This window comes from Nonomuraea wenchangensis (assembly GCF_900111685.1).
In the GTDB taxonomy this organism is placed as follows: Bacteria; Actinomycetota; Actinomycetes; order Streptosporangiales; family Streptosporangiaceae; genus Nonomuraea; species Nonomuraea wenchangensis.
In genome coordinates this window covers 282,038-510,359 of record NZ_FOHX01000006.1, presented here as the reverse complement: position 1 = coordinate 510,359, position 228,322 = coordinate 282,038, and the positions used below count along the sequence as shown (strand labels likewise).

Genomic DNA, 228,322 nt, shown 5'->3' with positions numbered 1-228,322 from the left:
CCGAGCAGGCCAAGGCCGAGCTGGTCAAGGAGATCGAGAACCAGGCCAAGCGCGAGGCGGCGCTCATCGTACGGGAGATCGAGAGCCAGGCCCGCAAGGAGGGCGAGAAGCGCGCCACCAAGATCGTGACGCTGGCCGTGCAGCGGGTGGCGGCCGAGCAGACCGCCGAGTCGGTGGTCAGTGTCCTGCACCTGCCGGGCGACGAGATGAAGGGGCGCATCATCGGGCGCGAAGGGCGCAACATCCGTGCCTTCGAGTCCACGACGGGCGTCAACCTCATCATCGACGACACGCCTGAGGCGGTGCTGCTGTCCTGCTTCGACCCGGTACGCCGGGAGACCGCGCGGCTCACCCTGGAGAAGCTCGTCCTCGACGGGCGCATCCACCCGCAGCGCATCGAGGAGGCGCACGAGCGCAGCCGGCAGGAGGTCCAGGACCTCTGCGCGCGGGCCGGGGAGGATGCCCTCGTCGAGCTGGGCATCACGGACATGCACCCCGAGCTGACGCTCCTGCTGGGCCAGCTCCGCTACCGCACCTCCTACGGCCAGAACGTGCTGAAGCACCTCATCGAGTCCGCGCACATCGCCGGCATCATGGCCGCCGAGCTGAAGCTGGACCAGCGGCTGGTCAAGCGGTGCGCCCTGCTGCACGACATCGGGAAGGCGCTCACGCACGAGGTCGAGGGCAGCCACGCGCTCATCGGGGCCGAGATCGCCCGCCGCTACGGTGAGGAGGAGGACGTGGTGCACGCCATCGAGGCGCACCACAACGAGGTCGAGGTGAAGACCGTCGAAGCGGTTCTCACGCAGGCGGCCGACGCGATCAGCGGCAGCCGGCCGGGCGCGCGGCGGGAGTCGCTGGAGGCGTACGTGAAGCGGCTGGAGCGGCTGGAGGAGATCGCGCAGTCGTACGAGGGCGTGGAGAAGGTGTTCGCCATGCAGGCCGGGCGGGAGATCCGGGTCATGGTCAAGCCGGACGCGATCGACGACATCCAGGCCCAGGTGATCGCACGGGACGTGGCCAAGCAGGTCGAGGAGGAGCTGACCTATCCCGGGCAGATCAGGATCACGGTGGTGCGGGAGTCGCGGGCGACCGAGTTCGCCCGCTGAGCCCAGTCGGCCCGAGCCCGGCCGAGCCCGGCCGAGCCGGCCGAGCCCGGCCGAGCCGAATGCCGGGGCCCGTGTCCTACGAGAAGAGCTGCTGGTAGAAGGCGAGTTCGGCGGCCAGGGCGGCGGTGCGGGTCTCGGCGCGGCGGAAGCCGTGTGATTCGCCGTCGAACGCCAGGTAGGTGCACGCCACCCCGCGCTCCGACAGCGCGTCGGCGAAGGCCGCCGACTGCTCGGGCGGCACAACCGGGTCGTCGAGCCCTTGCAGGAGCAGCATGGGGCAGGAGACGCCGCCGACCAGGGCGAGTGGTTCGCGCTGGGCGTAGACCGCCGGGTCGGGGCGGCCGACGAGCCACTCGACGTACCGGGATTCGAAGTCGTGGGTGTGCGCGACGAGCGGGCCGAGGGCGCTGACCCCGTAGTAGGACACCCCGCCGGCGAAGACGTCCGAGCGGCAACAGGCGGCCATCACGGTCCAGCCGCCCGCGCTGCCGCCGCGTATCGCGATCCTGGCCGGGTCGGCGAGCCCTTCGGCGGCCAGCCATTCGGCGGCGGCGACGACGTCGGCCACGTCCACCAGGCCCCACTGGCCGCGCAGGCGCTCGCGGTAGGCCCGGCCGTAGCCGGTCGAGCCGCCGTAGTTGACGTCGAGCACGCCGACGCCGCGCGTGGTGAAGAACGCCTTCTCCAGGTCGAACGCGCTGCCCGCGTGGGAGGTCGGGCCACCGTGTACGAAGATCACGTAGGGGGGAAGGCCCTCGACGGCGGGCTCGTACGGCGGATAGAGGTAGGCGTGCACCTCCTCGCCCCCCGGCACCCGGACCGCGCGGGGCACGGGCAGGAGCGCGGTGTCGGGCAACCGTCCGGCGGCGTCCGGCCGCAGCCGCGTCACGGCGCCCGAGGCGAGGTCGACGGTCGCGACGGAGCGGGGGATCGTGGCGGCGTAGCCGACGCCGGTGACGGACGTGCCGTCGGCGGTGAGCGCGGCGTCCCAGCCGCTGAAGGGGGTCTCCAGGTCGGTGAGCGTGCCCGACTCAGGGTCGAGCACGCCGAGCCGCAGGTCGCCGCGCCCGTGCAGGACCGCGAGCCGGCCGTCGCCGAGCACCGCGTACGGCAGGCCGCCGAGCTGCCACGGCGCCGAGGCGAACTCCTCCTCGGCGGGGCACAGGGGTCGCACGTCCTCGCCGCGCAGCCCGGTCTCGTACAGGTTCCACCAGCCGGAGGTGTCGGAGACGAGGTAGAGGTGGGCGTCGTCGCGCCAGGAGGGGGCCAGCACGGACTCGGCGGGGCCGCCCTTCACCGGCCATGACGCGCCGGTCTCCAGGCTGGTGACGTGGACCTCGGTGCCGTTCCAGGGCATGTGGGGATGGTTCCAGCAGACATAGGCGAGATGTCGCCCGTCGGGGGAAACGGTGGGGTAGGCGTAGAAGTCGTGCCCGGTGACCCGTACGCGAGGCTCGCCGTCGCCGTCGAGGGGGACGGTCACGATGTCCCGGCTGACCACGCCGTCGCCGGTGTGCCGCTCGCGTACGCACCAGACCTGCCCGTCACGAACCAGCAGGTCGGCGTAGCGGGCGCCCTCCTGGGTGAGGGGCTGCGGCTTGCCGTCGGCGCCGAGCAGGTAGAGCCGCTGGTCCTCCAGGTTGGCGAAGACGACCTCGTTCGCGGGGGTCACGGCGTAGGGGCGGCCGCCGTACTCGTGGACCCTGGTGCGGGCGTTCCACGGGGGCGCGAGCAGGTCGTGGCAGGCGCCGTCGGGGGTGCGGCAGCTGATCGTGGTGCGTCCGCCCTCGTCGGGGCGGTCCTCCGTCCACCACACCCGGCCGTCCCTGGCCGTGGGCCAGGCAGGGCGCCTGCCCGAAGCCGCCACGTCTCGCGTCGATATGGGGGAGGGCCAGAAGGGCATACCCGCATCCTGCCGGAAGATCACCGGCGGTGCTGCCCGGTCCCCCTAGATCACCGGCACTTCCGACCCCCGTCTGAGCTGCGCTCATGTTAGATCAAGGGCCCGCGGCGGGTCAGGGGCACGGTTCGGGGCGCGGGAGGGAGGAGGGGAGGGTCAGGCCGGTGTCGCCGAACCACTTGCGCAGCAGCCGGGTGGCCGTCCCGTCACGCCACATCGCGGCGACCGCCGCGTTCACCGCCTCGCAGGTCGCCGTGTCCCCCTTCTTGATCCCGACGCCCCACCGCTCCTCGCCGATGGGATCGTTGAGCAGCCGGAACCGTCCGGGGGCGGTCGCGGCGTAGCCGGCCAGCACCAGGTTCTCGGTGCTCACCGCGTCGAGCTGCCCGGCGTCGAGCTTGCGTACGCAGTCGGAGTAGTTCTCGGCGGGCACCAGGCGCGCCGGCAGGCCCAGCTTGCCGTCCGGCGGCGGGTCGACGATCCGCCGGTAGGAGTTCGAGCCCTTGGCCAGGCAGAGCCGCGTGCCCCGCAGGTCCTGCACGGTACGGATCGAGGTGTCCGTGGCGCGGACCATCGTGTCCTGAGGCACCGACACGTACGGCCCACCGAACGTCACCTTGGGCCTGCGGGCCTCGATGATCGCGTAGGTGGCGAAGATCAGGTCCACGGCGCCGTTCTGGAGCATGGCCTCGCGGACGGAGGAGGGCGTCTCCCGCCAGGTGATCCGCACGTCCTCGCCCTGGGCCAGCGCCTTGACGACGTACTCGGCCACGTCCACGTCGAAGCCCTGCGGGTCACCGGCGTCGGGCTTCAGCCCCAGCCCCGGCTGGTCCCACTTGGTGCCGACGGTGACCTGCCCGCTGCCCCTGACCTTGTCCACGACGTTGACGTACGAGCCGCCGGAGCCGCAGGAGACCAGGCAGACGGCCAGGCAGACGGGCGCGCCCGCACCTCGCAGGTACGCCCTCCGCATCCCACCACCGACCTCTCCTCACACAGGAGAAGTGTGCGTGAGGGAGATCGCGGGAGGGCCGCCACGCGAGCGGCCCTCACCGACCCGTAACCCCTTCTTGGAGCTTTCCCTGCCAGGGGAGCCGAGCCGTCAGAGTGTGGCGGTGGCCCCCGTGCCGGCCCCGCCGGCGCCGACCGCCGGAGGAGCCGCGACCGGGCCCGCCGCGGACGTACGGCTGCGCCGGCTGCGCCGTTCGAGCCGGTGCGCGAGGGCGCCGAGCGCCAGGTTGATCAGCACGTAGATCAGCGCCAGCACGATCGCGCTCGGGATGAGGTTGCCGTAGTTGACCGCGAACTGCTTGAGCCCGGCGTTCAGCAGGTCCTCGTAGGCGATGATCCAGCCGAGCGCGGTGTCCTTGAGCAGCACGACCATCTGGCTGACGATCGCCGGCATCATGGCCGTCGTCGCCTGCGGCACCAGCACCAGCCGCATGACCTGCGACTTGCGCAGCCCGATGGCGTACGCGGCCTCCGACTGCCCCTTCGGCACCGCGAGGATGCCGGCCCGGACGATCTCCGCCAGCACCGACCCGTTGTACAGCGTCAGGCCGATGACCACGGCCCAGAACGCCGGCACGCTCATCGTGTAGCCGCTCAGCGTGGCCGGGCCGGCCTGCACGAAGAAGATGAGGATCAGCAGCGGGATGGCGCGGAAGAACTCCACGACGCCGCCGCACACCATACGGATCACCCGGTGGTCGGAGAGCCGGCCGAGGCCGAACAGCACGCCGAAGATCACCGCGAGCACCGCCGCGACCACCGCCGCCTGCAACGTGCCGACCAGGCCGGGCAGGATGAACCCGGTCCAGGTGTCGCCCCGCAGGAACGGCTCCCACTTGGCCGCGTCGAGCTGCCCCTTCTCGCCCAGCGTGGAGATGACCAGGTAGGCGATGAACAGCAGCACGGCGACCGACAGCAGCGTGAGCGCGTTGTTGCGCAGCCGGGCGCGCGGCCCGGGGGCGTCGAACAGGACGTTCGTGCTCATCGCGCCACCGCCAAGCGCTTGGCCAGCCAGCCGAACAGGAAGCCGGTGGGAAGGGTCAGGACCATGTAACCGAAGGCGAAGCCCAGGAAGATGGGGATGGTGCCGCCGTAGTCGTCGAACATCTGCTTCATCTGCGCCGCCGCGTCGAGGTAGCTCGCCACGATGACGATCGTGGTGTTCTTGGCGAGCGCGATCAGGATGCTGCCGAGCGGGGAGATGACCGACCGGAACGCCTGGGGCAGCACCACGAGCCGCAGCGTCTGCGTGAACGTCAGGCCGATCGCGCGGGCCGCCTCCGCCTGCCCCATGGACACCGTGTTGATGCCCGAGCGCAGCGCCTCGCACACGAACGTCGCGGTGTAGACGGACAGACCGGCCACGGCCCACCAGAAGTAGTTGGTGGTGGGGTCGCCGGAGAAGGTGAGCTGCATCGTGTCGCTCAGCCCGAGCGCGCACAGGATCAGCACGAGGGTGAGCGGGGTGTTGCGCACCACGTTGACGTACGCCGCGCCGGCCCAGCGCAGGACGGGCGTCGGCGCGACCCGCATGGCCACCAGGATCGTGCCCAGGACGAGCGCGATGACGGCGCTGGTGAGGGTGAGCCTGATGGTCGCCCAGAACCCGAGGAGGATCTTGTCGAGCTCCTGGACGAGCGGGGAGAAATCAAAAAGGGCGGAGGTGTCCATGACTTTCCTCGTCAGGGGAGCTCACCGGCGGGCACGCTGGCGCGCCCGCCGGTGAGTGACCGGGTCTTGGACGGGGATCAGGCGCAGCCCTCGGCAGGGGGCGCCGCGGTCTCCATCTTCAGGCCGGTGCCGGCGAAGTGCTTGTCCAGAAGCTTGGCGGCCGTGCCGTCGGACCACATCTCACCGATGATCTTGTTGATCTCGTTGCAGGTCTCCAGGTCGCCCTTCTTCAGGCCGACGCCGTACTTCTCGTCGGTGAACGGAGCGCCCGCGACCTTCACGCTGGCGCCCTCGCGCTTGGCGAAGCCGGCGAGGATCGTGTCGTCGGTGGTCACCACGTCGACCGCGCTGCTCTTGAGCTTGGCGATGCACTCGTCGTAGCCGCCCGCGGGGACGAGGGTGGCCTCGACCTTGAGGTTCTGCTTGTTGGTGCCCTCGGTGATGTTCTTCCACGAGTTGGAGCCGCTGACCTGGCAGACCTTCTTGCCCTTCAGCGTGTCCAGGCTGGTGATCGAGGAGTCGTCGGCCCGGATCAGGGAGTCCTGGTGCGCCAGGTAGTAGGGCCCGGAGAAGGTGACCTGGGGCTTGCGGGCCTCGGTGATCGAGTAGCTCGCGATGACCATGTCGACCTGGCCCTGCTTCAGGAAGCTCTCACGGTTGGCCGAGCGGGCCTCCTTGAACTCGATCCCGCTCTCCGGAACGCCGAGCTTGCCGGCGATGTACTTGGCCACATCGACGTCGAAGCCCTCGACCGTGCCGTCAGGCTTCTTCAGCCCGAGGCCGGGCTGGTCGTACTTCACGCCGATGACGAGCTTCTTCTCGTCCTTGGCCTTCTGCAACACGGTGGTGGCCCCGCCGCCGCCGCAGGCGGTGAGACCGGCGATCATGGCGCCGGCCGCGGCCAGGGCAACACCCACCTGTCGGATCTGCATGTCCTACCTCGGCTCTCTCAATGCGTAAGAATCTTGGAAAGGAAATCCTTGGCCCGGTCGGTCTGCGGTGAGCCGAAGAAGGCGTCGGGGGTGTTCTCCTCCACGATCTGGCCGTCGGCCATGAACACCACCCGGTTCGCCGCCCGGCGGGCGAAGCCCATCTCGTGGGTGACCACCATCATGGTCATCCCATCGCGGGCCAGGCTCACCATGACATCCAGGACTTCCTGCACCATCTCGGGGTCCAGCGCGGACGTCGGCTCGTCGAAGAGGATCATCTTCGGCTCCATGGCGAGCGCTCGCGCGATCGCCACCCGCTGCTGCTGGCCGCCGGAGAGCTGCGCCGGGTACTTCTGCGCCTGCGCGGCGATGCCGACCCGCTCCAGCAGCTCCATGGCCCGCCGCTCGGCGGCCTCGCGGCCCTGGCCGCGCACCTTGATCGGCCCGAGCGTGACGTTCTCCAGGATCGTCTTGTGCGCGAACAGGTTGAACGACTGAAAGACCATGCCGACTTCCGAACGCAGCCTGGCCAGCCCCTTGCCCTCGTCGGGAAGAGGCTGCCCGTCGAAGACGATCTGACCTCCGTCGATCGTCTCCAGCCGGTTGACGGTCCGGCAGAGGGTCGACTTCCCGCCCCCCGATGGGCCGATGACGACCAGGACCTCGCCACGGAAGACGGTCAAGTTGATGTCCTTCAGGACGTGCAGCGCCCCGAAGTGCTTGTTGACGTTCTCCAACCGTACGAGTGGAGCGTCGTCACCGTTGTCCGTCATGGGTAGAACCGTACGGGCCTCCAGGACGCTGGTCACTAACCGAGCGGTACCGATCCGATCACATCCGGCCGTCAAGCTGGCCTTTTAGAACGGTACGGACTGCTGGGAGCCGTACAACGACTACCCTGGAATGTGCCATGACTGTGACCCAGGAGGGCGCCCGCACATACGAAGTGCGCACATACGGGTGCCAGATGAACGTCCACGACTCCGAGCGGCTGTCCGGCCTGCTGGAGGAGGCCGGCTACGTGCCCGCGTCCGACGGCGAGACCGCCGACGTGGTCGTGTTCAACACGTGCGCCGTGCGGGAGAACGCCGACAACCGCCTCTACGGCAACCTCGGCCACCTCCGCCCCGCCAAGGTCCGCAACCCGCGCATGCAGATCGCGGTGGGCGGCTGCCTGGCGCAGAAGGACCAGGGTGAGATCGTCCGCAAGGCGCCCTGGGTCGACGTCGTGTTCGGCACCCACAACATCGGCTCGCTGCCGGTGCTGCTGGAGCGGGCCCGCGTCGAGGGCGAGGCCCAGGTCGAGCTGAAGGAGTCGCTGGAGACCTTCCCCTCCACGCTGCCCACCAGGCGCGAGTCCGCCTACGCCGCCTGGGTCGCGATCTCGGTCGGCTGCAACAACACCTGCACCTTCTGCATCGTGCCGTCGCTGCGCGGCAAGGAGAAGGACCGCCGCCCCGGCGACGTCCTGGCCGAGGTGCGCACGCTGGTCGAGCAGGGCGTCCTCGAGGTCACGCTGCTGGGCCAGAACGTCAACACCTACGGCGTCGAGTTCGGCGACCGGCTCGCCTTCGGCAAGCTGCTGCGCGCCTGCGGCGACGTCGAGGGCCTGGAGCGGGTGCGCTTCACCTCGCCGCACCCGGCCGCGTTCACCGACGACGTGATCGCCGCCATGGCGGAGACGCCCAATGTCATGCACCAGCTCCACATGCCGCTCCAGTCGGGCTCCGACCGGGTGCTGCGGGCGATGCGCCGCTCCTACCGGGCCGAGCGCTACCTCGGCATCATCGAGCGGGTGCGCGCCGCCATGCCCGACGCGGCGATCTCCACCGACATCATCGTGGGCTTCCCCGGCGAGACCGAGGAGGACTTCCAGGGCACGCTCGACGTGGTGCGGCAGAGCCGCTTCGCCAACGCCTTCACCTTCCAGTACTCCATCCGCCCCGGCACCCCGGCGGCCACCATGCCCGACCAGGTGCCGAAGGAGGTCGTTCAGGAGCGCTACGAGCGGCTGGTCGCGCTGCAGGAGGAGATCTCCTGGGAGGAGAACAAGAAGCAGGTCGGCCGCACCCTCGATGTGCTGGTCGCCGAGGGCGAGGGCCGCAAGGACGACGCCACGCGCCGCCTGTCCGGCCGCGCCCCCGACAACCGCCTGGTCCACTTCGCCGCCGGTGACGAGACGCCGCGGCCGGGCGACCTGGTGACGGTCGAGGTGACGTACGCGGCGCCGCACCACCTGGTGGCCGACGGCCCGGTGCGCGGGCTGCGCCGCACCCGCGCGGGCGACGCCTGGGAGGCCCGGCAGGGCGGCTCCGGAGGCGGTCCCGGCGTGATGCTCGGCATGCCGACCATCGGCCGCCCGGCCCCCGCTCCCGCCCCGGCGGCGAACGGCTGCTCCCTCACCTGAGGGGCTCTGACCGGCGCGTTCGCTAACGGAGCCGAGCTTTCCCCTTACTGAAAACGATCTTTACTGTCAGTCCGGCCTGTGTGATGATCGCTGCGTTTTGCCCGCGATTTTCAGAAAGGCCGGAGTGACTACACGACGATTACTCCCGGGGACGGACCCCCGGACGCGGCGGCGCCGCATCGCTCTCGTCAGCGCGCTGGCGCTGCCGCTCTCACTGATGGCCGCCACCGCGGCCGCGCAATCGATCTTCACCCCGATGTCCTCCATGGCGAGCACGACGTCGCAGCTGAACACGACGGGGCTCGTGGCCGCGTACGGGATGAACGAGGGGACGGGCACGACCGTGTCCGACTCCTCGGGCCTGGGCAACGCAGGCGAGGCGGAGAGCACGAGCTGGGCCGGCGGCAAGTACGGCCAAGCGCTGTCCTTCGACGGCTCCTTCAGCTGGGTCACCGTCCCGCACGCCACATCGCTGCGTCTGAGGACCGGCATGACACTGTCGGCCTGGGTCAGGCCGTCCACCGTGGCCTCCTGGCGGAGCGTGGCCGCCAAGGAACTCGGCGGCGAGGGACTGGCCTACGGCCTGTACGCCTCGGCCGAGGGGTCGCTCCCGACCGGCTGGGCGCAGACCTCCGCCAGCAGTTGGACCACCGCCTACGGCGGGTCCCCGCTGGCGGTGAACACCTGGAGCCATCTCGCGGTCACCTACGACAACACCGCGCTGCGATTGTTCGTCAACGGCCGGCAGGTCACTCAGACGCCGATGACCGGCAGCCTCGCCGACGACGGCAGTGACCTGCGGATCGGCGGGAACAACGTCTGGGGCGAGTTCTTCAAGGGCCTGATCGACGAGGTGCGGATCTACAACCGCGCGCAGAGCGCGAGCGAGATCCAGAGCGACATGGCCACCCCGATCACCGTGGCCCCGACCCCGACCCCCACCCAGACCCCCACCCCCACCCCCACGGACACACCGACCCCGACGCCGACACCGACGCCGACGGACACTCCGACGCCGACGGACACTCCGACCCCGACAGATACCCCGACTCCGACGGACACCCCGACTCCGACGGACACGCCGACTCCCACCCCCACGGACACGCCGACCCCGACCGTCACCCCCACGCCGACCCCCACCCCCACCCCGACGCCGCCCGGCCTCGTGGCGGCCTACGGGATGAACGAGGGCTCCGGCACCACCGTCAACGACTCCTCCGGGCGCGGCAACACGGGCGCCGCCGCGGACACCACCTGGGCGACCGGCAGGTACGGCGGGGCCCTGTCCTTCAACGGCTCGTTCAGCTGGGTCACCGTCCCGCACTCCACGTCCCTGACCCTGAGCTCGGGCGTGACGGTCTCGGCATGGGTGCGGCCCACGGCCTCGGGCGGCTCCTGGCGCACGGTGCTGCTGAAGGAGCACGAGTTCGGCGGCTCCTACGGCCTGTACGCCTCCACCAGCACCGGCCCCTCGGGCTGGGTGATGACCGAGATGGGCGAGGGCGGCGCCGTCAGGACCACCACCCTGCCGCTGAACCAGTGGAGCCACCTGGCCTCGACCTATGACGGCGAGGTCAACCGCCTGTACGTGAACGGCGTCCAGGTGTCCCAGTCCGCCGTCGGCGGCGACATCATCGACGACGGTGGCGACGTGCGCATCGGCGGCAACAACCTCTGGGGCGAGTTCTTCAAGGGCCTCATCGACGAGGTGCGCGTCTACAACCGTCCGCAGACCGCGGCCGAGATCCAGTCCGACATGAACACCGCGATCGGCGCTCCGGCGCAGGCCGCGACGGCGGCGCGGCGGATGAGCGCGCCCGCCACCGGCACGAGCATCGGAAAGCTGACCGTGACCGGCGTCCCGCACGTGACCACCTGGGTCGCGCCCGGCCGTTCCGGCCAGCCGACGGTGGAGGTGCAGCTCGCCCGGTCGCCCATGGCAGGCAAGCAGGGCGGCAAGGCCAGGACCGAGCGTGCGATCTGGTCCGGCCGGGCCACGGCCGCCGCGGGCGACTCGCTGGTGACCGTGCAGATCCCGAAGAGCCGGCTGCGTGCCGGACAGGAGCTCAGGTGGCGCTTCCGTGTCACCGGCACGGGCGGCGCTGACGCCTGGAGCGACTGGCGCGAGGTGACCGTCAGGTGATCAGGCGGCGGGCGGCCGGCGACCGGCTGCCCGCCTCCTTCCAGGTCAGCAGCCGTCGAGGATGGTCTCCATGGCCGACTTCTCGGCGGCGGTGACCCAGACGTCGTACTTCGCCTTGACGTCGATCTGCCGGGCGATGTACGTGCAGCGGTAGGACTTGAGCGGCGGCAGCCAGGTGGCGGCGTCGGAGTCGCTCTTCTGGCCGTTCAGCGGGCCGTCCGTGGCCTGGAGGTTCAGCGGGTCGTTCGCGAACTCCTTGCGCTTGGTGGCCGACCACTGCTGGGCGCCCTTCTGCCAGGCGTCCGAGAGCGGGATGAGATGGTCGATCTGGACGGCCGTGCTGGTGTCCTGGCCGCGCTTGAACTTGATCGTCTTCCCGCTGTAGGGGTCCTTCAGCGTGCCGGTCAGCACGATGCAGTCGTGCGTGCCGGGCTTGAAGGTCTCGTCCTCCAGGTCGCGCTTGAGGATGTCGTTGCGGGTGTCGCAGCCGTTGCGGTCGACGTCGGCCCAGGAGGGGCCGAACTCGTCGCGGTCGAAGCCGGTGCGCGGGGCGCGGCCCTTGACCTGGAGCTTGGCGAGCTTCTTGCGGGCGTCGGAGATCGAGCCCTTGTCGGGCTTGGACGCCTTGTCGGAGTCGCCGGTGGAGAGCTGGGCCTCCAGCCCGCCGCAGCCTGTCGCCAGCACCGCAACCGTGGACAGACCCGCCACCAACGCCCGTACGCGCACGTCGAACTCCCGAAGCTCCAGTTTTCGTAAAGCTTAGGGATAGATTCCCCCAAGAGCGTCAAGTAGCCACTCTGCGAGATAACGGGTGAAAGACGACCGCACATAAACCCGGTAGTTGTCCGGGGCCCGCCGCTCCAGCAGCACGGACGCCCGCCCCAGGAAGGTCTGGGCATGGCCGGGGAACACCGACGGATGCAGGTCGAGAGGGCAGCCGGTGATAAGGATCTCCTCGGCCGCGGGGCCGGACAGCTCCAGGACCGTCCGCTGGTCCGACACGTCCACCCATTCCGGGCCGGGAGGGACGTTCCCCGTGACGAGCCACCAGGACGGGCCGAGCGCGAGGCCCATCCCCGGGTCCGCCCCCCGCACCTCCCACATGGGCTCGAAGGCGATCTCCCGCAGCCGCGCGGCCGGGGTGCTCGCCGCCTGGAAGCGGGCGGCGAACGCGGCGGCCGGGCTCTCGGCGGGCCACGGCTCCCCCTGGTAGGGGCCCACCTCCACGGTCAGCGGCAGGCCGTCGCGGCGGTCGTTGCCCGGATCGAGGAAGACGGGGGAGCAGACGGTGACCGGATGGGCCTCGCCGCCGCACACGGCGGTGAGCCGGTCGCCCGGCTCGGCCTCCCTGACCAGGGCGAGCGCGAAGGAGCGGCCGAGCGCCGCGCTCGCGTAGCCGGAGGTGACGTGCCCCAGCGCCGGCGTCCCCTCGCCGGAGGTGAGCTGCGCGCCCTCGGGGACGAGCGCCGCCGGATCGTCGGGCAGCAGGCCGACCAGGCGCTTACGGCCGGCGCGGGCGGTGTCCGGGCGGGCGTGGGAGCGTTTGCCGACGAAGTCGGGCTTGCGGGAGGAGACGATCCACGACATGCCGAGGTCCTGCGGCGTCACGGTGCCGTCGGTGTCCTGGCCGACGATGGCGAAGCCCTTCTCGGCGCGCAGCACGTGCATGGTCTCGGTCCCGTACGGCACCGCGCCCAGGTCGAGCACCGCCTCCCACAGCGCGCGGCCGTGCCGCCAGGGCACGTTCACCTCGTATGCCAGCTCGCCCGAGAAGCTGATCCTGAACACCCGCCCCGGCATCCCGAGCACGTCGGTCTCCGCGTAGCGCATGAACGCCAGGTCCACCGCGCCGGGCGCGACGGCGGCGATCACCTCGCGGGCCCGCGGCCCGGCCACCGCGACCGTGGCCCAATGGTCGGTCACCGAGGTGAACGACACCTCCAGCTCCGGCCACTCGGTCTGGTGCCACTCCTCCAGCCAGTCGAGCACGGTGGCGGCGTTGCCGGTCGTCGTGGTCATGAAATAGTGCGTCTCGGCCAGCCGGGTCGTCGTGCCGTCGTCGAACACCATGCCGTCCGCGCCGCACATCAGCCCGTAGCGGCAGGCGCCGACGGGCAGCGTGGAGTAGACGTTCGTGTAGATCCGGTCGAGGAAGGCGCCCGCGTCCGCGCCCCGGATGTCGATCTTGCCGAGCGTGGAGGCGTCCATGGCGGCGACGCCGGTGCGCGCGGCCTCGCACTCGCGCCGCACGGCCGCCGCCATCGTCTCGCCCGCGCGCGGGAAGTACCAGGGGCGCTTCCACTGGCCGACGTCCTCGAACACGGCCCCGCGCGCGACGTGCGCGTCGTGCATGGCCGTGGTCCTGACCGGGTCGGACAGCTCGCCGCGGTCGCGCCCGGCCAGCGTGGCGAAGGACACCGGCGTGTACGGCGGCCGGAACGTCGTCGTCCCCACCTGCCCCGGCTGCGCGCCCAGCAGGGCGGCCATCACGCCCACGACCACCGCGCCCGAGGTCTTGCCCTGGTCGGCGCCGGTGCCCGCGGTCGTGTAACGCTTGACGTGCTCCACGGAACGCAGCCCGGCCCCGGTGGCCCGCGCCAGGTCGGCCACGGTCACGTCCCGGTGCAGGTCGGCGAAGGCGGGCTCCGATGAAGGACCGGTCACGGACCAGACGGCCGCCGGCGGGCGCGGGGGCCGCCGGTCGTCCTCGGGGACGCGCGGCCCGTGCCCGGAAAGCCCGGACTGCCCGGCCGCCTCGGCCCCGGCCGCGTAGCCGTCGGCGATGGCCTCGCTCGTGCCGTAGAGCCCGCGGCAGGCTCCGGCCGACCGCTCGGCCTGCGCGGACGTGCCCGGCACGAAGGCCAGCAGCTCCTCGTCGTAGCGGAGCCGGCCCTGGGACTGGCTGAACAGCTGCACCGCCGGGTTCCAGCCGCCCGCGACGGCCAGCAGGTCGCACGCGAAGTCCCGGTCACCTGCCCGTACGCCGTTCAGCACGCCGTCGGCGTCGCCGGAGGTGCCCGTGACGACCTGCCCGGCCAGCACCTCCACCCCCTCCACCGGCGGCGGATCGGGCCGCGGGTCCACGATCGCCAGCACCTCCACCCCGGCGTCCGCCAGGTCGCGGGCGGCCTCGTAGCCGGAGTCCGCGCAGGCGAACACCACCGCCCGCCGTCCGGGCCGCACGCCGTAGCGGTTGGCGTACGCGCGGGCGGCAGAGGCCAGCATCACCCCGGGCCGGTCGTTGCCGGGGAAGGCGAGCGAGCGTTCGTGCGCGCCCGTCGCCAGCACCACCCGCCGCGCCCTGATGTGCCACAGCCGCTCGCCGTGTGGCCGCTGCTCCACGGCCACCACGTAGTTGTGGTCGTAGTAGCCGACGGCGGTGGTCCTGGTCAGCACGCGGGCGGGCAGCTCCAGGCCGTCCACCCACTCCAGGGCGGGCCGGCCGTCCAGCGTGACCCGGCTGTTCAGCAGGTCGCCGCCGAGCCGAGGCTGGTCGTCCAGCAGGATCACCCGAGCGCCCGCCCGCCCGGCGGCCACCGTGGCCGCCAGCCCGGCCGGGCCGCCGCCGACCACGAGCACGTCGCAGTGCAGGTAGCCCTTGTCGCAGCGGCGCTCGTCCCGCGCGTCCGGGTCGACGCGGCCCTTGCCGCGCAGGCTCCACGCCTCCAGCCCGTCGTACAGCTCGACCGTGGTGGCCGCGAGCATGGGGTCGGGGCCCACGCGGACCAGCGCGTTCGGCTCCTCGGGGCCGGCGGTGAAGACGCCGCGCGGGCGGCCCAGCTCCACGCTGCGGCCGACCACGCGCACCCCGTTGCGCAGCAGCGCGGCGGCCAGCGTGTCACCCGGCTCGCCCCGGTAGGCGTGGCCGTCGAAGGTGAATCTCATCGGATCTCCTGCGTGACCGTGTGCCGTTCGACGGTGAACCAGGTGCGGCAGCCGTGCGCGTGGAACCAGCGCTCGTGGAACCAGCCTTTGGGGTTGTCGCGCATGAAGACGTACGCGGCCCACTCGCCGTCCGTGGTCTCGCCGTCCGGGTAGGCGATGCCGGCCTGGCCGCCGTAGCGGAACTCGGTCTCGTCGCGCGGGCCGCAGAAGGGGCAGGGGATGAGCAGCATCAGTGCGCCACCGCCGCCGCGCCGTGCTCGTCGATGAGCGCCCCCGTGGTGAACCTCTCCAGCGCGAACGGCTCGGCCAGCGGGTGCGGGCGGCCGTGCGCGATCGTGTCGGCGTACACCCAGCCGGAGCCCGGGGTGGCCTTGAAGCCGCCGGTGCCCCAGCCCGCGTTGACGAACAGGTTCTCCACCGGCGTGCGCCCGATGATCGGGGAGGCGTCGGGGGAGACGTCCACGATGCCGGCCCAGGTGCGCAGCACGCGCACCCGGCTGAAGATCGGGAACAGCTCCAGCGCCGCCGCCATCTGCGCCTCGATCACGTGCACGCCGCCGCGCTGCCCGTAGGAGTTGTACGCGTCGATGCCCGCCCCCATGACCAGCTCGCCCTTGTGCGCCTGGCTCACGTAGACGTGGACGGCGTTCGACATCACCACGCAGTCGAGCACCGGCTCCAGCAGCTCCGACACCAGCGCCTGCAACGGGTGCGACTGCAGCGGCAGCCGGAACCCGGCCAGCTCCGCCAGCACCGACGTGTGCCCGGCGGCGGCCAGCGCCACCTTGCCCGCCGCGATCCGGCCGCGCGAGGTGCGCACGGCCGCGACCCGGCCGCCGGTGATCTCGAAGCCGGTGACCTCGCAGCCCTGGATCAGGTCGATCCCGTACGCGTCCGCCTGCCGGGCCAGCGCCCACGCGACGTGGTCGTGCTTGGCGATGCCGCCGCGCCGCTGCAGCGTCGCGCCCATGACCGGGTGCCTGGGCCGGTCGGAGACGTCGATGATCGGGCAGAACTTCTTCACCTCGGCGGCGTCCAGCCATTCGGCGTCCACGCCGTTGAGCCGGTTGGCCTCGACCCGGCGCCGGCCCTCGCGCACGTCGCTGAGGCTGTGCGCCAGGTTGAGCACACCGCGCTGGCTGAACTGCAGGTCGTAGTCCAGCTCCTCGCTCAGCCCCTCCCACAGCTTGAGCGAGTGCTCGTAGATGGCGGCGCTCTCGTCCCACAGGTAGTTGGAGCGGATGATCGTGGTGTTGCGGGCCATGTTGCCGCCGGCGAGCCAGCCCTTCTCCAGGACGGCGACGTTGGTCAGGCCGTGGTTCCTGGCCAGGTAGTAGGCGGTGGCCAGGCCGTGGCCGCCGCCGCCGACGATCACCACGTCGTAGGACGGGCGGGGGTCGGGGTCGCGCCAGAGGAAGTCGGGGTGGGTGCTGGGCCGGGTCAACGCCTGATCTTCTCCATCCCGGGGTCGTACAGCGGCTCGGCGGCGACCTCCGCGGGAACGCGGCGGCCGAAGTATGAAATGTCGACAGGTGTCCCGGGGACGGCCAGCTCGGCCGGCAGCCAGGCGTAGGCGATCGGGCGCTGGACGGTGTGCCCGTAGGCGGCGCTGGTGACGTAGCCGACAATGTGGCCGTCGTGCCGTACGGGCTCCTTGCCCATGACGACCTCGGCGCTGAGCAGCGGGACCAGCCTGCGGGTCACCTCGCGGCGCAGCGCGTCGCGGCCGAGGAAGTCCTTGTCGTCGCGGACGGCGAAGGCGAGCCCCGCCTCGTACGGGTTGTGCTCGCTCGTCATGTCCACCCCCCACAGCCGGTAGCCCTTCTCCACCCGCAGGCTGTTGAACGCGGCCCGCCCGCCGGCCACCGCCAGGCCCCTGGCCCAGAGGGTGTCCCAGAGCTTGAGCCCCATGTCGGCGGTGGTGTAGAGCTCCCAGCCCAGCTCGCCGACGTACGACACCCGCAGGGCCAGCACCGGAACGTGCCCGATATATCCAGACCTGCAGGTGAAGTAGCGGAAGCCCTCGTTCGACAGGTCCAGGTCCGTCAGCGGCTGCACCAGCTCCCTCGCCCGCGGCCCCCACACCCCGACGCAGCAGGTGCCGGGTGTGATGTCGCGCACCCGCACGCCGCCCGGCGCGTGCCGGGAGAGCCAGTCGAGGTCGAGGTTGCCGTTCGCGCCGACCTGGAAGCGCTCCTCGTCCAGACGGGCCACGGTCAGGTCCGACCGGATGCCGCCCCTGGCGTCCAGCAGCAGGGTGTAGGTGACCGAGCCGGGCTTCCTGTCCACGTTGTTCGTGGTCATGCGCTGCAGGAACGCCGCCGACCCCGGGCCGCTCACCTCGATCCGCTTGAGCGGGGTCATGTCGTAGAGCGCCACGCGCTCCCTGGTCGCATGCGACTCGGCGGCGGCGGTCGGCGACCAGTAGCGGCTCGCCCAGGCGTCCCGTTGCGCCGCGCCCAGGAACGGCTCGTCCGCCAGGCCCTCCAGCAGCGGCGTGTTCGCCTCGAACCAGTGGGGCCGCTCCCAGCCGGCCCCCTCCAGGAAGAACGCCCCCAGCTCCCGCTGCCGCACATGGAACGGGCTGGTGCGCAGCGGGCGCGGCGACTCCATCGGCTGCAGCGGATGGATGACGTCGTAGACCTCGACGAAGTTCTGCTTGCCGCGCTCCTCGACGAAGGCGGGGGAGAGCTGCGCCTGCTCGAACCTGGCCAGATCGCACTCGTGCAGGTCGTACCCAGACGTCCCGTCCACCAGCAGCTCGGCCACCGCCCGCGCGACCCCGGCCGAGTGCGTCACCCACACCGCCTCGGCCAGCCAGAAGCCGTCGAGGTGCGGCGCCTCGCCGATCAGCGGGAAGCCGTCGGGGGTGAAGGAGAAGACGCCGTTGATGCCGTCCTCGTACGTCGAGCCGGCGAGCGCGGGCAGCAGCTCGACCGCGTCCCGCCAGGCCGGCTCGAAGTCCTCCTCGGTGAACGCCTGCACCGACGGCATCACGGTGCCCCTGGCCGGGATCTCCTCCTGGGTGACCGGCATGGGGCGGTGGGCGTAGGAGCCGATGCCGACGCGGTCGCCGTGCTGCCGGAAGTACAGGTCGCGGTCCTGGTGGCGGAGGATGGGGCCGGGGCGGCCCAGGTCGAGCGGCCCGGACTTGGCGTACTGGTGGGCGAGCGGCAGCAGCGGCACGGTCAGGCCGGCCAGCTTCCCGATCGACGGCCCCCAGAAGCCGGCCGCGCACACCACCACGTCGGCGGGGACCGTACGGTACTCCCCGTCGGCCAGCACCGCCACGCCGGTGACCCGGCCGCCGTGCTGCTCGACGCCGACGACCGTGTGCCGTTCCAGGAAGCGCGCGCCGCGCTCGCGCGCCCGCGCCGCCTGCGTCTCGCCGCAGGCGACCGCCGCGGCGAGGCCGTCGGTGGGCACATGAAAGCCGCCGAACACCTTCGTACGGTCCAGCAGCGGCCACAGCCGCGCGCAGTCGTCGGCGTCGAGCAGCCGGGCCTCGACGCCCCACGACTCGGCCCAGCCGAGCTTGCGGTGCAGGTCGGCCCAGCGTTCGGGGGTGGTGGCCACCTCCAGGCCGCCCACCTGGCGGAAGCAGTGCTCGCCGAGCGCGGTGTACTTGGCCACGGTGTAGGCGGCGAACTCCGTCATCGTCTTGGCGGGGTTGGTCTGGAAGACCAGGCCGGGCGCGTGCGAGCTGGATCCGCCCGCCGCGAACAGCGGCCCCTGCTCCAGCACGGTGACGTCGGTCCAGCCGCGTTCGGTGAGCTCGTCGGCCAGGGCGCAACCGACGATCCCGGCGCCGATGATCACCAAGCGGGGCCGACTCATGGCGCCTCCGGTTGTTCCTTAATGCGCAACACGCACCGGACTACGCAACGACCATAAAGGCCCGCCCGCCCCCGGAACAAGACCTTCCCCGGCCTGTGGACCACGGGAGCCGGCCCGCCGTACGCTCGTCATGGATCATGGCATGTCAGGAAGGTCGGCATGGCACAGCGGCGCTTACTGGAAGGGCTGGGGGTCACCGTCGCCGAGGAGACGGCCTACCGCGCGCTGCTCCGGCACGGGCCCGCGACCCTCGCCGAACTGGCCGCCGAGACCGGCTCCTCGGCCGCCGCCATCCGCCGCCTGCTGCCCCGGCTGGAGGACCTCGGGCTCACCTCCCGCGTCGCCGGCCGGCCGCTCCGGCTCGTCGCCACCCCGCCGGACATCGCCGTCGACATCCTCGCCGCCCGCCGCCAGGAGGAGCTGACCCACAGCCGCGCCGCCGCCGCGCTGCTGGCCACCGAGGCCGCCGGGCGCGGCGGGCCGCAGCCGGAGGAGGTGCTGGAGGTGGTCACCGGGCACGACGCCGTCGCCCGCCGCTACCTCCAGCTCGAACGCGACGCCACCCGGGAGCTGCTGGTCCTGGTGCGCCCGCCGTACGCGGTGGACGTCGGCGACGGCCACCAGAACGCGCGCCGCGCCGCCCGCAGGGGCGCGCCCGTCGTACGCGGTATCTACAGCCCGCTCGCCTTCGAGCAGCCCGGCATGCTCGCCCATGCCCGCCGCGCCGTCGCCGACGGCGAGCAGGCCCGGCTCGGCCAGGTGCCGGTCAAGCTCGCCGTCGCCGACGCGCGCGTCGCCATCCTGCCGCTGGCCTCCGAGGAGGACCTGGCCGTCGGGAGCGCGCTCGTCGTGCACCCGTCGGCGCTGCTGGACGCCCTGGTCGGGCTCTTCGAGACGCTGTGGCGGGCCGCCGTGCCGCTGCGCCTGACGGAGGACCGCCTCCAGCCCGAGGGCCGGCCCCGGGTCCCCGACGCCGAGGTGCTCGCCCTGCTCGCCGGCGGCATGAAGGACGACGCCATCGCCCGCCAGCTCGGCCTCAGCCCGCGCACGGTGCAGCGCCGCGTCCAGGTGCTCTGCGAACGCCTCGGCGCCCGCACCCGCTTCCACGCCGGCGTCCTCGCCGCCCAACACGACCTGCTCCCCGAGTGAGCCGTGGCGATTCTCCTATTCAGCTAGGAGGCTGGCTCCTAGTAAATTACCCTCGGGTCATGACCGAGGAACTACCTCCGCACTTGCGTCAGCTCGCTGAGGTGGCGGCGACAGTGGCCGCCGCGGGTGCTACTGCGACTGGCTGTACACCTCAGGGGGGACATGTGCGCACTACGTGTCATAGGAACGGCGTCATCTCGGTTCCTGCCATGATCCCTGCCACCCTGATCGCGATCCCGAACCCTTCCGGGAAGCCATGAAACGCCTGGAGGCGGTCACAGAAAGGATGTGCCGATGAGAGGCATCATCACCTATGTCGTCACCTATGAGAACGGACGGTGGGTGTCGCGCTGCCCTTCCGGCGAGGTGGAGGGCGTCGGTGTGGCGAGCTCCCTGTCCCAGCTGGAGCGCGACCTGTCGGAGATTCACGCATGGGCCTGGCCCGAGAACACCCCCGCCGTCGAGTTCACCTTCGATCTCCCGGAGGAAGTGGCGGGCGTGGTGGCGGCGTATCACCGCCAGAAGGAACTGGCCGAGACGCACGCGAGACGAGCCGCGGAACTGGCCGTCGAGGCCGCGAAGACGCTGACCAGTCACTGGTCGGAGCCGGACACGGCGCGCCTGATGGGGCTGTCGAAGCAGCGGGTCCACCAGCTGAAGGTGAGCGTCTGACCTCTAGGTGAGCAGGAAGCCGCCGTCCACCGGGAGGACGACGCCGGTGACGTAGGAGGACGCCTCGCTCGCCAGGAACACGGCGGCGGCCACCAGCTCGGCGGGATCGCCCGGCCGCCGCATGACCACCCGGGTGTCCACCATCTGCTCCAGGTAGCCCGGCCGGTATTGGTCGGTCATCTCCGAGGCGAAGAACCCCGGCTCCAGGCAGTTGACCCGGATGCCGCGCCGCCCCGTCCACTGCTGCGCGAGGTCGCGGGTCAGCCCGGCCAGCGCCGCCTTGGAGGCGGTGTAGGCGGCCTGCGGCAGCCCGGCGGTGGTCTCGGCCAGCACGCTGCCGACGTTGACGATCGACGAGCCCGGCCGCATCACCCGCGCGCACGCCTGCGCCATCCAGTAGGCGCCCATCAGGTTGACCTCGACCACCTGGCGGAACTCCGCGGGCGTCTCCTTCAGTGCGGGGACGGCGGTGCCGAGCCCGGCGTTGTTGATCAGCACGTCGACGCCGCCGAAGCCCTCGACCGCGGCGGCGGCGAGCGCGTCGCAGTCCTCGGGCCTCGCCACGTCGGCGGGCACCGCCAGGCACCGGCGGCCGGTCTCCTCGACCAGCCGCCGTGTCTTCTCCAGGCGGTCGGCGCGCCGGGCGCCGATCACGACGTCGGCGCCCGCCTCGGCCAGCCCGCGGGCGAAGGCCACCCCTAGCCCGGACGAGGCTCCGGTGACGATCGCCACCTTCCCGTCCAGACGGAACCGCTCCAGCACCCGCGCCGCCCTTCTCGGACCTGGTCCGAACTTCTCCTACAGGCCGTATTCCTTGACGATGCGCTCGTGCCGCCCGACCTCGACGTCGATCTCGCGGGCGAGGTCGAGCCAGGCCAGCGGGTGCACCCAGCGCTCGGTGGCGTCGTCGAGCAGCGCGTCGACCTCCTGCGGGCTGACGTCCGGCGGCACCGCGACCCAGCCGAACACGCCCGGCAGCGGCTCGCCCGAGGTGGGGTGGGTGACCTTGTAGTTCTCGTCGCTGTAGACCCACATCGGCCAGCCGCGCTCGGCCATGACCTCGGTGAACTCGGCCCAGTCGGACTCGCTCGGGGCGGCGCCGTCGAAGAAGTAGCTGGTGTAGCCGCCGGGCCGCAGGATGCGTACGGCCGCGAACGGCGGCACGAAGTTCTGCTGCTCCTGCGGGTCGTCGGGCACCGGCTCCAGCAGTTGCGGGTCGAAGACGACCAGGTCGCCGGCGTTGTAGTCCATGCCGCGGGGCTGCGGCAGGGCCAGCCGGGCGGTGGCGGGGCCGGTGCGGATCGACAGGACCTGGCGCTGGCCGCCGTCGGGCGCGGGGAGGATGACCCGGATGAGGCCCATCTCCTCCTCGATCGGGCCCTCCTTGGACTTGACCGGCATGCCGATCTTGGCGGCGCCCTTGCGGACGATCTCCCAGTCCTCGGCGGAGGTGGCCATGACGATCATGCGCCAGACGTCCTCGTCGGCCAGCTCGTCGATGACCTCCACCAGCACCTGGGCGGCCCTGGCGTTCTGGTCGAGCTGCTGGGCGGCGCCGGACAGCAGGCGGCGGGCGTCGATGCCGGCCCCGGCCGCGACGGCGTGCTCGGCGGCGTCGAGCGCCTCCGGCCAGCGCTCGCGCGCGCTGTGCAGGCGGGCGAGGGCGACCTGCTGCGCGGCGTGCGGCAGCAGCGCGGCCATCTGCTCCAGCCGCTCGTCCTGGCGGGCCTCGATGAGCAGGGTGGTGAGGTAGGCGACGTCCTCGGCGTCGGCCTCGCCGATCCTGCCGGTGTCGACGAGGGTCTTCCAGTAGATGTCGGCGCCGGCGGCGGGGTAGCCGAGGAAGCCCAGCGTGGTGGTGTGGCGCCGGGTCGCCTCGAGGTCGTCGCCGGACAGCGGCGCCAGCCAGCCCACCCACTTCTCGGGGTCGGCGTTGAAGCCGTCGGCCGCGTCGAACAGGCCCACCCGCTCCTCCAGCGGGCCGGGGGCCTCGTGCTCGGCGGTCGCGTCGGCGGCGGCCCGTAGCGCGGCGATGCGCTCGGCCAGGCCCTCGCTCGCGCGCAGCTCGGCGGTGCCGGACTCGGCGACGTCGGCCAGCAGCCTGGCCTGCCAGACGCCCTGGCGGGCGACGGCGAGGTCGCCGGCGATCAGCGCGAGCTCGACCCGGGCGCGGTAGCCGCCCATCATGCCGAAGTAGTCGATCCACTGGCGCAGCACCCGGCCGAGCTGCCAGGTGTTGGTGATCTGCGCGGAGCTCGCCAGCTGGGCGACCGCGCGCGACCACTCGACGAACACGCGCGGGTGCTCGCCGACCACGTCGAGGTCGGGCAGCGCGTCGACGGCCTCGGCGACGCGGCCGAGCGTGGCGAGGATCAGCGCGCGGCGCACGCCGTCGCGGTGGTCCTTGGCCACCGGGTCGTCGGGCTGGTGGTCGGAGGCGGCCTGCAGGGCGTCGAGCGCGGCCTCGGCGCGGCCGGCGGCCAGCAGCGCGCGGGCGTGCTCGGCGCCGAGCTCCCAGCTCGGCGCGCGGCCGGCGGTGCGCAGCCGCTCGGCGGCGGACTCGGCGTAGGTGACGGCCTCGTCCGCCTTGCCGGCGTCGATCAGCGCGGCGACGTATTGGGTGACGAGGCCGGTGAAGGCGGGCCGCTCGGGGCTCAGGGCCTCCAGGTGGGCGCCCAGCGTCTCCAGGCGCTCGGTGGCGTAGCCGGGGCCGTCGGTGTTGGCCAGGGCGATGGCGAGGGCCTCGACCGCCGCAGGGGCGGACGGGCACTCGCGTACGTCTTCGCGCTGGGCGAACGCCAGCAGTTGCCGCGCGTCGTCGAGCGCGACCGCGCCCTGGGCGCGGTCGCCGATGCGGCCGACGAGGTGCCAGTAGCGGGCGTAGAACTCAAGCCAGGGCAGCTCAAGGGTCTCGGCCTGCTGCGCGATGGCGGGGGCCATGACGTCGAGCTGCGGGTATCGGCCCTCATAGGCCTGTGCGGGAAGGTCTCCCAGCGCCATGGCGAGGCCAACGTTGCCCGCCTCGGAAAGCTGCTGCTGGGTGTCGCCGACCCAGGCCCAGATGTCCACGTCCATGGGCAGCCAGTCTGCCAGGTCAACGAGCGTGCCCAAAACGCAGAAGGCCGATCAGCTCGTCCGATTCGTTGTCGTCGAGCACGGAGAAGATCGGCGCCATGAGATCGTCGGTGCGTTCCTCGACCTCGGCCCGGCGGGCCACGAGCTCCGGAGTCGGCTCGGGATAGGGCTCCGGCCAGGAGAAGAACTGGGCGATCCGGGTGCCGGTGGCCTGTCCGAACGGGGTCGTGTCGTGCTCGGCGGCGAGCGTGGCCTCCAGCGGGTGCAGCCCGGAGGCGAGCACGACGTTGGCGTGCAGGCCGCCGCGCAGCTCGCGTACGCAGTGCATGAGCTGGACGGCGCGGGCCGGCGGGTCGTCGGCGAGCGGCACCGCCCGCCAGCCGGCGAACAGCGGCGCGCCCACGGACGACGCCGCGGCGACCACCGGCTCCAGCAGCTCGGCGATCCTGGCGCAGCCGTCGTAGCCGCCCAGCTTGCGCCGGCCCCAGTCGCGGCACACCTCGGCGTAGACCTCGACGGCGCGGTCGGCGGCGAGCTTGCGTCCGCCGTTCCAGCTCTCCTCGACGTGCTCGCGGGGGAAGAAGACGGCGATGGAGTGGACCACGTCGGCGTCGCACTCGCCGAGCACGCCGCAGCGGCCACGGAAGTAGAACTCGCGGGGGCCGAGGCCGTGCTCCTCGCAGGCGGCCTTGGCCTCGCGGGAGATCATGAAACCGCCGCCGAGCTGCCCGATGGGCGCTTTCACCTGGACTGCGGTCGTGCGTGGGTCTGCCATGTCCCACCTCTCGGTTCGGGAATCAGACCCAGCATGCCTCAGCAGAACATCATTCTGCAAGCATCAGCTCGCCGCTGGCCACGATCACCGCCGGTCCGGACAGGTAGCTCGTGTCCTCGTCGAGGATGACGGTGAGCGTGCCGCCGAGCACCTCCACCGTCCACGTGCCGGTCGTGTCGCCCGACAGGGCCGCCGCCGCGACCGCCGTCGCCACCGCGCCCGTGCCGCACGAACGGGTCTCGCCCGAGCCGCGCTCGAAGACGCGCATCACCGCGCGGCTGACGCCCACCGGGTTGAACAGCTCGATGTTGACGCCGCTCGGGAAGACGCCGATGTCGAAGCCGGGCTGGTGCGTGAGGTCGAGCTGGACGACCGGATCGCCGATGGCGCAGGCCAGATGCGGGTTGCCCATGTCGACCCGTATGCCGGGATAGTCGACGCCGCCCACGTGGGCCGTGCTCTCGCCGAGCACGGTCGGCTTGCCCATGTCGACCGTGACGTCGCCGTTCGGCTCCATGCGGACCTGGCGCAGGCCGCCCCGCGTGGCGATGGCGAACTCCGAGGAGCCGGTGAGGCCCGCGTCCACGAGGTAGCGGGCGAAGACGCGCACGCCGTTGCCGCACATCTCGGCGACGCTGCCGTCGGCGTTGCGGTAGTCCATGAACCACTCCGCGGCGGACGCCTGCCCGGCCACCTCGTGGCTCCGCTTGGTGCGCACCACCCGGAGCACGCCGTCGGCCCCGAGGCCCGTCCTCCTGTCGCAGATCCTGGCGACGAGCGTGGCCGACACGTCGAGCTCGGCGTCATGATCGGGCAGGATGACGAAGTCGTTCTCGGTGCCGTGACCCTTCAGGAAGCGCATTCTGCAAGTTTAGGGTGCGAGGTGTCCGGGGATCTCGGCGAGGGAGCGCTCGACAAGATCAGGGGCGTCGTACGGCAGCCACCGCACCCTCGGGTCACGCCTGAACCACGACTCCTGGCGGCGCGCGAAACGCCTGGTCGCCCGCACCGTCTCCGCCCGGGCCTGCTCCTCGCTCCACTCGCCCTCCAGGAAGCGGATCACCTGCGCGTAGCCGAGCGCGCGGCCGGCCGTACGGCCCTCGGCCAGGCCCTGCCCGAGCAGCGCGCGCACCTCCTCGACCAGGCCCGCCGCCCACATCCGCTCGACCCGGAGCGCGATCCGCTCGTCCAGCTCGGGCCGCGGCACCTCCAGGCCGATCTGGACGCTCGGGTAGAGCGCGTCGTACGACGGCATCGTGGCCGAGAACGGCCGGCCCGAATGCTCGATCACCTCCAGCGCCCGCACGATGCGGCGGCCGTTGCCGGGCAGGATCGCCGCGGCGGCGGCCGGGTCGAGACCGCGCAGCCGCTCGTACAGCGGGGCCGGGCCGCGCTCGGCCAGCTCGGCCTCCAGCCGGGACCGGATCTCGGGGTCGGTGCCGGGGAACTCCAGGTCGTCGAGCGCCGCCCGGACGTACAGGCCGCTGCCGCCCACCAGCACCGGCGTCGCGACCCGGTCGAACACCTCCCGCGCCAGCCGCTGGTATTCGGCCACGCTCGCGGTGACCGTGACGTCCCAGATGTCCAGCAGGTGGTGAGGCACGCCGCGCATCTCGGCGGGCGTCAGCTTCGCGGTGCCGATGTCCATGCCCCGGTAGAGCTGCATGGAGTCGGCGTTGACGCACTCGCCCCCGAGGCGGAGGGCGAGCTCCACGGCGAGGTCGGACTTCCCGGCCGCTGTGGGGCCGACGACGGCGATGACAGGCTGCTGACGCACACGCACCAGTCTGTCGGAGGCCGGGGAGTGTCCGAGCCGCTCGGAGGGCCCGCCTCAGAGGTCGAGCAGGGTCGGCTGCAGGTAGCCCTCGTGGGTGAGCAGCCACCGCTTGGTCTCCACGCCCACGCCGCCGCTGAACCCGCCGAGCCCGGTGCCCGCGATCACCCGGTGACAGGGCACGAAGATCGGGATCGGGTTGGAGCCCATGATGGAGCCGATGCCCCGGGCGGGCACGCCCGTGCCACTGAGCGTGGCCAGCTCGCCGTAGGTGACGGCGGACCCGTACGGGACCGCGTGCAGCGCCTGGAGCACCCGCAGCCGCGACCCCGCCATCAGCCGCCAGTCGATCGGCGTGCGGAAGGCGCGCAGCTCCCCGGCGAAATACGCGTTGAGCTCGGCGACGGCCAAGGCCGTACGATCCGCATCATGCACCTCGACCAGCCCGAGCCGTTCCGCCAGGCCCGCGCCGGAGCCCCAGCCCGACGTCACGAGCCCCGTCTCCGTGACGGCCAGCGCGAACGCGCCCACCGGCGTCGGCACCTCGGCCACCGCCACCGTGCCTGCTGCCCCGGTCTCAGGGATGGTCATCGTGTCCTCTCGTGAGCTCGTGGTGCTCGGCACCTCCAGCGCGGTGCCCACCCGACACCGTAACCACAACGGCTACCTCCTGCGCTGGGACGGCCAGGGTTTCCTGTTCGACCCGGGAGAGGGCACGCAGCGGCAGATGGTGCACGCCGGGGTGCGCGCGAACGACGTGCACTGGCTCTGCGTCACGCACTTCCACGGCGACCACTGCCTGGGCGTCCCCGGCGTCGTGCAGCGCATCGCGCGTGACCGGGTGCGGCATCCGGTGCGGGCGGTGTTCCCGGCCTCCGGAGTGGCCTACTGGCGGCGGCTGCGGCACGCCACCGTGTTCGCCGACACCGACGTGATCTCCGAGCATCCCGTCTCCGGCCCGCTCGCCGGGATCGGGCCGCTGACCGCGCGCCGCCTGTCCCATCCCGTGGAGTCGTACGGCTACCGCGTCCAGGAGCCGCCCGGCCGCCGCATGCTGCCCGCCAGGCTCGCCGCCCACGGCATCCGCGGGCCCGAGGTGGGGGAGCTGCAGCGCAAGGGGTCCGTACGCGGCGTCACGCTGGAGGAGTGCAGCGAGCCCAGGCCGGGGCAGGCCGTCGCCTTCGTCATGGACACCCGGCTCTGCGACACCGTCTTCGAGCTGGCCCATGGGGTCGATCTGCTGGTCATCGAGGCGACGTTCCTGTCGGGGGAGAGCGCGCTCGCCAAGGAGTACGGGCACCTGACGGCGTACGAGGCGGGCCTCGTGGCGGCCGACGCGGGTGTGCGGCGGCTGGTGCTCACGCACTTCTCCGAACGGTACGGCTTCGCCGACGAGCCCGCGTTCGTGGCCGAGGTGCGGCGCAGCTACGACGGGGAGGTCGTGCTGGCCCGCGACCTCATGAAGGTGCCGGTGCCGAAGCGTCAGTCCCACAGCGCGGCGAAGTAGCCGACGCCGTAGGGGGCGGCCCGCGCCAGCAGCCTGCCGCGCGGCGCGGCCCCGGCGGTGGCTCCGGCGAGCACCTGCAGGGCGGCGCGGCCGGTGGCCCACAGCCGGTCGGCCTCCACGGGGTCGAGTGCGGCGAGCGCGGCCGGGTCGGCGGCGTCGAGCGCCTGCGCCACCCGGTCGTCGAAAGGGCCGGCGGCCTCGTCGTACTTGCCGGGCGCCTTCGGCGTCAGGCAGGCCGAGCCGTCGGCGAGCACCAGCAGCCCCACCCGGTCGCCGGTCGCGGCCAGCTTCTCGCCGAGCGCCAGGCACTCGGCGGACGCGGCGTCGAGGTCCACGGCCTGGCAGGCGTCGGGGACGCGCCCGTCCAGGAGGCAGCGGCCCACGGTCAGCGACAGCGGCAGGACGGGCTCGCCCGTGCCCGCGCCGGCGTCCAGGCCCCAGGGGCGCAGGCTGCCCGCCGCGCCGCCCGCGTACGCCTCGGTGGCCGCGGCCCCGCCCACCACGATCAGCACGTCGGGACGGGCGGCGAGCACGCCTCGGACGGCGGCGTCGCACGCGGCGCGGAGCCGGGGCAGCCCGGTCACGATCAGCGGGGTTTGCGGGCAGACGGCCGCGGCGGCAAGCACGAGCGCAAGCGTACGCGGCCCGTCACCGCGCGCCGGTCGCGAGGGCCCTTCAGAAGGGGCTGTCGCCCGCCTTGACCTTGGCCAGCAGCGCCACGGTGTGGGCGTGGACGAGCCGGTGCAGGCCGCCCCCGAAGCTGACGCGCGCCACGCCCAGCTCGGCCAGCCGCCCGAGGCTCGGCGCGCCCGGCCGGAACAGCACGTTCACCGGCCGCCCGCCGAGCGCGGTCACCAGGGCGCGGATCTCGTCCTCGTCGGCGAGCGTGATGGGGTAGACACAATCGGCCCCCGCCTCCAGGTAGCGCTCCGCCCGCGCGAGCGCCTCCTCGCGCGAGGTCGAGCCCCGCAGGTAGGTGTCCACGCGGGCGTTGATCACCAGTGCCCGACCGGCCGCCGCGCGTACCTCGGCGAGGAAGTCCGCCTGCTCGCCCGGGTCGATCAGCTCGCCGGTGCGCGGGTCGCTGTCCTCCAGGTTGCAGCCGGACGCGCCGGCCGCCAGGAGGCGTTCGGCCAGCTCGGCGGGCTTGAGTCCGTAGCCGCGCTCGACGTCGGCGGTGACCGGTACGTCCACCGCCCGCGCCATGCGGGCCACGGCGGACATCATCTCGTCCACCGGGACACGCTCGCCGTCGTCGTGGCCGAGGACCCGGGCGACGGCGGCACTGCCGGTCGCCACGGCCGGGAAGCCGGCCTCCTGGACGGCGCGCGCGGAGGCGGCGTCCCATGCGTTGGGCAGGATCAAGGGCGTTCCGGGCACGTGCAGCCCGCGGAGGACACCGGCGTGGTCGATCGTCATGCCCCTGACCCTAGGCGCGAGGTGGCCTGTCCCGAAGGTCCAATGATGGCCATAACCTCCGGACCACTTCGCCCCCTGCCGCCTCCCGGCGTCAGCGGAGGTGGTTCAGCAGCCGCTGGTGGCGCACTGGCCGGAGACCAGGCCCCCGGGTCCGTCCGCCGGGTTGTCGGCGTCGGAGGACTGCGGGGCCTTGGTGGGCGAGGTGGTGGGCTTCTTGCCATCGCCGGTCTGCTTCGTGCCGGCGCCGGTGGAGGAGTCGCGGCTCGTGGAGGTGCCCGTGCCGGACGAACCCGGGTCGGCCGCGCGGCCCTGGTCGGTGGCGGCGTCGCCCATGCTGCCGTCGTCGGGCAGGCCGTCGTCGGGAGCGTCGGTACGGGCGTCGCCCATGGTCGCGTCGTCGGCGCCGTCGTCCTGGAGGTCGTCGGCGGCGCTGTCGGCGGCGCTGTCGTCGGCGCCGGTGCCCTGCGAGGGGCCGGGCCGCCCTGCCTCCTGCTGGGTGGCGGGGGTGGAGCCGCCGGAGGCCAGCACGTAGCCCCCGCCGCCCACCGCGATCAGCGCGACGAGCGCTCCGGCCACGATGGCGGCGGTCTTCTTGGTCTTTTTCTGGCGGGCGGCGGCGCGGCCGCCGTGATTGTTCTCCACCGGGCGTGAGTCGCCCGGTCCGGACAGGATCTCGTGGCGATCCGGTGAGGTCGGATCTTGCATGAGGGTGCAGCTCCTCGCGGTCGTATCGGGGAAAGCTCGCCGGCTTCCGCGGGTGATGGACCACACTAGCCGCATCAGCGGAATGCTCGCACACCAATCACAAAGGAATCACGACTTGTCCCCCCTTAGATCCATTTCTGCTGGTAGTCGGGGTCGCCTCGGATCGGCCGCCGGAGCGGCCGGGGTCCTCGCCACCGCGGTCGTCGGCATATTCCTGGCATTCAGCGGCGCACCTGGTCCGGCCTCGCAAAGAACGCCGGAATACCACGGGGAAACGCCGATTTCTACAAGATCGGATTCACCGGGTAGTACTCCGCGCGTCACTCGTATGACATTGATCGCATCTCCGTCGGAAGATGATGGAACGCTCCATGATGAGGTGGAAACGCCGGATCCGGCGCCCTGGGTGCGGGCCGTGCCCTCGCCGGGAGCGCCGGCGGACACCCTGCCCTTCCCGGACCTCCCGCTGGTGGGATCCATTCCGGGCGCCCGGCCTTCCCCGGGCGCGCTGCCCGCCCCTTCCGCGCGCCGGTCGGCGGAGCCCCGGCCGCCGGCGGAGCCCAGGCGCTCGGCGGAGCCCGGGCCCTCGACGGAGCCGCGCTCGCTGACGGAGCCCCGCCCGCGTCGCGCCGAGCCCGCCCGGCCACCAGGCCCCGCAGCCCCGCCGCCGGACCTCCGGCGCACGGGCTCTCCCACCCCGCAGGCCCCTCCGGAGGCCCCGCGCGGGGAGCCGCCCCAGCCGCACCCCTCGCATCCCGGGAGCCCGGTCGACCCCTGCGCGACCTTCCACGACTTCCGGCGCGACCCCTGCTACGCCTACCTGAACCGCCTCACGCGCTGACCCCTCCGGACACGGGTCCGCCCGCCGCTCCCCATGAGCGGGGGCGGCGGGCGGGACGTTCCGTCAAGGGATCTCAGCCGGGCAGGTCAGTCGTCGTCGCGGTCGCCGCCGTGGTCGTCACCGCGGTCGTGGCCGTTGTCGTCGCTGCCGTCGTCGTCCTTGCCGGCCGCCTTGGCGGGGTGCGCGGTCACCTTGCCGCTGGTGGCGTCCACGTCGACCTCGTACACCTGGGCGTCCTTGACGAGCTCGACCTCCCACTTGCCCGAGTCGTCGTGGTCCACCTCGCTCACCCAGGCGCCCTGGACCTGCTGGTGGGCCAGCTCGATGGCCCGCTCGGCGGTGATCTTGGGAGCGACGGGCGCGGCCGAGGGGGTGGGCGCGGCGGTCGCGGCGTAGGCGGCGGCTCCACCGCCCGCCAGCAGCGTGACGACCCCGGCACCGATGACGATGAACTTCTTCGTGTTTCGCATGACCCAAGGACATCGCGGACGCCGATAACCGCGCGCTAAGCGGCTCCTAAAACCACCTCAACACGCGCCCCGCCCCCGGACGGCGAGGAGACGGCCAGCCGGCCGCCGGACGACTCGGCCGTACGCCGGACGATGTCCAGCCCCAGCCCGGTCGAGCCGCCGCCGCTGATGCCGCGTTCCAGCAGCGCGGGGTCGAACCCCGGCCCGTCGTCCTGCACGGCCAGCAGCGCGCCGTCCGGGTGTCCGGCCAGCCGTACCGACAGCGCGGCGCCCTCGGGCGTGTGCGCGAAGACGTTGCCCAGCAGCGCGTCCACGCACGCCGCCAGCTCCTGGGCGCGTACGGCGACGCTCAGCGGCCCGTCGGGCAGCGTCACCTCGACCTCCCGCCCCTGGTCCTCGGCCAGCACCGACCAGAACCGCACCCGTTCGCGCACCACCGCGCCCGCCTCGCACGACTCCCGGTCGGCGGTGCGGTTGCGCGCCTCGGTGATGAGCGCGCTCACCGCCCGTTCCAGCGCGTCCACCCTGGCCTGCAGCCGCGCCGCCTCCTCGGGGTCGCGCAGCGACTCGACGTCGAGCCGCAGGCCGGTCAGCGGCGTACGCAGCCGGTGCGACAGGTCCGCGACCGACTCCCGCTCGGCCACCAGCAGCTCGTCGATCCGCCCCGCCAGGTGGTTGAGCGCCAGCGCCACCGAGCGCACCTCGGGCGGCCCGCCGGGCTCGGCCCGCGCGGTGAGGTCGCCGCCGGCCAGCCGGTGCGAGACGCGGGCGAGGCCGTCCACCGGCCGCGTCACGGCCTGCGCCAGCCGGTCGGCCAGCACGATCCCGAGCACCACCAGCCCCAGCCCCAGCGCGAGCAGCGCCGCCCACGCCTCGCGCACGCCCCGCATGAGCTCGTCCTCCGGCACGAACACCCTGATCACCGCCGTGCCCTCGGGCGACTGGGCGGAGACCAGCACCTCCCTGCCGCCGTCGGCCTCTGCGGTCACGCTGCGCCCGGTGGCGGCCAGCCGCGCCGCGGCCGAGCGCTCGGCCTCCTCGCCGAGGGTCGTGCCGTCCGGCAGGAACACCGTCACCGAGCGCGCCACCTGCTCCACCGCGAGCGGCAGGTCCGGCGTGCCGACGGCGACCGCCACCGACCCGGCCGCGGTGAGCGCCCGGTCCATGGCGCCGTTCTCGGCCACGCTCCTGATGAGCACCGCCATCGGCACCAGCAGGGCGATCAGCACCAGCGACGTGGTGGCCGCCACCAGCAGCGCGAGCCAGCGCCTCATGCCGGCTCGACCAGCTTGACGCCGACACCGCGCACGGTGTGCAGGTAGCGGGGCTCGGCCGCGGTCTCGCCGAGTTTCCTGCGCAGCCAGGACAGGTGCACGTCCACGGTCTTGTCGGCGCCCCCGTACGGGAGCTGCCACACCTCGGTCAGCAGCTCCCGCTTGGTCACCACCTCGCCGGGCCGCGCCGCCAGGTAGTGCAGCACGTCGAACTCGCGCGGCGTCAGGTCGAGCTGTGTGCCGTCCAGCGTCGCGGTACGCGCCCGCGGGTCCACCCGCAGCGCCCCCACCGCCAGCGGCTCGGGCGCAGACCCGCCCGCGCGCCGCAGCACCGCCCGTACCCGGGCGTCGAGCTGCGCCGCGCTGTACGGCTTGACCACGTAGTCGTCGGCCCCCGCGTCCAGCACGGGCACCATCTCGGCGTCCCCGTCGCGCGCGGTCGCCACGATGACCGGCACCCGGCTGACCGCGCGGAGCATCCGCAGCAGCTCCACCCCGTCCAGGTCGGGCAGCCCGAGGTCGAGCACGATGAGGTCGGGCCGGTCCTGCACGGCCAGCTTGAGGCCGTCGAGGGCGGTCGGTGAGGAGGACACCGCGTGCCCCAGCTCCCGCAGGCCACGGCTGAGCGCCGTGCGGATCGCCACGTCGTCCTCGATGAGCAGAATGTCGGCCATAGCACGAACGTAGCCGCTCACTGACCCTGTCTTGGGACGCCTTAGCCTCCCTTTAACCCGGTCTTAGCCCGACGTGGGGGAAGCTGGCGGGGATGAAGAGATATCTGCTGGCCTGGGCCGCCACCGCCGTCGTCGCGACCGGGACCTCCCTGGCCGTGCTCGGGCTGGTCGGCACCGGGGTCACCGGCGCCTCGGGGCACGTCCTGTCGGAGGAGGACGCGGCCGCCGCGCTCGCCACCGCCACCGTACGCGCCGCCGCCACGCCGGCCGCCGCCCCCGAGCGCACCCAGCAGGGCGGGCTCATCCGCAGCGCGGGCGGCACGGTCGTCGCCTCCTGCGACGGCGGCCTGGTGACGCTGCGCTCGTGGAGCCCGGCCCAGGACTACTCGGTCGACGGCGTCGAGCCGGGGCCGGCCGCCGAGGCGAAGGTGGAGTTCGAGCCGCGCGAGGGCGAGGAGATCGAGCTGAAGATCGGCTGTTCGGCGGGCCGGCCGGTCCTGCGCCACGGCTGAACCTTCCCAACCTGCCGCCGCGGGGCGATCATCGGAGCAACCCCCCTCAACGACGGAAGGGACCGCCGATGATCCGCCGTGTCCTCACCCCTCTGCTCGCCACCCTGCTCGCCGCGGCCGCCGTCACGGCCGCCACCGCGTCCCCGGCCCAGGCCCGCGCCTGCAGGATCGACCACTACTGCGTGACCACGTTCTACTCCGACGGCACGTACACGACCGTCGTCGGAGAGCTCTACGAGGACTGCGCCGGCAACCGCTCCATGTGGGGCACCCGCGGCATCCCGGTCTTCGTGGAGACGCCCTGCTGAGGCGTACCTGGGGTCGTTGACCGGCCGGGCCGGTCAGCGGCTCCCGCGCACCTCGAGCGCGCCGAGCAGCTCCTCGGACGCTTTGGTGATGGCCTCGACCGCGCGGTCGAACGCCTCGGCGTTGTGCGCGGCCGGCGCGCGGAATCCGGAGATCTTCCTGACGTACTGCAGCGCGGCGGCGCGCACGTCGTCCTCGCTGACGCTCTCGACGTACGGAGGACGGAGGGTCTTGATGCTCCTGCACATGACTCAACCGTAATAGCCGATGCGCTCGCTTATCTCCTGAGCGCCCCGGACCAGCAGCTCGCCCACCTCGGGCAGCCGTCCGGGCGTCAGCCGGTAGGACGGCCCGGACGCGCTGACCGCGGCCACCACGCTCCCGTCGCGGCCGCGCACCGGCGCGGCCACGGCGTTGAGCCCGAGCTCCAGCTCCTCCACGGTGACCGCCCAGCCGCGCTCCCTGATCTCCGCCAGCCCGAGCGCGTCCGGCGAGGTGATCGTACGCGGGGTGTAGCGCTCCAGCTCGCCGTCGGGCAGCCGCAGCGCGCCGAAGGCGAGCAGCACCTTGCCGCTGGAGGTGGCGTGGGAGGGGGTGCGCTGGCCCACCCAGTTGTGGCCGCTGATCGCGGCCGGGCCGCGCACCTGGCTGATGTTGACCGTGGCGCCGTCCTGCGCCACCGCGACGTTGACGGTCTCGCCGACCGCCGCGGCCAGGCGCAGGCACACGGGCCGGCTCTCGCGGGCCAGGTCGAGCTGGGCGCTGGCCGCGCCGGCCAGCCTGATCACCCCGAACCCGAGCCGGTAGCGGCCCCGGTCGCCGCTCTGCTCCACCAGCCCGCCCTGCTCCAGCGCCGCGAGCAGCCGGAACGCGGTGGACTTGTGCACGTCGAGCTCCGCCGCGAGGTCGGTCACCCGGGTGGCGCCCTCGCGGGCGAGGATCTCCAGGATCGCGATGGCCCGGTCGACCGACTGGACCGTCGTGCTGTTGCTCATGGCGCAACAGGTTACTAGGAGTGCGGGCCGAACTCCCTGCCGAAGTCGAGAGCGATCTTTCCCAGCCCCTCGGCGAGCTCGGCCCGGTCCAGCGCGTCGATCCGCTCGGCCGGCCCCGACACCGACATCGCCGCCACCACCCGACTGCCGTCGCGTACGGGCACCGCCATGCAGTGCACGCCCAGCTCCTCCTCGCCGAGGTCCATGGCGTAACCGCGCTCGCGCACCGCCGCCAGCTCGGCGAGCATGGCCTCGATCTCGGTGATCGTGTTGGGGGTGCGGCGGGGCATGCCGGTGCGCTCGAACACCGCGACCGCCTCCTCCGGAGGCCGCCCCGCCAGCAGCACCTTGCCCACCGCCGTGCTGTGCGGCAGCACCCGCCGCCCCACCTCGGCGAACATCCGCAGCCGGCGCGGCGAGGACGCCTGCGCCACGTAGACGATGAAGTCGCCTTCGAGCACGGCCAGGTTGGCCGTCTCGCCGGACAGCTCCACCATCTTCTCCAGGTAAGGCTGCGCCCGCACCGCCACCATGCCCTCCGCGACCCCGCCGAGCCGCACCAGCCCGCCCCCGAGCGCGTAGCGCCGGTCGGACTCCTGGCGTACGTAGCCGCGGGCGAGCAGGGTCTGCAGCAGCCGGTGGATCGTGCCGTACGGCAGCCCCGTCCGCGCCGCGATCTCCGACAGCCCCGCCTCGCCCCCGTGCTCGGCCAGCGCCTCCAGCACGTCGAGCGCCCGCTCCACCGACTGGACGCTCACAGGCCCACCCCGCGCAGGGAGGCGTCGAGCACCTCGGCCATGTGCGCCACCCGGATGTCGTCGCCCGCCCGCCGCATGGCCGCCGCGATCTGCATCGTGCACCCAGGGTTGGCCGACACCAGCAGCTCCGCGCCGGTCGAGCCGACCGCCTTCGCCTTGCGGTCGCCGAGGTCGCGGGCGGCCTCGGGCCGGAAGATGTTGTACGTGCCGGCCGAGCCGCAGCAGATCGCCGACTCGGGGATCTCGCGCACCTCCAGCCCGGGGATGCCGGCCAGCAGCTCGCGCGGCTGTGACCGTACGCCCTGGGCGTGGGCCAGGTGGCAGGCGTCGTGGTAGGCGACGGTGAGCGGCAGCGGGTGCCGCTCGGCGACCGGCCCCAGCTCGGCCAGGAACTCCGACAGGTCGCGCACCTCGAACCCCGGCTCCTCGCCCAGCAGCTCGCCGTACTCCTTCATCGAGGAGCCGCAGCCCGCGGAGTTGACCACGACCGTGTTGACCCCGGCCCGCTCGAAGACCCGGACCGTGCGCCGCGCCAGCCGCCTGGCCTGCTCCTCGCGCCCGGCGTGCACGCTGAGCGCGCCGCAGCAGCCCTGCCGGGGCGGGATCACCACGTCGCAGCCCTCCATCGAGAGCACCCGCGCCGTGGCCGCGTTGACCTGCGGGAAGAACTCGCGCTGTACGCAGCCGAGCAGCATGCCGACCACGGCCCGGCGCTCGCCCCTGGCCCGCACCACGCGCGGCAGCCGCTCGCGCCGCTCGACGCGGGGCGTGAGCGCGGCCATCGCGCCGAGGCTCGGGTTGGCCCTGCCGACGTAGCCGGCCATGCGCCGGGCGAGCGGCGTGACCGGCCGCGTGAGCCGCAGCCGGCGCGGATAGGGGAAGAGGCTGAACACGATGCCGCGCACCGCCCGCTCCTGGGGGTCGCGCTCGTGCCGCCGCTCCACCTCCACCCGGGTCAGCTCGATCAGCCGGTCGTAGCGCACGCCCGACGGGCAGGCGGTCACGCACGCCATGCAGCCGAGGCAGGCGTCGAAGTGCCCGGCCATCTCCGGCGTCACCGGCGTGCCCTCGACGTGCTGCTTCATCAGGTGGATGCGCCCGCGCGGTGAGTCCATCTCCTCGCCCCACAGCACGTACGTCGGGCACGTCGGCAGGCAGAACCCGCAGTGCACGCAGTCGTTGATCAGCTTAGGGTCCATGCTCAGATGCCTCCCACGAACCGGCCGGGAGACATCCTGCGCCCGGGATCGAACCGTTCCTTGACCCGCCGCATCAGCGGCAGCGCGCTCACCTGCCCCCACCGGTCGAGCCCGGCGTGCGGCGTGACCAGCACGTTCACCCGCCCGCCCGCGGCCTCCACCCGCCGCCGCAGCCCGGCCAGGACCTCCGGCTCCATGGGTGCGGACGGCGCCATCAGCACCCGCCCGGACAGCACCGACCCGCGCACCGCCAGACCGGCCCGCTCGGCCGCCTCCAGCACGGCCGCCAGGCCCGTGGCCGGGAAACGTACCTCGACCAGCGTCTCGTCCCGGGAGACCAGCCCCCACCATGGGGGCGGCGCGTCGGAGATCTCGCCGCCGCCCACCAGCTCGCGCAGCTCCGCCGCGCGGCTCTCCGCCGCCGCGCCCTCGGCCAGCACCGCGAGCGCCGGGCGCGCGTCCGGCTCCGGCCGGTCCACCTCGGCGGCGCTCGGCTCGGCCTGCGAGGCGGCCAGCGCCGCCGCGATCCCCGGCAGGTCCGCCGCGTCCACCTCGGCGCGCACCCAGCGCCGCGCCGCGGGCAGCGGGTGCAGCCGGAACGTGGCCTCGGCGATGACGCCGAGCGTGCCGTAGGAGCCGGTGAAGAGTTTGCCGAGGTCGTAGCCGGCGACGTTCTTGACGACCTTGCCGCCCGAGCGGGCGACCGTGCCGTCCGGCAGCACGACCGTGACGCCGATGAGCAGGTCGCGGGGGGTGCCGTAGCGGAAGGCGCGGGGGCCGGCGGGCGCGGTGGCCAGCGTGCCGCCGACCGTCGCGTCCTCGGGGAAGGGCGCGTCCACGGCCAGCTCCTGGCCCTCGTCCGCGAGCGCCGCGGCAAGGGCGCCCATCGTCACCCCGGCCTGCGCGCGGACCACCAGGTCGCCCGCCGCGTGCTCCAGGATCGTGTCGAGGCGGCCCAGGTCGAGCCGCACGTCGCAGCGCTCCGGGGGCGCCCCCCAGTGCAGCTTCGTGCCGCCGCCCGCGGGCACCACCGCGAGGTCCCGTTCGGCGCAGGCGCGCAGCACCGCCGCGACCTCCTCGACGCTCTCCGGCAGCGCGACCCACCGGGGGAGCACGCCGCCGACGGCGTCCTCGGGGCCCGCCTGCCTGACCGTCGCACCCTCGATCAAAACTGCTCCGCCTTCCCCGACTCGACCAGCGGATGAACGCCCTTGCGTACGCCCGGCACCTCGCCGCACAGGCGCGGCGTGGGGAACACCTTGCCCGGATTGGCCAGGCCCTCAGGGTCGAACGCGCACCGGACGAGCTGCATGGTGTCGAGATCGGTCTCGCTGAACATGCGCGGCATGTAGCGCGCCTTGTCCACGCCGACACCGTGCTCGCCGGTGATGGAGCCGCCGTGCTCGATGCACAGGTCGAGGATCGCGCCCGACACCACCTCGGCCCGTTCGCCCGCGCCCGGCTCGGCGTCGTCGAACAGCACCAGCGGATGGAGGTTGCCGTCGCCCGCGTGGAAGACGTTCGCCACCCTGATGCCGTGCTCGGCCGAGATGCGGTCGATGGCGGCCAGCACGCCGGGCAGCGCCGTGCGCGGCACCACGCCGTCCTGGACGATGTAGGCGGGGCTGATGCGGCCCACCGCCGCGAACGCCGACTTGCGGCCCTTCCAGATCGCCGCCCGCTCGGCCGCGTCCGCCGCCACGCGCAGCTCGAACGCGCCCGCGCAGATCTCCCTGAGCCGCGCGAACTGCCGCTCCACCTCCGCGGCCGGCCCGTCCAGCTCCACGATCAGCACCGCCCCCGCGCCTTCGGGGTAGGAGCAGGCCACCGCGGCCTCGGCCGCCTCGATGGCGAGCGCGTCCATCATCTCGATCGCGGCCGGCACGATGCCCGCCCCGATGATCTCCGAGACCGCCTGGCCGCCCTGCTCGATGCTCTCGTACGCGGCCAGCACCGTGGTGACGGCCTCCGGCGCCCGGCTGAGCCGTACGGTGATCTTGGTGGCGATGCCGAGCGTGCCCTCGGAGCCGATGAACGCGCCCAGCAGGTCGTAGCCGGGGTCCATCCGGTCCAGCGTGACCAGGTCGCCGTCAGGGGTGACGATCTCGCACGCCTCCACGTGGTTGACGGTGAAGCCGTACTTGAGGCAGTGGGCGCCACCGGAGTTCTCCGCCACGTTGCCGCCGATCGAGCAGACCTGCTGGCTGGAGGGGTCGGGCGCGTAGTAATAGCCCTGCTCGCGCACGGCTTCGGTGATGGCGAGGTTCGTGACGCCGGGCTCCACCACCGCCCGCCGGTTCGGCAGGTCGATCTCCAGGATCGCGCGCATCTTCGAGGTCACGATGAGCACGCCGTCCTCGCGGGGGAGCGCGCCGCCGGACAGACCGGTGCCCGCCCCACGCGCCACGAACGGCACGCCGAAGTCGTTGCACAGGCGTACCACCCGGGCGACCTGCTCGGCCGTGGCCGGCAACACGACCACGCCGGGGGTCGCCCGGTGGTAGGTGAGGCCGTCGCACTCGTAGGTGCGCAGGCGCACCGGATCGGTGATCACCGAATCGCGGGGCAGCACCGAGAGCAACGCCGCCGTCAGTGTCTCCATCACGCTTGTTCTACGGCATCCGGGCATAGGCGGGAAGGGTCAGGAACTCGGCGAAGTCGTCGTCGAGCGCCACTTCCTTGAACAACGCCGTGGCCTGGCCGAACAACTTCTCATTGTACGCCGGCTCCTTGGACGCCTGCTCCAGCTCCTCCGCGATGATCCGCTCGACCAGCTCCTTCGTCACCCGCTCGCCCGTGTCGGCCAGCGTGATGTCGTTGTGGATCCACTGCCAGATCTGCGAGCGCGAGATCTCGGCCGTGGCGGCGTCCTCCATGAGGTTGTGGATGGCCACCGCGCCCGAGCCGCCCATCCACGCGGCCAGGTAGCGCAGCGCGACGTCCACGTTGTTGCGCAGCCCGGTCTCGGTGATGTCGCCCGGCGTCTCGGAGACCGACAGCAGGTCGGCGGCCGTGACGGCGACGTCCTCGCGCAGCCGGTCGAGCTGGTTGGGCCGCTCGCCGAGCACCCCGTCGAAGACCTCCTGGCAGATCGGCACCAGGTCCGGGTGCGCCACCCACGACCCGTCGAACCCGTCGCCCGACTCGCGCGTCTTGTCCGCCCGCACCTTCTCCAGCGCCACCGCGTTGACCTCGGGGTCGCGGCGCGAGGGGATGAACGCCGCCATCCCGCCGATCGCGTGCGCGCCGCGCTTGTGGCAGGTGCGCACCAGCAGCTCCGTGTACGCGCGCATGAACGGCGCCGTCATCGTCACCGCGTTCCGCTCCGGCAGCAGGAACTCCCGCCCGCGGGTGCGGAACTTCTTGATCACGCTGAACAGGTAGTCCCAGCGGCCCGCGTTGAGCCCCGCCGAGTGCTCGCGCAGCTCGTAGAGGATCTCCTCCATCTCGAACGCGGCCGGGTAGGTCTCGATGAGCACGGTGGCCCTGATAGTGCCGTGCGGGATGCCGAGCAGCGCCTGCGCGCGGGTGAAGACGTCGTTCCAGAGCCGCGCCTCCAGGTGCGACTCCATCTTCGGCAGGTAGAAGTACGGGCCCTTGCCCTTGTCGAGCTGCCGCTGGGCGCAGTGGAAGAAGTAGAGGCCGAAGTCGAACAGCGAGGCCGACACGGGCCGGCCGTCGACGTTCGCGTGCTTCTCGTCCAGGTGCCAGCCACGCGGCCGGACCACGATCGTGGCCAGCTCGTCGTCCGGGCGCAGCGCGTAGGACTTGCCGCCGGTCTCGAAGTCGATCGCGCGGTCGAGCGCGTCGCGCAGGTTGAGCTGGCCGGCCACGCAGTTCTCCCAGAGCGGGGAGTTGGCGTCCTCGAAGTCGGCCAGCCACACCTTCGCGCCGGAGTTGAGCGCGTTGATGGTCATCTTCTTGTCGACCGGGCCGGTGATCTCGACCCGCCGGTCCTCCAGACCGGGGGCCGGGGACGCGACCTGCCAGTCGCCCTCCCTGATCTCCTTCGTCTCGGGCAGGAAGTCGAGGGTGCCGCCCGCCGACAGCTCCGCCTGCCGCGCCTGCCGGGCCTCCAGCAGCTCCAGCCGCCTGCCGTCGAACTCCCGGTGGAGCGCCGCCACGAAGTCGAGTGCCTGCGGGGTGAGGATCTCGTCGAACCGGTCGAGCCTCGGGCCGGTGATCTCCATAGGACCTCTTTTCCGCTATGTGGAAATTGGATTCTGGATTGTGGAAGTGACGCTACTCTGCCCCGCCTTCAGGGTCAAAGACCGGGGGTCACCCGGGGCGTCTTAGGGGACATCCCCGATGGGCGCGGGCGACTCGCCGGGGAAAGATCGATCCCATGAGAACGATCGCGATCGCGGGCGGCCTGCTGGCCGGTGCCGCGCTGCTGACCGGCTGCGGTCTGGACGCCGTCGCCGGTCCCACCAATAAGGACACCGTGTCGTACGAGGTGACCGACCGGGTCACCGAGCTGCGGCTCGACGGCGCCTCCGGCGATGCCGTGATCACCGAGACCGACGGCGCGGCCGTCCGCGTCACCGAGACCCTGCGCTGGCGCGGCGACTCCAAGCCCAAGCCCGAGCACAAGGTCGAGGGCGGCGCGCTGGCCCTCTCCTACACCTGCCCGTCGAGCCTCGGGAGCTGCGGCGTCGACTACCGGATCGAGGTCCCCAAGGGGCTCGCCGTCGACCTCGACAGCGGCTCGGGCGACATCACGCTGCGCGGCCTCAGCGGGAACGTACGGGTGCACGTGGGCTCCGGCGACGTGGACGCCGCCGACCTGACCGGCAAGAACGTCGTGGCCGACTCCGGCTCGGGCAACGTCGAGCTCAAGTACGCCACCGCCCCCGTGAGCGCCCAGCTCAAGGCCGGTTCGGGAGACGTCACGCTGTTCGTCCCCGACGGCGCCTACGACGTGACGACCGACGTGGGCTCGGGCGACGCGACCGTGTCGGTGAAGAAGGACAGCTCCTCCCCGAACAAGATCAGCATCAGGACCGGGTCGGGCGACATCAGCGTGTCAGCGGGATAACCAGGTGCTTACCAGGGGGATGTCGTGCCACCATCGGGGAAGACATCGAGGTGTCCAGACGTTTCCCTCATAGAGATGACACGAATGCACAAAAACACCGCACTCGACGAGTTCGAGACCACAGGCTTCGACACCGGCGAATTCGACCTTGAGGAGCGTCAGGCGCTGCGGCGCGTGGCGGGCCTCTCCACCGAACTCCAGGACGTTTCCGAGGTCGAGTACCGGCAGCTGCGGCTTGAGCGGGTCGTTCTCGTCGGCGTCTGGACCTCCGGCACCGCCGAGGACGCCGACAACTCCTTGCTGGAGCTCAAGCTCCTCGCGGAAACGGCCGGCTCCCAGGTGCTCGACGGTCTCATCCAGCGGCGCCAGAAGCCCGACCCCGCGACCTACATCGGCTCGGGCAAGGCCCTTGAGCTGCGCGACATCGTGGAGTCGACCGGCGCCGACACCGTGATCTGCGACGGTGAGCTGACCCCTGGCCAGCTCCGCCAGCTTGAGGACACGGTCAAGGTCAAGGTCATCGACCGCACGGCGCTGATTCTCGACATCTTCGCCCAGCACGCCAAGAGCCGTGAGGGCAAGGCCCAGGTCGAGCTGGCTCAACTCCAATACCTGCTGCCCAGGCTGCGGGGCTGGGGTGGCAACCTGTCCCGCCAGGTCGGCGGACGGGCGGCCGGCGGCGTCGGCATCGGCGGTCGCGGCCCCGGTGAGACCAAGATCGAGCTGGACCGCCGCCGCATCCGCGAGCGGATGGCCAAGCTCCGGCGGCAGATCGGCGGCATGTCCACCGCGCGCGACACCAAGCGTCACACGCGCCAGCGGCGCGAGGTCCCGGCCGTGGCCATCGCCGGCTACACCAACGCCGGCAAGTCCTCGCTGCTCAACCGCGTCACCGGCGCGGGCGTGCTGGTGGAGGACGCGCTGTTCGCCACCCTCGACCCGACCGTGCGCCGCGCCCGTACGCCCGAAGGCAGGCTGTTCACGATCGCCGACACCGTCGGCTTCGTCCGCCACCTGCCGCACCAGCTCGTCGAGGCGTTCCGCTCCACGTTGGAGGAGGTCGCCGACGCCGACCTGATCCTGCACGTGGTCGACGGCTCGCACCCCGACCCCGAAGGGCAGCTCGCCGCCGTACGCGAGGTGCTGGCCGACCTCGAGGGTGTCTCCGCCATCCCCGAGATCGTCGTGGTCAACAAGGCCGACGCGGCCGACCAGGAGGTCCTCGACCGCATCACGCGGCGCGAGCGGCACAGCATCGTGGTCTCGGCGCGCACCGGCAAGGGCATCCCCGAGCTCATGGAGCTCATCGAACGGGAGCTGCCGCGGCTCGACCACGAGGTGCACCTGCTGGTGCCGTACGAGCGGGGCGACCTGATCTCGCGGGCCCACAAGGAGGGCGAGGTGCTCTCCGTGGACCACGTCGAGGACGGCACGGTCCTGCACGCGCGCGTGCTGCCCAGCCTGTTCCAGGAGCTGGAGCGGGTGGGCAAGCCGGTCGAGCGCGTTTCGTAGAAGCACTTTCACGATTCACCCGGGACGCCCCACCGTACTGCGGTACGGTGGGGCGGTCCGATTGTCGGGCACGTCACGGCATGGCTGGGGAGGCCTTGCCGCAAAGCGTGCAGACTTGCCCAAAAGCGGCAGTGGTCCCTGAAGCCCTGGTATTGCTACGATTGGCCAGACCTGACGTAGGTCTGCTGTCTTGGCTGAGGTGCGGCTTCCGGGTTTCGGATGATGACTCATGGTGTCGAAGTCATCAACGGGGGCCGCGTGAACGAGGTGGGGCTGGGTGACGGTGGGGATGACTGGTCTTTCTTCCGAATAACCCTGTACACCGGCCCGATATGTGAAATAACGTAACTGAACTGAAATCGCCGGATCATGACTCTGGCGATACGGTCACCGCACAACAGACGCGGATGAGAGCAGGAGACCCCCCATGTCGTCCGGACCCGGAGCGGACTCAGTGGGCGCGGCACAGGCCGTGCGCTGGGCCATGCGCTCGCGCGGGGGCTCGCGCAGGGCGGTGATGCGGTGACCGTTCGGCTCCTGACCAACATCGGCCGCCTCTGGACCGGCAACGAGGTCCTCAGCAACGCGGCCATCCTCGTGCACAACGACCGCATCGCGTGGGTCGGGCGGGCGCCCGACCTGCCGCAGAGCGTGCCCGGAGTCGTCGACGACATCGTCGACGTCGACCACGTCGAGAACCTCGGCGGCGCGCTGGTCACCCCCGGCCTCATCGACGCCCACACCCACCCCGTCTACGCCGGCAACCGCTACGCCGAGCTGGCCATCCGCACCGGCGGCTCCAGCGCCGCCTCGATCACCGCGGCGGGCGGCGGCGTCGGCTCGACCGTCACCGTGACCCGCGGCACCGACCCGTGGACCCTGTGCAACGGCGTACGCGAGCGGCTGCGCGGCTGGCTGCTCAGCGGCACCACCACCGTCGAGGCCAAGACCGGCTACCACCTCACGCGCGACGGCGAGCTCGCCGACGTGCGGCTCCTGCGCGAGCTGGAGAAGGAGCCGATGATGCCGCGCGTGCACGTCACGTTCCTCGCGGCGCACGTCGTGCCTCCCGAGTACTTCGGCCGCCAGCGCGAATACGTCGAGGCCGTGGGCGCCTGGTGCGCCGACGCGGCCGCGGCCGGCGCCGACAGCGTCGACGTCTACTGCGACGAGGGCCACTTCACCACCGAGGAATCCCGCTGGGTCCTCGCCTCCGGCCGCAACGTCGGCCTGCTGCCGCGCATCCACGCCGGCCTCTTCGCCCGCCGCGGCGCCGTCCAGCTCGCCGCCGAGCTCGGCTGCGCCTCCGCCGACGGGCTGCACCACATGTCCGACGAGGACATCGCCATCATGTCCCGCTACGGCGTGCCCGCCGTGGTCTGCCCGGCCACCGCCCTCCAGCGCGGCCACCTCCCGCCGGTCCGCCAGATGATCAAGCACGGCGTGCAGATCGCGCTCGGCAGCGACCACAACCCCGGCTACTGCGGCATCACCTCGATGTCGCTGGTCATCGCCATGGCGGTGTCGGCGTTCGGGATGAGCGTCAACGACGCGCTGCGGGCCGCCACGCTGGGCGGCGCGACCGTGCTCGGCGCGCCCGACCGCGGCGTCCTCGCGCCCGGCCGCCTGGCCGACATCGTCCAGTGGGACGCCGACCACGAGGGCGCCTTCGCCTGGTCCTTCGGCCTCAAGCCGCGCCGCGTGTGGCGGGGTGGGACTCCGGTCCAGTAGTTAGTCTCGGGGTATGCCGTCTTTGCCCCGAATCGCCGTCGTCACCGATTCGACTGCCTGCCTGGCTGGTGGGGTGGACGGGGTGACGGTGGTCCCGATCACCATGATCGTCAGCGGCACCCCATACGACGACCCCACCTCTACCTCACCCTTGGGCTCCGCCTCGATTTCCACCTCCCCTTCGGTCCCGGCCTCCACCTCTCGTCCCTCGCCCGCCCGCTTCGCCGCCTGCTATGCCGCGCTCGCCGACTCCGGCGTCACTGGAATCGTCTCAATCCACTTATCAGCCGAAATGTCAGGCACCGTGGACTCAGCGCGAGCCGCCGCCCGTGATGCCCCCATCCCGGTCGAGGTGATCGACAGCCGCTCGATAGGGATGGGCCTCGGCTACCCGGTCCTGGCCGCCGCCCGCGCCGCCGCCGCGGGCGCGCCCCTGGAGACGGTGACATCGGCCGCCCGCCGCTGCGCCATGTCCACGCGGACGTACTTCTATGTCGACACCCTGGACAACCTGCGCCGCAGCGGCCGCATCGGCGCCGCCGCCCGCCTCCTCGGCTCCGCCCTCATGATCAAGCCTCTTCTCCACATCGTGGACGGCCAGATCTCCCTCCTGGAGAAGGTCCGCACCGCCACGCGCGCCATCGCCCGCCTGGAGGATCTGGCGGTGCAGGCGGCCGGCGACGAGCCCGTGGACCTGGCAGTCCAGCACCTGGCCGCCCGCCCCCGAGCCGAAGCCCTCGCGGAACGCCTCCGCAAGCGCCTCCCCGCCCTCGCCGACCTTCAGGTGGTCGAGGTCGGGCCGGTCATCGGCGTACACGTGGGCCCTGGCATGCTCGGCCTCACCATCACCCCTCACACCTCCTGAGCCGCCACACCTCCTGACCCTCCTCCCGACGGCACGGCACCCCATGCACCTTCTGCGCGTGGGCCTGTCGGGCATGGTCGGCCCTCGTAACGGCCTATGCAGCCCCGCTATCCACAGGCTCAACGCCCCACCGTCACCGCTATCCCCAGAACCCCGTTCGGCCCTTCACCTGGCCCGCAACAGTCCTACCGTCTGTGCCGTGCGAACCCCCGATCCGACCGCAGAACGAGCCATAGCCGAATCCCGGCTACGGTCGCTCATCAACCCTCCGCGCCGCCCCCGCCGTCTCTTCCCCTACCGCCGCACGCCCGGCCACTCCCCGCACAACCTCACAACCCTCATCACTCAGGACCAGGAGCTTGCCAAGGACCGCATACCCCGCACTCACCGCCACCACGACAACGGCCATCTCCACCCCACCGACTCACCTCCCCACATCCGCCGTTCCCGCGACGGCGCCGCCACTCTTGACAGCACTCCCTACGCCGCCACCCGAAACTCCGACCCTTTCCCCGTCCTCGACTCCGACGCCTTCCTCGCCATACGCGATGGCGGCCCCTCATACTCCGACCTCACCTCAGAAACCGTCGGATCTCCGTCCGCCACCGACGACGCCGACCAGCACGCCTTCCCTTCGCCGGACAGCGGCAACCAGCTCCTCGGATCACCGCCGCGCCACCCCAGCACCGCCGCCGCCTCCATCTCTTCCTCCTTCCAGGCATTCCGCGCCGCCCTGACCTCTCAGGCCCCAGTTCTCGATCCCGGCAGGCCGGGTCTCCGCGTGCTGCTCGCCATCGGAGCCCTCGCGGTGGCGGTCGCGGTCTACTTCGTCTGGCAATCACAACCAACCCCACAACCCCTGCCGCCTCCCACCCCGACCGCCCCCGCAACACCCCCCACGGCCACCGCCGCGACCAAACTGACCGTCCACGTCACCGGCAAGGTCCGCAAGCCAGGCGTCTACCTCCTCCCCGCAGGCACCCGGGTGGCCGACGCGGTGACAGCGGCCGGCGGCCCCTCCCGTACCAGCGCCACAGGGTCACTCAACCTCGCCAGACGCCTGATCGACGGCGAGCAGATCGTCGTAGGAGCCCCCGGAGCATCCGCTGCCGCCCTCGGTGCGAGCCCAGCAGACGCCGTCCTCGACCTGAACACCGCAACCACCGACCAACTCGAACAACTCCCAGGCGTCGGCGAAGTCCTCGCCGCCCGCATCGCCGAGTTCCGCAACGCACACGGCGGCTTCACCAGCGTCGAGCAACTACGCGAGGTCTCCGGCATAGGTCCACGCAAGTACGCGGAGATCAAGCCGAAGGTCCGCGTCTGACATGACCACGCCCAAAGGCCCTTCGCCAAGCCCACACCCAGCAGGCACGCAACCAACCGCCCCCGGACGACCCGAACCTGGATCAACTGACCCGCGGAGATCCGATCGGCGGCCAACTGATCCGGGGGAATCCGCTCCGCGGGGATCCGGACCGCGGGCAACTGTCATCACCACGCCCGCTGCACCCGCGCGCAAGCCCACGTCACGGCAGGACTCGCCAGACGCCCCCGACGGCGAGCACGGACCGAACAACGAGCACGAACCGATTGACGAGCAGAAGCCCTCCTGGCCCCTCATGCTGCCCGCCCTGGCCGCCTGGGCCAGCGCCTTGATCCTCCTGAGCTGCTCTGCCGCCGCAGGCATGCTCGTCGCTGCCGTCGCAACCGTGGCCGCCGGCACAACCGCCTGGCGCACCCGCCGCCGCACGCGCCGGAGGAGTCAGGACGCCACACGCCGCTCCACAAGTTCCACACCCCGGCAATCGCAAGCAGCCCAGGCGGGGACATGCACCATCGCCACCGAGCAGCACACATGGCGGAACATCGTCATAGCCTCGCTGATCGCCGCAGCCGCGTCCTCGGCCTCTGTCGCGCTCCGGATACACGCCCTCACCACCGGACCAGTAGCCGACCTTGCGGCCAGGAACGCGACCATCACGGCCCAGATCGCGATCACCGACGATCCGAGACGCAGACCCCAGCACCACCAAGGCCCACGAGAGTTCGCCCAGGACCGGTACGTCGTCCCGGCCACCCTGAGGACCATCCAGTCGCACCTCACCGGGAGCATCCGCAACCAGTCGGTCGACGTCCCCATAACCGTCTTCGCCAGCGGTCGCGCATGGGGCGACCTGCTGCCGAGCCAGCAGGTCGAGGTCACCGGCCGCCTCGCCAGACCCACCCCTGGCGACCTGGAGGCGGCGATCCTCCTTGTACGCGGACCGCCGCGCGTACTGACGGCTCCGTCGCCCCTCCAGAGCGTGGCCGGCAGTCTGCGGGCGGGCCTGCGTACCGCCGCCGACACGTTGCCTGCGGATCAGCGAGGCCTCCTGCCCGGCCTCGTGGTGGGCGACGTCTCCCGCCTGGACCCTCAGGTGTCGTCCGACCTCAAGGAGACCGGCCTGAACCACCTGAACGCGGTGAGCGGCGCCAACCTCGCCATCGTCGCGGGCGCGACGCTCGCGCTGTCCCGCCTGCTCCGGCTCTCCCTCCCCGTGAGAGCCGGTTTCGCCGCCCTTGCCATGCTCTGTTTCGCCGTGGTGGCCCGTCCGTCGCCGAGCGTCCTGCGAGCGCTCCTCATGGGGTTGGCCGCCTGCATCGCTCTGGCCACCGGTCGCGCCAAGGACGGGTTCGCGGCGCTCTCGGCGACCGTCCTGCTGCTGACGCTCTTCGCTCCCGGGCTGGCCCGTTCCTACGGCTTTGCCCTGTCGGTGGCGGCCACCGCCGGCATCCTGCTCATCGCCCCACGCTGGCGCGACCGCTGGTCACGGACGGCCGCGCACGAGGCGGACGCCGACGAGCGCCAAGATGCGCGACCGGGTGGCCGGCGACCGGAAGGCCGACGGCTTCTGCTGCCGCGCTGGCTGGCGGAGGCGGTGGCCGTCCCTGCGGCGGCGCAGGTGGCCGTGACGCCTGTTCTCGTGCTGATGTCGGGTCAGGTGACGCCCGTGGCGTTGCTCGCGAACCTGCTCGTCGCCCCGGCCGTGGCGCCGGCGACGCTGCTGGGGTTCGGGGCGGCACTCGTCGCGCCGCTCTGGCCGGACGCCGCCGCGCTGTTGGTGGTCCCCGCCGGGTACGCCGTCGGCTGGATCATCACGGTCGCCGGTCGGGCGGTCGATCTGCCGTTCGCCACGGTCCCGTGGCCGAGCGGGCTCGCGGGACTCGGCCTGCTGGCTGTCACCGCGGCCGTGGTGATGATCGTGCTTCGCCGTCGGGCCTGGCGCGTGCTGGCGTTGACCGTCGCCGGTGCTGCGCTGGTGGCGGTGCTGGTCGTCCGCCCGCTCGTGGGGGCATGGCCGCCGGACGGATGGCTCATGATCATGTGCGACGTGGGCCAGGGCGACGGCATGATCATCGCGGCTGGAGCCGGGCAGGGCGTGGTGGTGGACGCCGGACCGGACCCGGTCGTCATGGACAAATGCCTGCGAAGAGCCGGGATCAAGGACATACCGCTGCTCGTGCTCACTCATCCGCACGCCGACCACGTCAACGGTCTAGCGGGGGTGCTGAGGAACCGGCGGGTCGGCGCGGTGGTCGTCAGCTCGCAACGTACGAACCCGCAGGCGAGCACCCGTATCTCGGCCGACCTGGCACGCCGCCGCATCCCCGAATGGGCGGTGGCGCCGGGGACCGGTTGGCGGTTCGGGCCGTCGGAGGTGAGCGTCATCGCGCCCGAGGCCGGCGGAGGCCCGGCGCACGGGCAGGGGGAGGGAAGCACGATCAACAACGCGAGCGTGGTGCTGTGGGTGCGCTGGCGGGCGGGGTCGATGCTGTTCGGTGGCGATCTGGAGACCGAGGCCCAGGACGAGCTGTTACGTCGGCATCCCGTACGAGCCGACATCCTCAAGACGCCTCACCACGGATCGAACCGTCAGTCGCCGGCCTTTCTCGCCTCGCTGGGGGCACGGGCGGCGCTGATCAGCGTGGGGGCCGACAACGACTACGGTCACCCGGCACCGTCCACGCTCGCCCTGCTGCGGCGCATCGGCGTCACGCCCTACCGGACCGACCGATCGGGCGACCTCGCCGTGGTGGAGCGTGACGGCGGCCTGGCGATCGTCGCGAGGGGTGATCCCAGGGCACCGGAGGCGTACGGTCCGCGCCGCGATTACCACGGGGACCACGGGGACCACGGGGACCACGGGGACCACGGGGACCACGGGGAAAGGCTGCCCGGGGATGAGCTGAGGCACAGCCGCGCCTTAAGGAGACGGGCCACTTTCTGACACGCCTTCACCCTTGGTGCTCGGGTCAGACTGGCGGATCTCCCGGCGGTCCGCCTCGCCCCGTGGTTCTTGTGCCGGCGGAGATGCACCGCGTAAGCCGGGTGCCGGCGGAGATGCACCGCGTAAGCCGGGCGTCGGGTGTGAGGTTCGAGTACCGGGTTGTCGGTGGTGCATGGCATGCTGCCTGGCATGGCGGCAACCGATCCAGCACCTGTGACCCTCGTCCTCGGCGATGAGGAACTGCTGGCCGAGCGGGCGGTGAGTGGCGTGGTCGCGGCGGCCAGGGCCGTCGATCCGAGCGCCGAGGTGCACGACCTCCTCGGGGGCAAGGTGACGACAGGGGAGCTGACCCAGCTGACCTCGCCGTCGTTGTTCGGGGATCGGTCGGTGGTGGTGATCAGGAACGCGCAGGATCTGCCCAAGGACGTGATCACGGAGATCGTGACGTACGCCAAGCAGCCGTCCGACGACACCGTGCTCGTGCTGGCGCACCCCGGCGGGGTCAAGGGGAAGGCGCTGGTCGACGGGGTGAAGAAGGCCAAGGCCGCGGTGATCACGATCAACAAGGTCACCAAGGCCGGTGAGCGGCTCGACTTCATCAAGGGTGAGTTCAAGCGGGCCGGGCGGGGGATCGCGCCGGACGCGGCGCAGGCGCTGCTCGACGCGGTGGGCAACGACCTGCGGGAGCTGGCGGCCGCGTGCAGCCAGCTCGTGTTCGACACGGATGACAGGACGATCGGTACGGCTTCCGTGGCCCGCTACCACAAGGGGCGGGCGGAGGTCAGCGGGTTCAACGTGGCCGACTCGGCCATCGAGGGGCGGTTGGCGGAGGCGCTGGAGCAGCTCCGGTGGGCGCTCGGCACCGGAGTGGCGCCGGTGCTGCTGGTGAGCGCGCTGGCCAACGGGTTGCGTTCCCTGGCCAAGGTCGCCGGGGCACCGCGCAACGCGCGGGGGGCGCAGCTCGCCGGTCAGCTCGGCATGCCGCCCTGGAAGGTGGACCGGGTGAAGCGGCAGCTCAACGGGTGGGGGCCGGACGGGTTGTCGAGGGCCATCCAGGCGGTGGCCGACGCGGATGAGCAGGTCAAGGGCGGAGGAGCGGATCCGGCCTACGCGCTGGAGCACACGGTGCAGGTCATCGTGGCGAGCCGCACCGGCAGGTGAGCGGTTGGAGCCGCACCGGCAGGTGGTTGCAGCGAGCCGCCAAGGTAGGTGACCTCGGCTGCTGCTGCCGTCGCTGCCATTGTGGCTGTTGCTGCGTCTTCTGCCGCCGGCGGTCCAACTCGGCGGGCAGCTACTGGATGTTGCCGTAGGTGAGCATGTAGCGGCCCGGCGCACTGCCGTCGCTGGTGCTGCTGCTGGTTCTGTGTCCTCCCCCGCTGTGGCCGGTGCTTCTGGAGTGTGGGCCGGGCGGGTGGGGAGCTGTTTGTGTGGCTGGGTCGGGGAGCCCCTTTGCGCCGGGAGGGTAGGCCGGCGCAAAGGGGCGGGAAGGCGGACCGCCCTCAGGTCAGAGGCGCAGGCCCACCAGGAGCGGGTCGTGGTCGGAGGAGCGGAACGGGTCGGGGGCGTACAGGTAGGGCGGGTTGAACTCCGTGTTGTAGTCCATGAACCGGCCCTCGTCGGCGTTGATGTGCCAGATCGTGGCGCCGGTCACGAGCTTGCGTGCCCCCTTGTCGGCCAGTACGTGATCGAGCTCGCCGGACAGGCCCTCGAAGACGTAGCTGTAGCGGTCGTCCTTCTTGACGTGCTTCTTGCTCAGGCTGGTGAGCCCGGCGTCCTCGAGGACGTGGATGGGGTCCTCCTCGCCGTAGGCGTTGAGGTCGCCGAGGACGAGGGCGTTCGGCAGCCGCAGGTCGTCGATCAGAGCCAGCACCGCCCGGGCCTGCTTGACGCGCTTGGCGTTGTAGCAGCTCTGCCCGTCGCCCTGGTCGGCGTCGTCGCCGCTGGCGGTCTCGTCGCCGTCGGTGCAGCCCTTGGACTTGAAGTGGTTCACCAGCACGGTGAACGTCTTGCCCTTGCCGTCGGCCGCCCCGAAGGTCTGCACCAGCGGCGGGCGGTTGAAGATCGGGTCGGCCGACGACCGGGCCGCGCCGACCGGGGTCACCTTGCCGGGCTTGTAGATCAGCGCGGTCTGGATGAGGTCGGTGCCGGGGTTCGGGTGGGTGATGCCCTTGTAGGTGCCCGCGCCGGCCTTGGCGTTGAGCGCGTCGACCAGGGCGTTGAGCGCCACGTCGCCGTTGCGCTGGATCTCCATCAGGCCGGCCACGTCCGGGTCGAGCGCGGTGATGGTGGCGACCAGCTTGGCGAGCTGGCGGTCCCGCTCGGCGGCGTTGGTCGCGCCCCGGGAGCCGAGCGTGGTGAACCAGTTGAGGGTGTTGAGGCTCGCCACCCGTACGTCGCCGCCGACCTTCTCGGGCCGGGCAGGGCGCGGGTTCTCGGCGGTGAAGACCACGGGCCGGGTCGGCTGCACGCGGTAGACGTCGAAGCCGTAGCTGAGGACGCCGGTCAGGTCCTCGACCTCGTCGCCGAGCCGTACGCTCGCCGCGCCCTCGGTGTGGTACGGCAGCGTCGCCGGGTTCTGCGCGTTGGAGCCGTCGTCCAGCAGGATCGTACGCCGCGCGTCCTTCGCGGGGTCCACGCCCTTGCGGTCGGTCGGCTGCCACAGCCGCTCGTCCTCGGCGAGGGTGATCTCGCCGAACCGGCCGAGGTTGTAGACCTCGGAGGCGACGAGGTCGTCGGGGAAGGTCACGAGCATGTTCTCGTACCGCTCGAAGGTGACGTTCTTGGGGAGCGGCAGCTTCACCTTGACGGGCTTGACCGCGCCGGTGCCGCAGACGTTCACCGCGGTGACCGGCGAGAGCTCGGTGAGGCCGTTGAACTCGACGGCCTTGCCGGAGACGAGCACCCGGTCGCCGGGCTTGACGGGCGTGGACGTGAAGGCGAACAGGCCCTCGGAGGTCGCCGGGTCGGCGTCCGGGGTGAGGGACTGGAGGTAGAAGCCGCCGAGCCCGCCGGAGCCCTGGAAGGAGCCGGTGACGACGCCTTCCACCCGGACGTTCTGCCCGGCGAGCGGGCTGGTCTCGCCGTTGCCCTGCACCTGGGAGATGGGGTGCGTGGACGGGATGTCGCAGGTCTCAGGAGGCGTGGGCGTCACCGTGGGAGTGGGCGTCACCGTCGGCGTCACCGTGGGCGTCGCCGTCGGCGTCACCGTGGGGGAAGGCGACGGGTCGGCGCCGCAGGGCGCCACGGCTGTGGCGGAGTTGCGCGGCGCGGGGGCCGCGACCTCGAAGTCGGCGCCGTTGTCGTCGGTGTCGGCGCAGCCGCCGCTCCTGCGGAAGGCGGCGGTCGCGTTGGTGAGCGCGGGTGCCGGGGCGCCTTCGGAGAAGTTCGCGCTGCCGTACCCGACCAGGTCGGCGAGCAGTGCGAGCTGCTCGGCGGAGCAGGGCGCGGTGGAGCCGTTGCAGGCCAGGCCGGTGGCGGAGCGGACCAGCGCGACCTTGCCCGCGCTGCCGCTCATGTTGATCGAGCCGGTGCTGTCGGGCTGAGGGAGCGCGGCGCTCGGGGTGTTGCCCGCCGCGAGCTGCACCAGGTGGTACTGGCCGGGGGCGAGGGTGCCGGAGAGCGCGGCCGTGTTGGCGGCGAAGTTCCCGGTGCCGGTGGCGCTGGTGTACTGAACGGACCAGCCGTCCAGCGGCACGGGGGCGTCGCTCCGGTTGAACAGTTCCACGTAGTCGTTGGTGAAGGGGGCGCCGGAGTTGCCGCCTCCGCCGTAGACCTGGCTGATGACCACGTTCGCGGGAGCCGCGGACGCGGAGGTCGCGGGCAGGGCGGCGAACGTGGCGGCGAGGGCGCCGGCCGCTAAGAGGATCGCCGGGACCCGGGGCTTTGCATGCATGTCGGCGAGCGTAAACCGACAAACCACCAGAACCCTATGTAAAGAGTAGACGAGCCGTGAACTTTCGGACGTAAGCCCCGATCAACCGGCCGGTGCGGCCAGGTCCGCCTCGTGGACGACGCCGTCGCTGATCTCCAGGACCCGGTCCGCCAGCGTGATCAGGGTGGGATCGTGGGTGGCGACCAGCGCCGTGACGCCCTCGCTGCGGACGAGCGCCCGCAGCAGCTCCATGATCTGCCGCCCCGTCTGCGAGTCGAGCTGCCCCGTCGGCTCGTCGGCCACGAGGAGGCGGGGCCGGTTCGCCAGGGACCGGGCGATCGCGACCCGCTGCCGCTGGCCGCCGGACAGCTCGAACGGCCGCTGGTTGGCGTGCTGCTCCAGCCCCACCAGGGCGAGCAGCATCCGGACGCGGGCCTCGCGCTCCTCGACCGGCATCCGGGCCAGCCGCATCGGCACCCCGACGTTCTCGGCCGCCGACAGCACGGGGATCAGCCCGAACGACTGGAACACGAAGCCGACCACGTCCCTGCGCAGCTCCAGCAGCGCGTCCTCGGACATCGCCGTGACGTCCTGGCCGGAGACCAGCACCCGGCCGGCGTCCGGCCGGTCCAGGCCGCCGATCTGGTTGAGCAGGGTGGTCTTGCCGGAGCCGGAGCGGCCGCGTACGGCGACCAGCTCCCCGGGCCGCACGACGAACGACACCTCCCGCAGCGCCACGACCTCCTTGGGGCCGCTGCGGTAGACCTTGCGCAGCCCCTCCACCACGACCAACGGTTCATCGCTCATCAGAGGGCTCCTCCCGTGCGGGCCACACGCCGATGTGGTCGCTCTCCAGCTCCAGGCGCACCCGGCGCTCCATGTTCAGGGCGTTCATGAAGTCGCGGGGGAGTTGCAGCCGCCCCACGCGGTCGAGCACGGCGTACTCCTCGGCGACGATCTCGCCCTCGGCGCCCTCGCGGCGCAGCGTCTCGCTGCTGGTACGCCCGTCGCGGATGCCGATCGTCCGGTCCACCTGCCCGGCCACCATGGGGTCGTGGGTGACGATGACGACGGTCACGCCGAGCTGCCGGTTCGCGGTGCGCAGCGCCTCGAAGACCTGCCCCGAGGTCTCGCTGTCGAGCTCGCCGGTGGGCTCGTCGGCGAGGATGAGCTGCGGGGAGTTGGCCAGGGCGACGGCGATGGCCACCCGCTGCTGCTCGCCGCCCGACATCTCGGGGATCCGCCGGCCGGCGCAGGAGGCCACGCCGAGCAGCTCCAGCAGCTCCATGGCCCGGCCGCGGTCCTTACGCGGCACGCCGGCGAGCTTCATCGGCAGCTCGACGTTCTCCCTGGCGTTCAGGTAGGGCAGCAGGTTGCGGGCCGTCTGCTGCCAGATGAACCCGACCACCGACCGCCGGTAGCGCAGCCGGTCCTTGGGCGTCATGGACAGCAGGTCCATGCCCGCCACCCTGGCCACCCCCGCGGTCGGCACGTCGAGCCCGGACAGCACGTTGAGCAGCGTCGACTTGCCCGACCCCGACGCGCCGACGATGGCGACCAGCTCGCCCTCGTCGATCACCAGGTCGAGGCCCTGCAGCGCGACGACCTCGACGCCTTCGGTCTTGTAGATGCGGACGAGGTTGTCGCAGACGATGTGCGCGTCGCTGCCGAAGGCCGCCTTCCCGCGCGTGGCCTTGGCCTCCAGCTCGGACAGGGTTGGATTCATCGCGACTCCTCCTGCGGGGACGGGGGGCACGTTCATGAGAGGTCTCCGGCGCGGAGCGCGCCGCCGAGGTCGCGCCGCCGGTCGAGCGCGGTGTGCGCGTACGCGCCGAGCACCGCGACCAGGGCCAGCCCGGCCGCCAGCGCGCCCGGCGTGAGCAGGTCGGGGGAGTAGCCGCCGACGGGCAGGTCCCCGGCGTACGCGGACAGGTCGACGCCGGGGCCGAGCGCGGCCGGCAGCGCCAGCCCCAGCCCGAACCCGACGAGCGCCGTCACCAGCACCATCGGCAGCACCTCCAGCATGGTGAGCCGCTGCGCCTGCCGGTCCGACAGCCCCAGCGTACGCAGGAACGCCACCGCCCTGGCCCGGTCGGCGGCCCCCACGACCAGCGACAGGATCACCGCCACCAGCGCGTAGAGCGCCAGCGCCACGGTCACCACGACCAGCGTCGTACGGACCGCGCCGGTGAGCGGATCGCCCTGGATGGCGGCCAGCGCCCCCTCCTGGGACTCGACGGTGGCCGACGGGACCAGCCGCGCCACCTCGCCCGGCGCGACGTCGCCCTTGATCAGCAGCGTGTTGACGGCCGGCCGGGTCAGCACGTCCTGCGGCAGGACCACGAACTTCCCGGTGCGGTAGAAGCCGGGCACCGCGTCGATGGCGCCCGCCACCTTGGCCTTGATCCGCGACTGCCAGCCGATGTCGAGCGTCCCTCGGTCCCGCAGCTCGGGCGAGACCAGCGCGGACGGGCCGCCGGGCAGCTCGGGCAGGCCGATGGGCGCCCCGGCGAGCAGCCGCCGCCACTGGGCGACGTCCACGGCGATGGCCTCGGCGCGCTCGCTGGAGTAGCCGAGCTGCACCCGCGCGGTCTGGGCGGTCACGACCTGTTCGACGCCGGGCGTCGCGCGGATCCTGTCGATCGTCGCGGCCGGGATCTCGATCGTCGAGGTGACCTTGATGGGCGCGCCCACCTGCTGCCAGGAGGCCAGCCGCTGCGTACCGGTGATGCCGTCCGAGATGACCGCCGCGAACACCGACACGGCCAGCGCGGGCAGCAGGATCAGCACCGGCAGCCCGCCGGCCGCGCGGGCCCGCGCCGCCCGGGTCAGCCCCAGGAACGGCACCGCCCCGCGCCCGCGCGCGGCGAGCCGGACGAGCAGCCGCAGCGGGTACGGATAGCACCGCACCGTGACCAGCGCCGCCGCCAACGTCAGCGCGATCGGCACCAGCAGCAGGAACGGGTCCAGCCCCGCCTGCGCCGACAGCCCGCGCGCCCGCAGCAGGTAGGCCCCCGTCAGCGCGAGCACCACGACCAGCGCCTCGACCGTGATCCGCCGCGCCGACGGCCGGGCGGCGGCCACGTCGTCGCGCCGCTCGTGCAGCGGCGTCCGGTGCGCGAGCGCCACCCGCGCCGCCCCGAACCCCACGCCCGCCACCAGCACGAACGCCGGCCCGAGATGCGCGAGCGGCAGCACGGGACCGGGGACGAGGAAGGCGAGTGCGTACCCGGCGAGCGCGGCGGGGACGACCGCCGCCGCGGTGAGCGCCGCGCCCGTCCCCGCCACCTGCCGCAGCGAGCCGCCACGGGCGCGGGCGAGCGCGAGCGTCTGGTCCAGACGGTCGGTGAGCAGCCGCACGCCGAGCACGATCACGCCGAGCGCGACCGCGAGCAGCCCGGCGAGCAGCAGGTACATGACGGTCTGCGCCGTTGCCAGCCCCGCCGTGAAGTCGCCGAGCACCTTGGGCAGCCCGGTCTCCAGCCGGTAGGGGGTGGACGCCGTGGCCTGGAGGGTCAGCACGCGTTCGAGCTCGGCGACCCCCGCCCCGATGCCGGGCACGGCCAGCGCGCTCGCGGCCTGCCCGTTCAGCGGCAGCACCCAGCGGTAGGTCAGGTTGCGGGACTCGCCGCTCAGCGCGGCGAGCGCGGCGTCCGGGATGAGGGTCGTGGTGTGGAACTCGAAGTCCAGCTTGCCGGGCGGCTGCAGCTTGGTGACGTGCAGGATGTCGGTGTTGTGGGTCCAGTAGCGGTCGGCGGGGTCCTTGGCGCGGAAGACGCCGACGATCCGCACGGCCGCGAAGTCGCTCTCGCCGAGCGTACGGGTGTCGCCGAGGCGGAGGTTCATCTGGTCGAGCGCCTCCTCGACGACCCCCACCTCGAACAGCGGGATCCGCTGCCCCTGGAAGCGCGTCGTGGAGGGCGCGCCGGGCGCGCGGCCCGCCACCCAGTCCACCCGCCGGTCGGCGTCGGACAGCCAGCCCAGGTTGATGTAGGTGTGGCCGCCGGTCCCGGTGACGGGCGTGAGGCTGGTCTTGGCGCTCATGTGCCCGGCGGGGGCGACCAGCGGACGCAGCGTGGCGGGCAGCAGCGCCCGCCAGCGCCGCTCGCGCTCGGCGAACGCGGCGGGCTCGTGCAGGTCCTCGCGGGGGGAGCGGGACTCGCCCGCCACGGTCAGGTCCGTACGCACCGCGGGCGCGGAGATCAGCGCGCGTTGCAGCGCCCGGTCGAAGGCCGCCTGCGTGGCCCGGGGCAGCCCCGACACCAGCAGGCAGGCGAGCGCGGTCAGCACGAAGAGCACGACCAGCGCGCCCGCGTGCGCCCGGGCCAGCAGCGCGATCCTCACCGGTCCTCCAGGATCTGCCCGCGGCGCAGGCGCCGCGCCAGCCCGGCGACGATGGCGAACAGCACCGCCGCCACCAGCGCCAGCATCAGGCCCGTGGCGCCCCACGGGATCTCCAGCAGCACGCCGGGCGTCACGGCCGAGGCCTGCCCGGTCAGCACGATGTGCGGCACCACCAGCGCTCCGACGACCACGGCGAGCCCCGTACCCGCGGCCAGCGACAGCCCGACGACGAACGCCTGCTCCACCGCCAGCAGCCCGAACATCTGCCGCGCACTCGTGCCGAGCGCGCGCAGCACGGCGAACTCGGCCCTCCGCTCGCGCGCCGCGACGGCCGCGTTCACCAGGAAGCCGAGCCCGGCGAACACCAGCGCCGCCCCGAAGCCCAGCATCAGCGCCCCCTGCAGCCCGCTCGCGAGCGGGTCGTCGCGCAGCTTCGCGGCGAGCTCACGCTCGTCGACGACGCTGACGTCCCAGCCTGGCTGCTCGCGCAGCGCGGCGCGGGCGGGCGCGGGGTCGGCGGCGGCCAGCCACCACTCGGTGGCCGGTCTCGGCGGCTGCGCCGCCCCCAGCTCGTACGCCTGCAACGTCCCCCAGTCCACCAGCAGCGCCTGCTGCCCGGCCACGGCCGTCGGCATGCTGTCCACCACACCTGCCACCGTGACCTGGAGCACCCGCCGGTCGATGCTGACCGGTCCGGTCTGCCCGGCGTCCAGCTTGAGCGCGGCGGCGAGGTCGGCGGTGAGCACCACGGGCAGCGGCCCGGGCGCGGCGCCGGGCCCGTAGGCCGCGGCGGCCGGCCGGTCGGTCGCCGTGACCGACAGCGCGGCGTCGGGCACCTCGCGGCCGTCGGCGCTGATCCCGGTCACCTTCACCGTGGCCTCCGCGCGGGACGCGCCCGCGATCAGGCCGCGCAGCGTCAGCGGATAGGTGATCTTCCCGGACCGTCCGGCCAGCTCCTTCAGGTCGAGCTCCACCTGGTTGCCGCCCTCCCGCAACGGGCCGAGCGGCAGGTCCCGCCACACGCCGAGCGCGTCGGAGAGCACCAGCCGGACGGGCAGCGCGGCGTCCGCCTCGGCCCGTACGGTCAGCGTGGCGGGCTCGCCGGGCAGCGCCAGCCCGCCCGCCCGACTTCCCGCGAGGGCACGGGACAGCTGCGCGACGCTCTGCTCCGACAGGTCGGCCCGCAGGTGGAACAGCTCGCCGAGCCGGGCCGCGTCCAGGCCGAGCAGCAGCGCGCTCTCGCCGCTGACCTCGCTCTGACCCCGAAAGGCGGGGGAGTGGGCGGTGACGCCGGGCAGCGCGGTGAACGCCGTGCCGCGCCCGAGCGCGCCCAGCTCCGGCCCGTCCGGCGGCCCGGACAGCCGCAGGTCCGCCCCTGCCTGGTGCCTGGCCTGGTCGAGCTGGGAGGTACGCCAGGTCGCCGCGGTGGCCAGGGAGACCACGCCGATGGCGATCGCCATGGTCAGCAGCAGCGCCGGCCCCGCGTACGTGAGGGGCCGCCGGCTCACCTGCCAGGCTCCCAGCGCGGGGGCCAGCGTACGCCGCCGGGCGGTGAGCCGCGCCGCCAGCTTCGACACCCGCGGCACCAGCCGCAGGCCCAGCATGCCGCCGGTGAGCAGGGCCAGCGCCGGCCCGGAGATGATCAGCGGGTCGATGCCGAGCCCGCCGCCGGCCGTCGTGGTGACCGGCGCGCCGTAGCGGCGCAGCTGCCAGATCGCCAGACCGGCCACGACCAGCAGCGCGAGGTCCGCGCCCGCCCGCTCGACCAGCCCGCGCCCGCCGCCGCGCCCGCGCGCCGACTGCTCCTCCACGTACGTGCGCCGCGCCCCCGCCAGCGCCGGCAGCGCCAGCAGCACGGCCGCGGCCAGCGCCACCGCCGAGGAGACCAGGAACGTGCCGAGATCGGCCGAGGGCGCGAGCCGCACGCCCGTGGACCTGATCCACGGCAGCTCGCCGACCAGCGCCAGCAGCGGCGGCCCGAGGAACGGCGCGACGATCGCGCAGGGCAGCGCCACCAGCAGCGCCTCGCCGCCGGCGAGCGCGGCCAGCCGGCCGGTGCCCGCCCCGCGCGAGCGCAGCAGCGCCACCTCCATGCGCCGGTGCTCGGCCAGCAGCCGGGCGGTGAGCATCAGCGCGTACGCGGCCAGCAGCAGCAGCTGCAGCACCGGGATCAGCATCGTCGAGCGCGCCACCAGGGACGCCGTGTCGAGCTGGGTGAGGATCTCGGGCAGCCGCCCCGACGCCACGCAGCTCGGGCAGCCGCCCTGCTTGAGCCGCTCGCCGACCTGGCCGAGCGCGTCCGCCAGCGGGCGCAGCCGCTCCGGCGTGAGCGCGCCGAGGTCGGGCTCGGCGGTCCAGGTGGCGTTGACGCTGGTGGCGAAGCGGGCGAGGAAGGTCTCGCGGGGGATCATCAGCGGGCCGTACGTGGTGAAGTCGCCGCGCTCGACGCCCCGCGTGAGCAGCGGCTCGTTCGCCCAGCGTTCGCCCGCGGGGTCGGTGAGCTGGAAGACGCCGACCACGCGCACGGTGACCGGGCGCGGGTCGAGCCGGCCCTTCGTGGTGAACTCGCGGCCCACCTCGAAGCCGGCGGCGGAGGCGGCGGGCAGCGAGATCGCCGCCTCGACGGCCTGGCCGCCGGGCCGCGGCCAGCTCCCCGAGACGAGCCTGGCGTGCCGGTCGAGCCCGTCGTAGCTGCCGAACCTGAGCAGCTCGGGCTGCGGCTCGCCGTCCTGGCCCGGCATCACGTAGGAGTCGGAGCGGAAGCTGGTGCCGATCGCCGGGGCGGCTCCGTAGGCGCGGGTGAGCTCGTCGCGGACCGCGCGGTCGTAGCCGGGGAAGGTCTCGGCGGTGACGGGGGCGCTGATGACGGCGGCGGTCTGGCGGAACGAGGCGGTCTCCATCGTCCGGCGGACGCCCGCGTCGGCGATGGAGGAGGCGTACATCGTCAGCGCCACCAGCGTGGTGGTGGCCAGCAGGATCGCCCCGAACGCGGCCAGCAGGAGCAGCGGCTCGCTGAACGCCCGCTTGACGACCAGCGGCCCCCGCATCCGATCCCCCTCTTGTCCGTTGAGTGCACCTTCAGGGAGGGGCCGGACGCAATCAAGGTGATCTCTGGAACGGTGACTCACCCGATACGGCGGTGTGATATCGAAACCGTGACGAAACAGTGGAGAAAACGAGAACGCCGCCCCCTATGGGAGCGGCGTCCGCAGTGTCAGGCCCGGCGTGCCGTGCCTTGGGTCGGCCGGCCTTACTTGGCGGTGGCCAGGGCGGCGGCCTGCTTGGCGATGGCCGACTTGCGGTTGGCGGCCTGGTTCTTGTGGATGACGCCCTTGCTGACGGCCTTGTCGAGCTGGCGGGCGGCCACCCGCTGCAGCGCGGCGGCCTGCTCCACGTCGCCCTGCTCGGCGGCCTCGCGGAACTTGCGGACGGCCGTCTTCAGAGAGGACTTGACCGCCTTGTTGCGCAGACGAGCCTTCTCGTTCTGCTTGTTGCGCTTGATCTGGGACTTGATGTTCGCCACGAAGAAGCCTCGGTGAAAGTCTGAGTGATGGATGGGGCGCGCGGGCTCGAGAGAGGGCGCGCCACACACGCAGTTGAACAGGTTACCAATAACCCAGGCGGCTCCTCAAATCAACAGCCTGGGCGAATGGGCTGTCACGAGTCTACGGCCATCCAGCCGGTCATGTACTCCCGCCAGTCCTCCTCGGTGGCCGCGAAGTCCACGTAGAGGGCCAGGCCGAAGCGTGGGCGGGGGCCGTGCTCGGTCAGCGCCAGGCGGGCGCCCTCGGCGGCCACGGCGACGCTCTCCGCCGCGTCCAGCCAGGGCAGCCCGTGGTCGTGGTAGGCGGGCGCGCCGATGAGCAGGTGCTTGCCCGCCGGCGTCAGGTCCAGGGCCAGCTCGGCCTGGCGGGCGACGTGGCCGCCGTAGAGCGAGCGCGCGGGCGTGCCGGAGTCGTACGTCATGACGGCGACCTGGTCGACGCGGGCCGCGACCTGTTGGAAGAACCCCGGCGACCAGTACTTGTCGTGGCCGAGCACGGCCCGCGCGGTCAGGCGCAGGCCGGGGTAGGGCTCGATCTGGGGCACCGACGTGGACAGCAGCCCGGTGTGCCGGCGGGTGCGTTCGAGCAGGTCGAGGAATTCGGTGTCGCCGTCGCCGACGGGCTCGAAGTTGTAGTGGACGCCGTCGTAGCCCTGCTCCATGATCGCGGCCACGCCGGCCAGGACGTTGTCGCGGGCCCCGGGGTCGTCGAGGTCGAAGGCGTTGTCGACGGATTGGCCGAGCCAGGCGGAGACGCGGACGTTCGGCAGGTGCTTATGCATCCATTGGACGAAATTTCGGGCGTTGGGGTATTTGGCGGGATCGAGGCGGCCGTCCCATCCGAACGGTCCGGAATGGACGTACACGTCCTTGATTCCCGTCGCCTCCAGCCGCCGCGCCAGCCCCTCGACGTCCGCCTCCCCGCGCCGGCCGTCCACCCACATGTGCCCCAGCCACAGAGCGTCATCTCCCGTGCTCTTCGCCCACTCGGCCGGGGCACCGGTAAACTGAACGCGGAGCGCGGCGGCGAGCAGGCCGGCCAGCGCGGCCACGACGACCAAGGCAAGCGCGAGCAGGCGCAGGCCGCGGCGAATGACGGTCCGGGCAATCATCCGGGCATGTCACCATAGAAGACTGCTTGACCTCAACCCTGTTGAAACGGACTTCGGTGCGCACTCAGCCTGGCCAGACCGACCCCGCGTTGATCCGCAACTTCTGCATCATCGCGCACATCGACCATGGCAAGTCGACCCTTGCCGACCGGATGCTGCAGATCACCGGGGTGGTCGACGACCGCTCCATGCGCGCCCAATACCTCGACCGGATGGACATCGAGCGAGAGCGCGGCATCACCATCAAGTCGCAGGCGGTCCGCCTGCCGTGGGACGGCCACGTGCTCAACATGATCGACACGCCGGGGCACGTCGACTTCACCTACGAGGTCTCCCGGTCGCTCCAGGCGTGCGAGGGCGCGATCCTGCTGGTCGACGCGGCCCAGGGCATCGAGGCGCAGACGCTGGCCAACCTCTACCTGGCCATGAACGCCGACCTCAACATCATCCCGGTCCTCAACAAGATCGACCTGCCCGCCGCGCAGCCGGAGAAGTTCGCCGAGGAGCTGGCCGGGCTCATCGGCTGCGACCCGTCCGACGTGCTCAGGGTCTCCGGCAAGACCGGCGAGGGCGTACGCGAGCTGCTCGACCACGTCGTGCGGACCATCCCCGCACCGGTGGGCGAGGCCGACGCCGCGGCGCGGGCGCTGATCTTCGACTCCGTCTACGACACCTACCGCGGCGTGGTCACCTACGTCCGGGTCGTGGACGGCCACCTGGGCAAGCGCGAGCGCATCCTCATGATGTCCACCAGCGCCACCCACGAGACGCTGGAGATCGGCGTCATCTCACCCGAGCCCAAGCCCGCCGACCTCGGCCTAGGCGTCGGCGAGGTGGGCTACCTCATCACCGGCGTCAAGGACGTCCGCCAGTCGCGGGTCGGTGACACCGTCACCTCGGCCACCAAGCCCGCCGGCGAGATGCTGGCCGGCTACGAGCACCCCAAGCCGATGGTGTTCTCCGGCCTCTATCCGATCGACGGCGACGAATACCCCGAGCTGCGCGAGGCGCTCGACAAGCTCCAGCTCAACGACGCCGCGCTGGTCTACGAGCCCGAGACCTCCGCCGCGCTCGGGTTCGGCTTCCGCGTCGGCTTCCTCGGGCTGCTGCACATGGAGATCGTGCGCGAGCGGCTGGAGCGCGAGTTCGGCCTGTCGCTCATCTCCACCGCGCCCAACGTGATCTACCAGGTCGTCATGGAGGACGGTAAGGAGTTCACGGTCACCAACCCGTCGGAGTTCCCGGCCGGCGGCAAGATCGCGACCGTCCGCGAGCCGATCACCAAGTCCACGATCCTGGCGCCGTCCGAGTTCATCGGGGCGATCATGGAGATCTGCCAGGGGCGGCGCGGCCAGCTCCTCGGCATGGACTACCTGTCGGAGGACCGCGTCGAGATCCGCTACACGCTGCCCCTCGGCGAGATCATCTTCGACTTCTTCGACCAGCTCAAGTCCCGCACCCGCGGCTACGCCTCGCTCGACTACGAGCCGGCCGGCGAGCAGGAGGCCGACCTCGTCAAGGTCGACATCCTGCTCCAGGGCGAGCCGGTCGACGCCTTCAGCGCGATCGTCCACAAGGACAAGGCCTACACCTATGGCGTCGACATGGCCAAGAAGCTGCGCGAGCTGATCCCGAGGCAGCAGTTCGAGGTGCCGATCCAGGCCGCCATCGGGGCCCGGGTGATCGCCCGCGAGAACATCAGGGCCATCCGCAAGGACGTTCTCGCCAAGTGCTACGGCGGTGACATCTCCCGTAAGCGCAAGCTGCTGGAGAAGCAGAAGGAAGGCAAGAAGCGGATGAAGATGGTCGGCCGCGTCGAGGTGCCGCAGGAGGCCTTCGTCGCCGCGCTGTCCACCGACTCGAGCTCCGACAAGCCGAAGAAGTAGGCTCCTCGCCGGCCCGCCCGCTCAGAGGTTCAGCACCTCGGGCGCGCGGGCGAGGGCCCGCCAGCGCGCCCCCGGGTCGTCGAGCAGGCGGCGCTCGCGCAGGTCCATGAGGCCGCCGACGCCGGTCAGCTCGGCGGCCGGCGCGCCGTCCGCCACCCGCAGGAACTCCTGCCTGATCCGGAACGTCTTCCCCGCGCCCCACTCGAACGCGCACGTCACGCGATCTCGACGCCCGCGGCGCGCAGGCACTCCCAGCGGGCGTGGTCGCCGTACTGGTGGTAGACGACGTTGTTGAGATGGCCCTGCGTGTCGAGCTCGTAGCCGCGTACGGCGACGCGTACGGAGAAGGTCACGGCCGTCCCTCCAACCAGGCGTGCGACTTCGCGGTGAGATAGCGCAGGCCGTCGTCGCCGAGTTCGACCCACTCGCCGCGCGCCCAGCCGCCGGTGGTCTGCGGGGCGAACCCGTGCCGCTGGAACAGCGCGGACGCCTCCTTCTGCGTGAGCCCGCGCCGGCCCCACTCCCTGATGACCCGCGCGGTGCGCTCGTCCTCGCCGGCCTCCTGCTCGTCGCCGAGCGCCCCGGCCAGCTCCTCCAGGCCGCGCGCGATGGTCCGCAGCGCGCTCTGGATCTTCGGAACGTCCATCGATCGCCCTTCGATCGGTGCCGATTGCCTTCCGATAGTAGGGGCTACGCTGGAACCATGGAAGTGGTGCAAACGGCGCGAATGCTCCTATCTCGCGTCACGGCCGACGACCTGGAGGCCGTGCACGAGCTTCACTCCGATCCGCGTACCAGCGTGTACAACCCGGCCGGTCCGTCCCCGGACCTGGAGTCCAGCCGCGCGATGCTGGACCTCTGGCTGGCCGACTGGGACGAACGCGGCCTCGGTTACTGGGCCGCCCGGCCGCTCACATCACCGGACCTCATCGGGGTCGGCGGCCTCCGCCACGCCGTCGTGGACGGCGCCGAGGTGCTCAACCTCTACTACCGATTCCATCCGATGTCCTGGGGCCACGGGTACGCCGTGGAGCTGGTCAGAGCGGCGCTACGCGTCGGCGGCCCGCTCGGGACGGTCGTCGCGGTCATCCGCGACGTCAACACGCGCTCGCTCCGGGTGGCCGAACGCGCGGGGATGCGCAGGGACCGCGCGATCCCGTACGGGGGCGTGCCCAGCTACGTCTACGTCGCCCTGCCCGCCCGCAGGACGTAGCCCGCCAGCGCCGCCGCCCCCGTCACGGCCTGAGCCACCAGGTACGGGCCCGGCTGCGGGGGAGCGGTGGACAACGCGAGGAGAGCGGGCAGGCACCCGGCGAGGGCCAGGTCGATCCCGGTGACCCCCCAGAGGACGGGACCGAGAGGGACCGGGCCCGCACCCGTGTCGATGACCGGCAGCGAATGATCGACCGGCCGCCGCCGCACCATCCGCAACGCCCCGGCGGCCAGCCCCGGCGCCGCCAACACCCCGCACAACACCAGCTCGGCAACACCCAGACCAAACCCGGCGCCCGTCATCGGGGCACTGCTGCTCGTCGCCAGTGTTGCGGCCGAGGCGGGGGACGGTGTGGGGTTCGTCAGGGTGAGGCCCGCGAGGGCGGCCGACGTCCAGAGAGCCGCGAGCAGGGCGGGCAGCACCGCACGGGCCGCCAGCCCCGGTCGGTGGCCGATGCCGAGGAGCCGGGCCAGGGCCGGGTTGGCGGCGTCGCGGCGCGCCCCGGTCGCGGCGGAGGCCGCCACCGCCAGCCCGCCCGCCAGCACCACCGCCCCGAGCATGCCGGGCGCGCCGCCCGCCTGCGCCAGGAGGGCGGGCAGCCCGGCCGTCGCCAGCGTGAACGCCAGCCGTCCCGGCCGCCGCGCCAGCCGCCGCCAGTCCTGCCAGGCGGTCGCGAACGCCGCAGGCAGCGCCGGCCACCTCCGCGACCTGAGCCTCCTGCCCCGCCAGTGGTTGTCCTCGGCGATCCAGGTGAGCGCACTGGGATCGACCCCCGTGGCCGCGTCCGCGACGTGCCCGCCCCGCGTGGAGGCGGCGGCGATCTCCCGCGCCGGGATCCGGCCGAACGCCCGCCACGCCTGCCGCGCCAGAAGGGCCGAGCCCGCCGCCGCGAGCGAGGCCGCGACGGCTATGGCGGTCAGGGGAGCGCCCGCGGCGACCGCGAGCACCGTACGGACCTGGCCGCTGACCGCCACCACGGCCACCACCAGGAGCGCGACCACCGCCACGACGAGCCACATCTGCCACGACTGGGACGCCCGCGCCAGCACCGCCAGCGCCATCGCCCCCACGCTCGCCGACACCCCGAGCACCAGCGCGCCGAGCACCCGCCAGCCGAGCTGGTCGGGCGCGCCCAGCACGGCCACCAGCCCCAGCCCGAGCACCAGCCCCGCCGCCACGGCCACCATCAGCAGCGCCCGCCCGGTACGCCCGAGCACCTGCCTGCGGTCCAGCGGCGACAGCAGCAGCCAGGACGCGTCCGGCGCCGTCATCAGCACCGGCCCGGCGGCCCGCGCGGCGGCCAGGAACCCGGCCAGCCCGAGCGCCAGCAGCGCCACCCCGGCCCCCAGGCGGGCCGGCTCCACCGTCCCGGCCGCCCCGGCCAGCCCGGTCAGCAGCTCCGACACCGGCTGCCCGGCGACGGCGGCGAACATCAGCAGGCAGAAGAGGGTGACGTACCGGTCGAGCGACGTCGACCGGGTCCGGCTCCGCGCCCGCAGGAACCCCCGCACCGCCCGCACGCCACCCAGCCCCTGCCCGGCGCCGACCCCGCCACCCGCGCCGATGCCACTACCCGCGCCGGCCCCGCCACGCGCGCCGACGCCGCTACCCGCGCTCATGCCGCCATCCCAACGGGCGAGATCAGCCGTCCGTGCGCGGCCAGGCCGGAATCGTGGGTGGCCATGACCACGGTGCCGCCTTCGTCCCGGTACGCCGCCAGCAACTCCGCCAGGCGCAGCCGGAACCCGAGGTCCAGGCCGCGTTCCGGCTCGTCCAGCAGCAGCACGCGGCTCGGCCTCAGCAGCGTGGCCGCCAGCGCGAGCCGCTGCCGCTGCCCGGTGGACAGGTTGAGCGGCGCCGCGTCCGCCCGCTCCACCAGGGCGAACACCTCCAGAGCCGTCCCTACGTCCATCCGGGCACGCGGATGCACGGCCGCCATCAGCTCCAGATGTTCGCCCGCCGTCAGCCCCGGATACCAGGCGGGCTCGTCGCCGAGGTGCGCCACCCCGCGCCAGAACGCCGCGTCGTCAGCCGGCGGCGCTCCGAACACCCGTACCTCGCCGCCCGAGGCCGGCTGGAGCCCGGCGAGGGTGCGGAGCAACGTCGACTTGCCGGAGCCGTTCGGGCCCACGACCGCGACGATCTCGCCTGGGGACACGGTCAGCGTGAGCTCGCGCAGCACAGGATTGCCGCCGAGCTCGACCGTGAGGTTCTCGACACTGATGATCGGCTCGTCCACCGTTCGAGCCTAGCCACATCCCCGTGCACACAGGCGATTCTGTCGGTGCCGTCGGCTACCTTGCGTTCCGAACACCTGTGCGACTGGAGGTTGCCATGATTGCTTCTGAGCGCTTCGAGCGTGCCGCGGTGCTTGGGGTCGCTGTGGCGGAGGAGACCAGGCGGCTGCTGAGCCTGCATCTCGATCCGGCGGCGAGCGAGGAAGGGGCGGACGGCACCGTGCTGGTGGACGTGCCCTATCCCGACGCCGCGGTGGTCACGGCCCTGCTCGACGTGGCGGCCGAGTGTTTCGGCGAGCGGGGCGGCTCGGTCGAGGAGACGCGGCAGGCGGCGCTGGAGACCTTGTTACAGCTGGCCGGGTTCGACGACGAGTCGCAGCTCAACTCGGCCCGTCCGTAGCGTCCTGAGTGGCGGACGGGCAAGTCCGGGCGTCGATGCTCTGGCCGGCGCCGACGATGGTGACCTGGGTGGAGCTGTCCCGCCTCGTGGCGGCGGCGGTGCAGACGATCTGGTCGACGGCCGGCGCCGACAGCTCGCCGGCGGGAGTGGCCAGGGTCACCACCAGGTCGCCGGCCGGTGTGGCGGTCAGCGAGAACGGGCCGGCGTCGGGCGGGACCTCGGAGGTGAGCCCGTGCGCCTGTTCCCTCGGCGTGGGGCCGGCGGCCAGCAGCGCGAGCGTCTCCGCCGGGGACAGGTGACCGTCGGGCCGGGTCACCGCGCTGACCCGGCCTTTCTTGACCAGGTAGAAGGTGACCGTCGTGGCCCGCTGGACGGGTCCGCTCGGCGGGTCGCCTGCGAGGATGACGTCGCTGGGACGCACGCCGCAGCCCGCCACGGCGACGAGCACGACCAAGCCCGCGACGAGCGCGGCGAAGTTCGCGGTGAGCGCGGCGAGGGCGCGGCGGGCGGACCGAGTCCTGACACCGGGCCTTCGTCCGGGCCTGATGCCTGGCAGGGCAGGCGTGGCGGACCGAGTCCTCATGCCGGGCCTCCCTCCGGGTCGGATGCTCGGCGGGGCAGGCGCAAGGTGAAGACGGCGCCCCCGTCCTCGGCGTTGGTGACGGTGATGTCCCCCTGGTGCAGGCGCGCGTTCTCGCGCGCGATGGCCAGGCCGAGGCCGTTGCCCTCGGACCTGGTCCTGGCCGCGCCGGCCTTGTAGAACCGGTCGAACACGTGCGGCAGCACCTTTTCGTCCAGCCCCGGCCCGTGGTCGCGGACCTCCAGCTCGATCCACTCCGGGTCGGCGGACAGGCGCACCGACACCGGCGGTTCGCCGTGCCGCAGGGCGTTGCCGACCAGGTTCGCGAGGATGACGTCCACCCGGCGCGGGTCCAGTCGCGCCGTCACCCCGGACGGCAGCTCGGCGTCCACCCGCTCCGGCCAGCCCCGGGCGCGCAGGGTGGCGCGCACCAGCTCGGCGACGTCGATGTCGTTCAGCGCGAGGGCGGCGACGCCGGCGTCGAACCGGCTGACCTCGATCAGGTCGTTCACCAGGGCGGTGAGGTTGTGCGTCTCCTGGCTGACCAGCCGGGCGGCCCTGGCGGCGGGATCGGGCAGCCGGGCCGCCTCCTCGTCGAGGACGTCGGCGACGGCGGCGAGCGCGGCCAGCGGGGTGCGCAGCTCGTGGGACACGTCTGCCACGAACCTGCGGGCGTCGGCCTCCATCGCGCGCAGCTGCTCGACGTGCCGTTCCAGCTCCGCGGCGGTGTCGTTGAACGTGCGCGCCACGTCGGCCAGCTCGTCGGAGCCGCGGACCTCGATCCTGGTCCGCAGCTCGCCCTCGCCCAGCAGGCGGGCCGCCCGGCCGAGCTCGCGCACCGGGCCCAGCACGCCGCGGGTGGCCAGTGACGCGAGCACGACCGCGAACGCCAGGGCCGCTCCGCCGGTGAGCCAGGCGCGTCTGGCGAGCTCGTCGATGCTGCGCTTCTCGGCGAGCAGGCTGCGCGCGACGTAGACCTCGATGCCGGACGGCTGCGGCGGCAGGCCCGGCTCGGTGACCAGCAGCGGCATGCCGACGATCAGCCAGGGTCTGTCCTGCCACACCACCCGCTGCCACGCGGTGTTGCCGCCGGCCACCGCCTGCCCCAACTCCGGTGACACCATCAGGAGAGCCTGCATCGGGGCCTCCAAGCCCGGGCCTTCGCCTCCCGGCGGCGGGGGCTGGGGAGGGGGGACCGGCGCGCGCAGCCCGCCGTGGACGGCGACCGAGAGACTGAACCGGTCGGCCGCGGCCTCGGCGATCTCGGCGAGCTCCTCCCGGTCGGGGTCCGTGGTCGGCAAGGGGTAGAGCGCCTGCAGGCGGCTGGTCATCGCCTGCACGGCGGCGTCCTGCGTCCGCCGCAGGATGTCGTTGCGGGCCTGGACGTAGCTCCCGCCGGCCACCGCCGCCGCGGTGACCACACACAGCAACGCGAACGCGAACAGCAGCCGGGCCCGCAGCCCCAGGGGTGTCACCGGCGGCTCACACCGGCCCGAACCGGTAGCCGAACCCGCGCACCGTCTGCAGGTAGACGGGCGCCGCCGAGTCGTCCTCGATCTTCGCGCGCAGCCGCTGCACGCACGCGTCCACCAGCCGCGAGTCGCCGAAATAGCCGTGCTCCCACACCGACTCCAGCAGTTGCTGGCGGCTGTGCACCCGGCCGGGCGTGCTGGAGAGCACGAGCAGCAGGCGCAGCTCGGTCGGGGCGAGGCTGACCGGCACGCCGCGTTTGTCGACCACCAGCGCGGCCCGGTCGATGGTCAGGTCGCCGTGGCGTTCCAGCTCCGCCTGGTCGCGGCCGATGCGCCGCAGCACCGCGCGGATGCGGGCCTCCAGCACCCTGGGCTGCACGGGCTTGACCACGTAGTCGTCGGCGCCCGACTCCAGCCCGGCCACGACGTCGATGTCGTCGCCGCGCGCGGTCAGCATGATGATCGGCATGTCCCCGGTGGTCCTGATGCGGCGGCAGACCTCGAACCCGTCCATGCCGGGCAGCATCAGGTCGAGCACGACGACGTCGGGGACGTCGGCGCGCAGGCGGTCCAGCCCCTGCTCGCCGGACTCCACCGCGCGCACCCAGTGCCCGTGCCGGGACAGCGCCAGCTCCAGGCCCTCCCGCACGGCCGGGTCGTCCTCGATGAGCAGGATTCGCGACATGCCCCCGGGTTTCACCGCACACTCCGTAACTCGTCGGTCGGTCAACCCATCCACTGTCGGCCGGTCAAGTCCTCGCCCCGTCAGCGTCGTGTCATGATTGTGTCACGGTCGCGCCGGCGGGGCCCGTCCACGAACGCGTCGACGAACGGTGACATACGGCTGACCGCGCGCGCACATGCGGCGCCGATCGTGGTTCGCCATGAACGAACCACGCACCATCCCACTTCGGCCCCGTGACCGGCTGTACGCCGCCGTCACGCTGGTGCTCGCCGTGCTGCTGCTGCCCGTGGCGTTCGTCCGCCGTCCCGGCCGGGCCCGTGAGCTCGCCTGCGGCTGGGCACTGGGGATGCGTTTCCCCGCCGAGGACCTGACCGGGCTCACCGACGGCGCCAGGGCGGCGTTCACCGCGGCGCGCGCCGAGGCGCTGTGGCGGCACCGCCAGCTCATCGGCCTCACCTCGGGGTACCGCGACCCCGCCGTCCAGCAGCGGATGTTCGACGAGGAGGTCCGCCGCTCCGGCTCCCCGGCCTCGGCGCGCATGCTCGTGCTGCCGCCGGCGGAGTCCGGTCACGTCAAGGGCGTCGCGCTGGACGTCCGCCCCCACGAGGGCGCGCGGTGGCTGGAGGAGCACGGCGCCCGCTACGACCTCTACCGCCTGTACGACAACGAATGGTGGCACTTCGAGCACCGCCCGGAGTGCGGCGGCACGCCACCGCCACGACGGCCTCATCCCGGCGTGGGCCACGTCCTCGGGAACTAGCCGCGCCGGCGTGTCAGCCGCTCAGGGCGAAGCCGGCCGCGGCCTCCGCGTGCAGCCGCGCGCTCGGCAGCAGCGGAACCGGGGTGTCCTTCTCGCTGATCAGGAGCTCGATCTCCGTGCAGCCGAGGATGACACCCTCCGCTCCGCGGGCGGCGAGGCCGGCGATGATCCGGGCGAACGCGTCCCTGGACGACTCCCGGAGCACCCCGCGCACCAGCTCGTCGAAGATCACGCGATGGACCAGCTCCCGCTGCTCCCGCCCCGGGACGAGCACGTCGAAGCCGTGGGCGGCCAGCCGGTCCCGGTAGAAGGGCTGCTCCATGGTGAAGCGGGTGCCCAGCAGGCCGACCCTGCGCATCCCCCTGTCGCGGACCGCGGCGCCCACGGCGTCGGCGATGTGCAGCACGGGCACGCTCGCGGCGCGCGCCACGTCGTCGCTCACCCGGCTGAAGGTGTTGCTGCAGACGAGCAGGACGCCGGCGCCGAGGCTCTGCAGTTTCCTGCCGGCGTCGGCCAGCAGCGCGCTCACCTCGTCCCAGCGGTCGGCGAAGATGAGGTCCTCGACGGTCGTGTAGTCGACGGACCAGATGAGGCTGTCGGCGGAATGGCTGCCGCCGAGCCGCTCGCGTACCCGCTGGTTGATGATCTGGTAGTAGATCACCGTCGACTCCCAGCTCAACCCGCCGATGAGGCCGATGGCGCGCATGGAACTCCGTTTCGCTAGCTGATGGTGGCGAGGGCTCTGGCGCAGGCGCCGAGCCCGTACTCGCTGGAGGCCTTGACGAACACGACGTCGCCCGGTTCGAGAAGGGCGGTGGCCAGCTCGACGGCCCCTGCCACGTCCTCGACGGTGTGGACGGCCACGCCCCGGTCCGAGGTCCGGGCCGCCTCCGCCATGGCGAGCGGATCGCCCGCGCCGACCGTGATCAGCACGTCGAAGCGGAGGCGGGCGACGAGCCGGCCCACCTCCGCGTGCCGGGCGCGGGAGGCGTCCGCCTGCTGCCCCATCCCGCCGAGCACGGCGACGGTGCGGCGGACGCCGGCCAGGGCCTTGGCCGCCCGCAGCCCGGCCCGCATGGATTCGGGGTTGGCGTTGTAGGCGTCGTCGACGACGGTGATGCCGTCTGGTCGTTCGGTGATCTGCAGCCGGCCTGCGGAGCGCCGCCGAGCGGCGTTGAGCCCGTCCGCGATCTCGGCGGCGTCCAGGCCGAGCGTGGTGGCGACGGCGGCTGCGGCCAGGGCGTTGCTCACCTGGTGCTCGCCTATGAGGCCGAGCTCGACCGGGGCGCGGCCGGAGGGCGTCACCAGCTCGAACGCCGTCCGCGCCCGATCGTCCATCCGCACGTCCTCGGCGCGCACCCGCGCCCGCCGCGACCTGCCGTACAGCAGGATCCTGGCCTGGGTACGGCCGGCCATGCCCAGGACGTACGGGTCGTCGGCGTTGAGCAGCGCATGCCCGTCCGCGGGCAGCGCCTCGACCAGCTCGCCCTTCGCCGCGGCCACGTCGGCCCGCCCGGTCCCCATCCGTTCCAGGTGCGCGGTGCCGACGTTGAGCACCAGCCCGACCCGGGGCGGCGCGATCCCGGTCAGGTACGTCAGGTCGCCCTTCCTGCTCGCGCCCATCTCCAGCACCAGGTGTCGGGTGTCGGCGTCGGCGCGCAGCACGGTGAGCGGCAGCCCGAGCTCGTTGTTGTACGACCTGTCGGTGGCGACCGTGGCCGCGTGCCGTTCGAGCACCTGGGCCAGCAGGTCCTTGGTGGTGGTCTTGCCCACGGAGCCGGTCAGGCCGATCACGGTCGGGCTGATCCGCCGGAGCAGCTGCCTGGCCAGCAGGCCGAGCGCGAGCTGGACGTCGTCCACCACGAGGGCGGGCACGCCGACGGGCCGCGCGGCCAGCACGGCGACGGCCCCGGCCGAGACGGCGGCGGCCGCGTGGTCGTGACCGTCGGCGCGGGCCCCGGCCGTCGCGGCGAACAGGCCGCCGGGCGTCACCTCGCGGGAGTCGACCGTCGCGGGCGCCGTCACCAGCGCCTCAAGGTCGGGTACGTCGTACGGGCGCGCGCCGCAGGCCCGCGCGATCTCGTCCAGCGTCATCGGGATCACGAGCCGCTCCTCACGAACGCGAGGTCGATGAGGCGGCGCAGCAGGTCCGGGTACGTGACGCCGCTCGCGGCCCAGGCCCTGGCGTAGACGGACCGGGAGGTGAAGCCGGGCATGGTGTTGATCTCCAGCACGTACAGGCGTCCCGTGTCCTCCTCGTGGAGGAAGTCGACCCGGGCCAGGCCGTAGCCGCCGATCGCCCGGAAGGCGCGCAGGGCCAGCTCGCGTACCTCCCCGGCGACCCGTTCGTGGAGGACGGCGGGGATGGTGGCGATCTCGGCCTGGCTGAGGTATTTGGCCTCGTAGTCGAGCCAGTCGCCGGGCACGATGAGCTCGCCGGGCACCGAGACGTCCGGCCTGTCGTGGCCGCCGAGCACGCCGCAGATCAGCTCGCGCGCGGTCACGCCCTGCTCGACGACGACCGTCCGGTCGTAGGTCAGGGCCAGCTCCACGCCCGCGCGCAGCTCCTCCATGGTGGTGACGCGGGAGATGCCGATGGAGGAGCCGAGGCCGGCCGGCTTGACGTACATCGGCCAGTCGAGCGTCTTCACCAGCTCCCCGTGGTCGGCGGCGGTGCGCCATTCGTGCGCGGTGAACCACACGTGCGGGGTGACCGGGATGTCCTCGGCCAGGAACGCGCGCCGCATCGCGACCTTGTTCATGGCCACGGCCGAGGCCAGGACGCCGCAGCCCACGTACGGGATGCCCAGCGTCTCCAGGTGACCCTGGACCACGCCGTCCTCGCCGAACGGGCCGTGCAGCACGGGGAAGACCACGTCCACCAGGTCGCGTCGCAGCTCGACCGGCCATCTGCCCTGGCGGTCGATGATGACGGGGACGGGCTCGTACAGATCTCTCGGCAGCGCGCCGAGCACGGCCTGCGCCGACTGCAGGGACACCTCGTGCTCGGCGGACGGGCCGCCCGCCAGCACCGCCACGCGTACGCGTCCGGCCATGATCGATCAACCTTCCTCAAGCGGGGGTACGGCCCCACCACTGTCGGCTGATCATGTCCGCGCTCCGTCAGCGCCGTGTCATCGTCGTGTCACGGTCGCCGCCGGGAGGGGTGCCCCGCGGGAGGATGCTCGGCTAACGTTCAGGAATGCGCATCATCTCGGTAAATGTCGGCGTCGCGGTGACGGCTGAATGGGCGGGGAGGCTGGGACGGACCGCGATCGACAAGCAGCCGGCCGGGCACCGCGTCCCGGTGCACCTCGGCGGGCTGGCCGGCGACGAGCGCGCCGACCGTGAGCACCACGGCTCCTCCGACCAGGCGGTCTACGCCTACGCCAGGGAGGACTACGACTGGTGGCAGGAACGGCTCGGGCGGGAGCTGCGCGACGGGCTTTTCGCCGAGAACCTCACCACGGCCGGGCTCGACGTCAACGGCGCCGTCCTCGGCGAGCGGTGGCGGATCGGCGGCGTGCTGCTGGAGGTGACCAGGCCCCGGGTGCCGTGCGTGGTGTTCCGCAACTGGTTGGACGAGCCGGGGTGGGTCAGGCGGTTCACCGAGGCGGGACGGCCGGGGGCCTACCTGCGGGTGGTCGAGACCGGGGACGTGGGGGCGGGGGACGAGGTGCGGATCGTCGCACGGCCCGGGCACGGGGTGACGGTGTCCGACTGGTTCCGGGCCCGCCACGGGGACGGGGACGCGCTGCGCCGCATGCTGACGGTGCCGGGCCACGACCCGCACTGGGACGAACTGGCGGCGAGATCCCTGGGGGAGCCGGTCCGGAGCGCCGGGCAGGACGAGCCCGCGGCGGCTCCGGCCGGCTGAGTCCCCCTCCGGGTGTCAGCGGAGGACCGAGTACAACGCCGACGTCAGGGAGGCGCGGGAGTCGTCCTGGTCGATGGACCACATCATCGAGCCGCCCAGCCCCTTGAGCCGGATGTACGCCGCCTTCTGCACCAGCACCGCCGGATCGTCGTACGACCAGAACTCGATGCCGTCGTACAGCCACATCGCCCCGGTCAGCAGGTCCCGGTAGCGCTTGCCGGGCTTGTTCACCAGGTCCTTGTAGTCCTCGTTGCCGGCGGCCCACTTGCCGGGCGCGGGGCCGGTGGCGGGCTTGTAGAGGCCGTCGCCGCCGCCGGTCACGCCGGTCCAGCCCTGGCCGTAGGCGGGCACGCCGATCACGAGCTTGCGGGCGGGCGCGCCCCGCGAGAGGTAGTCGCGCACGGTCTGGTCGACGCTGTACTTCACGGGGTTCGGGTCGCGGCGGTCGGTGAGGAGGTTGCCGTTGTGGCCGGTCTGCGGCTCCCAGGTGCCGTGCAGGTCGTAGCCCTGGACGGTGGCGAAGTCGAGCTGCTTGAAGACGCGGCGCACCTCGTACCCGGCGTCGATCTTGGCGGCGGCGGCCGGCAGGAAGGCGCTGAGCTCGGCGCCGCGGGCGTACGCGTCGAGCTGCGCGCGCAGCTCCTCGACGAACAGCGTGAAGTTGCGCTTGTCCTCGGGCCTGATGACGTTCCCCTCGGCCCCGGCCGAGCCGGGCCACTCCCAGTCGAGGTCGATGCCGTCGAAGACGCCCGCGCCCGCGCCGGGCTCCAGCCCCGGCAGGTTGCCGCGCAGCCACAGGTCGACGCAGGACCGGGCCAGCTTGGCGCGCGAGTCGGGGGTGAGCACGGCGTCGGAGAAGTACTTGGAGCCGGTCCAGCCGCCGAGTGAGATCAGCACCTTGAGCCCGGGGTGCTTGGCCTTGAGCTTGCGGAGCTGGTTGAGGTTGCCGTTGAGCGCCTGGCCGGGCGCGTCGGCCACGCCGTCCACGCTCTGCTCGGCCGGCACCGGACGCTGCCAGTCCGCCCACGGGTCGGCCGAGTAGCAGGAGCCCCCGGCGTCGACGAAGCCGAACGCGTAGTTGAGGTGGGTGAGCTTGGCGGCGGCGCCGCTGACGTCCACGTCCCTGACGTGGTAGTCGCGGCCGTAGACACCCCATTGGATGAAGTACGCGACCCGCTTGAAGCCGCTGCGGGTCTGGGCCTCGGCGGGCACGGAGACCGCCGTGAGGCCCAGTAAGAGGGAGAGCATGATCAGGGTCTTCTTCTTCACCGGGCGACTCCTGTGGCACTTATAAGAAACTTTCCTATAAGTTGACGTGATGGTAGAGCCCGCGCACGAGGGCGTCAACGATCCCGCAGGCGGGACCACCCCCTGACGACCGGCAGACTGGAAGGGTGCCATCCACCCTGCCCGACGGCGACCCCGCGCCCACCACGGGCGAGCTGCCCGACAGCGCCCTGAGCGGCCTCGGCGAGCGGCCGTTCGGCTTCTACGTCCACGTGCCGTTCTGCGTGACCCGCTGCGGCTACTGCGACTTCAACACCTACACCGCCGCCGAGCTCGGCCCGGGCGCCTCCCAGCGCGACTACGCCGACACGGTCGTGGAGGAGGTGCGCCTCGCCCGGCGCGTCCTGGGCGAGCGCGAGCTGCCGGTGGACACCGTGTTCTTCGGCGGGGGCACCCCCACGCTGCTGCCGCCCGAGGACCTCGCGCGGATCCTCGCGGCGATCGACTCCGAGTTCGGGCTGCGGCCAGGGGCCGAGGTCACCACGGAGGCCAACCCCGAGTCCGTCGATCCCTCCTCGCTGGAGAAACTGCGCCACGGCGGGTTCAACCGCATCAGCTTCGGCATGCAGAGCGCCCGCGAGCACGTGCTGCGCGTGCTCGACCGCAAGCACACGCCGGGACGTCCGGCGGCGGCCGTACGCGAGGCCAGGGAGGCCGGGTTCGAGCACGTCAACCTCGACCTCATCTACAGCACGCCGGGCGAGTCCGACGACGACTGGCGGGCCTCACTGGCCGCCGCGATCGAGGCCGGGCCCGACCACGTGTCGGCCTATTCGCTCATCGTCGAGGAGGGCACCAGGCTCGCCGCCCGCATCCGCCGCGGCGAGCTGCCCCTGCCCGACGACGACGTGGCCGCCGACCGCTACCTCATCGCCGACGAGCTGCTGGCCGAGGCGGGCTTCCACTGGTACGAGGTGTCCAACTGGGCGGTCTCCGAGGAGGCCCGCTGCCGGCACAACCTGCTCTACTGGACCGGCGGCGACTGGTGGGCCGCCGGGCCCGGCGCGCACAGCCACGTGGGCGGCACCCGCTGGTGGAACGTCAAGCACCCCGCCGCCTACGCCCAGCGCCTGGCCGCCGGCGTCTCGCCCGCCCACTCCCGCGAGGTGCTGGACGCGGGCGACCGCGTCGCCGAACGCCTCATGCTGGAGCTGCGCCTGGTCACCGGCTACCCGCTCGCCGACGTGGCGCCGGGGGCGCGCCCGGTGGTGGCGGGCGCGCTGGCGCGAGGGCTGCTGGAGCCCGAGCCGTTCAAGGCCGGGTTGATGGTGCTCACGCTGAGGGGGCGGCTGCTGGCCGACGCCCTCGTACGTGACCTGCTGGTCTAGGTGATCATCCGGATGGAGAGCGGATAGCGGTACCGCTGGCCCTTGTTCGTGGCGATGGCCGCCTGGACGTGGAAGATCAGTGACAGCACCCAGATCACCGGCAGCAGCAGGACGCCGATGAACACCACCGACAGGACGGCCGCCACCACGTAGCCGATGAACATCGTGATCTGGAAGTTCAGCGCCTCCGCCGCCTGGTCGCGGACGTAGGGGGACTGGTCGCGCTTGACCAGGTAGATGATCAGCGGGCCGATCCAGGAGGCGAGCAGGCCGAGGAGGTGCGCCAGCATCGCCATCGTGCTGTCGTCGCTGCCGGGGCGGGGGCCGTACATGCCCGGCACGTACGGCTGGCCGGGCGGCTGCGCGTAGCCGTAACCGGGCGGGGGCTGCTGCTGGTAGCCGTAGCCGGGCTGCTGCCCGTAGCCATAGCCAGGCTGCTGGCCGTAGCCGGGCTGCGAGCCGGGTTGCTGACCGTACCCGTAGGCGGGCTGGGAAGGCGGCTGCTGCCCATACCCATAGGGGGGCTGCTGGCCGTAGCCGTAGGCCGGCTGGGAGGGCGGCTGCTGACCGTAGCCGTAGCCCGGCTGCTGGGGGCCGCTCTGGCTTGGGGGCACGGCCGACGGCGGGACGTACCGGGTCGCGTCGTCGTCGGGCGGCGAGGCGTGGGGATCCTGGCTCATGATGATGTCTCCGTTACGAAGTCGATCAGTTCCTCGACCCGGCCGAGCAGCTCCGGCTCCAGGTCGGTAAAGGTCGAGACGGCGCCGAGGATGCGCCGCCAGGCGTCGGCCGGCTCCACGCGCCAGCCCAGCGCGGCGATCACGCCCTCCTTCCACGGCACCCCGCGCGGCACCTCGGGCCAGGCGGGGATGCGCAGCACGGACGGCTTGACCGCCTGCCAGATGTCGACGAACGGATGCCCCACCACGAGCACGTCCGGCGAGGTGATCTCGGCGGCGATGCGGCTCTCCTTGGAGCCGGGGACGAGGTGGTCCACGAGGACCCCGAGGCGCCGCCCCGGCTCGGGGCCGAACTCGGCGACGATGTCCGGCAGGTGGTCCACGCCTTCGAGGTATTCGACCACGACCCCTTCGACCCGCAGGTCGTGGCCCCAGATCTTCTCCACGAGCGCGGCGTCGTGCACGCCCTCGACGTAGATGCGGCTCTCCCTGGCCACGCGGGCCCGCAGCCCCTCGACGGCGATGGAGCCCGACGCGCTGCGCCGCGGGCCGGCGGGGGCGGCGGCCGGCGCGGGGCGCACCAGGGTCACCGGCCTGCCCTCCAGGAGGAACGCGGCCGGCGCCAGCGGGAACAGCCGCCGCCTGCCGAACCGGTCCTCCAGCGTGACGGCCTCCTTGTCGCAGGCCACCACGGCGCCGCAGAAGCCGCTGTCGGCGTCCTCCACGACGAGATCCGGCTCGGCGGGCACCTTCGGAATCTTGCCCTTGCCGGGCCGCCGCCAGTTACCCGCCAGAACATCACCGTCGTACACAGGGGGGACCGTAGCAAATCACCCGGCTGCCGCAAGGCGCTTGCGCGCGGAGGAGCGGCGCACCAGGACCACGATGGTGACGATGATCGCGAGCAGGATGCCCGCGCCGGGGACGGCGAGCAGCGCGACGACCCCGCCGACCACCCCGCCCGCGGCGGACGACAGCGGCTTGCCGACGCCGTACTTGACGGTGGCCGACTCCTCGTTGCTGCAGGTGAGCTGGTAGTCGCCCTTGGCGGGGGCGTTGACCACGAGGATCTGCTCCCACACGACGCCGTTGACCGTGACGGTCTGCGAGCCGCTGGTCTTGGCCAGCTTGGCCTTTCCTCCGCCGCCGGCGATCTGGCACGAGTAGTTGACCGGCGTGTCGGCCGAGACGTAGACGGCGGGCTTGTCGGCCGGGTCCACGGCGACGGTGACACTCTCGCCCGAGGCGAACGTCTTGGTGGGCGCGAGGTCGCTCACGCCGCCGGCGACGCCGTTCACGAAGAGCACGACGCCGAGGACGCCGCAGAGCACGGCCACGATCCAGGCGCCGCCGACCCACCACAAGCTGGGTTTGATGGCTTTGGAATCGATTCGTGGTGGGAACTGTGGTTGTTGGCCGTATTGTCCGTACTGAGGCGGCGGACCGTAAGGCTGCGGAGGTGCGCCGTAACCCGGCTGACCACCGTATCCGGGCTGCTGCCCGTATCCCGGCTGGGAGCCGGGTTGCGGGCCGTATCCGGGCTGAGGCGGGAATGGCTGATGGTGGTACGGACCCTGTCCGGGCGGTGGCCCGTACGGGGGCTGTGCTTCGTCCGACATGTCCGCAAGTGTGAAGGCTGTCGCTTGTAAGACGCTAGCAAGAGGATGGGAGCCGGTGTCATCGCACCCTGTGGGCGGGAGCCGTACACTTGGCACTCGGGAACACAGAGTGCTAGACACCGCGTTTTCCCTACGGGCAGAGGCAGGAGGTGAGCACGTGCTCGACGAACGGAAGCTGGCGGTGCTCCGCGCCATTGTCGAGGACTACGTGTCCACCAACGAACCGGTGGGCTCCAAGGCGCTGGCCGAGCGCCACAATCTGAAGGTCTCCCCTGCGACGGTCAGGAACGACATGGCCGCGCTGGAGGAGGAGGGCTACATCACCCAGCCGCACACGAGTGCGGGGCGGGTGCCCACGGACAAGGGCTACCGCCTGTTCGTGGACCGGCTCTCGCAGATCAAGCCGCTGTCGGGCGCCGAACGCCGGGCGATCGAGACGTTCCTGGCAGGCGCCGTGGACCTGGACGACGTGGTCATGCGCACGGTGCGGCTGCTCGCGCAGCTCACCCGGCAGGTGGCCGTCGTCCAATACCCCACGCTCACCCGTTCGACCGTCCGGCACGTCGAGCTGGTGCCACTGAGCGAGCGCCGCGTCATGCTGGTGCTCATCACCAACACCGGCCGCGTCGAGCAGCGCGTCGTCGAGCTGCCCGAGGCGCTGGAGGACACCCGCATCGCGCACCTGCGCGCGGTGCTCAACTCCGGCCTCGACGGCTGCCAGCTCAGCAGCGTTCCCGAGCTGGTCGCCGACCTGCCGGAACGGCTGCCCGTGGAGGACCGCCCGGCCGCCGCCACGATCCTGTCCGTGCTGCTGGAAACCCTGGTGGAGCGGTACGACGAGAAGATCGTTTTCGCGGGCGCGGCCAACCTCGCCGGAGCCGACTTCTCCATCGGCCTGCGCGACGTGCTGGAGGCGCTGGAGGAGCAGGTCGTGCTCATGCGGCTGCTCGGCGAGACCTCGCCCGACACCCCGTCCGCGCTCACCGTACGGATCGGCTCGGAAAACCCCTACCTCCAGGGCACATCCGTGGTCGCAACCGGATACGGTCTTGGCGACAACCAACTGGCCCGGCTCGGTGTGCTGGGTCCCACCAGGATGGACTATCCCGTGACGATGGGCGCCGTGCGCGCGGTGGCTCGCTACGTCAGCCAGATCCTGGCTGCATCATAAGAGGTCGATAAGTGGCAAACAGCGACTACTACGCCACCCTCGGGGTGCGGCGTGACGCGAGTCAGGACGAGATCAAGAAGGCATACCGCCGGCTCGCCCGCGAGTTGCACCCCGACGTGAACCCCGATCCTGACACCCAGGAGCGGTTCAAAGAGATCACGCAGGCCTACGAGGTGCTGTCCGACCCGAACAAGCGCCAGATGTACGACCTGGGGGGCGACTCCTCCTTCGCCGGCGCGGGAGCGGGCGCCGCGGGCTTCGGCGCGGGCTTCCCGTTCAGCGACATCATGGACGCCTTCTTCGGCACCGCCGCGGGCGCCCGTGGCCCGCGTTCGCGCGCCCGGCGTGGTCGCAACGCCACCATCCGGGTCGAGCTCGACCTGCGCGAGACGGCGTTCGGCACCACCCGTGAGCTGGTCGTCGACACCGCCGTGGTGTGCGAGGTCTGCCACGGCGCCGGCGCCTCGCCCGGCACCCACCCCGACACCTGCGACATGTGCAACGGGCGCGGCGAGATCTCCCAGGTGACCCGCTCGTTCCTGGGCCAGGTCATGACCTCGCGGCCGTGCCCGCAGTGCGGCGGTTTCGGCACCATCATCCGCCACCCCTGCCAGGAGTGCTCGGGCGACGGCCGGGTGCGCACCCGCCGCACCATCAAGGTCCGCATCCCGGCGGGCGTCGAGGACGGCACCCACATCCAGCTCGCCGGCGAGGGCGAGGTCGGCCCCGGCGGCGGCCCGCCCGGAGACCTGTTCCTGGAGATCGTCGAGCGGGCCCACGAGATCTTCGAACGGCGCGGCGACGACCTCCACTGCACCGTCCAGCTCCCGATGACGGCCGCCGCGCTCGGCACGGTGCTCGCGGTCGAGACGCTCGACGGCACCGAGGAGGTCGACGTCCGGCCCGGCACCCAGTCAGGCCAGGTCATCACCATGTTCGGGCGGGGCGTGCAGCGCCTCAACGAGTCCGGCCGGGGCGACCTGCTCATCCACGTCAACGTCGAGACCCCCTCGAAGCTCGACACCCAGCAGGAGGACCTGCTGCGCGAGCTGGCCAGGCTGCGGGGCGAGGAGCGCCCGCCGGGCAAGTTCGCGCCGGGGCAGCAGGGCTTCTTCTCGCGCCTGCGCGACGCGTTCAACGGCAGGTGACGTGAGCGTTCCGGTGTTCATCGCCCGCGAGCTGGGCGACGGTCCGGAGCTGACGCTCGACGGCCCCGAGGGGCGCCACGCCGCCTCCGTGCGCCGTCTGCGGGCCGGCGAGCGGGTCGATCTGACCGACGGCGCCGGCCGGGTCGCCGAGTGCGTGGTGCGCGAGGCGTCCAAGGACGCGCTCGGGCTGGACGTGCTGCGCCGCTACGAGGTGCCGGCCCCGAGGCCGCGGCTGACCGTCGTGCAGGGGCTGCCCAAGGGCGACAGGGGCGAGCTGGCCGTCGAGATGATGACCGAGGCCGGGGTGGACGTCATCGTCCCCTGGTCGGCCTCGCGCAGCATCGCCCAGTGGAAGGGCGACAAGGTCGCCAAGGGGCTCGGCCGCTGGCGTACGACCGCGCGCGAGGCGGGCAAGCAGTCCCGCCGCTTCCACCTGCCCGAGGTGAGCGAGCCGGCCACCACCGCGCGGGTGGCGGAGCTGCTGTCCGGGGCGGCGCTGGGGCTGGTGCTGCACGAGGAGGCGGCCGAGCCGCTGTCGCGGGTGGCGCTGCCGGCCGAGGGCGACATCGTGATGGTCGTCGGTCCTGAGGGCGGCGTCTCGGGGGAGGAGCTCGACCGGTTCAGCGCCGCGGGGGCGGTGCCGGTGCTGCTCGGGCCGACGGTGCTGCGCACGTCCACGGCTGGGGTGGCGGCGGCGGCCGTGCTGCTCACGCGCACGGGCCGGTGGTGAGCCGCCGGTGGGAGGTCAGGGGGTGGTGCCGCCGCCGGTCTCGATGAGCGGGGTGGCGATCTCGGCCGGGCTCTCGCTGATGCTGTCGGCCGGGCACTGCTCGGTGGGGCACGTCGAGGGCTGAAGGGCGGGGTCGGCCTCCGTGGGAGCCGGCGACGGCGACGCTGTCGGGCAGTCGTCGCGCGGATCGGCCGGGGTCGCGGCCACGGGCGGGCAGGTGGTGGTCTCCGTACGCGGGGTCGGCGTCGGCCGGCTCGTGGACCCGGCGGTCCTGGGCGGCCTGCTCGGCGCCTCGGTGGTGGGCTCGGGCGGCACGACGACCGGGTTGTCGTGGCTGGGCGGAGGCGGGGGCGGCTGCTGGGAGCGGGTGGTGGAGGAGTTGGACGGCACCCTGCCCGTGGTCTCCTGATCGACGACCGTGATCGGGCTCTCGTTGATCACCTTGGACCGCAGCTCGGGCACCACCATGACGATCGTGCCCGCCACCAGGACGGCGCTGGCCGCGGCCGCGCCGGCCCGCCACCAGAACAGGTTGCGTACGCCGCGCCGCTCGATCCTGGCACGGATGATCTCCAGACCCTCCGGTGAGGGCACGACCGCGTCCGCCTCCGCGCGGAGCGCACGGCGTAGGAGGTCGCCGTGCTCGTCGGGGCGAAGGGTCATGACATTTTCTCCAGGACGGATCGCAACGCGGCCATGCCACGGGCGGTGTGGCTCTTGACCGCGCCCTTGCTGATGCCCATCGCGTGAGCGATCTCAGCTTCGGACAGATCACCGTAATACCGCAGAACCAGTGCTTCTCTCTGCCGGGTCGGGAGGGCTCGTAACGCCTCGATGACGGCGGACCGTTCCAGCTCGCCGATCGCGCCGTTCTCGGCGCTCGGCGCGTCGGGCAGGCCCTTGGGAGCGTATTTCTCGACGACGGCGCGGTGGCGCAGCACCGAACGCGAGCGGTTGACGACGGACTGACGGAGGTAGGCGAGTGCTTTGTCGGGGTCGCGCAGCCTGCGCCAGGCGCCGTGAATGGCGACGAACGCGTCCTGCACGACCTCCTCGGCGGTCGCGATGTCGCGCACCAGCAACACAGCGAGACGCACCAATGACCGAAAGTGCGCGCTGTAGAGCGCGGTAACGGCCATGTCGGCATCCCACTCGACCGGCACCGCCCCCATCGACCTGTCGGCCAGAAGGGTTTCGGTGGTCACATCAGTGGGACGCGCGGCCTTCCCAGTGGGTTTACGCTCTTCCGGTTCTTGAGGTTTCCCCGGTTCCTTAGGGTGCATTACCCAGTCGTGTCCTCGCCAGGTGGCGCTCGCCCGACCCTGAATCGTCTGTTTTGTTGAAGTCTCGCACACCCACCCTAACCGCGTTGATCTTCCCGCGCACGACACCGCCGATTACCGATTCGCAACGGACCGGCCAACGGGAGGCGGGTCGGTATGGTGCTGCTGTGAAGGACTGCCTCTTCTGCAAAATCGTCGCCAAGGAGATTCCCGCCGAGATCGTCCACGAAACCGGCAGGACATTGGCGTTCCGCGACATCGACCCCAAGGCGCCGACCCACGTCCTGGTGATCCCCAAGGAGCACCACGCGGACGCGGCGGCGCTCGCCGAGGCCGACGACGGCCTGACCGACGAGGTGCTGAAGGCCGCGCACGCCGTGGCCGTGCTCGACCAGGTGGCCGAGCGCGGCTACCGCGTCGTCTTCAACACCGGACCCGCCGCCGGGCAGACCGTCTTCCACACGCACGCCCATGTCCTGGGCGGCCGAGACCTCACCTGGCCGCCCGGTTAGACCCGTTGTGGTGGTGCGAGGGGCCGGTGCGGTGATATTGACGCGAGCAAACCGCCTGGCCCCGGATACGATGGGCGGAGAAGAACTCCGAAAGAGACCGGGAGGCATCAGGCCGCTGGCCTGCCCATGTCCGAACTACATGAATCCCGACGCACGGCACCTCCCTCGCGCACTCAAGCCAAGGTGCTGATTCCGGACGAATACCCGATGGTCAGCCTCCTCGGCTCCCGCGACGAGCTGCTTCGTGTCATCGAGGGCGCTTTCAAGGCCGACATCCACGTACGGGGCAACGAGATCACCGTCACCGGCAGCCCGGACGAGAGCGGCGTCGTCGTACGCCTCTTCGAAGAGCTCGTCGAGGTGCTCCGCAGCGGCGGCGAGCTCACCCCCGACGCGGTCGAGCGCAGCATCGCGATGCTGCGCATGACCTCCGACCGCCCCGCCGAGGTGCTGTCGCTCGACATCCTGTCCTCGCGTGGCCGCACGATCAGGCCCAAGACCGTCAACCAGAAGCGCTACGTCGACGCGATCGACAAGCACACGGTGGTCTTCGGCATCGGCCCCGCCGGCACCGGCAAGACCTACCTCGCCATGGCCAAGGCGGTCCGGGCGCTGCAGGAGAAGCGGGTCAACCGCATCATCCTGACCCGCCCGGCGGTCGAGGCCGGCGAGCGGCTCGGCTTCCTGCCCGGCACGCTCTACGAGAAGATCGACCCCTACCTGCGCCCGCTCTACGACGCGCTGCACGACATGGTCGACCCCGACTCCATCCCCAAGCTGATGGCCGCGGGGACGATCGAGGTCGCGCCGCTCGCCTACATGCGCGGCCGGACGCTCAACGACGCCTTCATCATCCTCGACGAGGCACAAAACTCCTCGGCCGAGCAGATGAAGATGTTCCTCACCCGGCTGGGGTTCAACTCCAAGATCGTGGTGACGGGTGACGTCACGCAGGTCGACCTGCCCACGGGCACGGTCAGCGGGCTGCGGGTGGTCCAGGAGATCCTCGACGGGATCCCCGACATCCACTTCGCCCGCCTGTCCAGCGCCGACGTCGTCCGCCACAAGCTGGTGAGCGAGATCGTCGACGCCTACGGACGCTACGACGCGACGCAGGCGGCTCAGGAGCCCAAGGCCATCCAGCAGCGAGGGAAGCGCCGGCCGTGAGCATCGAGATCAACAACGAGTCCGGCGTCGGCGTCGACGAGGAGAGCCTGGTCGCGCTGGCCACGCACGTGCTCGGCGAGATGGGCATCAACCCGCTCGCCGAGCTGTCCATCGTCGTCATCGACGAGGACGCCATGGCCGAGCTGCACGAGAAGTGGATGGGCGAGCCGGGCCCCACCGACGTGCTCGCCTTCCCGATGGACGAGCTGCGTCCCGGCGGCGGCGCGCGCGGCGACTCCGACAGCCCGGCCGACCCGGCGCTCCTCGGCGACGTCGTGCTCTGCCCGCAGGTGGCCGCCCGGCAGGCCGAGGAGGCCGGCCACGCCACCGCCGACGAGCTCGAGCTGCTGTGCACGCACGGCATCCTCCACCTGCTCGGCTACGACCACGCCGAGCCGGAGGAGCACAAGGAGATGTTCGGGCTCCAGGCCCAGCTCCTGGAGTCATGGCAGGAGGTGCGCGACTCGCGGTGAACGTGCCCTGGTTGCTCCTGGCCGTCGCGCTCGTGATCATCGGTGGCCTGATCGCCAGTGCGGAGACCGCGCTGACGCGCATCTCCCGCGTGAGGGCCGAGGAGTTCGTCCGCGACGGCCGGCGGGGGGCGCGGCGGCTGCAGGCCATCGTGACCGACCCGCCACGCTATCTCAACCTGCTGCTGCTGCTCCGGCTGAGCTGCGAGCTGGTGGCCACGGTCATCGCCACCCTGCTGTTCATCGACGTCATGGAGGACCAGGGCTGGGCGTACGTCTGGGCCGCGGTCGTGATGATCGTGATCAGCTACGTGGTGGTCGGGGTCATGCCCCGCACACTGGGCCGCCAGCACGCCGAGCCGGTCGCGCTGGCCAGTGCGCCGGTCGTCTACGGGCTCACCCGCATCTTCGGCCCGCTGCCCAAGCTGCTCATCCTGCTCGGCAACGCGCTCACGCCCGGCAAAGGGTTCCGCGACGGCCCGTTCACCTCGGAGGCCGAGCTGCGTGACCTGGTCGACCTGGCCGAGGAGCGCCGGGTGATCGAGCCGGACGAGCGCGAGATGATCCACTCGGTGTTCGAGCTGGGCGACACGCTGGTGCGCGAGGTCATGGTGCCGCGCACCGACATGGTCTACATCGAGCGCGGCAAGACGATCAGCCAGGCGCTGTCGCTGGCGCTGCGCAGCGGCTTCTCCCGCATCCCGGTCGCGGGCGAGAACGAGGACGACGTCGTCGGCATCGCCTATCTCAAGGACATCGCCCGCAAGATCCAGGAGTCGGGCGAGGGCGGCGGCAAGGAGCCGGTCGAGACGATCATGCGGCCGGCCGCGTACGTCCCGGAGAGCAAGCCCATCGACCAGCTCATGCGCGAGATGCAGGCCCGGCAGATCCACATCGCCATCGTCATCGACGAGTACGGCGGCACCGCCGGCCTGGTCACCATCGAGGACGTCCTGGAGGAGATCGTCGGCGAGATCACCGACGAGTACGACCAGGAGGCCCCCCGGGTCGAGCGGGTCCCCGACGGCTCCCTGCGGGTCACCGCCCGGATGCCGGTCGACGAGCTGGCCGAGCTGTTCGACACCGAGATCGAGGTCGACGACGTGGAGACCGTCGGCGGCCTGCTGGCCCACGCGCTCGGCCGGGTGCCCATCGCGGGCTCCCACGCGGAGGTGGCCGGCCTGTCGCTGACCGCCGAGACGCTGGCCGGCCGGCGCAACCGCATCAGCACCGTCGTCGTACGCCGGGTGGCTCCCCCCGAGGAGGACGAGGAGTCGGTCGCGGCGAACGCCGGGCAGGAATAGGGCGGAAGGGCCGCACGCAAGCGATCTACAAGTTTTCTGCAAGCACCGTCGGGCACTCTGTGAATCACGACATCCAGTGCGGTGGGTGTAAAGGGGGAGGCGTCCGAACGCCGGGTGGGGTTCGCGGCGGGAGGACGACTCCAGGGGGGACGACAGCGTCCCGGCCGGGCGGCCGGCTGAGACGCTGATCGGCGTAAAGGGTGTTCTCGTCCGGCTAGACCGGATGAGGACACCCTTTTTGCGTGTCGCCGAGATCCCCCATTGAGCCCCCAGGGCATTTTCCGCGCTGGGGGGAATCATGAGACGAAGACGGAGGACCGCCGCCGCGGCCCTGCTCGCCGGAGCGCTCACCGGAGTGCTCATGTGCGCGCTGGCCGGCTGCGGCGGCGGTGGCGGGGAGAGCTTCATCGACCCGCGCGCCATGGCGCAACTGCGCGAGGCGCTCAGCAAGGAGCCGAGCCTGCCCGACGGGTTCACGGCCAGGCCCGACCAGGCGTGGCGGATGCCGTTCGGCCCGGCGCAGCGCAGTTGCCGCGCGCTGCTCGAACCGGCCGGCGGGCAAGCGCCCGGCCAGGCGCTCACCGCTCAGGCGGCGGTCAGCTACCAGGGCGACGGGCTGGGGGAGCAGGCCGGGGTCGGTCTGGCCAGGTACGCCGGCGGGGAGGCCGGGGCGCACCTCGACGAGCTGGACCGGGCCCGCAGGGAGTGCCGGGAGGTGCGCACCTCGTCGGGGACCGACCTGTGGCTGAGCGAGCTGCCGCCGGAGGCCGCCGGGGACGAGGCGGTCGGCGCGCGGCTGCAGGGGCGGCTGCACGGATATCCGTACGCGCTGGACGTGGTCTTCTCCCGGGTCGGCGACACGCTCGTGTCGGTGGTGCACACGGGCATGAACGACGTGGACCCGGCACGCACCAGGCAGGTGGTCGACGCGGCCATGGCGATGGCCGGAGCCTGATCCGGGACGCCTAATCTGGAGCGCGTGACTCTCGATCCTGAAGACAGCAAGATCATTACCTTGGCGCGGGCGGCGCGGGCGCGCAACGGCTCGGCCGAGGGCGCCGCGGTGCGCGACGAGACCGGGCGCACCTACTCGGCGACCGACGTCAAGCTGGCCGCGCTCTCGCTCTCGGCCGTGCAGGTGGCGGTGGCCATGGCCATCTCCAGCGGCGCGCGCTCCCTGGAGGCGGTCGCGGTGGTGAGCGAGGGCGAGCCGGGCGACGGCGACCGGGCCGTGGCCGCGGAGCTGGGTGTGCCGTCGCTGCTCGTGGCCGGCCCCGACGGCACGCTGCGGAGCTGACATGCCGATGTCCCCGTTCCTCGCCAGGCTGCGCGAGAAGGTGGGCGGCGAGCTGCTCATGCTGCCCTCGGCGTCCGGGTTCGTCTTCGACGGGGCGGGGCGGCTGCTGGTGGCCAGGCACGGCGACGTGGGCGTGTGGGCGGCGCCCGGCGGCGGCATCGACCCCGACGAGCGCCCCCAGGACGCCGTGGTGCGCGAGCTGCGCGAGGAGCTCGGCATCGAGATCGAGGTACGCGGCCTGATCGGCGTCTACGGCGGCCCGGAGTTCCGGGTCCACTACCCCAACGGCCACCAGGTCGGCTACGTCAACGCCGGCTACGCCTGCGTGATCGTCTCCGGCGACCCCGAGCCCGACGGCGACGAGATCACCGATTGCCGGTGGGTGGGGGAGGAGGAGCTGGCCGGCCTCCACACCACCGACTGGATGCCGCTGGTGGCGCCCGAGGCGTTCGCCTGGTGGCGTGAACACGCCCGCCGATAGGACAGAATGCAGAGGTGACCTCGCCAGACAGCCATCGCGCCGGATTCGCCTGCTTCGTGGGCAGGCCGAACGTCGGCAAGTCCACGCTGATGAACGCCCTGGTCGGCTCGAAGGTGGCGATCACCTCCTCCAAGCCGCAGACCACCAGGCGCGCCATCAGAGGCATCGTGCACCGCCCCGACGCCCAGCTCGTCATCGTGGACACCCCCGGCCTGCACCGCCCGCGCACCCTGCTCGGCGAGCGGCTGGACAGCCTGGTGCTGTCCACGCTGACCGAGGTGGACGTGATCGGCTTCTGCGTGCCGGCCAACGAGCCGATCGGCAAGGGCGACCGGTTCATCGCCGACAAGCTGTCGGCGGTGAAGAAGACGCCGGTGGTGGCCGTGGTCACCAAGTGCGACCTGGCCTCGCGCGAGCAGATCGCCGAGCAGCTGCTCGCGGTGTCGCAGATCGCGGAGTTCGCCGACGTGGTGCCGGTCTCCGCGCAGTCCGGCGAGCAGCTCGACGTCGTCGGCGACGTGCTGATCCAGCACCTGCCGGAGTCGCCGCCGCTCTACGAGGACGGCACCCTCACCGACGAGCCCGAGCAGGTGCTGGTCGGCGAGCTGATCAGGGAGGCGGCGCTGGAGGGCGTACGCGACGAGCTGCCGCACTCCATCGCCGTGGTCGTCGACGAGATGCTGCCCCGCGAAGGGCGTGACGACCTGCTCGACATCTACGCCCACATGTTCGTCGAACGGCCCTCGCAGAAGGCCATCGTCATCGGGCACAAGGGCGAGCGGCTGCGCGAGGTGGGCACCAACGCCCGCAAGCAGATCGAGGCGCTGCTCGGCACCCGCGTCTACCTCGACCTGCGCATCAGCGTGGCCAAGGACTGGCAGCGCGACCCCAAGCAGCTGCGCCGCCTCGGCTTCTACGACTGAGCGCCGGGCCTGGCCCTCCTGACCAGCGCCAGGACCCCGAGCACGACGAGCGCGAGCGCGCAGGCCAGCGTGGCGAACCAGCCGGCCCTGATCACCGGCGTGACAGACAGCAGGCCGAGATCCACCGAGACACGGTCCCGCCAGCCGCCCCCCTGCAGCTGGAACATCAGAGTGGCGGCCACGGCCAGCCCGCCGGGCAGCACGGCCAGGGCGGCGAGGCGCGGATGCGCCAGCAGCCCGGCGAGCCCGCAGGCGAGCGCCGCCAGCCCGGCCAGCAGAGCATAGACGCCGAGCCCGTCGTCGATGCCGCGCACGTCGCCCGAGAGCCCGGCGCCGAGCACACCGATCCTGGCCTCGACGCCGGCCCAGGGCAGGATCGCACAGAACACCAGGAGCGCCGCGACGGCGGTCACGGCGAGCGGGTAGCCACGGCCGGGGCGGCGGACGAGCTGCAGGTCTTCGGCCACACGATCAGCGTACGCCGGGCCGGGCGCCACGGCCACGGCCTGCGACAGTGTCGTCACCGTCTCCGGACACCGCCCGCTCCCCGCGTTCCAGGAGGGAGCGCAGCTCCACCGCGTCCGCGGCGAGGGCCGACACCACCGTGCCGGACGCCGCCAGCGGCAGCACCGCGAGCCCGTCGGACACCAGCGGCTCCTTCGCCGTGGCGGTGAGGAACGTGGTGCCGAGGCAGCGCGCCCCGCCCAGCACCGCCGGGGAGGCGTCGAGATCGGGATCGCCGAGCGTGAGCTCCTGCCGCAGCAGCGGGCGGCCGGCGAGGGTGGCGTCGAAGCGGGTGCGGCAGCGGCCGGGCCGCTCGCCGTACCGGCCGAGCACGATCTCCTCGCGCCACAGCACGCTCGCCTCCGGCTCCAGCTCCAGGCGGACGATCAGCCGGTGCGCGCAGCCGGCGGCGAGCACCGTCGGCTCGGGGACGAAGCGGAGCCGCGCGCCCGCGCCGACCCGGGCGGTGACCAGCAGCTCCGACTCGCCCCTGCCGGGCAGGACCAGCGTGCTCGCCACCGACGCCAGCTCCAGCGTGGTCCGGGGAGCGACGTCCAGGTCCAGCGACAGACGGTCACCGCCGAGCGGCCCGGCCGCCGTCGAGACCAGGTGCACGGTGTGCGGGCCGGTCTGGCGCAGCGTCAACGGCGGCGCCGAGGCCAGCCGCCGCAGCACGGTCCGCCCGTCGGGGCCGGCCGCCGTTCCCACAGCCGCCCCCGCCCGCATCCCGCCCCCACGACCGGGCTGGTCGGGCATTAGGGCCCGCATCCCGGCCCCACGACTGGGCTGGTCGGGCATCAGGATGCCGGGGTCGCGTGGGTGTGGGACCAGGCGGTCACCTGGTCGCTGACCCAGCTCGCGACCGCGCCCGCCGACGGCTGCTCGCGGATCGAGGTGAACAGGACCGGGCGCTCGCCGCGTACGGCGGCCGCGTCGCGGTCCATCACGCCGAGGTCGGCGCCCACCATCGGCGCCAGGTCCGTCTTGTTGATCACCAGCAGGTCGGCGGTGGTGACGCCGGGCCCGCCCTTGCGCGGCACCTTGTCGCCGCCCGACACGTCCAGGACGAAGATCTGCCGGTCGGCGAGCCCGCGGCTGAACGTGGCCGTGAGGTTGTCGCCGCCGCTCTCCACGATGACCAGGTCGAGCGGCCCGAACCGGTCCTCCAGCGTCTCGACCGCGTCGAGGTTGGCCGCGATGTCGTCGCGGATGGCGGTGTGCGGGCAGCAGCCGGTCTCGACGGCGAGGATGCGCTCGGGGTCGAGCACGCCCGCGCGGCGCAGGAAGTCGGCGTCCTCGGTGGTGTAGATGTCGTTGGTCACCACGCCCAGCGAAAGGTCGGGCCCGAGCGTACGGCACAGCGCGGCCACCAGGGCCGTCTTGCCGCTGCCCACGGGGCCGCCCACGCCGAGGCGCAGCGCACGGCCGTGGCCGTCGGGAGCGTGGTGATGGTCGTCGTGACGAGCACCCATGGGTGAGGGTCCTTCCTAGGAGACGAACAGCCGGACCTCGGCCCTGGCGTGCTGCTCGGCCAGCAGGTCCAGGGCCGGGGCCGAGCACGCGGGCAGCTCCGCCCAGGAGCCGGGCGGACGGGAGCCGGGCGGGTGCGGGCCGGGCGGGTGTGCGCGTTCGGCCACCGCCGCGAGGTCGGGGCCGAGTGCGGCGAGCAGGGCGTGCACGGCGACCGGGTCCAGGCCGAGCAGCCGGACCGCCGCCGTGGCCGGGCCGCTGACCGCGTGGTACGCCGCCGCCAGCGCCGCCTCCCCGGCCGTGGCCCCGGCGGCGTACGCGGCCACGCCGAGCGCGACCGGGTGGTGCGGGCTCGGCGTCCGCCGCGCCAGCTCCTCCAGAGCCTCGGCCGGCCACACCCGGCGGGCGACCCGGAGCAGGAGTCGCCCCTGCGTACGGGACGCCGCCCGCTGGGCGGGTGAGGCGGTGCGGGCGTCGGCCTCCTCGTCCAGCAGCTCCCACCCGGGACTCTCGTCCACGGCGGCGGCACGGGCGGCCGCGGCGAGGGCGGCGGCCGGCACGCCCGCCGTGTGCAGGCGGCCCCGCAGGAACCGCTCCAGGGACGGCACGTCGTGCACCGCCCCCGCCGCGATGACCCGCTCGGCGCCGCCGGAGTGCGCGTGGCCGCCGGCCGGCAGGCGGGAGTCGGCGAGCAGCAGCAGACCCGGGCTCAGCATGACGTCATCAGAACAGGAAGTAGCGCTGGGCCATGGGCAGGCTGACGGCCGGGGCGGGCTCGATGAGCTCGCCGTCGACGCGCACCTCGAACGTGTCGGCCGCCACCTCGATCCTGGGCAGGGCGTCGTTGAGCGGCATGGCGGCCTTGCCGCGGCGGCGTACGTCGGCGACCGGCGCGAGCCGCCGCCGTACGTCGAGCCGGTCGGCGAGCCCCGACTCCAGCGCCGTCGGCGCCACGAAGTGCAGCGAGGTGGCCGCGGCGGTGACCGGCGAGGCGCCGAACATGGGCCGCGGCAGCACCGGCTGCGGCGTCGGGATGGAGGCGTTGGCGTCGCCCATCTGCGCCCAGGCGACCACACCGCCCTTCAGCACGAGGTCCGGCTTGACGCCGAAGAACGCCGGGTCCCACAGGACGAGGTCGGCGAGCTTGCCGCGTTCGACGGAGCCGACCTCGCCGTCCAGGCCGTGGGCGACGGCCGGGCAGATGGTGTATTTGGCGACGTAGCGGCGGGCCCGGAGGTTGTCCGCGGGGCCGTCGCCGAGCGGACCGCGGCGGGCCTTCATGACGTGCGCGGTCTGCCAGGTGCGGATGATCGTCTCGCCGATGCGGCCCATGGCCTGCGAGTCGGAGCCGATCATCGAGATCGCGCCCATGTCGTGCAGCACGTCCTCGGCGGCCATCGTCGTGGGCCGGATGCGCGACTCGGCGAAGGCGAGGTCCTCGGGGATCGACGGGTTGAGGTGGTGGCAGACCATCAGCATGTCGAGGTGCTCGTCGAGGGTGTTGACGGTGTGCGGCCGGGTGGGGTTGGTGGAGGAGGGCAGTACGTTGGGGTAGGCGGCGACGCGGATGATGTCGGGGGCGTGGCCGCCGCCCGCGCCCTCGGTGTGGTAGGCGTGGATCATCCGGTCGCCGATGGCGGCGAGCGTCGACTCGACGAAGCCGGCCTCGTTGAGGGTGTCGGTGTGGATCGTCACCTGCACCCCGGTCGCGTCGGCCACCCGCAGGCAGGCGTCGATGGCGGCCGGGGTGGTGCCCCAGTCCTCGTGCAGCTTGAAGCCGGAGGCGCCGGCCCGCACCTGCTCCAGCAGGCCCTCGGCGCTGACGGTGTTGCCCTTGCCGAGCAGCGCGAAGTTCAGTGGGTAGGAGTCGAGCGACTCCAGCATGCGGCCGAGATACCAGGTGCCGGTCACGGTGGTGGCCTTGGTGCCGTCCACGGGGCCGGTGCCGCCGCCGACGATCGTGGTGACGCCGGATCCGATGGCCTCGCCGAGGAGCTGCGGGCAGATCAGGTGGACGTGCGAGTCGACGGCCCCGGCGGTGAGGATCTTGCCGTTGCCGGACAGGATCTCGGTGGACGGGCCGATGACGAGGTCGACGCCGTCCATGGTGTCGGGGTTGCCGGCCTTGCCGAGGCCGTGGATCCGGCCGTCGCGGATGCCGACGTCGGCCTTGACCACGCCCCAGTGGTCGAGGATGACCGCGCCGGTGATGACCAGGTCCATGGCGCCCTCGGCGCGGGTGGCGCGGGACTGCCCCATGGACTCGCGGATGACCTTGCCGCCGCCGAACACCGCCTCGTCGCCGGCGCCCGCAGGCCCCATCGACAGGTCCTCGGTGACCTCGATGAACAGGTCGGTGTCGGCCAGCCGGATCCGGTCGCCGGTGGTGGGGCCGTAGAGTGCGGCGTAGCGGGCCCGCGAGAGGTCAGCCATCGAGCGGCCCCGCCCACTCGGGACGCAGGCCCGGGACGATCCGGGCGCCGGCCAGCGGCACGAGCGTGACGTCGCGCTCGACGCCAGGCTCGAACCTGATCGCGGTGCCCGCGGGCACGTCCAGCCGCATCCCCCACGCCGCCTTCCTGTCGAACTCCAGCCCCGGGTTGACGGCGGCGAAGTGGTAGTGGGAGCCGACCTGGACCGGCCGGTCGGCCGTGTTGACCACGCGCAGCGTCACCCGTTCGCGCCCGGGGTTGAGGGGGTGGGAGCCCTCGGGGTGGGCGTACTCGCCGGGGATCACGGGATCGGCCTGTGCACGGTCACGAGCTTGGTGCCGTCGGGGAACGTGGCCTCGATCTGTACGCTCTCCAGCATCTCGGGCACGCCTTCCATGACGTCGGCCCGGCTCAGCACCGCGCGGCCGGCCTCCATGAGCTCGGCCACGGTGCGCCCGTCCCTGGCGCCCTCCATGAGGAACGAGGCGATGACGGCGGTGGCCTCGGGGTGGTTGAGCCGCAGGCCCCTGGCCTGCCGCTCGCGCGCGACCCCGGCGGCGACGTGGATGAGCAGCCGTTCCTGCTCGTGTGAGGTAAGCCGCATGGCCGGACCATAGGAACCGGGGGTTTCGCCGCCGTTGCCGGGGGATGTCGTGTCTGTTTCGCCCTGCGGCGAAGGCACACATGACGGGATATGTGCACTTGTGAAGATCCGGCAAAGGCGTATTAACGCCCGGGATCCGCGCGCGAAACGCGCCGGGGTCACCTTTCTCGCAGAACCGGTCGGCAGGAAGGAACCGCCGTGCGCATCTCCCGCCCGATTGTCCCAGTCGCCCTCGCCCTGGCCTTGGCGGCCTGCGGGTCCGACGCCCAGCCGGCCGCCGAGGCCCAGGAGATCAAGGTCGGACTCCTCCACTCGCTCAGCGGCACGATGGCGATCAGCGAGGTCACCGTACGGGACGCCGAGCTGCTGGCCATCGACGAGATCAACCGGGCGGGCGGGGTGCTCGGCAAGAAGCTCGTCCCCGTGGCCGAGGACGGCGCCTCGGACTGGCCGACCTTCGCCGAGAAGGCCACCAAGCTCATCAGGCAGGACAAGGTCGCCACCGTCTTCGGCGGCTGGACCTCCGCCAGCCGCAAGGCCATGCTCCCGGTCTTCGAGCGCTACAAGGCGCTGCTGTGGTATCCGGTGCAGTACGAGGGCCTGGAGAGCTCGCCGTACATCTTCTACACCGGAGCCACCACCAACCAGCAGATCATCCCTGGCCTCGACTACCTGAAGGAGCAGGGCAAGAAGAAGGTCTTCCTGGTCGGCAGCGACTACGTCTTCCCGCGCACCGCCAACAAGATCATCAAAGCGTACGCGGCCGCCAACGGCATGGAGGTCCTCGGCGAGGAGTACACCCCGCTCGGCCACACCGAATACTCGACCCTCGTCAACAAGGTCGTCCAGGCCAGGCCGGACGCGGTGTTCAACACCCTCAACGGCGACAGCAACGTCGCCTTCTTCAAGCAGCTCAAGAGCGCCGGCGTCACCGCCGAGACGATGCCCGTGCTGTCGGTCAGCGTCGCCGAGGAGGAGGTCACCGGCATCGGCGTGGACAACATCGCCGGCCACCCGGTCGCCTGGAACTACTACCAGACCACCGAGACCCCGGCCAACGAGGCGTTCGTCAAGGCGTACAAGGCCAAGTACGGCGCCACCAAGGTCACCTCCGACCCGATGGAGGCCGGCTACAACGCCGTCTACCTGTGGGCCGAGGCCGTGAAGAAGGCCGGCACCACCGAGGTCGAGGCGGTGAAGAAGGCCGCGCCCGGCATCTCGCTGGACCGCCCCGAGGGCAAGGTCACCATCGACGGCGAGAACCAGCACCTGTACAAGACCGCCCGCATCGGCATCATCCAGCCCGACGGGCTGATCAAGCAGGTGTGGGACTCCGGCGAGCCGATCAAGCCGGACCCGTACCTGAAGGCGTACCCGTGGGCGGCCGGGCTGGCGGCCTCCTGATGACGGCCTTCGTCAACCAGCTTCCCATCGGGCTGTCCATCGGGGCGGTGCTGCTGCTCGTGGCGCTCGGGCTGACGTTCACGTTCGGGCAGATGGGCGTGATCAACATGGCGCACGGGGAGTTCATCATGGCGGGCGCGTACACCGCGTTCCTCATCGGCGACCTCGTGCTCGCGCTCCCTGCGGCGTTCCTCGTCGCCGGGGCCATGGGGCTGGTCCTGGAACGCGCGGCCGTCCGCCACTTCTACGGCCGGCCGCTGGACACGCTGCTGCTCACCTGGGGCGTCAGCCTCGTGCTGCAGCAGCTCGCCCGCGACCTGTTCGGCGCGCCGAACGTGCAGGTGCCCGCGCCCTCCTGGCTGGCCGGCGGCGTCGGCATCCTGCCCTACAACCGGCTGTTCATCATGGCGCTGGCCGTCGCCGGCGTGGTCGCGGTCTGGCTCTACCTCAACCGCACCGCGCTCGGCCGGCGTACGCAGGCGGTGGTGCAGAACCGGCGGCTCGCCGCCACCAGCGGGATCGACACCGGGCGGGTGGACATGCTGACGTTCTTCGTCGGCTCAGGGCTGGCCGGCGTGGCCGGGGTGGCGCTCACCCTCATCGGTCCCGTCGGGCCGGGGCTCGGCACGTACTACATCGTGGACGCCTTCCTCGTGGTGGTCGCGGGCGGGCTCGGACAACTGCGCGGGGCGGTCCTCGCGGCGGCCGGGCTCGGCCTGCTCAACTCCTACGCCGAGTTCTGGTCGGACGCCTCGCTGGCGAAGGTGATCGTGTTCGCCGTGATCATCGCGTTCCTCCAGGTGCGCCCGCAGGGGATGTTCGTGCTCAGGTCGCGGGTGCTCACATGAGAGACCTGATCCGGCGCAACCTGCCGTTCGCCGCCGTCGCCGTGGTGGCGCTGGTCGCCGCGCCGCTGCTGCTGGAGCCGTTCCGGCTGGGCCTGCTCGCGAAGTACCTGTGCTACGCGATCGTCGCGCTCGGCATCGGGCTGGCGTGGGGCAAGGGCGGCATGCTCACCCTCGGGCAGGGCGTCTTCTTCGGGCTCGGCGGCTATGCGATGGCGATGTACCTCAAGCTCACCGAGGCCGGGCCCGGCGGGCTGCCGGACTTCATGGTGTGGAGCGGCGTGGAGGAGCTGCCGGCGCTGTGGGCGCCGTTCGCCAGCCCGGTCCTCGCGCTCGGGATGGCCGTGCTCGGGCCGATGGCGCTCGCGGTGGTCCTCGGCACGCTGGTGTTCCGGCAGCGGGTGCGGGGGGCATACTTCGCGATCCTCACCCAGGCGCTGGCCGCCGCCCTGGTCATCCTGCTGGTCGGCCAGCAGGGGCTGACCGGCGGCACCAACGGCATGACGAACTTCTTCGAGCTGTTCGGCCGGGACCTCGCCGAGGACTCCACGCAGCGCGGGCTCTACCTGGTGACGGCGGGCGTGCTCGGCGTCCTCTACCTGGCCACCCGGCAGCTCGTGAACAGCCGCTTCGGCCGGCTGCTGGTGGCGGTGCGCGACGGCGAGGACCGGGTGCGTTTCCTCGGCTACGACCCGGCCCTGGTCAAGACCGTCACCTTCGCGATCTCGGCCGGCATGGCGGGGCTCGCGGGCGCGCTGTTCGTGCCGGTCGTCGGCATCATCTCGCCGGCGCTGCTCGGCGTCGTGCCGTCGCTGGAGCTGGTGGTCGCGGTGGCCGTCGGCGGGCGGCACGCCCTGGCCGGGGCCGTGCTCGGCGCGGTCGTCATGGGCTACGCCAAGACCGCCTTCAGCGAGCAGTTCGCCGACGGCTGGCTCTACCTTCAGGGCGCGTTGTTCATCCTGGTCATGACCCTGGCGCCCAAAGGGATCGCCGGGCTACTCGGGAGGGTGCGCCGTGCTCGAACTGCGTGACGTACGGGTGGAGTTCGACGGCTACCGGGCCCTCGACGGCGTGGACCTGACGGTCCCCGAGGGCGAGCTGCGCTTCCTCATCGGGCCGAACGGCGCGGGCAAGACCACGCTGATCGACGTGATCACCGGGCTGACCCGGCCGGTGGCGGGCAGCGTGCGCTTCGCCGGCCACGACCTGGTGGGCCGCAAGGAGCACCGGATCGTCCGGCTCGGCGTCGGCCGGACGTTCCAGACCTCGGTGGTGTTCGAGGAGCTGACCGTCCTCGAGAACCTCGACCTGGCGGCCGGCTTCCGCAGCCCGCTCTGGACGCTCGCCCGGCGGCGGCGCGGCGTCTCCGAGGCCGTCGCCGAGGCCCTGGCCAGGACCGGGCTCGAAGAGCTCGCCGAACGTTCAGCGGGCGTTCTCTCCCACGGCCAGCGCCAGTGGCTGGAGATAGGGATGCTGCTGGCGCAGCGGCCGAGGTTGCTGCTGCTGGACGAGCCGGTGGCCGGCATGTCCGGCGACGAACGCGAGCGCACCGGCCGGCTGCTCACCGAGATCGCCGCGGACCACACGGTGATCGTGGTCGAGCACGACATGGAGTTCCTGAGGCGGCACGCGTCCACCGTGACCGTGCTGCACGAGGGCAAGGTGCTCGTGGAGGGGTCGGTGGAGCAGGTCAGCGCCGACCCGCGGGTGCAGGAGGTCTATCTCGGGAGGAGGCCGAGCGATGCTGCTGTCGGTGAACGGACTTGAGTCGGGGTACGGACGGGCGCGCGTGCTGTTCGGAGTGTCGCTGGAGGTGGAGCCCGGCCGGCTCGTCTGCGTGATGGGCCGCAACGGCGTCGGCAAGACGACGCTGCTCAACACCGTCATGGGCGTGCTGCCCGCCACGGCGGGCACGGTCACCTTCGACGGCCGCGACGTGACCGGACTGAAGCCGCACGAGCGGGTCAGGCTCGGCATGGGGTACGTCCCCCAGGGCCACCAGTGCTTCCCCCAGCTCTCCGTGCTCGGCAACCTGCTGGTCACCGTCGAGGCCGCCAAACAGCCGAAGGAGGCCGTGGACGAGGCACTGGACCTGTTCCCGGCGCTCAAGCCCATGCTGAGGCGGAGTGCCGGGCACCTGTCCGGCGGCCAGCAGCAGCAGCTCGCGATGGCCCGCGCCCTGGTCACCCGGCCCCGGATGCTCATCCTGGACGAGCCGACCGAGGGCATCCAGCCGTCGATCATCCTGGAGATCGAGGCGGCCATCGAGCGGTTGCACGCCGCCGGGCTGGCGGTGCTGCTCGTCGAGCAGTATCTGGACATCGCGCTGCGGCTCGCCGACCGGTTCGTCATCCTCGACGCCGGGCACGTCGTCAGGACGGGGGACGCCGAGGAGCTGCGGCGCGACGACGTACGCAGGCTCCTCGCGGTGTAGGAGGCTCAGGCGGAGGCGCCGAGGAGGGCGAGCAGGCTGCGGGCGTTCGCGGCGCCCCGGCGCTCGCCCGTCCGGTCGAAGATCTCCAGTGCCGCCCTGGCCAGCTCGCCCGCCCGCCCGGCCGCGCCCTCCGCCCGGCCCACCTGGGCGAGGGCCAGCAGGGCGTGGGCGTCGAGCAGCCGGTCGCCGAGGCGTACGGCGAGGCTTCTCGCCTGCTCGGCGGCGGCGCGGGCGTCCGGTTTGCGCCCCTGCGACAGGCGGGCCGCCGCGAGCTCAAGCAGCGTGTCGGCCTGCCGGTGCCGGTCGCCCAGCGCGGCCAGCCGGCCCACGGCCGCGGTCAGCCGGTCGGCGGCCTCGTCCAGGCGTCCCGCGCGGCGCAGCACCATGCCGAGGACCTGCTCGGTGTCGGCCGCGTCGCGCTGGTTCTCCGCCCGCGCCAGGCAGGCCAGCAGCGTCCGCTCGGCCTCCTCCAGCCGGCCCAGCTCCAGGTGCACCCGGCCGAGCCTGCGGGTGGCATGGGCGCTCTCCCGGGGCTGTCCCGCCAGCTTCGCCAGCGCCGCGAGCAGCCGTTCCTCCGCCCGCGCCCAGTCCCGCTCGGCCAGGTGCAGATCGCCCAGGTCCAGCAGGACGAGCCCTTCCCCGTCGCCGGAGCGCCGCGCCGACACCAGCGCGAGCGAGGTGACGGCCCGCCAGTCGTCCAGGAAGCGCTGCCGTTCCAGGTAGGGCGCCAGCAGGTGCGCCAGCCGCCAGCACGGCCCGTCCAGGCCGGCCGCGTGCAGGTCGGCCACCAGGCTCACCAGGAAGCCACGTTCGGCGGCCAGCCACTCCACCGACTCCCGGATGTCGCGGGTCGCCACGGTCGTCGCGGGATCGCCCGACACCAGCGAGAAGCGCGAGGCGCGGACCCGCTCCAGCACCACCTCCGCGAGCTTCGGCAGCACCTCAGGCACCGGCTGCTCGCGGGCGAACAGCCGGGTCAGGTCGTGCAGCCGGTAGCGGACCTGGCCCGCCACGTCCACGCCGTGCGTCTCCAGCAGCCCCGCGTCGACCAGCGCCTCGGCCTGGCCGCCCAGCAGTTCGGTCACCCAGTCGGCGAAGTCAGGGGCCGACAGCGCGCCGAGGCCGCGCAGCGTCCGCCTGGCCGCCTCCGGCAGCCCGTCGAACCCGATCGCGAACACGCTGCGCACCGCCAGGTCGCCGGCGTGCAGCCGGTCCAGCCGCTCGTGCTCGTCCTCCAGCAGGCGGACCAGGTAGCCGACGGTCCACTCGGGGCGGGCCGCGAGGCGCGAGCCCGCGATGCGCAGCGCGATCGGCAGGCCGCCGCAGAAGCGGGCCAGGCCGCGTAACCCGTCGCCCCCCGCCCGGCCCGAGCTCCTGGCCAGCAGCTCCAGCGCCGCCTCGTCGTCCAAGACGCCCACCGACAGCCGCCGCGCGCCCGGCAGCCCGCCGAGCGGTGAGCGGCTGGTCACCACCGTCGGGCAGGCGCTGAGCAGCGGCCGGACCTGCGCCTCACTCGCGGCGTTGTCCAGCAGCACGAGGAGCTCGCGGCTGGCCGTGTAGGCGCGGAACAGCCGCTCGCGCTGCTCCAGCCCGGCCGGGATCGCCTGGGCGGGGCAGCCGAGCCAGCGCAGGAAGTCCTCCAGGACGGCGGCCGGGGTCGTGGTCTCGCGCAGGTCGGCGTACAGGATGCCGTCGCCGAAACGCTCGCGGGCCCGCCAGGCCGCGTGCACCGCCAGCGCCGACTTGCCCGCCCCCGCCTGCCCGTGCACCACCGCCAGCCCGCCGACCACCTCGCCCAGCAGGTCCTCGCGGCCGGTGAAGTCGGCCACGTCGGGCGGCAGCAGCACCGGCGGGCCGGCCGACACGTGCAGCGACACGTCGTCGTGCAGCATCCGGTGGTAGAGGAGCTGCAGCTCCGGGTCCGGCTCGATCGCGTGCCCGCCGTCGAGCCGGTCGCGCAGCACCGCGTACGCGGCCAGCGCGTCCACCCGCCGCCCGCTCCGGTAGAGCGCCAGCATGTACTGGCCGCGGAAGCGCTGCCACAGAGGATGCCGCTTGGTGAGCTGACGCAGCTCCGCCAGCAGCTCCCGGTGCCGCCCGGCGTCCAGGTCGGCCTGGACCCGCCGCTCCAGGGCCAGCAGCCGCAGCTCCTCCAGCTCCTCGCGCAGCCGCCGCGTCTCCACCCACCGCTCGCCGTCGGGGTCCAGGTCCTCCAGCGCCTCGCCGCGCCACAGGCCGAGAGCCTCCTCGTACGCGCCCTCGCCCACCAGCAGCCGGAACCGGTCCACGTCGAGCCGGCCGTCGCCGAGGTGCAGCACGTACGCCCCGGAGACGGTCGCGATCGTGTCCTGGCCGATGAGCTTGCGGAGCTGCCCGACATAGCCGCGGATCAGCGAGTCGGAGCGCTCGCCGCCCTCGCGCGGCCACAGCAGCCGCCGCAGCCGCTCCGCGGTGAGCGGCCGCCCGGCGTTGAGCAGGAACATCGCCAGCAGATCCCGGTGTTTGGGCACGGCCGGAGTGCGGTCGGCGCCGTCGGCGTCCCGGACCTCCAGCGGCCCCATGATGCGGAATTCCACCGCCCTTCCATATCAGGCTGCTGGAGCTCCGGCCACCCGGAAAGGTCAACCCGGCGTCGTGCCGCCGGTCCAGGCGAGGGCCGAGCGGACGATCTCCTCCAGCCGGCCGCTGTGGGCGCCGCGCCAGTAGACCTGGCCGCAGTCGCGGCAGCGGCCGTAGGCGTCGTAGCTGCGCCTCGTGCCCGACTCCAGCCGCCGGGAGATCTCCTGCTTGTCGACCGGGTCCAGCTCGCCGTTGCAGGCCGTACAGCGCGACCACGGGCGCAGGGGCGGCGAGAAGCGGTCGAGCAGGTCGTGCAGTTGGTCGGCGGGGTCGGAGCCGCGGACGTACGCGCCGAGCCACAGCGCGCGGCGGCGCAGCAGGCCGCGGTCCTGGGTGAGCAGGACCCGGCGCTCCGCGTTGGCCTGCGCCACGAGCGAGGGGTCGTCCATGTCGTTGTGGTAGGCGGCGTCCACGCCGAGCAGGCGCAGGCGGCGGGCCAGGGTGCCGAGATGCACGTCCAGCAGGAAACGGGGGTCGTCGGGCAGGCGTTGAGGCCGGGGCTTGGGCGGGACCTCCGCCACGTCCCCGGGCGCGAGCTGGTAGGAGAAGGGCACCGGGCGGCCGGCCACGGTGAGCTGGCCCACCTCGGTCAGTGGTACGCCGGTGGACTCCACGTGGTGGCCCAGGGTGGAGGTGCCGTCCGGGGTCACCTCGTGCCACTCCTGGCGGCGGCTCACGGGCAGGAACATCCTCAGCTCTGGGGCGATGCGCAGGCGAGCGGTGGTCACAAGGTCCATTCTGCTCCGGCGGATAACGTGAGTTCATGTCCATTACCCGCAGGTCGCTGCTCGCGCTGCCCCTGGCGGCGGCCGCCTGCTCGGGAGGCGGCCCGCCCGAGGCCGAGCTTCGGCTGGTCACGGGGCAGACCGGCGGCGCGTACGGGCAGCTCGGCGACCGCCTGGCCGGGGAGCTGCGGCGGGACGGGCTCCGCGTACGGGTGCTGTCCACCGCGGCCAGCGTCCAGAACCTGACGATGATGGCCGACGGGCGGGCCGACGTCGGCTTCGCGCTGGCCGACACCGCCGACGACGCGATCCGGGTACGCCGCCAGGCGGTCGCGGCGCTCGGCCGCGTCTACATGAACTACGTCCACCTCGTCGTGCCCGCCCGCTCCCGGATCGCCGCCGTCGGCGGCCTCGCCGGGCGCAGGGTCGCGATCGGGGCGGAGGGGTCGGGCACCGCGGTGACCGCCACCCGCGTGCTCGCCGCCGCCGGGCTCGCCCGCCCGGCCCAGCTCGTCCGGCTGGAGCTGGACGCGTCCATCGCGGCGCTGCGGGACGGGGAGGTGGAGGCGTTCTTCTGGTCCGGCGGGGTGCCGACGCCCGCGCTGGAGGCGGCCGCCGGCGAGCTCCGGCTCGTGCCGCTGGACCCCATGGTGACGGTGCTGCGGCGGGAGTTCGGGCCCGTGTACGAGCACGGCACCGTCCCCGCGGGCGCGTACGGTGCGGCGGGGCCGGTTTCCACCATCGGGACGCCCAGCTATCTGATGTGCCGGGCCTCGCTGGGGGAGGACGTGGCGTACACGGTGGTCGAGACGGTGTTCCGGGCCCGTGACCGGCTCCAGGCGCCGTCCGCGCCCGGCGGGCGGCTCGACCCGCGGTACGCCATCGGCACCGGGGTGGTGCCGTTGCATCCGGGGGCGATCAGGTACTACCGCTCCGTCTACGGCTGAGGTCCTTCTGAAGGAAGGGGAAGAGTGGGGCTGAGGTCCTTCAGGAGGAAGGGGAAGAGTGGGGCTGAGGTCCTTCAGGGAGAGGTGGAGCTGGGGCTGAGGTCCTTCAGGGAGAGGTGGAGCTGGGGCTGAGGTCCTTCTGGGGGAAGAGTGGAGTTGGGCTGAGGTCCTTCTGGGGGACTGGGGAGCGGGGCTTAGGTGCTGCCTGGGTCCCTGGATCGGCGGCGTCGCGGATCGGCGCCGGCGTCCGGCACGGAGATCAAGAAGGGAGACGGAGCTCCACGGTCAGGCCGTGAGGGACGGTGGGCAGGAGGCGGAGGGCGCCGCCGCAGGCGCGGGCCAGCTCGGCGGCAATGGCCAGGCCGAGCCCGCTCCCCGGCACGTTCGCGTGCGAGCCCGCGCGCCAGAAGCGCCCCAGCGCCTCGGCCCGCTCCTCCTCGCCCAGCCCCGGCCCGTCGTCGGCCACCCGCAGCACCCCGCCGGCCAGGGTGACGGTCACCGTCCCGCCCTCGGGGACGAACTTCTGCGCGTTGTCCAGCGCGATGTCGGCGATCCTGGCCGCCGCCTCCGGCACCTCGCCGTGCTCGGGGGCCACCAGGGCGAGCCCTTTGGCCGCGTACACCTCGCGCCAGACCGCGAGGCGCGGCCCCAGCGGGACCGGCCGGGGCTCCAGGCCCGCGCCGGCCTCCACCCTGGCCAGGGTCAGCAGGTCCTCCACCAGCAGCGCCAGCCGGTCCAGCTCGGCCATCGCCTCCGCGTACTCGGCCGTGCCCCCGGCCTTCAGATGCGGCTCCATGTTCTCCAGCCGCAACCCCAGCACGGTGAGCGGGGTGCGCAGCTCGTGCGAGGCGTCGGCGACGAAGGCCCGCTGCCGCTCCATCGCCCCTGCCACGGCGTCGGCCATCGCGTTGAAGCGCTCCTCCAGCCGCCGCAGCTCCGACGGCCCGGCCCCCGGATGCGCCCGCGCGTCCAGGCGGCCCCGGGCGATGGCCCGGGTGGTGCGGTCCAGCTCGGTGACCGGGCGCAGGATCCAGCGGGCCAGCCGCCTGGCCACCAGCGCGCCGAGCCCGAGCGCGGCCAGCGCGCCGAGCGCCAGCGCGCCCCACACCAGCGACACGTCCAGCCGGGCGCGGCCCGCCGGGGCCTGGAGGAGCACCACGCCCGAGAGCTGCGCGTCCCGCCCGGCGGGCTCGGCCAGCAGCGCGTACGCCGGCCCGAACGGCGTCGTCATCGGCAGGTCCTCGGTGGTGCGGCCGGACAGCGCCAGGCGGGTGGCGTCGCCGTCGTCGGCGGCGAAGGAGCCGGCGGTGACGCGGACCGAGCCGTCCCGGTCGCGGACGCGGACCGCCGCGCCGTACAGGTCGGCGTAGCGGCGCACCTCCTCGACCAGGCCCGCGTAGTCGCCCTCGCGCGCCGCCTGGTCGGCCAGCTCGGCGAAGCGGGTGGCGTCGGCGCGGCGGTCGAGGAGCAGCCGGTTGGTCCGGTGGGAGGCGTACGCCCAGCCGAGCGGCACCGCCAGCGCCGCGATGAGGATCGCGATCAGCGTGGTGAACGTGACCACCAGCCGCGCGTTCATCCCGCCGAGCCCAGCCGGTAGCCCGTGCCCCGCAGGGTCTCCACCAGCCCCGGCCGGCCCGTCTTGGCGCGCAGCCCCGCCACGTGCACGTCCAGCGACCGTGACGCCGACAGCAGCGGATCGCCCCACACCTCGTCGAGGATCTCCTCCCGGCTGCGTACCACGCCGGGCTCCCTGGCCAGCAGCGCCAGCACGTCGAACTCCCGCCGGGTCAGCGTCACCGCCTCCCCGGCCACCGTCACCTGCCGCGTCTCCAGGTCGATGCGTACGTCGCCGACGTGCACCACGTCGTCGCGGCGCGGCAGCGGGCGGGTGCCGCGCCGCACCACCGCCTCCATGCGGGCCATCAGCTCCGCCGTACGGAACGGCTTGACCAGGTAGTCGTCGGCCCCCGAGCGCAGGCCGCGCAGCACCTCGCGCTCCTCGGTACGGGCGGTCACCACGATCAGCGGCACGGCCGACACCCGGCGCAGGCGGCGCAGCACGTCGAGACCGTCCATGTCGGGCAGGCCCAGATCGAGCAGGACGAAGTCGACGCCCCCCGCCAGGCGGAGGGCGTCGACGGCCAGACCCGCCCGCGTCACCCGGTGGCCGTGCCGGGCGAGCGCCGTCGTCAGCGCGGCGGCCAGCCGGTCATCGTCCTCGACCAGCAGAACTCGCATGCCGCCAGGGTAGACGCGCGCGGGCTACACGCGTTCCGGGACGGCCCCCGCCGTCTGCTCGGCCCGCGACAGGGCCGCGTCCCGGGTCTCGCGCATGAACAGGTAGACGATGAGGGAGACCGCGCCGCAACCGGCGACGTACCAGAAGAAACCGGACTCCATCTTCGCGTTCTTGAACCACAGCGCCACGTACTCGGCGGTGCCGCCGAACAGCGCGTTCGCGATCGCGTACGGCAGCGCCACCCCGAGCGCCCGCACCCCGGTCGGGAACAGCTCGGCCTTCACCACCGCGTTGATCGAGGTGTAGCCGGTGACGATCACCAGCCCGGTCAGCGACAGCGCCAGCGCCCCGCCGAACCCGCTCGCCCCGCCGAGCGCCGTCATCAGCGGCACCGTCCCCACCATCGACCCGATCCCGAACGCGATCAGCAACGGCCGCCGCCCGATCCGGTCCGACAGCGCCCCCGCCAGCGGCTGCAGGCACATGAAGACGAACAGCGCGCAGAAGCTCACCAGCGTGGCCGTCTCCTTCGCCAGGCCCGCCGTGTTGGACAGGTATTTGGTGAGGTACGTCGTGTAGGTGTAGTACGCCACCGTGCCGCCCATCGTCAGGGCGATCACCAGCAGCGCCTCCCTCTTGTGGGCGAGCAGCCCGCGGATCGTCCCCCGCTCCGTGGTCTCCTCGGCGTGCCGCTCCTCGTCGTACGCCTCCGTCTCCAGCAGGCTCCGCCGCAGGTAGAACACGACCGCGGCGGCCAGCGCGCCGACCACGAACGGGATGCGCCAGCCGTAGGAGTTGAGCGCCTCCTTCGTCATCGTGTTCTGCAGGATGATCTGCAGGCCGAGGCCGACGAGCTGGCCGGCGGTCATGGAGACGTACTGGAAGCTGGAGGCCAGGCCGCGGCGGCCGCGCGGGGTCGCCTCGGTGAGGTACGTGGCGCTGGCCGCGTACTCGCCGCCCACCGACAGGCCCTGGAGCAGCCGGGCGACGACCAGCACCAGCGCGCCGAAGTAGCCGACCGACTCGTACGTGGGCGCGATCGCGATCAGCAGGGCGCTGGCCGACATCAGCGTGACGGTCAGCGTGAGCGCCGCCTTGCGGCCCCGGCGGTCGGCGTAGCGGCCGAGCAGCCAGCCGCCGAGCGGGCGCATGAAGAAGCCGACGGCGAAGATCGCCGCGGTGTTGAGCAGCTTGGCCGTGTCGTCGCCCTCCGGGAAGAAGGACGCGGCGAAGTAGACGGCGAAGCTGCTGTAGACGAACCAGTCGTACCACTCGACCAGGTTGCCGACCGAGCCGCCGACCACCGCCTTCCACGGCACGCGGGGCTTGCTCACTTCGGTACCTCCTGGGGGCTGGGGGAGTACGTGCAGGTCAGAGCCTCACCCCAGGAAGGAGTCCGGACAAGGTGGACGGGCCGATATCTAACGTCCGCTTAACATCGGCGCCTTCCGCCGGAAACCTCAGCCCCACGGTGGGTGGGCCAGCTTCGCCCGCTCCAGGGCGAGCTCCGCCCACCACGCGCCCGCCTCCGGCGCGACGACCCCCCGTTCGGGGTCCTTGTCGCCTTTCGTGCCGCGCCGGCAATGGCCGTTGGAGGTGCCGGCGCGGGCGATCCACAGGTAGGCGTCGGCCAGCTCCTCGCCGGTCTCGGTCGTCGGACGGTCGCCGACGCCCCTGCCCGGCGGGTTGCACCAGGTCTGCGGGTCCGCGTAGTGCTTGACCGGCGCCCAGGAGCCCTGGCCGTTGCGGGCCGTGTCGACGACGAAGTGCGGCAGCGTGGCCGGGTCCACCCTCGCGTCGAGCGGGCAGTCGGAACGGCCGGCGCGGCGCAGGGCGATGCAGACCGAGAGCTGCTTGCCGTAGGCGACGGCCTTCGCGGTGCGCTGGTAGGAGGCGGCGTTGAGGAAGAAGCCGTCGGTCTCGCCGACGCCCGCCTTGAGCAGGCGCTCGGCCATGACCTCGGTGCCGGGGTAGAGGTCCTGGGCGCCGTCGAGGTAGACGGCGGTGCGCGGGTTCGCCTTGAGCGTGCCGGCCGCCGCGCGCAGGGCCTCGTAGCGCTGGTCGGGGGAGCCCTGCGGGTCGCAGTTCTTCGTGCCGGGCAGCTTGACCAGGCTGCCCGGCTCCAGGACGACCACGGCCGGGGACGTGCCGATCTGGCCCGCGATGCCCTTGATCCAGCTCTGGTAAGCCGCCAGCTCCGCCGGGGTGGCGGGCCGGCACTGGTCGTTGCCGGGCAGGTAGTTGACCAGGAACACCGGGACGCCGCCCGTGCCCGCGGCGTTCTCCACGGCTTCGGACACCTTGGCGCGCACCTCGGGGGTGCCGAGGCGGATGGCGTGCGGGACCTTCGCCAGCTTCTCCATCAGGGCGGCGTCCTGGGGGCGGTCCTTCTTCCAGAGGGTCGCCTGCTTGGCGGCGTTCGGCTCTTCGGGGGAGTAGAAGGTGACGGGGCGGGCGGCGCGCAACGGGTTCGCGCCCGCAAGCGTCGCGGTGCCCGCGCTCGTGGTGTCGCCCCGGCCGCTCACCTTGGAGCTGCCGGGCGACGTGTTCGCATCGGGAGAGCCGCCGGACCCGTTCAACACCAGCCCCACTGTCACCCCGGCCACCGCCACCGTCACCGCCGCCGCCCCCGCGACGACCCTGCCCCGCCTCCGGCCACCACCCGTCCCGGTGTCCCCGTCGACGGGCGGCACGGTCGAGCCCGGATCCTCCGCCGCGCCCCGGGAGGCCGGTGGGGGAGGGGCGGGGAAGGCGTCCGCGGGCAGGGCCGAGGGGTTGGCCGCGCTGAGGCGGTCCAGGAGGTCCTGGGCCGTGGGGCGCTGCGCCGGGTTCTTGGTGACCGCGGCCTCGACCAGCTCCCGCAGCACCCCCGACAGCCCGTGCAGCTCCGGGGCCTCGTTCACGATGCGCAGCAGGATCGTCGGCACCGAGCCCGTCCCGAACGGCGACGCCCCCGACGCCGCGAACGCCACCGTGCACCCCCACGAGAAGATGTCCGACGCGGGCCCCACCCGCGACCCCGACACCTGCTCCGGCGACATGTACGCGGGCGTCCCCACGATCGCGCTGCTCACCTCCGCCTCGGTGAAGCGCGCGATCCCGAAGTCGATGACCTTGGGCCCCACCTGCGAGAGCAGCACGTTGGACGGTTTGAGGTCCCGGTGCACCACGCCCGCCCCGTGGATGGCCCGCAGCGCCACCGCCATGGCCGCGGCGAGCCCGTCCAGCGCCGACCCCGTCAGGGGCCCGGACTCGCGTACGGCGTCGCCGAGGCTCGGCCCTTCGACGTACTCGGTGACGAGGTAGGCGGGGTCGCCGTCCACGTCGGCGTCGAGGACCGGAGCGGTGCAGAAGCGGGCGACCCGCCGCGCCGCGGCGACCTCCCGGGCGAAGCGGCGGCGGAACTCCGGGTCCGCGCTCATCCGCGCGTTGATCAGCTTGACCGCCACCCGGGTGCCGTCCGGCGCCTCCCCGAGGTAGACGGTCCCCATGCCGCCCTCGCCCAGCCGGCCCAGCAGGGTGTAGGGCCCGGCCCGGCGTGGATCCCCGTCGCGCAACGCGTCCAAGGTCATAAACCGTCAGATTAACCCGCCCGCAGGAGCCTGGGGAGGGTCACAGCTCAAGCCGCCAGATGTGCCACTCGTCGAGCAGCCGGAAGCCCATGGCCTCGTTGATGGCCAGCATGTGGACGTTCGTGGTGGCGTTCCAGGTGATCACGCGGTCGAGGTGCGGCTCGCTCTCGCGCAGCCACAGCAGGTTGGCGAGCTTGACGAGCAGGCCCAGCCGGCGGCCCCGGTGCGGGCGCAGCACCACCGTGTCCACCTGGTTGGCCCAGCCGTCGGAGCGGTCGGTCTTGATGGCGATGCGGGTGAAGGCGGCGGGCGCGCCGTCGGAGACGCGGCGGGCGAGCGTCGAGTAGCAGGTCTGGCCGGCCCCGGTGATGCGCCGCTCGCCCTCGCCGACCCGCTCGGCGTCGTAGCCGCTCGCCTCGACGCCGGGGTCGCGCGGCGCGTCGTTCATGCCGTCGAGCAGCGTGGCGAGGTCGTCCAGGAGCTCCGGTCCCGCCGGTCCCGCCCACTGCTGGAGCGTGTAACCCTCGACCGTCGGCGTCATCGCCTTCAGCGCCGCCGGGTCGGCCGCGCGCAGGTCGAGGGTGCGGCGCGCCTCGGTGGTCGAGGGCGTCATGCCGTGCGCCCGCGCGAACCGCGCGCCCACGCCCGTGGCCGGCGCCTCGGTGAGCAGCAGCCGGCGGCCGTGCGCGCGGGCCCGGCCCACGGCGTGCTCGAACAGCGCGGCGCCCAGTCCGCGCCCGCGCCGCTCGGGCCGCACCACCAGCGGGAACACCGACGCGGTGTGCGTGTTGTCGAGGCGCGGCAGCCCAAGGCTGTAGCCGCCGGTGACCTTCCCGCCCTCGGTCGCCACCCACATCTCCACACCCTGGTCCGACCGTTCGGCGGCGAAGCTCATGCGGAAGCGGGGCAGGGTGACCAGGGGGCCCGGGTCGTCGGCGTTGGCCGCCACGTACGCTTCGTGCAGGCCCGCGACCATGCCCTGGTCCTGGCCGAGATCGACCCGCTGGATGCTCATCCCGTCAGCAAAGCGCACCCCGGGCGGCGCCTGCCACCGATTTCCGCGCGGCTACTGACGGTAGTTCTCCACCTGGCCGGCCGGGCGGACCGCGGCCTCGTCCGGGTCCTCGCCCGCGCCGCGCCGGGCGCGGCGCTGCCTCAGCAGGTCCCAGCACTGGTCGAGCGCCGCCTCCAGCTCCTTGACGCGGTTGTGCTCGTCGTCCGTCGTCACCTCGCCGGCCGAGAGCTTCTCGCGCAACTGGTGCTCCTCGTCGACCAGGGCGCTGATCCTCGTCAGAATCTCGTCATCACGCATGCGAAAACTCTAATCCGAACGGGACGGAACACACCGGCGCCCGGCGTAGCGGCGGGGCGGAGCCGCGCTCGTCGGGAAGTGAGCTCCGACACGACCTTTCTCGGGATCTGAGATAACGCACGGCGCATCCCGAGACGTCTGATAGCGTGCAAGACATGCTGCGCGGGCTCCTTCTTAGCTGCCGCGGCGAGGGCCTTTAAGGCCGGCTCCCTCGTCGCGGAGCCAGTCATGCGCGTCGGCCGCTTCCTTTCCTGAACCGCCCGACGAGGAGCAACGACCATGACCGCTCAGCGACCCAGCCGGATGCCGATCCATCGCTACCAGCCTTTCGAGCCCGTCCGGCTGACCGACCGCACCTGGCCCGACAAGGTCATCACCAAGGCGCCCCGCTGGTGCGCGGTGGACCTGCGCGACGGCAACCAGGCGCTGATCGACCCGATGGACTCCCACCGCAAGCTCCAGATGTTCGAGCTGCTGGTACGCCTGGGCTACAAGGAGATCGAGGTCGGCTTCCCCGCCGCCTCGCAGACCGACTTCGACTTCGTCCGGCAGATCATCGAAGAGGACCGCATCCCCGGCGACGTCGTCATCCAGGTCCTGACCCAGGCGAGGCCCGAGCTCATCGAGCGCACCTTCGAGTCGCTGGAGGGCGCCAAGCAGGCCATCGTCCACCTCTACAACTCCACCTCCACCCTGCAGCGCCGGGTCGTCTTCGGCCAGGACAAGGAGGGCATCACCGCGATCGCTGTCGAGGGCGCCAAGCTGGTGAAGAAGCTCGCCGACGCGAGCGACGTGGACGTCTTCTTCGAGTACTCACCGGAGTCGTTCACCGGCACCGAGCTGGAGTACGCCGTCGAGGTCTGCGACGCCGTCAACGAGGTGTGGCAGCCCACCCCCGACCGCAAGGTCATCATCAACCTGCCCGCCACGGTCGAGATGGCCACCCCCAACATCTACGCCGACCAGATCGAGTGGATGAGCCGCAACCTGCGCCACCGCGACTCGATCGTGCTGTCGCTGCACCCGCACAACGACCGCGGCACCGCCGTCGCCGCCGCCGAGCTCGGCTACATGGCCGGCGCCGACCGCATCGAGGGCTGCCTGTTCGGCAACGGCGAGCGCACCGGCAACGTCTGCCTGGTCACGCTCGGCATGAACCTGTTCTCCCAGGGCGTCGACCCCGAGATCGACTTCAGTGACATCGACGAGATCCGCCGCGTCACCGAATACTGCAACCAGCTTCCCGTGCACCCGCGCCACCCGTGGGGCGGCGAGCTGGTCTACACCGCCTTCTCCGGCTCCCACCAGGACGCCATCAAGAAGGGCTTCGAGCACCTGGAGCGCGACGCCGCGGCGGCCGGGACCCCGGTGGACGAGTTCGCGTGGGCGGTCCCCTACCTGCCGATCGACCCGAAGGACATCGGGCGCACGTACGAGGCCGTGATCCGGGTCAACAGCCAGTCCGGCAAGGGCGGCGTGGCGTACATCATGAAGTCCGACCACCAGCTCGACCTGCCGCGCCGGCTGCAGATCGAGTTCTCCAAGGTCGTGCAGGCCCGCACCGACAGCGAGGGCGGCGAGGTCAGCCCCGCCGAGATGTACGAGATCTTCCGCGACGAATACCTCCCCAACCCGGCCCACCGCTGGGGCCGGCTGAGCCTGATGGCGCACCGCGGCGAGTCCACGGTCGACGACAAGGACCGCATCAGCGCCGACGTCCGCCTCGACGGCGAGATCCGCGAGGTCAGCGGCACCGGCAACGGCCCGATCTCGGCCTTCATCGACGCACTCGGCGGCGTCGGCATCGACGTACGGGTGCTCGACTACTCGGAGCACGCGATGAGCGCGGGCAGCGACGCCAAAGCCGCCTCCTACCTGGAGTGCGACGTCAACGGCGAGGTGCTGTGGGGCGTCGGCATCGACGCCAACACCACCACCGCCTCGCTCAAGGCCATCATCTCGGCGGTCAACCGCGCCTCCCGCTGACGCTGCAGGGGACGAGACTCCGAGAAGGCCCTGAGCATGGTCGGAGGGCCTTCTCGGGTGATCGTTCGCTGCGTCTAGTCGAACTCGCCGTCCTTCACTCCGTTGATGAAGGCGTCCCATTCGCCCGGGGTGAAGACCAGGGCCGGGCCGGTGGGGTTCTTGCTGTCGCGCACGCCGCGGTGTCCCCCGGCGAGCGTGGCGATCTCGACGCAGTTGCCGCCGTTGCTGCCCGAGTGAGAAGACTTGGTCCACGTGGCCGCACGGAGCGCTCGGGTCAACTCGTCCATCGTTGCATCGTCTCCTCGATCAATCTGATGGATTCCCGTTGAGAGAGAGCTTCGGAACGGATCCCTTCGTACCTGAACGCCAGGATCCTGACGCTTTCTGGCCAGTCGGTCACCTGGGCGTCGGAAGCGGCTTCGACGTAGGCCGTGTCAGGGGCTCCGTGCGCTTGGCTGATGGCGAAGCCGCCGAGCAGCCCGGTCGTGGAACGCGCGCTGAGCGGAAGGATCTGAATGGTGATCCGCGGCGCGGTGCCGAGTTCGACAAGGTGGGCGAGTTGGGCGGCCATCACCGCGCGGCTGCCGATCGGGCGGTGCAGAACTCCCTCGTCGACGACCGCCCAGAGCATCGGGGGCTTGGGCCGGTGGAGGATGGACTGGCGCTCCATGCGGGCGATGACGTGTGCTTCGATCTCCTCCGTCGTCGCGCCGGGCTCACCGCTCAGTATCGCCCGCGCGTAGTCCTCGGTCTGGAGCAGGCCGGGGACCACCAGGGGCTCCCAAGACCGGATCGCCTCCGCCGTGGCCTCCGCGTCGAGCCAGGGCCGGAACCATGGAGGGGCCGAGGCGTGGCTGACCATCGGCCAGAGCCGCATCAGGGCGCCTTCCGCTTCCAGCGCCTCGTCGCAGTGGCGGGCGAACTCCTCGGTCGGTGACCGCCTGGCCGTCTCGATCATGCTGATCGTCCCGACGGAGTAGGGCACCGCCTTCGACAGGCGGATCTGGGACCAGCCTCGGGCCTTTCGATGTCGCCGCAGCTCGAAGCCGAAGAGTGCGGTCGGCGAGTCAGACGGGCATAGCTCGCTTTCCTTTGGCATCTGACCTCCTGGGGGGTCGCCGCCGCCCCGACAGGGCTTTCGCCGGGACGGCTGATGGCGTCGCGAAGTCGATCGGCTACACAATGTAGCCAAGGCTCGGCGCGGAGCCGACGGTTATCGGCTCTATCCAGTCGGGGACGCCCGCGCTCTCCGTGCCGCGGAACGTCACTTCACGACCCGGAACCGCAGGTGCGTGACCGCGTCGGAGGCGATCACCTGCGTGCGGGTCAACTCGATGTGCGGGAGGTCTTCCAGCAACCGGATTCCAGACCCCAGCACGACCGGAACCAGGTTGATCAGCAGTTCGTCCAGCAGTCCGGCGCGCAGGAACTGTCGTCCTGTCCCGGCGCCCATCACGATCACGTCCTTGTCGCCGGCCGCGTTCCGGGCGGCCTTCAGCGCGGCCTCGACGCCGGCGGTGACGAAGGTGAACGTCGCGCTCTTCATGACGAGTTCGTCGCGGGTCCGGTGGGTGAGCACGAAGGTGGGCGCCGGATAAGGGGTGTCCTGCCAGTGCGGCAGGCCGACGTCGAACGTGCGCCTGCCGACCACGACCGCGCCGACCGAAGCCGTCATCGCGGCGAGGACCTCTTCGTCGCGCGGGTCGGGCTGGTCGGTGAACATCCAGTCGTGCAGCCGCGTGCCGCCCCTGCCCATGGGATGCTCCGCGCCGACGCCGGGACCGGCGACGTAGCCGTCCAGCGACATGCTCTTGTACAGCACCACCGCACCCATCGGGACCTCCTCGACGTTGTCCTTCCGGGTTGGACCAGCGGGCCTCCCGCAACTCATCGCCGCCGAGCGGAACGGATATTCATGAGGTGTTGAATTCGGGCGCCGGTGGATCTACTCTTCGATAGAGAACGGTTCGTTCACTAATGGGGAGGCGTCATGGGGTTGGTGGTGACCGGGCTGATCCTGGCCATGCTGATGGCGGCGCTCGATCAGACGATCATGGCTCCCGCGCTGCCGGTCGTGGCCGGTGACCTCGGCGGGCTCGACCAGATGCCCGGCGTCGTCACCGCCTACCTCGTCGCCGCCACCGTCGCCATGCCGGTCTACGGCAAGCTCGGCGACCGCTACGGCCGCAAGCCGACGCTGCAGGTCGCCGTCGTCGTCTTCGTGACCGGGGCCGTCCTGTGCGCGCTCGCCACGTCGATGCCGCAGCTCATCGCGTTCCGTGCGGTGCAGGGGCTGGGCGGCGGCGGGCTGATGATCGGCGCCCAGGCGGCCATCGGCGAGCTGGTCAGCCCGCGCGAGCGGGGACGTTTCCTCGGCTACTTCGGCTCGGCGTACGTCCTGGCCGCCGTCGGCGGTCCGCTGATCGGCGGGTTCCTCATCGACCGGGTGAGCTGGCGGTGGATCTTCGCGCTCTACCCGCCGCTCGGGCTGCTGGCGCTGGTCCTGCTCACCGTGGCGCTGCGGCTGCCGCGGCCGGAGGGCGGGCGGCGGCCCCTGGACGTGGCCGGGGCGCTCGCGCTCGGCGCTCTCGTCGTGGGTGTGGTGCTGGTCGGGCAGACCCGCGAGCCGGTCTATCTGCTGGTGGCCGCGGGCGGGCTGGCGGGCTGGCTGGTCAGCGCCAGGTACGCGGCCGACCCCGTCATGCCGCTGCGGCTCTTCCGCGAGCGGGCCTTCGCCGTGCCCGTGGCGATCAGCCTGCTCATCGGGTTCGCGCTGTTCGGGACGGTCACGTACATGCCGGCCTACCTCCAGATCGCGCACGGCGCCGGCGCCACCGAGGCCGGGCTGCTGGTGACCGCGCTCATGGGCGGGGTGGTGGCCGCCACGACCGTGTCCGGACGGCTGATCACCAGGACCGGCCGCTACAAACCGTTCCCCGTCGCCGGGACCGCCGTCGCCGCGGCCGGGCTCGCGCTCATCGGGCTCACGGCCGGCTCGCCGCCCGCGCTGGCCGCGTCCATGCTGGTCACCGGGCTGGGGGTCGGGCTGGTCATGCAGGTCATGCTGCTGGCCGCGCAGAACGCCGTCCCCTACGGCGACCTCGGCACGGCCACCTCGTCGGTCACGTTCGTCCGGCAGATCGGGGCGTCGGCCGGGGTCGCGGTCGTGGGCGCGTTCATCACCCTGCGGTCCGGGATCTCCGCCACCGACGCCCCGGCCGCGCTGCCCGACGGCGTGCGCGAGTCGTTCGCGACGGCCGTGCCCCCGGTGTTCGGGGCCATGGCGCCGCTGCTGGTCGTGGCGTTCGGGCTGGCGCTGGCGCTGCCGGCGCGCCCGCTCCGCACGACCGCCCACGCCGATGACACCCCTGTGAAGGAGAGCACGTGAAACTCGTCGCGCCCCTGGACGCCGTCGGCCGCGCCGACCTGCCCCTCGCCGGAGGCAAGGGCGCCAACCTGGGCGAGCTGGTCAGGAACGGCTTCCCCGTGCCGCCCGGCTTCGTCGTCACCACGCACGCCTACGACCTCGCAGGACGGGACGACGAGCTGCCCGGCGAGCTGCGGCGGGAGATCGCCGCCGCGTACGCGGCGCTCGGAGCCGGGCCGGTGGCCGTACGCTCCAGCGCGACCGCCGAGGACCTGCCGGGAGCCGCGTTCGCCGGCCAGCAGGACACCTACCTCAACGTGGTGGGCGAGCAGGCCCTGCTCGACGCGGTACGCCGCTGCTGGCGCTCACTCCACACCGAACGGGCCGTCGCCTACCGGGCCAGGCTCGGCATCGACGACGCCGGGGTGAGCATCGCCGTGGTCGTGCAGCGCATGGTCGAGGCGGACACGGCGGGCGTCCTGTTCACCGCCGATCCGGTGACGGGCGAGCGGGAGCGGATCGTCATCGACGCCGGGGCCGGTCTCGGGGAGGCCGTCGTGTCGGGCCTGGTCACGCCCGACCACTACGAGGTGGACCGCGAGGGACACATCGACTACCGGCCGGGTCGCGGCGAGGTCGTCGTCCGCAGCGCCCCCGGAGGCGGGGTCGTCCACGAGAGCGACCCCGGGAACGGCGCCTCGCGGCTGCCGGACGCGGTCGTGACGGAGCTGGCCGGGCTCGCCCGCCGGGTCGCCGCCCACTACGGCCGCCCCCAGGACATCGAATGGGCCTACGCCGCCGGCCGCCTCCATCTGCTCCAGGCCCGGCCGATGACGGCGCTGCCGCCGCCTCCGCCCGGCCGGCTCAACCGGGTTCAGCGCCGGCTCACCGGCATCCTGCTCGAATACCTGCCGGTCCGGCCGTACCCGATCGACATGACGACCTGGCTGCCGTACGGGCCGGCGGGGCTGATGGCCAGGGTGACCGGCGCGTTCGGGGTCCGGGGCGGGTTCGAGGGGTTCCTGCGCGAGGAGGACGGCGTCGTCGTCGCGCTCGTCCCGCCGAAGCCGGGGCTGACGGCCAGGGCGCTGACGGCGCCGTTCCGCGTCGCGGCCAAGGCCAGGCGGTACGACCCCGCCCGCTGGACCGAGGACCGCCGCTTCACCGGCTACCTGGCGGCGGCGCGCGACCTGGCCGCCCTGGACCTCGGGGCGCTGCCGTGGCGGGAGCTGATCCGCGTACCCAGGAAGGCGCTCGACGTGGTCGCCCCGGTGGCCGACCTGCGCATCGACTACCTGCCGGGCACCGGGCTCGCGCTGCTGCGCCTGCTGGTGGCCGTCAAGCTGCTGCGCCGGGGCCCGCTCTTCCCGGGGCTGCTGGCCGGCGCGGTCACCCGGACGAGCGAGGCCAACCGGGCGCTGGAACGGCTGGCCGAGCTGGCCGTCCGCACCGGCGCGCTCGACGCCGACCCGAAGCCCGCCGAGTTCATGGCCGCGTTCGAGGAGTTCCTGCGCGAGTACGGCCACCGCGAGACCGCCAGCCCCATCCTCGTCACCCCGCCCACCTGGGCGGACGCGCCGGAGACCGTGCTCGGCCTGGTCGGGATGCTGGCCGCGCACCCCGCGCCGGCGGCCGAGGAGGCCGACGACGTCCTCGACCGGCTGCTCGGCCACCCGCTCCTGCGTGCTCCGAGGCGGCGGGCGCGGCTGCGGCGCTGGGTGGCCGCCGCCCGCGCCGGGATCGCCTTCCGCGAGGACAGCCACTTCTTCTTCACGTTGCCGCAGCCCGTCCTGCGCCGCTCGCTCGTCGAGCTGGGCCGGCGGCTGTGCGTGGCAGGCGTGCTCGACCGGCCCGAGGACGTCTTCCACCTGCGGCTGGAGGAGCTGGAGGCGATCGGCGGCGAGGACGCGCCGGCCGGTCGGGACGGGGCACGGTTGCGCGAGCTCGCGCGGGCGCGGGCGGCGAAGCGGGAGGAGCTGGCCGGCGTACGCCTCATCGACCACACCGCGGTCTTCCCTCCGGCGCCGGCGGGGGGTGACGTGCTGGTGGCCGGAGCCCCGGCGAGCGCGGGCACCGCCACCGGACCGGTGAAGGTGATCAGGGAACCCGCCGAGTTCGGCCGGCTGGCTGCGGGCGACGTGCTCGTCTGCCCATACACGAACCCGTCGTGGACGCCGCTGTTCCAGCGGGCCGCGGCCGTGGTCGTGGACAGCGGCGGGACGGCCTCGCACGCGGCCATCGTGGCGCGGGAGTACGGCATCCCCGCCGTCATGGGCACGGGCGCGGGGACGTCCGCGCTGGCCGACGGCCAGGTCGTGACCGTGAACGGCGACGCGGGAACGGTCGTCGCCGCTGCCTAGGATGGCTGGTCATGGTCACCGATCACCGTAAGCTGCCCCGCCGGAGAGGGGAGGCGCTCAACGCCGCGATCTACCGGGCGACGCTCGACGAGCTGGCCGAGAGCGGCTACGCCGGGCTCACCATGGAACGGGTGGCCGAGCGGGCGAAGGCCAGCAAGGCGTCGCTCTACCGGCGCTGGCCGTCGCGGCTGGAGCTGGTGGCCGAGGCGGTGCGGACCGTCCTGCCCACGCCCGAGTCGGTCCCCGACACCGGGGAGCTGCGCGGCGACCTGGTCGCCATGCTGGGCCAGGCCGCGCGGGCCCTGTCGGGGCCGGCGGGGGAGGCGCTGCGCGGGCTCCTGGGGGAGGCGCTGAGCAGCGGGTCGCAGCTCGGCGCGATGCGCAGGACGTCGCACGGGATGGGCAGGAAGGCCATGGAGGAGGTGGTGCGGCGGGCGGTCGAGCGTGGGGAGGTCGATCCGGGCGCGGTCACCCCCAGGCGGCTGGACGCGGGGCATGCGTTGCTGCGGCACCACTTCCTCTTCAACGGCACCCCCATCCCCGACGAACTGGTGGCGCAGATCGTGGACGAGGTGCTGGTGCCGCTGCTCACGAAGGGGTGAGGCCCATCGCTGTGGCGGTGAGGCGCATGGCGTGGTCGAAGGCGGGGCGGCGGTCGTCGATGACGTTGTTGAACTGGCCGAACACCTCGAAGTTGATCCACCCGTACAGCGTGGTCCACGCCGCGGCGGCCGCCCACACGACGTCGTCCGGCACGCCGGGCATGAGCTGGCGGAACGCCCCCGCCTGCGAGGCCAGCGCGGGCGGCGGCGCGGGCAGGCGTTCGGGCAGGTGCACGGCGCCGGCCCGCCAGGCGTCGGCGATGAGCTCCCCGAGCACGGTGACGTCACGCGCGCGGGCCGGGACGGTGTCCTGGGGGGCGTGGTAGCCGGGCACGGGGGAGCCGTAGAGCAGGGCGTACTCGTGGGGGTGCGCGAGCGCCCAGTCCCGCACCGCGTGGCAGGCGGCCAGCCACCGCCCGAGATGGTCCTCCCGGGGGCAGGCGGCCTCGCCCCGCTCGACGGCCTCGCCGAGGGCGTTGTAGCCGTCGATGATGAGGGCGGTCAGCAGGTCGTCGCGGCTCGGGAAGTAGCGGTAGATGGCCGAGGAGACCATGCCCATCTCCCTCGCCACCGCGCGCAGCGACAGCCCGCCCGCGCCCTCGGTGGCGAGCTGGCGGCGCGCGATGTCGGTGATCTCCCTGGTGAGCTCGGCACGGACACGTTCTCTGGCGGTGCGGCTTGCGGTCATGACGGTAGGTTACCAGAGCGGTGCGAAAAAACGAGAGCAGTGCTCTTGACGAGCCTCGCTCTCTTGAGAGAGCATTGCTCTCGTAAGTGAACGGCAGTAACTACCGCTGGAGTCCCCCCATGCTCACCCTCGCCAAGCACGCCAACGCGGCCCTGATGTTCTTCCTGGAGCTGGCCGTGCTGTTCGCCGCCGGCTACTGGGGCTTCACGGTCAGCCCGAACTGGGCTCTGAAGCTGCTGGCCGGGCTCGGCGCCCCGGCGCTGTTCATCGCGGCGTGGGCGCTGTTCGGCGCGGGCGGCGGCGCGAACGCCGTCTACCCGCTCACCGGCCTGGCCCGCGCCGCCCTGGAGATCGTCTGGTTCGGCGGCGGCGCGCTCGCGTTCTATGCTGCCGGCGCCGCGACCCCCGCGGCCGTCCTCGCCGTCCTCTTCGTTGTCAACGCCGTCCTCCGTCTCGTCTGGAAGCAGGTTTGATCATGGGTAAGCACGTCGTCGTCGGATCCGGCCAGGTCGGCGGCCATGTGGCCGCCAAGCTCCTCGACCAGGGGCACGAGGTCGTCGTCGTGACCCGCTCCGGCCGCGGCCCTGAGGGCGCGGTCAAGGTCGCGGCCGACATCGCCGACCAGGCCAGGCTCGTCCAGGTCGCGCAGGGGGCGGACGTCCTCTACAACTGCGTCAACCCCGCCTACCACCGCTGGCTGACCGACTGGCCGCCGATGGCCGCGTCGTTCCTGGCCGCCGCCGAGTCGAGCGGCGCCGTGTACGCCATGCTCGGCAACCTCTACCCCTACGGCCCGGTCGCCGGCCCGATGACCGAGGACCTGCCGCTCGCCTCCACCGACCCCAAGTTCCGGGTACGGGCCACGATGTGGGAGGACGCGCTCGCCGCCCACCGGGCCGGCCGGATCAGGGTCACCGAGGTGCGCGGCTCCGACTACTACGGCCCCGGCGCCACCGACCAGTCCTACCTGGGCGACCGCTTCCTCGAGCCGCTGCGCGCCGGCCGGGCCGTTCCGCTCGTCTGGCCGGCCGACGTGCCGCACGCCTGGACGTACCTGCCGGACGTGGCCGACGCGCTCATCGTGGCCGGGGGCGACGAGCGGGCCTGGGGCCGGCCCTGGCACGTGCCGACCGCCGAGCCGCTGACCTTCCGGCAGATGGGGGAGCGGATGGCCGCCCTGCTCGGCAGGCCCGCGCCGCGGCTCATCCAGATCCCGTGGCCGCTGCTGCGGGTGGCCGGGCTGTTCTCGCCGATGATGGGGGAGCTGGGGCACGTCCGCCACCAGTTCACGGCGCCGTACGTGCTGGACTCCTCGGCCTTCCAGCGGACGTTCGGCGTCGCGCCCACCCCGGTGGACGAGGCGCTGAAGGCTACGCTCGGCTTGTGAAGACAGCAATCATCGGCCTGGGCGACATCGCGGAGAAGGCATACCTGCCCGTGCTCGCCGCCCAGCCCGGCCTCGACCTGCACCTGTGCACCCGCAACACGGCCCGGCTGGACCGGCTCGGCGACGCCTACCGCATCGCCCGCCGCTCCACCAGCGTGGACGAGGTCATCAAGGAGGGGGTGGAGGCGGCGTTCGTGCACGCGGCCACGGAGGCCCATCCGGAGATCGTCGAGCCGTTGCTGGCCGCCGGGGTGCACGTCTACGTCGACAAGCCGATCGCGTACACACTGGCCGAGTCCGAGCGCCTGGTGCGCCTGGCGCGGGCCGAGGGCAGGTCGCTCATGGTCGGCTTCAACCGCCGCCGCGCCCCCGGCTACGCCGCCCTCACCGCGCTGCCCCGGCACCTGGTCGTCATGCAGAAGAACAGGGAGAACCACCCCGACGACCCGCGCAGGGCCGTGTTCGACGACTTCATCCACGTCGCCGACACGCTGAGGTTCCTGCTGCCCGGCCCGGTCACGGACACCACGATCAGGACCAGGGTCAGGGACGGCCGGATCGAGCACATCGTGCTGGAGCTGTCCGGCGACGGCTGCACCGCCCTCGGGATCATGAACAGGGTGAGCGGCGCGAGCGAGGAGTCCTGCGAGGTCATGGGCGACGGCGTCAAGCGGCGGGTGGTCAACCTCGGCGAGGTGATCGAATACCGCGGCGGCGAGACGCTCACGCGGCGGCCCGACTGGGTGCCGGTGTCCCGCCAGCGGGGCATCGAGCAGGTCTGCGTGGAGTTCCTGGACGCGGTCCGCGAGGGCCGGGTGCTGGACGCGGGCGACGCCCTGGCCACCCACGCCCTGTGCGAGGAGATCGTGGCGCAGGCCGGCTGAGGTCAGTCCTTGCGCTCGGCGCGCATCGCCCGGTCGGCCTTCGCCAGCATCCGCTCGAAGGGCCGGCCGCCCAGCCGGGTCAGCACCGTGTAGCCCTTGGTGTCGCTCAGCGGGCTCGACGACGACACCACGCCCGCGACCGCGCCGCCGTACAGCGCGGGCCCGCCGCTGCCGCCCGCGGCGGCGTGGCAGTTGCGGGTGACCATGAGCCCCGGTCCCTCGGAGACGCCCTCGGTCGTGTCGCCCAGGCACCGGTGCAGCCGCAGCCGCGGATAACCCTTGCCGGCCGGGTAGCCCAGCAGCTCCAGGCCGCGCAGCGCGGTGCCGCGCGTGGTCGGCATGGCCGTGAGGCCGCGCCCGGTGACCGCCTCCAGCGGGCGGCCCCGCCGTACGACGCCGGCCAGCCCCACGTCGTACGGCAGCAGCTCCGTCGAGTAAGGCTGGTTCCGCCACCGCGCCGGCACCCACGAGCGCACCACCGGCCACACGCCGTGCCGCGCCCGCCCCCGGTCGTAGCCGGGCAGGAAGGTCAGCCGCCCGAGCAGCCGCCCCTGGTGGTAGAGGCAGTGCGCGGCCGTCAGCACCAGGCTGCGGCTGCGCGAGCCGATCACGGTGCCGCCGCACATGATGTCCTGGCCGGTCACCGAGTCACGGCCGACCAGCACGCCGGTGAGCTGCCGCGCCCCGGTGAAGGGGCGCGGCACCGGGGCGTAGCCGAGGCGGTCGCCGTCGGGGGTGAGCACGCGCGGCGCGGGGATGTTGCGTTGGGACACCTCGATGACGGCGCTTGGATCGAGCAGGAGCAGGGACAGCACCAACCTGAGCACCCTCCAACAGGTAGCAGAAGATGATCAGCGCCCCGACCTGCGACATCCGGGTTTACTAACTCGTGTACTGGGAACCGAGCGCGCGCAGCCGCTCGTGTGCGGACTCGTAGACGCCCGGCCCGCCGAGGTAAGCCTTGGGCAGCTTGGCCACCATCGTGTAGTTGGTGTCGCACACGTTGCCCACCGGCGCCTCCCCGGCCTGGCTGACGAGCTGGTAGGCGTCCAGGGTGTCGAGCCCGGTCAGCTCGGCGGCCCAGGTGACCAGGTCGTGCTGGCTGATGCGGTAGGCGTCCTCCAGCGGCCGGGCCGAGCCCGTGGACATCAGGTGCAGGTCGTCCTCCAGCCGCGGCCACGGCGTGGCCACGCCCTTGATCAGCTCGACCGCGACCACGGTGTTCATGGCGGACTCGACCGCGGTGCCGCACACCTCGCCGTGGCCCTGCCTGGCGTGCCCGTCGCCGATCGCGAACAGGCCGCCCTCGACGTTGACGCCCAGGTAGACGGTGACGCCCGCGCGCAGCTCGGGGGTGTCCATGTTGCCGCCGTGCGCGTCGGGGGTGATGGTCATGCGGGCCTCGTTCGCGCCGGGGGCGACGCCGACCGTGCCGTGCATGGGGTCGAGCGGCAGCTCCACGCTGAAGTCGCTGGAGCGGGCGTGGTAGACGGCCACGCCCTTGTCGAGGTCGAGGTCGTAGCGCCAGACGCGCTCCTCCAGCGGCGGCTGGAGCATGGCCGTGGTGTGGGTGCCGGTCAGCGCGCCGAAGTGGGGGAACGTCGTGGACACCGCCCAGTCCCGCGCCGGGGTGATCCGTACGAAGTGCAGCGCCAGCGTGTCGCCGGGCTCGGCCCCCTCCACGTGGAACGGCCCGGTCACCGGGTTGAGGTAGGGGAACTCGCACACCCGCGACGGCAGGTCGTCCACCGTCCGCACCAGGCCGCCGAAGCAGTCCTCGGTGAAGATCTCGAGGATCGTGCCCGGGCGCACCTTGCCGACCGGCGGCCGGCCGCCGAAGGTGTAGCTGAGCTCCTCGGGCTTCGGATGGTAGGACACGACGTTCACACGACCTCCTGGGGAAGCTCGGGCCGGCGGCCCATCAGATAGGTGATGCCGAGCACGACCAGGCCGAGCAGCAGCCACAGGCCGCCGACCCACTGGGCCGCGACGTTCTGGTTGATGACGACGGCGGCCAGCACGAGGAAGCCGACCACGGGCACGACCAGGTGCGCCAGCAGGTTACCGCTGCGCTTCCTGATCAGGTAGTGCACCACGACGGAGACGTGCAGCACCAGGAACGCGAACATGGCGCCGAAGTTGACCAGCGAGGCCAGCTCCCCGATGCCGTTGTCCCTGGTGCTCATGAAGATCCCGAGGACGAGCGAGATCCCGGCCACCGCGAGCGTGGCGTTGACCGGCACCTTGTGCTTGGGGTGCACCTTGGCGAGGAACGACGGCAGCATCCGGTCCCGGCCCATCGCGAACAGCAGCCGCGAGGTGGCCGCCTGCGCGACCAGCGAGTTGGCGAAGCCCCACGCGACGGCGGTGGCCACGGCGGTGAGCGCCGCCAGCCAGGGCCCGCCGGCGAACTCGGCGGTGTCGTAGAAGGCGTTGCCGGCTTCGTCGCCGTTCGCGATCAGGTCGGCCCGGCCGGGGGTGAGCAGCGCGGCCACCCACGTCTGCACCACGAACAGCACGGCGGCGACGGCGAGGGCGGCCAGCATGGACCGGCCGAGCCTGCGGGCGTCCTCGCGGTTCTCCTCGGCGAGGGTCGAGATGCCGTCGAAGCCGAGGAACGACAGCACCGCGACCGACGCCGCGGCCAGCACCACGCTCCAGCTGAACCCGGCGGAGTCGAACAGCGGCGTGAGCGCGCCGGTCTGCGCCTTGCCCTGCGCCAGGGCAACGCCGCCGACCACCAGGAAGATCGCCAGTACGGCCAGCTCGGCGGCCAGCATGATCCGGGTGATCCTGGCGGTCATCTGGATGCCGAGGTAGTTGACGACGGTGTTGAGCACCACGAACGCCACCAGCCAGCCCACGACGGGGACGGCGGGCACGAAGGAGTTCATGGCCACGCTCGCCACCAGGTAGAGCAGGGCAGGCACGAGCACGTAGTCGAGCAGGATCGCCCATCCGGCGATGAACCCGACGGGAGCGCCGATCCCGCGGCCGGCGTAGGTGTAGACGGACCCGGCCATCGGGAAGGCGCGGGCCATCTGCGCGTACGACAGCGCGGTGAACGCCATCGCCACCAGGCCGATGAGGTACGCCAGCGCGACCATGCCGTGCGAGACGGCGAAGACGTTGCCGAAGATGCCGAACGGCGCGATCGGCACCATGAAGATCAGGCCGTAGATCATGAGGTCGGCGAATCCCAGGGACCGCTGTAGTTCCTGGCGATAGCCGAACTGCTCGACGGTGCTCATGGACGGGGCTCCTAGCTGCGTCAGAGGGGCGATTGGCACCTTAGAGCCAAAGGTTTCTAGAGAAAAGGTTTCTCCAGAAAGAATTGGAGGCCGTCCGCGCGGGCGAGATGGACCGGGTGAGCCACCTGCCGGTCCCGCAGCGTGAGCCGCCCCCGCCCGCTGGTGATCGTGGCCCCCTCGGCCACCGCGTCCAGGGCCGGCACCGCCAGCGAGCCCGCCCGCCCGCACAGCGCCGCCAGCATGGCGACCGCCTCGTAGCAGCCGTGGCCGTGCGCGTTGAGCATGGGGGCGTCGGGGCCGAAACGGGCCGCGTACCGTTCGGCGAAGTCCAGCGCCGGCTCGGTCGTGAGGTCGCGGAAGTAGCCCATGGACGCGTACAGCTCGCCCGTGCCGTCGCCGCCGATGCCGAGCAGGCCGTGCTCCTCCAGCGCCCCGCAGAGCCGGGCCGCGCCCAGCCCGGCGGCGGCGTAGGCGCGGTTGAAGGCGACCAGGTCGCTGCCGATCAGCGTGAGCAGGATCGCGTCGGGACGGGCACCGGCCACCCGGTCCAGCCAGCGCGTCGCCTGCCCGTAGCCGGCGAGGCCCTCGCCCACGACGCTCGCCCCGGCCGCGCGCAGGCGGACGCGGGCGGCGGCGTGCACCAGCCGGGGCCAGACGTAGTCGTTGCCCAGCAGGAACCAGCGCTGGGCCCGGCGGGTGCGGATCAGCCAGTCGATGGCCGGTTCGAGCTGGCGGCGCGGGGTCTCGCCGAGGAAGTAGACGCCGGGGGCGTGACCGCCGCCCTCGTACGGGGGCGCGTACACGAACGGCACCCGCCCGGCGAGCGCCGCCACCACCTCCACCCGCACGTCGCTGGCGTGCGTACCGGCGACCGCCTGGATCGTGCCCGAGGCGACCAGCCCGGCGACCTCGGCGGCCACCTCGCGGGCCGGCCGGCCGCCGTCCACCAGGACCAGCTCCAGCGGCCTGCCGAGCACCCCGCCGGCCGCGTTGAGCTCCTCGGCGGCCAGCACGGCGCAGTTGATCGCGCACGGGCCCACCAGCCCGAGCACCCCGGACACCGGCACGACCAGGCCGATCCTGAGCGAGCCGGAGGGAAGGAGCCGCGCTTCTAAAGGATCGACGACCGCCGCCACGCCGACGAGTATCCTCCGGAATAGCTCCCCTAAGAAAGGACCTTGTCCATGAACGACTCCGGTCTCGGGTCCTCACTCGCCTACCTCCTGAGCTGTGCGGAGCGGAGCGTCACCCGCGGCCTCGCCGCCGTGCTGGCCGGCGAGGACGTCACCGTCGAGCAGTGGCGCATCCTGCGGGCGCTGGCCGAGGGCCGCGGGCATTCCATGGGCGAGCTGGCCGAGGCCGTGCTGATGCCGCACCCGACGCTGACCAAGGCCGTGGACCGGCTCATCGACCGGGCGCTGGTCTACCGGGGGCCGTCGAAGGGCGACCGGCGGCGGGTGGCGGTGTTCGTCTCCGACCGGGGGGCCGAGCTGCTGGCCCGCACGGACGGCGCGGTGGCCGAGCACCACCGGCTCATCGCCGACGCCTTCGGCCACGAGCGCACCGAGCGGCTGATGCGTGACCTGGAGACGCTCACGGCCGCGCTCGACTACGCCGAGCTGCGCGTCTGAGCCGCCTTCCACCATGACGACGGCCCGGCCGCCCTCGGCGTACGAGGGCGGCCGGGCCTTTCGATCCCCGGATCAGCTCACGGGTAGAGGCCGCGCATCTGGTGGGCCTCGGCCACCCGGCCGACGCCGATGACGTGCGCCGCCTCCCGCAGCGTGAGCCCGCGGGCCCCGGCGAGCGAGCGCACCTCGGCGAACGCGTTCTCCATGAGGTCGCGCAGCTTCAGCTCGACCTCGCCGGAGCTCCAGGAGAAGGCCTGCATGTTCTGCACCCACTCCAGGTAGGAGACGATCACCCCGCCGGCGTTGGCGAGGATGTCCGGCACGATCGTGGTGCCGCCCGCGTTCAGGATCTCGTCGGCCTCGGGGGTGAGCGGCCCGTTGGCGCCCTCGACGATCAGGCGGGCGCGCACGCGGGGCGCGTTGGCCTCGGTGATCGCGCCTTCCAGCGCCGCCGGGACCAGGATGTCGACGTCCAGCTCCAGCAGGTCGTCGAGGGGCAGCTCGTCGGCGTGCGGGTAGCCGCGCACGCTCCCGTGCTCGGCCGCGTGGGCGCGCAGGCGGGAGACGTCGAGGCCGCCGCTCGCGTACACGGCGCCGCCGACGTCGGAGATCGCGACGACCTTGCAGCCGGCGTCGGCGAGGTATTGGGCGGCGAGCGCGCCCACCTTGCCGAAGCCCTGCACGGCCACGCTGACGCCCTCGGGCGAGCGGCCGAGCGCGGCCAGCGCGGCGATCTGCACGCCGCGCGAGGTCGCGCCGGCGCGGCCGAGCGAGCCGCCCAGCGTCATCGGCTTGCCGGTGACCACCCCGGGCACGGAGTAGCCGGCGCTGACGCTGTAGGTGTCCATGATCCAGGCCATGGTCTGCTCGTCGGTGCCGACGTCGGGCGCGGGGATGTCCTTCTCCGGGCCGATCAGCGGCAGGATCTCGTTGACGTAGCGGCGGGTCAGTCGTTCCTTCTCGCGGACGGTGAGCGTGGCCGGGTCCACGGCGACGCCGCCTTTGGCGCCGCCGTACGGGATGCCGACCAGCGCGCACTTCCAGGTCATCCACATCGCGAGCGCGGTGACCTCGTGGATGTCGGTGCCGGGATGAAAGCGGATGCCGCCTTTGGCGGGGCCGCGGGAGACGTTGTGCTGGACGCGGAAGCCCTGCACGACGTCGAGTCGTCCGTCCTCGCGCCGCACCGGGACCGAGACGGTCAGCGAGCGGCGCGGCGTCGCCAGCATCGTACGCAGCCCGTCGTCGAGCCCGAGGTGCTCGGCGGCCTGGTGGAGCTGGTGGAGGGCGGAGTCGAGGGCCTGCCGGCCCGGGGTGATCAGGGCCGGCGTCTTTGACGGCACCATGATGCTCATGGAAGAGTGTCCTCCTGGTATTTACGCCCGTTTTGCGAGGAAAGCGCCATTGCTTTCCACTTAGGGCGATGTTGTCACGATGATCCTAAGGCGGGGCGTTTCAGCTTGCCTAGTCGTTGGTAGAAATCCAAGCCGATGATCGAGATGCTGTGACCGTGCCACTCTGGCAGGCTGGGCCGCGACACTGTGCCGAAACATCGAAACGGAGGGTCGGATGCCCGCACTCGTGGTGGGGCCGATGCTCAGACACGTCGATTCCCATAGCGCCTCGATCTGGGTGGAGACCGCCGAACCCTGCACGGTCGCCGTCGAGGCGGGTGGCAGGGCTTACCGGTCGCCTACCTTCACCGTGCACGGACACCACTATGCGATCGTGGATCTCGTCGAGCTCACCCAGGATATCCCGTCGTATTCCGTCACCCTCGACGGGGAGCGCGTATGGCCGCTGGCGGGTCGCCCGCCGAGCCGCATCCGGCTGATGCCCGAGAGCGGGGCCCGGCGGCTGGCGTTCGGCTCGTGCCGCACCAGCGTGCCGCACGACCCCGCCACCGTGCGCGTCCACGGCGAGGACGTGCTGCGCTCCTACGGCCGCCGGCTCTACGAGGCGCCCGACGAGGAGTGGCCCGACCTGCTGCTGCTCATCGGCGACCAGGTCTACGCCGACGCCCCCTCCCAGGACATCCTGGCCTTCATCCGGGCCCGCCGTGACACCGCGCCGCAGGACGAGATCGCCGACTTCGAGGAGTACGCCGAGCTCTACCGCCAGGCGTGGACCGAGCCGGACATCCAGTGGCTGCTGTCCACCGTGCCGACCGCGATGATCTTCGACGACCACGACCTGCGCGACGACTGGAACACCTCCCAGCCCTGGCGCGAGCAGATGGCCCGCACCACCTGGTGGCAGCGGCGGGTGGTCGCCGGGCTCGGGGCCTACTGGGTCTACCAGCACCTCGGCAACCTCTCGCCCGCCGAGCGGGCCGCCGACCCGCTCATGCGCACGCTGCTCGACCTCGACGGCCGGGACGGCGCCGCCGAGCTCGACGCCTTCGCCGAGAAGGCCGACGCCGAGCCGAGCAGCAACCGCTGGAGCTATTCGCGCGAGCTCGGCGGCGCCCGGCTGATCATGGTCGACACCCGGTGCGCCAGGCAGCTCACCCCGGGCGACCGGCGCATGCTCGACCCCGACGAGTGGGCCTGGCTGGAGGAGCAGCTCGCCGCGCCGGCCGAGCGCCTGATCATCGGCTCGTCGATCCCGTTCCTGCTGCCCGAGGGCGTCCACGGCGTGCAAAACTGGAACGAGGCCCTCGCCGACGGCAAGTGGGGGTCCCGGGTGCGGGAGTGGTCGGAGCGGTTCCGGCAGGCCATCGACCTGGAGCACTGGGCGGCGTTCCGGCGCTCGTTCGAGGACCTCGCCCGGCTGCTGGTCAGGACGGACAAGCCGGTGATGATCCTCTCCGGCGACGTCCACTACTCCTACCTCGCCAGGACCAACAGAGGACAGATCTTCCAGATCGTCTGCTCGCCCATCCGCAACCCGCTCAGCCGCCTGCTGCGCTGGGCCAACGTGGTCACCCAGTTCTCGGTGGCCACGCTGGTGGGCGGCCTGCTGGCCCGCCTGGCGGGCGTCCGGCGACCGCCGTTCCGCTGGCGGATCACCAAAGGCCCGTTCTTCCAGAACGCCATCGCCACGCTCACCCTGCCCGACGAGGTGAGCTGGTACGAATCCCGCAACGACACCCTGCGCCGGATCGACTCGGTGCGACTGCGCTGAGCCGCCGGCGCAGGGTGTGCCCGCTAACCCTTGTTCCTGAACTCGTAGACGGCGTCGGCGAGCTGGTCCACCGCCCAGACCAGGTCGTCCTCGCTGATCACGATGGGCGGGGCCAGCCGGATCGTGGAGCCGTGCGTGTCCTTGGCCAGCACGCCCCGCTTCATCAGCGCCTTCGACACCTCGCGCCCGGTGGCGAGGTCGGGGTCGATGTCCACGCCGGCCCAGAGGCCGCGCCCGCGCACCTCGACCACGCCCTTGCCGACCAGCTCGCGCAGCCGGGTGTGCAGCACCTCGCCGAGCTTGGCGGCCCTGGCCTGGAACTCACCGGTGCCGAGGATCTCGATGACGGCGTTGGCGACCGCGCAGGCGAGCGGGTTGCCGCCGAAGGTGGAGCCGTGCTGCCCGGGGTGGATCACGCCGAGCACGTCGCGGTTGGCCGCAATGGCCGACACCGGGACGACGCCGCCGCCGAGCGCCTTGCCCAGCACGTAGATGTCCGGCACGACCCCCTCGTGGTCGCAGGCGAACGTCTGCCCGGTGCGCCCGAGCCCCGACTGGATCTCGTCGGCGATCATCAGCACGCCCTCGGCGGTGCACAGGTCGCGGATGTCGCTCAGGTAGCCGTCCGGCGGCACCAGGACCCCGGCCTCGCCCTGGATGGGCTCGACCAGCACGGCCACGGTGTCGGCGTCCATCGCCGCCCTGATCGCCTCGATCGACCCGTACGGCACGAGCCGGAAGCCCGGGGTGTACGGCCCGAAGCCGTCGTGCGCGTCGGGATCGGTGGAGAAGCTGATGATCGTGGTGGTGCGGCCGTGGAAGTTGTTCTCCATCACGATGATGTTCGCCTGGCCGGGCTCGACGCCCTTGACGTCGTAACCCCACTTGCGGGCCACCTTGATGGCGGTCTCGACGGCCTCCGCGCCGGTGTTCATGGGCAGGATCAGGTCCTTGCCCGTGAGGTCGCCCAGCCCGGCGCAGAACTGCGCGAACTGGTCGTGGTAGAACGCCCGGCTGGTCAGGGTCAGCCGCTGCAGCTGCTCCTGGGCCGCTTCGATGATCTTCTGGTTGCGGTGGCCGAAGTTGAGCGACGAGTAGCCGGACAGGCAGTCCAGATATCGTTTGCCGTCCACGTCGGTGACCCAGGCCCCCTCGGCCTCGTGGACCACCACGGGAAGCGGGTGATAGTTGTGCGCGCTGCGGCGCTCGCTCAGCTCGATCAGCTCTGCGCTGCTGGTCATGTCAGTTTTCCCCCCTGATTTCCAGTGTGCAGCACTTCGGTCCGCCGCCTGCCTTGCGCAACTCCGACAGGTCAACCGGAATCACCTCGTACCCACGGCGCTTGAGCTCCAGCTGGAGCGAGGACGCCTCGGCGTTGATCACCACGTTCCTGCCGTCGCTGACCGCGTTGAGCCCCAGGACCTCGGCGTCCTCGGCCCCGGCGAGCACGGCGTCGGGGAACATCCGGCGCAGCACCTCCTGGCTGCCCGGCGAGAACGCCTGCGGGTAGTAGGCGACGTTGCGGCCGTCCAGCGGGAACAGCGCCGTGTCGAGGTGGTAGAAGCGCGGGTCCACCAGGGTCAGCGAGACGACCGGGCGGCCCAGGAACTCCTGCGCCTCCTTGTGGGCCACCACGTCGGTACGGAACCCGGTGCCGGCCAGCACGACCTCGTCGAGCGTGAGGAAGTCGCCCTCGCCCTCGTTGACGTGCGCCGGCTCCAGCACCGGGTAGCCGCGCTCGGCGAACCACCGCAGGTAGGCCGGGCCCTCGGGGCCGCGCTGCGGGAAGGCGAACCTGGCCCCGTAGACGCGGCCGCCGACGACCAGCGCGCCGTTGGCGGCGAAGACCATGTCGGGCAGGCCGTCGATCGGGTCGATGAGGTCCACCCGGTGCCCGAGCTCCTCGTAGGCCGCTTTCAGGCCCTCCCACTGGCGGACCGCGACGTCGCGGTCCGCGCCGGCCTCGGGATGCATCCACGGGTTGATGGCGTACTCGACCGTGAAGTAGTCCGGACGGCACATCAGGAAGTGTTTGGGCATGCGGCTTCTCCGTCGCACTTATGCGGGCACATGGGGACGGACACAGCCTAGGAATCACATTTGCGCAGGCCAAGCGGGTGGCATTGCGCGCTGGCGCGGGTCTGTTGCGAGTTTCACCCGATCAGCCGCGTTTCGTTGCGCACCACCCCGGAAGGGGCGTCCACCAGCCGTGACAGCACGATCGCGCTCTTGGTCCGGACCACGAATGTCTCCGCCGCGATGCGCTCGATCACCCGCTCCACGTGCCGCACGTCGGTGGCCCTGATGTGGAGTAACGCGTCCGCCTCGCCGGTGATCGTGGCCGCCCCCACCACCTCGGGGAACTTGGCGACGGCCAGCGCGATGTCCGACGGCTTGGTCTTGCCCTGGCAGAACAGCTCGACGTACGCCTCGGTGGTCCAGCCCAGCGCCTCCGGCGCCACCCGGGCGCTGAAACCGGTGATCGCGCCGCTCTCGCGCAGCCGGTCGACCCGCCGCTTGACCGCCGAGGCGCTGAGGCCCACGAGCTGCCCCACCTCCGCGTAGGTCGCGCGGGCGTCGTCCACGAGCGCCGCGATGATGTCACGATCGAGCCGGTCCAGTTCCACGGGCTCTGTATACCGCCTGGCCAGGCTGGCGCGCGACGAGCGGCGCGCGGGAGACTGGACCCTCGTGATCGATGACGAAGGGTTTCCGCCGTAATGAGCACCGCAGCCTTCCCCGAGGGATTCGTCTGGGGAGTGTCCACCTCGGCCTACCAGATCGAGGGAGCGACGTCGGCCGGTGGGCGTGGCCGGTCCATCTGGGACACCTTCTCCGCCGACCGGGCCGAGGCGTGCGACCACTACCATCGCTACCGCGACGACGTACGGCTGATGAAGGACCTGGACATCGCCGCCTACCGCTTCTCGGTGAGCTGGCCGCGGATCTTCCCCGGCGGCTCGGGCGAGCCCAACGAGGCCGGGCTCGACTTCTACGAGCGGCTGGTGGACGCCCTGCTGGAGGCGGGCGTCACGCCGTACGCCACCCTCTACCACTGGGACCTGCCGCAGGCGCTGGAGGACGCGGGCGGCTGGCCGGAGCGCGAGACCGCGCACCGCTTCGCCGACTACGCGGCGGCCGTCGCCGCGCGGTTAGGGGACCGCGTGGACACCTGGTTCACCGTCAACGAGCCCTGGGTGGCGGCCTTCCTCGGCTACGGCTCCGGCATCCACGCCCCCGGCCGCACCTCGCCCGCCGACGCCTTCCGCGCCGCCCACCACCTGCTGCTCGCGCACGGGCTCGGCACCCAGGCCCTGCGCGCGGCCGGGGCGGCGAAGGTCGGCGGCGTGCTCAACATCTCGCCGGTGCTGACCCCCGGCCAGGTCGGCGACCCCGGCCGGCCGCTGTCGGAGGAGGACGCCGAGGCGGTAGGCCGCATCGACGCCCTGGTCAACCGGCAGTTCCTGGACCCCATGCTGCGCGGCTCGTACCCCGCCGAGCTGCTGCCCATCGTCGAGCGCACGGCCGGGCTCGGCCACCTGCGCGACGGCGACCTGGACCTGATCGCCCAGCCGATCGACCTGCTCGGCGTCAACTACTACACCCCGCTCGTGGTGCAGGCCCAGCCCAGCGAGCCCGCCGACCCCGCCTACCCCGGCAGCGAGGGCGTGCTGTTCTGCACCGTCCCCACGGCGGTCACCGCCATGGGCTGGCCCATCGTCCCCGGCTGCCTGTCGCTCGCGCTGCGCCGCCTCGCCGCCGAGTTCCCCGGCACCGACCTGATGGTCACCGAGAACGGCGCTGACTTCGTCGACGTCGTCACCGGCGACGGCATCCACGACGTCGAGCGCGTCAGCTTCATCGAGGAGCACCTGCGCGCCGTGCGCGTGGCCGTCCAGGAGGGCGTGCCGGTCCGCGGCTACCTCGTCTGGTCGCTGCTGGACAACCTCGAATGGGCCGACGGCTACCAGCGCAAGTTCGGCCTCGTGCACGTCGACTTCGCCACCCAGCGGCGGCGGCTGAAGGACAGCGCGCTCTGGTACCGCGACGTCATCCGGCGGGGCGGCCTGCTGGAGTCGCGCCCGAAGCGGCCCACCCTGGAGACCGTGGCCGCCCGCGCCGGCGTCTCCCGCGCCACCGTCTCCCGGGTGGTCAACGGCGAGGCGTCCGTCCGCCCCGAGGTCCGCGAGACGGTGCTGCTGGCGATCAAGGAGCTGGCATACGTGCCCAACGCCGCCGCCCGCAGCCTCGTCACCCGCAGCACGAACTCCGTCGCGCTGGTGCTGTCCGTGCCGCGCCAGGGCGGCGACCAGCTCACCGCCGCCGTCGTCCAGTACGTCACCAGCGTCCTGGAGGGCGCCGGCAAGCAGATCACGCTCATGCTGGCCGACACCGCCGAGAGCCACCGGCGCATCGTCCAGCACGTCGAGGCCCGGCTGGTGGACGGCGTCGTGCTGCTGCCGCCCGACCGCGGCGACACCCTCGCCGAACGGCTCTCGCGCACCGGCGTGCCGGTCGTGCTGCTCGGCAAGCCGGCCATCGCGTCGCTGGTGCCGTACGTGGACGTCGACAACGCCGGCGGCGCCGCCGCGGCCACCGAGCACCTGCTGACGGGCGGCCGGAGCCGGATCGGCATGATCACCGGCCCCCTGGACCTGATCGCCATGCAGGACCGCCTGGCCGGCCACCGCGACGCCATGCGCCGGGCCGGCCGGCAGCCGCTGCTCGCGCCCGCCGAGCTCACCCGCTCCTCCGGGGCGGCGGCCACCCGCCGGCTCCTCGGCGACGAGCCCGCGCTCGACGCGGTCTTCGCCGCCACCGACCAGCTCGCGCTCGGCGCGCTGCAGGCGGCCAGGGAGATCGGGCGGCGGGTGCCCGAGGACCTGGCGGTCGTGGGCTTCGACGACGTGGACGCCGCCTCGGCGGTCGTCCCCGGGCTCACCACGGTCAGGGTGCCGGCGGCCGAGCAGGCGCTCGCGCTGGCCCGGCTGCTGCTGTCGCGGCTGGAGGGCCGCCACACCGAGTCGGTGGTGCTGCCCGCCCGGCTGGTCGTGCGCGAGTCCGCCTAGCGGGGCCGCTCGTCGTCCAGGGTCTCGAACAGGCGGGGGAAGACCTTGGAGACCTTCGCCAGCAGATACTCCCCGTAGGTGCCGGTGAAGTCCACCTGGCCGTCCCAGCGGTGGCCGGGCGCGTAGGGGAGCGGCGGCACCTCGCTGTCCCAGCCGGGGTCGAAGAAGAACGGGAAGCTGAGCCGCTCGTTCCCGCTGCGGTTGCGCACCCGGTGGGGGGTCGAGCGGTAGTGGCCACCGGTCAGCTTGTCGAGCATGTCGCCGATGTTGCACACGAACGTGCCCTCCAGCGGCGGCGCCTCGATCCAGCCGTCCCCGGTGCGGACCTGGAGGCCGCCGTTGGCGTCCTGGAGGAGCAGCGTGAGCAGGCCGTAGTCGGTGTGCTCGCCGACGCCCCAGCTCTCCGGGTCCGGCGGGGCGGGCGGGTAGTGGAAGATGCGGAACAGGATCGTCGGGTCGGCGGTGTAACCGGTGCGGAAGTAGTCCTCCGCCAGCCCCAGGCTGAGCGCGACGCCGGACATCACCGTCTGCGCGACCCCGGTCATCAGGTCCAGGTAGGCCAGCACCGCCTCGCGCAGCTCCGGCACCTGCGCGGGGAACAGGTTGGGGCCGTGCAGCGGCAGCGGGCCCGGCGGCTCCTCCGCGCCGAAGTAGATCCCCTCCTTGAGGTCGGGCCGGCCCGAGGTCAGCTCGCCGCCCACCGGGAAGAAGCCCCGCCAGGCCCGGCCGCCCCGGTCCATCGCGATCTCGTTCTTGACCGGCTCGGGCAGCGCGAAGAAGCGCCGGGCGGCGGCGTCGAGGTCGGCGATCAGCCCGGCAGGGACGCCGTGCCCGGTGACGTAGAAGAAGCCGTTGTCCCGGCAGGCGGCGCCGATGGCGGCGGCGACGGCGGCCTTGCCCTCCTCGTCCTCGCCGAGGAGGGGCGCGATGTCGACGACCGGCAGTTCGCTCATCACACCATTGTTGCCCATTTCGCTTACCTCACCTTTCCGCGCCGTCGCCGCCGCTTAGCATCGGAGGCAGGACCCGCGGGGAGGGCACATGCGCTTCATGCACCGCAAGCCGGACCGATCCTTCGAGGCGGGCGAGGTCACCCGGGTCACCCCCGTCGTCGCGTACGACGGCGAGCTCTATCGCCCGCCCGACTGGGCCCAGCGCCGCCGCGACGAACGCGACCTCGGCCGGGCCCACGCGGCCGGCGGCCAGATCGACACCCTCACCCTGCAGACCGGTAGCGTCCCCCGCTTCCACGAGCTGGAGGACGAGCGGCTGGAGGAGCTGGCCGGGCTCGACGAGCGCACCGAGCAGGAGCTGCAGGTGGCGCGGGCCGAGTTCGAGGCCCAGAAGATCCGGCTGGCACAGTCGCAGCGCGCCTTCGGCGAGGCGCGCGCGGCCCTGGACGACAGCCAGGGCCGGGTCACCGAGCTGGAGCAGCCCAGCCGCCGTCCCGGCGACGGGCGGCCCAGCTCGATCGCGCTCTCCGGCAGCCGCTGGCCGGTCGTGCGCCGCTGGCTGCCCGCCGCCCTGCTGCTGTCGCTGCTGGTGATCGTCGAGGTGCCGATCCTCTACCAGGTCATCCTGAGCTGGGGCGACAGCGTGGCGATGACCGCCCTGCTCGCCGCGGGCGCCGCGCTGATCATGCTGGTCGCGCCCCACATGTACGGCAGGGCGTTCCGTTCCTGGCAGGAGAACGGCGGCTCGCCGCAGGGCCGCCGGCTGCTGGTCGCCGTGGCCGCCGTCTGGCTCGGCCTCATCGTCGCCGTCGCCGTGCTGCGCCGCGACGCCCTGGTCAAGCCCCTGGTCGTGGACGGCGAGAACATCGGCGCCACCTCCGACGGCGTCAGCCTGGTCCCCACGATGGTCCTGCTGCTCGCCCTGCTCGTCGCGACCGCGCTCATCGCCGCCGACCTCGGCCGCCGGATGCACAACCCCAACGACCGGCGGCTGCGGGAGCTGCGCGCCAAGCGCGACGCCGAGGCCCGCGCCTGCGCCGAGGCCCAGGAGGCGTACCAGCGCGACACCGGCTACGCCGAGAGCATCGCCCAGTTCCTGCAGGCCGCCGAGCGGCGCAGGGCCGGGCGGCTGCGCCGGATCGACAGCGGCTTCGACAGCCTCGCCACCGCCTATCTCGGCGGGGTGGTGGAGGGGCTGAAGGACCCGGAGGCGGCGAGCTGGGCCGAGCGCATCGTCCACCATCGCCGTACCACCCGCTCCTGATCCCGCCCGCCTTCCCGGACGGATGCCGCTTCGGGCGGATGCCGCTTTCGGACGGATGCCGCGCCCGCGCGGGCCCCCCTGCGCGGGCGCGGCGTCCGGTCAGGAGGTGGAGAAGGTGAACCAGTTGACGTTGACGAAGTCGGCGGGCTGGCCGCTGCTGAAGGTCAGGTAGACCGTGTGGGTGCCGGTCACCCCGGAGATGTTGGCCGGGATGGTGCGCCAGCTCTGCCAGCCGCCGGTGTTCGCGAGCGCGAAGTCGCCGATCGGCGTGGCCGTCGGGCTGTCGAGGCGCACCTGCACCAGGCCGCTGACGCCGGCCGCCGCGCCCGACGCCACCCTGGCCTTGAACTGGGTGGCCGCGGTGGAGCCGAAGTTCACGCCGTCGTAGCGGAGCCAGTCGCCGTTGGAGATCGCGCCGACGTTCTGGCCGCCGCCGCTGTCGGTGGTGGTCTCGACGATCGTGCCGGACTGGGCCTGGTAGCGCTCGGCCTGGATGGTGGAGCGGGCGTCCACGCCGCCCGGCGAGGTCGGGGTGATGGTCGGGGTCGGCGTGCTGCCGGCGCCGCTCTGCCAGACGGCCACGTAGTCCACGACCATGGGACGGCCCGACACGGTCGCCGCGGTCGGGGTCTGCCCGCCGAGCGCGTTCGGGAACGCGCCGCCCATCGCCACGTTCAGCAGCAGGAAGTAGCCGGCGTGGCCGGTCATGTTGGCCCAGGTCGTGGCGTCGAACTGGGACTGGTTGACGCCGTGGAACTGCTGGCCGTCGACGTACCAGCGGAGCTGGTTGGGGCTCACGCTGCGGTCCCACTCGAAGCGGTAGGTGTGGAAGGCCGACTGGCAGGTCGAGCCGGGGCAGGCGCGGCTGGCGCCGAGGCCGGTGGTCTCGTTGCACGGCCCGCCCGGGTTGACGCCGCAGTGCAGGACGCCCCAGACGGAGTTGATGCCGTTGACGTTCTCCATGATGTCGAACTCGCCGATGGCCGGCCAGTTCCAGTAGTTGCCCCGGTAGGGCGCGCCGAGCGCCCAGAACGCCGGCCAGTAGCCGAGGGCGGCGTCGCCGGTGACGTTCGGCATCTGGAGGCGGGCCTCGATGCGCAGGACCCGGCCGTCGGCGGGCTTGAAGTCGGCGCGCCGGGTCTCGATGCGGCCGGAGGTCCACTCGCCCGAGCTGCTGCGGAGGGGTGTGATGCGCAGGTTGCCCGAGCCGTCGAGGCTGAGGTTGGAGGTGCTGGAGGTGTAGTTCTGGATCTCGCCGGTGCCCCAGTTGCCCGGGCCGCCGGGGTAGGCGTGGCCGGTGTCGATGATCCAGTCGTTGGAGGAGGGCAAGGTGCCCGCGGAGCCGTTGAAGTCGTCGGCCCAGACGAGCGACCAGCCCGATGGGGTGGCCGGCACGGCGGCGGAGGCGCTGACCGCGGCGTTGACCAGGAGGCCGGTGAGCGCGACCAGCGCGGTGAGCACCGTGGCCACGGGCGCCAGGCGGCGCCTGGGCCTGCTTGTTGTGGTTGTCATGACGCGTCTCTCCTAGGGGGGTGCGGGGAGGCGGAGTACGTCAGAGAGCGCTCTCTCAGATGATCTGAGCACACGGCTCACTTCCCGTCAAGGAGGCGGTGAGAGCGCTCTCCGCTACAGGAGGTCCGCGGTGGTCGCGCCGGCCGCCTCGAACGCCTCCCGCCAGAACGACTCCAGCAGCGGGAACCGGTCCGGGCTCGACGTCTTCCTGCGCAGGAAGCCGTGGACGGTCACCGCGTAGCCGCTCAGGTCGGGCAGGAGGTGGGCGGCCCGCAGCTCGTCGATCTTCCGCTTGCGCGCCGCCTCGCTCAGGTCGAGCCTGCCGATGTCGAGGTCGCCGCGGTTGTTGATCAGGTCGCTGAAGACGACGAGCTCGTGCGGCAGGTCGGGACGGCGCTGGGCGGCGAGCTGCTTGACGGCGTAACGCAGGGCGCCCAGCACGTCCGAGCCCTCTCCCTCCGTGGGGCAGTCGAAGAGCCGCATCGCCCTCGGCAGCGCCTGCTGGACCCGGTGCGCCCGTACACGGTCCTCGACCACCGGGTTCTCGTTGGGGTTCTCGGCGCGGGTGGCGGCGATGGGTAAGGGGTCCTGGCGGCAGGTGCTGCTCTCCGAGCTGCCGGTGACGGCGGCGAAGGCCATCCAGTCGCAGTTCTGGGCGAAGGCGGGGAGCTTGGAGGTGACGTCGGCGCGGGAGGTGGCGGGGTCGGCGTAGGTGGTCGAGTCGACGACGACGCCGCAGAGGGAGCGCGCGTCAGTCCCGCAGCCGGCCGCCCCGGCGGCGGTCACCAGCAGCGCCGCCGCCAGCATCCCGCGCCCGGCCCGCCTCACCCGCCCTCCCGGCCGCGATGCAGGCCGTTGGGGGTGGAGGAGAGCTCCGGGCGGGGCGTCCCGGCGTGCGGCTCCTCAGGCAGCTGGGCTGGCAACCCGGCGTTCGGCTCGGCGGGCAACTCGGCGTGCGGCTCGGCGGCTAACTCGGCGGGCAGCCCGAGGTGCGGCTCGGCGGGCAACCCGGCGGGCAGTTCGGCGGGGAGCTCGCGTGGCAGGACCTCGGCGTGCCACTCCTCGATGCGCTCCTCGACCTCGCGCCGGATGCGCCCGATCTCCTCCCGCCCTGAGGCCCCGAGCGCCGTCCCGCCGGCCGGCTCCGCCGCGATGACCTCGCCCTTCCACAGGGAAGGGATCTCCTCCTTGCGCGGGTGCGCCTCCAGCACGCCCGCCTTGTAAGCCGCGATGAGCTGCTCGGTCCGGGCGTGGACCGCCTCCACCTGGTGCTCGCGGTCCATGAGCGCGCTCTCCCACTCCTGCTGGAGCCGCTCGACGCGGGCCCGCTCCCGCTGCGCGCGGACGTGGGCCTCCTCGGCCGCCTGCCGCCGCCGGGCCTCGGCCCGCCGGGCCCGCGCCTCCTCCAGCGTGATGAAACCCTCCGCCGTACGGCGCTCCACCGGCGGGTGCGGCTCCGGCCGGGTGCCGCCGTGCCCCAGCTCGCCCATGATCCGCTCGCGCGCCTCCACGGCCTGCTCCAGGAGCGCGGTACGGACCGTGGCGAGCCGCCGGTCGATCTCGGCGACCTGCTCGCGCGCCAGGGCGCGGACGCCCGTCACGTACGCGGGCTGGAACTCCGGGTCGGTGAACTCGCTCAGCGGGTGCAGGCGCGCGTCCCGCACGCCCTGCCGCCGCGCCTCCTCCCGCTCGGCCGGCGGGCCGTCGCGCGTGAGCGTCCGCGCGTCCCGCTTGAACAGCCGCGACAAGAACGCCATCAGCGTCGTCTCCTGGCTCCGGCGAGTTGTGCCCTGCCTTCAGAGTAGACGGCGGGCGCCCGAAGTGGCGGGAGGTCACCGACTATGTACCGCGTACCCGGACAAAACGGACGGCGCCGGCCCCACGGGCCGGCGCCGTCCGAACGACAACAGGGCTCAGGCCTTCTCGGCCTCGCCGGTGGCCTGCTCCATGGCCTCCTCGGGGGACGCCTCCAAGTCCTGCTCGGCGTCGGCCCCGGCCTGCGCGCTCGCTTTGTCGAGACGCACCCAGCTCGTCACGCTCTCCACCGCGAACAGCACGAACAGGTAAGCCGTCAGCACCGCCAGCACGGGCGTCACGAGACCGGCCGCCGCGCCCACGCCGATGATGAGCAGCCGCAGCTCCCAGCCGAGGCCCGCCCGGAACACCCAGGCGGGCGGCCAGATGCTCTGCCGCGTCCGGTAGACGGTGTCGTAGGTGTGGTAGCCCACCACGTACACCAGCACGAACAGCAGCCACTTCGGCGCGTCGGCGGCCAGGCCGATCGCGATCGTGGCCAGGAACTCGGTGCCGCGCAGCAGCGGCGGCGTCAGCCAGTCGAGGCGGCCCAGGTGGTCACGCGGCGCCGTCGGCAGGATGAGCAGCAGGGCGATCGCGACGGGCACGAGCAGCATGGGGCCGGACTCCGGCAGCCCGGCGACCGTGACACCGGCCACGGCGAGCAGCGCGACGAGCGCGGCCGGCACGGGCGGCAGGCCCCGCCCCAGCCGGGGCGCCAGCGCCTGGACGAGCGGGCCGTCGTCGCGGTAGGCGAGCAGGCGGGCGGTCTGAATGCGCCGGCGCTCCTCGTCGGGGTCCGGCGTGGGGGTGGCCATGGCCTGCGGTTGGGTGATCATACGAGCGACCTCATGAGGCGTCCGGTGAGGGAGTAGGCGGCGGCGACGGAGCCCCAGATCACCAGCGTCAGGAAGGTGATCCGGGCGTCGAAGAGGGCGGCGGTGATCGCGATGGCCGCGAACCGCTCACCGATGGGGAACACGATCATCTTGCGCGCCCAGTGGACGGCCCGGAACCTGCCGGCCCTGGTCCACATCTTGAGCACGCCCCGCAGGCCATGGCTGCGCTCTTCCCGGCGGCGCGTCAGCGCGGCCCGCAGCTCGCGGTCGTCGGGGGCGTCGAGCGCCAGCGTGGGCAGCTTGGCGGGCGGCTTGCGGCGGTTGGCCGCGCCGAAGGAGAAGTCGAGCAGGTGGCGTACGGACTGCAGGCCCAGCGCGGCCAGCGCGAGGATCCAGATGTCCTCGCCGTTGCCCGCGATCACATAGCCGAGGGCGAGGCCGGCGAAGACCACGTATTCCTTGAACCGGTCGAACGTGGCGTCCAGCCAGGCGCCGAGGACGCCGAACTTGCGGGCGTACCGGGCTACCTGGCCGTCGACGCAGTCGAAGACGAACGCGAAGTAGATCAGCACGCCGCCCAGCACCATCCACGGCCGGTCGCCCGTCGCGAAGCAGGCGGCCGCGGCCACGCCCAGCGCGATCGAGATCAGCGTGACCTGGTTGGGCGTCAGCCCCCGCCGGGCCGCCCAGCGGGCGATGAAGCGGGAGTAGGTGGAGACGAAGTAGGTGGTGAAGAAGCCGTCGGCGCCCTTGACCGCGTTGTTGAGCCGGGCGCGGTCCTCGTCCATGGCGGCCATCTCGGGGCCGGCCTCGTTGACCTCCTCCTGGGTGGTGACCCGGCGGTAGAAGAGGTCGCGGCGGCCCCTGATGCCGACCGACACGCCGTTGCGCACCAGGCCGAACACGACGAGCTGCACCAGGTCGTCGTCGGGGCCGAAGGTGTGGGCCAGGGCGGCGAGGTCGCGGCAGGTCTCCGCGAGCACCGGAGCGTTGCGCACGCTGACGTGCAGCGGGCCGAGCAGCACGGCGTTGGGCCGGGTCACGGCGTGGGTCGCGGTGCCGACCGAGACCACCCGTGACTTGCCGACGCGGGCGCGGACCGGCAGCCCCTCCAGCCGGTGGAGGCCGATCTCGGGGTCGGCCTCGTCGATGGGGACGAGCTCGGACTCGGCCTCGGCGAGGTCCTCCGGAGCCTCCTCGTCCGTGCTGTCCGGTCTCGGCTCCTTGGCGACGAGCGCCAGCGCACCGCGCTTGGTCTTGGTGATCTGGTAGATCAGCTCGTCGTGGATGACCGAGTTCTCGGGGATGATGAGCAGGCTCTCCGTCGCCGACTCGGCGACCTCGGCGAGCGCGCGCAGGGCGGCGGCCACGTCGCCGCCGGCGATGGTGGCGGGCCGCGGGTCATAAGAAGCCAACTGGCCACGCAGCCGCTCGGCCACGGTGGGATTGCCGGGCAGCGCGGCCAGCCTCAGGCCGGTCGGAGAGGTGTCGGGGCCGGGCGAGGCGCCCAGCAGGACCACGCGGGTCATGACTCCCTTTCGAGGCGGTAGCGGGGGGTTGAACAACGGGTAATGCGGGGACAGGCGTCAAAGTCTAGTGAGAGTCACGCAAAGTCGCGTCATCCGAGCATGCCCGTAACGCTGGACCCTTCGGCACACAGGGCGGCCGTAAGATGTCGGAGTGAGTCTCTATCGTGACGAAGGCGTGGTTCTGCGTACGCAGAAACTCGGCGAGGCCGACCGCATCGTCACGGTCCTGGCCAAGCGCACCGGCAAGATCCGCGCCGTCGCCAAGGGCGTGCGCAGGACCACCTCGCGCTTCGGGGCCAGGCTGGAGCCGTTCACCCATGTCGACCTGCAGCTCCACACCGGCCGTACGCTCGACGTCGTCACCCAGGCCGAGACGCTCAGGCCCTACGGCGAGGCGCTGGCCGCCGACTACCCGCGCTACACCGCGGGCAGCGCCATGCTGGAGACCGCCGACCGGCTGACGCACGGGGAGAAGGAGCCGGCGCTGCGGCAGTTCCTGCTGCTCGTGGGCGGGTTGCGCACGCTCGCCGAGCGCACGCACGAGCCCCGGCTGGTGCTCGACGCCTACTTCCTGCGCTCGCTGGCGGTCGCCGGTTACGCGCCCGCACTGGATGCGTGTGCCCGCTGCCGGACCCCGGCGATCAGGGCGTTCGCCATCGTCGCCGGCGGCGTGGTCTGCGGGGCGTGCCGCCCGGCCGGGGCGGCCGTCCCCGCCGGGGAGACGATCGGGCTCATGGCGGCGCTGCTGCGCGGCGACTGGGCCACCGCCGACGCCTCCGAGTCGCGCCACCGCAACGAATGCAGCGGGCTGGTCGCCGCATACCTGCAATGGCACCTCGAACACGGAATACGCTCTCTCCGACACGTCGAAAGGGAGCCAGTGTGAACGTCCGTCCTCCGACCCCTCATCCGTCCGGCGCGACGCCGCCGCCGATCCCGCGTGAGCTGGTGCCCCGGCACGTGGCCATCGTCATGGACGGCAACGGCCGCTGGGCCAAGATGCGCGGCCTGCCGCGCACCGAGGGGCACAAGGCGGGCGAATCCTCCCTGTTCGACGTCATCGAGGGCGCGCTGGAGCTGGGCATCCCCTACCTCAGCGCCTACGCCTTCTCCACCGAGAACTGGAAGCGCTCGCCCGACGAGGTCCGCTTCCTCATGGGCTTCAACCGCGACGTGATCAGGCGGCGGCGCGACGAGCTCAACGCCATGGGCGTACGCGTGCGCTGGGCGGGCCGGCCGGGCCGGCTCTGGAAGAGCGTGATCTCCGAGCTGCAGACCGCCGAGGAGATGACGGTCGACAACCGCAAGCTCACATTGCAGTTCTGCGTCAATTACGGCGGGCAGGCCGAAATCGTCGAGGCCGCGCTGAAATTGGCCCAGGACATCGCGGCCGGCCGCGTCAAACCCAGCAAGGTGGACGAGAAGGTCTTCGCCCGCTACCTCGACGAGCCGGAGATCCCCGAGGTCGACCTGTTCCTGCGTTCGTCGGGCGAGCAGCGCTTCTCGAACTTCCTGCTGTGGCAGTCGGCCTACGCCGAGATGGTCTTCCTCGACCGGCTCTGGCCCGACTTCGACCGGCGCGACCTGTGGGAGGCGTGCGAGATCTACGCCAAACGCGACCGCCGCTACGGCGGCGCCCTCCCCAACAAGGTCTGACCGGCCGGCCGAATCCGACTGGGGCCCGTACGCGATCAGGTGATCTCATGGGCCAGGGCTTTGTGGGTTCCTGTCCCCGGTGTCCTTGAGATGAAGGGCGAGGCGGGTGCGGTCGGGGGTGCCGTATTTGCGCAGCAGGCTTGAGACGTGGTTCTTCACCGTGCCCTCGGCGATGCGCAGTTGCGCCGCGATCTCCCGGTTCGTGGCCCCTGCGGCGATCAGCCGGGCGACGTCGGACTCCCTGGCCGACAGGCGCCCCTCGTGCGGCAGCGCCCTGGGCACGGCGCCGGTGCGTCGTAGCTCGGCCACCAGGCGTCCGGCGACGGACGGGGCGAGCACCGTCTCCCCGCGGCCGGCCCGGCGGATGGCGTCGACCAGCTCCTCCGGCGTGCAGTCCTTGAGCAGGTAGCCGACGGCCCCGCCGCCCAGCGCGCCGAAGATGTAGTCGTCCTCGTCGAAGGTGCTGAGCACGATGGCGGCCACGCCGGGATGCCCGGCCGACAGCCGGCGGATGAGCTCGACGCCCTCCATCCTGGGCATTCTCGCGTCCACCAGCGCCACGTCCGGACGGCACTCCCCGGCCACGCGCAGCGCCTCCTCCCCGTCGGCGGCCTCCCCGGCCACCTCGATGCCGTCCTCGATCTCCAGCATCTTGCGCAGACCCCGCCGGATCAGCTCCTGGTCATCGACCAGCAGGACCCTGATCGCCGTCATGTCCCCCGGCCTCTCCTCGCCGCCGGGCACGCGCTCGCGCCGGGTCATGACGTCACCTCCACCCGTACCGGAAGTTCTGCGCGTACTTCGAAGCCGCCTTCCGGGCGGTCGCCCGCGGTCAGGGTGCCGCCCACCGCGTGAGCGCGCTCGGCGAGGGAGCGCAGGCCGAAGCCGTCGCGCGCGTCCGCGCGCCGGCCCCCGCCGTTGTCGGCGACCACCAGGACCACCCGCTCACAGCCGAACACCAGCCTTCCGCGTACGTGCCGGGCCCCGGCGTGCCGGACGACGTTCGTCAGCGCCTCCTGCAGCACGCGGTAGAGCACCAGCTCCACGTCCGGCTCCAGTGGCACCTCCTCTCCTTCGACCTCGAAGCGCACCACCAGCCCCGTGCCGTCGAACGAGGCCGCCAGCCGCTCCAGCGCCGCGCCGCTGACCCGGCCCTCCAACGCGAGCGGGCGCAGCGCCCTGACCCAGCGACGTGCGTCGGCCAGGGCCGCCACGCTCGTCTCCTTCGCCAGCCGCACCTCCTCCCAGGCGGCCTCGGGGCGGCGCGACCGGAAACGTTCGGCGTTCTCCAGGCTCATCTTGACCACCGTCAGGTGGTGACCGATCGAGTCGTGCATCTCCGCGCCCATCCGCGCCCGCTCCTGCGCGACCGTGAGCTCCCGCACGCGGGCGAGGAGCCGCTGCGCCTCGGCCCGTCTGCGCCGCGCCTCCAGCACGGCCGACGTCATGCCGAGCACGAAGGAGGAGAACACGACGAACGGCACGGTCTGACCGAGGGCGTCCATCGGACCGCGGTCGTACATCACGACGTCCAGGACGAACAGAACAACGCTGAGGCAGCCGATGATGACCGTCGCGGCCCTCATGTCGTGCACGAACGCGACGTTGGCGATGGCGATGAGCGTCAGCAGCATGTGCACCTCGTCCGATCCCGCCGGCCCCAGCGTGAGGGTCGTCAGCAGGAACACCACCGCGACCGGACGCCGCCATCCGGTGGCGTGCCGCCAGGGCAGCAGCAGCCACAGCACGGCCACGAGCGTCAGGTCGGCGGAGAACACCACGATCTGGACAGGCGTTCCCGGGTGCGAGGTGTACGCGATAGCGGTGCCCGCGAGCACCACCCAGAACACCACGCTGAACAGGTGCGGCCGGTCGGGGTTGCGCAGCCTGGCCAGGGAGGACGGCATGTCCGACGACTCTAGCCGCGCGCGGGCCGTGTGATCCTCCTGAGGACCCATGACCATGGTCATGCCGGAGTCCGAACTCCGGTCCGATGTGCCGGCCGGCCCGGCTGCCTAGCGTGTCCTTCCATGAGAAGAGCCACCCACCCCGTCTGGGCCGTGCTGATCACCCTGGCCGCCACATTCGGGCAGATCATCGTCGGCACCGCTCCCGTCACCTTGCTGCTGGACTCCGGCCATCCCCTCTACCGGCCGCTCGGCATGATCGGGATCACGCTGGCCTCACTCGGGCTGGTCCATCTGATCCGGCGCTTCCTCGGCGGCCAGTCCTGGGCCGGTGTGGGCCTGGAGCGATCCCGGCGGGCCGTGCCGCAGCTGTTCCTGGGGGTCGTGGCGGGCGCGGTCCCGGTGGCGGCCGCCATCATGCTGTCGGTGGCGTTCGGGGCGATGTCCTTACCGCCGGGTGACAAGATCTTCGCTGATGCGGGCCTCTTGCCGTACGGCATCGCGTTCGCCCTGCTCAGTCAGGCGTTTCCGGAGGAGCTGCTGTGGCGGGGGCACCTGTTCGACACGCTGTCGGCCCGATTGCCGCCGAAAGCCGTGCTGATCGTGGTGTCCGTCGGGTTCGGGGCGCTGCACATCATCTCCAGCAGCGCGGCCGACTCACTGGGCGAACGCCTGCTCTACGTGCTGCAGGCCGTCGCGCTCGGTTTCGCGTGCGCGGCGGCGCGTGCGCACACGGGGACGTTGTGGATGGCGGTCGGCGTGCACACCGGCCTGCACACCGCGAACCTCCTGCTCCCGGCGGAGGCCGTCCACTATGGCGTGCACCTCGTCATCCTGTCCTGCGCGCTCACCGTCAGCGGCTTGCTGCTGCTCCGGTCAGGGCGCGGGGAGAAGGCGCGTACGCAACCGACCCCGAAGTGATGCTTCACCTGAACGGCGACCGACCGCTGTGAGGGACTGAAGGGGTCAGGCGCGGCGGCGGGCGCGGTAGGCGGCTACGTGCATGCGGTTGCCGCACGTCCGGCTGTCGCAGTAGACCCGCGACCGGTTGCGTGACTCGTCCACGAAGACGCGGTCGCAGTCGGGGGCCGAGCAGGTGCGCAGGCGTTCGCTCTCGCCCTCCACCAGCAGCACCGCCAGCGCCACACCGCAGTCGGCGGCCAGGTGCTCGGCCAGGCTGGCGTCGGCGGCGAAGTAGTGGACGTGCAGCGGATGGCCGTCGTGCTCGGTGAGGCGCGGCGTGATGCGGGTCGAGGAGAGCATCGAGTTGAGGGTGCGGACGGCGGTCGGCTGGTCGGGCGCGGTGAAGACGCGGTGGAAGGACTCCCGGACCGCGCGGACCTGGCTCAGGTCGTGGGCCGTCAGCTTGCCTATGCCGCTGACCTCGCGGGACTCCACGAACGCCTGGAGCTCGGCCAGACCGGGCAGCCCCTCTTCGCCGCCCGTGGCCGGTGAGGTGTTGACCAGTTCGACGACAGTGGCCAGAGAATGCACCATGTCATGGCCAAACGGCATGTTGACTCCTGTCCGCGCCGGATCCTAGCGTGGTCGCACTGTATCTCCTATGGGCGGCCACGGGGGTTTTGATGGGTGCACACCGTCGTATCGTGATCGTCGCGATCGTCGGCGCGCTCGTCATCTCCACCTCCGCGCCGCTGGTGCGGCTGGCCGGGGTCTCGCCGGCGACGTCGGCGTTGTTCCGCTGCGCGTACGCGATCCCGCCCATGCTGGCGCTGGCCTGGCTGGAGCGGCGCAGGCACGGCCCGCTGCCGCGCCGGGCGGTGCTGCTCGCCTGGGCTGCGGGCCTGACGTTCGCGTTCGACCTGCTGTTCTGGCACCACGCCATCGCGTACGTCGGCGCGGGCCTCGCGACCGTGCTGGGCAACCTGCAGGTGTTCCTGGTGGCGTTCGCCGCCTGGGCGGTGTTCGGGGAGCGGCCGTCGGGGCGGCTCGTGGTGGCGACGCCCGTGGTGTTCGGCGGCGTGGTGCTGATCTCCGGGGTGTTCGACAGCGCGGCGTACGGCGACGATCCCGTCATGGGCGTGCTCGCCGGGGTGGCGACGTCCGTCTCGTACGCGGCGTTCCTGCTGCTCATGAAGGGCGGCTCGGACCGCGCGGCCGGGCCGCTGGCGCACGCCACGGTCGTGGCCACGGTGGCGATCGCCGCGCTCAGCCCCGCCTTCGGCGGCGCGGACCTCGCCCCGAGCTGGCCCGCGCACGGCTGGCTGCTGCTGCTCGCGCTCGGGCCGCAGGTGCTGGGGTGGTCGCTCATCACGTTCACGCTGCCGCGGCAGCCGGCCGCGCTCACCGCGCTGCTGCTGCTCGTGCAGCCCCTGACGACCGTGGCGCTGTCGGCGTTGGCGCTCGGCGAGCGGCCCTCGCCCTGGCAGCTCGCCGGGTGCGGGGTGGTCGTGCTCGGCGTGCTGTGGGGCTCGGGCTCGCGCCGCACCGCTCAGCCGGAGGACGGGACGGACGGGGAACAGGACGCGCAGGTCCCGAACACCTCCACCGTGTGAGTGATCTCGGTGAAGCCGTGCTCCCTGCCCACGGCCTCGGCCCAGCGCTCGACCGCGGGACCGGCCACCTCGACGGTGCGCCCGCACTTGCGGCAGACGAGGTGATGGTGGTGGACGTCGCTGGCGCAGGCCCGGTAGACGGACTCGCCGTCGTCGGTGCGCAGCACGTCGACCTGACCGTTGTCGGCCAGCGCCTGCAGCGCCCGGTATACGGTGGTCAGGCCGATCTTGGCGCCGTGCAGGCGCATCTCCGCGTAGACGTCCTGCGCGCTGCGGAACCCCTCGTTGCGACGGAGGGTGTCGTGCACCGCCTCGCGTCTCGTCGTCATGCGACCTCCTCGACGCGCATTGTTGGACCCACTCTGGACTCCTCGTCGCTCCGGCCTCGGCGTACGAATTTACCGACAGCGAGGGCCAGGACGAAGCCGGCGAGAGCGATGAGCACGATCGAGGCGCCCGGCGGCACCTTCGGCGACACGGTGGAGGCGAGCAGCCCGCCCACCGAGGCCAGCACCCCGAACACCATCGCCGTCGCCATCGTGGCACGGAAACCCCGCGTGAGCTGCTGGCTCGTCGCCACCGGGATCACCATCAGCGCGCTGACCAGCAGCAGCCCGACCACCCGCATGGCGATGACGACGGTCAGCGCGGCCGTGACCGCGATCAGCAGGCTGAGGAAGCGCACCGGCAGGCCGCTCGCGCGGGCCATCTCCTCGTCCTGGCAGAGCACGAACAGCTCCCTGCCGAAGATCACGACCACTCCGATCACGGCCACGGCCAGCGCCGCGATGACCCAGATGTCGGCCGGAGTGACGCTCGCGATGGCGCCGAACAGGTAGGAGTTGAGCTTGGCGTTGCTGCCGCCGGGCGCGATGGCCATGAGCATGACGCCGCCCGCGATGCCGCCGTAGAACAGCAGCGCCAGCGCCACGTCGCCGCTGGTGCGTCCGCGCGCGCGTACCAGCTCGATGGCCACCGCCCCGGCGACGGAGATGATCACGGCGGTCAGCACCGGCGTCGTGCCGGTCAGGAAGCCGAGCGCCACGCCGGTCAGCGCCACGTGCCCGATGCCGTCGCCGAGCAGCGCGAGCCGCCGCTGCACGATGAACGTCCCGACGGCGGGCGCGCACAGCCCCACCAGCAGCGCCGCGACGAGCGCGAGCTGGAAGAGCTGCTCACGCAGCAGTTCGAAGATCACCTTGGTTCCCCCTGCCACCCGGTCAGCGGCCCGGCCACCGGCTCGGCGGCGTGCGGATGCTGGTGCTCGTGCCCGGGCCGCGCGCACTCGCCCTCGGGACGCGGCGGCGGCCCGTCGTGCGCGATCAGACCGCCACCGATGACGACGCCGCGCGTGATGACCGGCTCCAGCGGGCCCAGCTCGTGCGCGACCAGCACCACGGTCTTGCCGCCGAGCACCAGCCCGGCCAGCGTGTCGGCGAGCAGGCGCTGGGTCTCGGCGTCGACGCCCGCGGTGGGCTCGTCCATCACGTACGTGTCCGGCTCGCCCGCCAGGGCGCGGGCGATGAGCACCCGCTGCTGCTGGCCGCCCGACAACGCCTGGACGGGGTCGCCCGCGCGGTCGCTCAGTCGTACGGCCTCCAGCGCCGCGGCCACCGCCGCCCGGTCGGCCGCGCTGGTGCGGCGCAGGCGGCGCTGGCGGGCGATGCGGCCCGAGGCCACGACCTCGCGTACGGTGGCGGGCACGCCGCCGCCGACCTGGAGACGCTGCGGGACGTAGCCGATGCGCCACCAGTCGCGGAAACGCCCAGGTGGGCGGTCGTAGATCAGGGTGCTGCCGCCGGACAGCGGCGTGAGCCCGAGCAGGGCGCGCACCAGCGTCGACTTGCCCGAACCGTTGGCCCCCAGGAGTGCGACGACCTCGCCGGTGTGGACGGTCAGGTCGATCCCCCGGAGGACCGGCTTGCCGTCGTAGGCGACCCGGCCGCCGGTCATCGCGAAGGCCGTCTCGCTCATGCCGTACACCCCAGTGCTGTTTGAAGAGTCTTGAGGTTATCGCGCATGGCGGAGACGTAGTCGCCGGAGGGCTTGCTCTCCAGCGGGTCGAGGACGGCGGTCTTAGCGCCGACCTCGTTCGCCAGCACCTCGGCCACCTTCGGGCTCACCAGGGCCTCCGTGAAGATCGTGGTCACGCCCTCGGCTCTGGCGAGCTTGGCCACCTCCGACAGGCGCGCGGGCGACGGCTCGGTCTCCGGATCGAGAGTGATGCCCACCTGCTTCAGCTTGTAACGGTCGGCCAGATAGCCGAACGCCTCGTGCGCCGTCACCAGCGTCCTGGACCGGCAGGTGGTCAGACCTTTGGTGAACTCCTGGTCGAGCGCGGTCAGGGTGGCGGCCGTCGTCGCGGCGCGATCCCGGTACGCCTGGGCGTGCGCGGCGTCGGCGGCGGCCAGGCGCTCGCCGAGCTTGCCGGCGACCGTGGCCATGCGGGACGGGTCGAGCCAGAGGTGCGGGTCGTAGCCCACCTCGTCGTGGCCGTGCTCCTCCTCGCCCTCGTGCTCGTGGCCGCCGGCGGGGATCGTGGTGACGGCGGTGGCGGCGTCGAAACTCTTCTCCGGGTCGACCGCGTCGTCCACAGCCGGTTGGACGCCTTTGACGTAGACGGTGAGCGCGGCGTTCTGGAGGTCGGTGACCTGCTGGATGCCCAGCTCCAGGTCATGCGGCTCGACGCCGGGGGCGGTGAGGCCGGTCACCTGGACGTCGGATCCCCCGACCTGCTCGGTCAGCCATTGCAACGGGTAGAAGGCGGCGACCACCTCGGGTCTGCCGTCGGAGGTGGCGCCGACCTCCGACACACCGGAACCGCCGCAGGCCGTGGCGCTGAGCAGGGCGCCGGCAGTCAACAGACCGAGCGCACCCAGCCGGGAAAATCCTGACATCATGGGAGTCAGTATGCGCCAAAATGAAAACGGTTGTCAAAATCTGTCCCCCGGGGGGAGTGGGTTCCCAGGGGTGAGGGCGCGTACGGGATTGAGGGAGGCTGCGGGTGCGGGGTTGCGAGGGAGCGCCGTCGCCTGGACTGAGGAGCGCAGGGAGCGAAGCGACCGGAGCGACGAGGGAAGGCGACGGGTCTGAGCGACCGAGCCGCCCGCGCGAAGCGCGGGCCATTAAACGCAAGATGCCGGTCGGCGTCCGGGGGCTAGTAAGGGCGCCGAACGGCATCCCGCTTCATCACCCCGCCGTACGCGCCCCAGCAGAGCCAGTGCCGGCGCCGGGGGTGACGTCATGGGCGGCGGCGAGCCGCCGTTCACCGGTGTAGACGTTCATCGAGTTCCCGCGCAGGAACCCGATCAGCGTCAGTCCTTCCTCGGCGGCGAGTTCGGCGGCCAGCGACGACGGCGCCGAGACGGCGGCGAGCACCGGCACCCCGCCCATCACCGCCTTCTGCACCAGCTCGAACGACGCCCGCCCGGACACCATGAGCACGCAGCCGCGCAGCGGCAGCCGTCCTTCGCGCAGCGCCCAGCCGAGGAGCTTGTCGACGGCGTTGTGCCGGCCGACGTCCTCGCGCACGCACAGGGGTTCGCCGTCGGCGGTGAACAGGCCGGCGGCGTGCAGGCCGCCGGTCCGGTCGAAGACGCGCTGGGCGGCCCGCAACCGGTCGGGCAGGCTCGTCACCATGGCGGGCCGCAGTGTGACGGGGTCGTCGGCGGCGCTCCAGCGGGCGACGGTGCGTACCGCCTCCAGGGACGCCTTTCCGCACACCCCGCAGGAGGAGGTGGTGTAGAAGTTGCGCGGCTCGGGCGCGGGCACGCCGGGGGCGAGCCGTACGTCGAGCACGTTGTAGGTGTTGCCGCCGTCCACGGTGGCGCCCGCGCAGTAGCGGATGGTGGCGATCTCGCCGGGCGCGCCGACGGCCCCTTCGCTGACGAGGAACCCGGCGGCGAGGTCGAAGTCGTCGCCGGGCGTGCGCATGGTGACGGTCAGCGGGGTGCCGTCGAGCCGGATCTCCAGCGGCTCCTCGGCGGCGAGCGTGTCGACGGCCGGCAGCCTGGCCCGGTCCTTGACGCGGACGATCCTTCGCTTGACGACGACCCTAGACATAGCCGTACCCGAAGCGGCCCTTCACGCAGAGGTTGCCCTTCGTGACGGGGTTGTCGTGCGGTGACGTCACCTTGACGATCTTGTTGTCCTGGACGTGCAGGGTGAGGTTGCAGCCGACGCCGCAGTAGCTGCAGATGGTGGTGGTCTCGCTCTGCCGCGACTCGTCCCAGGTTCCCTCGGCCCGCATGTCGAACTCGGTCTTGAACGACAGCGCGCCCGTCGGGCAGACCTCGACGCAGTTGCCGCAGTAGACGCAGGCCGAGTCGGTGAGCGGCGCGTCGAACTCGGTGGAGATCGTGGCGTCGAAGCCCCGGCCGGCGACGCCGATGGCGAAGGTGTTCTGCCATTGCTCGCCGCAGGCGTCCACGCACTTGTAGCAGAGGATGCATTTGCTGTAGTCGCGGACGTAGAGGTCGTTGTCCACCTTGGCGGGCTGCTCGACGGTGGCCGCGTCCGGGCCGAAGCGGGCGGGGTCGGCGCCGTACTCTTCGTTCCATTCGGCGGCGCGCGGCGTCGTGGACAGGTCCACGGAGGAGCCGAGCAGTTCCAGCACGACCTTGCGGCTGTGCCGGGCGCGCTCGGTCTCCGTGCCGACCTTCATGCCCGCCTCGGCCTTGCGTGAGCAGGCGGGGGCGAGGGTACGGGCGCCCTCGACCTCCACCACGCACACGCGGCAGGCGTTCTTCGGGGTGAGGGTGTCGCCGTGGCAGAGGGTGGGCACGTCCTTGCCCGCCGCCCGGCAGGCGTCGAGGATCGTGGCGCCCTCCGGCACGCGTACGGTCTCGTCGTCGATCTGTACGTCGATGAGCCGCCGGGGCGGCTGCAACGGGATCATTCGTAAACTCCCAAGCGGTCGATGGCCGATTCGACGGCGTTCCATGCGGTCTGCCCGAGGCCGCAGATCGAGGCGTCGCGCATGGTCCGGCCCACGTCGCGCAGCAGCACCAGGTCGTCGTGCGAGACGCGCCGCGACAGCCGGTGCAGGGCCTCCTCCTGGCGTACGGTGCCGACCCGGCAGGGCACGCACTGGCCGCAGGACTCGTCGCGGAAGAACTCCGCGATGCGGAGGAGCAGCTGCTTGAGGTCCACGGTGTCGTCGATGACGAGGACCACGCCGGAGCCGAGCGTGGCGCCGGCGTTCCTGGTGCCCTCGAAGGTGAGCGGGATGTCCAGGTCCGTGACGAACGCCCCGGCCGCTCCGCCGAGCAGCACCGCGCGGGTGGTGCCGGTGGTCCCGGCCAGTTCCAGCAGCTCGCGCAGGGTCGCGCCGAACGTCAGCTCGTACACGCCGGGCCGTTCGACGGCGCCGGAGACGCAGAACAGCTTGGGCTCGGCCGCCGCGTACGCCCGCGCCCCGCGCTCCAGGATCGGCAGCACGTTGACCAGCGTCTCGACGTTGTTGACCACGGTCGGCTTGCCGAACAGGCCCTTCTCCACGGGGAACGGCGGCTTGCTGCGCGGCTCGCCGCGGTGTCCCTCGATGGAGTTGAAGATCGCGGTCTCCTCGCCGCAGATGTACGCGCCCGCGCCCCTGCGCAGCTCGATGTCGAAGGAGAGGCCCTTGCCGAGGATGTCGGGGCCGAGCAGGCCGCGGGCGCGAGCGGTGGCGATGGCGTGCGCCAGGCGGGCGGCGGCCCTCGGGTACTCGCCTCTGACGTAGAGGTAGCCCCGGGCGCAGCCGGTCGCGTAGGCCGCCACGGTCATGGCCTCGACCAGCGCGTACGGGTCGTTCTCCATGACCACCCGGTCCTTGAACGTGCCCGGCTCGCTCTCGTCGGCGTTGCACACCAGGTAGTGGGGGTGGTCGGGCTGGCGGGCGGCGGCGTCCCACTTGCGGCCGGTGGGGAAGGCCGCGCCGCCCCTGCCGACCAGGCCGGACTCCAGCACTTCGCGGATCACCCCGGCGGGGCCGAGCTCGAAGGCGCGGCGGAGCGCGGTGTAGCCGCCGGTGGCGCGGTAGTCGTCGAGGCTCGCGGGATCGGCCCGGCCGGCCCGCCGCAGCAGGATGAGGCCGTCCTGGCCGGCCTGCGGTACGGCGGCCACGGCGGGGGCGTCGCCGGCCACGTCGAGGCGCGGCCCGCTGCCGTTGGGGCTGGGGGAGCCAGGGGCGGCGTCGGCGGGGGTCCTGGCCATGGCGTCGGCGTCCGCGGGTGCGTACACCTCGGCGCGCGGCGCAGGCCCCGCCTCCAGGGCGAGCGCGGCCGGGGCCCGTTCGCACAGGCCGAGGCAGGGGCTCTCCTGCCAGGTCTCGCCGGGCGGGCCGAGGCGCTCCTCGACCTGCTCGCGCAGCCGCCGGCCGCCCTTGGCCTGGCAGGCGAGGTCGGTGCACACGTGCAGCACCCGCGCCGGGCGCGGCCGGAGCGAGAACAGCGAGTAGAACGTGGCCACCCCGTACGCCTCCGCGGGCGGCACGGTGAGCCGCCGGCAGACGTAGTCGAGCGCGCCCTCGCTGATCCAGCCCACCCGGTCGTTGACCGCGTGCAGCGCGGGCAGCAGCAGGTCGCGCCGGGGCTCGGCGCGGGCGGCGAAGCGCAGGTCGGTCGCGGACCTGGCGCCGCCCTCCCAGCCGGTGGCGGGCGGGCCGAGCACGGCGTCGACCGCCGCGCGCTCCTCGTCGGACGGTTCGGCGTCGCGGAATCGGAGGTCCATGTCTCACCCGGCCTTGACGAGCTTCTCGACGCGGACCGCGGCCGCCTTGAACTCGGCCGTGCCGGCGATCGGGCAGGTGGCCTCGATGGTCAGCGAGTTGACGTCCACGTCGTCGGGGAAGTGGAAGGTCATGAACACCAGGCCGGGCCGCAGCGCCGGGTCGATGAAGACGGGCGCGACGACCGAGCCGCGCCGCGAGGTGATCCGTACGTCCTCGCCGGCCGCGACGCCGAGCCGTTCGGCGTCCTCGGGGCACAGCTCGACGGTCTCGCCGCGGCGCAGCGGCGAGGCGAACCCGGACGACTGCACGCCGGTGTTGTAGGAGTCGAGGCGGCGGCCGGTGGTCAGCCGCAGCGGGTACTCCTCGTCCAGCAGGTCCACCGGCGGCGAGTGCTCCAGCACCGCGAACGGCGCGGGCGCGCCGCGCCGGTCCGGGTCGTGCTCCCAGAGCCGCCCGTGCAGGTACGGCGGCTCCAGCGCGTCCTCCGACGGGCAGGGCCACTGGATGCCCTGCAGCTCGGTCAGCCGCTGGTAGCTCATGCCGCGGTGCTGCGGCGACAGGGAGCGCAGCTCGTCCCAGACCTCCTCGGCGCCGTCGTAGGCCCAGTCGTGGCCGAGCCGCCGGGCCAGCTCGCACAGGATCCAGATGTCATCGCGGGCCTCGCCCGGCGGTTCGAGCGCCTTGCGGACCCGCTGCACCCGCCGCTCGCTGTTGGTGAACGTGCCCTCGGCCTCGCACCAGGCGGCGCTGGCCGGTAGCACGACGTCGGCCATCTGGGCGGTCTTGGTGAGGAAGATGTCCTGGACCACCAGGTGGTCGAGCATGGCCAGGCGCTTGGCGCAGGCGAGGGAGTCGGCCTCGGACTGCACGGGGTTCTCGCCGATGAGGTAGCAGGTGGTGACCTCGCCCTCGGCCATGCCCTCCAGCATCTGGGTGAGGTTGAGCCCGTGGCGGGGCTGGATGGGGGCGCCCCACGCGCTCTCGAAGCGGGCCCGCAGGTCCGGGTCGAGGATGTCCTGGAAGCCGGGCAGCCGGTTGGGGATGGCGCCCATGTCGCCGCCGCCCTGCACGTTGTTCTGGCCGCGCAGCGGCGACAGGCCGGAGCCGTAGCGGCCGACGTGGCCGGTCAGCAGGGCCAGGTTGATGAGGGCCCGTACGTTGTCGGTGGCGTTGTGGTGCTCGGTGATGCCGAGCGTCCAGCAGAGCTGGGCGCGGTCGGCGCGGGCGTACGCGTGCGCCAGCTCCCTGATCGCCGCGGCCGGCACGCCGGTGACCTGCTCGGCGGCCGTGAGCGTCCAGGGCTCGACGCACTCCTTGAACTCGGCGAAGCCCACGGTGGCCCGCTCGATGAACGCCTCGTTGTGCAGCCCGGCGTGGATGATCTCGCGGGCGACGGCGTGGGCGAGCGGGATGTCGGTGCCGACGTTGAGCCCGAGCCAGAGGTCCGCCCACTGGGCGGTGCCGGTGCGGCGCGGGTCCACCGCGAACATCCTGGCGCCGTTCCTGATGCCCTTCAGCACGTGCTGGAAGAAGATGGGATGGGCGTTGCGGGCCGCCGACCCCCACATGACGATCACGTCGGTGTCCTCGACCTCCTGGTAGGAGGAGGTGCCGCCGCCGCTGCCGAACACGGCGGAGAGCCCCGCCACGCTGGGGGCGTGGCAGGTGCGGTTGCAGGAGTCCACGTTGTTGGTGCCGATGACGACGCGGGTGAACTTCTGTCCGACGTAGTTCATCTCGTTCGTGGAGCGGGCGCACGACAACATCGCGAAGCAGTCGGGGCCGTGCTCGGCGACGTTGCGGCGGAAGCCCTCGGCCGCGCGGTCCAGGGCTTCCTCCCAGGTCGCCTCGCGCAGCACGCCGTTCTCGCGCACCAGTGGACGGGTCAGGCGGTCATAGCTCATGATCCCTCCATTCTGTATACAGGCTACGGTATTCGGAGCTACACCGCGCGGACAAGGTTCGCGTTCAGCAGGTCGCTCACCGCGTGGATCGCCCGCAGCGTCGGTACGTCCGCGCCGGTCAGGTCGGCGAGCTCGACCACGGCCGCGAGGAGCACGTCCAGCTCCAGCGGCTTGCCCTTCTCCAGGTCCTGGAGCGTGGAGGTCTTGTGCTCGCCGGCCTTCTCCGCGCCCCGCAGCCGGCGCTCGATGGAGACGCCGGGGTCGCAGCCGACGCGCCCCGCCACCTCCACGGTCTCCCGCATCATGGCCACGACCAGCTCGCGCGCCCCGTCGTGGCGGCAGATGCCGGCCATCGTGGCGCGGGCGAGCGCGCTGATCGGGTTGAAGGCGATGTTGCCCATGAGCTTGATCCACACGTCGCGGCGCAGGTCGCGCTCGACGGGGCACTTCAGCCCGCCCTCGACGGCGGCCTCGCTGAAGGTCTGGCACCGGTCGGTGAGCAGCCCGCTCGGCTCGCCGATGGAGAACCGGGTGCCCTCCAGGTGGCGGATGACGCCGGGGCTCTCGATCTCGGTGGCCGCGTACACGACGCAGCCGACGGCCCGGTGCAGGGGCAGCGCGGCCGTGACCGCGCCGCCCGGGTCGACGCTCTCGATGCGGTAGCCCTCGTAGGGGCCCTTGAGCCGGTGGAAGTACCACCACGGGATGCCGTTCTGTGCGGCGATGATGCTCGTGGACGCGTGCAGCAGCGGCGCGATCATGGGGCCCGCCGAGGCGTAGCTGTTGGCCTTGAGGCCCAGTAAGACGTGGTCCACCGGCCCGACCTCGGCAGGGTCGTCGGTGGCGTGGGGGTGGGCGGTGAAGTCGCCCCTGGGGGAGAGCACCCGCACACCGGCGCGGCGGATGGCCTGGAGGTGCTCGCCGCGGGCGATCAGGTGCACCTCGGCTCCCGCCCGGTGGAGAGCGGCTCCCACGTACGCGCCGATGGCGCCGGCGCCAAGAACAGCGACCTTCATGCTGCGCGCTCCGTTCTCGCGTCGGATTTGCATTCGGTATACAGTATGGAAAAACGCGGGTCAAGGAGCTTGCGGATGACGCTTGTGCGGCATGATCCAGTGGTGGAAGCGATGTCATGGGAGGCCGCGCGGCGCGTCGCGGCCGGGAGCGTGCAGCCGCTCGGAGCCGTGCCGGTGCCGCCGGCCGAAGCACTCGGATGCCGGTTGGCCGGCCCGCTGCGGGCCCTGGTGGCCGTGCCCGGCGTGGACGTCTCCGCCATGGACGGCTACGCCGTGGCCGGCGACGGGCCCTGGCGGCTCGCCGGGCGGGTGCTCGCCGGAGGCGAGGCCCATCCCGGCCCGCTGGCGGCGGGGGAGGCCGTGGAGATCGCCACCGGGGCGCCGGTGCCGGCGGGGGCCGAGGCGGTGGTGCCGTACGAGCGCGCCGTGGCCGGCGCGGGGAGCGTGGACGGGGTCGCGGAGGCCGGTCGGCACATCCGGCGGCGCGGCGAGGACATCCCCGAAGGGGCCGTGGTGCTGGAGGCGGGCGCGGTGGTGACGCCGGTCGCGCTCGGGCTCGCCGCCGCGCTCGGGCACGACGACCTCCTCGTACGGCCCCGCCCCGGCGTCCTGGTGTTGATCACCGGGGACGAGGTGGTGCACAAGGGGCGTCCCGGCGCGGGCCGGGTCCGTGACGCCATCGGACCGTTCCTGCCCGGCCTGGTGGAGTGGGCGGGCGGCCGGGTCACGGACACCGTCCACCTCCCGGACGGCCCGTCCGCCCTGCGCGCCGCCCTGTCGGCGCCTCCCGAGGGGAGGGGCGGGGCGGACGTCGTGGTGGTGTGCGGCGCCTCGTCGAAGGGGCCCGCCGACCATCTGCGGGGCGTGCTGGCCGCCCTCGGCGCCGACGTGCTCGTGGACGGCGTCGCGGTACGGCCGGGACATCCGCAGGCGCTGGCGCGGCTGCCGCACGGCCCGCTGGTGGCCGGGCTGCCCGGCAACCCGTTCGCCGCGCTCGGCGCGGCGCTCACGCTGCTCGTCCCCGCCCTGCGCAGGCTGACCGGGACGCCCGCGACCCGGGAGACCGGCACGCTGGGCGGTGACGTACGCTCGCACCCCCGCGACACCCGGCTCGTGCCGGTCCGCCGGACGCGGGAAGGCGCGGTGCCCGTGGGCCATGACCGGCCGGGATCCCTGTGGGGAGCGGCCCTGGCGGACGCCCTGGCGGTGGTCCCTCCGGGCTGGGACGGCGAGCGGATCGAGCTGATCGAGTTGCCCTGAGGGGCTGGACAGGCCGTTCCGGAGGGAGTAACCATTGCCTTCATACGGTATGCAGTATGCGGAAGACAGCGCGGAGAAGGGTGGCATGGAATGTCGGAAACGATCTCTGGCGGTCATCTCGTGGCCAAGGCGCTCAAGGCCGAGGGCGTGGACGTGATCTACACGCTCTGCGGCGGCCACATCATCGACATCTACGACGGCTGCGTCGATGAGGGCATCGAGGTCATCGACGTACGCCACGAGCAGGTCGCCGCACACGCCGCCGACGGACACTCCCGCATCACCGGCCGGCCCGGCTGCGCGGTCGTCACCGCCGGCCCGGGCACGACCGACGCGGTGACCGGTGTGGCCAACGCCTTCAGGGCGGAGAGCCCGATGCTGCTCATCGGCGGCCAGGGCGCGCTGAGCCAGCACAAGATGGGCTCACTCCAGGACCTGCCGCACGTGGACATGATGACCCCGATCACGAAGTTCGCCGCCACGGTGCCGAGCACCGAACGGGTGGCCGACCTCGTGTCGATGGCCTTCCGCGAGTGCTACCACGGCGCTCCCGGGCCGTCGTTCCTGGAGATCCCGCGTGACGTGCTGGACGCGAAGGTCCCCCTGGACAAGGCCCGCATCCCGAAGGCGGGCCACTACCGGGCCTCCACCCGGCAGCAGGGCGACCCGGAGGCCATCGAGCGGCTGGCCGACCTGCTGGCCCACGCCGAGAAGCCGTGCATCCTGCTCGGCAGCCAGGTCTGGACCTGCCGGGCCACCGACGCGGCCATCGACTTCGTCCGGGCGCTCAACGTGCCGGCCTACATGAACGGCTCCGGCCGCGGCACCCTGCCGCCCGGCGACCCCCACCACTTCCAGCTCAGCCGCCGCTACGCCTTCACCGAGGCCGACCTCATCATCATCGTCGGCACCCCGTTCGACTTCCGGATGGGTTACGGCAGGCGGCTGTCCCCGGCGGCGACCGTCGTCCAGATCGACCTCGACTACCGCACGGTGGGCAAGAACCGCGACATCGACCTCGGCATCGTCGGCGACGCCGGTCTCGTGCTGTCGGCCGCCGCGCAGGCCGCGAGCGGCCGGATCGGCGACGCCGCGGCCAAGCGCAAGGCGTGGATGGACGAGCTGCGCGCGGTCGAGACCCAGGCGTACGAGAAGCGCCTGCCCCGCCAGCACTCCGACGCCCGGCCGATCGACCCGTACCGGCTGGTGCACGAGATCAACGAGTTCCTCACCGAGGACACCATCTACATCGGCGACGGCGGCGACATCGTCACCTTCTCCGGCCAGGTCGTGCAGCCCAAGTCGCCCGGCCACTGGATGGACCCGGGGCCGCTCGGCACGCTCGGCGTCGGCATGGCCTTCGCGATGGCCGCCAAGAAGGCCCGGCCGGACAAGGAGGTGCTGTGCCTGTTCGGCGACGGCGCCTTCAGCCTCACCGGCTGGGACTTCGAGACGATGGTCCGCTTCGACCTGCCGTTCATCGGGATCGTCGGCAACAACTCCTCGATGAACCAGATCAGGTACGGCCAGGCCGCCAAGTACGGCGAGGAGCGCGCCCGCGTCGGCAACACCCTCGGCGACATCCGTTACGGCGAGTTCGCCAAGCTCCTCGGCGGCCACGGCGAGGAGGTGCGCGACCCGGCCGAGATCCGCCCCGCGCTGGAGCGGGCGCGCGAGTCCGGCAAGCCCGCGATCGTCAACGTCTGGGTCGATCCGGAGGTCTACGCCCCCGGAACCATGAACCAGACGATGTACAAGTGACGGCTCATAAGCGAAGGGCGGTCAGATGAAGGCTCTCGAAGGCGTCCGCATCCTCGACATGACGCACGTCCAGTCCGGCCCGTCGTGCACCCAGCTGCTCGCCTGGCTCGGCGCGGACGTGGTCAAGCTGGAGGCCCCCACCGGCGACATCACCCGGCAGCAGCTGCGCGACGTGCCGGGCGTCGACAGCCTCTACTTCACGATGCTCAACTGCAACAAGCGCAGCATCACGCTCAACATGAAGAGCGAGCGCGGCAAGCAGCTCTTCACCGAGCTGGTGAAGGACGCCGACGTCCTGGTGGAGAACTTCGGGCCGGGCGCGGTGGACCGCATGGGCTTCCCGTGGGAGCGGCTCCAGGAGCTCAACCCGCGGCTGATCTACGCCTCGATCAAGGGCTTCGGCACCGGCCGGTACGCGAAGTTCAAGGCGTACGAGGTGATCGCCCAGGCGATGGGCGGCTCGATGAGCACCACCGGCTTCGAGGACGGCCCGCCGCTCGCGACCGGCGCCCAGATCGGCGACTCGGGCACCGGCATCCACGCGGTCTCCGGCATCCTGGCCGCCCTCTACCAGCGCGAGCGGACGGGGCGCGGGCAGCGCGTGCAGGTGGCCATGCAGCACGCCGTGCTGAACCTGTGCCGCGTCAAGCTCCGCGACCAGCAGCGCCTCGCGCACGGCCCGCTGCGCGAGTACCCCAACAGGACGTTCGGCGACGAGGTGCCGCGCTCGGGCAACGCGAGCGGCGGCGGCCAGCCGGGCTGGGCGGTGCGCTGCGCGCCCGGCGGCCCGAACGACTACATCTACGTGATCGTCCAGCCGGTGGGCTGGCAGCCGCTCTCGGGCATCATCGGCCGGCCCGAGCTGGCCGACGACCCCGAGTGGGCGACGCCGGAGGCCCGGCTGTCCAAGCTGGACAAGATGTTCCAGCTCATCGAGGAGTGGACGATCCGCCACGACAAGTGGACGGTCCTGGACCGGCTCAACGCCGCGAACATCCCGTGCGGGCCGATCCTGTCCACCAGGGAGCTGGTGGAGGACGAGAGCCTGCGCGAGGAGGGCATCGTCGTCACGGTCCCGCATCCCGAGCGCGGCGACTTCGTCACCGTCGGCAGCCCGTTGCAGCTGTCCGACTCGCCGGTGGAGGTCCGCACCCCGCCGCTGCTCGGCGAGCACAACGAGGAGATCTACGGCCGGCTCGGCGTCGGCACCGAGGAGCTGGCGGAGCTCAAGGCGAACGGAGTCATCTGAATGGACCCCAGGCAAGTGATCGAGCGGGCCCGCGCCGAGGGACGCGCCGCGCTGACGGCTCCCGAGGGCCGGCTGCTGTGCGAGGCGTACGGCATCGCCACGCCCGGCGAGGGGCTGGCCGGCTCGGCGGAGGAGGCGGCGGAGCTCGCCGGGAAGATCGGGCTGCCGGTCGTCCTGAAGATCGTCTCGCCGGACATCCTGCACAAGACGGACGCGGGCGGCGTGCTGGTCGGCCTGCGCACCCCCGAGGAGGTACGCCAGGGCTACGACACGATCCTCGCGGGCGTCCGCGCCCACGCGCCCGACGCCAGGATCGACGGCGTCCAGGTGCAGCAGCTCGTCGGCGGCGGCCTGGAGGTGATCGTGGGCGCGGTCACCGACCCGACGTTCGGCAAGGTCGTCGCGTTCGGCCTCGGCGGCGTCCTGGTCGAGGTGCTGAAGGACGTGACCTTCCGGCTCGCCCCGGTCTCCGGCGACGACGCGCTCGCGATGCTGGACGACATCCGGGCGGCCGAGGTGCTGCGCGGCGCCCGCGGGGCCGAGCCCGTGGACCGGGCGGCGCTGGCCGCGCTGATCGAGCGCGTCGGCCGGCTGGTCACCGACCATCCCGAGATCGTCGAGGTGGACCTCAACCCGGTCTTCGCCGACGCCCGGGGCGCCGTGGCCGCCGACGTGCGGATCCTCGTCGGCGACCGGCCGGAGGAGGTCACCCGGCTGCCCAGGGAGGAGATCCTGCGGCAGATGACGCGCATCTTCAAACCGCGTTCCGTGGCCGTCATCGGCGCCTCCGCCGAGACCGGCAAGATCGGCAACTCGGTCATGCGCAACCTCATCGACGGCGGCTACCGGGGCCGGATCCTGCCGATCAACCCCAAGGCCGACGAGATCATGGGGCTGCCGGCGTACAAGAGCGTCGCCGACGTGCCCGGCGACGTGGACGTGGCGGTCTTCGCCATCCCCGCCAAGTTCGTCGCCGCCGCGCTGGAGGAGGCAGGGGAGAAGGGCGTGGCCGGGGCGGTGATGATCCCGTCCGGGTTCGCCGAGACCGGCAACGTCGAGGGGCAGCAGGAGATCGTCGAGATCGCCAGGCGGCACGGCGTGCGCATGCTCGGCCCCAACATCTACGGCTACTACTACACGCCCGAGAACCTCTGCGCCACCTTCTGCACCCCCTACGACGTGCGCGGCAGCGTCGCGCTGACCTCGCAGAGCGGCGGCATCGGGATGGCCATCCTGGGCTTCAGCCGGACGACCAGGATGGGCGTGTCCGCCATCGTCGGCGTCGGCAACAAGGCCGACGTGGACGAGGACGACCTGCTGACCTTCTTCGAGCAGGACGACAACACCAAGGCCGTGGCCATGCACCTGGAGGACCTCAAGGACGGGCGCGGCTTCGTCGACGCCGCCCGCCGCGTGGTCAGGCAGAAGCCGGTCATCGTGCTCAAGGCCGGGCGCACCGCGATGGGCGCGCGGGCCGCCGGCTCGCACACCGGCGCCCTCGCCGGCGACGACAAGGTCTACGACGACATCCTGCGCCAGGCCGGCGTGGTCCGCGCCCCCGGGCTCAACGACATGCTGGAGTACGCCCGCGCGCTGCCCCTCATGCCCGCGCCCCAGGGCGAGAACGTCGTCATCATCACCGGGGCGGGCGGCTCCGGCGTGCTGCTCTCCGACGCCTGCGTGGACGCCGGACTGACGCTCATGGAGATCCCGCCCGACCTCGACGCCGCGTTCCGCGCGTACATCCCGCCGTTCGGCGCGGCCGGCAACCCCATCGACATCACCGGCGGCGAACCGCCCGCGACCTACGAGAACACGATCCGCCTCGGCCTCGGCGACGACCGCGTCCACGCGCTCGTCCTCGGCTACTGGCACACGATCGTGACGCCGCCGATGGTCTTCGCCGAGCTCGTCGCGCGGGTGGTGGCGGAGGAGAGGGAGAAGGGCAACGTCAAGCCCGTCGTGGCGTCCCTGGCAGGGGACACCGAGGTGGAGGAGGCCAGCGAGTACCTGTTCCAGCACGGCGTGGTCGCGTACCCGTACACGACGGAGAAGCCCGTCGCGGTCCTCGGCGCCAAGTACCGCTGGGCCAGGGCCGCCGGACTGCTGCGCTAGAGCCAGGCGGAGCAGGACGAGGCGAGGGGGCTAGATCGGGGCGCACGAGGAAGGCAACACACCCCCCAGGAGGTCCGTAGGTGGACACATCGAACACACCACCGGCGACGGCCACGCCGCCGGTCGAGGATCAACGAGTATGGAAAGCGGGCCGGCTGGAGCCGATGCCCATCAGGAAGCTCCCCGACGCGCCGCCCTCGGTGCACCTGCTCGGGCCGACGGTCTTCCTGGTCGCGCTCGGCGTCGGCATGGGCGAGTCGTACATGTGGCCCCGCCTGGTGCTGCTGTTCGGGCCGGAGATCAGGTGGCTGTTCCTGATCGGCGTGACCCTGCAGGCCGTGGTCATGCTGGAGATGGCGCGTTACGCCATGGCCACAGGGGAGAGCATCTTCTCCGGCGCGGCCCGCGTGTTCAAGCCGCTGATGTGGTTCTTCTTCGTCGTCGCCGTCGCGGTCTACATCTGGCCGGGGCACCTGTCGGCGGGGGCGGCGGCGTTCGAGGAGATCACCGGCATACCGTGGATGGTGACCGCGATCGCGGGGCTGATCCTCGTCGGCGTGGTCTTCACCCTCGCCAAGGTGATCTACAACCTCCTGGAGAACGTGCTGTCGCTGCTCATCGGCGCGCTCGTGCTCGGCACGGCCGTGGTCGCGGCCATGGTCGGCTCCTGGAGCGACGTGGTGACCACGATCACCGGCATGTTCTCCTTCGGCTACCTGCCGCCGCAGGCGATGTCGGCGGCGTGGTTCCCGGTCATCGTCGGGGCGTGCGCGTTCGCCGGGCCGTCCGGCATGCAGCAGATGTGGTACACCCTGCACCTGCGTGACTCCGGGGCCGGCATGGGCGCGCACCAGCCGCAGATCCGCGGCCTGCGGCACGCCGGCGAGGAGGAGGAGCGGCCCGCCCGCGGGTTCATGTTCGACACCTCCGACCCGGCCGAGATGGCGAAGTGGAAGGGCTGGCGGCGCTGGGTCACCTTCGACGCGCTGCTGCTGTTCTGGGGCATCACCATGCTGGTCACGATCTCCTTCACGGTGATCGCGCAGGCGGCGGTGCGGATCGACCCGGGCGTGCGGCAGGTCATTCAGGGCGACGACCGAGAGGTGGCGCTGACCGCGATGTCCAACGCCGTCTCCTCGGCGGGCAGTTCGGTTCTCGGGGTCGTGTTCCTCGGGTTCATCGCGCTGATCGGCCTGAACGCGACACTCGGCCTGTTCGACTCGTTCTCGCGCGGCCAGGCGGACATGACCTTCCACTTCATCCCCGGCGCGAAGAAGCTGGGCATGTCCAAGCTGTACGCGATCTTCCTGTGGGGAGTGATCCTCTTCGGGATCCTGATCCTGCTCTTCGGCCCCGCCGACGGGCCGAGCGGGATCCTGGACACGCTGGCGTTCCTGTCGACGTTCGCGATGGGCGCGTACTGCGTGACGCTGCTGCTGGTCAACAACCGCATGCTGCCCAAGCCGATCAGGCCCAGGTGGTGGTCGAACGTGATCATCGGCTTCGGCGCGGTGTTCTACCTCGGCATGCTGTTCTACAGCCTCTTCGCCTACGGCGTGGTCGTGGGCTGATGGAGCGACGGCACAGTTTCGAGCTCGCCCTGCCAGGGGCGTCCATCGGAGCCGTCGCCGGCGCCATGGCCGGTGGGCTGACCCTCTTCGCGGGGGCGCCCACCGGACTGGCCGCGCAGGCGGCCCTGGCGCTGGCCGCGCCGCTCGCCCTCTTCGGCGGGCTGTTCGGCGTGCTCGTCGGCCACGGCGTGCTCCGGCCCGGCACCTTCGGGCCGGCCGGCCTCTACTGGATGGCGGCCTTCCCGCTGTCCCGGCTGCTCCAGGAGAGCGTGGCGGGGGTGGGTATGAACGACGGCGTGCTTCCCTTCCTCGCCTACCAGGCCATGGTGGGCCTCGGCTTCGCCATCGGCTTCGTCTGGCTGCACGAGCGGTTCATGCCGTACTGGCTGTCGCACCGCGCGGCCGTCAACCCGCTGGCGGCCGAGCTGCTCGCCGTCTACGTCAGGTACGCCACGACGCTGCGTGCAGGAAAGAAGGGAAGCAGGCGGTGAACCTGCCCTTCTGGATCTGGGCGGCCACCATCGGTGGCTTCGCCGTGGTCCTCGCGTTCGACTTCTGGCTGGTGTCCCGCAACCCGCGTGAGCCGTCGATGCGCGAGTGCGTCGCCTGGGTGTCGTTCTACGTCGGACTGGCCGCGGCCTTCGGCGCCGGGCTGCTCCTGCTGTCCGGCCCCGGGCACGGCGGGGAGTTCTTCGCCGGGTGGATCACCGAGTACTCGCTCAGCGTGGACAACCTCTTCGTGTTCCTGCTGATCATGAGCAGGTTCCGGGTGCCGCGGGAGTACCGGCAGAAGGTGCTGCTCATCGGCATCGTGCTGGCGCTGGTCATGCGCGGGGCGTTCATCGCGGCCGGCGCGGGCGCCGTCCAGCGCTTCGACTGGCTCTTCTACGTGTTCGGCGCCTTCCTCGTCTACACGGCGTGGAAGCTGATCGGACACGAGGAGGAGGCGGAGTTCTCCGAGAACCTGGCGCTGCGGACCGTACGGCGGGTGCTGCCGACCACGGACACCTACCACGGCGCCCGCCTCACCGTGCACCACGGGCGCAGGCTGGTGACCCCGATGCTGATCGTGATGGTCGCCATCGGGACCACCGACCTGCTGTTCGCGCTCGACTCGATCCCGGCCATCTTCGGGCTCACCAAGGAGCCCTATCTGGTGTTCACCGCGAACGCCTTCGCCCTCATGGGGCTGCGGCAGCTCTTCTTCCTCGTCGGCGGGCTGCTCGACCGGCTCGTCTACCTGAGCAAGGGGCTGTCGGTGGTGCTCGCCTTCATCGGGCTGAAGCTCATCATGGAGGCGCTGCACCACGACGGCGTGCCCTGGGCGCCGGAGGTGCCGATCCTGGTCTCCCTCGGCGTCATCGTCGGCACCCTCGCGGTGACGACGGTGCTGAGCCTGGTCAAGTCGGCCCGCGACGCGAGGAGAGCGAGGGAACGGGAGACGGTGGAGCAGGCGTCGGGGCGCTGATCCGGCCGCGGCGGGGGCGTGCCGCCTCCGCCGCGGCTCAGTGCCGCGGGCTCTCGTGGACGTCGTGCCCGGCGGCGGCGGCCCACAGCCGCAGGTAGCGCTCGGCGTCGTCGGCCGAGCCCTGCCTGCGCAGGGCCGTGCTCAGCCCGAGGCCGATCGCCCGGCCGTCCGACGGCGAGCCCGCCGGTTCCGTGAGGAGAAAGCGCAGGAACGCTCTCATGGTCATGCACCTCCCATCCGTGCCGCCCCATCCTCCGCCGGAGGTGTTTCTGGGCGGGTGTCGCGATGTGAACGTCAGGTCAAGCGGCACTCAGCCGGCCGTGCGGCGGCGCCGGCGCACCGGCTTGGGTGCGGGCTGGACCGGCTCCTTCTCCCGCTGCTCCATGTAGGACACGCGGGTGTGCTCGGTGTGCTCGCGCATGACCTTCGCCGCGCGGCGCTCGTCGCCGGCCTCGATGGCGTCGATCAGGCTCGTGTGCTCCTCCCAGGAGGCCATGCCGCGCTGGCGGGCCACCGGCGTGTGGTACCACCGCACCCGCCTGGCCACCTGGCTGGTCAGCTCGGCCAGCACCTTGTTGCCGGACAGTGCGGTCACCAGGGCGTGCAGCTCGGAGTTGGTGGCCACGGCGGCGTCCACGTCGTCGGCGCGCACGGCCGCGATGCCGCGGGCGCAGAGGTCGCGCAGCCGCTTCACGCCGTCCTCGCCGGCGTGGAGGGCGGCGAGGCGCGCCGCCTCGGTCTCCAGCAGCGCGCGGACGGCGAGCAACTGGTCGGCCTCCTCCACGGTGGGCACGTGCACGAACGCGCCCTGGCCGGGGTGCAGGTCCACCCAGCCCTCGCCGCTGAGCTGCTGGAGGGCCTCGCGGACCGGCTGCCTGGAGACGCCGAGGAGATCGGCCAGCTCGCTCTCGACCAGGTGCTGGCCGGGCTTGAGCTGGCCGGAGACGATCAGCTCCTGGATGGCCTCGATGACGCTCTCCCGCAGCGTGGCGGGGCGCTGGATCTTGGTGGCCGCCGGCTGACCGGCCTGCTCCGACAGCAACATGGTCACCTCTCCAGGAACTGCGTATCGTACGGGTTCGGGCGTTTCGCTGTTTTTGGTCGACTGCCTACAGCATACCGTTCGCGGCACGGACGCGGCCCGTGAGCCTCGTCACAGAGTGCCTGCGCAGAGGCCATATCGGCTTTCGCGTGGCCTCAGACGGGGAGTGTGGCGGGCAGGCCGGGCAGGCGCAGGCGGGGCGCGGCCAGCGCGGGCAGGGCCGCCAGCGCGGCGGCGGCCAGCAGGGCGGCCGAGGGCGCGGACAGCGCGGCGGCGGCCAGCAGGGCGGCGCCGACCCCCGCCAGGGCCTTGGCGCTGTAGACGACGGCGTGGATCTCGCCGTGCCGCTCGACCCCGAAGAACTCCCTCACCAGGCTGGCGAGCAGCGGGTAGAAGGCCCCGCCCCCGAGCCCGGCCGCGACCACGCCGAGCCAGAGCAGCACCCCGTGCCCGGCCTCGCCCGCCGGGTTCGCCGCGGCCCCGATCCCCGCCGTGCCCCCCACTCCGGCCCCCGTCGTCATTCCGGCCGCGAGGAGGAGCTGGCCGAGGGCGAGCGAGCCGAGGACGGCGGCCAGGGTGCGGCGCCGGCCGAAGCGCTCGGAGCAGCGCATCGCCAGCGACCGCCCGGCGCCGTTCAGCGCGACCAGCAGCGCCACCGCCGCCCACGCCCCGGTCGCCGCCACCACGATCACGTCGAACACCGACACCGCCCCGGCACAGGTCAGGATGAGCGCCAGCGCGGGGAGCGCGCGCGTGCGCAGCGCCTGGGGCAGGAGGAACTGGCGGGCGGCGTCGGGGGTGATCCGCAGCCGGGCCGCGTCCAGCGCGTGCGTACGCGGATCCAGGCTCTCCGGCCACCACAGCGCCGGAGCCGCGCGCAGGCCCCGCGCCGCCGCCCCGACGACGACGGCGGCCACGGCCGCGGCGGTCACGAAGGCGGCCGGCGTCGCCCCCGGAGCGAGCCCGGCCCACACCAGCAGCGGCACGGCGCCGTAGCCGAAGGCCCCGGTGATCAGCCCGACCCGGGCGGCGGCCCGCTCCGGATACCAGGAGGCGACGACCTCGCAGCACACCCCGTAGACCAGGCCCGCGCCGAGCCCGCCGAGCAGCGCGTACCCGGCGAGGGCGAGCGGCCAGGCGAGCCCGGCGGTGGCGAGGCCGGCGGCGCTCAGCGCCGCTCCCGCCGCCAGCGCGGGCCGGACGCCGAGGCGGCCGCTGCGCACCAGGCGGAGGGCGGGCAGCGCGCCCGCGGCCTGGGCGGCGATCCACGCGGCGAGCAGGGTCAGGCCGGCGCCCTCGCGGGCGAGGAGGGCGGCGAAGCCGTACTGGAGCGGGCTGATCGCCGCCATGGCGGCGAGGGCGAGCCGGAACATGCGGGTGCGGTCGGAGGGGACGGGCCCGGGGAGGTACGCGCGGCCACGCCAGTCTCGGATTGCATTCTCCATACTGTATGGAATATCCCGCTCATTCGCCCGATGTCGAGCCCTGGACGGAGAATATTCCATACGGTATACCGTACACAAAGGAGGCTCGCATGGACCTGTACGAGTACCAGGCGAAGGAGCTCTTCAGGCGGCACGGCATCCCGGTCCCGCGTGGCGCGGTCGCGGAGACCCCGGCCGAGGCCCGCGCGATCGCGGCCGACCTGAACGCGCCCGTCGTCATCAAGGCCCAGGTCAAGACCGGTGGACGAGGCAAGGCGGGCGGGATCAGGCCGGCGGCGGGGCCGGTCGCGGCCGAGCACGAGGCCGCCCGCGTGCTCGGGATGGACATCAAGGGGCACCGCGCGCGCCGCGTCCTGGTGGAGGCCGCGACCGTGCCCTTCGAGGAGTACTACGCGGCCTTCCTGGTGGACCGCGCCGAGGGCGGTTTCCTGGCGATGGTGTCCGGCCAGGGCGGCGTGGAGATCGAGGAGCTGGCGGCGAGCGACCCCGGCGCCGTCGTCCGGCTCCCCGTGGACCCGGTCGAGGGCGTGGACGCCGACGCCGCCCGGCTGCTCGCGGCCGGGGCGGGCCTGCCCGAGCAGGCCGCCGAGGTGCTGGAACGGCTGTGGCGGGTGCTGGTCGCCGAGGACGCGCTGCTGGTCGAGGTCAACCCGCTCGTCTGCACCACCGACCAGCGCGTCGTGGCGCTCGACGGCAAGGTCACCCTGGACGACAACGCCGCCTTCCGGCACCGGCGCGAGGCCGAGGAGCCGACCGGCGGCCTGGAGGACCGTGCCCGCGCCAAGGGACTCAACTACGTGAAGCTGGACGGCACGGTCGGCGTGATCGGCAACGGCGCGGGCCTGGTGATGAGCACGCTGGACGTGGTGGCCGGCGCCGGCGCGGCCCCGGCGAACTTCCTGGACATCGGCGGCGGCGCCTCCGCGCAGGTGATGGCCGACGGGCTGGAGATCATCCTGGCCGACCCGGACGTGCGCTCGGTGCTGGTCAACGTCTTCGGCGGCATCACCGCCTGCGACGCCGTGGCCAACGGCATCGTCACCGCGCTGGAGCTCCTCGGCGAGCGGGGCCACGGCCGGCCCATCGTCGTACGGCTCGACGGCAACAACGCCGAGCTGGGCCGGCGCATCCTCGACCAGGCCCGGCACCCGGCCGTCCGCCAGGTCTCCACGATGGACGCCGCCGCCGCCACGGCGGCCCGGCTCGCGGCAGGAGCGTGAAACATGGCGATCTTCCTGACCAAGGACAGCAGGGTGCTCGTGCAGGGCATGACCGGCGCGGAGGGCACCCGGCACACGGCCCGCATGCTGGCCGCCGGCACCGACGTCGTGGCCGGGGTGACCCCGGGCAAGGGCGGCCGGTCGGCGGACTTCGGCGAGCGCACGGTGCCGGTGTTCGGCTCGGTGGCCGAGGCGGTGGAGGAGACCGGCGCGGACGTGTCGGTGGTGTTCGTGCCGCCGCGCTTCACCGGCGGGGCCGTCGAGGAGGCGGTGGCCGCCGGGGTGCCGCTGTGCGTGGTGATCACCGAGGGCGTGCCGGTGCACGACACCGTACGCTTCCGGGCGCTCGCACGGGGACGTACCCGGATCATCGGCCCCAACTGCCCCGGACTGATCAGCCCAGGGCAGTCGTCGGCCGGCATCATCCCCGCCGACATCACCACCGCCGGCCGCGTCGGCCTGGTCTCCAAGTCCGGCACCCTCACTTACCAGCTCATGTACGAGCTGCGCGACCTCGGCTTCTCCACCGCCGTCGGCATCGGCGGCGACCCGGTCGTCGGCACCACGCACATCGACTGCCTGCGGGCGTTCGAGGAGGACCCGGGCACCGACGCGATCGTGATGATCGGCGAGATCGGCGGCGATGCCGAGGAACGGGCCGCCGCCCACATCGCCGGGCACGTCACGAAGCCGGTGGTGGCGTACGTGGCCGGCTTCACCGCCCCCGAGGGCAGGACGATGGGCCACGCGGGGGCCATCGTCTCCGGCTCGTCCGGCACCGCCCGCGCCAAGAAGGAGGCGCTGGAGGCCGCCGGCGTGCGCGTCGGTGAGACCCCCTCCGAGACCGCCCGCCTCCTGCGCTCCATCCTGGCGGGTGTCCGGTGAGGTTCGCCGTCAACCTGTCCATCCTGCTCACCGAACTGCCGCTGCTGGAGCGGCCCGCCGCGGCGGCCAAGCACGGGTTCGACGCCGTCGAGCTGTGGTGGCCGTTCGACGGGCCGGAGCCGCCGGCCGCGGAGACGGCCGCCCTGCGCCGGGCCGTCGAGTCGGCCGGGGTCCGCCTCACCGCGCTGAACTTCGACGCCGGCGACATGGCGGCGGGCGAGCGCGGCCTGCTGGCCCGCCCCGACGGCGCGGAGCGGTTCCTCGCCGGCGTCGGGCCCGCCGTCCGGCTGGCCGGGGAGCTGGGCTGCCCGGTGCTGAACGCCCTCTACGGCAACGGCCCCGGCACCGACAGGGAGCTGGCCGTGGCCAACCTGCGCCGGGCGGCGGACGAGGCGGCCGGCGTCGGCGCGACCGTGGTCGTCGAGGCGCTCAACTCCCACGACAACCCGCGCTATCCGATCACGTCGTCGCAGGCGGCGTTCGCGCTGATCGACGAGGTGGACAGGGAGAACGTCGCCTTCCTGGCCGACCTCTACCACCTGCACCGGATGGGCGAGGACGTGCTCGCGCTCATCGACCGCCACGCCGCCCGCTTCGGCCACGTGCAGATCGCCGACGACCCCGGCAGGGGGCGGCCGGGCAGCGGCGGCATGCCGTACCCGGAGATCCTCGCCCGGCTGGCCGCCGCGGGCTACGAGGGGCACGTCGGCCTGGAGTACCGGCACGAGGGGCCGGGCGCGTTCGACTGGAGGCACGCGTGAACATCGGCTTCATCGGTCTGGGGATCATGGGCGGCCCGATGGCCGCCAACCTCGTCAAGGCGGGGCACACCGTACGCGGCCACGACGTGAGCGCCGCGCCCGTCGAACGGCTGGCCGCGCTCGGCGGCGAGGCCGCCACCGGCGTGCCGGACGCGGTCGAGGGCGCGGACGTCGTGATCACCATGCTGCCCGACTCGCCGCAGGTCGAGGAGGTCGCGCCGCTCGTCGTCGCGCACGGCCGCCCCGGCCTGCTCTACCTCGACATGAGCACGATCAGGCCGGAGACCTCCCGCCGGGTGGCACGCGAGGCCGCCGCCGCGGGCGTACGGGCGCTGGACGCCCCGGTGAGCGGCGGCGAGCGCGGCGCGGTCGACGCCACCCTGTCGATCATGGTGGGCGGCGAGAAGGAGGCGTACGAGGCGGCCCGCCCGGTCCTCGGGGCGCTCGGCACCACGATCGTGCACGTGGGCCCCGCCGGGGCCGGGCAGACCGTGAAGGCCGCCAACCAGCTCGTCGTCGGCGGCATCTACGGCCTGGTCGCGGAGGCGATCGTGCTGCTGGAGGCGAGCGGCGTGGACCCGGTCGCCGGGCTGGACGTGCTGGCGGGCGGCCTGGCCGGCTCCCGGATCCTGGAGCTCAAGCGGCACACCATGATCAGGCGCGAGTTCGCCCCGGGCTTCCGCATCGACCTGCACCACAAGGACATGGGCATCGCCGTCGCCGCCGCCCGCGAGGCCGGCGTCGCGCTGCCGCTCACCGGCCAGGTCGCCCAGCTCGTGGCCGCGGCGCGGGCGCAGGGACACGGCTCGCTCGACCACTCCGCCCTGCTCAAGGTCGTCGAAAGGCTGAACACGTGAAGCGCATCCCGTGCATGGAGGCCGTGGTCGCGGTGCTGGAGTCGGAGGGGGTGGACACCGTCTTCGGCATCCCCGGGGCGGCCATCCTGCCGTTCTACGCCGCGCTGCGGGGCAGCTCGATCCGGCACGTGACGGTCCGCCACGAGGAGGGCGGCACGCACGCGGCCGACGGCTGGGCCAGGGTCACCGGGAACGTCGGCGTCTGCGTCGGCACCTCCGGCCCGGCCGGCACCAACATGATCACCGGCCTCTACACGGCGCTCGCCGACTCCATCCCCATCATCTGCGTCACCGGCCAGGCCGAGAGCGCCAAGCTGCACCAGGAGGCGTTCCAGGCGGTCGACATCGTGGAGGTCGCCCGGCCGGTCACCAAATGGGCGGTGCAGCTCAAGGAGCCCGCCCAGGCGCCGTGGGTGTTCCGCGAGGCGTTCAGGATCGCCCGTTCGGGGCGGCCGGGGCCGGTGCTCATCGACCTGCCGCTCGACGTCCAGCGCGGCACCTGCCGCTACGACCGCGACCTCGACGCCCCGCTGCCGGTCGAGGTGCCGCGCCCGCTGCCGAAGGCGGTGCGCCGGGCCGTGGACCTGCTGGAGGGCGCCCGGCGGCCGATCATCCTCGCGGGCGGCGGCGTCATCATCGGCGAGGCGGCGGAGGAGCTGCGGGCGCTGGCCGAGTACCTCCAGGTGCCGGTGCAGGTGACGCTCATGGGCAAGGGGGCCTTCCCCGAGGACCACCCGCTGTTCGCCGGGATGGCCGGCATCCAGACGCAGACCCGGTGGGGGAACGCCGCGTTCCTGGACAGCGACCTCGTGCTCGCCGTCGGGGCCCGCTTCGGCGACCGGCACACCGGCGACCTGGACGTCTACCGGCGCGGGCGCTCCTTCATCCACGTGGACATCGAGCCCACCCAGCTCGGCCGGGTCTTCGAGCCCGACCTCGGGATCGTCGGGCACGCCCGGCCGGCGCTCGCCGCGCTCCTCGACGAGGCCCGCGCCCGCGGCGGCCCCGCCGCGCCGGGCAAGTGGGTGCGCAAGGTGGGCAGCCTGCGCCGCACGCTGAACCGGCGCGACGACTTCGACGACGTGCCGATCAAGCCGCCCCGGGTGTTCCGCGAGATCAACGACTTCTTCGGCAGGGACACCACGTTCGTCACCGCGATCGGGCTCTACCAGATCTGGTCCGGGCAGTTCCAGGCGACGTACCTGCCGCGCCGCTACCTGGTGTGCGGGCAGGCCGGGCCGCTGGGGTGGGAGGTGCCGGCCGCGATGGGCGTCAAGTGCGCGCATCCGGAGCGGCAGGTGGTGGCCGTCGTCGGCGACTACTCCTTCCAGTTCCTCATGGAGGAGGTCGCGGTGGCCGCGCAGCACCGGATCCCGATCGTCATCATCATGATCAACAACGAGTACCTCGGGCTCATCCGGCAGGCCGAGCTCCCGTACGGGATGAACTACGCCGTGGACCTGCACTACGGCGAGGGCGGCATCGACCACGTCAAGGCCATGGAGGCGTTCGGCTGCCCGGCCCGCCGGGTCGAGCTGCCCGGCGACCTCAGGGACGCGCTGGCCTGGGCGAGCGCCGAGGCCGCCCGCGAGCGGCTGCCGGTCCTCGTGGAGGTGATGGTCGAGCGCGAGGCCAACGCCGCCATGGGGCCGGCGCTGGACGCGATCAAGGAGTACGAGCCGCTGCCCGAGCTCATCTCCGCCGACTGGTCCGACTGAGGAGGGATCCGACATGCGGCTCAAACCGGGTACGGCCTGGCCCGACGTCCACGACCGCTGCCGCACGGCGGCTCCCGAGGCCTTCCACGACGACCGGGTGCTCAACCACTGGGGCGGCATCTGGCACCGCGACGGCCGCCCCGTGCCCGGCTTCTCGCCACTCGACGGCACCGTCATCGCCGGGCCGCCGCGCCTCGACCGGGCTGGCGCGGGCCGGGCCGTGGCCGGGGCGGTCGAGGAGCACCGGCGCTGGCGGCACGTCCCGCTCGCCGCGCGCAAGGCCATGGTCGCCGCCGCCGTCGAGTCCATGGCCGCCCACCGCGACCTGCTGGCCCTGCTGCTGGTCTGGGAGATCGGCAAACCGTGGCGGACCGCCCGCGCCGACGTGGACCGCTGCCTGGACGGCGTGCGCTGGTACGTGGACGAGATCGACCGGATGACCGCCGGCCGCACCCCGCTGCCCGGCCCGGTCAGCAACATCGCGAGCTGGAACTACCCGATGAGCGTGCTCATGCACGCCATGCTCGTGCAGGCGCTGGCCGGCAACGCGGTCATCGCCAAGACCCCCACCGACGGCGGGCTGAGCTGCCTCACCCTGGCCTGCGCGCTCGCCGTACGCGAGGGGCTGCCGTTCACCCTCGTCAGCGGGGGAGGGGCCGAACTGTCGCCGGTGCTGGCCGGCGGGCGGGCACTCGGCTGCGTGTCGTTCGTCGGCGGCAGGGACGCCGGGGCGAAGGTCGCCACCTCCCTCGCCGACCTCGGCCGGCGGCACGTGCTGGAGCAGGAAGGGCTCAACTGCTGGGGCGTGTGGCGCTACGGCGACTGGGACACCCTCACCCGCCAGATCCGCGCCTCATTCGACTACGGCAAGCAGCGCTGCACCGCCTACCCGCGCTTCGTCGTGCAGCGCGCGCTCTTCCACGACTTCCTGCGGGCCTACCTCGCGGCCGTGGACGCGCTGCGCTTCGGCCACCCGCTCGCCGTCGCCGGCCCCGACGACCCGCTGCCCGAGCTGGACTTCGGCCCGCTCATCAACGCCTCCAAGGCCAAGGAGCTCGCCGACCAGGTGGACGAGGCGGTGGCGCGCGGCGCCGTGCCCGTGCACCGGGCCTCCCCGGCCTCCGGGCACTTCCTGCCGGGCCAGGACACCTCCGCCTACTTCGCCCCGACCGCCCTGCTCGACCCGCCCCGCTCCTCACCGCTCCACCACGCCGAGCCGTTCGGCCCGGTCGACACGATCGTCCTGGTGGACACCGAGGCCGAGCTGCTGGCCGCCATGAACGCCAGTAACGGCGCGCTCGTCGCCACCCTCTCCTGCGACGAGGAGGAGACCTTCCGCCGCCTCGCCCCCGAGGTGCGGGCCTTCAAGGTCGGACACAACCGGCCGCGCTCGCGCGGCGACCGCGAGGAGCTGTTCGGCGGGCTCGGCGCGTCCTGGCGCGGCGCGTTCGTCGGCGGCGAGCTGCTGGTCAAGGCCGTGACCGAGGGCCCTGACGGCGAACGCCTGCCGGGCAACTTCCCGCACTACACGCTGCTGCCCTAGGCCGACCCGGCCGCCCACCCCGGTGGCTGGGCGGCCTCTCAGCGCACGGCGAGGAGCGCCGCCGCGAGCGCCGCCTCGACGAGCAGGTAGAAGACGGTGGGGTAGAACCGCGACGGGCGCTCGACGGCCATGGAGACGACCCGACCCGCGGCCATGCCGGCCAGCGCCAGCGCCACGGTCAGCACGATGCCGTCCCGCAGCCCGACGTCGTAGCAGGCCAGGGCGAGCGCGGCGGCCACGGCCAGGCCGAACCCGCCGTAGACGGCCCGCACCTCGTTGCGGCCGTCGGCCGTCGGCAACGTGATGCCGAACGTGGCGATCAGCGAGGCGGGCGCCGCCAGGGCGTAGATCCCCATTCCGGCGAAGAAGACCGCCACGACGGCGATGACAACCTGGTCCATTCGCAGCAGGATGGCCGTCGCCGCCGGGCCCGTCGATTACCTCCCAGGTAGGGGAGACGGCACGGGCAGGCCGGGGCGTCGGGTCAGGCCGCGATCAGGCCGAAGCGGGTCGCCGCCACCAGCGCGACGAACAGCACCATGACGACCCGCAGCACCTTCGCCCCCAGCCCCAGCGACGGCCAGGACAGGAACGCCAGCCAGCAGATGAACGCGAGCACCGCCAGCGCCGCCACCCCGCCGAGCGGGTTCGCCACCGCGAGCGCGGTCAGCAGCAGCACCACCAGCACCACGGGCGGCACCCAGCGGGGCACCTGCGTGAAGAGGTACGCCATCGGCACCGCGCTCCGCCGCTCCACGGCCTTGCGCAGCCCGCTCGCGCCTTCGGTGAAGAACCGCTCACCCTGGGGGAGCGGGCGCTTGTCGTGAGAGGCCACGCCCAGAGCCTACGGGAGAGGGCGCGCCTTGTGGCCGATGCGCCTCTAGGCTGTTCAGGTGCTCGCCGTGATCCGATACACCGTCCCAGAGTCCCAGTCCCAGGACTTCGCCAAGCAGGGGCAGACCATCCTCGACACGTTCGCCGGCCAGCCGGGCTTCCTGCGCGGGCGGCTGGCCCGCTCGGTCGACGAGCCCAACCTGTGGGCCCTGGTCACGGAGTGGGAGGGCGCCGGGTTCTACCGCAGGGCGCTGTCCGCCGCCCGTCTGGTGATGTATCCACTGATGATCCTCATGGTCAACGAACCCAGCGCGTACGAGGACGTCCACGCGCAGGACGGGACGTAGGGCCACTCGCGCGCGAGAGCCCCGGCCGTCCCCTAAGCTGGGAGCTCATCACTTTCACACTCGCCGACCTCCAGCCGGAAAGAGAACCAACCAAATGGCACGACGCACCGACGTCATGGACACCATCGTCAGCCTCGCCAAGCGCCGCGGGCTCGTCTACCCGTCGAGCGAGATCTACGGAGGACTTCGCGCGTCGTGGGACTACGGTCCTCTGGGTGTCGAGCTGAAGAACAACGTCAAGCGGCAGTGGTGGCTGTCGATGGTCCAGGCCCGCGAGGACGTCGTGGGCCTCGACTCCTGCGTCATCCTGGCGCCCGAGGTGTGGCGGGCCAGCGGCCACGTCGAGACCTTCACCGACCCGCTCACCGAGTGCATGTCCTGCCACAAGCGCTTCCGCGCCGACCACCTGGTCGAGGCATATGAGGAGAAGCACGGCGCCGAGCCCGAGGGCGGCCTGGCCGGCATCACCTGCCCCAACTGCGGCAACAAGGGCACCTTCACCGAGCCCCGCCAGTTCAGCGGCCTGCTCAAGACCTTCCTCGGCCCGGTCGAGGACGAGTCCGGCCTGGCCTGGCTGCGGCCCGAGACCGCCCAGGGCATCTTCATCAACTACCTCAACGTGCAGCAGTCCGCGCGCAGGAAGATCCCGTTCGGCATCGGCCAGATCGGCAAGTCGTTCCGCAACGAGATCACGCCGGGCAACTTCATCTTCCGCACCCGCGAGTTCGAGCAGATGGAGATGGAGTTCTTCGTCAAGCCGGGCACCGACGAGGAGTGGCACCAGTACTGGATCGACGAGCGCTACCGCTGGTACTCCGACCTGGGCATCAACAAGGACAACCTGCGCCTGTACGAGCACCCCAAGGACAAGCTGTCCCACTACTCCAAGCGCACCGTCGACATCGAATACCGCTTCAACTTCACCGGCTCCGAGTGGGGTGAGCTGGAGGGCATCGCCAACCGCACCGACTTCGACCTGACCGCCCACTCCAAGGCGTCGGGCGTCGACCTCAGCTTCTTCGAGCAGGACACCGGGGAGCGCTACGTCCCCTTCGTCGTCGAGCCGGCGGCGGGCGTCGACCGGGCCACGCTGACGTTCCTCATCGACGCCTACAGCGAGGACGAGGCCCCCAACGCCAAGGGCCAGCTGGAGAAGCGCACGGTCATGCGGCTCGACCACCGGCTCGCGCCGGTCAAGGCCGCGGTGCTGCCGCTGTCGCGCAACGCCGACCTGTCGCCGAAGGCCCGCGACCTGGCCGCGCAGCTCCGCCGCCGGTGGAACGTCGAGTTCGACGACGCCGGCGCGATCGGCCGCCGCTACCGCCGCCAGGACGAGATCGGCACGCCGTTCTGCATCACCGTCGACTTCGACACCCTTGAGGACCACGCGGTGACGATCCGCGAGCGCGACAGCATGACGCAGGAGCGCATCGCGATCGACGGCGTCGAGTCCTACCTGCGCCAGCACCTCAACGACTGACCCCACCTCCGTCCCCTCCTCGCCCGCGGCACACCACCCGTGCGAGGAGGGAACGGAGACAGCATCGTGACCACCACCTGACAACCCTCCACCACCCCGACCAGCAGCCGCCACGGGCCGACCGCCGTGCGGCGCGCGCCGGCAGCGCTGCGCATCGGCAGTCACCGTAGGCCAGCCGCCGGTACGGCCGGTCGTGCTACGGGTGGGCAGTGACGCGGGCTGGCATGCGCCCGCCAGCACCGCCCGCCGTAGGCCGACCGCACAGGCTGATTGGGAGCACCCCTCCCCGACAGACCCAGCGCGCCTGGCCTGCCCGGCAGTTCCGCGCCGCGCGCCGCCCGGCGGCTCTGCACGGCGGCCCCAACGGCGGCCCTGTGAGGCGGCCCCGTGCCTCGTCCGGCGCGTGAGCCCCCTGCGGAGCGTAAGCCCCGTGCAGTGGCTCTGTGCGGCGCCCCGCCCGCCAGCTCTGCGCGGCGACCCGTGTGCCGGCCCCGTGCGGCGCGTAGTTCGTGCGGCGGCCCTGTGCGGCGGCCCCGCGCAGCGCGTAAGCCCTGCGCCGCAGCCCCGTGCGGCATGTACGTCCCGTGCTCCCACCGCCGTTCCGGCGAGCACGCGACGGAGAGCCGGAGCATCGCCTCGGCAAGGAAGGCGCTCCCGAATCCGGACGCCGGCAGGCATGTCCCGACCAGCGGCATCGGCAGCAGCAGGCCCTGTCCCGTCCCCGGCGCCTGGCGCCCGCGCAGGGGTCCGCCGGCGGTGGCCGTGAGGAGTGCGGCGCCGAGCGCCCGGGCCGCCTCACGCGTGGCCATGCGAAAACGCTCACGAAGAAGACCCGGCGCTACACGCGAACCACGATCCCCGGCACCAACACCACCGCCCCCACAGGGTGATCCGATTCTGTGCTCGCCCCGCCCTTTCCCGCAAGAATTGGTTTATACCAATTGGTATAAACCAATTTTCGGCAATCCAGCCGTATAATTGGATTAGACCTCTCATGAGGCGTTTACCTGCATAAACAGTCACTTGAGGAAGGAGTGCAGTTTCATCATCAATTTCGCCGGTAGAGTCCGGATCAGACGCGTGTTGGATTGGAGCTGTGGTGGCCAAGTACGTTTACGACTTCACCGAGGGCAACAGGAATCTCAAGGATCTTCTCGGCGGTAAAGGCGCGAACCTGGCTGAGATGACCAATCTCGGGCTGCCCGTTCCCCCCGGATTCACGATCACCACGGAGGCGTGCCGCCACTACCTGGCGGAGGGCGCCGTCCACGACGGTCTCGACCGGGAGGTCGCCGAGCACCTCGAAGCGCTCGAAGGGCGCATGGGCAGGAAGCTCGGCCAGGCCGACGACCCCCTGCTCGTGAGCGTGCGCTCCGGCGCCAAGTTCTCCATGCCGGGGATGATGGAGACCGTGCTTAACATCGGGCTCAACGACGAGTCCGTGCACGGCCTCGCCAAGCAGGCCGGCGGCAACGAGCGCTTCGCCTGGGACTCCTACCGTCGCCTCATCCAGATGTTCGGCAAGACCGTCCTCGGCATCGACGGCGACCTGTTCGAGGACGCGCTCGACGCCGTCAAGGGCCGCCGCCAGGACACCGACCTCGACGCGGGCGAGCTGCAGCGGCTCGTGGAGACGTACAAGGGCATCGTCCGCGAGCAGACCGGCAAGGACTTCCCCAGCGACCCCCGCGAGCAGATGCGCCTCGCCATCAACGCCGTCTTCGACTCCTGGAACGCCCCGCGCGCCATCCTCTACCGCCGCCAGGAGCGCATCCCCGCCGACCTCGGCACCGCCGTCAACGTCATGGCGATGGTCTTCGGCAACTACGGCGACGACTCCGGCACCGGCGTCGCCTTCACCCGCGACCCCGGCACCGGCCGCCAGGGCATCTACGGCGACTACCTCCAGAACGCCCAGGGCGAGGACGTCGTCGCGGGCATCCGCAACACGATCCCGCTCGAAGAGCTCGAACGCCTCGACAAGACCTCCTACGACGAGCTCGTCCGCATCATGGAGGTCCTGGAGACGCACTACAGGGACCTCTGCGACATCGAGTTCACCATCGAGCGCGGCAAGTTGTGGATGTTGCAGACCCGGGTCGGCAAGCGCACCGCCGCGGCCGCGTTCTGCATCGCCACCCAGCTCGTCGACCAGGGCCTCATCACTCTCGACGAGGCGGTCACCCGCGTCACCGGCGACCAGCTCGCCAAGCTCATGTTCCCCCGCTTCGACCACGGCGCCGAGAAGAAGAGGATCGCCAAGGGCATGAACGCCTCCCCGGGCGCGGCCGTCGGCAAGGCGGTCTTCTCCTCGGAGCGGGCCGTCGAGCTGGCCGGGCAGGGCGAGGACGTCATCCTCGTACGCCGCGAGACCAACCCCGACGACCTGGCCGGCATGATCGCCGCCAGGGGCATCCTCACCAGCCGCGGCGGCAAGACCTCGCACGCCGCCGTGGTCGCCCGCGGCATGGGCAAGACGTGCGTGTGCGGCGCCGAGGAGCTGGAGGTCTCGACGTCCGAGCGCAGGTTCACCGCGCCCGGCGGCGTCGTCGTCGCCGAGGGCGAGGTGATCTCCATCGACGGCACCACCGGCGAGGTGTTCCTCGGCGAGGTGCCGGTCGTGGCCTCGGCCGTGGTCGAGTACTTCGAGGGCGCCGAGCCCGCCGACGAGCTCGTCAGGGCCGTGGACCGGATCATGCGCCACGCCGACGCCGGCCGCCGGCTGGGCGTGCGGGCCAACGCCGACACCCCCGAGGACGCCGCCCGCGCCCGCCGCTTCGGCGCGCAGGGCATCGGCCTGTGCCGCACCGAGCACATGTTCCTGGGCGAGCGCCGGCAGCTCGTGGAGGATCTGGTGCTGGCCTCGACCGACGAGCGGCGCCAGGCGGCCCTGGACGCCCTGGAGCCGCTGCAGAAGTCCGACTTCGTGGGCATCTTCCAGGCGATGGAGGGCGCGCCGGTCACGATCCGCCTGATCGACCCGCCGCTGCACGAGTTCCTGCCCGACCTCACCGACCTGTCGGTCAGGATCGCGACCTCGGAGACCCCGAGCGACAAGGACCGCGCGCTGCTCGCCGCCGTGAAGCGCCTGCACGAGCAGAACCCCATGCTGGGCCTGCGCGGCGTCCGGCTCGGGCTGGTGATCCCCGGGCTGTTCGCGATGCAGGTGCGGGCCATCGCCCATGCCGCGAAGGAGGTGCCCGGCGCGCGCCCGGAGATCATGATCCCGCTGGTGGCGACCGTGCAGGAGCTGGAGTCCGTACGCGAGGAGGCCGTCAGGATCCTCGCGGAGGTCGGCGTCGAGGCGCTCGTCGGCACCATGATCGAGACTCCGAGGGCGGCGCTGACCGCCGGCCAGATCGCCGAGGCGGCCGAGTTCTTCTCCTTCGGCACCAACGACCTCACCCAGATGACCTGGGGCTTCTCGCGGGACGACGTCGAGGCCGAGTTCTTCTCCCGCTACCTGGAGCTCGGCATCTTCGGCGTCTCGCCGTTCGAGACCCTGGACAGGGAGGGCGTCGGGCGGCTGATCGAGATCGCCGTCCAGGAGGGCAGGGCCACCCGGCCCGGCCTGCACCTCGGCATCTGCGGCGAGCACGGCGGCGACCCCGACTCGGTGCACTTCTGCCACGAGGTGGGCCTGGACTACGTCTCCTGCTCGCCGTTCCGTATCCCGGTGGCGCGGCTGGAGGCGGGCCGGGCGGCGCTGAGCGAGACCGACTCCGACACCCGCTGAGCCCGCGGCGGAGGGGGCCGCACGGTCCCCTCCGCCAGGTCAGCTCAGCTCTGCGGGGTGAGCGCGGGCGGCTGCTGCGTGGCAGGCTCCTGGACGGGAGGCTCCACCGCGGGCGGCTGGGGGGCGGGCTGCTCGACCGGGACGTAGTCGTGCCGCATGCCGTGGTCGCCGAGCCACCGCCGCAGCCCCGCCACCGCCTCCGGGTTCGCCGCGACCTGGGCCGCGTACTCCGACAGCGCCACCTCCTCGCCGTCGTCGTAGAGCAGCCGGGCGGGCCCCGACCACGACAGCGTCCACCGGGCCTGGCCGAGCTGGATCAGCACCGCCTCCAGCGCCTGCCCCAGCACCCCGGCCAGCAGCGTCTCCGACGGGTTCCAGCCGAGCTCCAGCAGCCGCGCCTCCAGCTCGGCCTGCCGGCCCCGCGCTATGGCCTCGAAGGCCGCGTCCAGGTAAGGCTGCGGCGACCCCATCACGCGCTGCCCGGCCACCGCGAGGTCGTGCAGCGCCTCGGCGTTGCGGCCGGCGTACATGCCCTGGGCCACCAGCTCCTCCCAGCCCACCGGGCGGAGGGCGGCCAGTGCCTCGGGCGTCCACATGGAGTTCTCGACCGCCTGCGCGGCCACGTTGGCGTCCATGAGCAGGGCCAGGGCCGGGCGCGGGTCGGGGACGTGCTCGGGCTCGGGCAGGCTCTCGATGGCGGCCAGCCGCTCGGCCAGGCCGGGGTGGGAGTCGTACGGCGAGATCTCCTCCGGCTCGGCCCTCAGCTCGGCGATCTGGGCCTGCCGCTCCGGGTCGCTCATCATCCGCTGGAAGCCGCCGAACACGGCGGTCGGCCGCCCGCCGCCGGCGCCGGCCAGCGACAGGTACGCGTTGACGTACATGTCCCAGCCGAGCACCGTCGTGTGCAGCTTGGTCAGCGCCCCCGCCATGGCCTGCCGGCCGCCGATCGCCACCGCGAGCCGGTCGGCCTCCAGCTCCTGCCGGCGCGAGACGGCCTGGGAGATCCGCAGGTAGAGCTTGGCGTACCAGGTGAACAGCTTCTGGATGAACGGGTGGCCGCCCAGCCCCTGCACGGTCGCGATGAGGGAGACCCGGCCCCGGTAGACCGGCGCGCCGAGCCGGGTGTGGGCGCCGCTGTAGTGGCCGAGCTCGTGCCCGAGCACCGCGCGCATCTCGTCCACGGTGAGCTGCTGGAGCAGCGGCAGCCCGATGAACATGCGCCGCCGCGTGGCCCGCAGCCCGAGCCAGCGGGTGTCCTCCGACACCGCCGCGTTGACCTCGGCGACGAGCCTGATCTCGTCCGGCGGGGCGGTGCGGACCCGCCGGGCCAGGTCCTCGACCAGTTGCCAGAGCACGGGCTCGTGCTCGCGGCCGACGGGCACGCCCGGCTGCTCGCCGTCCTTGCGGCGGCTCACCATGACCAGGGCCCGTACGAGCGCGCCCGCGGCCAGGGTGAGCACCACCGCCAGTTTGAGGGCATTCGCGTGGAAGTCGACGATGAGCAGGACGTCGAAGAACACCGCGGCCGCCACGACGAGGCCGACCAGGAGGTAGAAACCGGCGAGCAAGGTGAAGGCCAGCACCGCTCGGAACGCTGTGGTCATGGGGAAGGACTCCCGGGGAAGGGGTTCTCGCGAGGCTTGACACTAGCGGAGACATGAAACTGGATAAAATCGTCGAAGAAATGCCGTACTACGATGAGCACGACCAGGAGCGTTGGGTACCGGAACCTCCCGGCAATCCCGAGCGCTCCGCGTTCGAACGCGACCGCGCCCGCGTGCTGCACAGCGCCGCCCTGCGCAGGCTCGCCGCCAAGACCCAGGTGGTCGGTCCCGGCGAGGCGCTCGGCGGCGGCCAGCACATCCCCCGCACCCGGCTGACGCACTCGCTGGAGTGCGCCCAGGTCGGCCGCGAGATGGGCGCCACCCTCGGCGTCGACCCCGACCTGGTGGAGACCGCCTGCCTGGCCCACGACCTCGGGCACCCGCCGTTCGGGCACAACGGCGAGGTGGCGCTCAACCGGCTGGCCGCCCCCTGCGGCGGCTTCGAGGGCAACGCCCAGAGCCTGCGCCTGCTCACCCGGCTGGAGGCGAAGGTCCTCACCGAGGACGGCCGCAGCGCCGGGCTCAACCTCACCAGGGCCGCTCTCGACGCCTCGGTGAAGTATCCGTGGACCTGTGACAAGGGCGCCAAGTTCGGCGTGTACGACGACGACCTGCCGGTCTTCAAGTGGATCAGGGAGGGCGCCCCCGAGGGCCGGGTCAGCTTCGAGGCGCAGATCATGGACTGGGCCGACGACGTGGCGTACTCGGTGCACGACCTGGAGGACGCCCTGCACTCGGGCCACGTCGTCCCCGAGGCCCTGCACTCGCGCACCGAGCGCAGGCTCGTCTGCGAGACCACCCGCACCTGGTACACCCCCGGCGCCGACCTCGGCGAGCTGGAGGAGGTCTTCGGCAAGCTCGTCGCCGACCCGCTCTGGCCGCGCCGCTTCACCGGCAGCCTGCCCGAGCTGGCCGGGCTGAAGGCGCTCACCAGCGGTCTCATCGGCCGCTTCTGCCGCTCCGCCCAGACCGCCACCATGGAGGTGCGCAGCGCCCGTCACCGGGCCGACCTGGTCGTCCCGCACGCCACCCGGCTGGAGTGCGCGCTGCTCAAGGGCGTCACCGCCCACTACGTCATGACTACCGAGGACCACCACGCCAATCAGGCCCGCCAGCGCGATCTCATCACCGAGCTCGCCTCCCTGATCACGCTCGGCGCGCCAGGCACGCTGGAGCCCGCCTTCCGTCCCGCGTTCCTGGAGGCGGCCGACGACGCCGCGCGCGTCCGGGTCGTCATCGACCAGATCGCCTCGCTCACGGACACCTCGGCGGTCGCCTGGCACCGGCGGCTCACACGGTGACCCAATCCGCTTCCCCGAATCCCGCCCGGGGCGGATACTGCGCCCATGGCCACATATGTGATCGTCGGCGGCGGGCTTGCCGGGGCCAAGGCCGCGCAGACGTTGCGGGAAGAGGGCTTCGACGGTGAGATCGTGCTGTTCGCCGCGGAGAGCGAACGGCCCTACGAGCGGCCGCCCCTGTCCAAGGACTACCTCCAGGGCAGGAGCGAGCGCGAGGCCGTCTTCGTCCACGCCCCCGAGTGGTACGCCGACAACGCCGTGGATCTCCGCCTCGGCATGCGGGTCACCCGCATCGAGCCCGAGCACCATGTGGTCCGGCTCGGCAACGGCTCGCGCCAGCCGTACGACAAGCTCCTGATCGCCACCGGGGCCACCCCACGCCGTCTGCCCGGCCCGGCCGCCTACCTCCGCACCCTGGCCGACAGCGAGGCCATCAGGGAGCGCCTGGCGCGGTCCGAGCGCGTCGTCGTCATCGGCGCCTCCTGGATCGGCCTGGAGACGGCCGCCGCGGCCCGTGCGGCCGGCTGCGAGGTCACCGTCGTCGAGCCTGAGCCCACGGCGCTCCACCGGGTGCTCGGCCCCGAGGTGGGCGGCGTGTTCGCCCGCCTGCACGCCCGCAACGGCGTGGACCTGCGCTTCGGCATCTCCGCCGCCGAGGTCACCGCGACCGGCGTGCGGCTCAGCTCGGGCGAGCGGCTCACCGCCGACCTCGTGGTCGCGGGCATCGGCGCCACGCCCGAGGTCGAGCTGGCCCGCGAGGCGGGCCTGGAGGTCGGCCAGGGCGTCCGCACCGACGCCGCCCTGCGCACCTCGCACCCCCACGTGTACGCCGCCGGCGACGTCGCCGAGTCCTTCCACCCGCTGTACGGCCGCCACCTGCGCGTCGAGCACTGGGCCAACGCCCTGCACGGCGGGCCCGCGGCCGCCCGCTCCATGCTCGGCCAGGAGGTCGTCCACGACCTGGTCCCGTACTTCTACACCGACCAGTACGACCTCGGCATGGAGTTCTCCGGCCACATCGACGGCTACGACGAGGTCGTCTGGCGGGGCGACGTGGACGGCCTGGAGTTCGTCGCGTACTGGCTGCGCGACGGCCGGGTCGTCGCCGGCATGAACGTCAACGTCTGGGACGCCGCGGACGGCATCCAGGAGCTCATCCGCTCCGGCGCGGTCGTCGACCCTAAGGAACTGTCGTCGGGTTGAGCGTCTCCTTGTCCGGGATCTCGTCCTTCTTCTCGGCGGTCTTGCGCGGGGTGGGCCGGGGGGTCTTGCTGGGCGTCGACGGCTGCGCCCGCCCGGCGCACTGGACCGTGCAGGGCGGCGTCTCGCCCAGCTTGGCGCGCAGCTTCAGCGTCTCCTCGCGCGGCGAGAGCGTGCGGTTGCCCTTCGCCCAGGCGTCGAGGTAGTCCCACGGCTCGACCATGCCCCGGCGCACCCACCAGTAGGCGGGGCCGGTCTTCCACGAGATCGCGAAGTAGAGGTTGGCGCCGGTGTCGCGGGCGTTGCCCGTGCGGCCCACCTTCCCCAGCACGTGGCCGGCCTTCACCCGCAGGCCCGGCTTGACGTCGGCGGCCACGGAGTCGAGGTGGCCGCCGAGGTAGCGCACGCCGTCGTCGCCGACGACCGTGACGAACCTGCCCTCCCGCGTCCAGCCCTCGTCCCTGGCCGGCGTCCACCGGTTCTGGACGTTGACCTCGTCGACGACGCCGTCCACCGGCGCCACGAACTCGCACCCCTGCGGGGCCCAGATCGTCGTCTTGGGCAGCACCAGCAGCTTGCGCTGGTAGGTCGTCCTGCAGCCCTTGACGGGGAAGGTGTAGGCGTACTTCGACAGCTTGGGCGGCGGCACCATGACCGGGTCGTCGCCCTGCGGCGGCTGCTCGGCGGCGGCCTGGTGCCGGACCGACGGCGTGGGGCCGGGGATGGTCGCGGTGACCGCCGGCGTGCCCGTGGGCGGGGCCGTGGTGGGCGACTTGGCGCTCACGCCCGCCAGCCCGGTCGCCTGCGAGCAGGCGCTCGTCAGGAGCACGGCGCCCGCGACGGCCGCCCATCGTCCGAGATGCCCCGATCGCATGATCTCCACCCGTGTCACCGCTTCCACGAACAACCTTTACCTTTGTAGCCGACCGGGGACCTCCGCCGAGCCGGTTTGCCGCGATCTCCCGCGGGGTGAGCCCATTCTGACGGCAGGTGCGGGGAACGTCAGCGGGGCGGCATAGACTCACCGGCGTGGCTGGCCGGATCCGTGACGTCGACATCGCGCTCGTGCGCGAACGCTCTCCCATCGCCGAGGTCATCGGCGAGCACATCCAGTTGCGCAACGCCGGAGGCGGCAACCTCAAGGGGTTGTGCCCGTTCCACGACGAGAAGTCGCCGTCGTTCAACGTCACGCCCGAGCGCGGCATGTACTTCTGCTTCGGCTGCTCCGAGGGCGGCGACGTCATCACGTTCGTCGAGAAGATCGAGCACCTGTCGTTCGGCGAGGCGGTCGAGCGGCTGGCGCAGCGAGCCGGCATCCACCTCCAGTACGAGCAGGGCGGCTACGTCCCCAAGCGCGACCACGGCGAGCGGGCCCGGCTGATCGAGGCGCACAAGGCGGCGGCCGAGTTCTACGCCGGCAAGCTGTTCGCCCCCGACGCGGCGGCCGGGCGGCGGTTCCTGTCGGAGCGGGGCTTCGAGCGGGCCGACGCCGAGCTGTTCGGCGTGGGCTACGCGCCCAACGAGTGGGAGGCGCTGACCCGGCACCTGCTGGGCCGCGGCTTCTCGACGGAGGAGCTGGTCAAGGGCGGGCTGGCCAAGGAGGGGCGGCGCGGGCCGATCGACCGCTTCCGCGGCCGGCTGATCTGGCCGATCAGGGACGCCACGGGCGACGTGATCGGTTTCGGCGCGCGGAAGTTGCTCGATTCCGACGACGGGCCGAAATATCTCAATACGCCTGACACGCCGCTTTACAAGAAGAGCCAGGTGCTTTATGGGATCGACCTCGCTAAACGGGAGATCTCCAAGCGCAGCCAGGCGGTGATCGTCGAGGGCTACACCGACGTGATGGCCTGCCATCTCGCCGGGGTGCCGACGGCCGTGGCGACCTGCGGCACGTCGTTCGGCGAGGAGCACATCAAGATCCTGCGCCGGTTCCTGCTCGACCAGGCCGAGTTCCGCGGCGAGGTCATCTTCACCTTCGACGGCGACGCGGCCGGGCAGAAGGCTGCGCTGCGCGCGTTCGCCGACGAGCAGAAGTTCGTCACGCAGACCTACGTCGCGGTGCAGCCCGACGGGCTCGACCCGTGCGACCTGCGGGTCAAGCAGGGCGACGCGGCCGTGCGCGACCTCGTCGCGAGCCGCGAGCCGCTGTTCCAGTTCGCGATCAGGAGCACGATCTCCCGCTACGACCTGCGCAGCAACGAAGGCAAGATCGCCGCGCTCGACGCCGCCGCGCCCATCGTGGCCGGCATCAAGGACGCCGGGCTGCGCAAGCGCTACGCGATCGACCTCGACCGCTGGCTCGGCTTCATGGACGAGCGGTTCGTCATGCAGCGCATCGCGGCGGTCGCCGGGGCGCAGCAGGGCCGCCCGCAGCGCGCCCCGCAGGCGGCGCCGGTCGATCCCGGCGTCCGGGTGGAGGCCGAGCTGCTCAAGCTGGCCGTGCAGCGTCCCGCGCTGCTGGGGCCGCGCTTCGACGCCCTCGACCCGCAGGCGTTCACCGCGCCCGACCACGTCGTCCTGCACCGCGTGGTGGCCGCCGCGGGCGGTCTCGCGGCGGCCGGTCACGGCGGCCGGGAGTGGGTCGATCTGCTGCTCGAGCACGCGAGCGAGGAGGGCGCGCGGGCGCTGGTGACCCGGTTCGCGGTCGAGCCGATCCAGGCCGACGCGCACGCCGAGGAGCGCTACGCGGGGGCGATGCTGGCGGCCATCGAGGCCATCGCGGTCGACCGGGCCATCGCCCAGGTCAAGTCGCGCATCCAGCGGCTCAACCCGGTGGAGGAGCAGCAGGAGTACAACAAGCTGTTCGGCGAGCTGGTGGCGCTGGAGCAGCAGCGCCGGGTGCTGCGCGACCGCGCGGCCGGCAGCTGATCGCCCGGCCGGCCGAAGATAACGGTTCGGTCGCGAATCCAAGCCGCAAACCCGGGTGGTCAACCCGGGAACCTGGCGCGGTCCACCATGCGACAAAGAGGGTGGACAACGTGCTCCGGGCAGCGAAAGAGTGGCGTCCGGCCGATGGGCCCCGCCGGGCGCGGGAATGCTGATCGCGTAATTGGCTTTACTTTCCTGATCAAACTCCGGCCAAACCTAATTCCGATCTCAATTCGGTAAGGACCGGGGTCTTACCTTCGGTGACAAAAATGGGTCTGCCATTTGATGGAACCAATACTGCAGACTGTCTCCCGTGGGTGCATCGGTGCTGCCAAGCGGACCGCCATCGGTAGATCTTCAGGTGGCGGACCTCGTCGCGAAGGGAAGGGAGCGCGGGAGCGTAACCGTCGATGACGTCGCCGCCGCGCTTGACCGATCCGAGCTGCCGTCCGACGCGCTGGAGCGCGTCGTGCGCATGCTCGCCGAGAACGGCGTGGAGGTCCTTGAGCCCCAGGGCGACGAGGAATCCACCCGCGCCGATGAGGAAGACGTAGGCAAGCGGGCGCCGACCAGCGATCTGGTCCGCATCTATCTGCGGGAGATCGGCCGGGTGCCGCTGCTGACCGCCGAGGAGGAGGTGGAGCTCGCCAAGTCGATCGAAGCCGGCCTGTTCGCCGAGGACAAGCTTGCCGGTGGGGTCTCGCGCCTGGCCTTCCCCGAGTTCAGGGAGCTCGTCTGGCAGGGCACGCGGGCCAAACAACGCCTCATCGAGGCCAACCTCAGGCTCGTGGTGTCGATCGCCAAGCGGTACGTCGGCCGCGGCATGCTGTTCCTGGACCTGATCCAGGAGGGCAACCTCGGCCTCATCAGGGCCGTCGAGAAGTTCGACTACACGAAGGGCTACAAGTTCTCCACGTACGCGACCTGGTGGATCAGGCAGGCGATCACCCGGGCCATCGCCGACCAGGCGCGGACGATCCGCATCCCGGTCCACATGGTGGAGACCATCAACAAGCTCGTCAGGGTCCAGCGCCAGCTCCACCAGGACCTCGGCCGCGAGCCCATCCCCGAGGAGATCGCCAAGGAGATGGACCTCCCGGTCGACCGGGTCGTGGAGATCCAGCGCATCGCCCAGGAGCCCGTGTCGCTGCAGTCGCCGATCGGCGAGGAGGACTCCGACCTCGGTGACTTCATCGAGGACGCCGACGCCGTCGTGCCCATGGAGGCCGCGGCCTTCATCATGCTGCAGGACCAGCTCGACGACATCCTGGCGACGCTGTCCGACCGGGAGCAGCGCATCATCCAGCTCCGCTTCGGACTGGCCGACGGGCATCCGCGCACGCTGGAGGAGGTGGGCAGGGAGTTCGGGGTCACGCGGGAGCGCATCCGGCAGATCGAGTCGAAGACCCTGGCCAAGCTCCGCCACCCGACGCGGGCGCAGATGTTGCGCGACTACCTCGACTGAGCGACGGTCACACGCGGCAGGAGGGCGGGAGAGCGGGCCGGGGCGTCAGGCCCCGGCCCGCTCGCCGCGTCGGAAGCGCTGTCGGAAGCGCTGTCGGAAGCGCTGTCGGAAGGGCCGTCAGGAGCAGCCCTCGAACTGCGGCACCGCGATCGTGCCGAGGTTCAGCCCCGACTTGCCGAACCACTTGTGCAGCAGCTTCGACGCCGTCCCGTCCTGGTACATGTCGATGATCGCCCGGTTGACCTCCTCGCAGCCCGGAACGTCGCCCTTGCGCAGCCCGACGCCCGTGCGCTGCTCGTTGAACTGGGCGTTGGCCAGCCGCAGCCCCGAGCCGTCCCGCATGGCGAGGCCCGCCAGGATGACGTCGTTGGTGGTGACGGCGTCCACCTGCCGGCTCTTCAGCGCCTCCAGGCACTGCGCGTAGTCGTCGAACGGCACGAGCTGCGCCGCGACCTTGCGCTCCTCGGTGACCCGTTCGGCCGCGTTCGACCCCTTGACCTGGCAGATCCGCCGCCCCTTGAGGTCGCGCACGTTCTTGAACGTCTCGTCCGGCCGCATCAGGATGTCCTGGTAGGAGATGTGGTACGGCCCCGCGAACAACACCTTGGCCTTGCGGTCCTGGTCGATCGTGTACGTCGCCACCACCATGTCGGCCCGCCCGTCGAGCAGCACCTTGTCCCGGTCGGCGGCCAGCGCCGGCATGAGCGTGACGTGCTTGCCCAGCTTGCGGGCGAGGTAGCGGGCCACGTCCACGTCGAAGCCCTCGAACGTCCCGTCGGCCTTGCGGAACCCGACCGAGGGCAGGTCCGGCCGCACCGCGATGACGATGTCGTCCTTGTCGACGATCGACGCCGCCTCGCCGCTCGCGCAGCCCCCGGCCGCCAGCGCGGCCACCAGGGCCGCCGTCACCGCCAGCACCCGCTTCACCGGTACTCCTTGAGTCGAGGCCACACCCCGGCGATCACCAGCAGGCCGATCCCGCCGATCGCGAAGGGCAGCAGCCGCCACAGGTTGTCGAGGGCGTTCTCGCCGCGGCCGATGGCCCGCTCGAAGTCGGCCTCGTGCTGGCCGGCCAGCGCCACCACCGCGCGGTCGTAGGCGTCGAAGGCCTGCGTCGACGTGGTGAGCCGGGCCGCCACCGCGCCGTTGACCCGTCCGGCCAGCGCCAGCTTCCGCAGGTCGGCGTCGGCGGCCTGGAAGCCGGCGAAGGCGGTGGCGACGTCCCGGCCGCGCGGGCCGACCAGCTCGGGCCCGAGCAGGCCGAGCGCCTTCGTCTCGCCTTGGGTCACCTTGGCCTGGTAGGTCTCCAGGTTGCCCGCGGGGACGTAGAAGATCGACTGCGACTTGTCCAGGAACGTGTGCTCGTAGGTGTCGGCCCGCTCCTTGTCCAGCAGATAGCGGCTCTGGTCGCCCTGCATGCTGTTGCTGATCGCCCGCGTCCTCGCCAGCGTCAGCACCGAGTCGAACGACGACTTCTTGGCCTCGCGCAGCGCGTCCTGGTCCTGGCTCAGCACGTTCGTCCCGAACAGCAGCGCCAGCGCGGTCGTGACCGTCGCCACCAGCAGCGCCGGGCCGAACACCCGGCGGAAGCGCCGGGCCAGGAAGACCTGCAGCGCCAGCAGGCAGCCCAGCGCGAGCAGCCCGGCCACCACCACCGCGGCCCGCAGCAGCGGCAGCATGAGCGCCTTGTCGTCGTAGGTGCGGCGGACGATGGTGCCGTTCTCCAGCGTCAGGTTGTACGCCTGCGGCAGCAGCACCATCCGCATGAGGTCGGTCGCCTGCCGGTAGGTCGCCACGACCTCCGCCGGCGGCGGGCCGGGCGCGTGCCCGGCGCGCTCGTCGAGCAGGAGGGCCTGCCCGGCCAGCCGCTCGTAGCGGCCGAGCCCGTCCAGCACCGACTGCACGGTCCGCCGCTCGGCCGGGTCGTCGCCGGAGAGCTGGAACGCCTTCAGCAGCGCCTGGTTGGCCTCCGAACGGCGGCTCTCGTAGCGGGCGAGGGCGTCGGCGCGCCGGTCTGCGTACCCGTTGCCCATCAGCAAGGCGCCCGCGACCTGCGCGTCCATGTCGCTCAGAGCCAGGTAGAGGCCCGCCGTGGCGACGACCTGCGGCCCGGCGTCGCGGCCGATGACCTGGAGCCCGTCGCGGGCGCTGGAGCTGCCCACGGCCAGCGCCGTGAACAGCAGCGCGAGCGCGGCGACGGTGGCGCCGGTCAGCGTCCGTACGCGGCCGGGCACGTTGCGCCGCCTCGGCGTCGGCGCCGGGGGCGCCACCATGGGAGGGGCCGGAGGAGGGGCCTGTGTCATCGTCACGGGGTGCCCTCCCTGATCGTGATGACGGTCCACGCGCCCAGGTGGATGCGGTCGCCGGGGCCGATCCTCACCGGCACGTTGACCGTGAGCGGCCTGCCGTTGACCCGGGTGCCGTTGGACGAGCCCGGGTCAACGATCGTCCACGAGCCGTCCGGCTGGGCCAGCAGCACGGCGTGCAGGTGGGACACGCCCGGGTCCTCGGGCGGGCCGGTCAGGTCGATCTCGGGGGCGAGGCTCCTGGCCCGGCTGCGCCGCCCGATGCGCACCTGCTCGCCGTGCAGGCCGAACGAGCGCTCGGGGCAGTACGGCGGGAAGGCCACCCGGTCGGCGTCCGGCCCGCCCTCGGCGATCACCTTGTCGTAGTAGGCGCGGTCGGCGGCGGTGACCGCCTCCCACCGGGCCCCGGTGACCGGGAGCGGGACGGCCGCCCCGTTCCCGGTGTAGTCGTGGCCGCACACCTCGCAGAACTGGCCGGCGCGCGGCGTCTGGCAGATGGGGCAGCTCTCGGCGGGCGCGCCCGCGCCGGAGGGCGCGGCGGGCTGGGGGGTGGAGGCGGCGGGGGCGGCGGCCATCTGGGCGCCGCACACGTCGCAGTAGTCGTCGTCGCCCGACGCGTGCCCCTGCGGGCAGGTCGCCATCACGATCCTTCCTTGCGCAGCCGGCTGGTGCGCACCGAGCCGGTGTCGAGCTCGATCTCGTCGGCCTTGTCCACGTTCCTGCGCAGCCGGGCCGTGCCGCTGGCCGGGTCCACCTCGACCACCTTCTCCAGCAGGCGGGCGGTGTCCTCGCGGCCGGACTCGACCGCGATCTCGCGGGCCTTGGCCAGCCGCGCGGTCGCGGTGTCCACGTCGCCGGCCGCGCGGGCGCTCAGCCCGTCCTGGATGAGGTCGTGCAGCTCGGCCTGGCCGGTGTAGTGGGCGACCTTGCCGTTGATGCGGGTGGACTGGGCGAGGTCGTCGGTCCACTGGGCGAGCACGTTGCCGCTGGCGAGCACGTCGCCGGTGTCGGGCCGGACGAGCTTGACCCAGCCCGCCCTGATCTCCTGGCCGATCTGGCCGGGCGGCACCTCGACGCACACGTGGTACTCGCGCTCCTCCGCGCCCCACGACCCGGTCGGGTAGTCGCCGGTGAGCGGGTTGACGTCGGTCCGCTTGCCGGTGAGGTCCAGCAGCACGGGGGAGACCTGCTTGACGAACTTCAGCCGCGCGGTCTGCGGCACCCACACCCGCAGCGACAGCTCGGCCACCGTCTTGCTCATCGAGGTCTGCGTGAGCCGGCGGAAGTACTCCGGCAGGTCGCCCTGGTCGCGGACGAAGTCGAACGTGCCGAGCATCGCCTCGGCGACCCTGCGCAGCTCGGCCGGCGCCCAGTCGGCGCCGACGCCGAGGCAGTCCACCACGAACTTGCCGCTCCACGCGGCGAGCACGGAGCCGAAGACGTCGGCGCGCTCGTTGTTCTGGCCGTCGGTCATGAGCAGCGCGTGCCGGATCGCCGACGGGTGCGCGGTCAGCAGGTGACCGGCCAGCTTCAGCCACTCGCCGATCGCGGTGCCGCCATGGGCGAGCAGCTTGTCGATCGCCCGGTGCGCCTCAGCCTTCGTCGCGGGGGTGGCCTTCACCAGCTGCGGGTTGCCGCGCGGATAGACCATCGTGGCCCGGTCGGTGCCGGCGATCACCGCGAAGTACGCGCCGTCGCGCAGCGTCTGCACGGCGGTCACGGCCGCCTGCCGCGCCTCGCGGATCTTGCTGCCGCTCATCGAGCCGGAGGTGTCCACGATGATCACCTCGGCGGCCTCCGCCGGCCCGGCCGCCTGCGTGGTGATCCCGCCCGTGGCGCCGACCGTCAGGATGGCGTGCACCTCGCGGCCGTCGAGGGGGAGATATTTGTTCTGGTCGATCGTCAGCGTGAACGTCGGCTGGTCACTCACGGGAGTTCTCCTAGGGGGATCAGGGCGATCGTGATGTTGTCCTGGCCGCCGGAGTCCAGGGCGTGCCGCAGCAGCTCGCGGGCCAGCGCCTGCGGATCGCCGGGGGCGGGGAGCGGGTGGCCGTCCAGGTAGCGCCACAGGCCGTCGCTGCAGACCAGCAGCAGGCCGGGCCCCTGCGGCTCGAACACGCGCACGTGCGGCCGGACGTCCCCGGCGTCCGCGCCGAGCCAGGCGGTGATCTCGCCGGTCTCGATCGCGTCGTCGACGGTCAGCAGGCCCCCGTCCGGGAGTCCGGCCGGCAGCCAGTACGCCCGCGTGTCGCCCGCCCAGGCCAGGCTGATCCGGCCGTCCCTGACCACGGCGGCGACGTACGTGCTGGCGGGCGCGTCGTGCACGGACGTCGCGAGCTTGGTGACCGCCCGCCCGGCCAGCTCGAACGCCTCCTCGTGCGACAGTCCCCTGATCAGCGCCGCGCTCGCCGCCTCGACGGCCACCGCGGACGCCTCGTCGGCCCTGGGGGAGCTGCCGACGCCGTCGCAGACCACGGCCACCGTGGACCGGCCGGCGGCGAGCAGCGCGACCGCGTCCTCGTTCCTGCTGCGCCGCAGGCCCCTGTCCGTGACCGCCGCCGCGCCGCCCTCCAGGACGATCTCGGCGTGGTCGCGGCCGGTGGGCTGGCGCAGCCCGCACCGCTCGCAGTAGCCCTCGGCGTCCACGGCGGCCGCCCCGCAGGACGTGCACGTCGGCGAGCCCAGGGTGTGGCCGCACTTCTCGCAGTAGGCGTAACCCTCGTACACCGGCGTGCCGCAGACGGGGCACGCCCCCGCCCCGGCATCGGCCGCGCGGGCCTCCGGGGCCGTCACAGCCACGTCCGGGGACGCACGGCGTTGGCCTGGTCGATGAGGGCGTGCCGCTCCTGGCGGGTGGTGGCGGCCACGGCCAGCCGCCGGTAGATCGACTCCAGCCGCCTGCGCAGCCCGGACTCGGTGAACGCGGCCTCCGCCAGCCGCAGGCCAGGCGGCGGCGCGTTGGACGCCAGCCACGCCAGGCCCCCGTGCAGCAGCTCGGCGGTGAGCAGGTCGCGGCGGCGGCCGTCGAGGTCGGTGAGGCGGGTCAGCCGGTCGGCCGCGGTGACCAGCTCGCCGGGGACGATCGCGGCCGGGTCCGGCCGGCGCGCCGCCGAGACGGCCAGCGCCACCTGCGCCGCCACCCGGTAGCTCGACGTGGCCGGCACCTCGTCCAGCACGCTCAGCCGGCCCGTCCTCGCCAGGCCGAACGCGGCGCTCACGTAGCCGTGGTCGGTGCGCCAGACGGTGTCGTACCAGGGGGCGGCGTGCCTGCCCGCGCACTCCAGCGCGTACGCCAGCGCCAGCTTGGGCGCCGGCTCGCCCGGCAGCAGCGACAGGCACGCGTCGAACATCGCCACGGCCGTGTCGAACCGCCCGGTCGTCATCGCCAGCACGCCGCGGTACCAGGTGACCCGCCAGTCGCCGGGCAGCTCGGCCGCGAGCTGGTCGAGCACCACCGGGGCCTCGGCGGCGCCCTCCTCGGCGAGCAGCCTGGCCCGCATCAGCCTGGTCTCGGGCGTCCGCGGCATCGCGGCGAGCTGGTCGACGAGGTCCTTGCCGTCCAGGCCGAGCAGCCCGGCGAGCGCGCCGGCGGCCGGGTCGGCCGGGTCCACCAGCGGCACCGGCAGCTCGGCGGCGACGGCCGCCGGGTCGAGCGGCGCGAGCACCGCCCCGCCGCCCTCGGCCAGCGCCGTGCCCACCGCCCCCCGCTCCGGCCCGAACAGCGTCGAGGGATGCGGGTACGGCACCCCGTCCTCCTGCGCGCACACCTCGCGCAGCACCCCGACGAGCTGCTCCTCCATCTCCCAGGCGCTCTGGAACCGGTCGGCGGGGTCGTCGGCGGTGGCCCGGCGCAGCAGCCGGGTGAACGACGGGTGCCCGCAGTCCTGCGGCAGCGGCGCGGCCTTGCCGTTCTGCACCGGGCTGAACCCGGGGATCGCCAGCACGGCGAGGGTACGCGCCACCGTGAAGAGGTCGGAGGCCACTGACGCCGCGTGGGTCTCCAGCTCGGGCGCGTGGTAGCCGGCCGTGGCCCACGAGGTGCCCGGCGGCGAGCCGATGGGCTGCACCGCGCCGAGGTCGATGAGCTTGAGCTGGCGGCCGACCCGGATCACGTTGGCCGGCTTGAGGTCGCAGTAGACCACGCCGTTCTCGTGCAGGTAGCCGAAGGCGTGCAGGATCTCCCTGCCGTACATGAGGACCTCGCGCAGCGGCAGCGGGCCCTGGCGGCGCAGCTCGTGGAGCGACTGGCCGCCGACGTACTCCATGACGATGTAGCCGAGCCCGGCCGAGCGCTGGAAGTTGAAGATCTTGACGATGTTGGGGTGGTCGACCGTGGTGAGGAAGCGCCGCTCGGCCTCGGCCGCGGCCAGCGCCTCGGCGTCGTTGGTGTTGAGCAGGCCCTTGAGCACCACCCAGCGGCCGTCGAGGTTCTCGTCGGAGGCCAGGTAGATCCAGCCGAGCCCGCCGTGCGCCAGGCAGCCCAGCACGCGGTACTGGCCCGCCACCAGGTCGTCCTTGCCCAGTTTCGGGGCGAACGAGTACGGCGTGCGGCAGTGCGGGCAGAACCCGTCGGTCAGCCCGGGACGCCCGTTCCTGGAGCGGCCGACGGGCTTGCCGCAGTCGGGGTTGGCGCAGTGGCGCTTCTCCTCCGGCACCTCCGGGTTGGCCATGACGGCGGCGGCCGGATCGCGGTACGGCACCGACGGCAGGTCGGCCAGCGTGGCCAGCACCCCCGCCCGCGACCGTCCGCTGCTGCCGGCCGGCCCCGTCATGGAGCGGCTCACCGGGTTGGTGACGGGCGAGGAGGGCTGGGTGGGCGGCGATAGCGAGACCGAGGAGGGCGCGGGCGCCGGGGGCGCGGCGGTCGCCGCGTGGCCGCACAGGTCGCAGTAGCCCTCTTCGATGGTCCCGGTGCAGCCGGGCTGCACGCAGCGGGTCATGCCTCACCTCCATGGATGGCGCGCTGGTAGGTCTCGACGGCCGCCGCCGCGGCGGTCAGGTCGCAGGGGGCGCTCCAGAGCAGGGCGCGGGCCCGTTCGTACAGGTCGGCGGCGGCCGGGTCCTCGGCGAGGCCCTTGCGCACCGCCATCACCTGGCAGGCGCCGAGCCGGCCGCGCAGCTCGTCGCGCCGGCCGACCAGGCCGTACAGCGCCCTGGCGGTGGTCTGGGCCTGCCGGGCCGCGGCGTCGGCGTCGTCCTCCAGCCCGGCCAGCCGCTTGGCGCGCAGCACCCACGTGTCGGCCGAGACGTCGAGCGCGTCGAGCGCGTCGGCCAGGGCGTCCACGCGGCTGCGCGGCTGCGCCTGCGGCGGCAGCGCGATCTTGACGACGACCGCGCCGTGGGCCAGCCTGGCCTCGCTCTCGGCGGCCCGCACCCGGTCGAGCGCGGCCATCAGGTTCTCGCGGCGGCGGGCGTACTCCTGCTTGACCGTGACGGCGAGCTCCAGCTCGGCGACGGCGGCGGCCAGCAGGCGGGAGACCCGGTCGAGGTCCGGCTCGGCGGAGGAGCCGAGCGGGTCCTCGACCACGTCGGCGCGCAGCCGCCCTAACTCGGCGTCCGCCTGGCCCAGCCCGGGCGCGGCCTCACCGAGGTCCGCCTCCAGCGCGCGGACGCGGCGCAGGGCGGCGTCGGCGGCGTCGAGGCGGGGGAGCAGATCGTTCCAGCGGGCGTCGATGTCGGTGAGGGCGGAGGTGACCTCGCGGAAGGCGGCGTCCATGCGGGTGACGGCCTGGTCGAGGGTCAGCCGCTCGTCCGCCTGCGGCAGCAGGGAGCGCTGCTCGACCGGCTTGGCCGCGGCCCGGAGCACCACCGACGGCCCGGCGAGCAGTCCGGTGAGCTGTTCGAGCTGGTCGGAGCCGAGCCGGCCGCGGGAGTCCCTGATCTGCTCCGCGTCGCGTAACACGGCCCGGTAGGCGTCGTTGAGGCCCCAGAGCCTGGCCAGTGCCTCCTGTAAGCCCGCCCAGCGGTGGGCGGTCGCCCCCCGTAAGGACGCGCCCTTGAGCAACTGGTAGGTCGTGTGGGATTCGAGATCGAGCAGGTCGCCGGAGATGCGGTCACGTTCGTCGGCGCGGGCGCGCAGCGCGTGCTCGACGCCTTCCCTGCTCATTGGTGGTCCCAGGTTCATCACGCTCCCCGGCGAAACCCCCCAGTTGCCCCGTTTATACCGGGCACAACGGGTGATCTGACGGCTTTAGTTCCTTTTGCTGGCAAGGTCGGGGGGACCCCTGACTTGTCCCTGATTCAACCCTCTCTCGCCTGCAAACGGCTTAACGATCTCTTAGCGTTACGTACATGGGACGCATACTTCTGATCATCGCGGCGGTCGTGGCCGCGCTCGTACTGCTCGGCCCCCTGCTGGGGTTCGCGCTCACGCTCCTCAAGTGGGGGCTCATCATCGGCGCCGTCGCCTTCGGCGTCCTCGTACTGTCGAAGTGGGCCAAGAGGACATAGCTTCTGGGCGCATCGCCAGTCATAGTTGGGTGATGGAGGCGCGGCCGGCGGTCGACGATGCCGCGCTCGGGCGCGAGGCCATGGCCGTGCTCGAGGCGAACTGGACGGGCTCTGGCACCGTGCCCGCTCCCGGGCTCTATCCCCACCAGTGGAGCTGGGACTCCGCGTTCGTCGTCATCGGTCTGGCCCGGCGCCGGCCGGACCGGGCCCGCGACGAACTGCTGAGCCTGCTGCGCGGGCAGTGGTCGACCGGCATGGTGCCGCACATCGTCTTCCACACCCGCGAGGCGTACTTCCCCGGGCCGTCGCTCTGGCGCTCCCAGGAACACGCGGCCGCGCCGCCCGTCCTCACCTCGGGGCTCACCGCGCCGCCGCTGCACGGGCTCGCGCTGTGGTGGCTCTACCGGCACACCGGCGACCGCGACTTCGTCAGGAAGGCGTACCCGGCGCTGGTGGCCCAGCACGATTACCTGGCCTCGGCCCGCGACCTCGGCGGCGCCGGGCTCGCCGCCATCGTCCACCCGTGGGAGTCGGGCATGGACGACAGCCCCGCCTGGGACCAGCCGCTGCACAACCTGCCCGCCATCCACTACGGCTACCGCGGCGTCGAGCTCGCCGACCGCCATCCCGACAGCGACCACGAGCGCTACGTCTGGCTCGCCATGCGCTACCGCGACGCCGGCTACAGCGCCGGCTACCTGCGCGACGAGCACCCCTTCGCGGTCGAGGACCCCATGTTCAACGGCATCTGGCTGGCCTCCTGCCAGGCCATGGCCGAGCTCGCCCCGCTCGCCCGCGCCGACCCCGCCCCCCACCTCGAACAGGCCGGGCGCATCAGGCGCGCGCTGCTCGACCGCCTCTGGGACGGCGGCTTCTACGCCCGCGACCTGCGGGCCGGGCAGCTGATCAAGGTGGCCACGGTGGGCGGGTTCGGGCCGCTGCTCGACCCCGAGCTGCCCGCCGAGCAACTGCGCGCGGCCGTCGAGCTGCTGGAGTCGGCCAGGTTCATGGGCGCGACCGGCTACCCCGTGCCGAGCTGCGAGATCCGCGCCGGCCAGTTCGACCGCACCCGCTACTGGCGCGGCCCCTCCTGGGTCAACACCAACTGGCTGCTGCGCAGGGCCGCGGCCGTGCACTCGCTCGACCACCTCGCCCAGCAGCTCACCAACGGCACACTCCGGCTGGTCAGGCAGGCCGGTTTCCGCGAGTGCTTCGACCCCTTCGACGGCAGCGGGCGCGGCTGCCGCGACTTCTCCTGGAGCGCGGCGCTCACCCTCGACCTGCTCGCCGATACGCTTTGTGAATGAACATCTTCCGCCGGCTGCCCGCCGACGTGCGCAGATCTCTCGACCTGCGGCAGGGGGAGCGGGTCCTCACCTTCGCCGTCTCCGGCGCCGGTCACGTGATCGCCACGAACCTCGCGCTGCTGCTGCCGGACGGGACTCGGGTGCCGTACGAGGAGGTCGACAAGGCCTACTGGGACGAGCAGGGGCTCACCGTCCTCACGATGTCCGGCGTGCGGCACGTCGAGCCGGTCCCCGAGCCGCGCATGCTGCCCGAGACGCTCAGGGAGCGCGTCAACGCCACCATCGTGGTCAACAAGCACGTCGACCTCCCCGGCAGGGGCGGCGTACGACTCGTGGCCAGGCGACCGCCGGGGGGCGAGGTGCTCGGCTGGACCCTCGTCTTCGACGACGGCCTCGACCCCGAGGACCCCGGCCTGCGCGCGCAGGCCGAGCAGGCCCTGGAGGGAGTACGGCGCAGCATGGGCGTGTGATCCTGCAACACACCCATGCCGGCCTCCTAGTAGGGCATCCCGCTCTCCCGGGACCTGCGCTCCACGCCGGCCGTGACGTCCTCCTCCTCCGGCCAGCCGGTGGCGCCGTTGTGCTTGTGCGCGTCACCGCCCAGGAAGGGGATCCGCTGCTGCAGCGTGTCGCCCACCTTGGTCCTGGCCGCGCCGGCATACCTGGACGCCTGGGCGCCGACGACGCCCGCGACCTCCTGGACCCTCGGGTTGTCGGCGACGCGCTGCGCCGCGCGCTTGATCTGCTCGTAGCGCTCGCGACCCGCCCGGCTGCCGAGCACGTAGCCGATGGCCAGTCCCATCGTGAATGTCATCCGATATCGCATGTCACACCTCCGCTGTCACCGGGCCTACCCCGGTAACGATGCGACACGCACTCCAGGAGTGCGCTAATCTATTCATGCGCACGACGGAGGGGCGACAAAACCCCGCCGAGCAGCGCAAACAGATCGATCCCGCGTAGCTCAACGGCAGAGCAGCCGGCTGTTAACCGGCAGGTTATAGGTTCGAGTCCTATCGCGGGAGCATCTTCACTGGCTCAGGCCCCCTCCCTCGGATCGAGGACAGGGGGCCTGAGTCGTTCCGGCCGGCGCTCAGCAAGGCCAGGTGGACGCGCTCACCACGTACGAGTCGGGCTCTGCCGAGACTTCGAGGCTCACCTCCGCGCCATCGACCTCTCTTGTCATGCACATGGGCGCGTCGGTGGAGCGGAGCTTCCAGTCGTTGCGTGATGCGAGTTCCCGGTAGAAGGACTCGGCGTGCTCTCGCGAGCCGTGCTGCCCCGTAGGGCGGTAAGCGCGGCTGATGTCGGCGTGGTGATCGTCGGTGTCGGCGCACGAACGATCGGGCTCGTCGCGGACCGTGCGTCATTCGCTGGGGAAGACGCGGTCCAGGTGGCGGTCGAGGGCGTCGATCACGGTCTCCTCGGTGTGGTGGCCGATCAGGGTCGGGTTGACCAGGCCCTGGGTGATGGCGAACAGGATCACGGCCTCCTGCTCGGGGACCAGGTCGGCCGGGGCCTCGCCGTTCTGCTGGGCGCGCCGGATCTGCTCGGCGAAGAAGACGGCGTGGTACGGGTAGCCCTCGCGCAGGGTCGCGGCGTACTCGGGATCGACCGCCGAGCGGGCGAGGAATGCCAGCGCGATGCGGGCCTCGGTGCGTCGCTCGTCGTCCAGGGGCAGCATCTCGATGATGGCGCTGCGGACGAGGTCGCGCGGCGAGCGGGGGTCGAGACAGGCGTTGACCCGCTGGTAGATGCGCTCGTGCACGTGGATCAGCGCGAAGATCATCATCTGATCCTTGGTGGCGAAGTAGTGCTGGACGCTGCCCATGGACACCCCGGCCTCCGCCGCCACGTGCCGCAGGCTGACGCCTTCCAGTCCCTCGCGATCGACGATCCGGAGCAGCGCGTCGGCTATCTGCCTGCGCCGGGCCTGATGATCCACTTGTCTGGGCATGCCTGTCCAATTTTTCCAATGCAGTCGCATTGAAAACGCTCGGTCCCGCTTTTACGATGCAGGTGCATTGTAATCTTCCCGGAGGAGGATCATGCCCATCCGGACGACGCGCAACGGCGCGGTGGAGATCGCCTACGAGACGTTCGGGGCGCCGGACGGCGAGCCGTTACTGCTGATCATGGGTACCGCCATGCAGATGGTGATGTGGCCCGACGACCTGTGTGCCATGCTGGCCGACCGCGGGTTCGCCGTGGCCAGGTTCGACAACCGCGACGCGGGCCTTTCGACCCACTTCTCCGAGGCCGGGCGGCCGGGCCTGGCCAAGGACTGGTTCAGGGCCGGCAGGGTGGCGGCGTACCGGCTGGAGGACATGTCCGACGACGCCCTCGCGGTGATGGACGCGCTCGGCTGGAGCGGCGCGCACCTCTTCGGGGCGTCGCTGGGCGGCGCCGTCGCCCAGCTCACCGCTATCCGCCGCCCCGAACGGGTGCGCACCCTCACCGTCTCCTCCAGCTACGCCGGCTGGAGACGCGGCAGGGTGAACATGTGGACCGTGCTCAGGCTGATGATCAGTCAGAGCCTCAAGAGATATCCCGCCGGACGGGAGGGGGCGGTCCAGCGGGTCGTGGACGCGATGCGCATCCTCGGGTCGCCCGGCTACCCGCTCGACGAGGCATGGTGGCGGCACGCCGCGGGGGTGTCCTACGACCGCGACTCCAGCCCCGCGGGCGGAGAGATGCGCCAGTCCGCCGCGGCCGGGGCGACCGGCGACCTGCTGCCTCGGCTGGCCGCGCTGGACCTGCCCACCCTGGTCATCCATGGCGAGGACGACCCGATGATCCGGCCGCGCGCGGCGAAGGAGATCGCCGCCGCCGTCCCCGGCGCCCGTCTCGTCCTTTATCCGGGCATGGGCCACAACCTCCCGGGCGAGCTCTGGGCCGACATCGTCGATCAGCTCTGTGCCCTGGCCGGCCGCTCCCAGCCGGGCCGGGAGGGTGCGATGGGGTGAGCACCCGAGTCTGGGGCATTTCCGGGTTCTCGGGACAAGAGTGGACTTGGGGGCGAAGATGGGTGGGACCGGTCCCCAGGGGCCGGAGCCGCGGACACTGCGAGGGGGCGAGGAGAGGGCGCCGCCGCCAGGACGTGCCGCCGTGACCCGGAATCCGGCGGGGCGATCCGATGACCGAGAAGTGCTGATTGCCGCGTGCGTACCTGGATCAGGTCCCTCAGTCCCTTCGACGCGCCCCGCACCCAGGCATGGCTGGGGCGCCTTGCCGACCCGCGCGAGGCGGAACGGTTCATCAGGCTCTACCACGCCGAGAATCCCGGGGCGGGCGGCCCGGAGGCGCGCCTGCGCGAGGTGGCGCGGGAGATCGCCCGGACCGGCACCTACACCCACACCGCCGACGAGCTGGTCTTCGGCGCCCGCGTGGCCTGGCGCAACAGCAGCCGCTGCATCGGCCGCCTCTACTGGCGCTCCCTCCGCGTACGCGACCGCAGGGACGTCTCGACCGCCGAGGGGGTGGCCCTCGAATGCGTCGCCCATCTGCGCGAGGCCACCGGCGGCGGCCGGATCAGGCCGACGGTGACGGTGCTCGCGCCCGACGCCCCGGCCCGTCCGGGGCCGCGGATACTCAACGACCAGCTCATCCGCTACGCCGCCCACCGGTCCCGCGACGGCGGCGTCACCGGCGACCCGCGCAACCTCTGGCTCACCGACCTCGCCAGGACCCTCGGCTGGCGGGGGAGCGCCGGCGGCCGGTTCGACGTGCTGCCGGTGATCATCCAGCCGGGGCTCGGCGACCCGCTGCTCTGCCACCTTCCGGGGGACGCCGTGCTGGAGGTGCCGCTGGCGCATCCCGACTACGGGTGGTTCGCCGAGCTGGAGCTGCGCTGGCACGCCGTGCCCGCCATCTCGGACATGTGCCTGGAGATCGGCGGCGTCTGCTATCCGTGCGCGCCGTTCAACGGCTGGTACATGGGCACCGAGATCGGCGCGCGCAACCTCGCCGACCACGACCGCTACGACCTGCTCGCCACCGTGGCCGAGCGGCTCGGCCTGGACACCTCGACCGAGCGCTCGCTCTGGCGCGACCACGCGCTGGTGGAGCTGAACGTGGCGGTGCTGCACTCGTTCGAGCGGGCGGGGGTGACGATGACCGACCACCACACCGAGTCCCGGCGCTTCCTCACGCACCTGGCGAAGGAGGAGAAGGCCGGGCGGGTGTGTCCGGCCGACTGGTCGTGGATCGTGCCGCCGATGTCGGGCAGCGCCACCCCCGTCTTCCACCGCTACTACGACACCAGCGTCCTCACGCCGTCCTTCGTCCACCACCGCTAGAAGCGGGCCACTTGCCGCCATGGGATAGAACATGGTTCTGTTGGCTTCATGTCGGAACTCGTGCTCTCAGCCGTCGACCAGGGCGTGCTCACGCTCACCTTCAACCGTCCCGAGACGCTCAACGCCTGGACGGACGCCATGGGGCGGCGCTACTTCGACCTGCTGGAGGAGGCCGAGCGGGATCCCGCCGTACGGGCCGTGGTCGTCACCGGGGCGGGCAAGGGCTTCTGCTCGGGGGCGGACTTCAAGACCCTGAACGCCATCCAGACCGGCGCGTACGACGAGAAGCCGGACCCGCGGCCCAACACCTTCCCCACGACCATCGCCAAGCCGATCATCGCGGCCGTGAACGGGGCCTGCGCCGGGCTCGGCATGGTGCACGCGCTCGTCTGCGACCTGGTCCTCACCGCCGAGGACGCCAAGTGGACGACCGCGTTCCCGCGCCGCGGCCTGGTCGCCGAGTACGGCCTGTCGTGGGTGCTACCCCGGATCATGGGCCAGCAACGGGCGATGGACGTGCTGCTGTCGGGGCGGGTGTTCACCGGGCGGGAGGCGTACGAGCTGGGGCTGGTCAACCGGGCGGTGCCCGGGGACGGCGTGGTCGCCGCCGCCCAGGAGTACGCGCGCGAGCTGGCCGCCCACAGCTCGCCCGCCTCGATGTCGGTGATCAAGCGCCAGGTGTGGCGGGACTGGGACGTCACGCTGGAGGAGTCGGCGAAGACGGCGACGCAGGAGATGCTCGCCTCCTTCGGCCGCCCGGACTTCGCCGAGGGGGTGGCGAGCTTCCTCGAACGCCGCCCCCCGAACTTCCCGTCCCTCTGAGGGGGGCGGTCGGGCGAGGGTGTCGGGCGAGGGGGGTCAGGCGAGGAGATCAGGCCAGGCGGTGGGCGCCGCGGGCCGGGGTGGCGGGCAGGAAGCGGGGCGCCTGGAAGCCGCGTTCCGCGTAGGCGGCCGAGACGGAGTCCTGGACGGACTGGAGGCGGTCGTCGGCGACCAGCGCGATGGCCGAGCCGCCGAAGCCGCCGCCCGTCATCCTGGCGCCCCGCGCGCCGCCCCTGAGCGCGGCCTCCACGGCGAGGTCAAGCTCGGGGGAGGACACCTCGTACTGGTCGCGCAGCGACAGGTGGGAGGCGTTGAGCAGGGCGCCGATCTCGGTGACGGCGCCCGCCCGCAGCAGGCCGATCAGCGCCTCGACGCGGTGGTTCTCGGTGACGACGTGCATGGTGCGCTTGCGCTCGGCCCCGCTCAGCCGCTCCAGGGCGCCGGCCAGGTCGGTGACGTCGCGCAGCGCGGGCACGCCCAGCTTGCGGGCGGCCGACTCGCACTCGGCGCGCCGCTTGGCGTACTCGCCGCCGGCGTGCTCGTGGTGGACCTGGGTGTCGATGATGAGGATGCTCAGCCCGTGCGCGGCCAGGTCGAGCGGGATCGTGCGGGAGGCGAGCGAGCGGCAGTCGAGGAACAGGGCGCGCCCCTCCTCGCACAGCGCCGACGCGGCCTGGTCCATGATGCCGCAGGGCATGCCGACGAAGTCGTTCTCCGCCTTCTGGCCGAGCAGGGCGAGCTCCATGGGCGTCATGCCGAGCTGGTGCAGGTCGTTGAGCGCGGCGGCGACGGAGACCTCCAGGGCGGCGCTGGAGCTGAGCCCGGCGCCCTGCGGCACGTCGCCGTCGATCGCGATGTCGGCGCCCGCCACGCGGTCGCCGAGCATGGCGAGGACGCCGACGACGTAGCGGGTCCAGCCCTTGGCCTCCTCGTGGGTGGCGAGCGTGACCGGCTCGCCGGGCGACTGGAGCGAGAGGAGGCGGACGGTCCGGTCGGCGCGCGGGGCGACGGCGGCGCTCACGCCCCAGGGCACCGCGAACGGCAGCACGAAGCCGTCGTTGTAGTCGGTGTGCTCGCCGATCAGGTTGACCCGGCCCGGCGCGCGCCAGACGGCCTCGGGGTCCGCACCGAAGGCGGCGCGGAAAGCTTCAGCAACGCGCATAATCCAACACTCCTCAACAAGGGCCCGACCGTAGACTAGCGCCATGGAGGAGCTCCTGGATCCAGGGCTCGGGCAGGTCCGGGTGTTCCTGATGCGCGACGACAACAAACCGCGCAAACTCAAGCACAACCTGGGCCACCGCAGGATCCTCGCCTTCGGGGGCGCCTGGTCCAACCTCATCGCGGCGGTGGCCGAGGCCGGGCGCCGGCACGGCATCGAGACGATCGGGGTCATCAGGGGCGAGGAGCACCTGCCGCTCAACCCCGTGCTCGCCCGCGCTCGGGAGTGCGGCATGACCCTCACCTATCTCGACCGGGCCACCTACCGCCGCAAGCACACCGAGGAGGTGCGGGCGGCGCTGCGCGCCCGGTTCGGTGAGGACATCGCGATCCTGCCCGAGGGCGGCAGCAACGCGGCGGCGGTGCGCGGCTGCGCCGAGCTGCCCGCCGAGATCGGCGTCCCGTACGACGTCGTGTGCTGCCCCGTCGGCACCGGCGGCACCCTGGCGGGCATCGCGGCCGGGCTGCCCGAGGGCAAGCGGGCGCTGGGGTTCGCCGTGCTGAAGGGCGCCGGGTTCCTGGAGGGGGAGGTGGCCAGGCTGCAGCGGGAGGCGTACGGGCGGACCTGGTCCAACTGGTCGATCGACCTCGACCACCACTTCGGCGGCTACGCGCGCACGACGCCCGAGCTGACGGAGTTCGCCGCCCGGCACGGCGTCGAGCGCGTCTACGTGGCCAAGATGCTCCTCGGCGTCGTCGGTCTGGCCCGGCGGGGCGTCCTCGCGCCGGGCACCCGTGTCGTCGCCGTGGTCACCAGCCCGCCCGAGGGCCCGGGCGCTCAGCTTTCGACGCCGGTCGCGGCGTGGGCCGCGCCGACCGGCTTCGACTCGGGCGAGCCGCGCTGACGCAGGTAGATCGACAGCACCACCATCGACAGCACGGCCAGCAGCTCCGACTGCCAGTTCTGCAGGCTGCGGTTCCAGAACTCGGGCGAGGTGACGTACGAGCTCCACGTCACCGGGTCGCGCAGGTCCGCCAGGCGCTGGGAGTTGTAGGCGGCCTGCCCGGCGACGGACTGGGCGGCCCACGACAGCAGGAAGATCAGGCCCATCACCAGGCCGAGCGAGTTGCCGAACAACCACAGCCGCGGCCCGCTCGCCCGTGCCCAGCGCGGCGAGTCCGGCGCGGCGTGCGCGCCGATCCGCTGCTCCTCGTCGGACTCGGCGCCGGCGTCCTCGATGGCCTTCGACTCGTTCGAGCCCTTCTGCACCAGCCAGACGGTGAGCGCGATGTAGAGGAAGAACTGCAGGTACTCCGACTGCCAGTTCTCGGCCACGTCCACGGCGAAGGAGGAGGAGGTCACGTACTCCCAGACGGAGATCGGCTGGTCGCCCATGGCGCGCTGCTGGTCGTCGAGGTCGAGCGTCCCGGCGACCGCCTGGCCGCCGAGGGCCAGCAGGAACATCACCAGGAAGGCCAGGGACAGGGAGTTCTCCTTGATCCACTTCACAGTCTGGACCACCCCATGGCGAAGAACCACGCCAGTCCGGCCACGATCAGGAGCGTGGTGATCGTGAACATCACCCTCATCAGTCCTCCACCTCGCAGTCGTACGGCAGGTCGCGCACCGGCTCGCAGCCCGCGGCCCGTACCCGCCAGCCGTCGCCGAAGCGGTGCAGGAAGAGCGTGTCGCCGGCCAGCCGTACCTGGGCGTTGTCGCCCCACACGCGCACCTCGGTGACCGCGCCGCCGGGGCCGAGCTTGAGCTCGCGCAGCGCGTCGGCGCAGGACTGGCCGGGATCGGGAAGTCTGTCGGCGGTCTTGGGGGCGAGCAGCGCGCACGCGGCGTCGCCGCGGTCCGCGGCGAGCTCGGCGTGGAAACGCTCGGCCGCCCGCGCCGGGGCCGCGGCGTCGGGGGCGCAGCCGGCCAGCGCCAGCACCAGCGCCACTCCCGACGCCGGTGCGACGAGCGGGATTCTCATGGCACGCTGCTACCCGCCGATCATCCGAACATGCTGCCCGGGCGGCGAGGTCAGCGCCCGAGCTGGTCGAGTACGGGGCCGACCAGCGCGTCGAGCTCGCGGGCGAGCACCGTCACCGCGTGGCGGGCGTGCTGCTCGACCTCGTCGTGCGGGCCCTCCGGCTCGGGCGGCAGGTCGCCGAGCGGCAGCGGCGCCTCCACCAGCAGGGAGGCGCGCAGGAAGGGGACGCGGGCGAGGTCCTGCTGGGACGGCTCGACGTACTGGCCGAAGGTCTCCTGCCAGCCGAGCCAGCCGCGGTCGCGCCACCAGGCGCGCGAGCGGGTCAGCTCCTCCGGCAGCGGGGAGGCGAGCCGGACGCGGGCGTAGAGCGTTCCGTCCCAGGTGTTGCGGTGACAGGCCGCCTCCAGCACGCGGCGGTCCCACCGTACGTAGCCGGGGGTGAGCGAGGGCGGCGTGGCGAGCCGCCACGCGGTGCACGCGAACCTGACGGGGGCGATGTCCCCCCACTCGAACTCGTCCAGGTTCTTGCGTACGTGGACGGCGTAGCGCCCGTCGCGGTCCCTGTCGAAGTCCTGGTCGATCCAGAACGCCTTGGCCATGGACCCCACGCTACGGCCCGGACCCGGGAACGGCTTGCTCTTGATTGAATGACCGGATAGTTTCATTCAGTCAAACAAATGGGGAGAGACGGATGGCCAAGGTCGGACGACCGCCGCAGGACCCGGCGCGCCAGCTCGAACGCGCGCACCGCATCCTCGACGCCGCCGCCGAGCTGATCCTGCGCTGGGGCTACGACAAGACCACGATCGACGACGTGGCCCGCCGCGCCGGCGTCGCCAAGGGCACGATCTACCTGCACTGGAGGACCCGCGACCAGCTCTTCGCCGCGCTGCTGCGCCGCGAGCGGGTCCACCTGTTCGCCGGCATCAGGGCGAACGCGCCGGCCACGCTGCCCGAGCTGTTCGGCGGCCTGGTCCGCGAGACGCTGAACCGCCCGCTGCTGCGCGCGGTCCTGCTCGGTGACGACGAGGTGCTGGGCAAGCTCACGCGCATGAAGCGGACGAGCGGCACCAGCCTGGAGCTGGGCGGCCCCTTCGACGCCTACATCGCCCGGATGATCGAGCACGGCGCGGTGCGCGCCGAGCCCGGCGACCACCTGACGGTGATCAGCTCCATCGTGTACGGCTTCATCGCCCTGCCGGACCTGCTGCCGGAGGCGGCACGGCTGCCCGATGAGCGGATCGCCGAGCTGGTGACCGACACCGTGGAGCGGGCCATGTCCACCGGCCGCCCCCTGCCGGGGGCGGACCGGCGGGCCGTGGCCGAGGCGACCGCGGACATCCTGGACGCCATGGAGGAGGTCGCCCGCCGCCGGCTGGCGGCCTCACTCGGGAGCGAGGAGCGAGGAGCGTGAGTGACGTGAAACTGGTGCTGCCTCTCGACGACCCGGTCGCCGACCTGGCCCTGGCGGGCGGGAAGGGGGCGTCGCTGGCCCGGCTCGCGCGGGCCGGGCTGCCGGTGCCCGGCGGGTTCCACGTGACGACCGCGGCGTACCGCGCGTTCGTGGCGGGCTTCCGCGACGAGATCGACCCCCACGACCCGGAGGGCGCCGCCGCGCTCTTCGCCCGGCACGAGATCCCCGAGCCGGTCGCGGACGCGATCCGCGAGGCGTACGCGGCGCTCGGCGACGACGTCGCCGTGGCGGTGCGCTCCTCGGCCACCGCCGAGGACCTGCCGGAGTTGTCCTTCGCCGGCCAGCAGGACACCTTTCTCAACGTCCGCGGCGACGGCCTCCTGCCCGCGGTCCTGCGCTGCTGGGCCTCGCTGTGGAACGCCCGCGCGATCGCCTACCGCGACAGGAACGGCGTCCCGCACGACGACGTGGCGCTGGCCGTGGTGGTGCAGGAGCTCGTGGACGCCGACGCGGCCGGGATCATGTTCACCGCCGACCCGGTGACCGGCGCGCTCGACGAGACCGTGATCAACGCCTCCTGGGGGCTCGGCGAGGCGGTCGTCGGCGGCCAGGTCACCCCGGACACGCTCGTGCTGCGCGGCGGCGCGGTCGTCCGCGAGCAGGTCGGCGACAAGACCGTCATGACCGTGCGCACGCCCGACGGCACCGAGGACCGGCCGGTCCCCGCCGAGCTGCGCCGCGCCCCCGTGCTGACCGCCGCGCAGGCGGCCGAGCTGGCCGCGCTCGGGGCACGCGTCCAGGACCTGTACGGCGTCCCCATGGACGTCGAGTGGGCCCGCCGCGCCGACGGCACCCTGGCCGTCCTCCAGGCCCGCCCGATCACCGGGCTCAAAGCCCGCCCGGAGGAGTGGAACGACAGCTTAAAGGGCGAGTACCTGTGGACCGCGGGCAACCTCGGCGAGGCCATCCCCGACGTGATGACGCCGATCACCTGGTCGTACGTGCGGCTGTTCATCCACGAGGCGATGTCCGCCTCGGCGCTGCCCGGCTTCGACATGGTCGGCAACATCGGCGGCCGGTTCTACATGAACCTCAGCATCGTCCACACGATCGCGGCCGCGATGGGCATGAGCAAGCGGGCCTCCGCGACGGAGAACGTCTTCGGCAAGCTGCCTCCTGGACTGGAGGTGCCGAAGGTGGGCCTGTCCCGCTGGGAGATCCTCAGGAAGGTGCTGCCGATGGCGGTCGGGCTGCAGCGGCGGGTCCGTACGAACCTCAAGGCCATGCCCGCCTTCCTGGCCGCCTCCCGGGGGCGCTGCGAGGAGCTGCGCGCCCGCGTCGCCGCCACCCGCACCGCCCCCGAGCTGGCCGAGCTGTGGGAACGCGAGATCCGCCCGCACGTGGTCACCGCCTGCCGGATGCTGGAGGCGGCCGGCCGCCAGGGCGGCGCCACCCTCGTCTGGACCCGCGACAAGCTGCGCAAGATGGCCGGCGAGAACGACGCCGAGGCCATGCTGTCGGGCGTCAACGCGGGCGGCGAGCTGGCCAGCATGGGCCTGCTCCTCGGACTGTCCCGGCTGGCCCGCGGCGAGATCACCCGCGAGGAGTTCGCCGCCGCGCACGGGCACCGCGGGCCGCACGAGTTCGAGGTGTCGAAGCCGCGGCCCGGCGAGGACCCGGCGTGGATCGACTCCCAGCTCGCCGGGCTGCGCGACCTGCGCACCGACACGGAGGCGCTGCTCGCCCGGCAGGAACGCGCCAGGGAGGAGGCGTGGGCGCGCTTCGCCGCCCGCCACCCCGGCCAGGAGGCCAGGATGCGCGAGCGGGTGCGCCGGTGGGGCGCGGTCGTGCGCGACCGGGAGGAGGCGCGCTCGGAGAACATGCGCGCCTTCTGGGTGCTGCGGGCGTTCACGCTGCGCGCCGGGGAGCTGACCGGGCACGGCGAGGACGTCTTCTTCCTGTCCCTGGAGGAGCTGCTCGCCCTGCTGCGCGGCGACGCCGCCGGCCTGGACCGGGTGCCGGCGCGGCGGGCCGCCTACGAACGGTACGCGGCGCTGCCGCCCTACCCGGTGCTGATCGTCGGGCACTTCGACCCCGTGCGCTGGGCCGCCGACCCGGACCGGCGGGCCGACGTGTACGACGCCCGCGGCGGCCTCGCCCCCGCCGGCGACGCCGTGACCGGCTTCCCCGGCGCGCCCGGCGTCGTCGAGGGCGTCGCCCGGGTGCTCGCGGGGCCGGAGGAGGGCGACCGGCTCAAGCCCGGCGAGATCCTGGTGACGACGCTCACCAACGTGGGCTGGACGCCGATGTTCCCGCGCGCCGCGGCCGTCGTGACCGACCTCGGCGCGCCGCTGTCGCACGCCTCCATCGTCGCCCGCGAGCTCGGCATCCCGGCTGTGGTCGGCACCGGCAACGCCACCATGCGCCTGCGCGACGGCGACCGGGTCCGCGTGGACGGCGAACGCGGCACCGTCGAGCTCCTCGGCTGAGCGCGCGGTTAATCGGTTGCCCCGGGGCCGGGCCTCTGGTCTGCTTGCCGGGTACCCAGGAAAGGAGCAGAAATGCGAGCGACTGTCGTGTCCCTCCGCGAAAGGACCGCACTCATCGAAGGACATGACGTTCGTTGCGTACGCTCAACCTGGGAATCCTCGCGCATGTGGACGCGGGCAAGACGAGCCTGACCGAGCGGCTGCTGCTCGCCGGCGGGGTCATCGACGAGCTCGGCAGCGTCGACGACGGCAGCACCCAGACCGACTCGCTCGACCTGGAACGCCGGCGCGGCATCACCATCAGATCGGCCGTGGTCTCGTTCGCCGTCGGCGACACCACGGTCAACCTCATCGACACCCCCGGCCACCCCGACTTCATCGCCGAGGTCGAACGGGTGCTCAACGTGCTCGACGGCGCGGTGCTCGTGGTCTCCGCCGTCGAGGGCGTGCAGGCGCAGACCCGCGTGCTCATGCGGACGCTGCGCAGGCTCGGCATCCCCGCGCTGGTCTTCGTCAACAAGATCGACCGCCGGGGCGCGCGGCCCCATGGCGTGCTGGCGGAGCTGGGCTCCCGGCTGGCGTTGCCGGTCGCCGCCATGGGCGAGGTCGCCGGCGCGGGCACCCCGGAGGCGGCCTTCGTCCCGTACGACGGGGCGGAGCTGCTCGACGTGGTGACGCTGCACGACGACGCGCTGCTCGCCGCGTACGTGCGGGGCGGCGAGGCCGTGCCGCCCGCCCGGCTGCGGGCCGCGCTCGCCGCCCAGACCCGCGACGCCCTGGTGCACCCGGTGTTCTTCGGCTCGGCCATCACCGGGGCCGGGGTGGACGACCTGGTGGCGGGCGTACGCGAGCTGCTGCCCGCCGCCGGGGGCGACCCCGGGGGGCCGGTGTCGGGGGCGGTGTTCAAGGTGGAGCGCGGCCCGGCGGGGGAGAAGATCGCCTACGCGCGGCTGTTCTCCGGGACGCTGCGCGTCCGCGACCGCCTCCGCCTGCCGGGCGGCGGCGAGGCCCGGATCACCGGCATGGACGTCCTCAGCGCCCCGGCCGACAGCGCGTCCGGTGCCCGAGCGTCCGTCGCGGCCGGGCAGATCGCCCGCCTGCGTGGCCTCGACGCGGTCCGGGTCGGCGACCCGCTGGGCGAGCCGCCGCGCCGGGCGGGCGAGTGCCATTTCGCGCCGCCCACCCTGGAGACCGTGGTGCGGCCGGCCCGCCCCGCGGACCGGGGCGCGCTGCTGCTCGCCCTGACCCGCCTCGCCGAGCAGGACCCGCTCATCGGCCTGCGCCAGGACGACGCGCGTGGCGAGGTCTCGCTGTCCCTCTACGGCGAGGTCCAGAAGGAGGTCATCCAGACCACCCTGCTGGAGGAGCACGGCCTGGAGGTCTCCTTCATGGAGAGCACCACGATCTGCGTCGAGCGCCCGCTCGGCTCCGGCGCCGCCGTCGAGCTGATCGCCGAGGACCCCAACCCGTTCCTCGCCACGGTCGGCCTGCGGGTCGAGCCAGGCCCGCCGGGCGGCGGGGTGGTGTTCCGGCTGGAGGTGGAGCTGGGCTCGCTGCCGTACGCGTTCATGCGCACCATCGAGGAGACCGTGCACGAGACCCTCTGGCAGGGCCTGCGCGGCTGGCAGGTGATCGACTGCGTGGTGACGCTCACCCACTCCGGCTACTGGGCCAGGCAGAGCCACGCGGGCGGCGGGTTCGACAAGAGCATGTCGAGCACGGCCGGCGACTTCCGCGCCCTGACGCCGCTGGTCGTCATGGACGCGCTGCGGCGGGCCGGGACCGTGGTGTGCGAGCCGGTGCACCGCTTCACGCTGGAGCTGCCCGCGGACACGACCGGGGAGGTGCTGCCGGTGCTGGCCCGGCTCGGCGCGGTCCCCCGCGCGCAGGGGCCGGGCCTGATCGAGGGGGAGATCCCGGCGGCGCGGGTGCACGAGCTGGGTCAGCGCCTGCCCGGCCTGACCCGGGGTGAGGGCGTGCTGGACAGCGCCTTCGAGCGCTACCACCCCGTACGCGGCCCGGCCCCCGCCCGCACCCGCCTTAGCCACGACCCGCTCGACCGCAAGGAATACCTGCTGCGCGTGCTGCGGCGGGTCTGAGCGTCACCTGCGCCGCCCTTCCGCCGGGAGGGCGGCCGAGGTGGTGAAGCGGTGGGCCCTGCGGTGCGCGGCATGGCCGGGCGTACGCTCACGCCCGGCGGGGGCCAGGGGCACGCCCCGGTAGAACCAGAGCTTGCCGAGCTCGATGAGCACGAGATAGGCGGCCACCAGCAGGGCGAGCACGAGGAAGAACGGCGCGGGCAGCGGCCGGAAGCCCAGGGCGGCGGCGAACGGCGCGGCGGGGATGAGCGCGCCGACGGCGACCACGCCCAGGGCGGCCAGCAGCAGCGGGAGGCTGGGCCGGCTGCGGAAGAAGGGCACCCGCCTGGTGCGGATCGCGAAGATCACCAGGACCTGAGTGGCGAGGGACTCGACGAACCAGCCGGTACGGAACAGCGGCGGTCCGGCATGGAAGAGACCCAGCATGACCGCGAAGGTGGCGAAGTCGAACAGCGAGCTGATCGGGCCGAAGAACAGCATGAACCGCCGGATCAGCCGCACGTCCCACCGGGAGGGCCGCCGCAGCCGCTCGGGGTCCACGCTGTCGGTGGGGATGGCGAGCTGGCTGGAGTCGTAGAGCAGGTTGTTGAGCAGGATCTGGGAGGGCAGCATCGGCAGGAAGGGCAGGAACGCCGAGGCCGCGGCGGCCGAGAACATGTTGCCGAAGTTGCTGGAGGTGCCCATCAGCACGTACTTCATGGTGTTGCCGAAGATCCGGCGGCCCTGGATGACGCCGTCGGCCAGGATGTCGAGGTCCTTCTCCAGCAGCAGCACGTCGGCGGCGTCCTTGGCGACGTCGGTGGCCGTCTCGACGGAGATGCCCACGTCGGCGGCGTGCAGCGCGAGCACGTCGTTGACGCCGTCGCCGAGGAAGGCCACGTCCAGGCCGCCGCGCCGCTGGACGCGCACGATGCGCGCCTTGTGCTCGGGGGTGACGCGGGCGAAGACGGTGCTCCGCTCGATGAGCGCGGCCAGGTGGGCGTCGTCGGCCGCCTCGACGTCCTGGCCGGTCAGCACCCGCCCGCCCGGCAGGCCGAGGTCGGCGCAGAGCTTGGCGGCGACCGTGGGGTTGTCGCCGGTGAGGACCTTGACGGTGACGCCGAGGCCGGTGAGGCGTTCCAGCGCGTGCGGCGCGCCGGCCTTGGGCGGGTCGAGGAAGACCAGGAGGCCGCGGAAGGTGAGGTCGTGCTCGTCGGCCGGGGTGAGCGTCGTGCGCCGGGCGTCTTCTCCGCTCAGCGGCCGGGTGGCCACCGCCACCACGCGGTTGCCCGCCGCGAACTCGGCCTCGAGCGCCGCCTTCGCCTGGTCGCCGATGGGGGAGCTGCGCTCCAGCACGGCCTCGGGAGCGCCTTTGGTGACGATCATCCGGTGGCCGCCGTCGTCCTCGACCAGCACGGACGCCGTACGCCGCTCGTGGTCGAAGGGCACGAGGGCGAGCCGCCGGTAGCGGGCCGGCGCCGTCCGCAGGGCGCCGGCGGCGGGCGCCTCCCAGAGGGCGACGTCCAGGGGATTTCCGCCCACGACGCGGCCGTGCCCGTCGTCGGGGGCGGTGGCCTCGTTGCACAGCAGGCCGAGTTCGAGCACGTCGTCGGAAGGCCGCCCGTCCGGGCCGAGCGAGCGCATGAAGCTGATCCGCCCCTCGGTGAGGGTTCCGGTCTTGTCGGTGAACAGCACCTCGATGTCACCCAGGTCCTCGATGCAGACCAGGCGTTTGACCAGCACTCGGTGCTGGGCCAGGCGCCGGGTGCCGGCCGCCAGGCTGGTCGAGACGACGGCGGGCAGCAGCTGGGGGGAGATGCCGACGGCGATCGCCAGGGAGAACAGCAGCGCGTCGAGGACCGGGCGGTGCAGGACGAGGTTGATGACGAAGATGCCGGCGGTGAGCGCAGCGGCGACCCTTACCAGCAGCATGGAGAACCTGCGCAGCCCGATCTGGAACTCGGTCTCCGGATGGCGTTCGCCGAGCTGGAGCGCGATCCGCCCGAACTCCGTCCGTCCCGCCGTCGCGACGACGACGCCGGTCCCGGACCCGGCGTGCACCACGCTGCCCATCAGTGCGCAGTCGTGCAGGTCGGCCAGTGCGGCACCGGCGCTCACGGCCTGGGAGTTCTTGGCGACGGGCATCGACTCGCCGGTCAGCACCGATTCGTCGCACTCCAGCTCCGCCACGGACACCAGCCGCAGGTCGGCCGGCACGATGTCGCCCAGCCGCAGCTCCACGAGGTCGCCCGGGACCAGGGAGGTCACGTCGACGAGGCGGGGCCGGCCGTCGCGCCGCACCAGGCAGCGGTGCCGGATCTGGGAGTGCAGCGACTCGGCGGCCTTCTCCGCGCGGTACTCGTTGACGAACCCGAGCCCGACCGAGGCCGCCAGGATGACCCCGATGATGAGGGCGTCCGACCGTTCCCCGAGGAAGAACGACGCGGCCGCGGTGACGGCGAGCAGGACCAGCAGGGGCGAGCGCAACTGGCGGGCCAGCACCGCGAGGCGGCGGGCCCGGTGGGTGCGCAGCGCATTGGGCCCCACCGTGGCCAGGCGGCGCTCGGCCTCCGCCTGGCTCAGGCCGCCGGTCGTGCCGCCCAGCCGGGCCAGCACCTCCTCGACCGGCAGCGCCGCAGCGGTCCCGACCTCCAGCGCATCCTCGCCGGTCACGTCACCTGCCGGAGGCGGTTCATCGCCGACCGGCCCGATCGTGTCTCACCGTCGCCTCCCGTCTGGTCCTGCCCGAGGAGCCTTCCCGGGGGCGCAGGCACGAGACCCGCGGCGGAGGAAACTCTTGCCCTCGGCGCGCATGACCCTGTCTCGGGTGTCCGATATAAGGGAAACGGGCATGCACAATCCGTGAAGCCACCCTTTTGATGCGTTCCGCGCCCTCGCCGAACGGCGCGGACGGCCGGGCGACCGGCTGCTCGACGCGCTGGCCGCCGCTGCCGCCGAGCACCCGGGACCGCCCGCGAGGTGGGCGCCCGAGGTCGCCCGCCAGTTCGGGCTGCCCGCGTCCGCCGGGCTCGGGCCCGCCACCTACTTCGCCGACCTGGCGACCCCGCACGGGCGCCGCCAGGTGCGGGTCTGCACCGCTACGGCCTGCTTCGCGGCCCAGGCGGGCCGGCACCTGCCCGCCGTCGAGAGCGCGCTCGGCGTCACCGCCGACGACGACCGCGATCCGGACCCCGGCGTGTCCCTGCGGACCGTCCGCTGTCTCGGTTACTGCTACGGAGGGCCGGCCGCGCTGGACGGCGTGACGCCCTGCGCGGGGCCGGACGTCGCCGACCAGCTCGCCGGGCGCGCCCGGCCGCAGGCGCCGCCCATCCCGGTGGCCGACGCCACGGGCGACCCGGTGGTGCTCGCCGGCGTCCTGGGCGACGAGGACCCGTGGCGGATCTGGGCGGAGACCGTGAGCCGGCGTACCCCTGAGGCGGTCCGATCGGAGGTGGCGGCCTCCGGGCTGCGCGGCCGGGGCGGGGCCGGGTTCCCCGTGGCGGCCAAGTGGGCGGCGGCGGGCGGCTCGCCGGACACCGTGGTGATCGCCAACGGCGACGAGGGAGACCCGGGCTCCTACGCCGACCGGCTGCTCATGGAGGAAGATCCCGCGCGGGTGCTCGCGGGGCTGGCGCTGGCCTGCTTCGCCTGCGGGGCGCGTCGCGGCCTGGTGCTGGTGCGCTCGGAGTATCCGCGGGCCCTGGCACGGATGCGGGAGGCGGTGGAGCGGGCCCGCGCGGACGGGCATCTCGGCCACCGTCCGCACGGCGGCGACGCCGGCCTGGAGATCGGGGTGGTGGCGGGGGCGGGCTCGTACGTCGCCGGCGAGGAGACGGCGCTGATCGCCGAGCTGGAGGGCGGCCGCGGCTGCGCGCGGGCCCGGCCTCCGTACCCCACGGACCGGGGGCTGTGGGACGCCCCGACCGTGGTCAACAACGTGGAGACGCTGGCCGCCGTGCCGTGGATCCTCAGCCGTGGCGCCGCCGCCTACGCCCGCCGCGGCACGCCTGGGGAGACCGGCACCAAGCTGGTCTGCCTGTCCGAACGGTTCGCCCGTCCCGGCTGTCACGAGGTCGAGCTCGGCACCCCGATCCGGCGGATCGTCACCGAGCTGGGCGGCGGGCTGCGGGACGGGGCCGAGCTGGAGGTCCTGCAGGTGGGCGGCCCGCTGGGCGGGTTCCTCGGAGAGGCGGATCTGGACGTCCCGCTCACCGAACGGGATCTGGCGGCGCACGGCGCGGCGCTCGGCCACGCCGGGCTGGTCGCCGTGGACGGCCGGATCGAGCCGCTGGACGTGCTCAGGCATGTGTGGGAGTTCGCGGCGGCCGAGAGCTGCGGCGCCTGCTCGCCCTGCCGGGTCGGTTCGCGGCGGGGGCTGGAGCGGGCGCGCTCCGGGGTTCCTCCTGACGCCGCCCATGCCCGCATGCTGCGGGTGATGGGCGAGGCCAGCCTGTGCGCGTTCGGCCGCCGGCTGCCGTACGCGGTGCGCAGCCTGGTCCGCGCCTACGGGGAGCGGCTGCGGGGGTGGGGCGGATGAGGGTGACCGTGGACGGCCGGCCGGTGGACGTCCCCGCCGGGGCGTCGCTGCTGTCGGCCGTACGCGCGGCCGGTCTCGGCGTGCCCACGCTCTGCCATGACGACCGGCTGACGCCCGTCGGCTCCTGCCGGGCCTGTTCGGTGCGGGTGGACGGGCACGTCGTGGCGGCCTGCGTCACCCCGGCGGCCGACGGGGTCGAGGTGACCGTCGAGGGGGAGGAGCTGCGCGGCCTGCGCCGGGACGCCGTGGAGCTGATCGTGTCGGTGCTTCCGCCGTACGCGCTGGAGGGCGACGGCGAACTGGCCAGGACCTGCCGGGAGCTCGGCATCGGCCAGGAGAGCGCCGGAGGCGGCGCGGGGAGGGGCAGGGACGACAGCCATCCGTTCGTCCGGCTCGACCGGGACCTCTGCATCGCCTGCGGCCGGTGCGTACGCATGTGCGCCGAGGTCCAGGGCACCTTCGCGCTCACGCTGACCGGACGGGGATCGGAGACCGTGGTCGCGCCGGGCACCGGCGGCCTCTGGGCTGACTCCGACTGCGTCTCCTGCGGGGGCTGCGTGGACACCTGCCCGACGGACGCGCTCACCGAGCCCGGACTGCCGCCGGGGTCCTGGCTGGGCCCGCTCACCCGTACCCGCACGACCTGCGGGTACTGCGGCGTCGGCTGCGCCCTGGACGTGCTCACCCGCGACGGCGAGGTCGCCGCGGTACGGCCGGCCGGCGACGGGCCGGTCAACCGCGGCCACGCCTGCGTCAAAGGCCGATTCGCCCACGGCTTCCTGCGCGCCGGCGACCGGCTCACCCGGCCGCTGCTGCGCGGGAGCTCCGGCCGCCTGGAGCCGGTCAGTTGGGAGGAGGCGCTCGCGCACATCGCCCGCGGCATCCGCGCCGCCGTCGGCGAGGCGGGGCCTGGCTCGGTGGCGGCGATCTCCTCGGCCCGTTCGACCAACGAGGAGAACTACCTCCTCCAGAAGCTCATGCGGGCGGTCGTCGGCACCAACAACGTCGACAACTGCTCGCGCCTCTGCCATTCGCCGTCGGCCGCCGGGCTCACCGCCACGTTCGGCCTGGCGGGGGGCACGGACGCCTTCGAGGACGTGGAGCGGGCCGACTGCCTGCTCGTGGTGGGCGCCAACCCCGCCGAGGCGCACCCGGTGGTCGGCGCGCGGCTGCTCCGTCAGGTGCTGGGCGGCGCCCGGCTGGTCGTCGCGGACCCCCGCGCCGTCGGCCTCGCCCGCCACGCCGACGTGCACCTGAGACCCCGGCCGGGAACGAACGTCGCCCTGTTCAACGGGCTCGCGCACGTCCTGCTGGCCGAGGGCCTGATCGACGAGGACTTCCTGCGGAGTCGCGCGGCCGGGCTGCCCGAGCTGGCCGCGGTCCTCGACGATCATCCGCCGGGCCGGGTGGCCGCGATCACGGGGGTGCCCGAGGCGGACCTGGTCGCCGCCGCGCGGCTCTACGGGCGGGCCGAGCGCCCGGCGATCCTGTACGGGCTCGGCGTGACCGAGCACCTGCACGGCACCGACGGCGTACGGACGCTGGCGAACCTGGCGATCCTGCGCGGCGCGGTCGGCACCGGGCGCGGGTTCGGCGTGAACCCGCTGCGCGGCCAGAACAACGTCCAGGGCGCCTCCGACATGGGCGCGCTGCCCGACCTGCTGCCCGGCTACGGCAAGGTCCGTGACCCGGTCGCGCGCGGCAGGGCCGAGCAGGTGTGGGGCGTCCGGCTGCCCGAGCACGACGGGCTGCGCATCCCGGAGATGTTCGCGGCGGCACGCGCGGGGGACCTGCGGGTGTTGTGGATCGTCGGGGAGGACGTGGCCACCACGGACCCCGACGCCAACCGGGTCGTCGAGGCGCTGGAGTCCTGCCCGCTCGTCATCAGCCAGGAGCTCTTCCTCTCCGAGACGGCCCGCCGCGCAGACGTGGTGCTGCCGGCCGCCTCGTGGCTGGAGAAGGACGGCACCTTCGTCAACTTCGACCGGCGCTTCCAGCGCGTACGCCCCGCGCTCGCGCCGCCCGGCGAGGCCCGCGCCGACTTCGCCATCGTGCACGCGGTCGCCGCGGCGCTCGGGGCGGACCTGGGCTGCCCGACGCCCGCCGCGGCGCTGGCGGAGTGCGGGCGGGTGGCGCCCGTCTTCGCCGGCATCTCGCACGAGCGGCTGGACCGGGAGGGAGCCGTGCCCTGGCCGTGCCCGGAGGCCGGCCGGCCCGGGGTGAGCCGGCTCTACCAGGACCGCTTCGCCACGGCCGACGGGCTGGCGCGGCTGGCCGCCCGTCCCTACCTGCCGCCTGGCGAGGCCGCCGACGACGACTATCCGCTGATCCTCGTCACCGGCCGCCGCTGGGCGCACTACAACTCGGGCACCATGACCCGGCGGAGCGGCGCCGTCGAGATCGACCCGACGGACCATCTCGACCTGCACCCCGCCGACGCGGCCCGCGCGGGCCTCGGTGACGGTGACCCGGTGCTGGTGGAGAGCCGCCACGGGCAGGCCACGCTGACGGCGCGGGTCACCGAGGAGGTCCTGCGCGGCCAGGTCTTCTGCGCCTTCCACTTCGCGGCGAGCCGGGTCAACGCCCTGATCTCCAGCCACGCGGACACCGTCACCTCGTGCCCCGAGTACAAAGTCACCGCCGTCCGTCTCCGAAAGCCTTTTCGGTGAGATCGAATCGTAACAAGACGTTCGCTCGCTGATCAGTGGCCGTGCGTCCACGGAGCGCCAGGTGAGAGCGTATGCAAGCCGTAGCAGTGGTGCATTGACAGCCCGCCGTCGCCCGGTTTACCTTCCCGAAAACCTTTTAGGTCCGCTCGGAGTAGATGTTAGCGTTAACAGAAAAGGGAGCACACCCCCCATGAGACGACGACGGGCGGCGGCCCTCGCCGCGGCACTCCTGCTCCTCCTCCTCGGCACCGCGCCCCCCGCGCTCGCGGGCGCGCCGATCACCACCGCGATCTACACGGCCGACCCGGCCGCGCTGGTCGTCGGCGACACCCTGTACCTCTACACCGGCCACGACGAGGCCCCGACCGGCGGCACCAACTTCGTCATGCGCGACTGGCACGTCTTCACCTCCTCCGACGCCGCCACCTTCACCGACCAGGGCGCCAAGCTGGCCATCTCCAACTTCTCCTGGGCCGGCGCCGACGCCTGGGCCGGCGAGGTCGAGCGCGGCGCGGACGGCAAGTACTACTGGTACGTCCCCGTCAACGGCAACGGCGCCGGCTGGATGGACATCGGCGTCGCCGTCGGCGACACCCCGCTCGGCCCCTTCCGCGACGCCAAGGGCGGCCCGCTGGTCAGCGACAGCACCCCCAACTCCTCGCCGCTCAACATCGACCCCACCGTCTTCACCGACGACGACGGCCAGGTCTACATGTACTGGGGCTCCTACTACGGCCTGCGCGCCGCCCGCCTCACCAGCAACATGACCTCGCTCAACGGCTCGGTCATCACCCCGAGCGGCGTGACGAACTTCTGGGAGGCCCCCTGGATGTTCAAGCGCAACGGCGTCTACTACCTCGCCTACGCCGCCAACGACTCGGCCTGCTCCGCGCCCGGCTACGCCTGCATCCGCTACGCGACCGCGAGCAACCCGCTCGGCCCGTGGACGCACCGCGGCGTCGTGCTCGACCAGGTCAGCTCCACCACCAACCACCCGGCCATCATCGAGTTCAAGGGCCAGTGGTACATGGTCTACCACAACGCCTCCAGCCCCGGCGGCGGCAACTTCCGCCGCTCGGTGACCATCGACAAGCTGTACTTCAACGCCGACGGCACCATGCAGAAGGTCGTGCAGACCGGCGGCCCGGTCACCCCGGGCAACCTCGCCGCGAGCGCCACCGCCTCCACCTCGTACGTCTCCCCGTGGGAGACGCTGGCCGCGGTCAACGACGGCTACACCCCGGCGAACTCCGCCGACCGCGGCCACGGCGCCTACGGCAACTGGAACCACCAGGGCACCGAGTGGATCGAGTACCGCTGGCCCACCGCCCAGACGGTCTCCCGCTCCGAGGTCTACTGGTTCGACGACGACCAGGGCATCGACCTGCCCGCCTCCTGCCGGGTGCAGTACTGGACCGGCAGCGCCTACGCCGACGTCCCCGGCCAGTCGGGCTGCGGCGTGGCCGCGAACACCTTCAACGCCACCACCTTCCCCTCGATCAGCACCACCAGGCTCCGACTCAACATCACCTCGCGCACCGGCTACTCGACCGGCGTCCTCGAATGGAGGGCCTTCTCGTGAGACGTGTCCTGACCGCCCTTCTGCTGGTCGCGGGCCTGGTCGTGGCGGGCGCCCCGGCCAACGCCGACCAGACCATCGGCTATCCGGCCTTCAGCGGCCCGGCCGTCCCGGCTCCGCCGGGCACGTACACGACCGGCAACACGATGCGGGCCATCTACGACGCCGAGAGCTCCGGCACCGACTTCTGGATGGACCGGCTGCTCGCCCGCCCCGGCAACGACCCGGCCGGCACCTGGCTGATGACGCGCGGCCGGGCGCTGTTCATGAAGACGCACACGCCCGGCACGCTCGGCTTCGCGGGGCAGGTGGCGTACTGGGAGAGCATCAGCAACGCCAATGCGTTCACCGTGGCCGTCACTCCTGGCACGTTCACCGAGCAGGTGAGCTCCCGCTGGCAGGCGCCGAGCCACTGGAAGAGCCGGCACACCTCCGGGTCGGTGACGATCGACCAGACCAAGTTCATCACCGACAACAACGTGGCCGTCGCCAACCTCGCCATCACCAACGGCGGCTCCGCCTCGACCACGCTGCAGCTCCGCGCCACCTCGCCGTACGCGACCACGGGCAGCGGCAGCGAGCTGACCGGCCAGGTCAACGCCTACAACAACCTCACCACGCTCTACCCGAGGCTCACCG

General features: G+C 72.5%; 207 protein-coding genes, 1 tRNA gene and 1 pseudogene (2 of these 209 cut by a window edge). 89 read left to right on the top strand and 120 right to left on the bottom strand.

Annotated features, from left to right (window positions below):
* Positions 1-1,109, top strand: the 3' portion of a protein-coding gene (gene rny, locus BMW85_RS21375; RefSeq protein ID WP_091083928.1) for a ribonuclease Y. The gene continues 511 nt to the left of window position 1, outside the view; 1,109 of the gene's 1,620 nt are visible here — the last part of the coding sequence; the start codon falls outside the window, past its left edge; the stop codon is at positions 1,107-1,109.
* 76 nt (positions 1,110-1,185) lie between these two features.
* Here the strand turns inward: rny and BMW85_RS21370 are convergent, their stop codons facing one another.
* The 6 genes from BMW85_RS21370 to BMW85_RS21345 all read right to left on the bottom strand — a co-directional run bounded on the left by BMW85_RS21370 (position 1,186) and on the right by BMW85_RS21345 (position 7,396).
* Positions 1,186-2,925: a S9 family peptidase gene (locus BMW85_RS21370; RefSeq protein ID WP_091083925.1), complete on the bottom strand. Its 1,740-nt coding sequence runs from the start codon at positions 2,923-2,925 to the stop codon at positions 1,186-1,188.
* Between the two features lie 199 nt (positions 2,926-3,124).
* Complete coding sequence (locus tag BMW85_RS21365) at positions 3,125-3,982, bottom strand: transporter substrate-binding domain-containing protein (protein WP_091083923.1); 858 nt, start codon at positions 3,980-3,982, stop codon at positions 3,125-3,127.
* A 129-nt stretch (positions 3,983-4,111) separates the two neighbouring features.
* Complete coding sequence (locus tag BMW85_RS21360) at positions 4,112-5,005, bottom strand: amino acid ABC transporter permease (RefSeq protein WP_091083920.1); 894 nt, start codon at positions 5,003-5,005, stop codon at positions 4,112-4,114.
* The gene (locus tag BMW85_RS21355; protein ID WP_177240799.1) at positions 5,002-5,691 is read right to left on the bottom strand and encodes an amino acid ABC transporter permease; all 690 of its coding nucleotides are present in this window, start codon (positions 5,689-5,691) and stop codon (positions 5,002-5,004) included. Before BMW85_RS21355 ends, BMW85_RS21360 begins: the two co-directional genes overlap by 4 nt.
* A gap of 77 nt (positions 5,692-5,768) precedes the next feature.
* Positions 5,769-6,623: a glutamate ABC transporter substrate-binding protein gene (locus BMW85_RS21350; protein WP_091083918.1), complete on the bottom strand. Its 855-nt coding sequence runs from the start codon at positions 6,621-6,623 to the stop codon at positions 5,769-5,771.
* A 17-nt stretch (positions 6,624-6,640) separates the two neighbouring features.
* A complete protein-coding gene (locus BMW85_RS21345) occupies positions 6,641-7,396 on the bottom strand; it encodes an amino acid ABC transporter ATP-binding protein (RefSeq protein WP_177240798.1) in 756 nt (251 codons plus the stop codon).
* 137 nt (positions 7,397-7,533) lie between these two features.
* Between BMW85_RS21345 and miaB the strand changes: the two genes are divergently transcribed.
* Both miaB and BMW85_RS21335 read left to right on the top strand, forming a co-directional pair.
* On the top strand, positions 7,534-9,030 hold the full coding sequence (gene miaB, locus BMW85_RS21340) for a tRNA (N6-isopentenyl adenosine(37)-C2)-methylthiotransferase MiaB (RefSeq protein ID WP_091083913.1): 1,497 nt from the start codon (positions 7,534-7,536) through the stop codon (positions 9,028-9,030).
* Positions 9,031-9,247: 217 nt separating this feature from the next.
* Positions 9,248-11,173 carry a LamG domain-containing protein gene (locus BMW85_RS21335; protein ID WP_091083911.1) on the top strand — a complete coding sequence of 642 codons (1,926 nt, stop codon included), beginning with the start codon at positions 9,248-9,250 and terminating at the stop codon, positions 11,171-11,173.
* A 45-nt stretch (positions 11,174-11,218) separates the two neighbouring features.
* On the opposite strand, the gene BMW85_RS21330 is transcribed toward BMW85_RS21335, so the two are convergent.
* From BMW85_RS21330 to BMW85_RS21310, 5 genes are read right to left on the bottom strand one after another with little or no spacing between them, the layout of a single operon-like run.
* Complete coding sequence (locus BMW85_RS21330; RefSeq protein ID WP_245774973.1) at positions 11,219-11,899, bottom strand: HNH endonuclease family protein; 681 nt, start codon at positions 11,897-11,899, stop codon at positions 11,219-11,221.
* A gap of 33 nt (positions 11,900-11,932) precedes the next feature.
* On the bottom strand, positions 11,933-15,058 hold the full coding sequence (locus tag BMW85_RS21325; RefSeq protein ID WP_091083906.1) for a 2Fe-2S iron-sulfur cluster-binding protein: 3,126 nt from the start codon (positions 15,056-15,058) through the stop codon (positions 11,933-11,935).
* Entirely contained in the window at positions 15,055-15,288 is a 234-nt protein-coding gene (locus tag BMW85_RS21320) for a sarcosine oxidase subunit delta (RefSeq protein WP_091083904.1), read from the bottom strand. The genes BMW85_RS21325 and BMW85_RS21320 overlap by 4 nt, the downstream gene beginning before the upstream one ends.
* Positions 15,288-16,502, bottom strand: a complete 1,215-nt coding sequence (locus BMW85_RS21315) for a sarcosine oxidase subunit beta family protein (protein WP_091083901.1) — start codon at positions 16,500-16,502, stop codon at positions 15,288-15,290. The genes BMW85_RS21320 and BMW85_RS21315 overlap by 1 nt, the downstream gene beginning before the upstream one ends.
* Complete coding sequence (locus BMW85_RS21310) at positions 16,499-18,895, bottom strand: GcvT family protein (protein ID WP_091083899.1); 2,397 nt, start codon at positions 18,893-18,895, stop codon at positions 16,499-16,501. The genes BMW85_RS21315 and BMW85_RS21310 overlap by 4 nt, the downstream gene beginning before the upstream one ends.
* 159 nt (positions 18,896-19,054) lie before the next feature.
* Between BMW85_RS21310 and BMW85_RS21305 the strand changes: the two genes are divergently transcribed.
* Positions 19,055-20,044, top strand: coding sequence for a helix-turn-helix domain-containing protein (locus tag BMW85_RS21305; protein WP_091083897.1), 990 nt, complete (start codon positions 19,055-19,057; stop codon positions 20,042-20,044).
* Between the two features lie 294 nt (positions 20,045-20,338).
* Positions 20,339-20,716, top strand: a complete 378-nt coding sequence (locus BMW85_RS21300) for a hypothetical protein (protein ID WP_091083895.1) — start codon at positions 20,339-20,341, stop codon at positions 20,714-20,716.
* Positions 20,717-20,719: 3 nt separating this feature from the next.
* Here the strand turns inward: BMW85_RS21300 and BMW85_RS21295 are convergent, their stop codons facing one another.
* Genes BMW85_RS21295 through BMW85_RS21270 form a run of 6 tightly spaced genes read right to left on the bottom strand, consistent with a single transcriptional unit; the run spans position 20,720 to position 26,931 of the window.
* Positions 20,720-21,478 (bottom strand): SDR family NAD(P)-dependent oxidoreductase, encoded by a 759-nt coding sequence (locus tag BMW85_RS21295; RefSeq protein ID WP_091083893.1) that lies wholly within the window; start codon positions 21,476-21,478, stop codon positions 20,720-20,722.
* A 36-nt stretch (positions 21,479-21,514) separates the two neighbouring features.
* Complete coding sequence (locus tag BMW85_RS21290; RefSeq protein ID WP_177240797.1) at positions 21,515-23,791, bottom strand: tetratricopeptide repeat protein; 2,277 nt, start codon at positions 23,789-23,791, stop codon at positions 21,515-21,517.
* A gap of 19 nt (positions 23,792-23,810) precedes the next feature.
* Positions 23,811-24,566, bottom strand: coding sequence for an SCO6745 family protein (locus BMW85_RS21285; protein WP_245774972.1), 756 nt, complete (start codon positions 24,564-24,566; stop codon positions 23,811-23,813).
* A gap of 49 nt (positions 24,567-24,615) precedes the next feature.
* Positions 24,616-25,428 carry a diaminopimelate epimerase gene (gene dapF / locus BMW85_RS21280; RefSeq protein ID WP_091083888.1) on the bottom strand — a complete coding sequence of 271 codons (813 nt, stop codon included), beginning with the start codon at positions 25,426-25,428 and terminating at the stop codon, positions 24,616-24,618.
* A gap of 9 nt (positions 25,429-25,437) precedes the next feature.
* Positions 25,438-26,343: a tRNA (adenosine(37)-N6)-dimethylallyltransferase MiaA gene (gene miaA, locus BMW85_RS21275; protein WP_091083886.1), complete on the bottom strand. Its 906-nt coding sequence runs from the start codon at positions 26,341-26,343 to the stop codon at positions 25,438-25,440.
* A 54-nt stretch (positions 26,344-26,397) separates the two neighbouring features.
* Entirely contained in the window at positions 26,398-26,931 is a 534-nt protein-coding gene (locus BMW85_RS21270) for a methylated-DNA--[protein]-cysteine S-methyltransferase (RefSeq protein ID WP_091084142.1), read from the bottom strand.
* A 1-nt stretch (position 26,932) separates the two neighbouring features.
* On the opposite strand from BMW85_RS21270, the gene BMW85_RS21265 reads away from it, so the two are divergent.
* Positions 26,933-27,847, top strand: a complete 915-nt coding sequence (locus BMW85_RS21265; RefSeq protein ID WP_177240796.1) for a ribonuclease Z — start codon at positions 26,933-26,935, stop codon at positions 27,845-27,847.
* Here BMW85_RS21265 and BMW85_RS21260 read toward each other — a convergent pair.
* The 6 genes from BMW85_RS21260 to BMW85_RS21235 form a co-directional block, all read right to left on the bottom strand.
* The gene (locus tag BMW85_RS21260) at positions 27,823-28,473 is read right to left on the bottom strand and encodes a class III extradiol ring-cleavage dioxygenase family protein (RefSeq protein WP_091083883.1); all 651 of its coding nucleotides are present in this window, start codon (positions 28,471-28,473) and stop codon (positions 27,823-27,825) included. The two genes, BMW85_RS21265 and BMW85_RS21260, sit on opposite strands and share 25 nt — an antisense overlap.
* 49 nt (positions 28,474-28,522) lie before the next feature.
* On the bottom strand, positions 28,523-29,266 hold the full coding sequence (locus tag BMW85_RS21255) for an isocitrate lyase/PEP mutase family protein (RefSeq protein WP_091083881.1): 744 nt from the start codon (positions 29,264-29,266) through the stop codon (positions 28,523-28,525).
* A gap of 105 nt (positions 29,267-29,371) precedes the next feature.
* Complete coding sequence (locus tag BMW85_RS21250) at positions 29,372-29,971, bottom strand: hypothetical protein (protein WP_143082354.1); 600 nt, start codon at positions 29,969-29,971, stop codon at positions 29,372-29,374.
* A gap of 927 nt (positions 29,972-30,898) precedes the next feature.
* On the bottom strand, positions 30,899-31,282 hold the full coding sequence (locus tag BMW85_RS21245; protein WP_091083876.1) for a PepSY domain-containing protein: 384 nt from the start codon (positions 31,280-31,282) through the stop codon (positions 30,899-30,901).
* Between the two features lie 35 nt (positions 31,283-31,317).
* Positions 31,318-32,556 (bottom strand): sensor histidine kinase, encoded by a 1,239-nt coding sequence (locus tag BMW85_RS21240; protein ID WP_091083874.1) that lies wholly within the window; start codon positions 32,554-32,556, stop codon positions 31,318-31,320.
* Positions 32,553-33,230, bottom strand: coding sequence for a response regulator transcription factor (locus tag BMW85_RS21235; protein WP_091083871.1), 678 nt, complete (start codon positions 33,228-33,230; stop codon positions 32,553-32,555). Before BMW85_RS21235 ends, BMW85_RS21240 begins: the two co-directional genes overlap by 4 nt.
* A 92-nt stretch (positions 33,231-33,322) precedes the next feature.
* On the opposite strand from BMW85_RS21235, the gene BMW85_RS21230 reads away from it, so the two are divergent.
* Positions 33,323-33,742, top strand: coding sequence for a hypothetical protein (locus BMW85_RS21230; RefSeq protein WP_091083869.1), 420 nt, complete (start codon positions 33,323-33,325; stop codon positions 33,740-33,742).
* A 68-nt stretch (positions 33,743-33,810) separates the two neighbouring features.
* Entirely contained in the window at positions 33,811-34,050 is a 240-nt protein-coding gene (locus BMW85_RS21225; RefSeq protein ID WP_091083866.1) for a DUF6289 family protein, read from the top strand.
* Between the two features lie 33 nt (positions 34,051-34,083).
* On the opposite strand, the gene BMW85_RS21220 is transcribed toward BMW85_RS21225, so the two are convergent.
* The 7 genes from BMW85_RS21220 to aceB are packed head-to-tail and all read right to left on the bottom strand — an operon-like array spanning position 34,084 to position 41,190.
* Positions 34,084-34,296, bottom strand: coding sequence for a DUF2277 domain-containing protein (locus tag BMW85_RS21220; protein ID WP_091083863.1), 213 nt, complete (start codon positions 34,294-34,296; stop codon positions 34,084-34,086).
* A gap of 3 nt (positions 34,297-34,299) precedes the next feature.
* On the bottom strand, positions 34,300-35,043 hold the full coding sequence (locus BMW85_RS21215; protein WP_091083861.1) for an IclR family transcriptional regulator: 744 nt from the start codon (positions 35,041-35,043) through the stop codon (positions 34,300-34,302).
* A gap of 14 nt (positions 35,044-35,057) precedes the next feature.
* Positions 35,058-35,801, bottom strand: a complete 744-nt coding sequence (locus tag BMW85_RS21210; RefSeq protein ID WP_245774971.1) for an IclR family transcriptional regulator — start codon at positions 35,799-35,801, stop codon at positions 35,058-35,060.
* On the bottom strand, positions 35,798-37,000 hold the full coding sequence (locus tag BMW85_RS21205; RefSeq protein WP_091083858.1) for a (Fe-S)-binding protein: 1,203 nt from the start codon (positions 36,998-37,000) through the stop codon (positions 35,798-35,800). The genes BMW85_RS21210 and BMW85_RS21205 overlap by 4 nt, the downstream gene beginning before the upstream one ends.
* A 2-nt stretch (positions 37,001-37,002) precedes the next feature.
* On the bottom strand, positions 37,003-38,169 hold the full coding sequence (locus BMW85_RS21200) for an FAD-binding oxidoreductase (protein WP_091083857.1): 1,167 nt from the start codon (positions 38,167-38,169) through the stop codon (positions 37,003-37,005).
* A complete protein-coding gene (locus tag BMW85_RS21195) occupies positions 38,166-39,602 on the bottom strand; it encodes an FAD-linked oxidase C-terminal domain-containing protein (protein ID WP_091083855.1) in 1,437 nt (478 codons plus the stop codon). Before BMW85_RS21195 ends, BMW85_RS21200 begins: the two co-directional genes overlap by 4 nt.
* A 10-nt stretch (positions 39,603-39,612) precedes the next feature.
* The gene (gene aceB / locus BMW85_RS21190; protein ID WP_091083852.1) at positions 39,613-41,190 is read right to left on the bottom strand and encodes a malate synthase A; all 1,578 of its coding nucleotides are present in this window, start codon (positions 41,188-41,190) and stop codon (positions 39,613-39,615) included.
* Positions 41,191-41,345: 155 nt separating this feature from the next.
* Here aceB and BMW85_RS21185 point away from each other — a divergent pair, with 155 nt between their 5' ends.
* From BMW85_RS21185 to holA, 7 genes are all read left to right on the top strand, one after another.
* Positions 41,346-42,038, top strand: coding sequence for a DUF4097 family beta strand repeat-containing protein (locus tag BMW85_RS21185; protein ID WP_091083849.1), 693 nt, complete (start codon positions 41,346-41,348; stop codon positions 42,036-42,038).
* A gap of 84 nt (positions 42,039-42,122) precedes the next feature.
* Positions 42,123-43,550: a GTPase HflX gene (gene hflX, locus BMW85_RS21180; protein ID WP_091083846.1), complete on the top strand. Its 1,428-nt coding sequence runs from the start codon at positions 42,123-42,125 to the stop codon at positions 43,548-43,550.
* A 522-nt stretch (positions 43,551-44,072) separates the two neighbouring features.
* The gene (hutI, locus tag BMW85_RS21175) at positions 44,073-45,281 is read left to right on the top strand and encodes an imidazolonepropionase (protein ID WP_020541796.1); all 1,209 of its coding nucleotides are present in this window, start codon (positions 44,073-44,075) and stop codon (positions 45,279-45,281) included.
* A 13-nt stretch (positions 45,282-45,294) separates the two neighbouring features.
* The gene (locus tag BMW85_RS21170) at positions 45,295-46,146 is read left to right on the top strand and encodes a DegV family protein (RefSeq protein ID WP_091083842.1); all 852 of its coding nucleotides are present in this window, start codon (positions 45,295-45,297) and stop codon (positions 46,144-46,146) included.
* 199 nt (positions 46,147-46,345) lie between these two features.
* Positions 46,346-47,473 (top strand): ComEA family DNA-binding protein, encoded by a 1,128-nt coding sequence (locus BMW85_RS50420; RefSeq protein WP_245774970.1) that lies wholly within the window; start codon positions 46,346-46,348, stop codon positions 47,471-47,473.
* A 385-nt stretch (positions 47,474-47,858) separates the two neighbouring features.
* Positions 47,859-50,417, top strand: a complete 2,559-nt coding sequence (locus tag BMW85_RS21160; RefSeq protein ID WP_245774969.1) for a ComEC/Rec2 family competence protein — start codon at positions 47,859-47,861, stop codon at positions 50,415-50,417.
* Between the two features lie 189 nt (positions 50,418-50,606).
* Positions 50,607-51,578 carry a DNA polymerase III subunit delta gene (holA, locus tag BMW85_RS21155; protein ID WP_091084129.1) on the top strand — a complete coding sequence of 324 codons (972 nt, stop codon included), beginning with the start codon at positions 50,607-50,609 and terminating at the stop codon, positions 51,576-51,578.
* 343 nt (positions 51,579-51,921) lie between these two features.
* Here the strand turns inward: holA and BMW85_RS21150 are convergent, their stop codons facing one another.
* From BMW85_RS21150 to BMW85_RS21120, 7 genes are all read right to left on the bottom strand, one after another.
* Positions 51,922-54,309: an ExeM/NucH family extracellular endonuclease gene (locus BMW85_RS21150; RefSeq protein ID WP_091083840.1), complete on the bottom strand. Its 2,388-nt coding sequence runs from the start codon at positions 54,307-54,309 to the stop codon at positions 51,922-51,924.
* A gap of 81 nt (positions 54,310-54,390) precedes the next feature.
* A complete protein-coding gene (locus tag BMW85_RS21145) occupies positions 54,391-55,095 on the bottom strand; it encodes an ABC transporter ATP-binding protein (RefSeq protein WP_091083837.1) in 705 nt (234 codons plus the stop codon).
* Positions 55,085-56,014, bottom strand: a complete 930-nt coding sequence (locus tag BMW85_RS21140) for an ABC transporter ATP-binding protein (protein WP_091083835.1) — start codon at positions 56,012-56,014, stop codon at positions 55,085-55,087. The genes BMW85_RS21145 and BMW85_RS21140 overlap by 11 nt, the downstream gene beginning before the upstream one ends.
* 32 nt (positions 56,015-56,046) lie before the next feature.
* Positions 56,047-58,632 carry an FtsX-like permease family protein gene (locus tag BMW85_RS21135; RefSeq protein WP_091083833.1) on the bottom strand — a complete coding sequence of 862 codons (2,586 nt, stop codon included), beginning with the start codon at positions 58,630-58,632 and terminating at the stop codon, positions 56,047-56,049.
* Complete coding sequence (locus BMW85_RS21130; RefSeq protein ID WP_091083830.1) at positions 58,629-61,679, bottom strand: FtsX-like permease family protein; 3,051 nt, start codon at positions 61,677-61,679, stop codon at positions 58,629-58,631. The genes BMW85_RS21135 and BMW85_RS21130 overlap by 4 nt, the downstream gene beginning before the upstream one ends.
* Before the next feature lie 203 nt (positions 61,680-61,882).
* On the bottom strand, positions 61,883-62,155 hold the full coding sequence (gene rpsT, locus BMW85_RS21125; RefSeq protein ID WP_091083828.1) for a 30S ribosomal protein S20: 273 nt from the start codon (positions 62,153-62,155) through the stop codon (positions 61,883-61,885).
* 134 nt (positions 62,156-62,289) lie between these two features.
* Complete coding sequence (locus BMW85_RS21120) at positions 62,290-63,288, bottom strand: glycoside hydrolase family 18 protein (RefSeq protein WP_091083825.1); 999 nt, start codon at positions 63,286-63,288, stop codon at positions 62,290-62,292.
* A 56-nt stretch (positions 63,289-63,344) separates the two neighbouring features.
* Between BMW85_RS21120 and lepA the strand changes: the two genes are divergently transcribed.
* Complete coding sequence (gene lepA, locus BMW85_RS21115; RefSeq protein ID WP_091083823.1) at positions 63,345-65,174, top strand: translation elongation factor 4; 1,830 nt, start codon at positions 63,345-63,347, stop codon at positions 65,172-65,174.
* A gap of 21 nt (positions 65,175-65,195) precedes the next feature.
* Here the strand turns inward: lepA and BMW85_RS51265 are convergent, their stop codons facing one another.
* From BMW85_RS51265 to BMW85_RS21105, 3 genes are read right to left on the bottom strand one after another with little or no spacing between them, the layout of a single operon-like run.
* Complete coding sequence (locus tag BMW85_RS51265) at positions 65,196-65,393, bottom strand: hypothetical protein (protein ID WP_245774968.1); 198 nt, start codon at positions 65,391-65,393, stop codon at positions 65,196-65,198.
* A complete protein-coding gene (locus BMW85_RS51260) occupies positions 65,390-65,527 on the bottom strand; it encodes an acyl-CoA thioesterase (protein ID WP_245774967.1) in 138 nt (45 codons plus the stop codon). The genes BMW85_RS51265 and BMW85_RS51260 overlap by 4 nt, the downstream gene beginning before the upstream one ends.
* Positions 65,524-65,820, bottom strand: a complete 297-nt coding sequence (locus BMW85_RS21105) for a hypothetical protein (RefSeq protein ID WP_091083820.1) — start codon at positions 65,818-65,820, stop codon at positions 65,524-65,526. Before BMW85_RS21105 ends, BMW85_RS51260 begins: the two co-directional genes overlap by 4 nt.
* A 57-nt stretch (positions 65,821-65,877) precedes the next feature.
* Between BMW85_RS21105 and BMW85_RS21100 the strand changes: the two genes are divergently transcribed.
* Complete coding sequence (locus BMW85_RS21100; RefSeq protein WP_245774966.1) at positions 65,878-66,387, top strand: GNAT family N-acetyltransferase; 510 nt, start codon at positions 65,878-65,880, stop codon at positions 66,385-66,387.
* Here the strand turns inward: BMW85_RS21100 and BMW85_RS21095 are convergent.
* The gene (locus BMW85_RS21095; protein ID WP_245774965.1) at positions 66,357-68,006 is read right to left on the bottom strand and encodes a DUF6297 family protein; all 1,650 of its coding nucleotides are present in this window, start codon (positions 68,004-68,006) and stop codon (positions 66,357-66,359) included. The genes BMW85_RS21100 and BMW85_RS21095 overlap by 31 nt on opposite strands.
* Positions 68,003-68,626 carry a heme ABC exporter ATP-binding protein CcmA gene (ccmA, locus tag BMW85_RS21090; protein WP_091083816.1) on the bottom strand — a complete coding sequence of 208 codons (624 nt, stop codon included), beginning with the start codon at positions 68,624-68,626 and terminating at the stop codon, positions 68,003-68,005. Before ccmA ends, BMW85_RS21095 begins: the two co-directional genes overlap by 4 nt.
* 95 nt (positions 68,627-68,721) lie before the next feature.
* Between ccmA and BMW85_RS21085 the strand changes: the two genes are divergently transcribed.
* Entirely contained in the window at positions 68,722-69,024 is a 303-nt protein-coding gene (locus BMW85_RS21085; RefSeq protein ID WP_143082353.1) for a hypothetical protein, read from the top strand.
* Here the strand turns inward: BMW85_RS21085 and BMW85_RS21080 are convergent.
* Genes BMW85_RS21080 through BMW85_RS21070 form a run of 3 tightly spaced genes read right to left on the bottom strand, consistent with a single transcriptional unit; the run spans position 69,005 to position 71,761 of the window.
* Positions 69,005-69,607, bottom strand: a complete 603-nt coding sequence (locus tag BMW85_RS21080; protein WP_143082352.1) for a hypothetical protein — start codon at positions 69,605-69,607, stop codon at positions 69,005-69,007. The two genes, BMW85_RS21085 and BMW85_RS21080, sit on opposite strands and share 20 nt — an antisense overlap.
* Positions 69,604-71,079, bottom strand: coding sequence for an ATP-binding protein (locus BMW85_RS21075; RefSeq protein WP_091083809.1), 1,476 nt, complete (start codon positions 71,077-71,079; stop codon positions 69,604-69,606). The genes BMW85_RS21080 and BMW85_RS21075 overlap by 4 nt, the downstream gene beginning before the upstream one ends.
* A gap of 7 nt (positions 71,080-71,086) precedes the next feature.
* On the bottom strand, positions 71,087-71,761 hold the full coding sequence (locus tag BMW85_RS21070; RefSeq protein WP_091083806.1) for a response regulator: 675 nt from the start codon (positions 71,759-71,761) through the stop codon (positions 71,087-71,089).
* 199 nt (positions 71,762-71,960) lie between these two features.
* Here BMW85_RS21070 and vanY-N point away from each other — a divergent pair, with 199 nt between their 5' ends.
* A complete protein-coding gene (gene vanY-N, locus BMW85_RS21065) occupies positions 71,961-72,521 on the top strand; it encodes a D,D-peptidase/D,D-carboxypeptidase VanY-N (RefSeq protein WP_091084124.1) in 561 nt (186 codons plus the stop codon).
* 13 nt (positions 72,522-72,534) lie between these two features.
* On the opposite strand, the gene BMW85_RS21060 is transcribed toward vanY-N, so the two are convergent.
* Genes BMW85_RS21060 through BMW85_RS21050 form a run of 3 tightly spaced genes read right to left on the bottom strand, consistent with a single transcriptional unit; the run spans position 72,535 to position 75,577 of the window.
* Positions 72,535-73,227, bottom strand: a complete 693-nt coding sequence (locus tag BMW85_RS21060) for an aspartate/glutamate racemase family protein (protein ID WP_091083804.1) — start codon at positions 73,225-73,227, stop codon at positions 72,535-72,537.
* A 14-nt stretch (positions 73,228-73,241) separates the two neighbouring features.
* Positions 73,242-74,624: a UDP-N-acetylmuramoyl-tripeptide--D-alanyl-D-alanine ligase gene (locus tag BMW85_RS21055; RefSeq protein ID WP_091083801.1), complete on the bottom strand. Its 1,383-nt coding sequence runs from the start codon at positions 74,622-74,624 to the stop codon at positions 73,242-73,244.
* Positions 74,621-75,577: a D-alanine--D-alanine ligase family protein gene (locus tag BMW85_RS21050; RefSeq protein WP_091083800.1), complete on the bottom strand. Its 957-nt coding sequence runs from the start codon at positions 75,575-75,577 to the stop codon at positions 74,621-74,623. The genes BMW85_RS21055 and BMW85_RS21050 overlap by 4 nt, the downstream gene beginning before the upstream one ends.
* 146 nt (positions 75,578-75,723) lie before the next feature.
* Between BMW85_RS21050 and BMW85_RS21045 the strand changes: the two genes are divergently transcribed.
* Positions 75,724-76,398 carry an MOSC domain-containing protein gene (locus BMW85_RS21045; RefSeq protein WP_091083797.1) on the top strand — a complete coding sequence of 225 codons (675 nt, stop codon included), beginning with the start codon at positions 75,724-75,726 and terminating at the stop codon, positions 76,396-76,398.
* A gap of 15 nt (positions 76,399-76,413) precedes the next feature.
* Here the strand turns inward: BMW85_RS21045 and BMW85_RS21040 are convergent, their stop codons facing one another.
* Positions 76,414-77,667 carry a glycoside hydrolase family 18 protein gene (locus tag BMW85_RS21040; RefSeq protein WP_091083796.1) on the bottom strand — a complete coding sequence of 418 codons (1,254 nt, stop codon included), beginning with the start codon at positions 77,665-77,667 and terminating at the stop codon, positions 76,414-76,416.
* 125 nt (positions 77,668-77,792) lie between these two features.
* Here BMW85_RS21040 and hemW point away from each other — a divergent pair, with 125 nt between their 5' ends.
* On the top strand, positions 77,793-79,013 hold the full coding sequence (hemW, locus tag BMW85_RS21035; protein ID WP_091083793.1) for a radical SAM family heme chaperone HemW: 1,221 nt from the start codon (positions 77,793-77,795) through the stop codon (positions 79,011-79,013).
* Here the strand turns inward: hemW and BMW85_RS21030 are convergent.
* The 3 genes from BMW85_RS21030 to BMW85_RS21020 are packed head-to-tail and all read right to left on the bottom strand — an operon-like array spanning position 79,010 to position 81,057.
* Positions 79,010-79,693, bottom strand: coding sequence for a DUF4870 domain-containing protein (locus BMW85_RS21030; RefSeq protein ID WP_091083791.1), 684 nt, complete (start codon positions 79,691-79,693; stop codon positions 79,010-79,012). The two genes, hemW and BMW85_RS21030, sit on opposite strands and share 4 nt — an antisense overlap.
* Positions 79,690-80,505 (bottom strand): DUF3097 domain-containing protein, encoded by an 816-nt coding sequence (locus BMW85_RS21025; protein ID WP_091083788.1) that lies wholly within the window; start codon positions 80,503-80,505, stop codon positions 79,690-79,692. Before BMW85_RS21025 ends, BMW85_RS21030 begins: the two co-directional genes overlap by 4 nt.
* 18 nt (positions 80,506-80,523) lie before the next feature.
* Complete coding sequence (locus BMW85_RS21020; RefSeq protein ID WP_091084122.1) at positions 80,524-81,057, bottom strand: hypothetical protein; 534 nt, start codon at positions 81,055-81,057, stop codon at positions 80,524-80,526.
* Positions 81,058-81,469: 412 nt separating this feature from the next.
* On the opposite strand from BMW85_RS21020, the gene hrcA reads away from it, so the two are divergent.
* The 3 genes from hrcA to BMW85_RS21005 are packed head-to-tail and all read left to right on the top strand — an operon-like array spanning position 81,470 to position 84,361.
* On the top strand, positions 81,470-82,483 hold the full coding sequence (gene hrcA, locus BMW85_RS21015) for a heat-inducible transcriptional repressor HrcA (protein ID WP_091083786.1): 1,014 nt from the start codon (positions 81,470-81,472) through the stop codon (positions 82,481-82,483).
* An 11-nt stretch (positions 82,484-82,494) separates the two neighbouring features.
* On the top strand, positions 82,495-83,631 hold the full coding sequence (gene dnaJ / locus BMW85_RS21010; protein WP_091083784.1) for a molecular chaperone DnaJ: 1,137 nt from the start codon (positions 82,495-82,497) through the stop codon (positions 83,629-83,631).
* Between the two features lies 1 nt (position 83,632).
* Entirely contained in the window at positions 83,633-84,361 is a 729-nt protein-coding gene (locus BMW85_RS21005; protein WP_091083781.1) for a 16S rRNA (uracil(1498)-N(3))-methyltransferase, read from the top strand.
* Between the two features lie 15 nt (positions 84,362-84,376).
* On the opposite strand, the gene BMW85_RS21000 is transcribed toward BMW85_RS21005, so the two are convergent.
* A complete protein-coding gene (locus BMW85_RS21000; RefSeq protein ID WP_091083780.1) occupies positions 84,377-85,024 on the bottom strand; it encodes a hypothetical protein in 648 nt (215 codons plus the stop codon).
* Positions 85,021-85,533 (bottom strand): SigE family RNA polymerase sigma factor, encoded by a 513-nt coding sequence (locus BMW85_RS20995; RefSeq protein WP_033408433.1) that lies wholly within the window; start codon positions 85,531-85,533, stop codon positions 85,021-85,023. Before BMW85_RS20995 ends, BMW85_RS21000 begins: the two co-directional genes overlap by 4 nt.
* A 278-nt stretch (positions 85,534-85,811) precedes the next feature.
* Here BMW85_RS20995 and BMW85_RS20990 point away from each other — a divergent pair, with 278 nt between their 5' ends.
* The 8 genes from BMW85_RS20990 to era all read left to right on the top strand — a co-directional run bounded on the left by BMW85_RS20990 (position 85,812) and on the right by era (position 91,798).
* Positions 85,812-86,156: a histidine triad nucleotide-binding protein gene (locus BMW85_RS20990; protein WP_091083777.1), complete on the top strand. Its 345-nt coding sequence runs from the start codon at positions 85,812-85,814 to the stop codon at positions 86,154-86,156.
* Between the two features lie 126 nt (positions 86,157-86,282).
* Positions 86,283-87,323 carry a PhoH family protein gene (locus BMW85_RS20985; RefSeq protein WP_091083776.1) on the top strand — a complete coding sequence of 347 codons (1,041 nt, stop codon included), beginning with the start codon at positions 86,283-86,285 and terminating at the stop codon, positions 87,321-87,323.
* A complete protein-coding gene (gene ybeY / locus BMW85_RS20980; RefSeq protein ID WP_091083773.1) occupies positions 87,320-87,796 on the top strand; it encodes an rRNA maturation RNase YbeY in 477 nt (158 codons plus the stop codon). The genes BMW85_RS20985 and ybeY overlap by 4 nt, the downstream gene beginning before the upstream one ends.
* The gene (locus BMW85_RS20975; RefSeq protein WP_177240794.1) at positions 87,769-89,097 is read left to right on the top strand and encodes a hemolysin family protein; all 1,329 of its coding nucleotides are present in this window, start codon (positions 87,769-87,771) and stop codon (positions 89,095-89,097) included. The genes ybeY and BMW85_RS20975 overlap by 28 nt, the downstream gene beginning before the upstream one ends.
* Before the next feature lie 298 nt (positions 89,098-89,395).
* A complete protein-coding gene (locus BMW85_RS20970) occupies positions 89,396-90,052 on the top strand; it encodes a hypothetical protein (protein ID WP_091083769.1) in 657 nt (218 codons plus the stop codon).
* Between the two features lie 24 nt (positions 90,053-90,076).
* Positions 90,077-90,394: a cytidine deaminase-like protein gene (locus BMW85_RS20965; protein WP_177240793.1), complete on the top strand. Its 318-nt coding sequence runs from the start codon at positions 90,077-90,079 to the stop codon at positions 90,392-90,394.
* Between the two features lies 1 nt (position 90,395).
* A complete protein-coding gene (locus BMW85_RS20960) occupies positions 90,396-90,875 on the top strand; it encodes an NUDIX domain-containing protein (protein WP_091083764.1) in 480 nt (159 codons plus the stop codon).
* Between the two features lie 14 nt (positions 90,876-90,889).
* Entirely contained in the window at positions 90,890-91,798 is a 909-nt protein-coding gene (era, locus tag BMW85_RS20955; protein WP_177240792.1) for a GTPase Era, read from the top strand.
* On the opposite strand, the gene BMW85_RS20950 is transcribed toward era, so the two are convergent.
* From BMW85_RS20950 to BMW85_RS20920, 7 genes are all read right to left on the bottom strand, one after another.
* Positions 91,789-92,265 (bottom strand): hypothetical protein, encoded by a 477-nt coding sequence (locus tag BMW85_RS20950; RefSeq protein ID WP_143082351.1) that lies wholly within the window; start codon positions 92,263-92,265, stop codon positions 91,789-91,791. The genes era and BMW85_RS20950 overlap by 10 nt on opposite strands.
* A 4-nt stretch (positions 92,266-92,269) precedes the next feature.
* A complete protein-coding gene (locus tag BMW85_RS20945; protein WP_245774964.1) occupies positions 92,270-93,010 on the bottom strand; it encodes an urease accessory protein UreD in 741 nt (246 codons plus the stop codon).
* A gap of 89 nt (positions 93,011-93,099) precedes the next feature.
* A complete protein-coding gene (ureG, locus tag BMW85_RS20940) occupies positions 93,100-93,774 on the bottom strand; it encodes an urease accessory protein UreG (protein WP_091083757.1) in 675 nt (224 codons plus the stop codon).
* Positions 93,775-93,789: 15 nt separating this feature from the next.
* Entirely contained in the window at positions 93,790-94,488 is a 699-nt protein-coding gene (locus BMW85_RS20935) for an urease accessory protein UreF (RefSeq protein ID WP_091083755.1), read from the bottom strand.
* Positions 94,489-94,495: 7 nt separating this feature from the next.
* Positions 94,496-96,205 (bottom strand): urease subunit alpha, encoded by a 1,710-nt coding sequence (locus tag BMW85_RS20930; protein WP_091083753.1) that lies wholly within the window; start codon positions 96,203-96,205, stop codon positions 94,496-94,498.
* Positions 96,198-96,509, bottom strand: coding sequence for an urease subunit beta (locus BMW85_RS20925; RefSeq protein WP_091083750.1), 312 nt, complete (start codon positions 96,507-96,509; stop codon positions 96,198-96,200). Before BMW85_RS20925 ends, BMW85_RS20930 begins: the two co-directional genes overlap by 8 nt.
* A complete protein-coding gene (locus BMW85_RS20920; RefSeq protein WP_091083747.1) occupies positions 96,506-96,808 on the bottom strand; it encodes an urease subunit gamma in 303 nt (100 codons plus the stop codon). Before BMW85_RS20920 ends, BMW85_RS20925 begins: the two co-directional genes overlap by 4 nt.
* Before the next feature lie 198 nt (positions 96,809-97,006).
* On the opposite strand from BMW85_RS20920, the gene urtA reads away from it, so the two are divergent.
* The 5 genes from urtA to urtE are packed head-to-tail and all read left to right on the top strand — an operon-like array spanning position 97,007 to position 101,491.
* A complete protein-coding gene (gene urtA, locus BMW85_RS20915) occupies positions 97,007-98,212 on the top strand; it encodes an urea ABC transporter substrate-binding protein (protein ID WP_091083744.1) in 1,206 nt (401 codons plus the stop codon).
* A complete protein-coding gene (gene urtB / locus BMW85_RS20910; protein WP_091084117.1) occupies positions 98,212-99,060 on the top strand; it encodes an urea ABC transporter permease subunit UrtB in 849 nt (282 codons plus the stop codon). The genes urtA and urtB overlap by 1 nt, the downstream gene beginning before the upstream one ends.
* On the top strand, positions 99,057-100,088 hold the full coding sequence (gene urtC / locus BMW85_RS20905) for an urea ABC transporter permease subunit UrtC (protein WP_091083743.1): 1,032 nt from the start codon (positions 99,057-99,059) through the stop codon (positions 100,086-100,088). The genes urtB and urtC overlap by 4 nt, the downstream gene beginning before the upstream one ends.
* Entirely contained in the window at positions 100,072-100,824 is a 753-nt protein-coding gene (gene urtD / locus BMW85_RS20900) for an urea ABC transporter ATP-binding protein UrtD (protein ID WP_091083740.1), read from the top strand. The genes urtC and urtD overlap by 17 nt, the downstream gene beginning before the upstream one ends.
* On the top strand, positions 100,799-101,491 hold the full coding sequence (gene urtE, locus BMW85_RS20895) for an urea ABC transporter ATP-binding subunit UrtE (RefSeq protein ID WP_091083737.1): 693 nt from the start codon (positions 100,799-100,801) through the stop codon (positions 101,489-101,491). Before urtD ends, urtE begins: the two co-directional genes overlap by 26 nt.
* A 5-nt stretch (positions 101,492-101,496) precedes the next feature.
* On the opposite strand, the gene BMW85_RS20890 is transcribed toward urtE, so the two are convergent.
* The gene (locus tag BMW85_RS20890) at positions 101,497-104,067 is read right to left on the bottom strand and encodes an AfsR/SARP family transcriptional regulator (protein ID WP_091083735.1); all 2,571 of its coding nucleotides are present in this window, start codon (positions 104,065-104,067) and stop codon (positions 101,497-101,499) included.
* A 45-nt stretch (positions 104,068-104,112) separates the two neighbouring features.
* Positions 104,113-104,847, bottom strand: coding sequence for a Mut7-C RNAse domain-containing protein (locus BMW85_RS20885; protein WP_177240791.1), 735 nt, complete (start codon positions 104,845-104,847; stop codon positions 104,113-104,115).
* A 26-nt stretch (positions 104,848-104,873) separates the two neighbouring features.
* On the opposite strand from BMW85_RS20885, the gene BMW85_RS20880 reads away from it, so the two are divergent.
* Positions 104,874-105,782, top strand: coding sequence for a TAXI family TRAP transporter solute-binding subunit (locus tag BMW85_RS20880; protein ID WP_245774963.1), 909 nt, complete (start codon positions 104,874-104,876; stop codon positions 105,780-105,782).
* Between the two features lie 259 nt (positions 105,783-106,041).
* Here BMW85_RS20880 and BMW85_RS20875 read toward each other — a convergent pair whose 3' ends face one another.
* The 6 genes from BMW85_RS20875 to BMW85_RS20850 form a co-directional block, all read right to left on the bottom strand.
* Entirely contained in the window at positions 106,042-107,358 is a 1,317-nt protein-coding gene (locus BMW85_RS20875; RefSeq protein ID WP_091083731.1) for a sensor histidine kinase, read from the bottom strand.
* Positions 107,355-108,020, bottom strand: a complete 666-nt coding sequence (locus tag BMW85_RS20870; protein ID WP_091083729.1) for a response regulator transcription factor — start codon at positions 108,018-108,020, stop codon at positions 107,355-107,357. Before BMW85_RS20870 ends, BMW85_RS20875 begins: the two co-directional genes overlap by 4 nt.
* A 24-nt stretch (positions 108,021-108,044) precedes the next feature.
* Positions 108,045-109,355 carry an MFS transporter gene (locus tag BMW85_RS20865; protein ID WP_177240790.1) on the bottom strand — a complete coding sequence of 437 codons (1,311 nt, stop codon included), beginning with the start codon at positions 109,353-109,355 and terminating at the stop codon, positions 108,045-108,047.
* A gap of 126 nt (positions 109,356-109,481) precedes the next feature.
* Entirely contained in the window at positions 109,482-111,593 is a 2,112-nt protein-coding gene (locus tag BMW85_RS49645; RefSeq protein ID WP_177240789.1) for a glycoside hydrolase family 6 protein, read from the bottom strand.
* Between the two features lie 40 nt (positions 111,594-111,633).
* Positions 111,634-112,608, bottom strand: a complete 975-nt coding sequence (locus BMW85_RS20855; RefSeq protein ID WP_091083727.1) for a GNAT family N-acetyltransferase — start codon at positions 112,606-112,608, stop codon at positions 111,634-111,636.
* A 51-nt stretch (positions 112,609-112,659) separates the two neighbouring features.
* Positions 112,660-112,905: a DUF2630 family protein gene (locus BMW85_RS20850; protein ID WP_091083725.1), complete on the bottom strand. Its 246-nt coding sequence runs from the start codon at positions 112,903-112,905 to the stop codon at positions 112,660-112,662.
* Positions 112,906-113,184: 279 nt separating this feature from the next.
* Between BMW85_RS20850 and leuA the strand changes: the two genes are divergently transcribed.
* Positions 113,185-114,891, top strand: a complete 1,707-nt coding sequence (leuA, locus tag BMW85_RS20845; protein ID WP_091083722.1) for a 2-isopropylmalate synthase — start codon at positions 113,185-113,187, stop codon at positions 114,889-114,891.
* 74 nt (positions 114,892-114,965) lie between these two features.
* Here leuA and BMW85_RS20840 read toward each other — a convergent pair whose 3' ends face one another.
* From BMW85_RS20840 to BMW85_RS20830, 3 genes are all read right to left on the bottom strand, one after another.
* The gene (locus BMW85_RS20840; RefSeq protein ID WP_091083721.1) at positions 114,966-115,178 is read right to left on the bottom strand and encodes a DUF397 domain-containing protein; all 213 of its coding nucleotides are present in this window, start codon (positions 115,176-115,178) and stop codon (positions 114,966-114,968) included.
* Positions 115,166-115,990 (bottom strand): helix-turn-helix domain-containing protein, encoded by an 825-nt coding sequence (locus tag BMW85_RS20835; RefSeq protein WP_091083718.1) that lies wholly within the window; start codon positions 115,988-115,990, stop codon positions 115,166-115,168. Before BMW85_RS20835 ends, BMW85_RS20840 begins: the two co-directional genes overlap by 13 nt.
* Before the next feature lie 165 nt (positions 115,991-116,155).
* A complete protein-coding gene (locus tag BMW85_RS20830) occupies positions 116,156-116,725 on the bottom strand; it encodes a dihydrofolate reductase family protein (protein WP_091083716.1) in 570 nt (189 codons plus the stop codon).
* Between the two features lie 156 nt (positions 116,726-116,881).
* Between BMW85_RS20830 and BMW85_RS20825 the strand changes: the two genes are divergently transcribed.
* The 3 genes from BMW85_RS20825 to BMW85_RS20815 are packed head-to-tail and all read left to right on the top strand — an operon-like array spanning position 116,882 to position 121,220.
* The gene (locus BMW85_RS20825) at positions 116,882-118,279 is read left to right on the top strand and encodes an MDR family MFS transporter (RefSeq protein WP_177240788.1); all 1,398 of its coding nucleotides are present in this window, start codon (positions 116,882-116,884) and stop codon (positions 118,277-118,279) included.
* Positions 118,276-120,618, top strand: coding sequence for a PEP/pyruvate-binding domain-containing protein (locus BMW85_RS20820; protein ID WP_091083713.1), 2,343 nt, complete (start codon positions 118,276-118,278; stop codon positions 120,616-120,618). Before BMW85_RS20825 ends, BMW85_RS20820 begins: the two co-directional genes overlap by 4 nt.
* 11 nt (positions 120,619-120,629) lie before the next feature.
* Positions 120,630-121,220 (top strand): TetR/AcrR family transcriptional regulator, encoded by a 591-nt coding sequence (locus tag BMW85_RS20815; protein ID WP_091083710.1) that lies wholly within the window; start codon positions 120,630-120,632, stop codon positions 121,218-121,220.
* On the opposite strand, the gene BMW85_RS20810 is transcribed toward BMW85_RS20815, so the two are convergent.
* Positions 121,207-121,908: a TetR/AcrR family transcriptional regulator gene (locus BMW85_RS20810; protein WP_091083709.1), complete on the bottom strand. Its 702-nt coding sequence runs from the start codon at positions 121,906-121,908 to the stop codon at positions 121,207-121,209. The two genes, BMW85_RS20815 and BMW85_RS20810, sit on opposite strands and share 14 nt — an antisense overlap.
* A 119-nt stretch (positions 121,909-122,027) precedes the next feature.
* On the opposite strand from BMW85_RS20810, the gene BMW85_RS20805 reads away from it, so the two are divergent.
* From BMW85_RS20805 to BMW85_RS20795, 3 genes are read left to right on the top strand one after another with little or no spacing between them, the layout of a single operon-like run.
* Positions 122,028-122,381 (top strand): YrdB family protein, encoded by a 354-nt coding sequence (locus BMW85_RS20805; RefSeq protein WP_091083706.1) that lies wholly within the window; start codon positions 122,028-122,030, stop codon positions 122,379-122,381.
* 2 nt (positions 122,382-122,383) lie between these two features.
* Positions 122,384-123,295, top strand: a complete 912-nt coding sequence (locus BMW85_RS20800) for an NAD-dependent epimerase/dehydratase family protein (protein ID WP_091083704.1) — start codon at positions 122,384-122,386, stop codon at positions 123,293-123,295.
* A complete protein-coding gene (locus BMW85_RS20795) occupies positions 123,292-124,179 on the top strand; it encodes a Gfo/Idh/MocA family protein (protein ID WP_091083701.1) in 888 nt (295 codons plus the stop codon). The genes BMW85_RS20800 and BMW85_RS20795 overlap by 4 nt, the downstream gene beginning before the upstream one ends.
* Positions 124,180-124,181: 2 nt before the next feature.
* Here the strand turns inward: BMW85_RS20795 and BMW85_RS20790 are convergent, their stop codons facing one another.
* From BMW85_RS20790 to BMW85_RS20775, 4 genes are read right to left on the bottom strand one after another with little or no spacing between them, the layout of a single operon-like run.
* Complete coding sequence (locus BMW85_RS20790) at positions 124,182-125,006, bottom strand: trypsin-like serine peptidase (RefSeq protein ID WP_177240787.1); 825 nt, start codon at positions 125,004-125,006, stop codon at positions 124,182-124,184.
* A 55-nt stretch (positions 125,007-125,061) separates the two neighbouring features.
* Positions 125,062-126,066 (bottom strand): acetamidase/formamidase family protein, encoded by a 1,005-nt coding sequence (locus BMW85_RS20785; RefSeq protein ID WP_091083696.1) that lies wholly within the window; start codon positions 126,064-126,066, stop codon positions 125,062-125,064.
* Complete coding sequence (locus BMW85_RS20780; RefSeq protein WP_091083693.1) at positions 126,063-127,430, bottom strand: APC family permease; 1,368 nt, start codon at positions 127,428-127,430, stop codon at positions 126,063-126,065. Before BMW85_RS20780 ends, BMW85_RS20785 begins: the two co-directional genes overlap by 4 nt.
* A gap of 56 nt (positions 127,431-127,486) precedes the next feature.
* Positions 127,487-128,566, bottom strand: coding sequence for a substrate-binding domain-containing protein (locus BMW85_RS20775; protein ID WP_245774962.1), 1,080 nt, complete (start codon positions 128,564-128,566; stop codon positions 127,487-127,489).
* A 48-nt stretch (positions 128,567-128,614) separates the two neighbouring features.
* Here BMW85_RS20775 and BMW85_RS20770 point away from each other — a divergent pair, with 48 nt between their 5' ends.
* Positions 128,615-129,061, top strand: a complete 447-nt coding sequence (locus BMW85_RS20770) for a MarR family winged helix-turn-helix transcriptional regulator (RefSeq protein WP_091083688.1) — start codon at positions 128,615-128,617, stop codon at positions 129,059-129,061.
* A 77-nt stretch (positions 129,062-129,138) separates the two neighbouring features.
* Here the strand turns inward: BMW85_RS20770 and BMW85_RS20765 are convergent, their stop codons facing one another.
* Complete coding sequence (locus BMW85_RS20765; RefSeq protein ID WP_091083685.1) at positions 129,139-130,416, bottom strand: Glu/Leu/Phe/Val family dehydrogenase; 1,278 nt, start codon at positions 130,414-130,416, stop codon at positions 129,139-129,141.
* Positions 130,417-130,630: 214 nt separating this feature from the next.
* On the opposite strand from BMW85_RS20765, the gene BMW85_RS20760 reads away from it, so the two are divergent.
* Positions 130,631-132,187 (top strand): alkaline phosphatase D family protein, encoded by a 1,557-nt coding sequence (locus BMW85_RS20760; protein ID WP_245774961.1) that lies wholly within the window; start codon positions 130,631-130,633, stop codon positions 132,185-132,187.
* A gap of 23 nt (positions 132,188-132,210) precedes the next feature.
* Here the strand turns inward: BMW85_RS20760 and rocD are convergent, their stop codons facing one another.
* From rocD to BMW85_RS20745, 3 genes are all read right to left on the bottom strand, one after another.
* Positions 132,211-133,428 (bottom strand): ornithine--oxo-acid transaminase, encoded by a 1,218-nt coding sequence (gene rocD / locus BMW85_RS20755; RefSeq protein ID WP_091083681.1) that lies wholly within the window; start codon positions 133,426-133,428, stop codon positions 132,211-132,213.
* 1 nt (position 133,429) lies between these two features.
* On the bottom strand, positions 133,430-134,227 hold the full coding sequence (gene ddaH, locus BMW85_RS20750) for a dimethylargininase (RefSeq protein ID WP_091083679.1): 798 nt from the start codon (positions 134,225-134,227) through the stop codon (positions 133,430-133,432).
* A 113-nt stretch (positions 134,228-134,340) separates the two neighbouring features.
* On the bottom strand, positions 134,341-134,814 hold the full coding sequence (locus BMW85_RS20745; protein WP_091083676.1) for an Lrp/AsnC family transcriptional regulator: 474 nt from the start codon (positions 134,812-134,814) through the stop codon (positions 134,341-134,343).
* Between the two features lie 93 nt (positions 134,815-134,907).
* Between BMW85_RS20745 and BMW85_RS52330 the strand changes: the two genes are divergently transcribed.
* Positions 134,908-137,256: a GH1 family beta-glucosidase gene (locus BMW85_RS52330; RefSeq protein WP_091083674.1), complete on the top strand. Its 2,349-nt coding sequence runs from the start codon at positions 134,908-134,910 to the stop codon at positions 137,254-137,256.
* Here BMW85_RS52330 and BMW85_RS20735 read toward each other — a convergent pair.
* Positions 137,253-138,209: an isopenicillin N synthase family dioxygenase gene (locus BMW85_RS20735; RefSeq protein WP_091083671.1), complete on the bottom strand. Its 957-nt coding sequence runs from the start codon at positions 138,207-138,209 to the stop codon at positions 137,253-137,255. The two genes, BMW85_RS52330 and BMW85_RS20735, sit on opposite strands and share 4 nt — an antisense overlap.
* 88 nt (positions 138,210-138,297) lie before the next feature.
* Here BMW85_RS20735 and BMW85_RS20730 point away from each other — a divergent pair, with 88 nt between their 5' ends.
* Positions 138,298-139,473 (top strand): hypothetical protein, encoded by a 1,176-nt coding sequence (locus BMW85_RS20730; RefSeq protein WP_091083669.1) that lies wholly within the window; start codon positions 138,298-138,300, stop codon positions 139,471-139,473.
* A gap of 99 nt (positions 139,474-139,572) precedes the next feature.
* Here BMW85_RS20730 and BMW85_RS20725 read toward each other — a convergent pair whose 3' ends face one another.
* The 5 genes from BMW85_RS20725 to BMW85_RS51990 all read right to left on the bottom strand — a co-directional run bounded on the left by BMW85_RS20725 (position 139,573) and on the right by BMW85_RS51990 (position 145,147).
* Entirely contained in the window at positions 139,573-140,985 is a 1,413-nt protein-coding gene (locus tag BMW85_RS20725) for a glycoside hydrolase family 16 protein (protein ID WP_091083666.1), read from the bottom strand.
* 114 nt (positions 140,986-141,099) lie between these two features.
* Positions 141,100-141,813, bottom strand: a complete 714-nt coding sequence (locus BMW85_RS20720; protein ID WP_143082349.1) for a vWA domain-containing protein — start codon at positions 141,811-141,813, stop codon at positions 141,100-141,102.
* Positions 141,810-142,742 (bottom strand): hypothetical protein, encoded by a 933-nt coding sequence (locus BMW85_RS20715; RefSeq protein WP_091083661.1) that lies wholly within the window; start codon positions 142,740-142,742, stop codon positions 141,810-141,812. Before BMW85_RS20715 ends, BMW85_RS20720 begins: the two co-directional genes overlap by 4 nt.
* Before the next feature lie 156 nt (positions 142,743-142,898).
* Positions 142,899-143,618 (bottom strand): DUF5941 domain-containing protein, encoded by a 720-nt coding sequence (locus tag BMW85_RS51995; protein ID WP_091083659.1) that lies wholly within the window; start codon positions 143,616-143,618, stop codon positions 142,899-142,901.
* The gene (locus tag BMW85_RS51990; RefSeq protein ID WP_091083656.1) at positions 143,615-145,147 is read right to left on the bottom strand and encodes a CDP-alcohol phosphatidyltransferase family protein; all 1,533 of its coding nucleotides are present in this window, start codon (positions 145,145-145,147) and stop codon (positions 143,615-143,617) included. Before BMW85_RS51990 ends, BMW85_RS51995 begins: the two co-directional genes overlap by 4 nt.
* 151 nt (positions 145,148-145,298) lie before the next feature.
* Here BMW85_RS51990 and recO point away from each other — a divergent pair, with 151 nt between their 5' ends.
* Positions 145,299-146,033, top strand: coding sequence for a DNA repair protein RecO (gene recO, locus BMW85_RS20700; RefSeq protein WP_091083653.1), 735 nt, complete (start codon positions 145,299-145,301; stop codon positions 146,031-146,033).
* The gene (locus BMW85_RS20695; RefSeq protein WP_091083652.1) at positions 146,030-146,803 is read left to right on the top strand and encodes an isoprenyl transferase; all 774 of its coding nucleotides are present in this window, start codon (positions 146,030-146,032) and stop codon (positions 146,801-146,803) included. The genes recO and BMW85_RS20695 overlap by 4 nt, the downstream gene beginning before the upstream one ends.
* Positions 146,804-146,848: 45 nt before the next feature.
* Here BMW85_RS20695 and BMW85_RS20690 read toward each other — a convergent pair whose 3' ends face one another.
* On the bottom strand, positions 146,849-147,517 hold the full coding sequence (locus BMW85_RS20690; RefSeq protein WP_091084105.1) for a response regulator: 669 nt from the start codon (positions 147,515-147,517) through the stop codon (positions 146,849-146,851).
* Positions 147,518-147,561: 44 nt separating this feature from the next.
* Positions 147,562-148,710, bottom strand: coding sequence for a sensor histidine kinase (locus BMW85_RS51985; protein ID WP_177240785.1), 1,149 nt, complete (start codon positions 148,708-148,710; stop codon positions 147,562-147,564).
* 123 nt (positions 148,711-148,833) lie between these two features.
* Here BMW85_RS51985 and BMW85_RS20680 point away from each other — a divergent pair, with 123 nt between their 5' ends.
* Positions 148,834-149,631 carry a CPBP family intramembrane glutamic endopeptidase gene (locus BMW85_RS20680; protein WP_091083646.1) on the top strand — a complete coding sequence of 266 codons (798 nt, stop codon included), beginning with the start codon at positions 148,834-148,836 and terminating at the stop codon, positions 149,629-149,631.
* 45 nt (positions 149,632-149,676) lie between these two features.
* Here BMW85_RS20680 and BMW85_RS20675 read toward each other — a convergent pair whose 3' ends face one another.
* A complete protein-coding gene (locus BMW85_RS20675; protein ID WP_177240784.1) occupies positions 149,677-150,225 on the bottom strand; it encodes a CGNR zinc finger domain-containing protein in 549 nt (182 codons plus the stop codon).
* A 92-nt stretch (positions 150,226-150,317) separates the two neighbouring features.
* Here BMW85_RS20675 and BMW85_RS20670 point away from each other — a divergent pair, with 92 nt between their 5' ends.
* Positions 150,318-151,226 carry a DMT family transporter gene (locus tag BMW85_RS20670; protein ID WP_245774960.1) on the top strand — a complete coding sequence of 303 codons (909 nt, stop codon included), beginning with the start codon at positions 150,318-150,320 and terminating at the stop codon, positions 151,224-151,226.
* Here BMW85_RS20670 and BMW85_RS20665 read toward each other — a convergent pair.
* From BMW85_RS20665 to BMW85_RS20625, 9 genes are all read right to left on the bottom strand, one after another.
* Complete coding sequence (locus BMW85_RS20665) at positions 151,163-151,555, bottom strand: Fur family transcriptional regulator (protein WP_091083639.1); 393 nt, start codon at positions 151,553-151,555, stop codon at positions 151,163-151,165. The two genes, BMW85_RS20670 and BMW85_RS20665, sit on opposite strands and share 64 nt — an antisense overlap.
* Positions 151,552-152,421: a metal ABC transporter permease gene (locus BMW85_RS20660; RefSeq protein WP_245774981.1), complete on the bottom strand. Its 870-nt coding sequence runs from the start codon at positions 152,419-152,421 to the stop codon at positions 151,552-151,554. The genes BMW85_RS20665 and BMW85_RS20660 overlap by 4 nt, the downstream gene beginning before the upstream one ends.
* A complete protein-coding gene (locus BMW85_RS20655) occupies positions 152,421-153,200 on the bottom strand; it encodes a metal ABC transporter ATP-binding protein (RefSeq protein WP_091084100.1) in 780 nt (259 codons plus the stop codon). The genes BMW85_RS20660 and BMW85_RS20655 overlap by 1 nt, the downstream gene beginning before the upstream one ends.
* Positions 153,197-154,087, bottom strand: a complete 891-nt coding sequence (locus BMW85_RS20650) for a metal ABC transporter substrate-binding protein (RefSeq protein WP_245774959.1) — start codon at positions 154,085-154,087, stop codon at positions 153,197-153,199. Before BMW85_RS20650 ends, BMW85_RS20655 begins: the two co-directional genes overlap by 4 nt.
* A gap of 328 nt (positions 154,088-154,415) precedes the next feature.
* The gene (fdhD, locus tag BMW85_RS20645; RefSeq protein ID WP_091083635.1) at positions 154,416-155,288 is read right to left on the bottom strand and encodes a formate dehydrogenase accessory sulfurtransferase FdhD; all 873 of its coding nucleotides are present in this window, start codon (positions 155,286-155,288) and stop codon (positions 154,416-154,418) included.
* Positions 155,281-156,123, bottom strand: a complete 843-nt coding sequence (locus BMW85_RS20640) for a 2Fe-2S iron-sulfur cluster-binding protein (RefSeq protein ID WP_177240783.1) — start codon at positions 156,121-156,123, stop codon at positions 155,281-155,283. Before BMW85_RS20640 ends, fdhD begins: the two co-directional genes overlap by 8 nt.
* Positions 156,120-157,937, bottom strand: coding sequence for an NAD(P)H-dependent oxidoreductase subunit E (locus tag BMW85_RS20635; protein WP_091083631.1), 1,818 nt, complete (start codon positions 157,935-157,937; stop codon positions 156,120-156,122). Before BMW85_RS20635 ends, BMW85_RS20640 begins: the two co-directional genes overlap by 4 nt.
* A 3-nt stretch (positions 157,938-157,940) precedes the next feature.
* Entirely contained in the window at positions 157,941-159,842 is a 1,902-nt protein-coding gene (locus tag BMW85_RS20630) for a molybdopterin oxidoreductase family protein (RefSeq protein WP_091083629.1), read from the bottom strand.
* A gap of 38 nt (positions 159,843-159,880) precedes the next feature.
* Positions 159,881-160,858, bottom strand: coding sequence for a 2-dehydropantoate 2-reductase (locus BMW85_RS20625; RefSeq protein WP_091083627.1), 978 nt, complete (start codon positions 160,856-160,858; stop codon positions 159,881-159,883).
* A gap of 111 nt (positions 160,859-160,969) precedes the next feature.
* Between BMW85_RS20625 and BMW85_RS20620 the strand changes: the two genes are divergently transcribed.
* From BMW85_RS20620 to BMW85_RS20590, 7 genes are all read left to right on the top strand, one after another.
* Positions 160,970-162,118, top strand: coding sequence for a molybdopterin molybdotransferase MoeA (locus BMW85_RS20620; RefSeq protein ID WP_425434351.1), 1,149 nt, complete (start codon positions 160,970-160,972; stop codon positions 162,116-162,118).
* A 90-nt stretch (positions 162,119-162,208) separates the two neighbouring features.
* A complete protein-coding gene (locus BMW85_RS20615; protein ID WP_091083623.1) occupies positions 162,209-163,879 on the top strand; it encodes a thiamine pyrophosphate-binding protein in 1,671 nt (556 codons plus the stop codon).
* A 25-nt stretch (positions 163,880-163,904) separates the two neighbouring features.
* Positions 163,905-165,128, top strand: a complete 1,224-nt coding sequence (gene frc, locus BMW85_RS20610; protein ID WP_091083620.1) for a formyl-CoA transferase — start codon at positions 163,905-163,907, stop codon at positions 165,126-165,128.
* A complete protein-coding gene (locus tag BMW85_RS20605) occupies positions 165,129-167,243 on the top strand; it encodes an acetate--CoA ligase family protein (protein WP_091083618.1) in 2,115 nt (704 codons plus the stop codon).
* Between the two features lie 80 nt (positions 167,244-167,323).
* The gene (locus BMW85_RS20600) at positions 167,324-168,814 is read left to right on the top strand and encodes an Nramp family divalent metal transporter (RefSeq protein WP_245774958.1); all 1,491 of its coding nucleotides are present in this window, start codon (positions 167,324-167,326) and stop codon (positions 168,812-168,814) included.
* Positions 168,814-169,305 (top strand): hypothetical protein, encoded by a 492-nt coding sequence (locus tag BMW85_RS20595; protein WP_091083613.1) that lies wholly within the window; start codon positions 168,814-168,816, stop codon positions 169,303-169,305. The genes BMW85_RS20600 and BMW85_RS20595 overlap by 1 nt, the downstream gene beginning before the upstream one ends.
* Entirely contained in the window at positions 169,302-170,282 is a 981-nt protein-coding gene (locus tag BMW85_RS20590) for a TerC family protein (protein WP_091083610.1), read from the top strand. Before BMW85_RS20595 ends, BMW85_RS20590 begins: the two co-directional genes overlap by 4 nt.
* Before the next feature lie 37 nt (positions 170,283-170,319).
* Here BMW85_RS20590 and BMW85_RS20585 read toward each other — a convergent pair whose 3' ends face one another.
* From BMW85_RS20585 to BMW85_RS20575, 3 genes are all read right to left on the bottom strand, one after another.
* Entirely contained in the window at positions 170,320-170,502 is a 183-nt protein-coding gene (locus BMW85_RS20585) for a hypothetical protein (RefSeq protein WP_143082348.1), read from the bottom strand.
* A gap of 90 nt (positions 170,503-170,592) precedes the next feature.
* A complete protein-coding gene (locus BMW85_RS20580) occupies positions 170,593-171,327 on the bottom strand; it encodes a GntR family transcriptional regulator (RefSeq protein ID WP_091084097.1) in 735 nt (244 codons plus the stop codon).
* 152 nt (positions 171,328-171,479) lie between these two features.
* A complete protein-coding gene (locus BMW85_RS20575; RefSeq protein WP_143082347.1) occupies positions 171,480-172,769 on the bottom strand; it encodes an MFS transporter in 1,290 nt (429 codons plus the stop codon).
* A gap of 89 nt (positions 172,770-172,858) precedes the next feature.
* Here BMW85_RS20575 and sucC point away from each other — a divergent pair, with 89 nt between their 5' ends.
* The 6 genes from sucC to BMW85_RS20545 are packed head-to-tail and all read left to right on the top strand — an operon-like array spanning position 172,859 to position 179,753.
* Positions 172,859-173,989, top strand: coding sequence for an ADP-forming succinate--CoA ligase subunit beta (sucC, locus tag BMW85_RS20570; RefSeq protein ID WP_091083603.1), 1,131 nt, complete (start codon positions 172,859-172,861; stop codon positions 173,987-173,989).
* Between the two features lie 3 nt (positions 173,990-173,992).
* Complete coding sequence (gene sucD, locus BMW85_RS20565; RefSeq protein WP_091083600.1) at positions 173,993-174,874, top strand: succinate--CoA ligase subunit alpha; 882 nt, start codon at positions 173,993-173,995, stop codon at positions 174,872-174,874.
* Positions 174,871-175,635 (top strand): hydroxypyruvate isomerase family protein, encoded by a 765-nt coding sequence (locus BMW85_RS20560; RefSeq protein WP_091083598.1) that lies wholly within the window; start codon positions 174,871-174,873, stop codon positions 175,633-175,635. Before sucD ends, BMW85_RS20560 begins: the two co-directional genes overlap by 4 nt.
* Positions 175,632-176,492, top strand: a complete 861-nt coding sequence (locus BMW85_RS20555; protein WP_091083596.1) for a 2-hydroxy-3-oxopropionate reductase — start codon at positions 175,632-175,634, stop codon at positions 176,490-176,492. Before BMW85_RS20560 ends, BMW85_RS20555 begins: the two co-directional genes overlap by 4 nt.
* Complete coding sequence (gene gcl, locus BMW85_RS20550) at positions 176,489-178,210, top strand: glyoxylate carboligase (protein WP_091083593.1); 1,722 nt, start codon at positions 176,489-176,491, stop codon at positions 178,208-178,210. The genes BMW85_RS20555 and gcl overlap by 4 nt, the downstream gene beginning before the upstream one ends.
* Before the next feature lie 13 nt (positions 178,211-178,223).
* Positions 178,224-179,753 (top strand): aldehyde dehydrogenase family protein, encoded by a 1,530-nt coding sequence (locus tag BMW85_RS20545; RefSeq protein WP_091083591.1) that lies wholly within the window; start codon positions 178,224-178,226, stop codon positions 179,751-179,753.
* Positions 179,754-179,791: 38 nt separating this feature from the next.
* Here the strand turns inward: BMW85_RS20545 and BMW85_RS20540 are convergent, their stop codons facing one another.
* Together BMW85_RS20540 and BMW85_RS20535 are read right to left on the bottom strand one after the other, a co-directional pair.
* Positions 179,792-180,154, bottom strand: coding sequence for a DUF4345 family protein (locus BMW85_RS20540; protein ID WP_091083589.1), 363 nt, complete (start codon positions 180,152-180,154; stop codon positions 179,792-179,794).
* Between the two features lie 83 nt (positions 180,155-180,237).
* Positions 180,238-180,588 carry a DUF6703 family protein gene (locus BMW85_RS20535; protein WP_091083587.1) on the bottom strand — a complete coding sequence of 117 codons (351 nt, stop codon included), beginning with the start codon at positions 180,586-180,588 and terminating at the stop codon, positions 180,238-180,240.
* A 67-nt stretch (positions 180,589-180,655) separates the two neighbouring features.
* On the opposite strand from BMW85_RS20535, the gene BMW85_RS20530 reads away from it, so the two are divergent.
* The 3 genes from BMW85_RS20530 to ppdK all read left to right on the top strand — a co-directional run bounded on the left by BMW85_RS20530 (position 180,656) and on the right by ppdK (position 186,150).
* Positions 180,656-180,934, top strand: coding sequence for an antibiotic biosynthesis monooxygenase family protein (locus BMW85_RS20530; RefSeq protein ID WP_342743426.1), 279 nt, complete (start codon positions 180,656-180,658; stop codon positions 180,932-180,934).
* Between the two features lie 94 nt (positions 180,935-181,028).
* Positions 181,029-182,414: a glycine--tRNA ligase gene (locus BMW85_RS20525; RefSeq protein WP_177240782.1), complete on the top strand. Its 1,386-nt coding sequence runs from the start codon at positions 181,029-181,031 to the stop codon at positions 182,412-182,414.
* Between the two features lie 1,099 nt (positions 182,415-183,513).
* The gene (ppdK, locus tag BMW85_RS20520; RefSeq protein ID WP_091084092.1) at positions 183,514-186,150 is read left to right on the top strand and encodes a pyruvate, phosphate dikinase; all 2,637 of its coding nucleotides are present in this window, start codon (positions 183,514-183,516) and stop codon (positions 186,148-186,150) included.
* Between the two features lie 44 nt (positions 186,151-186,194).
* Here ppdK and BMW85_RS20515 read toward each other — a convergent pair whose 3' ends face one another.
* Positions 186,195-187,754 (bottom strand): M48 family metallopeptidase, encoded by a 1,560-nt coding sequence (locus BMW85_RS20515; RefSeq protein WP_091083583.1) that lies wholly within the window; start codon positions 187,752-187,754, stop codon positions 186,195-186,197.
* An 80-nt stretch (positions 187,755-187,834) separates the two neighbouring features.
* Between BMW85_RS20515 and BMW85_RS20510 the strand changes: the two genes are divergently transcribed.
* Positions 187,835-189,055, top strand: coding sequence for a deoxyguanosinetriphosphate triphosphohydrolase (locus tag BMW85_RS20510; protein ID WP_091083581.1), 1,221 nt, complete (start codon positions 187,835-187,837; stop codon positions 189,053-189,055).
* 45 nt (positions 189,056-189,100) lie between these two features.
* Positions 189,101-190,258: an NAD(P)/FAD-dependent oxidoreductase gene (locus tag BMW85_RS20505; RefSeq protein WP_177240781.1), complete on the top strand. Its 1,158-nt coding sequence runs from the start codon at positions 189,101-189,103 to the stop codon at positions 190,256-190,258.
* Here the strand turns inward: BMW85_RS20505 and BMW85_RS20500 are convergent.
* On the bottom strand, positions 190,236-191,156 hold the full coding sequence (locus BMW85_RS20500; protein ID WP_245774957.1) for a M23 family metallopeptidase: 921 nt from the start codon (positions 191,154-191,156) through the stop codon (positions 190,236-190,238). The two genes, BMW85_RS20505 and BMW85_RS20500, sit on opposite strands and share 23 nt — an antisense overlap.
* A gap of 128 nt (positions 191,157-191,284) precedes the next feature.
* Here BMW85_RS20500 and dnaG point away from each other — a divergent pair, with 128 nt between their 5' ends.
* Both dnaG and rpoD read left to right on the top strand, forming a co-directional pair.
* Entirely contained in the window at positions 191,285-193,126 is a 1,842-nt protein-coding gene (dnaG, locus tag BMW85_RS20495) for a DNA primase (RefSeq protein ID WP_091083573.1), read from the top strand.
* 361 nt (positions 193,127-193,487) lie between these two features.
* Positions 193,488-194,591, top strand: coding sequence for an RNA polymerase sigma factor RpoD (gene rpoD, locus BMW85_RS20490; RefSeq protein WP_245774956.1), 1,104 nt, complete (start codon positions 193,488-193,490; stop codon positions 194,589-194,591).
* A 117-nt stretch (positions 194,592-194,708) separates the two neighbouring features.
* Here the strand turns inward: rpoD and BMW85_RS20485 are convergent, their stop codons facing one another.
* Genes BMW85_RS20485 through BMW85_RS20455 form a run of 7 tightly spaced genes read right to left on the bottom strand, consistent with a single transcriptional unit; the run spans position 194,709 to position 203,003 of the window.
* Entirely contained in the window at positions 194,709-195,518 is an 810-nt protein-coding gene (locus BMW85_RS20485; RefSeq protein ID WP_091083568.1) for a transporter substrate-binding domain-containing protein, read from the bottom strand.
* Entirely contained in the window at positions 195,515-196,894 is a 1,380-nt protein-coding gene (locus BMW85_RS20480; RefSeq protein ID WP_245774980.1) for a GlnX family signal transduction membrane protein, read from the bottom strand. The genes BMW85_RS20485 and BMW85_RS20480 overlap by 4 nt, the downstream gene beginning before the upstream one ends.
* Positions 196,895-196,896: 2 nt before the next feature.
* Complete coding sequence (locus BMW85_RS20475) at positions 196,897-197,538, bottom strand: FHA domain-containing protein (protein ID WP_091083564.1); 642 nt, start codon at positions 197,536-197,538, stop codon at positions 196,897-196,899.
* Positions 197,538-198,827: a vWA domain-containing protein gene (locus BMW85_RS20470; protein ID WP_091083562.1), complete on the bottom strand. Its 1,290-nt coding sequence runs from the start codon at positions 198,825-198,827 to the stop codon at positions 197,538-197,540. The genes BMW85_RS20475 and BMW85_RS20470 overlap by 1 nt, the downstream gene beginning before the upstream one ends.
* Positions 198,824-199,690 (bottom strand): PP2C family protein-serine/threonine phosphatase, encoded by an 867-nt coding sequence (locus BMW85_RS20465; protein WP_091083560.1) that lies wholly within the window; start codon positions 199,688-199,690, stop codon positions 198,824-198,826. The genes BMW85_RS20470 and BMW85_RS20465 overlap by 4 nt, the downstream gene beginning before the upstream one ends.
* On the bottom strand, positions 199,687-201,837 hold the full coding sequence (locus BMW85_RS20460; protein WP_091083558.1) for a serine/threonine-protein kinase: 2,151 nt from the start codon (positions 201,835-201,837) through the stop codon (positions 199,687-199,689). The genes BMW85_RS20465 and BMW85_RS20460 overlap by 4 nt, the downstream gene beginning before the upstream one ends.
* The gene (locus tag BMW85_RS20455; protein WP_091083555.1) at positions 201,834-203,003 is read right to left on the bottom strand and encodes a hypothetical protein; all 1,170 of its coding nucleotides are present in this window, start codon (positions 203,001-203,003) and stop codon (positions 201,834-201,836) included. Before BMW85_RS20455 ends, BMW85_RS20460 begins: the two co-directional genes overlap by 4 nt.
* A 185-nt stretch (positions 203,004-203,188) precedes the next feature.
* On the opposite strand from BMW85_RS20455, the gene BMW85_RS49640 reads away from it, so the two are divergent.
* The 3 genes from BMW85_RS49640 to BMW85_RS20445 are packed head-to-tail and all read left to right on the top strand — an operon-like array spanning position 203,189 to position 205,124.
* Positions 203,189-203,347 carry a hypothetical protein gene (locus tag BMW85_RS49640; protein WP_020545297.1) on the top strand — a complete coding sequence of 53 codons (159 nt, stop codon included), beginning with the start codon at positions 203,189-203,191 and terminating at the stop codon, positions 203,345-203,347.
* Between the two features lie 32 nt (positions 203,348-203,379).
* Positions 203,380-204,654, top strand: a complete 1,275-nt coding sequence (locus BMW85_RS20450) for an amylo-alpha-1,6-glucosidase (protein ID WP_177240780.1) — start codon at positions 203,380-203,382, stop codon at positions 204,652-204,654.
* A complete protein-coding gene (locus BMW85_RS20445) occupies positions 204,651-205,124 on the top strand; it encodes a hypothetical protein (RefSeq protein WP_091083551.1) in 474 nt (157 codons plus the stop codon). Before BMW85_RS20450 ends, BMW85_RS20445 begins: the two co-directional genes overlap by 4 nt.
* Before the next feature lie 26 nt (positions 205,125-205,150).
* Here BMW85_RS20445 and BMW85_RS20440 read toward each other — a convergent pair whose 3' ends face one another.
* On the bottom strand, positions 205,151-205,480 hold the full coding sequence (locus BMW85_RS20440; protein WP_091083548.1) for a hypothetical protein: 330 nt from the start codon (positions 205,478-205,480) through the stop codon (positions 205,151-205,153).
* Between the two features lie 127 nt (positions 205,481-205,607).
* Between BMW85_RS20440 and BMW85_RS20435 the strand changes: the two genes are divergently transcribed.
* Positions 205,608-205,679, top strand: a tRNA-Asn gene (locus tag BMW85_RS20435).
* Between the two features lie 341 nt (positions 205,680-206,020).
* Here BMW85_RS20435 and BMW85_RS20430 read toward each other — a convergent pair.
* A complete protein-coding gene (locus BMW85_RS20430) occupies positions 206,021-206,611 on the bottom strand; it encodes a TetR/AcrR family transcriptional regulator (RefSeq protein WP_091083546.1) in 591 nt (196 codons plus the stop codon).
* 91 nt (positions 206,612-206,702) lie between these two features.
* Between BMW85_RS20430 and BMW85_RS20425 the strand changes: the two genes are divergently transcribed.
* The 3 genes from BMW85_RS20425 (at position 206,703) to BMW85_RS20415 (ending at position 209,774) form a co-directional block, all read left to right on the top strand.
* The gene (locus BMW85_RS20425; protein WP_091083544.1) at positions 206,703-207,620 is read left to right on the top strand and encodes an alpha/beta fold hydrolase; all 918 of its coding nucleotides are present in this window, start codon (positions 206,703-206,705) and stop codon (positions 207,618-207,620) included.
* A gap of 195 nt (positions 207,621-207,815) precedes the next feature.
* Positions 207,816-208,952, top strand: coding sequence for a nitric oxide synthase oxygenase (locus BMW85_RS20420; RefSeq protein ID WP_091083542.1), 1,137 nt, complete (start codon positions 207,816-207,818; stop codon positions 208,950-208,952).
* A 48-nt stretch (positions 208,953-209,000) separates the two neighbouring features.
* Positions 209,001-209,774, top strand: coding sequence for an enoyl-CoA hydratase-related protein (locus tag BMW85_RS20415; RefSeq protein WP_091083540.1), 774 nt, complete (start codon positions 209,001-209,003; stop codon positions 209,772-209,774).
* Between the two features lie 49 nt (positions 209,775-209,823).
* Here BMW85_RS20415 and galK read toward each other — a convergent pair whose 3' ends face one another.
* Entirely contained in the window at positions 209,824-210,936 is a 1,113-nt protein-coding gene (gene galK, locus BMW85_RS20410) for a galactokinase (protein WP_091083538.1), read from the bottom strand.
* Between the two features lie 43 nt (positions 210,937-210,979).
* On the opposite strand from galK, the gene BMW85_RS20405 reads away from it, so the two are divergent.
* A complete protein-coding gene (locus BMW85_RS20405; protein ID WP_091083536.1) occupies positions 210,980-211,840 on the top strand; it encodes a 1-aminocyclopropane-1-carboxylate deaminase/D-cysteine desulfhydrase in 861 nt (286 codons plus the stop codon).
* On the opposite strand, the gene BMW85_RS20400 is transcribed toward BMW85_RS20405, so the two are convergent.
* The 3 genes from BMW85_RS20400 to BMW85_RS20390 form a co-directional block, all read right to left on the bottom strand.
* Positions 211,774-212,445, bottom strand: a complete 672-nt coding sequence (locus tag BMW85_RS20400; RefSeq protein WP_091083534.1) for a DUF6766 family protein — start codon at positions 212,443-212,445, stop codon at positions 211,774-211,776. The two genes, BMW85_RS20405 and BMW85_RS20400, sit on opposite strands and share 67 nt — an antisense overlap.
* 79 nt (positions 212,446-212,524) lie before the next feature.
* Positions 212,525-212,917: a hypothetical protein gene (locus BMW85_RS20395; protein WP_143082346.1), complete on the bottom strand. Its 393-nt coding sequence runs from the start codon at positions 212,915-212,917 to the stop codon at positions 212,525-212,527.
* A 50-nt stretch (positions 212,918-212,967) separates the two neighbouring features.
* A complete protein-coding gene (locus tag BMW85_RS20390; protein WP_245774955.1) occupies positions 212,968-213,516 on the bottom strand; it encodes a hypothetical protein in 549 nt (182 codons plus the stop codon).
* Between the two features lie 92 nt (positions 213,517-213,608).
* On the opposite strand from BMW85_RS20390, the gene BMW85_RS20385 reads away from it, so the two are divergent.
* The 3 genes from BMW85_RS20385 (at position 213,609) to BMW85_RS20375 (ending at position 218,919) form a co-directional block, all read left to right on the top strand.
* Positions 213,609-214,331 (top strand): TetR/AcrR family transcriptional regulator, encoded by a 723-nt coding sequence (locus BMW85_RS20385; protein WP_091083528.1) that lies wholly within the window; start codon positions 213,609-213,611, stop codon positions 214,329-214,331.
* Complete coding sequence (locus BMW85_RS20380; protein ID WP_245774954.1) at positions 214,328-216,820, top strand: PEP/pyruvate-binding domain-containing protein; 2,493 nt, start codon at positions 214,328-214,330, stop codon at positions 216,818-216,820. Before BMW85_RS20385 ends, BMW85_RS20380 begins: the two co-directional genes overlap by 4 nt.
* Positions 216,821-216,954: 134 nt before the next feature.
* Positions 216,955-218,919 carry an elongation factor G gene (locus BMW85_RS20375; RefSeq protein ID WP_091083523.1) on the top strand — a complete coding sequence of 655 codons (1,965 nt, stop codon included), beginning with the start codon at positions 216,955-216,957 and terminating at the stop codon, positions 218,917-218,919.
* Between the two features lie 3 nt (positions 218,920-218,922).
* On the opposite strand, the gene mgtA is transcribed toward BMW85_RS20375, so the two are convergent.
* Positions 218,923-221,571: a magnesium-translocating P-type ATPase gene (gene mgtA, locus BMW85_RS20370; RefSeq protein ID WP_245774953.1), complete on the bottom strand. Its 2,649-nt coding sequence runs from the start codon at positions 221,569-221,571 to the stop codon at positions 218,923-218,925.
* Positions 221,572-221,818: 247 nt separating this feature from the next.
* Between mgtA and BMW85_RS51980 the strand changes: the two are divergent.
* The 5 genes and pseudogenes from BMW85_RS51980 to BMW85_RS20350 form a co-directional block, all read left to right on the top strand.
* Positions 221,819-222,136, top strand: a pseudogene (locus tag BMW85_RS51980) (NAD(P)H-dependent oxidoreductase subunit E); the annotation flags it as partial.
* A 21-nt stretch (positions 222,137-222,157) separates the two neighbouring features.
* Complete coding sequence (locus tag BMW85_RS20365) at positions 222,158-223,435, top strand: NADH-ubiquinone oxidoreductase-F iron-sulfur binding region domain-containing protein (protein WP_342743429.1); 1,278 nt, start codon at positions 222,158-222,160, stop codon at positions 223,433-223,435.
* Entirely contained in the window at positions 223,432-226,104 is a 2,673-nt protein-coding gene (gene fdhF, locus BMW85_RS20360) for a formate dehydrogenase subunit alpha (RefSeq protein WP_091084087.1), read from the top strand. The genes BMW85_RS20365 and fdhF overlap by 4 nt, the downstream gene beginning before the upstream one ends.
* A gap of 190 nt (positions 226,105-226,294) precedes the next feature.
* Positions 226,295-227,686: a glycoside hydrolase family 43 protein gene (locus tag BMW85_RS20355; protein WP_091083519.1), complete on the top strand. Its 1,392-nt coding sequence runs from the start codon at positions 226,295-226,297 to the stop codon at positions 227,684-227,686.
* A protein-coding gene (locus BMW85_RS20350; RefSeq protein WP_218155863.1) for a galactose-binding domain-containing protein crosses the window boundary here: on the top strand, positions 227,683-228,322 show its 5' end (the start). Its footprint extends 2,594 nt past the window's final position; only the first 640 of its 3,234 coding nucleotides appear in the window; the start codon lies at positions 227,683-227,685; the stop codon falls past the right edge of the window. Before BMW85_RS20355 ends, BMW85_RS20350 begins: the two co-directional genes overlap by 4 nt.

Bases quoted from the DNA above. Each gene is read 5' to 3' on its own strand.
- BMW85_RS20455 (WP_091083555.1), bottom strand. From the start codon at position 203,003: ATGAGCAGGGAAGGCGTCGAGCACGCGCTGCGCGCCCGCGCCGACGAA.
- aceB (WP_091083852.1), bottom strand. From the start codon at position 41,190: ATGGAGATCACCGGCCCGAGGCTCGACCGGTTCGACGAGATCCTCACC.
- BMW85_RS21225 (WP_091083866.1), top strand. From the start codon at position 33,811: ATGATCCGCCGTGTCCTCACCCCTCTGCTCGCCACCCTGCTCGCCGCG.
- BMW85_RS20450 (WP_177240780.1), top strand. From the start codon at position 203,380: ATGGAGGCGCGGCCGGCGGTCGACGATGCCGCGCTCGGGCGCGAGGCC.
- BMW85_RS20505 (WP_177240781.1), top strand. From the start codon at position 189,101: ATGGCCACATATGTGATCGTCGGCGGCGGGCTTGCCGGGGCCAAGGCC.
- BMW85_RS20850 (WP_091083725.1), bottom strand. From the start codon at position 112,905: ATGCGTGATGACGAGATTCTGACGAGGATCAGCGCCCTGGTCGACGAG.
- BMW85_RS20605 (WP_091083618.1), top strand. From the start codon at position 165,129: ATGGACCCCAGGCAAGTGATCGAGCGGGCCCGCGCCGAGGGACGCGCC.
- BMW85_RS52330 (WP_091083674.1), top strand. From the start codon at position 134,908: ATGAGCACCGCAGCCTTCCCCGAGGGATTCGTCTGGGGAGTGTCCACC.
- BMW85_RS20540 (WP_091083589.1), bottom strand. From the start codon at position 180,154: ATGGACCAGGTTGTCATCGCCGTCGTGGCGGTCTTCTTCGCCGGAATG.
- BMW85_RS21300 (WP_091083895.1), top strand. From the start codon at position 20,339: ATGAGAGGCATCATCACCTATGTCGTCACCTATGAGAACGGACGGTGG.
- BMW85_RS20625 (WP_091083627.1), bottom strand. From the start codon at position 160,858: ATGAAGGTCGCTGTTCTTGGCGCCGGCGCCATCGGCGCGTACGTGGGA.
- miaB (WP_091083913.1), top strand. From the start codon at position 7,534: ATGACTGTGACCCAGGAGGGCGCCCGCACATACGAAGTGCGCACATAC.
- BMW85_RS21355 (WP_177240799.1), bottom strand. From the start codon at position 5,691: ATGGACACCTCCGCCCTTTTTGATTTCTCCCCGCTCGTCCAGGAGCTC.
- BMW85_RS21050 (WP_091083800.1), bottom strand. From the start codon at position 75,577: ATGGCCGGACGCGTACGCGTGGCGGTGCTGGCGGGCGGCCCGTCCGCC.
- BMW85_RS21145 (WP_091083837.1), bottom strand. From the start codon at position 55,095: ATGAGCGATGAACCGTTGGTCGTGGTGGAGGGGCTGCGCAAGGTCTAC.
- BMW85_RS20830 (WP_091083716.1), bottom strand. From the start codon at position 116,725: ATGGGTGCGGTGGTGCTGTACAAGAGCATGTCGCTGGACGGCTACGTC.
- urtB (WP_091084117.1), top strand. From the start codon at position 98,212: ATGACGGCCTTCGTCAACCAGCTTCCCATCGGGCTGTCCATCGGGGCG.
- BMW85_RS21350 (WP_091083918.1), bottom strand. From the start codon at position 6,623: ATGCAGATCCGACAGGTGGGTGTTGCCCTGGCCGCGGCCGGCGCCATG.
- BMW85_RS21095 (WP_245774965.1), bottom strand. From the start codon at position 68,006: ATGAGCGCGGGTAGCGGCGTCGGCGCGCGTGGCGGGGCCGGCGCGGGT.
- dapF (WP_091083888.1), bottom strand. From the start codon at position 25,428: ATGCGCTTCCTGAAGGGTCACGGCACCGAGAACGACTTCGTCATCCTG.
- BMW85_RS49640 (WP_020545297.1), top strand. From the start codon at position 203,189: ATGGGACGCATACTTCTGATCATCGCGGCGGTCGTGGCCGCGCTCGTA.
- BMW85_RS20440 (WP_091083548.1), bottom strand. From the start codon at position 205,480: ATGCGATATCGGATGACATTCACGATGGGACTGGCCATCGGCTACGTG.
- BMW85_RS20995 (WP_033408433.1), bottom strand. From the start codon at position 85,533: ATGGGGGCGGTGCCGGTCGAGTGGGATGCCGACATGGCCGTTACCGCG.
- BMW85_RS20870 (WP_091083729.1), bottom strand. From the start codon at position 108,020: ATGCGAGTTCTGCTGGTCGAGGACGATGACCGGCTGGCCGCCGCGCTG.
- BMW85_RS20780 (WP_091083693.1), bottom strand. From the start codon at position 127,430: ATGAGCACCGTCGAGCAGTTCGGCTATCGCCAGGAACTACAGCGGTCC.
- BMW85_RS20810 (WP_091083709.1), bottom strand. From the start codon at position 121,908: ATGACCGCAAGCCGCACCGCCAGAGAACGTGTCCGTGCCGAGCTCACC.
- BMW85_RS20355 (WP_091083519.1), top strand. From the start codon at position 226,295: ATGAGACGACGACGGGCGGCGGCCCTCGCCGCGGCACTCCTGCTCCTC.
- BMW85_RS20930 (WP_091083753.1), bottom strand. From the start codon at position 96,205: ATGGCTGACCTCTCGCGGGCCCGCTACGCCGCACTCTACGGCCCCACC.
- BMW85_RS20880 (WP_245774963.1), top strand. From the start codon at position 104,874: ATGTCCATTACCCGCAGGTCGCTGCTCGCGCTGCCCCTGGCGGCGGCC.
- sucD (WP_091083600.1), top strand. From the start codon at position 173,993: ATGGCGATCTTCCTGACCAAGGACAGCAGGGTGCTCGTGCAGGGCATG.
- BMW85_RS21360 (WP_091083920.1), bottom strand. From the start codon at position 5,005: ATGAGCACGAACGTCCTGTTCGACGCCCCCGGGCCGCGCGCCCGGCTG.
- fdhD (WP_091083635.1), bottom strand. From the start codon at position 155,288: ATGTCTAGGGTCGTCGTCAAGCGAAGGATCGTCCGCGTCAAGGACCGG.
- BMW85_RS20975 (WP_177240794.1), top strand. From the start codon at position 87,769: ATGGCAGGAGGTGCGCGACTCGCGGTGAACGTGCCCTGGTTGCTCCTG.
- BMW85_RS20885 (WP_177240791.1), bottom strand. From the start codon at position 104,847: ATGGACCTTGTGACCACCGCTCGCCTGCGCATCGCCCCAGAGCTGAGG.
- BMW85_RS20800 (WP_091083704.1), top strand. From the start codon at position 122,384: ATGGGTAAGCACGTCGTCGTCGGATCCGGCCAGGTCGGCGGCCATGTG.
- BMW85_RS20595 (WP_091083613.1), top strand. From the start codon at position 168,814: ATGGAGCGACGGCACAGTTTCGAGCTCGCCCTGCCAGGGGCGTCCATC.
- BMW85_RS20480 (WP_245774980.1), bottom strand. From the start codon at position 196,894: ATGACACAGGCCCCTCCTCCGGCCCCTCCCATGGTGGCGCCCCCGGCG.
- BMW85_RS20765 (WP_091083685.1), bottom strand. From the start codon at position 130,416: ATGAGCATCATGGTGCCGTCAAAGACGCCGGCCCTGATCACCCCGGGC.
- BMW85_RS21310 (WP_091083899.1), bottom strand. From the start codon at position 18,895: ATGAGTCGGCCCCGCTTGGTGATCATCGGCGCCGGGATCGTCGGTTGC.
- BMW85_RS20545 (WP_091083591.1), top strand. From the start codon at position 178,224: ATGCGGCTCAAACCGGGTACGGCCTGGCCCGACGTCCACGACCGCTGC.
- rocD (WP_091083681.1), bottom strand. From the start codon at position 133,428: ATGACCAGCAGCGCAGAGCTGATCGAGCTGAGCGAGCGCCGCAGCGCG.
- BMW85_RS21140 (WP_091083835.1), bottom strand. From the start codon at position 56,014: ATGAATCCAACCCTGTCCGAGCTGGAGGCCAAGGCCACGCGCGGGAAG.
- BMW85_RS20460 (WP_091083558.1), bottom strand. From the start codon at position 201,837: ATGACCCGCTGCGTGCAGCCCGGCTGCACCGGGACCATCGAAGAGGGC.
- BMW85_RS21130 (WP_091083830.1), bottom strand. From the start codon at position 61,679: ATGCGGGGGCCGCTGGTCGTCAAGCGGGCGTTCAGCGAGCCGCTGCTC.
- BMW85_RS20805 (WP_091083706.1), top strand. From the start codon at position 122,028: ATGCTCACCCTCGCCAAGCACGCCAACGCGGCCCTGATGTTCTTCCTG.
- BMW85_RS20635 (WP_091083631.1), bottom strand. From the start codon at position 157,937: ATGGACCTCCGATTCCGCGACGCCGAACCGTCCGACGAGGAGCGCGCG.
- holA (WP_091084129.1), top strand. From the start codon at position 50,607: ATGGCGGCAACCGATCCAGCACCTGTGACCCTCGTCCTCGGCGATGAG.
- BMW85_RS21285 (WP_245774972.1), bottom strand. From the start codon at position 24,566: ATGGCAGACCCACGCACGACCGCAGTCCAGGTGAAAGCGCCCATCGGG.
- BMW85_RS20475 (WP_091083564.1), bottom strand. From the start codon at position 197,538: ATGGCGACCTGCCCGCAGGGGCACGCGTCGGGCGACGACGACTACTGC.
- BMW85_RS20875 (WP_091083731.1), bottom strand. From the start codon at position 107,358: ATGAACGCGCGGCTGGTGGTCACGTTCACCACGCTGATCGCGATCCTC.
- BMW85_RS20640 (WP_177240783.1), bottom strand. From the start codon at position 156,123: ATGATCCCGTTGCAGCCGCCCCGGCGGCTCATCGACGTACAGATCGAC.
- BMW85_RS51990 (WP_091083656.1), bottom strand. From the start codon at position 145,147: ATGACCCGCGTGGTCCTGCTGGGCGCCTCGCCCGGCCCCGACACCTCT.
- BMW85_RS20730 (WP_091083669.1), top strand. From the start codon at position 138,298: ATGCGCTTCATGCACCGCAAGCCGGACCGATCCTTCGAGGCGGGCGAG.
- BMW85_RS20835 (WP_091083718.1), bottom strand. From the start codon at position 115,990: ATGCCAAAGGAAAGCGAGCTATGCCCGTCTGACTCGCCGACCGCACTC.
- BMW85_RS20935 (WP_091083755.1), bottom strand. From the start codon at position 94,488: ATGCTGAGCCCGGGTCTGCTGCTGCTCGCCGACTCCCGCCTGCCGGCC.
- BMW85_RS51995 (WP_091083659.1), bottom strand. From the start codon at position 143,618: ATGATCACCCAACCGCAGGCCATGGCCACCCCCACGCCGGACCCCGAC.
- BMW85_RS20970 (WP_091083769.1), top strand. From the start codon at position 89,396: ATGAGACGAAGACGGAGGACCGCCGCCGCGGCCCTGCTCGCCGGAGCG.
- ureG (WP_091083757.1), bottom strand. From the start codon at position 93,774: ATGGGTGCTCGTCACGACGACCATCACCACGCTCCCGACGGCCACGGC.
- BMW85_RS21030 (WP_091083791.1), bottom strand. From the start codon at position 79,693: ATGAGCCAGGATCCCCACGCCTCGCCGCCCGACGACGACGCGACCCGG.
- BMW85_RS21085 (WP_143082353.1), top strand. From the start codon at position 68,722: ATGATTGCTTCTGAGCGCTTCGAGCGTGCCGCGGTGCTTGGGGTCGCT.
- BMW85_RS21150 (WP_091083840.1), bottom strand. From the start codon at position 54,309: ATGCATGCAAAGCCCCGGGTCCCGGCGATCCTCTTAGCGGCCGGCGCC.
- sucC (WP_091083603.1), top strand. From the start codon at position 172,859: ATGGACCTGTACGAGTACCAGGCGAAGGAGCTCTTCAGGCGGCACGGC.
- BMW85_RS20840 (WP_091083721.1), bottom strand. From the start codon at position 115,178: ATGGACGAGTTGACCCGAGCGCTCCGTGCGGCCACGTGGACCAAGTCT.
- BMW85_RS20430 (WP_091083546.1), bottom strand. From the start codon at position 206,611: ATGCCCAGACAAGTGGATCATCAGGCCCGGCGCAGGCAGATAGCCGAC.
- galK (WP_091083538.1), bottom strand. From the start codon at position 210,936: ATGCGCGTTGCTGAAGCTTTCCGCGCCGCCTTCGGTGCGGACCCCGAG.
- fdhF (WP_091084087.1), top strand. From the start codon at position 223,432: ATGAGGGTGACCGTGGACGGCCGGCCGGTGGACGTCCCCGCCGGGGCG.
- BMW85_RS21170 (WP_091083842.1), top strand. From the start codon at position 45,295: ATGCCGTCTTTGCCCCGAATCGCCGTCGTCACCGATTCGACTGCCTGC.
- BMW85_RS21290 (WP_177240797.1), bottom strand. From the start codon at position 23,791: ATGGACGTGGACATCTGGGCCTGGGTCGGCGACACCCAGCAGCAGCTT.
- leuA (WP_091083722.1), top strand. From the start codon at position 113,185: ATGACCGCTCAGCGACCCAGCCGGATGCCGATCCATCGCTACCAGCCT.
- BMW85_RS21105 (WP_091083820.1), bottom strand. From the start codon at position 65,820: ATGGACGTTCCGAAGATCCAGAGCGCGCTGCGGACCATCGCGCGCGGC.
- BMW85_RS20385 (WP_091083528.1), top strand. From the start codon at position 213,609: ATGGCCAAGGTCGGACGACCGCCGCAGGACCCGGCGCGCCAGCTCGAA.
- BMW85_RS20725 (WP_091083666.1), bottom strand. From the start codon at position 140,985: ATGACAACCACAACAAGCAGGCCCAGGCGCCGCCTGGCGCCCGTGGCC.
- BMW85_RS20445 (WP_091083551.1), top strand. From the start codon at position 204,651: ATGAACATCTTCCGCCGGCTGCCCGCCGACGTGCGCAGATCTCTCGAC.
- BMW85_RS21205 (WP_091083858.1), bottom strand. From the start codon at position 37,000: ATGGACCCTAAGCTGATCAACGACTGCGTGCACTGCGGGTTCTGCCTG.
- BMW85_RS20680 (WP_091083646.1), top strand. From the start codon at position 148,834: ATGAGAAGAGCCACCCACCCCGTCTGGGCCGTGCTGATCACCCTGGCC.
- BMW85_RS20510 (WP_091083581.1), top strand. From the start codon at position 187,835: ATGCCGTACTACGATGAGCACGACCAGGAGCGTTGGGTACCGGAACCT.
- urtE (WP_091083737.1), top strand. From the start codon at position 100,799: ATGCTGCTGTCGGTGAACGGACTTGAGTCGGGGTACGGACGGGCGCGC.
- BMW85_RS21335 (WP_091083911.1), top strand. From the start codon at position 9,248: ATGGCCGCCACCGCGGCCGCGCAATCGATCTTCACCCCGATGTCCTCC.
- BMW85_RS21245 (WP_091083876.1), bottom strand. From the start codon at position 31,282: ATGCGAAACACGAAGAAGTTCATCGTCATCGGTGCCGGGGTCGTCACG.
- BMW85_RS20425 (WP_091083544.1), top strand. From the start codon at position 206,703: ATGCCCATCCGGACGACGCGCAACGGCGCGGTGGAGATCGCCTACGAG.
- BMW85_RS49645 (WP_177240789.1), bottom strand. From the start codon at position 111,593: ATGACCTTGGACGCGTTGCGCGACGGGGATCCACGCCGGGCCGGGCCC.
- BMW85_RS21235 (WP_091083871.1), bottom strand. From the start codon at position 33,230: ATGGCCGACATTCTGCTCATCGAGGACGACGTGGCGATCCGCACGGCG.
- BMW85_RS20960 (WP_091083764.1), top strand. From the start codon at position 90,396: ATGCCGATGTCCCCGTTCCTCGCCAGGCTGCGCGAGAAGGTGGGCGGC.
- BMW85_RS21345 (WP_177240798.1), bottom strand. From the start codon at position 7,396: ATGACGGACAACGGTGACGACGCTCCACTCGTACGGTTGGAGAACGTC.
- BMW85_RS20615 (WP_091083623.1), top strand. From the start codon at position 162,209: ATGTCGGAAACGATCTCTGGCGGTCATCTCGTGGCCAAGGCGCTCAAG.
- BMW85_RS21120 (WP_091083825.1), bottom strand. From the start codon at position 63,288: ATGATTGCCCGGACCGTCATTCGCCGCGGCCTGCGCCTGCTCGCGCTT.
- BMW85_RS20690 (WP_091084105.1), bottom strand. From the start codon at position 147,517: ATGACGGCGATCAGGGTCCTGCTGGTCGATGACCAGGAGCTGATCCGG.
- BMW85_RS21365 (WP_091083923.1), bottom strand. From the start codon at position 3,982: ATGCGGAGGGCGTACCTGCGAGGTGCGGGCGCGCCCGTCTGCCTGGCC.
- BMW85_RS20735 (WP_091083671.1), bottom strand. From the start codon at position 138,209: ATGAGCGAACTGCCGGTCGTCGACATCGCGCCCCTCCTCGGCGAGGAC.
- BMW85_RS20920 (WP_091083747.1), bottom strand. From the start codon at position 96,808: ATGCGGCTTACCTCACACGAGCAGGAACGGCTGCTCATCCACGTCGCC.
- ddaH (WP_091083679.1), bottom strand. From the start codon at position 134,227: ATGCCCAAACACTTCCTGATGTGCCGTCCGGACTACTTCACGGTCGAG.
- BMW85_RS21000 (WP_091083780.1), bottom strand. From the start codon at position 85,024: ATGACCCTTCGCCCCGACGAGCACGGCGACCTCCTACGCCGTGCGCTC.
- BMW85_RS21045 (WP_091083797.1), top strand. From the start codon at position 75,724: ATGCGCATCATCTCGGTAAATGTCGGCGTCGCGGTGACGGCTGAATGG.
- urtC (WP_091083743.1), top strand. From the start codon at position 99,057: ATGAGAGACCTGATCCGGCGCAACCTGCCGTTCGCCGCCGTCGCCGTG.
- BMW85_RS21255 (WP_091083881.1), bottom strand. From the start codon at position 29,266: ATGACGATCGACCACGCCGGTGTCCTCCGCGGGCTGCACGTGCCCGGA.
- BMW85_RS20655 (WP_091084100.1), bottom strand. From the start codon at position 153,200: ATGAGCGAGACGGCCTTCGCGATGACCGGCGGCCGGGTCGCCTACGAC.
- BMW85_RS21270 (WP_091084142.1), bottom strand. From the start codon at position 26,931: ATGACCATCCCTGAGACCGGGGCAGCAGGCACGGTGGCGGTGGCCGAG.
- frc (WP_091083620.1), top strand. From the start codon at position 163,905: ATGAAGGCTCTCGAAGGCGTCCGCATCCTCGACATGACGCACGTCCAG.
- BMW85_RS21100 (WP_245774966.1), top strand. From the start codon at position 65,878: ATGGAAGTGGTGCAAACGGCGCGAATGCTCCTATCTCGCGTCACGGCC.
- BMW85_RS21320 (WP_091083904.1), bottom strand. From the start codon at position 15,288: ATGCTGCTCATCCCCTGCCCCTTCTGCGGCCCGCGCGACGAGACCGAG.
- BMW85_RS20515 (WP_091083583.1), bottom strand. From the start codon at position 187,754: ATGACCACAGCGTTCCGAGCGGTGCTGGCCTTCACCTTGCTCGCCGGT.
- BMW85_RS20825 (WP_177240788.1), top strand. From the start codon at position 116,882: ATGGGGTTGGTGGTGACCGGGCTGATCCTGGCCATGCTGATGGCGGCG.
- BMW85_RS21250 (WP_143082354.1), bottom strand. From the start codon at position 29,971: ATGCAAGATCCGACCTCACCGGATCGCCACGAGATCCTGTCCGGACCG.
- BMW85_RS20405 (WP_091083536.1), top strand. From the start codon at position 210,980: ATGGAGGAGCTCCTGGATCCAGGGCTCGGGCAGGTCCGGGTGTTCCTG.
- BMW85_RS21080 (WP_143082352.1), bottom strand. From the start codon at position 69,607: ATGAGGACTCGGTCCGCCACGCCTGCCCTGCCAGGCATCAGGCCCGGA.
- BMW85_RS20525 (WP_177240782.1), top strand. From the start codon at position 181,029: ATGGCACGACGCACCGACGTCATGGACACCATCGTCAGCCTCGCCAAG.
- vanY-N (WP_091084124.1), top strand. From the start codon at position 71,961: ATGAACGAACCACGCACCATCCCACTTCGGCCCCGTGACCGGCTGTAC.
- BMW85_RS20630 (WP_091083629.1), bottom strand. From the start codon at position 159,842: ATGAGCTATGACCGCCTGACCCGTCCACTGGTGCGCGAGAACGGCGTG.
- BMW85_RS20575 (WP_143082347.1), bottom strand. From the start codon at position 172,769: ATGGAGAATGCAATCCGAGACTGGCGTGGCCGCGCGTACCTCCCCGGG.
- BMW85_RS20585 (WP_143082348.1), bottom strand. From the start codon at position 170,502: ATGAGAGCGTTCCTGCGCTTTCTCCTCACGGAACCGGCGGGCTCGCCG.
- BMW85_RS20580 (WP_091084097.1), bottom strand. From the start codon at position 171,327: ATGTTGCTGTCGGAGCAGGCCGGTCAGCCGGCGGCCACCAAGATCCAG.
- BMW85_RS20855 (WP_091083727.1), bottom strand. From the start codon at position 112,608: ATGAGCATCCAGCGGGTCGATCTCGGCCAGGACCAGGGCATGGTCGCG.
- BMW85_RS21215 (WP_091083861.1), bottom strand. From the start codon at position 35,043: ATGAGCAACAGCACGACGGTCCAGTCGGTCGACCGGGCCATCGCGATC.
- BMW85_RS20770 (WP_091083688.1), top strand. From the start codon at position 128,615: ATGAACGACTCCGGTCTCGGGTCCTCACTCGCCTACCTCCTGAGCTGT.
- BMW85_RS20620 (WP_425434351.1), top strand. From the start codon at position 160,970: ATGTCATGGGAGGCCGCGCGGCGCGTCGCGGCCGGGAGCGTGCAGCCG.
- BMW85_RS21220 (WP_091083863.1), bottom strand. From the start codon at position 34,296: ATGTGCAGGAGCATCAAGACCCTCCGTCCTCCGTACGTCGAGAGCGTC.
- BMW85_RS21305 (WP_091083897.1), top strand. From the start codon at position 19,055: ATGGCACAGCGGCGCTTACTGGAAGGGCTGGGGGTCACCGTCGCCGAG.
- hflX (WP_091083846.1), top strand. From the start codon at position 42,123: ATGCACAAAAACACCGCACTCGACGAGTTCGAGACCACAGGCTTCGAC.
- BMW85_RS20665 (WP_091083639.1), bottom strand. From the start codon at position 151,555: ATGACGACGAGACGCGAGGCGGTGCACGACACCCTCCGTCGCAACGAG.
- BMW85_RS20675 (WP_177240784.1), bottom strand. From the start codon at position 150,225: ATGCCGTTTGGCCATGACATGGTGCATTCTCTGGCCACTGTCGTCGAA.
- BMW85_RS21240 (WP_091083874.1), bottom strand. From the start codon at position 32,556: ATGAGGCGCTGGCTCGCGCTGCTGGTGGCGGCCACCACGTCGCTGGTG.
- BMW85_RS21195 (WP_091083855.1), bottom strand. From the start codon at position 39,602: ATGGAGACACTGACGGCGGCGTTGCTCTCGGTGCTGCCCCGCGATTCG.
- BMW85_RS21070 (WP_091083806.1), bottom strand. From the start codon at position 71,761: ATGTCGCGAATCCTGCTCATCGAGGACGACCCGGCCGTGCGGGAGGGC.
- BMW85_RS20390 (WP_245774955.1), bottom strand. From the start codon at position 213,516: ATGGCCAAGGCGTTCTGGATCGACCAGGACTTCGACAGGGACCGCGAC.
- BMW85_RS21185 (WP_091083849.1), top strand. From the start codon at position 41,346: ATGAGAACGATCGCGATCGCGGGCGGCCTGCTGGCCGGTGCCGCGCTG.
- BMW85_RS21325 (WP_091083906.1), bottom strand. From the start codon at position 15,058: ATGAGATTCACCTTCGACGGCCACGCCTACCGGGGCGAGCCGGGTGAC.
- BMW85_RS51985 (WP_177240785.1), bottom strand. From the start codon at position 148,710: ATGCCGTCCTCCCTGGCCAGGCTGCGCAACCCCGACCGGCCGCACCTG.
- BMW85_RS21230 (WP_091083869.1), top strand. From the start codon at position 33,323: ATGAAGAGATATCTGCTGGCCTGGGCCGCCACCGCCGTCGTCGCGACC.
- BMW85_RS20760 (WP_245774961.1), top strand. From the start codon at position 130,631: ATGCCCGCACTCGTGGTGGGGCCGATGCTCAGACACGTCGATTCCCAT.
- BMW85_RS20985 (WP_091083776.1), top strand. From the start codon at position 86,283: ATGTCCGAACTACATGAATCCCGACGCACGGCACCTCCCTCGCGCACT.
- BMW85_RS21060 (WP_091083804.1), bottom strand. From the start codon at position 73,227: ATGCGCGCCATCGGCCTCATCGGCGGGTTGAGCTGGGAGTCGACGGTG.
- BMW85_RS20415 (WP_091083540.1), top strand. From the start codon at position 209,001: ATGTCGGAACTCGTGCTCTCAGCCGTCGACCAGGGCGTGCTCACGCTC.
- BMW85_RS20715 (WP_091083661.1), bottom strand. From the start codon at position 142,742: ATGGCGTTCTTGTCGCGGCTGTTCAAGCGGGACGCGCGGACGCTCACG.
- BMW85_RS20815 (WP_091083710.1), top strand. From the start codon at position 120,630: ATGGTCACCGATCACCGTAAGCTGCCCCGCCGGAGAGGGGAGGCGCTC.
- BMW85_RS20395 (WP_143082346.1), bottom strand. From the start codon at position 212,917: ATGAGAATCCCGCTCGTCGCACCGGCGTCGGGAGTGGCGCTGGTGCTG.